This window comes from Streptomyces sp. NBC_00984 (genome assembly GCF_045162475.1).
GTDB lineage: Bacteria > Actinomycetota > Actinomycetes > Streptomycetales > Streptomycetaceae > Streptomyces.
The window spans coordinates 4,119,420-4,347,437 of sequence record NZ_CP108734.1; the positions used below are offsets into that span (position 1 = coordinate 4,119,420).

203 protein-coding genes, 10 tRNA genes, 3 rRNA genes, 1 other RNA gene, 6 pseudogenes and 1 riboswitch (2 of these 224 running past the window's edge) are annotated in these 228,018 nt (G+C 69.8%); of the genes and pseudogenes, 106 read left to right on the forward strand and 117 right to left on the reverse strand.

Annotated elements, in window-relative coordinates:
• The 5 genes and pseudogenes from OG520_RS18160 to OG520_RS18180 all read right to left on the reverse strand — a co-directional run.
• Positions 1–182, reverse strand: partial view of a PPOX class F420-dependent oxidoreductase gene (locus OG520_RS18160; protein WP_266416129.1) — the beginning only. Its footprint begins 226 nt before the window's first position; 182 of the gene's 408 nt are visible here — the first part of the coding sequence; its start codon is at positions 180–182; its stop codon lies off the left edge, out of view.
• A 134-nt stretch (positions 183–316) separates the two neighbouring features.
• Positions 317–607 (reverse strand): annotated as a pseudogene (locus OG520_RS18165) (GNAT family N-acetyltransferase); the annotation flags it as partial.
• Between the two features lie 112 nt (positions 608–719).
• Positions 720–1,223, reverse strand: a complete 504-nt coding sequence (gene ispF, locus OG520_RS18170; RefSeq protein WP_266416132.1) for a 2-C-methyl-D-erythritol 2,4-cyclodiphosphate synthase — start codon at positions 1,221–1,223, stop codon at positions 720–722.
• Complete coding sequence (gene ispD / locus OG520_RS18175; RefSeq protein ID WP_406013854.1) at positions 1,213–1,959, reverse strand: 2-C-methyl-D-erythritol 4-phosphate cytidylyltransferase; 747 nt, start codon at positions 1,957–1,959, stop codon at positions 1,213–1,215. Before ispD ends, ispF begins: the two co-directional genes overlap by 11 nt.
• A 354-nt stretch (positions 1,960–2,313) precedes the next feature.
• Positions 2,314–2,796: a CarD family transcriptional regulator gene (locus tag OG520_RS18180; RefSeq protein ID WP_006380568.1), complete on the reverse strand. Its 483-nt coding sequence runs from the start codon at positions 2,794–2,796 to the stop codon at positions 2,314–2,316.
• Between the two features lie 612 nt (positions 2,797–3,408).
• Here OG520_RS18180 and OG520_RS18185 point away from each other — a divergent pair.
• Complete coding sequence (locus OG520_RS18185; RefSeq protein ID WP_406013855.1) at positions 3,409–4,362, forward strand: IS481 family transposase; 954 nt, start codon at positions 3,409–3,411, stop codon at positions 4,360–4,362.
• 162 nt (positions 4,363–4,524) lie between these two features.
• Positions 4,525–5,178 (forward strand): DUF461 domain-containing protein, encoded by a 654-nt coding sequence (locus tag OG520_RS18190; protein ID WP_406013856.1) that lies wholly within the window; start codon positions 4,525–4,527, stop codon positions 5,176–5,178.
• Positions 5,179–5,268: 90 nt separating this feature from the next.
• On the opposite strand, the gene OG520_RS18195 is transcribed toward OG520_RS18190, so the two are convergent.
• Entirely contained in the window at positions 5,269–5,949 is a 681-nt protein-coding gene (locus OG520_RS18195; RefSeq protein WP_072487966.1) for a response regulator transcription factor, read from the reverse strand.
• Positions 5,946–7,220, reverse strand: coding sequence for a sensor histidine kinase (locus tag OG520_RS18200; RefSeq protein ID WP_399331147.1), 1,275 nt, complete (start codon positions 7,218–7,220; stop codon positions 5,946–5,948). The genes OG520_RS18195 and OG520_RS18200 overlap by 4 nt, the downstream gene beginning before the upstream one ends.
• 198 nt (positions 7,221–7,418) lie before the next feature.
• Here OG520_RS18200 and phoU point away from each other — a divergent pair, with 198 nt between their 5' ends.
• Both phoU and OG520_RS18210 read left to right on the forward strand, forming a co-directional pair.
• Positions 7,419–8,096, forward strand: coding sequence for a phosphate signaling complex protein PhoU (gene phoU, locus OG520_RS18205; RefSeq protein WP_266416142.1), 678 nt, complete (start codon positions 7,419–7,421; stop codon positions 8,094–8,096).
• Positions 8,097–8,290: 194 nt separating this feature from the next.
• Positions 8,291–8,440: a hypothetical protein gene (locus OG520_RS18210; protein WP_164495177.1), complete on the forward strand. Its 150-nt coding sequence runs from the start codon at positions 8,291–8,293 to the stop codon at positions 8,438–8,440.
• 84 nt (positions 8,441–8,524) lie between these two features.
• Here the strand turns inward: OG520_RS18210 and OG520_RS18215 are convergent, their stop codons facing one another.
• The gene (locus OG520_RS18215; protein WP_406013857.1) at positions 8,525–9,835 is read right to left on the reverse strand and encodes an MDR family MFS transporter; all 1,311 of its coding nucleotides are present in this window, start codon (positions 9,833–9,835) and stop codon (positions 8,525–8,527) included.
• Positions 9,836–10,040: 205 nt separating this feature from the next.
• Here OG520_RS18215 and OG520_RS18220 point away from each other — a divergent pair, with 205 nt between their 5' ends.
• A complete protein-coding gene (locus OG520_RS18220) occupies positions 10,041–10,799 on the forward strand; it encodes a phosphoglyceromutase (RefSeq protein WP_266416147.1) in 759 nt (252 codons plus the stop codon).
• An 81-nt stretch (positions 10,800–10,880) separates the two neighbouring features.
• Here the strand turns inward: OG520_RS18220 and OG520_RS18225 are convergent.
• A pseudogene (locus OG520_RS18225) lies at positions 10,881–11,369 on the reverse strand (tyrosine-type recombinase/integrase); the annotation flags it as partial.
• Positions 11,370–11,840: 471 nt separating this feature from the next.
• Here OG520_RS18225 and OG520_RS18230 point away from each other — a divergent pair.
• Entirely contained in the window at positions 11,841–13,367 is a 1,527-nt protein-coding gene (locus OG520_RS18230; protein ID WP_399331138.1) for an FAD-binding oxidoreductase, read from the forward strand.
• A gap of 268 nt (positions 13,368–13,635) precedes the next feature.
• Here the strand turns inward: OG520_RS18230 and OG520_RS18235 are convergent.
• Positions 13,636–13,769 (reverse strand): annotated as a pseudogene (locus tag OG520_RS18235) (IS1380 family transposase); the annotation flags it as partial.
• 571 nt (positions 13,770–14,340) lie between these two features.
• Positions 14,341–15,018 (reverse strand): GAP family protein, encoded by a 678-nt coding sequence (locus OG520_RS18240; RefSeq protein ID WP_399331136.1) that lies wholly within the window; start codon positions 15,016–15,018, stop codon positions 14,341–14,343.
• 369 nt (positions 15,019–15,387) lie between these two features.
• On the opposite strand from OG520_RS18240, the gene OG520_RS18245 reads away from it, so the two are divergent.
• The 3 genes from OG520_RS18245 (at position 15,388) to OG520_RS18255 (ending at position 18,694) form a co-directional block, all read left to right on the forward strand.
• Positions 15,388–15,978 carry a hypothetical protein gene (locus tag OG520_RS18245; RefSeq protein WP_406013858.1) on the forward strand — a complete coding sequence of 197 codons (591 nt, stop codon included), beginning with the start codon at positions 15,388–15,390 and terminating at the stop codon, positions 15,976–15,978.
• A gap of 179 nt (positions 15,979–16,157) precedes the next feature.
• Entirely contained in the window at positions 16,158–17,510 is a 1,353-nt protein-coding gene (locus tag OG520_RS18250) for a Dyp-type peroxidase (RefSeq protein WP_406013859.1), read from the forward strand.
• Between the two features lie 53 nt (positions 17,511–17,563).
• A complete protein-coding gene (locus OG520_RS18255; RefSeq protein ID WP_406013860.1) occupies positions 17,564–18,694 on the forward strand; it encodes a catalase family protein in 1,131 nt (376 codons plus the stop codon).
• A 37-nt stretch (positions 18,695–18,731) separates the two neighbouring features.
• On the opposite strand, the gene OG520_RS18260 is transcribed toward OG520_RS18255, so the two are convergent.
• Complete coding sequence (locus OG520_RS18260) at positions 18,732–19,142, reverse strand: hypothetical protein (RefSeq protein WP_406013861.1); 411 nt, start codon at positions 19,140–19,142, stop codon at positions 18,732–18,734.
• A 72-nt stretch (positions 19,143–19,214) separates the two neighbouring features.
• On the reverse strand, positions 19,215–19,820 hold the full coding sequence (locus OG520_RS18265) for a hypothetical protein (RefSeq protein WP_399331126.1): 606 nt from the start codon (positions 19,818–19,820) through the stop codon (positions 19,215–19,217).
• Positions 19,821–19,955: 135 nt separating this feature from the next.
• Between OG520_RS18265 and OG520_RS18270 the strand changes: the two genes are divergently transcribed.
• Together OG520_RS18270 and OG520_RS18275 are read left to right on the forward strand one after the other, a co-directional pair.
• The gene (locus tag OG520_RS18270) at positions 19,956–20,204 is read left to right on the forward strand and encodes a hypothetical protein (RefSeq protein WP_266416166.1); all 249 of its coding nucleotides are present in this window, start codon (positions 19,956–19,958) and stop codon (positions 20,202–20,204) included.
• Positions 20,201–20,443 carry a hypothetical protein gene (locus OG520_RS18275; RefSeq protein ID WP_093540259.1) on the forward strand — a complete coding sequence of 81 codons (243 nt, stop codon included), beginning with the start codon at positions 20,201–20,203 and terminating at the stop codon, positions 20,441–20,443. The genes OG520_RS18270 and OG520_RS18275 overlap by 4 nt, the downstream gene beginning before the upstream one ends.
• A 49-nt stretch (positions 20,444–20,492) precedes the next feature.
• Here the strand turns inward: OG520_RS18275 and OG520_RS18280 are convergent, their stop codons facing one another.
• The 3 genes from OG520_RS18280 to OG520_RS18290 all read right to left on the reverse strand — a co-directional run bounded on the left by OG520_RS18280 (position 20,493) and on the right by OG520_RS18290 (position 22,968).
• The gene (locus OG520_RS18280; protein ID WP_406013862.1) at positions 20,493–20,834 is read right to left on the reverse strand and encodes an SCO0607 family lipoprotein; all 342 of its coding nucleotides are present in this window, start codon (positions 20,832–20,834) and stop codon (positions 20,493–20,495) included.
• Between the two features lie 104 nt (positions 20,835–20,938).
• A complete protein-coding gene (locus OG520_RS18285) occupies positions 20,939–21,892 on the reverse strand; it encodes an IS481 family transposase (protein ID WP_406013855.1) in 954 nt (317 codons plus the stop codon).
• Between the two features lie 284 nt (positions 21,893–22,176).
• Complete coding sequence (locus tag OG520_RS18290; protein ID WP_406013863.1) at positions 22,177–22,968, reverse strand: hypothetical protein; 792 nt, start codon at positions 22,966–22,968, stop codon at positions 22,177–22,179.
• Positions 22,969–23,153: 185 nt separating this feature from the next.
• On the opposite strand from OG520_RS18290, the gene OG520_RS18295 reads away from it, so the two are divergent.
• Complete coding sequence (locus tag OG520_RS18295; RefSeq protein WP_406013864.1) at positions 23,154–24,164, forward strand: phosphotransferase family protein; 1,011 nt, start codon at positions 23,154–23,156, stop codon at positions 24,162–24,164.
• On the opposite strand, the gene OG520_RS18300 is transcribed toward OG520_RS18295, so the two are convergent.
• The 3 genes from OG520_RS18300 to mshA all read right to left on the reverse strand — a co-directional run bounded on the left by OG520_RS18300 (position 24,110) and on the right by mshA (position 28,005).
• Positions 24,110–25,930, reverse strand: coding sequence for a glycosyl hydrolase family 28-related protein (locus tag OG520_RS18300; RefSeq protein ID WP_406013865.1), 1,821 nt, complete (start codon positions 25,928–25,930; stop codon positions 24,110–24,112). The two genes, OG520_RS18295 and OG520_RS18300, sit on opposite strands and share 55 nt — an antisense overlap.
• Positions 25,931–26,104: 174 nt before the next feature.
• Positions 26,105–26,638, reverse strand: coding sequence for a YbjN domain-containing protein (locus OG520_RS18305; protein WP_399334518.1), 534 nt, complete (start codon positions 26,636–26,638; stop codon positions 26,105–26,107).
• A 14-nt stretch (positions 26,639–26,652) separates the two neighbouring features.
• On the reverse strand, positions 26,653–28,005 hold the full coding sequence (gene mshA, locus OG520_RS18310; RefSeq protein WP_406013866.1) for a D-inositol-3-phosphate glycosyltransferase: 1,353 nt from the start codon (positions 28,003–28,005) through the stop codon (positions 26,653–26,655).
• Between the two features lie 204 nt (positions 28,006–28,209).
• On the opposite strand from mshA, the gene OG520_RS18315 reads away from it, so the two are divergent.
• The 3 genes from OG520_RS18315 (at position 28,210) to OG520_RS18325 (ending at position 32,152) form a co-directional block, all read left to right on the forward strand.
• Positions 28,210–28,986: a class I SAM-dependent methyltransferase gene (locus OG520_RS18315; RefSeq protein ID WP_389977946.1), complete on the forward strand. Its 777-nt coding sequence runs from the start codon at positions 28,210–28,212 to the stop codon at positions 28,984–28,986.
• Positions 28,987–29,262: 276 nt separating this feature from the next.
• Positions 29,263–30,339 (forward strand): C40 family peptidase, encoded by a 1,077-nt coding sequence (locus OG520_RS18320; RefSeq protein WP_399334524.1) that lies wholly within the window; start codon positions 29,263–29,265, stop codon positions 30,337–30,339.
• Positions 30,340–30,769: 430 nt separating this feature from the next.
• Positions 30,770–32,152 carry a PP2C family protein-serine/threonine phosphatase gene (locus OG520_RS18325; RefSeq protein WP_406013867.1) on the forward strand — a complete coding sequence of 461 codons (1,383 nt, stop codon included), beginning with the start codon at positions 30,770–30,772 and terminating at the stop codon, positions 32,150–32,152.
• On the opposite strand, the gene OG520_RS18330 is transcribed toward OG520_RS18325, so the two are convergent.
• The 4 genes from OG520_RS18330 to OG520_RS18345 form a co-directional block, all read right to left on the reverse strand.
• Positions 32,134–32,472, reverse strand: a complete 339-nt coding sequence (locus OG520_RS18330; protein WP_385332349.1) for a DUF2516 family protein — start codon at positions 32,470–32,472, stop codon at positions 32,134–32,136. The two genes, OG520_RS18325 and OG520_RS18330, sit on opposite strands and share 19 nt — an antisense overlap.
• Before the next feature lie 147 nt (positions 32,473–32,619).
• Positions 32,620–33,288, reverse strand: a complete 669-nt coding sequence (locus tag OG520_RS18335) for a hypothetical protein (RefSeq protein WP_406013868.1) — start codon at positions 33,286–33,288, stop codon at positions 32,620–32,622.
• A gap of 27 nt (positions 33,289–33,315) precedes the next feature.
• On the reverse strand, positions 33,316–33,828 hold the full coding sequence (locus tag OG520_RS18340) for a helix-turn-helix domain-containing protein (protein ID WP_406013869.1): 513 nt from the start codon (positions 33,826–33,828) through the stop codon (positions 33,316–33,318).
• 278 nt (positions 33,829–34,106) lie between these two features.
• Positions 34,107–35,066, reverse strand: a complete 960-nt coding sequence (locus tag OG520_RS18345; RefSeq protein WP_406013870.1) for a phosphotransferase family protein — start codon at positions 35,064–35,066, stop codon at positions 34,107–34,109.
• 202 nt (positions 35,067–35,268) lie between these two features.
• Between OG520_RS18345 and OG520_RS18350 the strand changes: the two genes are divergently transcribed.
• The gene (locus OG520_RS18350; RefSeq protein WP_406013871.1) at positions 35,269–36,171 is read left to right on the forward strand and encodes an IS5 family transposase; all 903 of its coding nucleotides are present in this window, start codon (positions 35,269–35,271) and stop codon (positions 36,169–36,171) included.
• Between the two features lie 162 nt (positions 36,172–36,333).
• On the opposite strand, the pseudogene OG520_RS18355 reads toward OG520_RS18350, so the two are convergent.
• Positions 36,334–36,447: pseudogene (locus tag OG520_RS18355) on the reverse strand (SAM-dependent methyltransferase); the annotation flags it as partial.
• 223 nt (positions 36,448–36,670) lie between these two features.
• Here OG520_RS18355 and OG520_RS18360 point away from each other — a divergent pair.
• Both OG520_RS18360 and OG520_RS18365 read left to right on the forward strand, forming a co-directional pair.
• Positions 36,671–37,210, forward strand: coding sequence for a hypothetical protein (locus tag OG520_RS18360; RefSeq protein ID WP_406013872.1), 540 nt, complete (start codon positions 36,671–36,673; stop codon positions 37,208–37,210).
• Positions 37,207–37,491, forward strand: coding sequence for a hypothetical protein (locus tag OG520_RS18365; protein WP_406013873.1), 285 nt, complete (start codon positions 37,207–37,209; stop codon positions 37,489–37,491). The genes OG520_RS18360 and OG520_RS18365 overlap by 4 nt, the downstream gene beginning before the upstream one ends.
• Before the next feature lie 912 nt (positions 37,492–38,403).
• On the opposite strand, the gene OG520_RS18370 is transcribed toward OG520_RS18365, so the two are convergent.
• Positions 38,404–38,931 (reverse strand): GNAT family N-acetyltransferase, encoded by a 528-nt coding sequence (locus tag OG520_RS18370; protein WP_406013874.1) that lies wholly within the window; start codon positions 38,929–38,931, stop codon positions 38,404–38,406.
• A gap of 379 nt (positions 38,932–39,310) precedes the next feature.
• Between OG520_RS18370 and OG520_RS18375 the strand changes: the two genes are divergently transcribed.
• Positions 39,311–40,207: a LysR family transcriptional regulator gene (locus tag OG520_RS18375; RefSeq protein ID WP_406013875.1), complete on the forward strand. Its 897-nt coding sequence runs from the start codon at positions 39,311–39,313 to the stop codon at positions 40,205–40,207.
• Between the two features lie 81 nt (positions 40,208–40,288).
• On the opposite strand, the gene OG520_RS18380 is transcribed toward OG520_RS18375, so the two are convergent.
• Positions 40,289–41,059, reverse strand: coding sequence for an SDR family oxidoreductase (locus tag OG520_RS18380; protein WP_406013876.1), 771 nt, complete (start codon positions 41,057–41,059; stop codon positions 40,289–40,291).
• Between the two features lie 376 nt (positions 41,060–41,435).
• Between OG520_RS18380 and OG520_RS18385 the strand changes: the two genes are divergently transcribed.
• The 3 genes from OG520_RS18385 (at position 41,436) to OG520_RS18395 (ending at position 43,619) form a co-directional block, all read left to right on the forward strand.
• Positions 41,436–42,512, forward strand: a complete 1,077-nt coding sequence (locus OG520_RS18385) for a MerR family transcriptional regulator (protein ID WP_406013877.1) — start codon at positions 41,436–41,438, stop codon at positions 42,510–42,512.
• Between the two features lie 394 nt (positions 42,513–42,906).
• Positions 42,907–43,368, forward strand: coding sequence for a hypothetical protein (locus tag OG520_RS18390; RefSeq protein ID WP_406013878.1), 462 nt, complete (start codon positions 42,907–42,909; stop codon positions 43,366–43,368).
• Positions 43,305–43,619: a hypothetical protein gene (locus tag OG520_RS18395; RefSeq protein WP_406013879.1), complete on the forward strand. Its 315-nt coding sequence runs from the start codon at positions 43,305–43,307 to the stop codon at positions 43,617–43,619. Before OG520_RS18390 ends, OG520_RS18395 begins: the two co-directional genes overlap by 64 nt.
• On the opposite strand, the gene OG520_RS18400 is transcribed toward OG520_RS18395, so the two are convergent.
• Positions 43,605–44,042: a hypothetical protein gene (locus OG520_RS18400; RefSeq protein ID WP_406013880.1), complete on the reverse strand. Its 438-nt coding sequence runs from the start codon at positions 44,040–44,042 to the stop codon at positions 43,605–43,607. The two genes, OG520_RS18395 and OG520_RS18400, sit on opposite strands and share 15 nt — an antisense overlap.
• 106 nt (positions 44,043–44,148) lie before the next feature.
• Between OG520_RS18400 and OG520_RS18405 the strand changes: the two genes are divergently transcribed.
• From OG520_RS18405 to OG520_RS18415, 3 genes are all read left to right on the forward strand, one after another.
• Positions 44,149–45,075, forward strand: coding sequence for an oxidoreductase (locus tag OG520_RS18405; RefSeq protein WP_406013881.1), 927 nt, complete (start codon positions 44,149–44,151; stop codon positions 45,073–45,075).
• A 204-nt stretch (positions 45,076–45,279) separates the two neighbouring features.
• Positions 45,280–46,278, forward strand: coding sequence for a UDP-glucose 4-epimerase GalE (gene galE, locus OG520_RS18410; protein ID WP_406013882.1), 999 nt, complete (start codon positions 45,280–45,282; stop codon positions 46,276–46,278).
• 58 nt (positions 46,279–46,336) lie between these two features.
• Positions 46,337–46,858 (forward strand): DUF2199 domain-containing protein, encoded by a 522-nt coding sequence (locus OG520_RS18415; protein WP_266416217.1) that lies wholly within the window; start codon positions 46,337–46,339, stop codon positions 46,856–46,858.
• Between the two features lie 21 nt (positions 46,859–46,879).
• On the opposite strand, the gene OG520_RS18420 is transcribed toward OG520_RS18415, so the two are convergent.
• The 5 genes from OG520_RS18420 to OG520_RS18440 form a co-directional block, all read right to left on the reverse strand.
• Positions 46,880–47,521: a TetR family transcriptional regulator gene (locus OG520_RS18420; RefSeq protein WP_406013883.1), complete on the reverse strand. Its 642-nt coding sequence runs from the start codon at positions 47,519–47,521 to the stop codon at positions 46,880–46,882.
• Between the two features lie 163 nt (positions 47,522–47,684).
• Positions 47,685–48,464, reverse strand: a complete 780-nt coding sequence (locus tag OG520_RS18425) for a TetR/AcrR family transcriptional regulator (RefSeq protein WP_399334553.1) — start codon at positions 48,462–48,464, stop codon at positions 47,685–47,687.
• A 128-nt stretch (positions 48,465–48,592) separates the two neighbouring features.
• Positions 48,593–49,843, reverse strand: coding sequence for a GNAT family N-acetyltransferase (locus OG520_RS18430; protein WP_406013884.1), 1,251 nt, complete (start codon positions 49,841–49,843; stop codon positions 48,593–48,595).
• Positions 49,844–49,910: 67 nt separating this feature from the next.
• The gene (locus OG520_RS18435) at positions 49,911–50,894 is read right to left on the reverse strand and encodes an asparaginase (protein ID WP_406013885.1); all 984 of its coding nucleotides are present in this window, start codon (positions 50,892–50,894) and stop codon (positions 49,911–49,913) included.
• Positions 50,895–50,940: 46 nt separating this feature from the next.
• Positions 50,941–51,561 carry an ABC transporter substrate-binding protein gene (locus OG520_RS18440; protein ID WP_399334559.1) on the reverse strand — a complete coding sequence of 207 codons (621 nt, stop codon included), beginning with the start codon at positions 51,559–51,561 and terminating at the stop codon, positions 50,941–50,943.
• Between the two features lie 116 nt (positions 51,562–51,677).
• Between OG520_RS18440 and dtd the strand changes: the two genes are divergently transcribed.
• A complete protein-coding gene (dtd, locus tag OG520_RS18445; RefSeq protein ID WP_385335552.1) occupies positions 51,678–52,127 on the forward strand; it encodes a D-aminoacyl-tRNA deacylase in 450 nt (149 codons plus the stop codon).
• 27 nt (positions 52,128–52,154) lie between these two features.
• On the opposite strand, the gene OG520_RS18450 is transcribed toward dtd, so the two are convergent.
• From OG520_RS18450 to OG520_RS18460, 3 genes are all read right to left on the reverse strand, one after another.
• The gene (locus tag OG520_RS18450; protein ID WP_389977997.1) at positions 52,155–53,120 is read right to left on the reverse strand and encodes a YgfZ/GcvT domain-containing protein; all 966 of its coding nucleotides are present in this window, start codon (positions 53,118–53,120) and stop codon (positions 52,155–52,157) included.
• Positions 53,121–53,187: 67 nt separating this feature from the next.
• Positions 53,188–53,661 (reverse strand): Fur family transcriptional regulator, encoded by a 474-nt coding sequence (locus OG520_RS18455; protein WP_266416233.1) that lies wholly within the window; start codon positions 53,659–53,661, stop codon positions 53,188–53,190.
• 69 nt (positions 53,662–53,730) lie between these two features.
• A complete protein-coding gene (locus OG520_RS18460; protein ID WP_385335558.1) occupies positions 53,731–54,303 on the reverse strand; it encodes an FABP family protein in 573 nt (190 codons plus the stop codon).
• A gap of 348 nt (positions 54,304–54,651) precedes the next feature.
• On the opposite strand from OG520_RS18460, the gene OG520_RS18465 reads away from it, so the two are divergent.
• Entirely contained in the window at positions 54,652–55,014 is a 363-nt protein-coding gene (locus OG520_RS18465; protein ID WP_124717294.1) for a DsrE family protein, read from the forward strand.
• 34 nt (positions 55,015–55,048) lie between these two features.
• On the opposite strand, the gene OG520_RS18470 is transcribed toward OG520_RS18465, so the two are convergent.
• The 8 genes from OG520_RS18470 to OG520_RS18505 form a co-directional block, all read right to left on the reverse strand.
• Positions 55,049–55,306: a DUF3099 domain-containing protein gene (locus tag OG520_RS18470; protein ID WP_266416239.1), complete on the reverse strand. Its 258-nt coding sequence runs from the start codon at positions 55,304–55,306 to the stop codon at positions 55,049–55,051.
• 197 nt (positions 55,307–55,503) lie between these two features.
• The gene (locus OG520_RS18475; protein WP_018490348.1) at positions 55,504–55,791 is read right to left on the reverse strand and encodes a DUF1416 domain-containing protein; all 288 of its coding nucleotides are present in this window, start codon (positions 55,789–55,791) and stop codon (positions 55,504–55,506) included.
• Positions 55,792–55,842: 51 nt separating this feature from the next.
• Positions 55,843–56,688 (reverse strand): sulfurtransferase, encoded by an 846-nt coding sequence (locus OG520_RS18480; RefSeq protein WP_399334566.1) that lies wholly within the window; start codon positions 56,686–56,688, stop codon positions 55,843–55,845.
• 160 nt (positions 56,689–56,848) lie between these two features.
• Positions 56,849–56,956: a putative leader peptide gene (locus tag OG520_RS18485; RefSeq protein WP_350983699.1), complete on the reverse strand. Its 108-nt coding sequence runs from the start codon at positions 56,954–56,956 to the stop codon at positions 56,849–56,851.
• A 226-nt stretch (positions 56,957–57,182) separates the two neighbouring features.
• On the reverse strand, positions 57,183–57,872 hold the full coding sequence (locus OG520_RS18490) for a DUF2993 domain-containing protein (protein ID WP_406013886.1): 690 nt from the start codon (positions 57,870–57,872) through the stop codon (positions 57,183–57,185).
• 131 nt (positions 57,873–58,003) lie between these two features.
• On the reverse strand, positions 58,004–59,452 hold the full coding sequence (locus OG520_RS18495; RefSeq protein ID WP_406013887.1) for a hypothetical protein: 1,449 nt from the start codon (positions 59,450–59,452) through the stop codon (positions 58,004–58,006).
• Between the two features lie 10 nt (positions 59,453–59,462).
• Positions 59,463–59,717 carry a MoaD/ThiS family protein gene (locus OG520_RS18500; protein ID WP_124717298.1) on the reverse strand — a complete coding sequence of 85 codons (255 nt, stop codon included), beginning with the start codon at positions 59,715–59,717 and terminating at the stop codon, positions 59,463–59,465.
• Positions 59,718–59,758: 41 nt separating this feature from the next.
• A complete protein-coding gene (locus OG520_RS18505) occupies positions 59,759–60,655 on the reverse strand; it encodes an alpha/beta hydrolase family protein (protein WP_406013888.1) in 897 nt (298 codons plus the stop codon).
• 275 nt (positions 60,656–60,930) lie between these two features.
• Between OG520_RS18505 and OG520_RS18510 the strand changes: the two genes are divergently transcribed.
• The 6 genes from OG520_RS18510 to OG520_RS18535 all read left to right on the forward strand — a co-directional run bounded on the left by OG520_RS18510 (position 60,931) and on the right by OG520_RS18535 (position 66,413).
• Complete coding sequence (locus tag OG520_RS18510; protein ID WP_406013889.1) at positions 60,931–61,734, forward strand: winged-helix domain-containing protein; 804 nt, start codon at positions 60,931–60,933, stop codon at positions 61,732–61,734.
• A 24-nt stretch (positions 61,735–61,758) separates the two neighbouring features.
• Positions 61,759–62,796 carry a LacI family DNA-binding transcriptional regulator gene (locus OG520_RS18515; protein ID WP_266416251.1) on the forward strand — a complete coding sequence of 346 codons (1,038 nt, stop codon included), beginning with the start codon at positions 61,759–61,761 and terminating at the stop codon, positions 62,794–62,796.
• A 105-nt stretch (positions 62,797–62,901) separates the two neighbouring features.
• A complete protein-coding gene (locus OG520_RS18520) occupies positions 62,902–64,032 on the forward strand; it encodes a S1C family serine protease (RefSeq protein ID WP_406013890.1) in 1,131 nt (376 codons plus the stop codon).
• 10 nt (positions 64,033–64,042) lie between these two features.
• Positions 64,043–64,210: a hypothetical protein gene (locus OG520_RS18525; protein WP_266416254.1), complete on the forward strand. Its 168-nt coding sequence runs from the start codon at positions 64,043–64,045 to the stop codon at positions 64,208–64,210.
• A gap of 47 nt (positions 64,211–64,257) precedes the next feature.
• Positions 64,258–64,989 (forward strand): response regulator transcription factor, encoded by a 732-nt coding sequence (locus OG520_RS18530; RefSeq protein WP_406013891.1) that lies wholly within the window; start codon positions 64,258–64,260, stop codon positions 64,987–64,989.
• The gene (locus OG520_RS18535; protein WP_399334583.1) at positions 64,986–66,413 is read left to right on the forward strand and encodes a sensor histidine kinase; all 1,428 of its coding nucleotides are present in this window, start codon (positions 64,986–64,988) and stop codon (positions 66,411–66,413) included. Before OG520_RS18530 ends, OG520_RS18535 begins: the two co-directional genes overlap by 4 nt.
• 32 nt (positions 66,414–66,445) lie before the next feature.
• Here OG520_RS18535 and OG520_RS18540 read toward each other — a convergent pair whose 3' ends face one another.
• The gene (locus OG520_RS18540; protein WP_399334585.1) at positions 66,446–67,036 is read right to left on the reverse strand and encodes a TetR/AcrR family transcriptional regulator; all 591 of its coding nucleotides are present in this window, start codon (positions 67,034–67,036) and stop codon (positions 66,446–66,448) included.
• Positions 67,037–67,258: 222 nt separating this feature from the next.
• On the opposite strand from OG520_RS18540, the gene OG520_RS18545 reads away from it, so the two are divergent.
• Entirely contained in the window at positions 67,259–69,196 is a 1,938-nt protein-coding gene (locus tag OG520_RS18545; RefSeq protein ID WP_406013892.1) for a serine/threonine-protein kinase, read from the forward strand.
• Positions 69,197–69,215: 19 nt separating this feature from the next.
• Here OG520_RS18545 and OG520_RS18550 read toward each other — a convergent pair whose 3' ends face one another.
• Together OG520_RS18550 and OG520_RS18555 are read right to left on the reverse strand one after the other, a co-directional pair.
• On the reverse strand, positions 69,216–70,109 hold the full coding sequence (locus OG520_RS18550) for a phosphatidylinositol-specific phospholipase C (RefSeq protein WP_406013893.1): 894 nt from the start codon (positions 70,107–70,109) through the stop codon (positions 69,216–69,218).
• 163 nt (positions 70,110–70,272) lie between these two features.
• Complete coding sequence (locus OG520_RS18555; RefSeq protein WP_406013894.1) at positions 70,273–71,007, reverse strand: ArsR/SmtB family transcription factor; 735 nt, start codon at positions 71,005–71,007, stop codon at positions 70,273–70,275.
• A gap of 32 nt (positions 71,008–71,039) precedes the next feature.
• Here OG520_RS18555 and OG520_RS18560 point away from each other — a divergent pair, with 32 nt between their 5' ends.
• Positions 71,040–71,327 (forward strand): hypothetical protein, encoded by a 288-nt coding sequence (locus OG520_RS18560; RefSeq protein WP_406013895.1) that lies wholly within the window; start codon positions 71,040–71,042, stop codon positions 71,325–71,327.
• Here the strand turns inward: OG520_RS18560 and OG520_RS18565 are convergent, their stop codons facing one another.
• The 4 genes from OG520_RS18565 to OG520_RS18580 all read right to left on the reverse strand — a co-directional run bounded on the left by OG520_RS18565 (position 71,328) and on the right by OG520_RS18580 (position 73,488).
• Positions 71,328–71,723 carry a GNAT family N-acetyltransferase gene (locus OG520_RS18565; protein ID WP_406013896.1) on the reverse strand — a complete coding sequence of 132 codons (396 nt, stop codon included), beginning with the start codon at positions 71,721–71,723 and terminating at the stop codon, positions 71,328–71,330.
• Positions 71,720–72,091, reverse strand: coding sequence for a hypothetical protein (locus OG520_RS18570; RefSeq protein ID WP_406013897.1), 372 nt, complete (start codon positions 72,089–72,091; stop codon positions 71,720–71,722). The genes OG520_RS18565 and OG520_RS18570 overlap by 4 nt, the downstream gene beginning before the upstream one ends.
• A gap of 337 nt (positions 72,092–72,428) precedes the next feature.
• The gene (locus OG520_RS18575; protein ID WP_266793323.1) at positions 72,429–72,623 is read right to left on the reverse strand and encodes a DUF397 domain-containing protein; all 195 of its coding nucleotides are present in this window, start codon (positions 72,621–72,623) and stop codon (positions 72,429–72,431) included.
• A gap of 13 nt (positions 72,624–72,636) precedes the next feature.
• Positions 72,637–73,488, reverse strand: a complete 852-nt coding sequence (locus OG520_RS18580) for a helix-turn-helix domain-containing protein (RefSeq protein ID WP_406013898.1) — start codon at positions 73,486–73,488, stop codon at positions 72,637–72,639.
• 243 nt (positions 73,489–73,731) lie between these two features.
• On the opposite strand from OG520_RS18580, the gene OG520_RS18585 reads away from it, so the two are divergent.
• Positions 73,732–74,190 (forward strand): ATP-binding protein, encoded by a 459-nt coding sequence (locus OG520_RS18585; protein ID WP_406013899.1) that lies wholly within the window; start codon positions 73,732–73,734, stop codon positions 74,188–74,190.
• 69 nt (positions 74,191–74,259) lie between these two features.
• On the opposite strand, the gene OG520_RS18590 is transcribed toward OG520_RS18585, so the two are convergent.
• On the reverse strand, positions 74,260–76,098 hold the full coding sequence (locus tag OG520_RS18590) for a bifunctional metallophosphatase/5'-nucleotidase (RefSeq protein ID WP_406013900.1): 1,839 nt from the start codon (positions 76,096–76,098) through the stop codon (positions 74,260–74,262).
• 220 nt (positions 76,099–76,318) lie between these two features.
• Between OG520_RS18590 and OG520_RS18595 the strand changes: the two genes are divergently transcribed.
• The 12 genes from OG520_RS18595 to pstB all read left to right on the forward strand — a co-directional run bounded on the left by OG520_RS18595 (position 76,319) and on the right by pstB (position 89,057).
• Positions 76,319–77,389, forward strand: coding sequence for a YhcG family protein (locus tag OG520_RS18595; protein WP_406013901.1), 1,071 nt, complete (start codon positions 76,319–76,321; stop codon positions 77,387–77,389).
• Positions 77,390–77,447: 58 nt separating this feature from the next.
• Entirely contained in the window at positions 77,448–78,371 is a 924-nt protein-coding gene (gene mshD, locus OG520_RS18600) for a mycothiol synthase (RefSeq protein WP_406013902.1), read from the forward strand.
• A gap of 101 nt (positions 78,372–78,472) precedes the next feature.
• Entirely contained in the window at positions 78,473–78,883 is a 411-nt protein-coding gene (locus OG520_RS18605) for a GntR family transcriptional regulator (protein WP_266416296.1), read from the forward strand.
• Positions 78,880–79,776 (forward strand): ABC transporter ATP-binding protein, encoded by an 897-nt coding sequence (locus OG520_RS18610; protein WP_266416299.1) that lies wholly within the window; start codon positions 78,880–78,882, stop codon positions 79,774–79,776. The genes OG520_RS18605 and OG520_RS18610 overlap by 4 nt, the downstream gene beginning before the upstream one ends.
• Positions 79,773–80,747, forward strand: coding sequence for an ABC transporter permease subunit (locus OG520_RS18615; RefSeq protein WP_406013903.1), 975 nt, complete (start codon positions 79,773–79,775; stop codon positions 80,745–80,747). Before OG520_RS18610 ends, OG520_RS18615 begins: the two co-directional genes overlap by 4 nt.
• A 269-nt stretch (positions 80,748–81,016) precedes the next feature.
• Positions 81,017–83,266, forward strand: coding sequence for an RNA degradosome polyphosphate kinase (locus OG520_RS18620; protein ID WP_406013904.1), 2,250 nt, complete (start codon positions 81,017–81,019; stop codon positions 83,264–83,266).
• A complete protein-coding gene (locus OG520_RS18625) occupies positions 83,253–84,251 on the forward strand; it encodes a CHAD domain-containing protein (RefSeq protein ID WP_406013905.1) in 999 nt (332 codons plus the stop codon). Before OG520_RS18620 ends, OG520_RS18625 begins: the two co-directional genes overlap by 14 nt.
• A gap of 35 nt (positions 84,252–84,286) precedes the next feature.
• Complete coding sequence (locus OG520_RS18630) at positions 84,287–84,694, forward strand: NUDIX hydrolase (RefSeq protein ID WP_406016516.1); 408 nt, start codon at positions 84,287–84,289, stop codon at positions 84,692–84,694.
• 187 nt (positions 84,695–84,881) lie between these two features.
• Entirely contained in the window at positions 84,882–86,018 is a 1,137-nt protein-coding gene (gene pstS, locus OG520_RS18635) for a phosphate ABC transporter substrate-binding protein PstS (RefSeq protein ID WP_406013906.1), read from the forward strand.
• A gap of 156 nt (positions 86,019–86,174) precedes the next feature.
• On the forward strand, positions 86,175–87,170 hold the full coding sequence (gene pstC, locus OG520_RS18640) for a phosphate ABC transporter permease subunit PstC (RefSeq protein ID WP_399334616.1): 996 nt from the start codon (positions 86,175–86,177) through the stop codon (positions 87,168–87,170).
• Positions 87,167–88,252, forward strand: coding sequence for a phosphate ABC transporter permease PstA (pstA, locus tag OG520_RS18645; protein ID WP_399334618.1), 1,086 nt, complete (start codon positions 87,167–87,169; stop codon positions 88,250–88,252). The genes pstC and pstA overlap by 4 nt, the downstream gene beginning before the upstream one ends.
• A gap of 28 nt (positions 88,253–88,280) precedes the next feature.
• Positions 88,281–89,057: a phosphate ABC transporter ATP-binding protein PstB gene (gene pstB, locus OG520_RS18650; protein ID WP_266416316.1), complete on the forward strand. Its 777-nt coding sequence runs from the start codon at positions 88,281–88,283 to the stop codon at positions 89,055–89,057.
• Between the two features lie 169 nt (positions 89,058–89,226).
• Here pstB and OG520_RS18655 read toward each other — a convergent pair whose 3' ends face one another.
• Positions 89,227–90,225: an inorganic phosphate transporter gene (locus tag OG520_RS18655; RefSeq protein WP_266416318.1), complete on the reverse strand. Its 999-nt coding sequence runs from the start codon at positions 90,223–90,225 to the stop codon at positions 89,227–89,229.
• Positions 90,226–90,230: 5 nt separating this feature from the next.
• Positions 90,231–90,851 (reverse strand): DUF47 domain-containing protein, encoded by a 621-nt coding sequence (locus OG520_RS18660; protein ID WP_093899728.1) that lies wholly within the window; start codon positions 90,849–90,851, stop codon positions 90,231–90,233.
• A gap of 200 nt (positions 90,852–91,051) precedes the next feature.
• Between OG520_RS18660 and OG520_RS18665 the strand changes: the two genes are divergently transcribed.
• The gene (locus OG520_RS18665) at positions 91,052–91,402 is read left to right on the forward strand and encodes a metal-sensitive transcriptional regulator (protein WP_399334621.1); all 351 of its coding nucleotides are present in this window, start codon (positions 91,052–91,054) and stop codon (positions 91,400–91,402) included.
• A gap of 30 nt (positions 91,403–91,432) precedes the next feature.
• On the opposite strand, the gene OG520_RS18670 is transcribed toward OG520_RS18665, so the two are convergent.
• Both OG520_RS18670 and OG520_RS18675 read right to left on the reverse strand, forming a co-directional pair.
• The gene (locus tag OG520_RS18670) at positions 91,433–91,627 is read right to left on the reverse strand and encodes a hypothetical protein (RefSeq protein ID WP_399334623.1); all 195 of its coding nucleotides are present in this window, start codon (positions 91,625–91,627) and stop codon (positions 91,433–91,435) included.
• A gap of 132 nt (positions 91,628–91,759) precedes the next feature.
• Positions 91,760–92,671: a hypothetical protein gene (locus OG520_RS18675; RefSeq protein WP_406013907.1), complete on the reverse strand. Its 912-nt coding sequence runs from the start codon at positions 92,669–92,671 to the stop codon at positions 91,760–91,762.
• A gap of 132 nt (positions 92,672–92,803) precedes the next feature.
• Between OG520_RS18675 and OG520_RS18680 the strand changes: the two genes are divergently transcribed.
• Positions 92,804–92,992 (forward strand): hypothetical protein, encoded by a 189-nt coding sequence (locus OG520_RS18680; RefSeq protein ID WP_406013908.1) that lies wholly within the window; start codon positions 92,804–92,806, stop codon positions 92,990–92,992.
• Between the two features lie 107 nt (positions 92,993–93,099).
• Positions 93,100–94,746, forward strand: coding sequence for an FAD-binding oxidoreductase (locus OG520_RS18685; RefSeq protein WP_406013909.1), 1,647 nt, complete (start codon positions 93,100–93,102; stop codon positions 94,744–94,746).
• A 105-nt stretch (positions 94,747–94,851) separates the two neighbouring features.
• Here OG520_RS18685 and OG520_RS18690 read toward each other — a convergent pair whose 3' ends face one another.
• The 7 genes from OG520_RS18690 to OG520_RS18720 form a co-directional block, all read right to left on the reverse strand.
• Positions 94,852–95,583 (reverse strand): phosphatase PAP2 family protein, encoded by a 732-nt coding sequence (locus tag OG520_RS18690; protein ID WP_406013910.1) that lies wholly within the window; start codon positions 95,581–95,583, stop codon positions 94,852–94,854.
• A gap of 284 nt (positions 95,584–95,867) precedes the next feature.
• Positions 95,868–96,830 (reverse strand): NlpC/P60 family protein, encoded by a 963-nt coding sequence (locus OG520_RS18695; protein WP_399334664.1) that lies wholly within the window; start codon positions 96,828–96,830, stop codon positions 95,868–95,870.
• 238 nt (positions 96,831–97,068) lie between these two features.
• Positions 97,069–97,665 (reverse strand): hypothetical protein, encoded by a 597-nt coding sequence (locus tag OG520_RS18700; protein WP_266416332.1) that lies wholly within the window; start codon positions 97,663–97,665, stop codon positions 97,069–97,071.
• On the reverse strand, positions 97,662–100,010 hold the full coding sequence (locus OG520_RS18705) for an alpha/beta hydrolase (protein WP_406013911.1): 2,349 nt from the start codon (positions 100,008–100,010) through the stop codon (positions 97,662–97,664). Before OG520_RS18705 ends, OG520_RS18700 begins: the two co-directional genes overlap by 4 nt.
• A 234-nt stretch (positions 100,011–100,244) precedes the next feature.
• Positions 100,245–100,739 carry a hypothetical protein gene (locus OG520_RS18710; protein ID WP_406013912.1) on the reverse strand — a complete coding sequence of 165 codons (495 nt, stop codon included), beginning with the start codon at positions 100,737–100,739 and terminating at the stop codon, positions 100,245–100,247.
• A gap of 89 nt (positions 100,740–100,828) precedes the next feature.
• Entirely contained in the window at positions 100,829–102,673 is a 1,845-nt protein-coding gene (locus OG520_RS18715) for an alpha/beta hydrolase (protein WP_406013913.1), read from the reverse strand.
• Positions 102,670–103,047 carry a hypothetical protein gene (locus OG520_RS18720; protein ID WP_406013914.1) on the reverse strand — a complete coding sequence of 126 codons (378 nt, stop codon included), beginning with the start codon at positions 103,045–103,047 and terminating at the stop codon, positions 102,670–102,672. The genes OG520_RS18715 and OG520_RS18720 overlap by 4 nt, the downstream gene beginning before the upstream one ends.
• Before the next feature lie 517 nt (positions 103,048–103,564).
• Between OG520_RS18720 and OG520_RS18725 the strand changes: the two genes are divergently transcribed.
• From OG520_RS18725 to OG520_RS18760, 8 genes are all read left to right on the forward strand, one after another.
• Complete coding sequence (locus OG520_RS18725) at positions 103,565–104,323, forward strand: DUF4232 domain-containing protein (RefSeq protein WP_406013915.1); 759 nt, start codon at positions 103,565–103,567, stop codon at positions 104,321–104,323.
• A 530-nt stretch (positions 104,324–104,853) separates the two neighbouring features.
• The gene (locus OG520_RS18730) at positions 104,854–105,696 is read left to right on the forward strand and encodes a serine/threonine protein kinase (RefSeq protein ID WP_406013916.1); all 843 of its coding nucleotides are present in this window, start codon (positions 104,854–104,856) and stop codon (positions 105,694–105,696) included.
• Positions 105,665–107,050, forward strand: coding sequence for a serine/threonine-protein kinase (locus OG520_RS18735; RefSeq protein ID WP_406013917.1), 1,386 nt, complete (start codon positions 105,665–105,667; stop codon positions 107,048–107,050). The genes OG520_RS18730 and OG520_RS18735 overlap by 32 nt, the downstream gene beginning before the upstream one ends.
• Before the next feature lie 162 nt (positions 107,051–107,212).
• Positions 107,213–108,205, forward strand: coding sequence for an LGFP repeat-containing protein (locus tag OG520_RS18740; RefSeq protein ID WP_406016517.1), 993 nt, complete (start codon positions 107,213–107,215; stop codon positions 108,203–108,205).
• Between the two features lie 13 nt (positions 108,206–108,218).
• Positions 108,219–109,226, forward strand: a complete 1,008-nt coding sequence (locus OG520_RS18745; protein ID WP_406013918.1) for a hypothetical protein — start codon at positions 108,219–108,221, stop codon at positions 109,224–109,226.
• 40 nt (positions 109,227–109,266) lie between these two features.
• Complete coding sequence (locus OG520_RS18750) at positions 109,267–110,256, forward strand: alpha/beta hydrolase (RefSeq protein WP_406013919.1); 990 nt, start codon at positions 109,267–109,269, stop codon at positions 110,254–110,256.
• A 154-nt stretch (positions 110,257–110,410) separates the two neighbouring features.
• Positions 110,411–111,643, forward strand: a complete 1,233-nt coding sequence (locus OG520_RS18755) for a DUF4185 domain-containing protein (RefSeq protein ID WP_406013920.1) — start codon at positions 110,411–110,413, stop codon at positions 111,641–111,643.
• Between the two features lie 421 nt (positions 111,644–112,064).
• On the forward strand, positions 112,065–112,535 hold the full coding sequence (locus tag OG520_RS18760) for a hypothetical protein (RefSeq protein WP_406013921.1): 471 nt from the start codon (positions 112,065–112,067) through the stop codon (positions 112,533–112,535).
• A 472-nt stretch (positions 112,536–113,007) separates the two neighbouring features.
• Here OG520_RS18760 and OG520_RS18765 read toward each other — a convergent pair whose 3' ends face one another.
• Positions 113,008–113,442, reverse strand: coding sequence for an ATP-binding protein (locus OG520_RS18765; RefSeq protein ID WP_399334654.1), 435 nt, complete (start codon positions 113,440–113,442; stop codon positions 113,008–113,010).
• Positions 113,443–113,646: 204 nt separating this feature from the next.
• Between OG520_RS18765 and OG520_RS18770 the strand changes: the two genes are divergently transcribed.
• The 5 genes from OG520_RS18770 to OG520_RS18790 all read left to right on the forward strand — a co-directional run bounded on the left by OG520_RS18770 (position 113,647) and on the right by OG520_RS18790 (position 115,883).
• A complete protein-coding gene (locus tag OG520_RS18770; protein ID WP_406013922.1) occupies positions 113,647–114,492 on the forward strand; it encodes a helix-turn-helix domain-containing protein in 846 nt (281 codons plus the stop codon).
• An 11-nt stretch (positions 114,493–114,503) separates the two neighbouring features.
• A complete protein-coding gene (locus tag OG520_RS18775; protein WP_399334658.1) occupies positions 114,504–114,695 on the forward strand; it encodes a DUF397 domain-containing protein in 192 nt (63 codons plus the stop codon).
• Complete coding sequence (locus OG520_RS18780; protein WP_406013923.1) at positions 114,688–114,945, forward strand: DUF397 domain-containing protein; 258 nt, start codon at positions 114,688–114,690, stop codon at positions 114,943–114,945. The genes OG520_RS18775 and OG520_RS18780 overlap by 8 nt, the downstream gene beginning before the upstream one ends.
• Before the next feature lie 51 nt (positions 114,946–114,996).
• Positions 114,997–115,188 (forward strand): DUF397 domain-containing protein, encoded by a 192-nt coding sequence (locus tag OG520_RS18785; RefSeq protein ID WP_406013924.1) that lies wholly within the window; start codon positions 114,997–114,999, stop codon positions 115,186–115,188.
• A 308-nt stretch (positions 115,189–115,496) separates the two neighbouring features.
• Positions 115,497–115,883: a hypothetical protein gene (locus tag OG520_RS18790; protein WP_406013925.1), complete on the forward strand. Its 387-nt coding sequence runs from the start codon at positions 115,497–115,499 to the stop codon at positions 115,881–115,883.
• A gap of 195 nt (positions 115,884–116,078) precedes the next feature.
• Here OG520_RS18790 and OG520_RS18795 read toward each other — a convergent pair whose 3' ends face one another.
• The gene (locus OG520_RS18795) at positions 116,079–120,176 is read right to left on the reverse strand and encodes a hypothetical protein (RefSeq protein WP_406013926.1); all 4,098 of its coding nucleotides are present in this window, start codon (positions 120,174–120,176) and stop codon (positions 116,079–116,081) included.
• A 169-nt stretch (positions 120,177–120,345) separates the two neighbouring features.
• Here OG520_RS18795 and OG520_RS18800 point away from each other — a divergent pair, with 169 nt between their 5' ends.
• The 8 genes from OG520_RS18800 (at position 120,346) to OG520_RS18835 (ending at position 128,870) form a co-directional block, all read left to right on the forward strand.
• Entirely contained in the window at positions 120,346–120,477 is a 132-nt protein-coding gene (locus OG520_RS18800; protein ID WP_406013927.1) for a hypothetical protein, read from the forward strand.
• A gap of 125 nt (positions 120,478–120,602) precedes the next feature.
• Positions 120,603–121,229, forward strand: coding sequence for a DUF402 domain-containing protein (locus tag OG520_RS18805; RefSeq protein WP_399337368.1), 627 nt, complete (start codon positions 120,603–120,605; stop codon positions 121,227–121,229).
• Positions 121,230–121,531: 302 nt separating this feature from the next.
• Positions 121,532–121,840, forward strand: a complete 309-nt coding sequence (locus OG520_RS18810) for a hypothetical protein (RefSeq protein ID WP_018101695.1) — start codon at positions 121,532–121,534, stop codon at positions 121,838–121,840.
• 178 nt (positions 121,841–122,018) lie between these two features.
• Entirely contained in the window at positions 122,019–122,891 is an 873-nt protein-coding gene (locus OG520_RS18815) for a hypothetical protein (RefSeq protein ID WP_406013928.1), read from the forward strand.
• Positions 122,881–124,242 (forward strand): hypothetical protein, encoded by a 1,362-nt coding sequence (locus tag OG520_RS18820; protein ID WP_406013929.1) that lies wholly within the window; start codon positions 122,881–122,883, stop codon positions 124,240–124,242. Before OG520_RS18815 ends, OG520_RS18820 begins: the two co-directional genes overlap by 11 nt.
• Positions 124,239–125,789, forward strand: a complete 1,551-nt coding sequence (locus OG520_RS18825; RefSeq protein ID WP_399337362.1) for an SCO6880 family protein — start codon at positions 124,239–124,241, stop codon at positions 125,787–125,789. Before OG520_RS18820 ends, OG520_RS18825 begins: the two co-directional genes overlap by 4 nt.
• 92 nt (positions 125,790–125,881) lie before the next feature.
• The gene (locus OG520_RS18830; protein ID WP_399337360.1) at positions 125,882–127,300 is read left to right on the forward strand and encodes an ATP-binding protein; all 1,419 of its coding nucleotides are present in this window, start codon (positions 125,882–125,884) and stop codon (positions 127,298–127,300) included.
• A 1-nt stretch (position 127,301) separates the two neighbouring features.
• Complete coding sequence (locus OG520_RS18835) at positions 127,302–128,870, forward strand: type IV secretory system conjugative DNA transfer family protein (protein WP_406013930.1); 1,569 nt, start codon at positions 127,302–127,304, stop codon at positions 128,868–128,870.
• Positions 128,871–128,922: 52 nt separating this feature from the next.
• On the opposite strand, the gene OG520_RS18840 is transcribed toward OG520_RS18835, so the two are convergent.
• The 5 genes from OG520_RS18840 to OG520_RS18860 all read right to left on the reverse strand — a co-directional run bounded on the left by OG520_RS18840 (position 128,923) and on the right by OG520_RS18860 (position 136,070).
• Positions 128,923–129,483: a GNAT family N-acetyltransferase gene (locus tag OG520_RS18840; protein WP_406013931.1), complete on the reverse strand. Its 561-nt coding sequence runs from the start codon at positions 129,481–129,483 to the stop codon at positions 128,923–128,925.
• Positions 129,484–129,692: 209 nt separating this feature from the next.
• A 5S ribosomal RNA gene (gene rrf / locus OG520_RS18845) occupies positions 129,693–129,809 on the reverse strand.
• 77 nt (positions 129,810–129,886) lie between these two features.
• A 23S ribosomal RNA gene (locus OG520_RS18850) occupies positions 129,887–133,011 on the reverse strand.
• A gap of 296 nt (positions 133,012–133,307) precedes the next feature.
• Positions 133,308–134,833: ribosomal RNA gene (locus OG520_RS18855) — 16S ribosomal RNA — on the reverse strand.
• Together the 16S, 23S and 5S rRNA genes form the textbook arrangement of a ribosomal RNA operon.
• A 679-nt stretch (positions 134,834–135,512) precedes the next feature.
• The gene (locus OG520_RS18860) at positions 135,513–136,070 is read right to left on the reverse strand and encodes a MarR family winged helix-turn-helix transcriptional regulator (RefSeq protein ID WP_072488604.1); all 558 of its coding nucleotides are present in this window, start codon (positions 136,068–136,070) and stop codon (positions 135,513–135,515) included.
• Between the two features lie 155 nt (positions 136,071–136,225).
• Between OG520_RS18860 and OG520_RS18865 the strand changes: the two genes are divergently transcribed.
• Positions 136,226–137,530 carry an MFS transporter gene (locus OG520_RS18865; RefSeq protein WP_406013932.1) on the forward strand — a complete coding sequence of 435 codons (1,305 nt, stop codon included), beginning with the start codon at positions 136,226–136,228 and terminating at the stop codon, positions 137,528–137,530.
• Positions 137,531–137,559: 29 nt separating this feature from the next.
• On the opposite strand, the gene OG520_RS18870 is transcribed toward OG520_RS18865, so the two are convergent.
• Both OG520_RS18870 and OG520_RS18875 read right to left on the reverse strand, forming a co-directional pair.
• Positions 137,560–139,356, reverse strand: a complete 1,797-nt coding sequence (locus OG520_RS18870) for a SpoIIE family protein phosphatase (RefSeq protein ID WP_399336251.1) — start codon at positions 139,354–139,356, stop codon at positions 137,560–137,562.
• Positions 139,357–139,543: 187 nt separating this feature from the next.
• Entirely contained in the window at positions 139,544–141,025 is a 1,482-nt protein-coding gene (locus OG520_RS18875) for an NAD(P)/FAD-dependent oxidoreductase (protein WP_406013933.1), read from the reverse strand.
• 340 nt (positions 141,026–141,365) lie between these two features.
• On the opposite strand from OG520_RS18875, the gene OG520_RS18880 reads away from it, so the two are divergent.
• Positions 141,366–142,289, forward strand: a complete 924-nt coding sequence (locus OG520_RS18880) for a TetR/AcrR family transcriptional regulator (RefSeq protein ID WP_406013934.1) — start codon at positions 141,366–141,368, stop codon at positions 142,287–142,289.
• Positions 142,290–142,739: 450 nt separating this feature from the next.
• Entirely contained in the window at positions 142,740–144,785 is a 2,046-nt protein-coding gene (locus OG520_RS18885) for a sigma-70 family RNA polymerase sigma factor (RefSeq protein ID WP_406013935.1), read from the forward strand.
• Here OG520_RS18885 and OG520_RS18890 read toward each other — a convergent pair.
• Positions 144,772–148,419 (reverse strand): ATP-binding protein, encoded by a 3,648-nt coding sequence (locus OG520_RS18890; RefSeq protein WP_406013936.1) that lies wholly within the window; start codon positions 148,417–148,419, stop codon positions 144,772–144,774. The genes OG520_RS18885 and OG520_RS18890 overlap by 14 nt on opposite strands.
• 115 nt (positions 148,420–148,534) lie before the next feature.
• Positions 148,535–150,646 (reverse strand): asparagine synthase-related protein, encoded by a 2,112-nt coding sequence (locus OG520_RS18895; RefSeq protein ID WP_406013937.1) that lies wholly within the window; start codon positions 150,644–150,646, stop codon positions 148,535–148,537.
• Positions 150,647–151,831: 1,185 nt separating this feature from the next.
• Here OG520_RS18895 and OG520_RS18900 point away from each other — a divergent pair.
• From OG520_RS18900 to OG520_RS18915, 4 genes are all read left to right on the forward strand, one after another.
• A complete protein-coding gene (locus tag OG520_RS18900; protein ID WP_406013938.1) occupies positions 151,832–153,559 on the forward strand; it encodes a sporulation protein in 1,728 nt (575 codons plus the stop codon).
• Between the two features lie 114 nt (positions 153,560–153,673).
• Positions 153,674–154,930 carry an L-2-hydroxyglutarate oxidase gene (gene lhgO / locus OG520_RS18905; protein ID WP_385331382.1) on the forward strand — a complete coding sequence of 419 codons (1,257 nt, stop codon included), beginning with the start codon at positions 153,674–153,676 and terminating at the stop codon, positions 154,928–154,930.
• Positions 154,931–154,934: 4 nt separating this feature from the next.
• Complete coding sequence (gene trmB / locus OG520_RS18910) at positions 154,935–155,771, forward strand: tRNA (guanosine(46)-N7)-methyltransferase TrmB (RefSeq protein ID WP_406016518.1); 837 nt, start codon at positions 154,935–154,937, stop codon at positions 155,769–155,771.
• Positions 155,772–155,874: 103 nt separating this feature from the next.
• The gene (locus OG520_RS18915) at positions 155,875–157,389 is read left to right on the forward strand and encodes a PrsW family intramembrane metalloprotease (protein ID WP_406013939.1); all 1,515 of its coding nucleotides are present in this window, start codon (positions 155,875–155,877) and stop codon (positions 157,387–157,389) included.
• Positions 157,390–157,456: 67 nt separating this feature from the next.
• On the opposite strand, the gene OG520_RS18920 is transcribed toward OG520_RS18915, so the two are convergent.
• The 6 genes from OG520_RS18920 to OG520_RS18945 all read right to left on the reverse strand — a co-directional run bounded on the left by OG520_RS18920 (position 157,457) and on the right by OG520_RS18945 (position 163,335).
• The gene (locus OG520_RS18920) at positions 157,457–158,401 is read right to left on the reverse strand and encodes an aldo/keto reductase (RefSeq protein ID WP_406013940.1); all 945 of its coding nucleotides are present in this window, start codon (positions 158,399–158,401) and stop codon (positions 157,457–157,459) included.
• A 214-nt stretch (positions 158,402–158,615) separates the two neighbouring features.
• On the reverse strand, positions 158,616–159,848 hold the full coding sequence (locus tag OG520_RS18925; protein ID WP_406013941.1) for a M23 family metallopeptidase: 1,233 nt from the start codon (positions 159,846–159,848) through the stop codon (positions 158,616–158,618).
• 11 nt (positions 159,849–159,859) lie between these two features.
• Positions 159,860–160,012, reverse strand: a riboswitch (cyclic di-AMP (ydaO/yuaA leader).
• Positions 160,013–160,346: 334 nt separating this feature from the next.
• A complete protein-coding gene (locus tag OG520_RS18930) occupies positions 160,347–161,501 on the reverse strand; it encodes a PP2C family protein-serine/threonine phosphatase (RefSeq protein WP_399336274.1) in 1,155 nt (384 codons plus the stop codon).
• 178 nt (positions 161,502–161,679) lie between these two features.
• Positions 161,680–161,753 (reverse strand) — tRNA-Met (locus OG520_RS18935).
• A 75-nt stretch (positions 161,754–161,828) separates the two neighbouring features.
• On the reverse strand, positions 161,829–163,040 hold the full coding sequence (locus OG520_RS18940) for an SPFH domain-containing protein (RefSeq protein ID WP_406013942.1): 1,212 nt from the start codon (positions 163,038–163,040) through the stop codon (positions 161,829–161,831).
• 73 nt (positions 163,041–163,113) lie between these two features.
• Positions 163,114–163,335, reverse strand: a complete 222-nt coding sequence (locus tag OG520_RS18945) for a hypothetical protein (protein WP_406013943.1) — start codon at positions 163,333–163,335, stop codon at positions 163,114–163,116.
• A gap of 285 nt (positions 163,336–163,620) precedes the next feature.
• Here OG520_RS18945 and OG520_RS18950 point away from each other — a divergent pair, with 285 nt between their 5' ends.
• The 3 genes from OG520_RS18950 (at position 163,621) to OG520_RS18960 (ending at position 166,384) form a co-directional block, all read left to right on the forward strand.
• Positions 163,621–164,040, forward strand: coding sequence for an SHOCT domain-containing protein (locus OG520_RS18950; protein WP_385548296.1), 420 nt, complete (start codon positions 163,621–163,623; stop codon positions 164,038–164,040).
• 163 nt (positions 164,041–164,203) lie between these two features.
• Entirely contained in the window at positions 164,204–165,592 is a 1,389-nt protein-coding gene (locus OG520_RS18955) for an FAD-binding oxidoreductase (RefSeq protein WP_406013944.1), read from the forward strand.
• Positions 165,593–165,829: 237 nt separating this feature from the next.
• Entirely contained in the window at positions 165,830–166,384 is a 555-nt protein-coding gene (locus OG520_RS18960) for a heme-binding protein (RefSeq protein ID WP_399336279.1), read from the forward strand.
• Positions 166,385–166,964: 580 nt separating this feature from the next.
• Here the strand turns inward: OG520_RS18960 and OG520_RS18965 are convergent.
• The 4 genes from OG520_RS18965 to OG520_RS18980 form a co-directional block, all read right to left on the reverse strand.
• Entirely contained in the window at positions 166,965–168,158 is a 1,194-nt protein-coding gene (locus tag OG520_RS18965; RefSeq protein ID WP_406013945.1) for an HTTM domain-containing protein, read from the reverse strand.
• Entirely contained in the window at positions 168,148–168,915 is a 768-nt protein-coding gene (locus OG520_RS18970; RefSeq protein WP_406013946.1) for a DUF5819 family protein, read from the reverse strand. Before OG520_RS18970 ends, OG520_RS18965 begins: the two co-directional genes overlap by 11 nt.
• 111 nt (positions 168,916–169,026) lie before the next feature.
• Positions 169,027–170,244, reverse strand: a complete 1,218-nt coding sequence (locus OG520_RS18975) for an ice-binding family protein (RefSeq protein ID WP_406013947.1) — start codon at positions 170,242–170,244, stop codon at positions 169,027–169,029.
• Positions 170,245–171,180: 936 nt separating this feature from the next.
• Complete coding sequence (locus tag OG520_RS18980) at positions 171,181–171,603, reverse strand: secondary thiamine-phosphate synthase enzyme YjbQ (RefSeq protein ID WP_266747491.1); 423 nt, start codon at positions 171,601–171,603, stop codon at positions 171,181–171,183.
• Between the two features lie 957 nt (positions 171,604–172,560).
• On the opposite strand from OG520_RS18980, the pseudogene xerC reads away from it, so the two are divergent.
• Positions 172,561–173,937: pseudogene (gene xerC / locus OG520_RS18985) on the forward strand (tyrosine recombinase XerC).
• A gap of 34 nt (positions 173,938–173,971) precedes the next feature.
• Here xerC and OG520_RS18990 read toward each other — a convergent pair.
• The 5 genes from OG520_RS18990 to OG520_RS19010 all read right to left on the reverse strand — a co-directional run bounded on the left by OG520_RS18990 (position 173,972) and on the right by OG520_RS19010 (position 179,545).
• Positions 173,972–174,044: transfer RNA gene (locus OG520_RS18990), tRNA-Lys, on the reverse strand.
• Between the two features lie 91 nt (positions 174,045–174,135).
• Entirely contained in the window at positions 174,136–175,656 is a 1,521-nt protein-coding gene (locus tag OG520_RS18995) for an amino acid permease (RefSeq protein WP_399332097.1), read from the reverse strand.
• Between the two features lie 358 nt (positions 175,657–176,014).
• The gene (locus OG520_RS19000) at positions 176,015–178,198 is read right to left on the reverse strand and encodes a DEAD/DEAH box helicase (RefSeq protein WP_406013948.1); all 2,184 of its coding nucleotides are present in this window, start codon (positions 178,196–178,198) and stop codon (positions 176,015–176,017) included.
• A 239-nt stretch (positions 178,199–178,437) separates the two neighbouring features.
• On the reverse strand, positions 178,438–179,013 hold the full coding sequence (locus tag OG520_RS19005) for a hypothetical protein (protein WP_406013949.1): 576 nt from the start codon (positions 179,011–179,013) through the stop codon (positions 178,438–178,440).
• A 181-nt stretch (positions 179,014–179,194) separates the two neighbouring features.
• Positions 179,195–179,545, reverse strand: coding sequence for a metallopeptidase family protein (locus OG520_RS19010; RefSeq protein ID WP_266416458.1), 351 nt, complete (start codon positions 179,543–179,545; stop codon positions 179,195–179,197).
• Positions 179,546–179,725: 180 nt separating this feature from the next.
• Here OG520_RS19010 and OG520_RS19015 point away from each other — a divergent pair.
• From OG520_RS19015 to OG520_RS19025, 3 genes are all read left to right on the forward strand, one after another.
• A tRNA-Glu gene (locus OG520_RS19015) sits at positions 179,726–179,798 on the forward strand.
• A 39-nt stretch (positions 179,799–179,837) separates the two neighbouring features.
• Positions 179,838–179,912 (forward strand) — tRNA-Asp (locus OG520_RS19020).
• 22 nt (positions 179,913–179,934) lie between these two features.
• A tRNA-Phe gene (locus tag OG520_RS19025) sits at positions 179,935–180,011 on the forward strand.
• A 38-nt stretch (positions 180,012–180,049) separates the two neighbouring features.
• On the opposite strand, the gene OG520_RS19030 is transcribed toward OG520_RS19025, so the two are convergent.
• From OG520_RS19030 to OG520_RS19040, 3 genes are read right to left on the reverse strand one after another with little or no spacing between them, the layout of a single operon-like run.
• Positions 180,050–180,901, reverse strand: coding sequence for a cytochrome c biogenesis CcdA family protein (locus OG520_RS19030; RefSeq protein WP_399332105.1), 852 nt, complete (start codon positions 180,899–180,901; stop codon positions 180,050–180,052).
• Positions 180,898–181,698: a DsbA family protein gene (locus tag OG520_RS19035; RefSeq protein WP_406013950.1), complete on the reverse strand. Its 801-nt coding sequence runs from the start codon at positions 181,696–181,698 to the stop codon at positions 180,898–180,900. Before OG520_RS19035 ends, OG520_RS19030 begins: the two co-directional genes overlap by 4 nt.
• A gap of 57 nt (positions 181,699–181,755) precedes the next feature.
• Positions 181,756–182,154 (reverse strand): hypothetical protein, encoded by a 399-nt coding sequence (locus OG520_RS19040; protein WP_406013951.1) that lies wholly within the window; start codon positions 182,152–182,154, stop codon positions 181,756–181,758.
• 156 nt (positions 182,155–182,310) lie between these two features.
• Between OG520_RS19040 and hrpA the strand changes: the two genes are divergently transcribed.
• From hrpA to OG520_RS19055, 3 genes are all read left to right on the forward strand, one after another.
• The gene (gene hrpA, locus OG520_RS19045) at positions 182,311–186,231 is read left to right on the forward strand and encodes an ATP-dependent RNA helicase HrpA (protein WP_406013952.1); all 3,921 of its coding nucleotides are present in this window, start codon (positions 182,311–182,313) and stop codon (positions 186,229–186,231) included.
• A 127-nt stretch (positions 186,232–186,358) separates the two neighbouring features.
• Positions 186,359–186,433: transfer RNA gene (locus OG520_RS19050), tRNA-Asp, on the forward strand.
• 138 nt (positions 186,434–186,571) lie between these two features.
• On the forward strand, positions 186,572–186,805 hold the full coding sequence (locus OG520_RS19055) for a DUF6274 family protein (protein ID WP_406013953.1): 234 nt from the start codon (positions 186,572–186,574) through the stop codon (positions 186,803–186,805).
• Between the two features lie 513 nt (positions 186,806–187,318).
• Here the strand turns inward: OG520_RS19055 and bldC are convergent.
• A complete protein-coding gene (gene bldC, locus OG520_RS19060) occupies positions 187,319–187,525 on the reverse strand; it encodes a developmental transcriptional regulator BldC (RefSeq protein ID WP_003949541.1) in 207 nt (68 codons plus the stop codon).
• Positions 187,526–188,060: 535 nt separating this feature from the next.
• Positions 188,061–188,906 (reverse strand): hypothetical protein, encoded by an 846-nt coding sequence (locus OG520_RS19065; RefSeq protein WP_399332115.1) that lies wholly within the window; start codon positions 188,904–188,906, stop codon positions 188,061–188,063.
• Positions 188,907–189,081: 175 nt separating this feature from the next.
• Here OG520_RS19065 and OG520_RS19070 point away from each other — a divergent pair, with 175 nt between their 5' ends.
• Positions 189,082–190,164 carry a Leu/Phe/Val dehydrogenase gene (locus OG520_RS19070; protein ID WP_406013954.1) on the forward strand — a complete coding sequence of 361 codons (1,083 nt, stop codon included), beginning with the start codon at positions 189,082–189,084 and terminating at the stop codon, positions 190,162–190,164.
• A gap of 312 nt (positions 190,165–190,476) precedes the next feature.
• The gene (locus OG520_RS19075) at positions 190,477–190,734 is read left to right on the forward strand and encodes a DUF3073 domain-containing protein (RefSeq protein WP_072488579.1); all 258 of its coding nucleotides are present in this window, start codon (positions 190,477–190,479) and stop codon (positions 190,732–190,734) included.
• A gap of 201 nt (positions 190,735–190,935) precedes the next feature.
• On the opposite strand, the gene purM is transcribed toward OG520_RS19075, so the two are convergent.
• The 5 genes from purM to OG520_RS19100 form a co-directional block, all read right to left on the reverse strand.
• Positions 190,936–192,009, reverse strand: a complete 1,074-nt coding sequence (gene purM / locus OG520_RS19080; RefSeq protein WP_399332119.1) for a phosphoribosylformylglycinamidine cyclo-ligase — start codon at positions 192,007–192,009, stop codon at positions 190,936–190,938.
• Between the two features lie 60 nt (positions 192,010–192,069).
• Positions 192,070–193,596 (reverse strand): amidophosphoribosyltransferase, encoded by a 1,527-nt coding sequence (gene purF, locus OG520_RS19085; protein WP_266416480.1) that lies wholly within the window; start codon positions 193,594–193,596, stop codon positions 192,070–192,072.
• 525 nt (positions 193,597–194,121) lie between these two features.
• A complete protein-coding gene (locus OG520_RS19090; protein WP_406013955.1) occupies positions 194,122–194,367 on the reverse strand; it encodes an META domain-containing protein in 246 nt (81 codons plus the stop codon).
• 189 nt (positions 194,368–194,556) lie between these two features.
• The gene (locus tag OG520_RS19095; RefSeq protein ID WP_406013956.1) at positions 194,557–195,357 is read right to left on the reverse strand and encodes a sterol carrier family protein; all 801 of its coding nucleotides are present in this window, start codon (positions 195,355–195,357) and stop codon (positions 194,557–194,559) included.
• A 97-nt stretch (positions 195,358–195,454) separates the two neighbouring features.
• Positions 195,455–196,093, reverse strand: a complete 639-nt coding sequence (locus OG520_RS19100) for a TetR/AcrR family transcriptional regulator (protein WP_406013957.1) — start codon at positions 196,091–196,093, stop codon at positions 195,455–195,457.
• A gap of 145 nt (positions 196,094–196,238) precedes the next feature.
• Between OG520_RS19100 and OG520_RS19105 the strand changes: the two genes are divergently transcribed.
• Positions 196,239–196,727 (forward strand): MFS transporter, encoded by a 489-nt coding sequence (locus tag OG520_RS19105; RefSeq protein WP_406013958.1) that lies wholly within the window; start codon positions 196,239–196,241, stop codon positions 196,725–196,727.
• Between the two features lie 99 nt (positions 196,728–196,826).
• Here OG520_RS19105 and purL read toward each other — a convergent pair whose 3' ends face one another.
• The 3 genes from purL to purS all read right to left on the reverse strand — a co-directional run bounded on the left by purL (position 196,827) and on the right by purS (position 200,064).
• Positions 196,827–199,076 carry a phosphoribosylformylglycinamidine synthase subunit PurL gene (gene purL / locus OG520_RS19110; RefSeq protein ID WP_385331310.1) on the reverse strand — a complete coding sequence of 750 codons (2,250 nt, stop codon included), beginning with the start codon at positions 199,074–199,076 and terminating at the stop codon, positions 196,827–196,829.
• Entirely contained in the window at positions 199,073–199,741 is a 669-nt protein-coding gene (gene purQ / locus OG520_RS19115) for a phosphoribosylformylglycinamidine synthase subunit PurQ (RefSeq protein WP_399332294.1), read from the reverse strand. Before purQ ends, purL begins: the two co-directional genes overlap by 4 nt.
• A gap of 62 nt (positions 199,742–199,803) precedes the next feature.
• Positions 199,804–200,064 carry a phosphoribosylformylglycinamidine synthase subunit PurS gene (purS, locus tag OG520_RS19120; protein ID WP_176729353.1) on the reverse strand — a complete coding sequence of 87 codons (261 nt, stop codon included), beginning with the start codon at positions 200,062–200,064 and terminating at the stop codon, positions 199,804–199,806.
• Positions 200,065–200,448: 384 nt separating this feature from the next.
• On the opposite strand from purS, the gene OG520_RS19125 reads away from it, so the two are divergent.
• From OG520_RS19125 to OG520_RS19160, 8 genes are all read left to right on the forward strand, one after another.
• Complete coding sequence (locus tag OG520_RS19125) at positions 200,449–200,784, forward strand: Lsr2 family protein (RefSeq protein ID WP_399332131.1); 336 nt, start codon at positions 200,449–200,451, stop codon at positions 200,782–200,784.
• A gap of 161 nt (positions 200,785–200,945) precedes the next feature.
• A tRNA-Gly gene (locus OG520_RS19130) sits at positions 200,946–201,017 on the forward strand.
• Positions 201,018–201,115: 98 nt separating this feature from the next.
• Positions 201,116–201,188: transfer RNA gene (locus OG520_RS19135), tRNA-Gly, on the forward strand.
• Positions 201,189–201,541: 353 nt separating this feature from the next.
• A complete protein-coding gene (locus OG520_RS19140; protein WP_406013959.1) occupies positions 201,542–202,453 on the forward strand; it encodes an ABC transporter ATP-binding protein in 912 nt (303 codons plus the stop codon).
• Positions 202,453–203,244 (forward strand): ABC transporter permease, encoded by a 792-nt coding sequence (locus tag OG520_RS19145; protein WP_406013960.1) that lies wholly within the window; start codon positions 202,453–202,455, stop codon positions 203,242–203,244. Before OG520_RS19140 ends, OG520_RS19145 begins: the two co-directional genes overlap by 1 nt.
• Before the next feature lie 17 nt (positions 203,245–203,261).
• Positions 203,262–204,587 carry a sensor histidine kinase gene (locus tag OG520_RS19150; protein ID WP_399332296.1) on the forward strand — a complete coding sequence of 442 codons (1,326 nt, stop codon included), beginning with the start codon at positions 203,262–203,264 and terminating at the stop codon, positions 204,585–204,587.
• The gene (locus tag OG520_RS19155; protein WP_266416498.1) at positions 204,584–205,195 is read left to right on the forward strand and encodes a response regulator transcription factor; all 612 of its coding nucleotides are present in this window, start codon (positions 204,584–204,586) and stop codon (positions 205,193–205,195) included. The genes OG520_RS19150 and OG520_RS19155 overlap by 4 nt, the downstream gene beginning before the upstream one ends.
• Positions 205,196–205,217: 22 nt before the next feature.
• Positions 205,218–205,290, forward strand: a tRNA-Gly gene (locus OG520_RS19160).
• 62 nt (positions 205,291–205,352) lie between these two features.
• Here OG520_RS19160 and OG520_RS19165 read toward each other — a convergent pair.
• From OG520_RS19165 to ffs, 6 genes are all read right to left on the reverse strand, one after another.
• Positions 205,353–206,267, reverse strand: a complete 915-nt coding sequence (locus OG520_RS19165; protein ID WP_266416499.1) for a phosphoribosylaminoimidazolesuccinocarboxamide synthase — start codon at positions 206,265–206,267, stop codon at positions 205,353–205,355.
• 110 nt (positions 206,268–206,377) lie between these two features.
• On the reverse strand, positions 206,378–207,841 hold the full coding sequence (locus OG520_RS19170) for a N,N-dimethylformamidase beta subunit family domain-containing protein (protein WP_406013961.1): 1,464 nt from the start codon (positions 207,839–207,841) through the stop codon (positions 206,378–206,380).
• A gap of 220 nt (positions 207,842–208,061) precedes the next feature.
• On the reverse strand, positions 208,062–209,852 hold the full coding sequence (locus OG520_RS19175) for a hypothetical protein (RefSeq protein ID WP_406013962.1): 1,791 nt from the start codon (positions 209,850–209,852) through the stop codon (positions 208,062–208,064).
• A gap of 396 nt (positions 209,853–210,248) precedes the next feature.
• Positions 210,249–211,499: a phosphoribosylamine--glycine ligase gene (purD, locus tag OG520_RS19180; protein ID WP_406013963.1), complete on the reverse strand. Its 1,251-nt coding sequence runs from the start codon at positions 211,497–211,499 to the stop codon at positions 210,249–210,251.
• 115 nt (positions 211,500–211,614) lie between these two features.
• Complete coding sequence (locus OG520_RS19185) at positions 211,615–213,834, reverse strand: DNA polymerase III subunit gamma and tau (RefSeq protein ID WP_406013964.1); 2,220 nt, start codon at positions 213,832–213,834, stop codon at positions 211,615–211,617.
• Between the two features lie 136 nt (positions 213,835–213,970).
• Positions 213,971–214,067, reverse strand: an RNA gene (ffs, locus tag OG520_RS19190) — signal recognition particle sRNA small type.
• A 143-nt stretch (positions 214,068–214,210) separates the two neighbouring features.
• Here ffs and OG520_RS19195 point away from each other — a divergent pair.
• Positions 214,211–214,298 (forward strand) — tRNA-Ser (locus OG520_RS19195).
• Positions 214,299–214,406: 108 nt separating this feature from the next.
• Here OG520_RS19195 and OG520_RS19200 read toward each other — a convergent pair.
• Positions 214,407–214,814 carry a hypothetical protein gene (locus OG520_RS19200; RefSeq protein ID WP_406013965.1) on the reverse strand — a complete coding sequence of 136 codons (408 nt, stop codon included), beginning with the start codon at positions 214,812–214,814 and terminating at the stop codon, positions 214,407–214,409.
• 261 nt (positions 214,815–215,075) lie between these two features.
• Between OG520_RS19200 and OG520_RS19205 the strand changes: the two are divergent.
• Both OG520_RS19205 and OG520_RS19210 read left to right on the forward strand, forming a co-directional pair.
• Positions 215,076–216,460: pseudogene (locus OG520_RS19205) on the forward strand (mobilization protein); the annotation flags it as partial.
• A gap of 475 nt (positions 216,461–216,935) precedes the next feature.
• Positions 216,936–217,790 (forward strand): DUF4231 domain-containing protein, encoded by an 855-nt coding sequence (locus OG520_RS19210; RefSeq protein WP_406013966.1) that lies wholly within the window; start codon positions 216,936–216,938, stop codon positions 217,788–217,790.
• An 899-nt stretch (positions 217,791–218,689) separates the two neighbouring features.
• Here OG520_RS19210 and OG520_RS19215 read toward each other — a convergent pair.
• The 6 genes from OG520_RS19215 to OG520_RS19240 form a co-directional block, all read right to left on the reverse strand.
• The gene (locus OG520_RS19215) at positions 218,690–219,055 is read right to left on the reverse strand and encodes a hypothetical protein (protein ID WP_406013967.1); all 366 of its coding nucleotides are present in this window, start codon (positions 219,053–219,055) and stop codon (positions 218,690–218,692) included.
• Positions 219,056–219,076: 21 nt separating this feature from the next.
• Positions 219,077–219,664 carry a class IV adenylate cyclase gene (locus OG520_RS19220; protein WP_406013968.1) on the reverse strand — a complete coding sequence of 196 codons (588 nt, stop codon included), beginning with the start codon at positions 219,662–219,664 and terminating at the stop codon, positions 219,077–219,079.
• Between the two features lie 20 nt (positions 219,665–219,684).
• On the reverse strand, positions 219,685–220,338 hold the full coding sequence (locus OG520_RS19225) for a class I SAM-dependent methyltransferase (RefSeq protein WP_406013969.1): 654 nt from the start codon (positions 220,336–220,338) through the stop codon (positions 219,685–219,687).
• A complete protein-coding gene (locus tag OG520_RS19230) occupies positions 220,256–220,828 on the reverse strand; it encodes a hypothetical protein (RefSeq protein WP_406013970.1) in 573 nt (190 codons plus the stop codon). Before OG520_RS19230 ends, OG520_RS19225 begins: the two co-directional genes overlap by 83 nt.
• Before the next feature lie 61 nt (positions 220,829–220,889).
• Positions 220,890–221,792 (reverse strand): radical SAM protein, encoded by a 903-nt coding sequence (locus OG520_RS19235; RefSeq protein ID WP_406013971.1) that lies wholly within the window; start codon positions 221,790–221,792, stop codon positions 220,890–220,892.
• Between the two features lie 107 nt (positions 221,793–221,899).
• A complete protein-coding gene (locus OG520_RS19240) occupies positions 221,900–222,592 on the reverse strand; it encodes an HAD family hydrolase (protein WP_406013972.1) in 693 nt (230 codons plus the stop codon).
• 98 nt (positions 222,593–222,690) lie between these two features.
• On the opposite strand from OG520_RS19240, the gene OG520_RS19245 reads away from it, so the two are divergent.
• Together OG520_RS19245 and OG520_RS19250 are read left to right on the forward strand one after the other, a co-directional pair.
• Positions 222,691–223,464 (forward strand): XRE family transcriptional regulator, encoded by a 774-nt coding sequence (locus tag OG520_RS19245; protein WP_406013973.1) that lies wholly within the window; start codon positions 222,691–222,693, stop codon positions 223,462–223,464.
• On the forward strand, positions 223,451–223,918 hold the full coding sequence (locus OG520_RS19250; RefSeq protein ID WP_406013974.1) for an NUDIX hydrolase: 468 nt from the start codon (positions 223,451–223,453) through the stop codon (positions 223,916–223,918). The genes OG520_RS19245 and OG520_RS19250 overlap by 14 nt, the downstream gene beginning before the upstream one ends.
• On the opposite strand, the gene OG520_RS19255 is transcribed toward OG520_RS19250, so the two are convergent.
• Complete coding sequence (locus OG520_RS19255) at positions 223,906–224,469, reverse strand: HD domain-containing protein (RefSeq protein WP_406013975.1); 564 nt, start codon at positions 224,467–224,469, stop codon at positions 223,906–223,908. The genes OG520_RS19250 and OG520_RS19255 overlap by 13 nt on opposite strands.
• Positions 224,470–224,739: 270 nt before the next feature.
• Here OG520_RS19255 and OG520_RS19260 point away from each other — a divergent pair, with 270 nt between their 5' ends.
• Positions 224,740–226,884, forward strand: a complete 2,145-nt coding sequence (locus tag OG520_RS19260) for an AIPR family protein (protein ID WP_406013976.1) — start codon at positions 224,740–224,742, stop codon at positions 226,882–226,884.
• Between the two features lie 479 nt (positions 226,885–227,363).
• On the opposite strand, the gene OG520_RS19265 is transcribed toward OG520_RS19260, so the two are convergent.
• Positions 227,364–227,768, reverse strand: a complete 405-nt coding sequence (locus OG520_RS19265; protein ID WP_406013977.1) for a tyrosine-type recombinase/integrase — start codon at positions 227,766–227,768, stop codon at positions 227,364–227,366.
• A 140-nt stretch (positions 227,769–227,908) separates the two neighbouring features.
• Positions 227,909–228,018: the final stretch of a hypothetical protein gene (locus tag OG520_RS19270; protein ID WP_406013978.1), read on the reverse strand. 133 nt of this gene lie beyond the right edge of the window; 110 of the gene's 243 nt are visible here — the last part of the coding sequence; the start codon falls outside the window, past its right edge; its stop codon occupies positions 227,909–227,911.

Below are 228,018 nucleotides of genomic sequence, written 5' to 3' on the forward strand. Positions count from 1 at the left end.
TCACGGTTCAGGTTCTGCTCCTTGCGGCGGCCCACCGCCGTCGAGATGAGCACGTCGTCGCCGTCGCGCTTGGCCCAGACCGGGGAGGCCTGGGGGCTGCCGTCGGGCTGGACGGTGACGACGGTGACGAAGACGGGGGTGTCGAGAAGCGCTTTGAGCTCTGCGGAGAGTGCGGCGGTCATGGCGTACGTCCTCCTGGTGGGGTCGGTGATGCCTCCACCCGTACCCCAACCACGTCCCGCCGCTCCCGCTTCCCGGTCCTGCCCACCGGAAGGGTCAGGGCGAGCGCGGCACCCGCGAGCGGCACGGCGGCGAGCGCGGCCCATCGGACCGGGCCGGGCGCCTGGGGTCCGCGGTCGCGCACCGCACCGGTGGCGACGATCTCCCCCTCGCACTCGACGACCAGCAGGGTGCAGCGGTCGGGGCGCAGACAGGCGGTGTCGGGATCGATGATGTCGGCGTGCCGGCGCGGTACGTAGCCGGACCTCAGGTCGCGGTAGACGGTGTCGAGCATCACGGCCCGCGCACCGCCGAGGTCGGCGGGGGTGGTGGTGCGCAGTACGTACCCGGTTCCGGCCGCCGCCTGCGCCTGGGGCATCGTGCTCATTCGCGGGCCCGCCGTCCTCGTACACCACATCGCTTGCCGCACCAGCGTACGTGCAAGCGATGTGCAACAAGGTCTGGCCCCGGAGTACCGGCAGGTCAGGGCCGTGCCGGGGTCAGCCGGTGCGGTAGACCAGCGCGGTCGCGAGCCCGGCGATGCCCTCGCCCCGCCCGGTGAAGCCGAGCCCGTCGGAGGTGGCGGCGGAGAGCGAGACGGGCGCCCCCACGGCGGCCGAAAGCACCTTCTGCGCCTCGTCGCGCCGCTTGCCGATCTTCGGCCTTACGCCGACGACCTGGACGGCGACATTGCCGATCTCGAAGCCCTCGGCCCGCACGATCCGCGCCGCCTCGGTCAGCAGGGTCACACCGGCGGCGCCGGACCACTCGGGCCGCCCGGTGCCGAAGTGCTGCCCGAGGTCGCCGAGCCCGGCGGCCGAGAAGAGCGCGTTGCACGCGGCGTGCGCGACGACGTCGGCGTCCGAGTGCCCGGCCAGACCAGGCCCTTCGCCCTCCCACAGCAGCCCCGCGCACCACAGCTCGCGGCCCTCTTCGAAGGCGTGGATGTCGGTGCCGATCCCGACCTGCGGGATCACGGGCCCGGTCCGTTCCTCAGAAGCCATCGTTCGCCCTCCTGCGTGCGAGTACCGCCTCGGCCAGCACCAGATCCAGCGGCCGGGTCACCTTGAACGCCTCTTCGTGCCCGGGTACGACCACGACGGGCGCCCCGAGCTGCTCCACCATGCCCGCGTCGTCCGTGACGCCCTCGCCGCTGACGGCGACGGCGGTGTGGGCCCGTACGAGCGTGTCGCGGTCGAAGCCCTGCGGGGTCTGCACCGCACGCAGCCTGGCCCGCACGGGCGTCCCGAGCACCGGCTCCGGCTCCCCCGGCGCACCGGGCTCGACCTCCTTGACGGTGTCGGCCAGCGGCAGCGCGGGGACGACGGCGGGCGCCCCGTCCCGTACCGCCTCGATCACCGCGTCCACCGTGTCGACGGGCACCAGCGGGCGCGCCGCGTCATGGACGAGGACGACGGAGATGTCCGCCGGCAGCGCGTCGAGGCCGAGCCGCACGGACTCCTGGCGGGTGTCGCCGCCGGGCACGACGAGGTAGTCGGTGCGCTCGGGCAGGGCGTGCTCGTCGAGCAGGTTCTTGACCTCGGGGGCGCCGTCCGGCGGTGCGACGACGACGACCAGGGAGACGGCGCGGGACGCCGCCATGGCCCGAACCGCGTGGATGAGCATGGGCGTCCCGCCCAGCGCGCGGAGCGCCTTGGGGGCGCCCGGACCGAGCCGTACACCGCGACCGGCCGCGGGAATCACGGCGGCGGTGCGGTACGGACGCGATTGATCAGACATCGGTTGCACTCCGAAGCTTCGGCATGTTTGTTTCCACGGCCGACATGGGTATGGCCACAAGCGAGCCGGGCGCCATGCCATGACTCGACCGGGCCCTTTCCGTGACACCCGGTCGAAGTCGGACAAGCCGCACCGGTCGCTCGGGATCGGCTGCACAAGATCGCGAGCAACGTATCGGGGGTATCACCGATGAAGCCAACGCATCGGTGAGTCGGGACGTAATCCGGACAGGCTGCGCAGAAATCCAGACATGCCGCGGCCTGATATGGACATGCCGCGGCGCCCGACGACATACCGTGAATACGGTTGTCAGCGGGCACCGCGGCACATTGATTACGACCGGCACGAGCCGGTTCAGGACGCGAGAACCTCGTCGAGCAGAGCCTCGGCCTTGTCTTCGTTCGTGTTCTCCGCGAGAGCGAGCTCGCTCACCAGAATCTGGCGAGCCTTGGCGAGCATGCGCTTCTCACCTGCGGAGAGTCCACGCTCGCGCTCACGACGCCACAGGTCGCGGACCACTTCGGCGACCTTGATGACATCGCCGGAGGCGAGCTTCTCGAGATTTGCCTTGTAGCGCCGGGACCAGTTCGTCGGCTCTTCGGCATACGGTGCGCGAAGCACCTCGAAGACCCGGTCCAGCCCCTCCTGCCCGACCACGTCGCGCACACCCACGAACTCCGCATTGTCCGCCGGCACACGAACCGTCAAGTCGCCCTGGGCGACCTTGAGCACCAAGTAGGTCTTGTCCACGCCTTTGATCTGGCGAGTTTCGATAGCCTCGATCAGCGCGGCCCCGTGATGGGGATAGACCACGGTGTCGCCAACCTTGAACGTCATGTGACAGGTACCCCTTCCGTGGCTATCAAGCGTAACACGAGAACCGCATCTCCTGAATGGCGTTTTCGCAGGTCAGGGCATATCTCGGGGCTTGACAACAGCGACACGCACGTGCTGCGGAAGGCTCGCGGGGGACGGTATTCGCAGGTCGGAGCCGTTGTGCGGGCAGGGCGAAACACACACGTCTCACACATCTGAACCACCCCATGAAGGGGCCGAACGTCCCGTTTTGCCGGGTTCCAGATGATGAACTTTCCGTACTCCGTTCGGAGATCGATCACCCGTACGGTGGTAAGTGCCGTTGATCAATGGAATTGATCAACGGCCCGGCGTGATCGGTTATGCGCACGGAATGCGCCACGCCCCATGAATTGATCACCGGCGATATGTGAACGGCATGTGTCGAGCCGTTTCGGCATGCGCGGCCCACAGGCCTTTGCCGGGCCCGCGGGCCCGGCCCGCACGCCCGCCGGGGATTACGGGACAGCCCTAGGTGTTCTGTCCCGGGAGGTTGTGGACGGGTGATGCAGGTCTCGGTTGAGGGATCTTGAACGGGTGAGGGCCTTCCGGTTCGGTGTGGATTGCGACGTCTACACCAACTGAAAGGCCCTCGTGCCCCACCGTAATGCACCCCTGACCGAGACCGGACGCCTGCGCCTGGCCCGCTGCGTGGTTGAGGACGGCTGGCCGCTTCGCCGGGCCGCCGAACGCTTCCAGGTCTCACCGACCACGGCCCAACGCTGGGCGGACCGGTACCGGCTGTTCGGCGAGGCGGGCATGACCGACCGTTCCTCCCGCCCGCACACCAGCCCGCGCCGCACCCCGACCCGCACCGAACGCCGGATCATCAAGGTCCGCGTCCTGCGCCGGTGGGGACCGGCCCGCATCGCGCACCTGCTCGGGCTGGTGCCCTCCACCGTGCACCGCGTCCTGACCCGCTACCGCCTGGCCCGCCTCACCCATCTCGACCGGGCCACCGGCCGCGTCATACGCCGCTACGAACGCGACCGGCCCGGCGAACTCGTCCACGTCGACATCAAGAAACTCGGCAACATCCCCGACGGCGGCGGACACAGAGCCCTCGGCCGGCCCGCGGGCCGCAAGAACCGGGCGAACGCCGGCTACAGCTACATCCACACCGCCGTCGACGACCACTCCCGCCTCGCCTACAGCGAGATCCACGGTGACGAACGCAAGGAGACCGCCACCGCCTTCTGGACCCGGGCCCAGCAGTTCTTCACCTCATGCGGCATCACCGTCGAACGGGTCCTGACCGACAACGGAGCCTGCTACAAATCACACGCCTGGCGCGACACCCTCGCAGCGGCCGGCATCGCGCACAAGCGGACCCGCCCTTACCGGCCCCAGACCAACGGCAAGGTCGAACGCTTCAACCGCACCCTGCTCGACGAGTGGGCCTACGCGACGACCTACCGCTCCGAGGCCGAACGACGCGACGCCTACCCCCGATGGCTCCACACCTACAATCACCACCGCGGACACACCGCACTCAAAGGCAAACCACCCGCCAGCCGCGTCCCCAACCTCACAGGGCAATACACCTAGGGCCTGTCCGGCGGATCAGGGTCGGACAGGCCCTAGGGGCGGGTCGGGTGCGGGGCGGGCGGGGCGGCTCGGTAGCCTAAGGCCGCTGACACACCCTTAGGGCGGCTTTACGTCGCTCCCCTCCCGTCCGCAGTCCGACACGTTCAAGGAGTTGCCGCCGCCGTGAGCCGCAGCCTTCGACACGGCGCCCTCGCCGCCACAGCCATCGTGTTCTCGATCGCCTCGCTCGCCGCGTGCGGTGCGGGCAATGACGCAGCGACGCTCAAGGTCAGGCCGGACACCGCTGCCACCACCATCGGTGACATCAGCGTCCAGAACGCGAACGTCGTCACCCAGCCCGAGCGCACCGCCGAGGGCCCGGCCGTCGTCGCCGCGACGCTGTTCAACAACGGCACGAAGGCGCAGACCCTGGAGGCCGTCACGCTGCCGGGTTCGAGCGCCTCGGTGCAGCTGCACGCCGCCAAGGGCGCCGGACCGGTCGTGGTCCCGGCCGGCGGCTCGGTGGTCCTCGGCGGCAAGGGCAACGCCTCCGCCGTGATCGAGAACGGCCGCGAGGCCGCCCAGGCGGGCAATGTGCAGCCCGTCGTCTTCAAGTTCAGCTCGACCGGCGAGATCCCGCTCGGCGTGTTCGTCGTGCCGGCGACGAGCTACTTCACGGACTCCGGCCCGAGCACGCTGCCGGCGCCGAAGAAGTCGCCCGGGGCGACGCCGACCGGTTCCGCGACCGCCGGGGCGCCGGGCGGCGCTCCGGCGGATTCGGCGAGCGACACGGCCGACCCGACCGACGCCGCGTCCGCCTCGACCGAGGCCCGCTGACCGCACGCGGGACAGCGACGCGCGGACACGCGAACGGCGGAGGGCGCCCCCGAAAGGGAGGCGCCCTCCGCCGTTCGCGTACCTGACGGTTTACGGCTCGAACTTGTACCCCAGGCCCCGCACCGTCACCAGGAAGCGCGGAGCGCCCGGGTCGGGTTCGATCTTGGCGCGCAGCCGCTTGACGTGGACGTCGAGGGTCTTGGTGTCGCCCACGTAGTCCGCGCCCCACACCCGGTCGATCAGCTGCATGCGGGTCAGGACCCGGCCCGCGTTGCGCAGCAGCATCTCCAGCAGGTCGAACTCCTTGAGCGGGAGGTCGACCTTGCCGCCGGCGACCGTGACGACGTGACGGTCCACGTCCATCCGGACCGGGCCCGCCTCCAGGGCGGCCGGCGTGACCTCCTCCGGCTCGCCGCGGCGGCGCAGCACCGCGCGGATGCGGGCGACCAGCTCCCGCGAGGAGAACGGCTTGGTCACGTAGTCGTCGGCTCCTATTTCCAGGCCGACGACCTTGTCGATCTCGCTGTCCTTCGCCGTGACCATGATCACGGGGACATTGGACCTGCTGCGCAGCTGACGGCAGACCTCCGTGCCGGGCAGGCCCGGCAGCATCAGGTCGAGCAGCACGAGGTCGGCGCCGTTGCGCTCGAACTCGTCCAACCCGTCCGGGCCCGTGGCCGCGATGGCGACCTCGAAGCCTTCCTTGCGGAGCATGTAGGACAGGGCGTCGCTGAAGGATTCCTCATCCTCGACGACGAGCACTCGGGTCACGGAAGGACCTCCGGGGCAGGGAATGGTTCAAGGGTTTCGGGGTGAGCGGGTCCACGGCTGCCCTCGTCGCCGTTGACGACGGGCGGTCCGCCCGAGCTGCGGTCCCGTTCCCGTACGGAGCCCGCTTCGGGCAGCCGCAGGGTGAAGGTGGAGCCCTGGCCCTCCGAGCTCCAGACGGTGACCTCCCCGCCGTGCGAGGCGGCCACGTGCTTCACGATGGCGAGGCCGAGGCCGGTGCCACCGGTGGCCCGTGAGCGGGCCGGGTCGACGCGGTAGAAGCGTTCGAAGACCCGCTCGCGGTCCTTCTCCGAGATGCCGATGCCCTGGTCGGTCACGGCTATCTCGATCTGGTCCCCGCCGGGCACGGACAGTCGCCTGGCGGCGATGCCCACTCGGGTGCGGGCGGGGCTGTAGTTGACGGCGTTCTCGACGAGGTTGCCGAGCGCCGCGGCGAGCTGGCCGCGGTTGCCCCAGATACGGAGCTGCGCGGTGCCGCCCGCCGCCATGGTGATCTGCTTCGAGCCGGCCTGCTGTCGGCAGCGGTCGATGGCCTCGGCCACCAGCTCGTCCACCCGGACCGGCTCCGCGTCCTCCAGCGGGTCGTCGTTCTGCACCCGCGAGAGGTCGATGATCTCCTGTACGAGGTTGGTCAGCCGGGTGGCCTCGATCTGCATCCGGCCCGCGAACCGTTCCACCGCCTCCGGGTCGTCGGAGGCGTCCATCACGGCCTCGGAGAGCAGCGAGAGCGCGCCGACCGGGGTCTTGAGCTCATGGCTGACATTGGCGACGAAGTCGCGCCGTACCGCTTCTATCCGGCGGGCCTCGGTGAGGTCCTCGACCAGCAGGAGCACCAGCCGGGAGCCGAGCGGGGCGACCCGGGCGGAGACCGCGAGGGCCTCGCCCCGGCCCGTACCGCGCCGGGGAAGGTCCAGTTCGACCTGGCGTATCTCTCCGTCCCGGCGGGTGTCCCTGGCCATGTTCAGCATCGCGTCGACGGCGAGCCGTCCGCCCCTGACCAGTCCCAGCGCATAGGCGGCGGAGCTGGCCTTGACCACGCTGTCGCTCTCGTCGAGCACGACCGCCGAGGAGCTGAGCACGGACAGGACCGTGTCCACCCCGGGCGGCAGGGGTGCGTTGCTGTCGGGCCGCATGGAGGTTCGCGTCGGCTTCTTCTGGTCGCGCTCGCTCCAGCGGAACGCAAGCATGGCGATCACGCCGGTACACGCACCGCCGATCGCCGCAGCTGCGGCGACTGCCGCGTTCACGTCCATACGTCAAGGTTATGCGGGTCCGGGAGGACTCTCCCAGCCATCCGGGTGCGTATCCGAACACTCGTCGCCCAGAGTTCACCGAGGAGCAAGGGTTGGTTCACTTGGGCGGCCGGAAGCCGACGCGTACGCCACTCAGGGTGGCAGCGTGGGGTTCGAACCTGGCCCCGGCCTTAAGAAGAGGACTGGAGAGGGACTTCCATGCGTGACGCGTACCACGAGGAACTCGACTCGATCGGCGAAGGGCTGGTCGAGATGGCCCGTCTCGTCGGGTCGGCGATCGGCCGGGCGACGACGTCCATGCTCGATGCCGATCTCAAGCTCGCGGAGAGCGTGATCGCCGCCGACCAGAAGGTCGACGACCTTCAGCACGACCTGGAGGCGCGGGCCATCGCCCTGCTCGCGCGTCAGCAGCCCGTGGCGACGGATCTGCGCATCGTGGTCACCTCCCTGCGGATGAGTGCCGACCTGGAGCGCTCGGGCGACCTCGCCCAGCACGTCGCCAAGCTGACCCGGCTGCGGTTCCCGCAGTCGGCGGTGCCGCACGACCTGCACGCCACCATCCTGGAGATGGGGCAGCTGGCGCAGCGCCTGATGGCCAAGGCCGCCGAGGTGATCATCACCAAGGACGTCGATCTGGCGCTCCAGCTGGAGCAGGACGACGACGAGATGGACCTGCTGCACCGCACGCTGTTCCAGCACCTGATGGACGACCGCTGGAAGCACGGCATCGAGACCGCCGTCGACGTGACCCTGCTCGGCCGATACTACGAGCGCTTCGCGGACCACGCGGTGTCGGTCGCCAAGCGGGTCGTCTACCTGGTGACGGGCGAGCACGCCGACGAGATCCAGCAGCAGACGACGGTGGAGGGCGCGTAATCGCGTCATCGCGCCGCGCGCATGGGCGTGCGTGGGCGCATCCGGTCGCACAAATGTCTCTGCGCGTGTGCGCCGTTGATGCGCCCGCCGGGGTGGGCATGAAATGGGGTGGGGCGGCACGCCTTGTCCGTACGCCCCGGTCGTACGCGCGTCGTTGCGGCGTACGGCCCTGTCGTACGCCTTGAGGAGGAACCATGGCCGATTCCCCCACTACCGACCCCCAGCAGGAGGCACCCGCCGAAGTGGTGCACCTGACCCTGCTCGGCGCCTGCGGCTGCGGCTCGGGCTGCGGCTGCGGCTGCCAGTCCGGTGCCCCGTGCCAGTGCGGTGGCTGCTCCGGCTGACGGGCCGCCGCGGAATACCGGCGGTGCCCCGCGCGGAGCCGATCCGCTCCGCGCGGGGCGCCGCCGTGTGCGGTGCGGCGGCTCTCAGAGGCCCGCCCGCTCGACGGCGGCCTCGGCTCCGGAAGCGGGCTCTCCCCCGCCGCTCTCCGCGACCCGGCTCCCCTCGGACGCCACCGCGTCCGCCCCCGGCAGGTTCCGCATCAGCAGCCAGTACCCCAGCGCGGCCCCGGTCCCCAGGACGGCGCACGCGCCCCACAGCCACTGCGCCCCGAAGCGGTCGATCACCAGGCCCGACATCAGCGGCGCGATCAGCGCGGCGGCGGACCACGACATCGTGTACATGCCCTGGTAGCGGCCACGGCCCCGGGCGGGCGACAGCCGGACGACCAGACTGCTCTGGATCGGCGAGTTGACGATCTCGGCGACCGTCCAGACGCAGATGGTCAGCGCGTAGACCGCGACCGACCCGGCGAACGCGGTCAGCCCGAATCCGTATCCCGCCAGCAGCGACGACACGAGGAGCAGCCGGCGCGGATCGCGGTGCTGGATGAAGCGGGTGACGGGGATCTGGAGCACCACGATCAGCACCCCGTTGACGGCGACCGCGGTACCGAAGTCGGAGCTGGAGAACCCGTCCGCCCCCATCGCCACCGGCAGCCCCACGTACCCCTGCTGGAAGATCAGGGCGATGACGAAGGACAGCCCGACGACGCTCATGAACCGCCCGTCGCGCAGCACGGTCGAGAGCCGGACCTCCTCCGCACCGTCGTCGACCGCGTGTCCGGACACCACCGGCTTCTCCGGCCGCGTCTCGGGCACCTTCATGAAGACGACGACGGCGCAGGCCAGCGTCATCGCGGCCTCGCCGAGGAACCCGGCGAGGTAGCTGTACTCGGCGACGAACCCGGCACCGGCCGACGAGACGGCGAAGCCGAGGTTGATGGCCCAGTAGTTGAGCGAGAAGGCCCGCACCCGGTCCTCGGGCCGGACGATGTCGGCCATCATCGCCTGCACGGCGGGCCGCGACGCGTTGCTGGCCATGCCGACGACGAAGGCGACCGCCGCTATCGCCACCGGATGGACCATGAATCCGAGCACGGCCACGGACGCGGCCGTCGACGTCTGCGCGATGAGCATGGTGGGCCGGCGGCCGAGCCGGTCTGTCATCACCCCCGCCCCGAGCGAGGAGACGACCCCGCCGAGCCCGTGCAGCGCGGCGACCAGACCGGCGTACGAGGCCGAGTAGCCCCGGTCCAGGGTCAGGTAGAGCGCCATGAACGTGGCGACGAACCCTCCGAGGCGGTTGACCAGCGTGCTGGTCCACAGCCACCAGAACTGCCGGGGGAGCCCGGACACGGATTCGCGTGCGGCCCGTCTGAGACCGGCGACAGACATACGGAATCCCCCCAGGGAAGTACGGAACGGACACCATCGGTAAGAGGCCCGCTGGCTTTCCGTACGTTACGAATCCCGGATTCCGGTCCGCCAGTCAATTGACGCCTGCCGTCAATCGTCCGCTCCCGGCCGTCCGCCCCGACCGCCCTGTCCGCCCTGTGACCGGCCGCGCAGCGCCCGTACGGGTTCGATTACGCTCGGGCCCATGGCCGACGCACCGTACAAGCTGATCCTCCTCCGCCACGGCGAGAGCGAATGGAACGCGAAGAACCTGTTCACCGGCTGGGTGGACGTCAACCTCACGGAGAAGGGCGAGAAGGAGGCAGTCCGCGGCGGTGAGCTGCTCAAGGACGCCGGTCTGCTCCCCGATGTCCTGCACACCTCCCTCCAGAAGCGCGCCATCCGCACCGCGCAGCTCGCGCTGGAGTCCGCGGACCGCCACTGGATCCCCGTCCACCGCTCCTGGCGGCTGAACGAGCGCCACTACGGCGCCCTGCAGGGCAAGGACAAGGCGCAGACGCTCGCCGAGTTCGGCGAGGAGCAGTTCATGCTCTGGCGCCGCTCCTACGACACCCCGCCGCCCGCCCTGGAGGACGGCACCGAGTTCTCGCAGAGCGACGACCCGCGCTACGCGACGATCCCGCCGGAGCTGCGCCCGCGCACCGAGTGCCTCAAGGACGTCGTCGTCCGCATGCTGCCGTACTGGTACGACGACATCGTCCCGGACCTCCTCGACGGCAGGACCGTCCTGGTCGCCGCCCACGGCAACAGCCTCCGGGCCCTGGTCAAGCACCTCGACGGCATCTCCGACGCCGACATCTCGGGCCTGAACATCCCGACCGGCATCCCGCTCGTCTACGAGCTGGACGCCGACTTCCGCCCGCTGAAGCCGGGCGGCACGTACCTCGACCCGGACGCGGCGAAGGCCGCCATCGAGGCTGTGAAGAACCAGGGCAAGAAGTAACAAGAAAAGCGATCATGCCTCCCACCTGCACTTTCCGTGCCGGTGGGAGGCATTTTCACGCCCCGGGTCCACTGTGGGCCCTCAGTGCGGCGGATCCTGCGACGGCCGAAGCGCTTGGCCAAGTGCCTTCCGGGCACGGTCCCGGCTGCTGGGCATGAGGTGCGCGTACACCTTCAGCGTCAACCCGGGGTCGGAGTGCCCGAGGTATTCACTAACGGCCTTGATGCTCTCGCCCGCGTCCAGGAGCACGGACGCGTAGAAGTGCCGGAGGGCGTGCATGCCGTGCTCCCGTGCGGCAGCGTGCTCCCGACTCCTGACTTTCGGGATAACGCCCGCGGACGCCAGGGCGGGCTTCCAGTGGTCCTCATTCAGCGACGTACGCCAGACGTGGCCACCGTTGGGCCCACTGAAGATCAGGCGCTTGGTCACGGGCTGGCCGTTCGACCGCATCCACGGCAACGTGATCTCTGCGGGCGGGAACCGCTCGATGTGCCCCTTGAGCGCTTCCGCCACCGGATCGGGCAGAGGTACGTCGCGAAGCTTGCCGCCCTTCGGAGGCGCGAACACCGGCCAGGGGCGGAAAACGGGCCTGCCAGACCCACGTACCGATGAGGGCCCGTCATCGTGGACCGACCGCGTTGAATAGCTGGTCGAGGAAGCGGGCTTCCGAGGTAAAAGCGCCTACAAATCCGGTGATGACGCGACCGTGGCCTTCTGCCAGTGGTGGTCAGGAAAAACAGGCGGGCGGCCTGACATCAGCGGCCGACACCAACCGGCGTACACGTGCGCACAGCGGCACACCGTTCGCACGATGAGTCCCGCGAGTGACCAGCCCACGGTGCATCCCAAACCGGTTATGACGGGATCCCGCTGAGTTACTCCTTCAGGCTGTCGTCATCGTCCTCAATTGGCGTGTCGGGAAACACCGCATGGTCGCCCCGTTACCGTGCGGGGGTCGACCACAAAGGACTGCCCGGCGGCTGGCGGGTAAGGGCTCCGTCAGCCGCGTAGCGGCGTAGCCCGATCGAGAGGATCTGGACCTTGAGCGATTTTTCCCGCCGCTACCTGCTCAGGGCGTCAGCGGCCGCCGGAGCCGGGGCGATCGTCATCCCGGGCCTTACGGCCGCAGGCGCGCCGGACATTGCGGCCGCGAGCACCTCGGGCCTTCTGGCCGCGAGCGACCCGACTAAAGGGTCGTCGGGATGTCCGCCGGCGAAGCTGACCGGTCGCGTCGTCCGCCCCGGTGACGCCTCGTACACGGATGATCGCATCGACTACGACCAGCTGTTCTCTCACTACCCGCTGGTCATCGTCTTCGCCCAGGAGACCCAGGACGTGGTGAACGCCCTCACCTGGGCGCGGCAGCACAACGTCGCGCTGCGGGTACGCAGCGGCCGCCACGCCCTGGAGGGCTGGTCGAACATCGACAACGGCATCGTGATCGACGTCAGCCAGCTCAAGTCGGTCCACATCGACACCGACGCTCGTATCGCGACGGTCGGCGCCGGCCTGACCCAGTTGGAAGCGGTGACGACGCTCGCCAAGCAGGACCTCGCGGTCACGACCGGAAGCGAGGGCAGCGTCGGCTTGGTCGGTGCGACGGTCGGCGGCGGCCTTGGCCCCCTCAACCGCTGGCTCGGCATGGCCTGTGACAGCCTGATCGGGACCGAGGTCGTCGTCCCGTCGGGTCGCGACTGCGCCGAGGTGATCCATGCCGACCTGAAGGACCACTCAGACCTGCTCTGGGCGCTCCGTGGGGCGGGAAACGGCAACTTCGGAATCGTCACGCAACTCACCTACAAGGTGCACCCGCTCAAGCGCATCGCCTATGTGCAGGCGACCTGGGACGGCCTTACGGACCTGCATGGGATCTTCGATGCATGGCAGCGTACGGTACCGTTCGCCGACAACCGCCTCGGATCCGAAGTCGAGATCCACAAGTCCCAGATCCTGCTGTTCGCGTGGCTCGCGGAGGGCACGGCGGCAGAGGCCAGAAAGATGCTGGCCCCGATCCTGTCGATCGGCACGCCCGATGTGAAGGTGCAGGCCGGTAACTGGGGCCCCATCTTTGCCGGAGCCCAGGTCCCGCGCTCTCAGGAGCCCGCCAACGTGAAGTTCTTCTCACAGTTCGCCAAGAAGCTGTTCCCGAAGAAGGCGATCGACGTCATCGGCTACTACATGCGAAACGCTCCCACGGAGGACAGCAACTACTTCGTCGATGCCTTCGGCGGGGCGATCAAGAAGGAGCCCCGCGGCGGCACCGCGTTCGTGCACCGCGACGCGATTTTCTACGGCGAGATCGGCGCAGCCTGGGGGACTCCTTCAACGACACCAGGCGTCTGCGACCCGCTCACCTCGACGTGCCAGGCCTGGACCGCCGAATTCAGCCAGGCGATGCGCAGCTTCGTGGACGGCGCCTACGTCAACGTGCCGAACGTCGGCATGCAGGAGTGGGAGACCGCCTACTGGGGGAGACGCCACTTCGAGCGGCTGCGCGAGATCAAGGCGAAGTACGACCCCTGCAACGTCTTCCAGTACGAGCAGAGCATCCCGCCCGCGTCACGCTGATCGACAGTTCGCCGTCGGGGCCCCGCCCCGGTCAGGCTCGGCCTTTCACGCAGAAGGGACCGACGCAGTCGAAGGGGTGTCGTTAGCCTCGATCTTGCATGAGGGATCGTCAGCTTGCTGACGATCCCTTTGCTCGTTCAGAGTGAAGATTTCTGCTTGCGGGCAGGGCTGATGGTCCGGCTGTCGTGCCGGGTGGGCGCCGGGTTCCACGGCTCCGGTTGTGATGGTGCTGGTAGCAGGTATGGGATGCTGCTGGTCAGCCAGGGTTGGGCAGAGCTTCGAGCCGGTCGAGGGCGATCTGGATGATCTCCAGCCAGATCTGGCTCTGGGGCGTGTCGTACAGGGCAGGTTGCGCAGGCCGGTGGAACGGGCGGCGCGGATGCGGTCCTCGGCGCGGACGCGCGGTGCTGACATCAGCAGCTGACATCAACAAGCACGGACAGCGGTGCATAGTCACGGACGGTTACCTGAAGCAAGGTGCGACGTTGATGCATTGGATGGCTTCTGCGACTTGATCGACTGCGACCTGCACGCGCCTACGGATCAGAAGGTTGCAGGTTCGAATCCCTGCCGAGTGCAAACAGACAAGAGGCCCCGGAGAGATCCGGAGCCTCTTGCGTTTCCCTGCGGGCGGAGGGGGCCGTGCTCGCAAGCCCGGTGGGAGGCTGCTCCTCTTCGTGAGTGAGGGTCCGGGGCGACACCGCCGGGCCCTCACTGGGCCCTCCGAGGAAGACCAACGACGACAGACAACGGCCACCAACGACCGCCCAAACGCAGGCCAGTTGGGGCGCACACCTCTCTGACCAGCGGCGAAATACGGGCCCGCCAGACCCAGGGCAAGAAGTAGCCCGGCACGATCAAGCCCCCTGCCTGCGGACGCTCCGCGGGCAGGGGGCTTGTCACTGCACCGAGGCCGGGCCGTCAGGTGCGGGAGGAGCCGGACCGGGCCGTGTCGAAGACGGCGGCAGGCCTGTCAGGAGGTGAGGACGGAGATGCCGTCTCCGAGCAGTTTCAGCCCGAGAACGAAGAACAGGACGGCCATCACGGCGACGTTGTGCTGAGCCGCCCAGTCTTTCCAGTTGCCGAGAGTGGTCCTGGCCCGTTCTCCCCCGAGCAGGAAGACTCCCAGCGGGGTCAGCAGGCCGAGGGTGGCGATCAGGACGAAGATCACCAGCAGTGCGATCTGCTGACCGACCGGCAGTCCGGCCGAGCCGATCGCGGCGCCCGCGGCGATGGTCAGCGGGGCGTTCTTGGCGTTGAGCGCGGCCAGGGCCAGTCCGAGTGCGAAGACCTTGACCGGCGTGAGGCGGTCGATCGCGCCCATCCACTTCGGCAGCTGGGCCTGCGACGGATCCTTGGGACGCCGATGCCATTGCCGAGCGCCGAAGAGGACGAGGAGCACGCCCAGAGCGAGCTTGAGGGCTCCCACCCAGGTGGCCGGGTGATTGTGGGCGGAGGCGCCTGCGGGGGAAGCGATGGCCAGCATCACCGCGCCCAGTGCCGAGAGTCCCAGGATCCAGCCGACGGTGAAGAGGACTCCGTTGAGATGCCCCCGGGGCGTGGCGAGTACGAGGATGATCGCGATGATCGGGAGCGGGCTCACCGCGACGGCCGCCGCGAAACCCAGGACGTCGCCGAGAACTGCGCCCATGGTTGCCTCCGTGTGGGGGTCGGCGTGGCGATCCGCAGCGGGGCTCGGCGTAGGCGGGTGCCACGACCGCCTGGGCGGCGCAGTGGCCGGTTGCGTGGTCGGCTGCGCCGCTGTGGCCGGGGCCGCGCGGAAGGGCTGCCGAAGGGTGGTGACGCCGACGTACTCGGCATGTCCCTGTTCCATCTTCCTGCGCCGGGCCTGATCTGTCCTCGGGAGCGGGCGCGGCACGGAACGTCATGGCCATCACGCCCAGGAGCCGAGATGCGAGGCAGCGCATCCGTGGTGAGGATTGCTGTGTGAGGGCGAGGGCGCCCCATGTTCCGGGCGCTTGGCGACCCTCGCATCGATCCGTGGCAGGAGAATCTCACGATGACTGCGACGACAGGTGCGGCCCGATCAGCTCACCCCGAGCGGCCAGGCAGGTCGGACGGGGTCTGCAGCGAGTTCACCGTCTTCACCAAGATCAAGCCGGGCGAGGCCGACGCCCTGCGTGAGGATCTCGCCACGCTCTCCGACGCGGCGGACGACGAGCGGGTCCATGCGGCGGTGCGCCAGATCGGCACCCTGCATGACGCACGGCACGTGATCTTCGACAATGACACCCGGTTCATGTTCGCCAGCGTCTTCGACGGCTCCTGGGACACCTACATCGACGACTTCGCCAAGACGGTGGTCGGGGCCCGCTTCGACAAGGTCTTCTCGCACAGCGAAGGGTTCCCCGGCGTCAGCGATCCGGGGGCCAAGGACTGGTTCGTCGCCCACCAGGCGCCTGCGGGGGTCTTCGTCAGCGCCTACCCCGATCTGACCGTTCAGCAGATCTACAAGGACCAGCGAGTGGACGACGCGTTCCAGGACGTGCTGGACACCCCCGAGTTCCGGTCGGCGCTGGACAACCCGGCGAACGCCGAGCTGGTGGCCACCCCGGCCTTCCAGAAGCTGCTGGCGGAAGCCTCGGCCTAGGGCCTGTTCGCGAGACCCGCCCTCCGGGCGGACGACGCTACTTCTGAAACACGCCCTGGAACCAGCACACGACCGCCCCTGAGAGCCGACCCCACATCCGTGGACCGCGTCGGCGGGCGCGGAAACCAGTCGCTGCTCGGACTGTCCGGGCGGAGACCGATGTGGAGGCACGAGCAAGCATGAATGCGACGGCAAGCAGCAGCACGGCCGGCGGGCGCGTCGAGATCGACGACGTCCAGAGCGGGGCACTGCGTCCACGGCCCGTGCCCTACGAGGGAAAGTTCATCTTCCTGCGCGTCGATGACCGCCGCGCCGGGCGCGCCCTGCTGCGGCGGCTGATCCCCGTGACCTCGGGTGGCCTGCCCGGCGCGGATCGGAGGCAGGACGCCTGGGTGGCCGTGGCGTTCACCTACCAGGGGTTGAGGGCCCTGGGGGTGCCCCAGGAGTCGCTGGACAGCTTCCCGCGGGCGTTCCGTGAGGGCATGGCCACTCGGGCGGAAATGATCGGCGACGTGGGCGAGAGCGCACCGGCCCGCTGGGAGACACCGTTCGGAACGGGCGAGGTCCACATCGCGTTGAGCGCCCTCTCCTCGGACACGGCCCAGCTGGACGAGCAACTGGAGCGGGCCCGTGTCGCCTACGAGGACACACCCGGTGTCCGGGTGATCTGGCAGCAGGAGGTACGCCAGCTCCCGACCGGGCGCACCACCTTCGGCTTCCGTGACGGCATCAGCCATCCGAACATCGAGGGCGTCGGACTGCCCGGCTCCAACCCGCAGGAAACACCCATCAAGGCGGGCGAGTTCATCCTCGGCTACCCCGACGAGACCGGCAGCCTGCCGCCCATGCCCAGCCCCGATGTGCTGGGGCGCAACGGGACCTACGTGGCCGTTCGCAAGGTCCACACCAATGTGGCGGCCTGGCGCCGCTACCTGCGCGCGAACAGCTCCAGCGCCGAGGAGGAGGCGCTCCTGGCGGCGAAGATGGTCGGGCGCTGGCCCAGCGGGGCGCCGCTGGCCCTCTCGCCGGAGCACGATGATCCGGAGCTGGCGGCCGATCCGGACCGCGTCAACAACTTCCTGTACCGGGAGAACGACGATCGCGGCTACCGGTGCCCCGCCGGTGCGCACATCCGGCGCACCAACCCCCGCGATTCCACCATCATCGGCGACGCACGGATGCACCGCCTCATCCGTCGCGGCACCACCTACGGGCCGCCGCTGCCCGAGGGCGTGCTGGAGGACGACGGTGCCGACCGGGGCCTGGTCGGAGCCTTCATCGGGGCCCACCTGGAACGACAGTTCGAGTTCATCAAGGCCGAGTGGGTCAACGACGGCAACTTCATCGGCTACCCCGGCGAGAAGGACCCGGTGGCCGGGCATCACGGCGGAACCGGCAGCGTCACCATCCCCGGGAAGCCGGTCCGGCGTCGCCTGCGGAACCTGCCCAGCTTCGTGGTCACCCGAGGCGGCGAGTACTGCTTCCTGCCGGGTCTGCGTGCCCTGCGCTGGCTCGCCGAACTGGAGGACTGACGGCGATTCTCACCCCCAGGTCCGATCACGCTCTCCGAGGAGAGGTCGAAGTCATGGCAGCACAGTTCGTCCGCTACACGCCCGAGGTCGAAGACGATGACCCGCACTTCGACGAGAACCTGCGGACGGTGATCGAGAAGACCGAGAGCTACATCGCCGAATCGGTCGAGACCGGTGGTACCGGACGGGCCCTCCGCGATGCCCACGCCAAGGGCTACGGGCTGGTCCGGGGGGAAGTGGAGATCCTGGACGGGCTTCCCCCCGAGTACGCCCAAGGCATCTACGCGACCCCGGGAACCCACGACGCACTCATCCGCTTCTCCAACGGCTCGCCTCACGCCGGAGCCGACGCGCGACTGGGCGCCGCCACCGGACTGGCACTGAAGATCTTCGGCATCCCCGGCCCGACCCTGCTGGAAGACGAACCGGACACCGGCACATTCGACTACGCCAACATCAACGGACCGATCTTCTTCTGCAACACGGTCGAGCACTACCTGTTCATCCAGGAACTGTTCCTGAACGCGCCGGCCTACTTCTCCCGGGGCCGGCCCGGCGCACATCGCTTCTTCACCGATTTCGTGAGCGGAAAGGGAACGCTGGACCAGGACGACTGGGCGTGGGACGAGTTCCTGGCCTTCCTGCGCCTGTCGAAGACTCCCCCGGCCAATCTTTTGCTGTCGAGCTACTGGACGATGGGCGCGGTCCGGCACGGGGACTACATCGCCAAGGTGCGCATCACCCCCGACCCGTCCTCCGCCGCCGCGGTGGTCCGGCGCGACATCGACCCGACCTCCGCGCAGGAGGTCTTCCGGCCGGCCCTCCAGGCCGAACTGCAGGAACGGCCCTACGCCTTCGACATCCAGGTCCAGCTCTGCACCGACCTGGAGCGCATGCCGGTGGAGGACACCACCGTGGAGTGGCCCGAACAGCTCTCGCCGTCCGTCACCGTGGCGAAGCTGCGGCTGCCGCGGCAGGACATCTCCGGCCCGGAGAACCTGGAGAAGATGGACTCGCTGTCCTTCACGCCCTGGCGGGTCACCGCCGAGCACGCGCCCCTCGGCAACATCATGCGGGCCCGCAAGGAGGTCTACCGGCGCTCCTCCATCGAGCGCCACGAGCTCAACCGACAGCCGCGGACGGAACCCCGCAGCGCCGACGAGGTACTTGGCCCACCCCGATGAGGCCGGCCGGCACCGAGGCAAGCGCCCGCCCCGGCCCTCACCCCGCCGGTCCGTCCGGGGCGTCGTGGAGGCCGCCGAGTTCGGCGACGAGTGCCGTGTCGCGCATGCCGGGCAGGACGTATCCCTCCCCCTCGTCCCACGGGACGTCGACGTCATCCAGGTGGACGTGCCACTCCGCTCCCCCGACGGCGCGGCGCAGCTCGCTGACGGAGTCGAGCACATGGGCCGTCACCGGCAGCCACCTGCCGGGGTCGCCCGGCAGTTTCGTGGACCCGGCGACGATCTCGTCGTCCTCGTCGCCGTCACCCGGGCCGTACAGATACAGGCTCTCCTCGTCGTCGTACGGGAAGGTCTCCGTGCGGGCGGCGACGACGCGCTCGATCGCGGCGGACTCGGCCCCGGTCAGCGGCTCCGCCCGGCGGGCACTGTAGTAGACAGAAACGCTCATGGCCCGAGCGTACGGCGGGGGTGTGACAACGCCGGCCGGTCCACCGGTCCTGATCCGCCGGGCCGGCCCGCCCTACCCCAACGCCCGTTCCAGGCGCCCCGCGAGGCCGTCCCGGGGGCGGCACTCGACCACCGGCAGCCCGTGCCGGGCCGCCTGGTCGGCGAGCCAGTGCGAGTACGCGGCGCTGACCTGTGCCCGGTGCCGCTGTTCGCCGCTGTCGGGCTCCCGGGAGGCGTAGTTGGCGGTGATCCGGTCCGGGTCCTGTTCGTGCAGGAACACCGCCCGTACCCGGCGTCCGGCCGCCCGTCCCTCGCGGATCGCTTCCGCCGCGGCGGCCGGGGTGAGGTAGTCGCCCTCGATCACGGCGGGCACGTCGACGGTCAGGCGGTTGCGGACCACGCCCAGCACCGCGGGTTCGAGGGCCCTGGCGGTGGCGATCTGGAGATCCAGCACCTGGTCGACGGTGAGCCGCGCCGTGTCGGGGATGCCGTCGAAGTGGTGGAGTGCGGGATGGTGTTCGGCCGTCGTCATGGCCTCGACGGCGCTGACGACGTCGTCGAACTCGACCACGAACCGTTTCGACTCGTCCGATCCACCGGCCAGTTGGGCCGCCGCCCGGCTCTTGCCGACGCCCGAAGCCCCACCGATCAGCAATATGTCCCATGATGTCGCTGTCACGGGGGGACCGTATCGCGTGGGCTCCGTGTCCGTCGTCGGCGCTGGCGCTACGGTGACCCGAGTACCGGCCCTCGCAAGGGCGGAGCCGACCGGACGGGCCGTGCGGGGAGAGCAAGGAGAGCGGGGAGAGCAACCATGGGCGAGCCCCTGAAGACCTTCGTCGGCGGTGCCGAGGTCGACGTGCCCAACAGCATTCCGGCCATCCGGGCCACACTGCCCGAGGAGAGACGCGAGGAGTTCGACCGCGCCATCAACGAGGCGGGTGTGCACGAGATCCAGGCCGTGATGCGGCACTGGATGCTGGAGGCCGTACCCGATCCCGAGGCCGAACGGATCCTGGACCGGCTGGCGCAGGACGAGGCCGAGAGGCGGAGCGTCGCTTGAGCTTCCGTATCTCCTACGCACCGCCCGCCGACGACTCCCTGGCCAAGATGCGCGACGGCGAGACCTTCCGCGCCGAGATGGCCCGCACCCTGGGCCTCGACCCGTACGGACACGGATCGTCGGCCGTCAAGAGCGAGCGCGACCGCCGCGAGGCGACGGTCGCCGGGGCGATCGTGCTCTATTACGTCTCCGGGTCCGTCCTGATCGTCACCGTGGTCAGGCTCGTCCCGCTACCCTGAGCCGGCGTCCGCCCTAAGGACTGTCCCGTCATCCCTGGCGGGACAGCCCTTAGGAACCGGCCGGGACTTCGATGATCCGGCCGTCCTTGTCCACGCTGTGGGTCCGCCAGTACTTGTCCCACTTGTCGTCCACGTGCTCGGGGACCTTGCCCTTCGGGTACCGGACGTATCCCTTCGGCGGGTCCTCGTCGTCGGGCACACAGGCCGATCCGGTGCTTCCGATCGTCATGACCGGATACTCGCCGCCGCCACAGATCGCGTCCTCCAGCGAGCAGCCCGTGGTCAGCGCCGCCACGGTCACGGAGGCCAGGGCGAGCCCCACTGCGGAACGGCTCGGGGGGCGTCCGCTCCTCGCGGACGCCCCCCGGCCGAGTCGGCTGATCCGGTACATAGTCGCTCCTCGTCGCTGGCTGGTACTACCAGCCTGCACGAGGCGCGAAACTCCGATCATGAGTACGAATACTCACGTGCGGGACGCCACGTACCCGTCCGGCCCTAGGTGTATTGCCCTGTGAGGTTGGGGACGCGGCTGGCGGGTGGTTTGCCTTTGAGTGCGGTGTGTCCGCGGTGGTGATTGTAGGTGTGGAGCCATCGGGGGTAGGCGTCGCGTCGTTCGGCCTCGGAGCGGTAGGTCGTCGCGTAGGCCCACTCGTCGAGCAGGGTGCGGTTGAAGCGTTCGACCTTGCCGTTGGTCTGGGGCCGGTAAGGGCGGGTCCGCTTGTGCGCGATGCCGGCCGCTGCGAGGGTGTCGCGCCAGGCGTGTGATTTGTAGCAGGCTCCGTTGTCGGTCAGGACCCGTTCGACGGTGATGCCGCATGAGGTGAAGAACTGCTGGGCCCGGGTCCAGAAGGCGGTGGCGGTCTCCTTGCGTTCGTCACCGTGGATCTCGCTGTAGGCGAGGCGGGAGTGGTCGTCGACGGCGGTGTGGATGTAGCTGTAGCCGGCGTTCGCCCGGTTCTTGCGGCCCGCGGGCCGGCCGAGGGCTCTGTGTCCGCCGCCGTCGGGGATGTTGCCGAGTTTCTTGATGTCGACGTGGACGAGTTCGCCGGGCCGGTCGCGTTCGTAGCGGCGTATGACGCGGCCGGTGGCCCGGTCGAGATGGGTGAGGCGGGCCAGGCGGTAGCGGGTCAGGACGCGGTGCACGGTGGAGGGCACCAGCCCGAGCAGGTGCGCGATGCGGGCCGGTCCCCACCGGCGCAGGACGCGGACCTTGATGATCCGGCGTTCGGTGCGGGTCGGGGTGCGGCGCGGGCTGGTGTGCGGGCGGGAGGAACGGTCGGTCATGCCCGCCTCGCCGAACAGCCGGTACCGGTCCGCCCAGCGTTGGGCCGTGGTCGGTGAGACCTGGAAGCGTTCGGCGGCCCGGCGAAGCGGCCAGCCGTCCTCAACCACGCAGCGGGCCAGGCGCAGGCGTCCGGTCTCGGTCAGGGGTGCATTACGGTGGGGCACGAGGGCCTTTCAGTTGGTGTAGACGTCGCAATCCACACCGAACCGGAAGGCCCTCACCCGTTCAAGATCCCTCAACCGAGACCTGCATCACCCGTCCACAACCTCCCGGGACAGAACACCTAGGGCCTGTCCGGCGGATCAGGGTCGGACAGGGCGCGGCGGCTGGTGCGGTGCATCGCAAGGCGCCGGGGCGTCCTAATAGCGGAGCTATTCGGACGTTTCGGCAACGCTGCGAGGTGCCGTGTCAGCCGCCGCGACCCCGGCCGTGATCCGCCGGACAGGCCCTAGGCCAGCTTCGCGGCCTGCGCCTCGACCACCGCGGTCGGCAGCTCGAAGTCCCCGCCGCCGCCCATCGCGGCCAGGTTCATCGAGGAGAACGAGGCGAACGAGGCGCCCTGACGCATGGCCACGAGCTTGAACTCGACCTTCTCCCCGCCCTGTTCCACCTGAACGGACCAGGCCGCCGCCTCCTCGCCGCCCTTGACCTGCTCCTCGGTGATCTTGCTGACCTTCTGCTTCTCACCGGCCGCCGTGAACGCGAAGCCACCGGCGCACTCGGTGGCGGCGGTGCGCAGCGAGGCGACCGACTCCTGCGCGCCCTTGCCGTCGTACGAACCGAGGGCCAGTTGCGTCGTCGTGATGTCGAACGCCGCCTTGAACGCCTCCTCGGCGTCCCCGCTGTCCTGCTTGTCCAGGTTGCTCTTCTTCGGTTCGCTGACGACCGTGCGCTTGGTGAACGCTCCCGGCTCACCGACCTGCGCGCCCATCAGCGCGTCGGCGAACGGGGCGCAGACCTCCTTCTCGACCTTGATGTCGTCGGCGGAGACCACGTCCTTGGCCGCGGCCTTGGAAATCTTGTGCCCCTTGACGTCGCCCTGGGTCAGCGCGGCCTTCTCCAGCTCGGCGGCGCTCAGCGCCTTGCCGGCGGGCGCGGCGGCCGCGGACTCCTTGCCCTTGGCGTCCGCCCCCTTGTCCCCGGAACCGGAGTCCGAGCCGCCGCCGCACGCGGTGGCGAGCAGGGCCAGGGACACCGCGGTGGCGGCAACAGCGGTACGGCGTACGGCGGTGGAGCGCATGGTCCGGTCCGTCTCTATGAGCTGGGTGTTCGGTTTTGCTCACTCTATGAGCGGAAATTGGTTTGATGATCAATCAAGTCGGGCACGGGATGCGATCGTGACGGCGCCGTGATCATCCTGTGAAGGCACCGTCCGTTACCACCACGGCCCACACCGGGACCCGGCGCGCAGGCACAATCGCTCCCATGCAGGCAGACGGAACAACCTCAGCCGTTCTCCGCTCCGTTGGACTGACGGAGGACCGGATCGCCCGATGCGCGCCGCTCGCCGGAGGCACGTTCAACACGGTCTCCCGGGTGACGCTCACCGACGGCGGCGAATGGGTGGTGAAGATACCGCCGCCAGCGACCCCCGGAACGCTGATGGGCTACGAGCGCGATCTGCTGGTCAACGAGGCAACGTTCTACACCTCCGCGGACGGTTCGGCACCGGTCCCCCGTGTCCTGCACAGCGAGCTCGACCCGGCCGCGCCGACCGGCCCGTACGTGGTGATGTCGGCCTGTCCGGGGCGGTCGTGGAGCGAGTTCGCTCCCGGCTCCCTGCCTGCTGCCGAGGAGCGCCGGCTGAGGAAGGACCTGGGGCGGATCGTCGCCCGGCTGCACGCCGTCACGAACCCCGCGGGCTTCGGCTATCCCTCCCTGGCGGTGGGCCCGCTGGCCCCGTCCTGGCGGCAGGCGTTCACCGCGATGACCGACGCCGTCCTCGCCGACGCGGACGCCTACCGCGCCCGGCTGCCGCGCCCGACGGCCGGTATCCGTGCCCTGCTCGCCGCCGCGTCGCCCGTGCTCGACGACGTCGCGCGGCCCGCCCTGGTCCACTTCGACCTGTGGCAGGGCAACCTTCTCGTCGACGGCGAGCCCGGTGCGCGGACCATCGGCGGGATCGTCGACGGCGAGCGGATGTTCTGGGGCGACCCGGTCGCCGACTTCGTATCGCTCGCCCTGTTCGGGAACATGGAGGACGACGAGGACTTCCTCGCCGGGTACGCGGACGGCAGCGGACGACCGGTGGTGTTCGGCGCGTCCGTGCGGCTGCGACTGGCGCTCTACCGCTGCTACCTCTACCTGATCATGCTGGTGGAGACCGTCCCGCGCCGCGCTTCCGGGGAGGACCTGGAATGGGCGTGGACAGAGGTCGCCCCTCAGCTCGAATCGGCCCTGGCGGACGTGGAGTCGGCGCTGCGCACAAGGGACTGAGCGCGGCGCCCGCCTCCCGCCGGCCTCAGAGCCAGGGCCCGCTGGGCGTCGTGCAGATTGGGCGGCCACACCGCTTCCGGTGTGCCGTACGCCTCCAGCCGGGTGTGCAGATCGCCGGTGAAGTCGGGGACGTCGATCTGGTCGAACTCCGTCACCTCGCTGATGCCGACCGTCGCGCTGTACGGGGCGAGTCCGTCGATCCGCATCAGGCCCGCCCGGCCGTTGGTGACCCGGATGTTCCAGTGCGTGAAGCGGGCGCCGAAGAGCGGCCCCGCGCTCGCGTCGCCGCCGTGCCGCCCGTTGTTGTCCACCGTGATGTCGGTGCGGACATTGGCGAACGGCATGCCCCGGTGGGAGTCGAACGTCCCCATCTCCATCACGCCGCGCGACCACACGTTGTGGCTGGACAGACCCTCGACGTTGATGCCGTGCAGTTGCGTCCCGGCGGGCGCGGGCACGGTGCGCCGCTCGATCGTGAAGTCCTCGATCAGGTTGTCGTGCGAGCCCTCGCGGCAGTAGTACGGATGGTGCGAGCCGCGCCCGGCGACCTTCGTACGGCGCAGGGTGCAGGCGGAGGCGGCGATCAGGCCGAAGCCGTTGTCGACGTGGCGGACGGTGATGTCGTCGGCCCAGCAGTCGTACGCGCACTGGAAGGCGACCCCGTTGTACCCCTTGTCGAGCAGATGCGGCGACTGCGGGGTCTCGACCGCTTCGAGCGTGAGGCCCTCGACGCCGGAGCCGGTGAGCGGGGTGACGAGGGTGGTCAGCCGCGGATCCCACTCGGGTCGGACGTCGAGCGGGAGCGGGCGCTCCAGCGTGACCCGGTGGCCGTGCACGGAGGTGACGCGGACCGGCCACTCGTAGGGGACGTACGAGGTCAGCTTGGTCTTGTCGTCCCAATGGTAGGCCTCGGGGCCGGGGCCGCCGCCCGCCATGTGCTCCAGGAGCGTGTGGCCTGCGTCGTCGGCGAGCCGGAGCAGGACGAGCCCGCCGTGCCTCAGCCCCGTCGTGTCCCGGACCGTGATCGAGCGGTCGCCCCGGCGGGCGGGGGCGACGGCGGTCAGCGTCCGCCACTCGTCGCGCCGGTTGCCGGTCCAGCCCTCGAAGGGCCAGGACTTCACCCTGATCGCGTCGGTGAGCGAGGTCCAACGGTCGGTCGGGCAGAGCCAGATGAGGCCGCCGGCCCAGGACCAGCTGGACTTGTCGCCGCCGTACCGGCTGCCGTACACCCCGATCAGCTCGGTGAGGTTCCTGGTCGCGTACAGCTTGGTGCGCCCGCTGCCCGCGCCGCGCACCACCACGTCGCTGTGGCCGATCCGGATGATGTCGTCGATGCGGTACGTGCCTTCGGGGATGAGCACCGTGCCGCCGCCGCGCTCTCCGGCGGCGGCGATGGCACGGTTGATCGCGGGGGCGGCGTCCGTGGAGCCGTCGGGCTTCGCGCCGTAGTGCCGGACGTCGGCGACGAAGCCGCGGCCGGTTCGGCGGGGCGGGCGGGAGCCGCTTCGGTAGCCGGCCCGGCCGATGTACGGGATCTGCGGATGGGTGAACGGGGCGGCGGCGAACTCCCGCCAGAGCGGGGTGGCCGCTCGCGATCCGCCGACGGTCGCCCGGCCCTCGGCGGCGGCTGCCGGGCCGCTGCCGGTGGTACCGGTGACCGCCGTCGCGGCGACAGCCACGGCACCGGCCAGCAACCCACGCCTGCTGATGTTCCCCTCGATCGCCATGTATCCGATCGCCATGAATCCGAGCCGCCTTTCATCCATGTGAACGACGTTCATATCTGCGTCGGCGGCGAGCATGCCACGGCTCCGCTGCACGACGAAAGAGGCGTGCAGCGGTGAATCTTCAGGCGGGTTCCGTCAGTTGGGCCGGTCGACAGGGCCCCGGTCCGGCCGGTCGGCCGCGCCGCGGCCCACAGCCACGCCGCGGCCCGCAGGTCATCCGGCCGGGCGCTGGGTCAGATGCGTGAACGCGTCCAGGTTCCGGGTGGATTCGCCGCGCGACACCCGCCACTCGTACTCCTTGCGGATCGCGCTCGCGAAACCCAGCTCCAGCAAGGTGTTGAAGGAACCGTCGGCCGCTTCGAGGACCGTGCCGAGCAGCCGGTCGAGCTCCTGCGGGGTGACCACGGTCAGCGGCAGCTTGCCGACCAGATAGATGTCGCCGAGCCCGTCGATCGCGTAACTCACCCCGAAGAGGCGGAGGTTGCGCTCCAGCAGCCAGCGGTGGACCGCGGCGTCGTTCTCGTCCGGGTGGCGTACGACGAAGGCGTTGAGGGAGAGCGAGTGCTTGCCGACGCGCAGCGAGCAGGTGGTGGACAGCTTGCGCGTGCCGGGCAGTTTGACCACGTAATCACCCGGCCCGGGGCTCTCCCATTCGAGCCCGGCGTCCTTCAGGGTCGCCTCGATGACCTGCGCGACCCGCGTCGTCGCCGCTTCGGTCGGTGCCGCTCCGCCGGGTACGTCAGCCATGGTGCGAGCGTACGTCAGCCATGGAGCGAGCGTACGCGGCGGCGGTGTTCGTGCATCGCGGCCGTGTACACGTCGGCGGTCGCGGACGCGGCGGTGTCCCAGCCGAAGCCCTGGGCGTGCGCGGCGGCCGCCGCGCCCATCCGGGCGACCAGTTCCGGCGCGTCGGCGAACCGGGCCAGCGCCTGCGCGTACGCCTGCGGATCGTGCCCGGGTATCAGGAAGCCGCTGACCCCGTCCCGCACCGCCACCGGGAGACCGCCCACGGCCGCCGCGACGACGGGGGTGCCCGCCGCCTGCGCCTCGATGGCGACCAGGCCGAAGGACTCGCTGTGCGAGGGCATGACCAGCACGGAAGCGGCCCGGAACCAGTCGGCGAGCTGCTCCTGCCCGACCGGCGGCTGGAACCGTACGACATCGGCGATGCCCAGCCGCGCCGCCAGCTTCTGCAGCCCCTCCGGCTTGGTCAGCCCGCTGCCGCTCGGGCCGCCGACGACCGGTACGACCATCCGGGAGCGCAGCGTGGGATCGCGGTCCAGCAGGACGGCGACCGCCCGCAGCAGCACATCGGGGGCCTTGAGCGGCTGGATGCGGCCCGCGAAGAGCGGAATCAGGGCGTCCTTCGGCAGTCCGAGGCGCGCCCGTGCCGCGGCCCGCCCGTCGGCGGGGCTGAAGCGGTCCAGGTTGACCCCGGGGTGGACGACGGCGACGGACCCGGGATCGGCCTCGTAGAAGCGGACGAGCTCGTCCGCCTCCTCGGCGGTGTTGGCGATCAGCCGGTTCGCCGCGTCGACGATCTGGGTCTCGCCGATGACGCGGGCCGCCGGCTCGGGGGTGTCGCCCGCCGCGAGCGCCGCATTCTTGACCTTCGCCATGGTGTGCATGGCGTGGACGAGCGGGACGCCCCAGCGCTGGGCGGCGAGCCAGCCGACATGGCCGGAGAGCCAGTAGTGGGAGTGGACGAGGTCGTAGTAGCCGGGGCGCTGGCCGGCCCACGCCTGCATCACGCCGTGCGTGAAGGCGCAGAGCTGGGCGGGCAGCTCCTCCTTGGCCAGGCCCTCGTACGGCCCCGCGTCGACGTGCCGGACCAGGACGCCGGGCGCCAGCTCGACCACCGGGGGGAGCCCGCCGGTGGTGGACCGGGTGAAGATCTCGACCTCGATGTTGATCGCGGCGAGGCGCCTGGCCAGCTCCACGATGTAGACGTTCATCCCGCCCGCGTCGCCCGTGCCCGGCTGGTGCAGGGGCGAGGTGTGCACGGAGAGCATCGCGATGCGGCGGGGCTTGCGGTGGCCGCCGGGGAACGCGGCGGGGAACCTGAGGCGCGGTGCGACACGGCTGCTGCCGAGCCGGGAGACGTACTGATTCACGTCGTCCGGTCCTCCTCATCCAGGGCATGACACCGAAGGGACCCGAGCCCCTGCGATCGGCTGCAACAGCGGAATACCTCCTTTCATTTCCGCTTTGCCAAATCATTGCAGTGCGGGCCCCGCACTCCGGGCGGGCGGCACCCGCCCACCGGACCGGGCCCCGCGCCGCCTGCCGCCCGCCGCGAGCTCGTTACGCTCGCTGTCATGCGCCCCATCGGCACCGCGACCCGCGGGACCACCAACCCGAACCGGCTCCGCCGCATGGACCGCTGGATCGCCGCCACCCACGGCCCGGCCCTGCGCCGCGCCGACCACCCCGTCGCCGTCGACCTCGGGTACGGTGCCGCGCCCTGGACCGCCGTCGAGCTGCTGCACCGGCTGCGCACCGCCGAGCCGCGCACGTCCGTGGTCGGCATCGAGATCGACCCGGAGCGGGTCGCGGCGGCGAAGCCGTACGAGCGCGAGGGCCTGACCTTCCTTCACGGCGGGTTCGAGATCCCGCTCCCCGAGCGCCCCGCCCTCATCCGGGCGGCGAATGTGCTGCGCCAGTACGACGAGGGCGAGGTCGCCGCGGTCTGGCGGCGGCTGTGCGCCCGCCTCGCGCCGGGCGGGCTCCTGGTGGAGGGCACCTGCGACGAGATCGGGCGCCGGCACGTATGGGTGGCGCTCGGCCCGGAAGGCCCGCGCACGGTCACCTTCGCGACCCGGCTCGCCTCCCTGGACCGCCCGTCCGACCTCGCGGAACGCCTGCCCAAGGCGCTGATCCACCGCAATGTGCCGGGCGAGCCGGTCCACGCGTTCCTGCGGGACTTCGACCGGGCGTGGGCCGCGGCGGCCCCGTACGCCTCGCTGGGCGCCCGGCAGCGCTGGATCACGGCGGTGCGGTCGCTGTCGGGCGACTGGCCGCTGGCCGACGGGGTACGGCGGTGGCGCCAGGGCGAAGTCACGGTGAAATGGACCGCCCTCCGGCCCAACCCGTAGCCCAACTCGCGCTGAACAGGACCCGTGAGGCCGTGTCCGGGGAGGCGGACGGGAACGGGAACGGGGCATCGTTCGTCCAGACAGAGGGGAGCAGGGGAAGTCGGGGAGAGCCAGGGGGAGTCGAAGGGGGCGCCCGCCGGGGCTTCGGCCGTCGATCCGTGCGCCCGCCAGGACAGCAGGCGTGCGCCTCTGTTGCTTTTCGGTACGGCATGGCACGATCTCGACATCGGCGAAAAGTTACTGACGGTAAATCAGATTCATTCGGAGGGGAATCTCGTGAACCGACGTCACTGTGCCTCAGCCGCGATCACTCTGGTATGCGCGCTGACCGTACTCATCACGCCGGTCCAGGCCTTCGCCACGCCCGCGCCCCCATCCCCCTCCGACGGGCGGGCCGCCTCCGGGGCCGAGGCGCCGAAGAAGAGCCTCGAAGAGGTGCGCAAGGAGATCGACGCCCTCTACCGCAAGGCCGGGACGGCCACCGACGCGTACAACCTCGCCGAGGAGAAGGCCAAGAAGCAGTCCGGCGAGATCGTGAAGCTGGCCCGCGCCATAGTCGTGGGCCAGTCGAAGATCGCCGAGCTCAAGAGCCAGGCGGGCGCCCAGGCCCGCGAGCAGTACCGCACCGGCGGACTGCCGCCCGGCGCCCAGTTCATGCTCAGCGACGACCCGCAGCTGTTCCTGGACGGGGTGAGCCGCGTCAGAGAGGGCCAGCAGGCCGCCCAGGGCGTGCTCGGCGAACTGACCAGGACCCAGCAGGACCTGGAGACGTACACCAAGGACGCGAGCACCAACTGGAAGAAGCTCGAAGCCAACCGGATCAAGCAGGCCAAGGCCAAGAAGAAGATCAACGCGCAGATCGACGCCGCGAAGAAGCTGGAGTCGCGGCTGAAGAAGGAGGAGCGGGCCCGCCTGCTCAAGCTGGAGCAGGAGGCCGAGTACAAGCAGCAGACGGCCTGGCTCAGCTCCGGCGCCCTGAAGGACATCAACCGCGAGGCGAGCGCGAGCGGCAAGAAGGCGGTGGCCTTCGCAACCGCGCAGATCGGCAAGCCGTACGGCTGGGGGGACGAGGGCCCGAGTTCGTACGACTGTTCGGGGCTCACGTCCCAGGCCTGGGCGGCGGCGGGCCGGCCGATCCCCCGCACCTCGCAGGAGCAGTGGCGGCTGCTGCCGCACATCGCCATCAAGGACATGCGCCCCGGCGACCTGATCATCTACTTCGGTGACGCCAGCCACGTGGGCATGTACATCGGCGACGGCGCGATCGTGCACGCCCCCCGCCCCGGCCGCAACGTCACGCTGGCGGGTGCGGGCTCGATGCAGATACTCGGCGTCGTACGCCCGGACAAGTAACCGCCGCCCCGGCAGATCGGGCCGCGCCCGGCAGGGCGGGGCCGTCCGGTGACTGGGCTCGTCCGGGCGAGCTCGTCCGGCAGATCGAACCCGTCCGGCGGTTGAGGACAAGGCGTTCCCCGGACGCCTCCGGACGCCCCCGGACACCTAGCCGGGCACCCCATGGCACCCCGCCCTGCCCAGGTGCGTGACCCGCGCCACCCGCCGCCCACCACCCCGCGTGACCTTTGTCATGCCCGGACACCCGCCCCCACCCCGGCCCATCTCGCCGGATCCGTGACCTGACGCGGCTTATGGCTGTGCATATGCCGGAGGCCGATCCCGGAACGCCATTCCGTTCCCCCGCCGCGGACCGCTATCGTCCCCGTCTGGCAGGTCGTCGATCGTCGTCCCGCCGCGCCCTCGGGGGGAGGGAAGGAAACCCGAACCGATGCCCGTACCCGTACCGCAGCAAGGTGCCGACGCCCCTGCGGAGGCCTCCCACGGCGCCGACCTCACCCTCCTGGTGATCGAGGACGACCCGGCGGGCACCTTCACCGTCCCCGAGCTCCCGGCCGCGGCCGGCACGAGGGTGCGTATCCGCACCGCCCGCAACCTGACCGAGGCGGGTCGGCTCCTCACGGACGACGTCGACTGCATCCTGCTGGACCTCGCCCTGCCCACCGGCAGCGAGACCCGCGCCTCCGTGGCCGGGGACGCGGCGGGAGCCGACGAGCTCGCCACCCTCAAGCACGTCCTGCGGATCGCCCCGCGCCACGCGGTCCTCGCCCTCACGGCGGAGGACGACACCGAGCTGGCCGCCGCGGCGGTACGGGTCGGCGCCCAGGACTACCTCTTCCGCGACGAACTCGACGGCCGGCTGCTCAGCCGCGCCATCCGGTACGCCGTCGAGCGCAAACGCGCCGACATCGCCCAGCGCCGGCTCACCGAGTCCACGCTGCGCGCCCAGGAGAACGCCCGCCTCGAACGCGGCCTGCTCCCCACACCGCTGCTCGACGGTTCCGATCTGCGTTTCGCGGCCCGCTACCGCCCCGGCCGCAGCCGCGCGCTGCTCGGCGGGGACTTCTACGACACGGTCCGCACGCCCGACGGCACCGTCCACGTGATGATCGGCGACGTCTGCGGGCACGGCCCCGACGAGGCGGCGCTCGGCGTGGAACTGCGCATAGCCTGGCGGGCGTTGACCCTGGCCGGGCTCTGCGGCGACGAACTGCTCTCCACCCTCCAGCAGGTACTGGAGCACGAGCGGGAGAGCGAGGAGATCTTCGCGACGCTCTGCACCGTGGACATCGCCCCCGACGGCCGGCGCGCCGGACTCTGCCTGGCGGGCCACCCCGCCCCGCTGGTCGCCCGGCCCGGACAGGCCGCGCACCTTCTTCCGTACGAGGACGGCGGACCGGCCCTGGGCCTGCTGCCGCGCGCACGCTGGCCGCGCAGGCAGGTGGATCTCGGCGGCTCCTGGAGCCTGATGATGTACACGGACGGGCTGATCGAGGGACGCGTGGGCCCGGCCGGCACTCAGCGGCTGGGCCAGGACGGCATGGTCGCGATGATCAACCGGCAGCTGGCGGAGGGGCTCACCGGCGAGGATCTCCTGGAGGCCGCGGTCACCCAGGTGCGGGAGCTGAACGGCGGCGAACTGACCGACGACGTCGCGGTCCTCCTGCTCGACCGCGACCAGGCACACGTCCCCCGCCGGATCCCCGACGGCGACCGGGGCCGGAGCATCCCGCGCCCCCGCCCCGGATCGGCATCACCCACGGCCCGCGTGAGCGCGGCGAACCCCGCGAACGCTCAGCGCCCGCCGTTGTAGGGCCCGTACGGACCGTCGCTGCTGGAGCCGCCGCGCCGGCCGCGGCCGCCACCCGAGACCGCCTGAAGGGCGGGTCGCACGTCCACCAGGAAGACGATGGAGGCGACCGCCCCCGCGAGCTGCAGGAACAGCATCGGCACGAAGAGGTTCACGGCGACGGTGATGCCGAGGATGAGCAGCCAGAAGGACTTCTTCTGCTTGTCCGCGGCCCGGTAGGCGTCCTCACGGGCCATCGCGGCCATGATCAGTGCGACCACGGCCAGCACGAGCATGACCATGTAGAGCAGCCAGACGAGTGTGCTGAATCCTGTGAGCAACATGGTGTGTGCACCGCCTAATAAGTGGATGAGCGCCTCGCGGCCAAGGTACCGGGACAACGGACCGGGCACCCCTGAAGGTGCCCGGCCCGCGCCCCGCTACACACTGCGGCGCCACAGCACCGCCGAGGGTGCTGCGGCGCCGGGGTCCTACTTGGCGGTCGGCGGAGTGGTCTTCTTCGCGACGGGCTTGTGCACGGGCGCCTTCCTGGCGGGCGCGGCCGGGGCCTTGCTCTCCGGCTTGGCGGCCTTCGGCGCGGGCTTCGGCGCGGGCTTCGGCGCGGGCTTCGGCGCGGGTGCGGACTTCGCCGGGCCGGGCTTGGCGGCCGTCCCGGTCCTCGCGGTGCCCGTCGGCTTGGACTCCTTGCGCGGCTCGACGACGACGGCGATCTCGACGATCTCGTCGGCCGTCTCGCCACGCCAGTTCTTCACGGTCTGCTCGCCGCGCTCGGCGACCTTCTCGTACGTCTCCCGGGCCCGCACCGCGTACTCCGCGGCCACACCCAGGCTCCGCAGCGCCAGGTCCTGCGCATTCTCGCCCAGCTTCCGCAGGTCGCTGTCGAACGATCCGATCACCTCGGTGACCTTGGCCTGCATGGTGGCCTGCGCCTCCTTGGCCTGCGAGGTCACCTTCTCCTGCACGGCCCTGGGGTCGGCGTTGCGCACGGCCTCGATACGCTCCGGCGCCTCGGTACGCAGCTGCTCGATCAGCGCCGGGACCTTGCGCGCCTGCTCGACGGCGAGGTCGGCCGTACCGGCGGCGAAGTAGAGGGGGGTCGGGTCGGTGAGGGTCTTGCGCAGGTCATCGGTGATGGCCATGACTGTGGTCCTCCCGGATCATCAGACTCAGTGTGAGGGTTTCTCTGGCGTTGAAGGCCTTGACGGCGTTGACGGCGTTGACGGCGCCGAAGACGTTGACGGCTTCGAGGCCGCATCGGCATCGGCACCGACGTCCGGCCCTGATTCGTCGCCGGTCTCCGATCCGGCCGCGACGCCGGATTCCGGTCCGGGCTCGAACCCGTTCTCCCTGCGGAAGGAGTCGTAGATCTGCAGCAGGACACTCTTCTGCCGCTCGTTTATGGACGGATCGGCCAGAATCACCGCCCGCGTCTCCAGCTCCTCCCGCTCCCGCTCGTCCAGAATCCCGGCCCGTACGTAAAGGGTCTCGGCGGAGATCCGCAGCGCCTTGGCGACCTGCTGCAACACCTCGGCGCTCGGCTTGCGCAGCCCGCGCTCGATCTGGCTGAGGTAGGGATTGGACACCCCGGCGGCATCGGCGAGCTGCCGCAGCGACAGCTGCGCGTTGCGCCGCTGCTCGCGCAGGTACTCACCGAGATTGCCGACGTTGAGTGATGCCATATCCCGATGGTGCGCCACCCTTGCTAACTTTTGCAAGCAGACGCTTGCAAAAGTGCGCCACACCACTCGCATGGCCTCTTGAGCCTGAGCACGATAGGTGTCCGTTCCCAGTGCTTGTGAGGGTTTCCCGCTGGATCTGCTCGGCGAAGTGATCGAGTCCCGATCAATCTGCGCGGCGAATGTCCTGTCTCGCTGAAGCCGAAGCAGTCTCGGTCGATGTGAGGCATCGGGCTGTACGTCTCACTCAATCTCGGGCAACTGCCCCTGTGTCTCGCGTGTCAGCCCGGCGCGTCCATCAGGGCGGTGACATAGGCATCCAGCCGCTCCTCCACAGCTCGCGTCGTCAGCTCTGTTCTCCCGGACTCCCGCCACGGCTGCGACACCGACTGCACTTCCTCCGAGGCGGCCAGCGCGTCCCGCACCCGCCAGTACAGCCGCTCGCTCACGCTCGCAGCCAGCACACCGCCGGCCTCCTCGTACGCCTCGGCGAACCGCAGCCCCCAAGCCGGGCCGTGCAGCAGCGCGAGATTGACGGAGCAGTGCGCCACATCGAGATCGGCCGGGCCCCAGGAGGCTCCTGCCCAGTCGATGACGCCGGTGATCCGAGCGCCTTCCGGGTTCGAAGGCGACACGTCGAACAGCACGTTGCCGGGTTGGAAGTCCCGGTGCAGGAAGCGCCCTTCATAGGGTGGCGCGGGTCTGCGGATCACTTCGATAGCCGCGGCCCATACGGCCGCGTCGGCGCCCTTGGGAACCACGACGGTGTCGGCGGTCGTCAACGTCGTATATTCCCGGGGCCGCTCAGCGGGGTACACCGCGTGGATCGCAACAAGCTGACGGGCCAGCAGGCGCACACGCGCCTCCACTCCCATGTCGTCAAGGACCGTCCGGCCCGCCAGATGGGTCATCAGGAGCGACGGATACTCGCACTGCGCGGCGGTCGGATCAACCGCGACCAGTGAAGGAGCCGGCACGGCGGTCCCCTCGAGCAAGGTCAGAGCGCCGGCCTCCCCAATCAGCCCGTCCTCGGCGTTCTCCATGTAAAACGGGTCGACGTAGCTCCGCAGCACCAGGTCACGGGTGCCTCCGTCCCGTGTGCCGATGATCAGCCTCCGCATCTCGGCGGTGATGCCGCCGTGCAGCGCCTCGGCTTTGACGATCCGTTCGCCAGCTTCCAGGTGCCGACTCACCCAAACCAGCGTCAACGGTCGGACGGTCGCGGTCTCATCGTGGTTCATCACCGTGCCACCTCATCATCCGGGCGGCGGCACGGGCGAAGGCTTTTACAGGTACCGACGGCCGTGCGGCTCAGTCCTTCCAGCAAGCCTGGATCCGGACGCAGATGCTCTAAGAGCCTGTCGGGTGGCTGACCATGCGTGATGCGTGACGGTCGTGATCTGCCTTCGGGGCATGGCGACGGCCCCGGAATGATCACGTGGTGTGTGCCAGTGCGACAACTCCGAGGCCGTCAGCGGCCCATGCTATCCGTCCAGCCTGACCGATGAGATGTGGGAGATCATCAAGCCGCTCCTTCCCGCGCGTGACCTGCGAAAAGGCGGCGGGATGCGCAAGTACGGAGACCGGTTGGTGCTCGACTCGGTGTTCTACGTGCTGCGGTCGGGCTGCCAGTGGCGGATGCTTCCGCGCGATCTGATGCCCTGGGACGCGGCCCACCGCTGGTTCACCAAGTGGCGCCGGGACGGTACCTGGGACCGCGTCCACGACGAGCTCCGCCGCCGGGTCCGGATCGGGGCCGGACGCGATCCCGAGCCGTCGGCCGCGGTGATCGACGCCCAGTCGATCAAGACCAGCGAGGGCGGCGAGGCGCGTGGATTCGATGCGGGCAAGCGAACGACAGGGCGGAAGAGACACGTGATCGTGGACACGATGGGCCTGCTGCTGGTCGTCGCCGTCACCTCCGCGTCCGTGCAGGACCGGGCCGGAGGCCGCGCCGTCCTGGCCCAGCTCGCCGTGGGCTTCCGCACGATCAGTCTGGTGTGGGCCGACGGCGGATACGCCAACTCCGTTGATTCCACGCTGCTTTCGTGGGCTCGCGACGCGTTGAACATCGTCGTCGAGATCGTTAAACGGACCGACGACGTCAAGGGCTTCAAGGTCCTGCCCCGCCGCTGGGTGGTGGAGCGAAGTTTCGGCTGGCTGGTCCGAAACCGTCGGCTGGCCCGCGACTACGAACGGCTGACCGCGACCTCCGAGGCCATGATCAAGGTGGCAATGATCCGTCTGATGCTCGTCCGGCTCGCCGGGCAGTCCTTGCGGTGGAGCCATGAATCCCACCGCAAGATCGCACGAGCCAACACCGTCGAGGACTACATCGCGGCGTAATCAACCGGCCACCCGACAGGCTCTAAGAGGCGCAAGTCAGACGTCAGTTGGGCGAGGCATACGGACACTCGGCATCTCACTCAACCTGAGACACACCAGGTCAGACGGCCGCCGTGCCTCAGCTCCAGCGAGGCGGGACAGCGAAGTCTCCCGTGGGCTGAGCTACGGACGTCGCGCGACGAAGACGAACTCCTTGCCTGGCCGGTCAGGAGCGTCGCGTACGTCCTCCACCACGTACCCCTGCGCGATCAGCTCCGTCTCGACCTCCTGCCGCTCACCTCTCATGACCCGGCACGCCGATGTCCGTTCCCTGTCCATCTGCGGTTTCCCGCCGAGTCTGCAGAGTGAAGTGAACGGGTCCCGGACGACCTGCGCAGCGAGTTGCTTCACAGTCCCGCGAGAAGGATCGGACCAGTGGCGGTAGCGGGTTGAGGGTTGCGCTCGGTGCAGGCGTCCGTGCGTTCGTCTGACGGTGGTTTTGCCGAAAGGGACCGCGGCGGTGCCGTACTGTCCCGTGAAGCCGTGGCGAGCTGTTGGTGCTGGTGCTCTCGCGCTTGGCAAGGATCTGTGGGAGGTCCACACCGACCCCTACGACGTGACCCGGATCTGGGTGCGGAACCACCATCACGGCGGCTGGATCACCCTGTTCTGGAAGCATCTGTCCACAGCCCCGGCCCCGTTCGGCGAACTGCACTGGAACAACGCGATCAGTGAACTGCACGACAGTGGCGTCACGGATCCCGCTGAAGAAGAAATCGACGCAGTGGTCGGCAAGTTGCTCCAGCGTGCACACGACGGTCCGCCCGGAGCCTCCACGGAGAGGACTCCACCCCGGCGCAAGCGGCGGCGCCCCAACGCGCTTGGCCGTCCGGCCGTCCTCGACACATCCGCCTCGCGCGCCCGCCCTCCGGACGAGCCCGCGTTCGAAGAGCCCGAGACCGATCAGCCTGACGAGGACGACTCCCTGGCAGACGTCGTACCCCTCGGCAAGGACTGTTCACCGGAGTCCGGGGCAGGCAGATCGCCGGTCGTTGCGTGATGGTCAAGACCGGTCAGTTCCCCTTCCAGGAAGAATGGAAGCGGCTGGTGGCAACCCTGGAGTCCTCCTTGCGGCTGCACCGCCACGAGCCCGGCACCCTGACCGGCCTCGACCGCTGCCTCCACCAACGCACCGGCGGCAGTATCGGAAGCCTCTCCCACTTGGTCCGGGCCGCCGCGCTGACAGCGATCATCGAAGGCGGCGAGCGCATCACCAAGGACCTCCTCGATCACATCCCTGTGGACCACGCCGCAGAACAGGACGCCCAGGTCTCGGCATGACCGGTCAGCTTGACCTCCCACTCCATCCAGTTCCCCGCACCGTGACGCCCTTCTTGAACGAGACCGTGCGCTCCTTCGTCTGGCGCATCGCAGAGACCCACAAGCCCCACCCCTACGAATTCCCGGAGTTCCTTGCCGAGAGCCAGAAGCACGGTGCTCCTGTTCCAGGTCACCGGCTCGCCGCCGTGAGCGGCATCCCCTGTCCGTCCACTCCCGGTGCCCCCTTGTTAGCCCTCACTTCCTCCCATGCTTCTTTGACTTCCCACTTTGAGATCTCAAACGGCTTGGTCTGCGACTTCAACTGGTCCACCGAACTCCTCCCGGACACCGTCCAGTTGATGCGATCAACACAGTCACGAACGACCCGGCCCCTTCGCTCCACCCCCGTTACAGGGGCTTCTTCACTACTACGAGCCGGTCCGCCGGCGCGTTCCGCATCGGTACTCGGCCCCTTCACGGCGCAACCGCTCGGGGTGCTCCCTCTCACCCACCCCTACCAGGACGGGCTGTATCGGTACGCGCCTTCTCCTGTTCCACATGACCGCGGCAGATCAGGTTCACGTCGTCTCCACGCCGGACACCGCCTGGCCAGTCGGCGGGCTCCCGCCAGGCTTATCCCGGGACGGTTCCAAGCTTCCCGGTTTTGATGTCGTCGGAATCTTTTCGACACGTCAGCAACGATTCACTTGCGTTCGTCTCCCTGATCCCCACCTGACGCCTCTTGGCGCCTTTTCCTCATCGCTCACCACGACAGTCTTCGGCTAACGCAGCATGAGGCGGTTTGAAGCCTCCCCCCGCAGGGCGACTTCGAAGGGCCAATCCTTCATCGGTCACGCAGCACTGCTTCGAGAAGTTCTTCCTACATCGAATTCCCCTCTGCATTCAGGACACACTGGAACAAGATCGGCACCTTCATGCGGGGGTCCGGTACAGCACACACTGGCGAAGCGGCCCCTCGGGCACGCTCGGATCCTCGAAGTCGTCGGCCGGGTCCCGGGTCATGCCGATCCGCCGCATCACCGCTTGGGAACGAAGGTTGTTGACGGTCGTCGACGCAACGACCTCCGGCAGCCCGAGGGCCTCGAAGCCGAAGGCCAGGCAGGCAAGGGCGGCCTCGGTGGCGTAACCGTGACCCCACGCCGAACGTATCAACCGCCACCCGACGTCCACCCCCGCGAACGGCATGTCCTCGCCCACCTCGTCCAAGCCGGCGCGGCCGATGAACTCACCGGTCACCCGTGCTTCGAGCGCCCACCACCCAAAACCTCGCTCGTCGAACTCGGCCTGCATGAGTGCCACCGTGGCATCGCTCTGCTCCCGCGTCAGCAGTTCCCCCAGGTGCTCCCGAACTTCGGGATCGGCGTTCATCGCCGCCCATGGTTCGAGGTCGGACTCCCGCCACCGGCGGAGCAGGAGACGATCGGTACGCAGTTCCGGCATGCTGCCCAGCTAACGCCCTCACGATCAGAGTGTCGATCGGTTATGTCGCGCACTACGGTGCTCGCCGGCGCCAGCCCCCTGCACAGATCTGCACGGCCTGCACCACGCGGCGGAGCGCCATCGAAGATGCACCACACGGAGCAGATTTCGTGAGACCCCCGAGCAAAGCTGCACGATGAAGCAGATCGGATGACACGCACCCGGTCCCGCCAGTCTCAACGAAACTGCTCCGACCAGGTCAGGGGCCTAACACCGGGACAGATTCAATGAGAAGGGACAGTTTTCGCGGGAATCCCCGCCGGCGGAACAGGGTTGCCCGCTATGACGACGATTGCCACGGGGGGACCGCGGTCCACCGCAGGGGAGGGAACGGGAGCCGATGAGCCTTCGTCAGTTCGAGTACGCCCTGGCCGTTGCCGAGGAGGGCTCGGTGACGGCGGCGGCGGAGCTGCTGCACGTCGCTCAGCCGTCGGTGTCCCAGCAGATCCGCGGCCTGGAGCGGGAGCTCGGTGTGGAACTGTTCGCCCGCACGCCGACCGGACTGGTGCCCACCGTGGTCGGCCGCGCGTTTCTGCGGGAGGCGGAGGTCGCGGTGAGCGCGGCGCGGCGGGCGAGGGCGACGGCACGGGCCGGTGCCGATGAGCTGGTGGGCGAGTTGGTGGTCGCGGTGCAGATGGGCTTCGGCACGCGGCAGCTGCCGGGCGCGCTGGGCGCGCTGCGTCGCCGCTTCCCGCGGCTGGAGGTCACCGTCTTCGAGGAGCCCAGCTCCGCCGAGCTGGAGCGGCTGGGGCGCCGGGGCGTACTGGACCTCGCCCTGATGGCGGCGTGCGAGCAGAGCCCCGCCGACGCCCACCACCTCGGCGACGAGGAGTTCGTCGTGGTGCTGGGCGCCGGACACCGGCAGCTCGCCGCGGACCGGGTCGAGCTGCGCGAACTGGAAGGGGAGCCGTGGGTGCGGTTCGACCGCGACAGCGCGCTCGACGGCGTGCTGCTGGACGTACTGCGGAACAACGGGCTGGCCCCGGCCACGGCCGCCCGCGTCTCCCAGACGGCGACGGCCGTGCGCTGGGCCGCCCACGGGCTGGGGGTGACGCTCGTCCCGGCCTCCGCGGTGCCCCACGGTCACGAGCACCTCGTGCGCCCGGTGTTCCCGGTCGTGTCCCAGCCCGTCATCGCCGTGGTCCGGCCCGGCGCGGGCCCGGCGGAGACGGCCCTGCTCGAATTCCTGCGTCGGGAGACCTGGTCCGGGTCCGCTTTCTTCCCACCGGTCTCCTGACTTCCGGGAAGGAGCCGGGCACCGCAGAATTCTTTTTGCCGAAACCGGACCGGCATTCCGGTATTGCATCGGCGTCAGGCGTCAGCCTCTGGGGAATTCACCGCCGTCCACGACGAGATTGCTCCCGGTCAGCCAGCTCGCCCGGTCGGACACGAGAAACAGCACCGCGTGGGCGATGTCGTCGGCCCGACCGTCGCGCCCCAGCGGCACGGTGATGCCGTTCCGGCCCTGAGCCGGGTCCAGGCGCGCCCACTGCTCCCGCGTCGCTTCGCCGCCGGGGGTGGCGACCCTGCCGGGAGTCACGGTGTTGACCCGGATTCCGAACGGGGCCAGCTCCGCGGCCAGCCCCCGGCTGTAGTTCTCCAGCGCCGCCTTCGCCGCGGTGTAGTGCAGGAACGGTCCCACCGGGGTCAGGACCGCGGCCGAGGAGACGTGCACGATCATCCCCGAACGCCGTTCCCGCATCCCCGGTACCAGCAGCGAGTCCAGCCGCACCGACGCCAGGAAGTTCAGGTCCAGCGCGTCCTGCCACTCCTCGTCGGGGATGGCCGACGCGCCCTCGTGCGGTCGCGCCCCACCCGCGTTGTGGACCAGGACATCCACCCCGCCGAGCACCTCCTGCGCGGCCGTGGCGAGCGCCTCCGCTCCTGCCCGTGTCCGCACATCGGCCTCCACGAAGGTGGCCCCCTCCGGCACCGTGCTCGTCGCCGACCTGGCGGTCGTGAGCACCTCGGCGCCCGCATCCAGGAGCCGGCGTACGACGGCCGCTCCGATTCCACGAGAACCACCCGTGACCAGAGCTCGCTTTCCCATGAGTTCTCGCGTTCCCGATCCGTTCTCGAACGTGGTCATGCCACCGGTCCTCTCGATCGCGCAATGATCCGCTCGACGGAAAAATGATCGACGTGCGCAGAGCGCGAATCTTCCAAGAATTCGCGGTGAGCACCTCGCCGAGCTGTTTCACGGTACGTACGGAAAGGAACGAGAGGCAAAGACGAAATGCCGGCACGCGCTATAGGGAATTCCTATGGCATCGCGCCACGTCACCTGGCCTCCGGCACACCGCCGGGTTGCCTCCAGCGCCTCGTCCCCCCGTCTCCCAGCGACCCATCCGCGCCGGCCACCACGGACGGAAGAGCAGTCGGTGCCCCGATAGTTGACCTTCACCTTGGGGAAAGCCACAGCATCGATGGGCCGGGCGATGTGCTCGGCATGAGGAGGAGCGAGCATGGGGCTGCTGACCATCGGGACGTTCGCGAAGGCGTCCCGCCTGTCGCCGAAGGCGCTGCGTCTCTACGACGAGCTGGGACTGCTGACCCCCGCTCGCGTCGACCCGGTGAGCGGCTATCGCCTGTACGCACCGGAACAGCTCGACCGGGCCCGGCTGGTCGCCTGGCTCCGGCGCCTGGGGATGCCCCTGGCCCGTATCCAGCACGTCTGCACGCTGGAGTCGGCCGCGGCCGCCCAGGAGATCCGGGCGTTCTGGGCCCAGGTCGAGGCCGACACCGCCGCGCGGCGGGACCTCGCTTCCTTCCTCATCGACCATCTGTCCTGGAAGGACTCCACCATGTCTCCGACCACCAAGCCCCTGGGAATCCGTTACGCCGCCCTCTCCGACAGGGGCCTCGTCCGCGAGAGCAACCAGGACACCGCCTACGCCGGGTCCCGTCTGCTCGCCGTCGCCGACGGCTTCGGCAGCGCAGGAGCCCCGGCCGGCGCGGCCGCCATCGACGCGCTCAAGCGCCTCGAAACCGAAAGCATTCCGGCCGGGGATCTTCTCAACGCCCTCGAAGACGCCGTCGAGCAGGCCAAACAGGCCGTCAACGGCGTCGCCGGACCCGGCTCGCCCGAAGAGGCCGGCACCACACTCACCGCGATGCTCTGGACCGGCTCACAGCTGGCCCTCGTCCACATCGGCGACTCCCGCATCCACCTCCTGCGCGACGGAGAGCTGTTCCAGATCACCCACGACCACACCATGGTGCAGTCGATGGTCGACGAAGGACGTCTCACCCCGGAGGAGGCCGCCTCCCACCCGCAGCGGGCTCTGCTGATACGAGCCCTGGGCCAAGGAGCCGATGACACCCACGACATGCGCCTCCACGACGCCCGGCAGGGGGACCGGTACCTGATCTGCTCCGACGGCCTGTCGACCGTCGTGGGGACAGCGGAAATCCGACGGGTGCTCTCCGAGATCAGGGAGCCCGCGCAGGCCGCCCGCGAACTCATCGCCCTCGCCAACGGTTCCGGCGGCCCCGACAACGTCAGCTGCGTGGTCGCCGATGTCGTGGAGCTCCAGCAGTAGGAGCGAGCGGCACGCACGTCGAGCTGCACGCACGTCGAGCACCGGATCCGCGGATGAACGATCACGCCGCCTACGGTCGGGCGGGGCACCGACCGTAGGCCTGTCCGCGCCGGCCGACTCCGTTCACCAGGCCCTGGAACGCTCCGCCAGGTCTTGGTGCAGGGCTCCCACAAGGCCCCCCTCCCAGGGTCCGGCGGCGGCCCTCACACCAGGGCGCGAAGGTCCAGCAGCCCCGGCCTCTCGCCGTCCATCGACGACGGCGCCACACGCCCGTCCGGGCAGGCATTGCCCCGTCCCGGCACAACGAGTGCGCCGACGGCCCGACCACGCCCCGGCAGAGGCGCGCCCCTGGGTAACATATGCGGAAATATCCCCATGCCGGAAACGGATCCCCATGGATGACGACGTGGATGACGGCGTGGATGACGGCGTGGATGACGGCGTGGATGACGGCGTGGGTGGCGGCGTGGATGACGGTGACGCCCGCTCCGCAGGCCGAGGCGAGAACGCGGCCGCGGGACCCGCGGCGCGGGGACGTGGCCTCGGGCGCGGACACGAACTCGCGCGCGGCGGTGCCTCGGTGGTGCCGAAGACCGCCGTGATCGCGGGTGGCGGAGCGCTGGCGGTCTGGGAGCCCGCGTTCACGCTCGGCGCCTACGACGTCATCTTCTACTACCAGATGCTCACGCTCTGGGCGGTGTCGACAGCCGTGCTGCTGGCCGGCTTCCTGATGCGCGAGCGCGGGCCGCGCCACGGCTGGATGTACTGGGCCTGCCTGGCGCTGCCCAGCGCATGGCTCGTCCTCGCCGCCGTCGTGCCGCGTCGCAGCGGCAACTGGCAGAGGCGCTGTTCCTGACCGGCGGCATCATCAGCGTCATCGGCACCCCGCTGTTGACCTGGGTGCTCCTCCAGCTCCTGCTGTTCGGGGAGTCGGAACTCTCCGTCCATCAGCGGAGGACGGTCATCGGTGTCGTCGCGCTCGTCGGCACACTGGCCTTCCTGCTCGGCCAATTCAACGATGTCTTCCTCACCTGCGGAGACTTCGACATCAGCGGCAACAGCGTCCCCTCCGGATGCAGACCGGGCCACGCCTCACCGCTCGGCTGACCCGTGGCGGCGTCTGGGCCGGGGCGGCGGCCCGTACGCCCGCACCAGGGCGTTGCGCACGGCAACGCGTCCGGCCGCCCGGAACGCCCCTCGGTGGGAGTCGACCTCGTGCACCTCGATGCGCCGCAGAACGACCGCCACCGCGACGGCCGTTGCGGGCTCCCGGTCGGCGAGTGCGGCCAGCTCCTCGCGCACCCCCTCGATGAAGCCCTCGTGGAACGAGGCGATCTCCTCGGCCGGCAGGCCCTTGACCGACGCGCTGTCGGCGACCTCGAACTCGGCCCCTTCCTCCCAGGGCTCGAAGTCCGCGACGACCTGCGCGAAGTCGGAGGGGCAGCTGCTCTGACGTGCGTACGTGGCCTGCACGTCCCGGATCGGGTGAGGCGGGAAGACTCTGATTCCGGAGGGTGGTTCGAGGGCCATCGGCCCACGGTAACCAAGGCCGGAATGAATGCCGGAACGAATGCCGGAACGAATGCCGGAATGAATGAATGTGACGATCCGGCACTCCGGGCGCGATGCTGCCCCCATGACCTCCTCACAGATCGTCCCGACCCCCGACTCCGGTCCCACGCCCACCACCAGCACCACCAGCACCTCCGGCCCCGGCGTCTTCGAACTGGGCGGCGCCGTCACCATCCCGCGGCTCGGCTTCGGCGCGATGCAGCTGCCGGGGCGGTGGAGCGGGCCGGCCGGTGACACGGCGAAGGCCGTGGCCGTGACGCGGCGCGCCGTCGAGCTCGGGGCGCGGTACATCGACACCGCCGCCTTCTACTTCTCCCCCACCCACCGGGCCAACGACCTGCTGCGCGAGGCGCTGTTCCCGTATCCCCCGGACGTCACCATCGCCACCAAGGTCGGCCCGCTGCGGGACGAGACCGGTGAGATGTACGCCGAGGCCCGCCCCGACCAGCTGCGCGGGGAGGTGGAGCGGAATCTGGAGTCCCTGGGGGTCGACACTCTCGACCTGGTGCATCTGCGGGTGGGGCGGCTGGGCTCGGACGTCGCCGATCCGATCGGCGAACGGTTCGCCGTACTGGCCGCACTGCGCGAGGAAGGGCTGATCCGGCAGCTCGGCATCAGCAATGTGACGAGCGGGCAGCTCGCGGAGGCCCGGTCGATCGCGCCGGTCGCCGCCGTCCAGAACCGGTTCGGCGTGCTCGACCAGGCCGACGCCGCCCTCGTCGACGAGTGCGCGGACGCCGGTATCGCGTACATGCCGTTCTTCGCGCTCGGCGGCGGCCACACCGACCTGGCCGGCGAGAACCTCCGGAAGGTGAGCGGGCGGCACGGCGCGACGGCGTACCAGGTGGCCATCGCGTGGGGCCTGGCCCGCTCGCCCTCGATCGTGCAGATCCCCGGCACCGCTTCGCTCGCCCACCTCGAGGAGAACATGGCCGCCGGGCGGCTGGCCCTCGACGAGGACGACATGGCGCTGCTCGGGCGTCGCGGCTAGGGCCTGTCCGGCGGATCAGGGTCGGACAGGGCCGGGCGCCCGCACCCCGGCCTGATCCGGCCCGTCCTGGACGAGAGCCCTGGACAGCCCGCAGGATGCTCATGGAGGTCGAGGCTGGTTCCACACACGGACCCGGTTGCCCTGATTCCCGGCGCACCGCCCCGGCCTACGATCGCCGCACGATCTCAGAGAGGCAGGCACGACATGAAGGTCCTGATCGCCGGAGGCGCGGGGTACATCGGCAGCACGATCGCGTCCGCCTGCTCGGACGCCGGGATCACCCCCGTCGTTCTCGACAACCTGGTCACGGGCCGACGGGAGTTCGCACAGGGGCGGGCCTTCCACGAGGGCGACATCGCGGACGGCCCCCTGATCGACCGCGTCTTCGCCGAGCACCCGGACATCGACGCCGTCGTCCACTGCGCGGCACTGATCGTGGTCCCGGAATCGGTCGCCGACCCGATCGGGTACTACCGGGCGAACGTGGCCAGCAGCCTGGAGTTCGCCGGCCATCTGCTGCGCAACGGCTGCACCCGCATGATCTTCAGCTCGTCCGCCTCCATCTACGCCGCCGGTGCCGATCTGACGGTCGACGAGGACTCGCCCATCGAGCCGCAGAGCCCGTACGCACGCACCAAGGCGGTGTGCGAGGCGATGTTCGCCGACATCGCCGCCTCCCAGCCGCTCCGGGTGCTGTCCCTGCGCTACTTCAACCCGATCGGCGCGGACCCGAAGATGCGCACCGGATTGCAGCTGCGGCGCCCGAGCCATGCCCTGGGCAAGATGATCCAGGCACAGGAGGAGGGTGTTCCGTTCCAGGTCACCGGGACCGACTACCCGACCCGCGACGGTTCCGGCATCCGGGACTACGTCCATGTCTGGGACCTGGCCGCCGCGCATGTGGCCGCGCTCGGCGCCTTCGACGCCGTCCTGCCGACGGCCGGCTCCACCGTCATCAACCTGGGCACCGGGACGGGCACCACCGTGCGCGAACTCCTCGACGCCTTCAACGAGGTGATCGACACCCCCGTGCCCGCCGTGGACGCCGGAGCCCGGCCGGGCGATGCCGCGGGTGCGTACACCCGGAGTGACCGGGCGGAGCGGCTGCTGGGATGGCGGCCGGGGTACTCGCTGACGGAGGGCATCCGCCATTCCCTGGAGTGGGCCGCCGTACGCGAGGACGTGCTCGGCGGCTCCGCGTAGGCCCCCGGCGGCCCCGTACGCCCGCCGGGGATCATGGGACAGCCCTTAGGATCCGCCCATGGCTATCGACCCCGGCTACACCTGCTCCTGCTGCGGCGAACACCACGCGGAACTCCCGATGGGGTACTCGACCATGGCACCCGATGTCTGGGACGCGAGCCTGGAGAGCGACCCCGACAGCATGCTCTCCACCGACCAGTGCATCGTCAGGCACGAGCACTACTTCATCAAGGGCCTGATCGAGATACCCGTGTTCGGGAGCGAGGAGCCGTTCTCCTGGGGGGTCTGGGTCTCGCTCAGCCGGGAGAACTTCGCCCGCGCCCTCGATGTGTGGGAGACCCCCGGCCGCGAGTCCGAGCAGCCGTACTTCGGCTGGCTGAGCACCGAGCTGGGGCTGTACTCGCCCCGCACGACCAACCTCAAGACGAACGCCCACACCCGCCCGATCGGCCGGCGCCCCCGCATCGAGCTGGAGCCCACCGACCACCCGCTCGCCGTGGAACAGCGCACCGGCATCACCCTGGACCGGGTACGGGAGATCGCCGAAGCGGTGCTGCACGCCGACGACGTCCGGGCCTGAGCGCCCCGCCGGGACCCGTTGCTACCGCTGTTCCCCGAGCCCCGTCCGCAACTGCACGAAGGCGAGTTCGGCCGACTCGACCGCGTCCGCGTACACCTCGTCCGCGCTCTCCCCCGCGTCGATCCGCCGCCAGTTCTCCAGGGCCAGGATGCGCAGTACGGCGATGATCTGGCCCGCGGCCAGCCTGTCCCGCACCCGGTCGCCCAGCGCACGGGCGAGTGCCGCCTCCGAGCGGCTCTGATAGGCGTACAGGCGGGCCACCAGGGACGGCGTCCCGTACAGGAGGCGCTGGTACGCCAGCACCTGCGGCACATCGCAGAGCCCGGTGACCGGGTCGCCCCGCTCCAGGCCGTCCAGGAAGTTGCGGCGCAGGGCGTCCAGGGGGGATTCGGTGTCCGCACGGGCGGCGACCACGCGGGCCGCCTCGTCCTCGTGGTCGGCGAACCGGTGCAGGACCAGGTCCTCCTTGGCCGGGAAGTACCGGAACAGTGTCGGCTTCGAGATGTCGGCCGCGGCCGCCACCTCCGCCACCGAGACCTTGTCGAAGCCCCGCTCCAGGAACATCGCGATCGCGGCTTCGGAGACCGCCTGATAGGTCAGCCGCTTCTTCCGCTCCCGCAGACTCACCTGCTCGTTCCCGGGCTTCTCTCCGTCCATGAGCATGAAGCGTACGCCCCCGACTCCAACCGGACTTGACCTCCGGGAGGGGTCGCACGCGCCCCCGGCCAGCCGGGAACCGACAACTGGAGCGACGCAATCCGCATGTGTGAGGTGGTGACCGGGACAAGCCGCGTTGACATCGGCTCCGGCGGGCGGCGGGGACCCCTCAGGCCCGGGACCGCGCCCGCGCCTCCACCAGGACCTCGATCCCGTCCAGCACCCGTTCCAGCCCGAACCTGAATTCGTCGTCGGGCTCGCGCGGCGCCCCCAGCACCTCGGACTCCAACAGCCGGGAGAGCGACGGATGGCGTACCGGGTCGACGAGCCGGTTCAGGGTGCGGGTGTATCCGTCCGTCACCTCCTGCGCCGGGATGCCGCGCGCTTCCACGGCGGTCGCGAGGTCCCCCATCAGCAGCGCCTCGTTCCGTACGAAGCCGCTGACGAGGAGGATCACGGAGACCTCCTCGCCCGCGTCCAGGCCGGTGCCTTCGAGGGCCTGGAGGCCCTGCTCCCACCAGGCGACGGAGTTCGGGCTGACGGGCGGGCCCGAGACGGGGATGCGGAGCATCCACAGGTTGCGGTGGAAGACCCGGCGCTGCGCCCACGCCCACTGCGTGAGCGCCTCCCGCCAGCCGGCCCCGCTCTCCAGTGCGGGCAGCGGGGGCGGCGGACCCATCGCTGCCTCCTGCATCAGGACGTACAGCTCGCCCTTGGCGGAGACGTACCGGTAGAGCGACATCGTCGAGGCCCCCAGATCCTTGGCGACCCGCCCCATCGACACCCCACCGAGCCCCTCGGCCGCCGCCACCGCCACCGCGGCGTCCACGATGCGCGCCAGACTCAGCCCCGGCTTCGGCCCCTTGACCGGCCGCGCCCGCAACCCCCAGGCGGCCTCGATACTGGCCGGCAGGCCCGTACCGCCCGACGAGTCCTTCTCTTCAGTCACCTGAACCCCCACCTTCCCTCGGTCCCATCCTAGATATGCGTACCGCGTACACAATTTCGTGTACTACGCACCCGGGGAGGCCGGTCAAGGAGCGGTGGCGATGCGGGCGTTCGACGGGAACCGGTTCCTCAGAACACGTCCGGGCACCAGGCCCGCCGTCCCGCCCGGAACATCCCTTCCGCCACCGCCGCCGCGCCCGGGGTGAGTTCCTCGACACTGCCCAGGGCCGCCAGGCGGGCGGGGGACTCGTCGCCCAGATAGAGGGTGCCCAACTCCCGTATGTCCAGGGCGAGATCGGCGTCGGCCGTGGTGGGGGTGCAGCTGGCGCCGGAGGCGGAGGCTTCGAGGCGGTAGCGGCCGGCGGTCAGGCCCGTGGCGTCGTGGATGTCGAAGGTGAGCGTGCCGGGTACCGCGTAGGTGCGGGCCTCCAGGGCGCGTACGACGTCCAGGACGCGCACCCACAGCCAGTCCGCCTGGGTCACGACGCGGGCCGCGCGCGGGTCCGGGAGGAGGAGGGGCAGCAGGTCGTCGGGGGCACGGTGGCCGGAGCGGACCGTGGTGATCCAGTCGATCGAGCAGACGAAGTGCCACAGCGCGCGCTCGGCGGCCGGGGTGACGGCGATCTGTCCGAGCACCGTGGCCCGGTTCAGCGGCTGCTTGGCATCGCCCCAGTTGTCGTCGGCGCGGTAGGCGATCAGGCCGTCGGCCTCGCCGGCCGCGTTGCTGTAGACCGCGTAGAAGGGCTCCGTCCAGGTCTCGGGGCCGGGCCGGACCTCGCCGGTGTTCACTTCCCACCAGCGCGCGTCGCGGTTGATCACACCGTGCTGCCGGGCGCGCAGCCGGTCGTGGATCACCGGGCCCAGCTTGCGTACGTCCGCGCCGCTCACCAGGTCGATCCGGCCGCCGTCCTGCGCGGACGGGCCCGACCCGCGCGGGTCGAGACCCGCCCTCGGTACGTCGATCTCCCACTCGGTGGTCCAGGCCGCCGGGCCGAAGCCGTACCGCCCGTAGATCGGGTACTCGGCGGCGATCAGCGTGGCGACCACGTCACCGCGCTCCTTCGCCGCCGCGAGGTCCGTGGCCATCATCCGGCTGAGCAGCCCGCGGCGGCGGTGCGTGGGCGACACCGTGACATTGGAGATCGCGTCGGCCGGCACCGCCGCACCGCCGACGACCGTGAGCTCCTGCGCGAAGGAACGGAACGTGGCCACGCACCGCCCACCGTCGAACGCGCCCTGCGTGCGGGCGAGATCGGTGTGCGGAAGGCGCCGCTCCGCCTCCTGTTCCGTCCCCGTCGGCGCTTGCAGGAAACCGGTGTGCTTGGCGCGCAGCCAGTCGGGGAACTCGGCGGCGGTGATCGTACGGACGTCAAGAGCCATACGGACCACGCTAGGCACACGGCCCACCGGATGTCGCCCGGTTTTCCGCCACCGCGGAACGGGCTGGTCAGAAGGCCGCCCGAATGTCGCCGACCTCCCCGCCACCGCCCAGCAGCGGCGCGTGTCCGATCCGGGAGACCACCGGGGCGTCGATGCCGAGCAGGCGCAGCGAACGGGCCAGTACCGGACCGAGCGCCCGCGTCGCACCGTCGTCGATCTTGAAGGCCAGCGCCCGGCCGTCCGCCAGCGCCACCGCCTGCACCGCCTCGGCGCCCATCTTGGAGAGCGTGCCCGGCACCTCCCGCATCAGCCAGGTGTCGGGGCGACGGGTTCCGGCCACGTACTCGGGGTGGGCCCGCATCGCGTCCCCGACCCGGCGCTCCGCCGTCCCCGGCTCCGACAGCACGAAGGAACGGAAGGCCCGCGCCAGGCCCACCAGGCTGATCGCCATCAGCGGCGCCCCGCACCCGTCCGTACCCACCGCCGCGACCGGCTCGCCGGCCGCCTCCTCGACGACCTGGTGGACCAGCTGCTGGAGCGGGTGCGACGGGTCGAGGTAGGACTCCTGGTCCCAGCCGTTCACCGCGCACACCGCGAGCATCGCCGCGTGCTTGCCGGAGCAGTTCATGGTGATCCGCTCCCGGACGTGGCCCGCGGCGAGATACGCCTCCGCCTCCGCCGGGTCCAGCGGCAGATCGGGCGGGGTCTGCAGATCGCCGGGCGTCAGTCCGTGCTCGGCGAGCATCGTGCGGACGAGTTCGAGGTGGAAGTCCTCGCCGGAGTGGCTCGCGGCGGCCAGTGCCAGCCGCTCCCCGGACAGATCGAGCCCGGCCCGCAGCACGGCCGCGGCCTGCATCGGCTTGTTGGAGGAACGCGGGAAGACCGGCGCCGCCGGGTCGCCCAGGGACCGCTCCACACTGCCGTCGGCGGCCAGGACGACCAGCGAGCCCCGGTGATGGCCCTCCACGAAGCCGGACCGTACGACCTCGGCCAGGACGGGGAGAGCGGGGGATATGACGGATGGGGCGGCGGGGGCGGCGCTGGAGGTCATGGTGGCCTTCCGGGGACGGGCGGAACCCGCCCCCGGAAGGGTCGCTTCAGGCGAGCAGGTCGTCTACTTGTGCTTCACCGTCACGGTACCTGCGGGCGATCTCGGCGCTGCAATCGTCCGTGGTGCGTTGCAGCTGGTGACGGCGGCGGGACACCTGCTGTTCGTAGCGGACCAGGCGCCCCATCGCGGTGTGCAGCTCCTCGTCCGTACGGGCGTCGAGGTCGGAGAGTTCGACCTCGGCGAGCGTCTCGGCGGCCAGCCTGCGGTACTCGTCGCTGCGCGGCGTGGTGAGCGTGACGTGCCGGGCGGAGGAGCGGTGCAGGGACGGGGTGTCGGCGAGGATCTCCGAGAGCCGGTCCACCACCGGTGTCTCCGGATCCAGCCGCCGGGCCAGTTCGGCCCGCAGGATGTCGATCCGGCCCTGGACGAGTCGGCGCACATAACTGAGGTCGGCCTCGTCACGCTGCGCATCGCGGCGCAGTGTGCGCAGCTCGGGCAGCCGCAGGGCGCCCAGCTCGGGCTGCGGCCCGGCGGACAGGCCGTCCTGCAGACCGTGACCGGTTCGCTGCACGGGTGGGCGCATGATGCTGGTGCTCGTGCTGGTGCTGGCGCCGGTACGCGTGACCGGTACGGCGCCGGGGGACTGCCCGGTTCCATAGGTACTCATACTTGTGTCCATCCCCTCGACCGGTGCGTCGGCACACCGCCTTCCGAGCATGGTGCCACTCCAGTGGGCCTGTGTGGATGCTCTGTACCCGTTCAGCCCAAGATAGGTTGGTCTGTATGCGTGCAGTGATACAGAGGGTGGACGGCGCGAGCGTCACGGTGGCCGACGGCGCGGACGGGTCGGGCGGGCCCGAGGTGGTCGGCGAAATCGTCGGCGAAGGGCTGTGTGTGCTGGTGGGAGTCACCCACGGGGACACCCCGGAGAAGGCGGCGCAGCTCGCCCGCAAGCTCTGGTCGCTTCGCGTCCTGGAGGGCGAGAAGTCCTGCTCCGATGTGAATGCACCGCTTCTGGTGATTTCGCAGTTCACTCTCTACGGGGACGCCCGGAAGGGCCGCAGGCCCACCTGGAACGCCGCGGCGCCCGGTGAGGTCGCCGAGCCTCTGGTCGACGAGGTGGTGGCGCAGCTGCGGGCGCTGGGCGCGCAGGTGGAGACGGGCCGGTTCGGAGCGGACATGCGGGTCTCGCTCACGAACCACGGCCCGTTCACCGTCGTCGTCGAGGTCTGAACCGGCCCGGTCACGACACGGGACGCCCTACGGCTCGACGACCGTCTCCTGGGCCGCGGCCGTCTCCCCCGCGAGCAGTTCGGCGTCCACCGCGACGTTCCGCTTGACCAGGGCCAGCGCGATCGGCCCCAGCTCGTGGTGGCGGGCGGACGTGGTGATGAAGCCCAGCTGGCGCCCTTCGGCACCGTCCGCGGCGAGCCGTACCGGCGTGCCGTGTCCGGGCAGCAGGACCTCGCTGCCGTCGAGGTGCAGGAAGACCAGCCGGCGCGGCGGCTTGCCCAGGTTCTGCACCCGGGCCACCGTCTCCTGGCCGCGGTAGCAGCCCTTCTGGAGGTGTACGGCGGTGCCGATCCAGCCCAGCTCGTGCGGGATGGTGCGGTGGTCCGTCTCGAAGCCGAGGCGCGGGCGGTGCGCCTCCACGCGCAGTGCCTCGTACGCCAGGATGCCGGCCACCGGGCCGTGCGCCGCCGCGTACTCCTCCAGGTCGGCGCGGGGCAGGAAAAGGTCCCGGCCGTACGCCGTCTCCCGTACCGTCACGCCGTCCGGGACCTCCGCGATGGAACCGGCCGGCAGATACACCACGGCGAAGTCCTCGGTGCGGTCGGCGACTTCGACCCGGTAGAAGAACTTCATGGACTCCAGGTAGGCGACGAGGTCGCCCTGGGTGCCCGGCTCGGCGTGCATCCACACGGTCTCGCCGTCGTCGACGAGGTAGAGGGCGTGCTCGATGTGCCCGTTGGCGGTGAGGATCAGGGCCTCGGTGGCCTGGCCCGGGGCGAGTTCGCTGACGTGCTGGGTGAGCAGGAGGTGCAGCCAGGCCAGCCGGTCGCTGCCGGTGACGGTGACGACGGCGCGGTGCGAGAGGTCGACGAGGCCGGAACCGTCGGCGAGGGTGCGCTGCTCGCGGAACAGGTCGCCGTAGTGCGCGGCGACGCCTTCGTCGCGGCCTTCGGCGGGGACGGCGCCGGGCAGGGACAGCAGGGGGCTCTTCATGCGACCAGCGTACGACGCGGTATGAACAACGCCGTCCGGGAGCCACCGGCCGGCCGCCGAACGAGCCCTACGGCTTGGGCCCGGCCGCTTCGGCGGACGTCCCGTCGGCGTCCTCGGACGCCGCCTTCGCCGTGCACCCGGCGCAGCGGCCGAAAATCGCGAAGTGCTTCATGTCCGTCTCGAACCCGAAACTGCTCTGCAGCTTCGCGGTGAACTCGGCGACGACATCGACGTCGGCCTCGATGACGTCCGTGCAGTCGCGGCAGACCAGGTGGATGTGGTGGTGACGGTCGGCCAGGTGGTACGTGGGCGCCCCGTGTCCCAGATGGGCGTGGCTGACCAGCCCCAGCTCCTCCAGGAGCTCCAGGGTCCGGTAGACGGTGGAGATGTTCACGCCGGACGCGGTCCTGCGCACCTCGGAGAGGATGTCGTCGGGCGTCGCGTGTTCCAGCGTGTCGACGGCTTCCAGGACAAGCTGCCGCTGCGGCGTCAGCCGATAGCCGCGCTGCCGGAGATCGGTCTTCCAGTCGGTGCTCACCACACGCCCAGTGTAGGACCGGGTGAGCACCTGTCCGCTGCTGTGTGCGAGCGGAACCCGCGAGCCGGTGGGCTACTTGAAGAAGGCGATGCCGTCGTCCGGCAGGTCGCCGAGGCTCTTCGCCATCGCCTCGACCTCTTCCGGGGTGACGACCTTCTTCAGGTGCGCCGACATGTACGGACGGAGCTCCACCTCGGGGGTGGCCTTCTCGCCGACCCACATCAGGTCGCTCTTCACATAGCCGTACAGCCGCTTGCCACCGCTGTACGGGCCGGAGGCCGCGGTCCGGGCCACCGCGTCGGTGACCAGGTCGATCTGCGGCTTCTTGTCGGCCAGCTCGCCGTACCAGATCTCGATGACGCCCTGGTCACGGACCATGACGACCTCGACCTTGCGGTCCTTGTCGATGCGCCAGTAGCCGGACTCGGACTCCAGCGGCCTGACCTTCTCGCCCTCGGCGTCGAGCACCCAGCTGTGCGAGACGTACTCCAGGAAGTCGCGGCCGTCGTGGCTGAAGGTGACTTCCTGGCCGAAGTTGCACTGCTCGGCACCGGGGAAGTCGGAGACACCCGCGCCCGCCCAGTTGCCGAGGAGGAAGGCCAGCGGGACGAGGTCCGGGTGGAGGTCGGACGGGATCTCGATCATGAGCGGCTCAGACGATCTGTGAGGTGGGGGTGGCTGCGGACGTGACACATCGGGTGCGAGGTGTCACGTTGCTGTGACGGGGCACCCGCGCAAACGGAGGCGGGGCGTGCGCGGAGTGGTCAGCGCTGACCCTGGTAGAGCTTCTTCACGGTCACGCCGGCGAAGGCGAGAACGCCGACACAGACCAGGACCAGCAGGGCGGAGAAGAATGCCTCAAGCACGGAAACTCCTTGCAACGAGCGTTATGGCAGCAGTACGGGGCCGGGCCCCAGCCTAATGGGTTGGGGCCCGGCCCGCCGGTCCGGGGCTTGGCCGGGCCCGCCCCACCCGACGATTACAGTTCGGCGTATGCCGAAGAAGCTCGTGATCAAGGTGACCGCAGGTGCCGACTCCGCCGAGCGCTGCTCGCAGGCGTTCACGGTGGCCGCGGTCGCCGTCGCCAGTGGCGTGGAGGTCTCGCTCTGGCTGACCGGGGAGTCCTCCTGGTTCGCACTGCCGGGACGCGCCGCCGAGTTCGAGCTGCCGCACGCCGCGCCGCTGCCGGATCTGATCGAGTCGATCCAGGCGGGTGGCCGGATCACCCTGTGCACGCAGTGCGCGGCCCGCCGTGACATCACCGAGCAGGACGTCCTGGAGGGCGTACGGATCGCCGGTGCGCAGGTCTTCGTCAGCGAGATCATGGCCGACGGCGTCCAGGCCCTCGTCTACTGATACCGCCGAGGGGCGACGCGCCCGCGGAGGGGCGCTACCGCCGTTTCTTGCCGTCGAGCTCGTCCCACCACTCGTCGGACTTCGGGTCGCCGGACGGATCGTCCCACCAGCGGTCGTCAGGCCCCCGCCGATTGGCGACCATGGCCGCGACGGGCGGGATGACCATCGCCACGACGCACATCGCTATCGCGGCGGGCATCGACCAGAGCCTGACGAAGGACCAGGCCGATACGAAGAGGACGATGCAGCCGCCCATCATCAGGAAATAGCCGCGACGGCGCCGCGCGTACATGACTCCAGGGTAGGCCTCATCGCCGCCCGTGCGAACGACTCGGACCTGCCCGGACGGCACGAAGGGCCGTACCCCGTCCAGGAAGGCGTCCAACCCCCTGGGGCACGGCCCTTCGGCCGATCCGTGTCGCGGCACGCGGGCCGCGGCGGGAAACGCAGGAACCAGGCCCTGTCCGGTCCTGATCCGAACGGAAGAACCTAGACGGCGATCGCGACCTCGGAGAGGCCACCGGTCTGCGCGACGACCGTGCGGTCGGCGCTGCCGCCCGGGACGAGGGCGCGCAGCGTCCAGGTGCCCTCGGCCGCGTAGAAGCGGAACTGTCCGGTCGCCGAGGTCGGGACCTCGGCGGTGAACTCGCCGGTCGAGTCCAGCAGGCGCACGTAACCGGTGACGGGCTCGCCGTCACGGGTCACGCTGCCCTGGATGGTGGTCTCACCGGGCTTGATGGTCGAAGCGTCGGGGCCGCCGGCCTTTGCTCCACACATGGTGTTACGTCCTTCTGGGTCGGGGGTCGTGCTGGTCCGGGTCGTGCGGAGTTACTTGTTGGCGCCGAGCTCGATCGGCACACCCACGAGGGAGCCGTACTCGGTCCACGAACCGTCGTAGTTCTTGACGTTCTCCTGGCCGAGCAGCTCGTGCAGCACGAACCAGGTGAGCGCGGAGCGCTCGCCGATACGGCAGTACGCGATGGTGTCCTTCGCCAGGTCGACCTGCTCGGCCTCGTAGAGGGCCTTGAGCTCGTCGTCCGACTTGAAGGTGCCGTCGTCGTTGGCGTTCTTCGACCACGGGATGTTGCGGGCGCTCGGCACGTGGCCGGGGCGCTGGGACTGCTCCTGCGGGAGGTGCGCCGGGGCGAGCAGCTTGCCGCTGAACTCGTCGGGCGAACGCACGTCGACCAGGTTCTGGTTGCCGATCGCCTTCACGACGTCGTCGCGGTAGGCGCGGATCGACTCGTCCTGCGGCTGGGCCTGGTACTCGGTGGCCGGGCGGGACGGGATCTGGTCGCCGTCGACCAGGTCGCGGGAGTCGAGCTCCCACTTCTTGCGGCCGCCGTCGAGCAGGCGGACGTCCTGGTGACCGTAGAGCTTGAAGTACCAGAACGCGTAGGACGCGAACCAGTTGTTGTTGCCGCCGTACAGGACGACCGTGGTGTCGTTGCCGATGCCCTTCTCGGACAGCAGCTTCTCGAACCCGGCCTGGTCGATGAAGTCGCGGCGGACCGGGTCCTGGAGGTCCTTGGTCCAGTCGATCCGGATCGCGTTCTTGATGTGGTTCTTCTCGTACGCCGAGGTGTCCTCGTCGACCTCGACGAGAGCGATCTTCGGGTCGTCGATGCGGGCCTCGACCCAGTCGGCGTCTACCAGGACGTCACTGCGGCTCATTCTGTTCTCCTCCGGGGCAGTCTGCGGCGAGATGATGCGAGACGGTGCGTGATGCGGGTGTACGGCGGCGCGGCGTGCGGCACACGTACAACGGCGATCGGGATGGGCCCTGACGTCGGTCCGAGGGCCGGGGGGAATGCGGGGTGCCGAAGGCTCCCGCTCAGACAGTGCGACAGAGCATGGCGGCGACGCGGCACAGGTCCACTGCCCGCCGCTTCGTGAGATCCGCCCGTCCCCGCTGCGGGAGACCGCCAATAGAGCACTGCATGGGACCGATCGTAGGGAGGTACGGGCGGACATGTCACCGCCGTGTCGAATCCTGAGACGCGATCGTCCGTCATACGAGATGGGAAGGGGATCGGGGCGCCCCTCGCACCGCTCCCGTGCCGTCGGCGGGCATCGGCCATCTACGGATCGGACATGGCCGTCTCAATATGTGGCGCGCGCAGGCGTCGAGGCATGCGGCGGGCGGGGCACGGTCCGGGCTCGGGGCCTCAACCGGCGAGCTGCACGTCCGCACCCGTGACCGAGATCTCCAGGCCGTCGGCGGTCGGCTGGATCCTCTGGAGCTTCAGACCGCTCGGCAGGCCGCCGACCTCCCGGTCGAAGTCGGTCTTCTGGCGCACCATCCCCTCCAGTCCGGGGACGCCCGCACCCGGCACCTTGTCCGCGTGCACCCGGAGGGTGTGTCCGTCGACGAGGGTGACGGTGGAGAGCACGCTGCGCGAGATCGGGCGGCCGAGCATGTCGACCGTGCCGGTCACCTTCACCTTGTTGTTGCCGCCGTACTCGACGGCGACGCCGTCGCTGGCGGCCTCGGTGAGGTCCTTGTACGAGATGACGGCGGTGCCCGTGGCTCGGGCGGCGGTGGCGCTGGAGTAGTCGTCGGCCGGCTTCACGTCGTGCAGCGCGGCGTCCATCCTGCTGATCCGGAGCCTGCGGCCGTTGGTGGCGGTCTCGATGCCGGTGATCTCGACATCGACCTCGTCGAACCGGCCCCCGGCGACCTGTGTCAGGAACGGGAATCCCTTGATGGAGACGTCCGTCGAGCCGATCGTGGCACCGGTGATCCGGATCCGCCCGGCCGCCTCCGACTCGGCGAAGTACACCGCCGCCCGGTCGACGGCGACGAAGATCCCGCCCAGGACCACCACGATGACCAGCAGTATCCGCAGTGCACGCATGCCCGCTCTTTCCCCCACCCTGCTATCCGGCCGGACCCCGGGCGCCCGCACGTCCACCGAACGTGCACGGCGCCCCGGGTGATCGACGAGTGGGCACCCCTCTTCGGTTCCCGGGGCGGTCCGGTCCCGCGCTACGAGATCGCGCGGCCGATCAGGTACACGGCGGGCGCCGCGGCGGTGAGCGGCAGCGCCACACCGGCGGTCATGTGGACGAAGCGCGACGGGTAGTCGTAGCTCGCCACCCGCAGCCCGATCAGCGCGCAGCCCCCCGCCGCGAGGCCGAGCAGCGCGCCCTTCGTGCCCAGGTCGGTGAGTGTCCCGACCACGGCGCCACCGCCCGCGGCGGCGAGCAGCGCCGCCACGACCGAGGCCGGTCCGGGCAGCGGCACCGCGCGGACGAGCACCGCGACCGCGACGGCCACCGCGCCCACCGTCACCGCGTCCGGGACCGCCGCGAGGTGTCCGGCGGCCAGGACCGAGAGGGCGGCCGACGCGACGGTGGCCATCAGCCCCTGCATCCGCTCGTCGGCGCTCGCATGGCTGCGCAGCTGGAGGACCACGGTGAGCAGCACCCAGATGCCGAGGGTGCCGAGGATGGCGGCCGGTCCGTTCTCCCGGCCCGCGGCGAGCAGCGCGATGTCGGCGACGAGGCCGCCCGCGAACGCGAGCGCGATGCCCTGCCGGGCCGGCCACATGCCGTTGAGCCGGAACCAGCCGGCCGCGGTCACGGCCTGGAGCAGCACCAGCGGTACGGCCAGGGCGTACGGCCCGATCGCGGCGCCCAGGGCGAGCAGCAGCCCGAGTCCGGCGGTGATCGCGGCGGGCTGCATGCCCGGCGCGATGATCGGCGAGCGGCCCTCGGCGCGGGCCCGCTGGGCATCGGTGATGCGGCTGTTGCCCAGGGTGGTGGGGGCGCTGTAGCCGGCCGCGTCGTGCGCGGAGTCGGGAGGCGTGGCGCCCTGGGCGGGCCCGGCCGGCTCGGCGGCGGGGGCGGCAGGTGCCACCGGTGCCTCGGGCGGCAGCGGGTACGAGCCCGAGGCGCCCTGCGGCGACAGATGGGGTGGCAGGTAGGCGGTCTCGGCGGCGGCCGGAACGGGCTGCACGGGCTGGGCCGGCTGCGCGTGCCGGGCGGACTGGATGACCGGCTGGTACCGGGTGTCCCAGGTCTGGCCCTCCCACGTCTGCGCGACAGCGGGGTCCTGCGGACCGTGGGCCGCGGGCGCGGCGGGCTCCTGCGCGTAACCCCCCGGCCAGGCCTGCCCGGGGCCCGCCTGCGGTGCCTGGGGCCCCTGGTTCTGGTCGTACGCGCCCTGCGCCTGCTGCGGGGATCCGTACGACGGATACGAGGGCTGCTGACCGTACGGCTGCGCGCCGTAGGCCTCTCCCCCGTACGGCTGCGCACCGTACGGCTGCGCACCGTACGACTGGTCGCCGTACGACTGGTCGCCGTACGACTGGTCGCCGTACGACTGCGCACCGTGTGCCTGCGGCTCCCGGCCGTCCGACGGGACGTCGTGGCCCGGACCGTACCCGTGACGCGGGTCCTGTCCGTACGGATGCTGCTGATCGTTGCTGCTCATGTTCTGCGGTTCACCCTCCTGCGAACGGCGGGAGCACCTCGACCGTGCCGCCCTCGGCAAGGCGTACGGTCTCATGGCCGCGGGTCCCCACGGGGTCACCGTCGATGAGGAACGAGCACCTTTGCAGCACTCGGGTGAGCTCTCCGGGGTGCCGTTCACGCACGGCGTCGAGCGCCTCGGCGAGGGTCGCAGCCGTGTACGGCTCCTCCGCGGTCCCGGCCGCGGCCTTGGCGGCGGCCCAGTAGCGGATGGTTCCCGCAGGCATGGCGCCACTCCTCTCGTCTCTCGTCAGCTGTCCATCATCGGTCACGGCGCCGTCGCCCAGTCGGCGATGCGGGTGAGCAAGGTCTCGTCCGCGGCGTTCTCCGCATGACCCATGCCGCGCTCCAGCCACAGTTCGGCACCGTCGCCCGCCGCGTCGGCCAGCGAGCGCGGGTGGTCCAGCGGGAAGTACGGGTCCCGGTCGCCGTGCACGATCAGCAGCGGCGCCGGGGCGATGAGCCCGGCGGCCTCGACCGGCGAGAGCGGCACCGGATCCCAAGCGTTGCGGTCGATCCGGGTGTGCAGGCCGTAGCGGCCGACCATCCGGCCCACGGGGCGGGTGACCACCCAGTGCAGGCGGCGCATCGGGGCCGTGCCCCGGTAGTACCAGCGGGCGGGGGCGCTCACGGCCACCACCGCATTCGAGTGCGCCTCTGTACGCGCCCCGGTGCGCCCCTCGCGCTCCGCAACGCCACCGGCTTCCGCGTCGTCCGTCGGCCGCGCCGCGTACAGCGCCCCGTGCCGCAGCACCACGGAACCGCCCATCGAGAACCCGACGGACACCACCCGGCGGTGTCCGAGCGCCCGCGCCCACGCCACCGCCGCCGCCAGATCCAGCACCTCGCGATCGCCCACCGTCGACCGCCCGCCGGACCCGCCGTGCCCCCGGAACGAGAGCGTGACCACGGCCGCACGCCCGGCGAACACCCCGGCGGCACGGCGCACCGCGGGCCTGTCCGCCGAACCGGTGAAACCGTGCGCGAGCACGATCGCAGTACCGTCGAAGGATGCCCCCGCAGCTGCCCCGGCACCCGCCGTACACGGTTCGTACAACGCCTCGATCCGCACCCCGTCATCGGTACGCAATGTGGTGCGCAGGGGACCGGGCGTGATCGAGGGAACAGCGGAACTCCGAAATCGCCCCTCGGACACAGAACTCATGTGGGCTATTGTGCTGGGAAGAGGATCCGGGCAGAGCAGCCCCCGGGTCCTTTTGTGCTTTCCAGGCGTTGTTACGGCGACGTTTCCACAAGCTCAGCGGTCCCAGGGCGCGGGGCCGCACCCGTGGGACCAGCACGAACCGTACGAAGAAGTGCCGCATACTCCCCCGGGCCCGGCCCGGGAGTGCCCCTCTCGCAGGGAACGAGGAGGACCGACGTAATGGGCGAGCGAACCGTGCACGATCATCGACCGACGACCCAGGCAGGTGGGCGGCGATGAGTTCACTGCTGCTCCTGACGAATGCCCTTCAACCGTCGACGGAGGTGCTTCCCGCCCTCGGTCTCCTGCTTCACAGCGTGCGGGTGGCGCCGGCCGAAGGCCCCGCTCTCGTCGACACCCCCGGTGCCGACGTCATCCTGATCGACGGCCGCCGCGACCTCCCCCAGGTGCGGTCGCTCTGCCAGCTGCTGCGGTCCACCGGACCGGGCTGTCCGCTGATCCTCGTCGTGACGGAGGGCGGTCTCGCGGCCGTCACCGCCGACTGGGGCATCGACGACGTACTGCTGGACACGGCGGGACCGGCCGAGGTCGAGGCCCGGCTGCGGCTGGCCACCGGCCGGCAGCAGATCACCGCCGACGACTCACCGATGGAGATCCGCAACGGCGACCTCTCGGTCGACGAGGCCACGTACAGCGCGAAGCTGAAGGGCCGGGTCCTGGACCTGACCTTCAAGGAATTCGAACTGCTCAAGTACCTTGCGCAGCACCCGGGCCGGGTCTTCACCCGCGCCCAGCTGCTCCAGGAGGTCTGGGGCTACGACTACTTCGGCGGCACGCGCACGGTCGACGTCCATGTGCGGCGGCTGCGCGCCAAGTTCGGCCCCGAGCACGAGTCGCTGATCGGCACGGTCCGCAATGTCGGCTACCGCTTCGTGGCACCCGAGAAGGTGGAGCGCGCGGCCGAGGAGGCGAAGGACCGGGCCGCGGCGAGGGCGGCCGCCGAACCCGTAACCCGTTCGGAGCAGTCACGGGCTGCCGGGATGCCGGAAGAAGCCCCGGTCCGGCCTGCCGGAAGGTAGGTATATCCGCGTAGACTGCCGCGCGTGGCCAAGGTGACGCGGGACGATGTGGCGAGACTGGCGGGGACGTCGACCGCGGTCGTCAGCTACGTCATCAACAACGGACCGAGGCCGGTCGCCCCGGCCACGCGCGAGCGGGTACTCGCCGCGATCAAGGAGCTGGGCTACCGGCCGGACCGGGTTGCCCAGGCGATGGCCTCGCGGCGGACCGATCTCATAGGGATGATCGTGCCGGACGCCCGGCAGCCGTTCTTCGCGGAAATGGCGCACGCGGTCGAACAGGCCGCCGCCGAGCGCGGGAAGATGGTGCTCGTCGGCAACTCCGACTACCGCGACGAGCGCGAGGTCCACTATCTGCGGGCCTTCCTCGGCATGCGGGTCTCCGGCCTGATCCTGGTCAGCCAGGGCCCCAGCGAGCGGGCGGCGGCCGAGATAGAGGCGTGGGACGCGCGGGTCGTGCTGCTGCACGAGCGGCCGGAGGCGATCGACGACGTCGCGGTCGTCACCGACGACGTCGGCGGGGCCCAGCTCGCCACCCGGCATCTGCTGGAGCACGGCAACGAGTACGTGGCCTGCCTCGGCGGCGTGGAGTCCACCCCGGCGGTCGGTGACCCGGTCGCCGACCATGTCGAGGGCTGGCGCCGGGCGATGCACGAGTCGGGACGTTCGACGGAGGGGCGGCTCTTCCAGGCCCCGTACAACCGTTACGACGCCTATCAGGTGGCGCTGAAGCTGCTCGCCGGGCCGGACCGGCCGCCGGCGATCTTCTGCTCGACGGACGACCAGGCCATCGGGGTGCTGCGGGCCGCGCGCGAGCTGCGGATCGATGTGCCCGGGGAGCTCGCGGTGGCGGGCTTCGACGACGTGAAGGAAGCCGGTCTGACCGATCCGCCGCTGACGACGGTCTTCTCGGACCGCCCGGCGATGGCACGGGCCGCGGTGGACCTGGTGCTCGACGACTCGCTGCGGGTGTCGGGGTCGCGGCGGGAGCGGCTGAAGCAGTTCCCCTCGGCGCTGGTGGTACGGCGCTCCTGCGGCTGCGGGGAGCCGACGGCCAGGTAGGCCGGGCCTCGGGCCGCCACTCCTTATATCGGGCATACGAGGTTCTGCCGGGCTTCTCAGGACGTGCTCAGGCTTCTCTCATCTTCGGCGGACACGCTCGTAGGCATGACAGAGAGCCAGCGCCCGAGCGGCGAGTACCCGATGTACCCCTCGTACGGCAACGGCGACGCGGCCTACCCGCCGCCGCCGTCATACCGGCCCGCGCAGCCGATCGCGACGGGCCCCGGAACCACCGTGTGGCCCGGCGGGAACGGCGCCGACGGGCACGGCGGCGACGGCGGCAGCGGACCCGCCTTCCCGCCGCCCGCGCCGCCGGAGCCGGCCGCGCCCCGGCACCGGGCCAGGCGGCCGGTCGCCCTGCTGGCGGCCGTGGCAATCGCGGCGGCGATCGTCGGCGGCGGCACCGCCACCGTCATCGAGCAGCTCACCGGCAACGGCTCGAACAGCGCGAGCAGCGTCATCCCCGGCACCACCGTCTCGCAGAGCAGCAAGGGCACCGTCGCCGGTGTCGCCAAGGCCGTCTCGCCGATGATCGTCGAGATCAACGCGACCTCGACCGCGGGCGAGTCCACCGGCTCCGGCGTGATCATCACCTCCGACGGCGAGATCGTCACCAACAACCACGTCATCTCCGGCGCCTCGTCGGTCAAGGTGTCGCTCAGCACGGGCAGGACGTACACCGCCGACGTGGTCGGCACCGACCCCGCCAAGGACCTCGCGCTCATCAAGCTCCGGGGTGCGAGCGGCCTGAAGACGGCCACGCTGGGCGACTCCTCGGCGGTCGCGGTCGGCGACCAGGTCGTCGCGATCGGCTCGCCCGAGGGCCTCACCGGCACCGTCACCAGCGGCATCGTCTCCGCCCTCGACCGCGATGTCACCGTCGCCAAGGAGGACGGCAGCGGCCAGGGGCAGGGCGGGCAGGGCGGCAACGGGCAGAGCGGCGGCGAACAGTGGCCGTTCGAGTTCGGCGGCCGGCAGTTCAACGGCGACACCGGCAACTCCACCACCACGTACAAGGCCATCCAGACCGACGCCTCGCTCAACCCCGGCAACTCCGGCGGCGCGCTCATCAATATGAACGGCGAGATCATCGGCATCAACTCCGCCATGTACTCGGCGAGTTCGGCCGGCGGATCCGACAGTTCGAGCGCGGGCAGCGTGGGTCTCGGCTTCGCCATCCCGGTGAACACGCTCAAGACCGACCTCGACACCCTGCGGGCCGGCAACAATTCCTGAGGAGACAGTCGTGCACCACCCCGCCCACACCCCCACCGGCCCGGCCGACCTGGCTCTGCCCCTCGCCCTCGTCACGGAACAGGCCGCGCACGGGCCGCGCCGGGCCCCGGAGGTCCGTGCCACCACCGGTCGCGGGCGCCGGGCCGCACGACGACGCGCCATGGCCGTGCGAGGCTGAGAGGCGGAAGGCACAGCAGCACGGGAACGAGAAGAGGACAACGAGCGATGAGCCCCGCCGAAGACGATCCGCAGCGCATCCTGATCGTCGACGACGAGCCCGCCGTACGCGAGGCCCTGCAACGCAGTCTCGCGTTCGAGGGCTACGGCACCGAGGTGGCCGTCGACGGTCTCGACGCCCTCGTCAGGGCCGAGTCGTACGCCCCCGACCTCATCGTCCTCGACATCCAGATGCCCCGGATGGACGGCCTGACCGCCGCCCGCCGGCTCCGCTCCACGGGCACCACCACCCCCATCCTGATGCTCACCGCCCGCGACACCGTCGGCGACCGGGTCACCGGTCTCGACGCGGGCGCCGACGACTACCTGGTCAAGCCCTTCGAACTGGACGAGCTCCTCGCCCGCATCCGGGCCCTGCTGCGCCGCAGCTCGTACGCGGCCGCGGCGGGCGGCGGCGCCCCCGACGACGATGTGCTGGCCTTCGCGGACCTCCGGATGAACCTCGCCACCCGCGAGGTCACCCGGGGTGCCCGCCGGGTCGAGCTGACCCGCACGGAGTTCACCCTCCTGGAGATGTTCCTGGCCCACCCCCGGCAGGTGCTGACCCGCGAGCAGATCCTGAAGGCGGTGTGGGGCTTCGACTTCGAGCCGAGCTCCAACTCCCTGGACGTGTACGTGATGTACCTGCGCCGCAAGACGGAGGCGGGCGGTGAACCGCGCCTCGTGCACACGGTGCGGGGGGTCGGCTACGCGCTCCGCTCCGGCGGCGGTGACGGATGACCGGCACCCTGCACCGGCTCCGCGCCCTGCCGCTGCGCTCACGGCTCGCGCTACTGGTGGCGACGGCGGTGGCGGTCGCGGTGGCGGCGGTCGCGGCGGCCTGCTGGTTCGTGACGAAGGTGCAGCTGGAGAACCAGATGGATGCCTCGCTGCGCAATGTCTCGGTCAGCGAGGTCTACATGCAGCAGCTGTTCGTCGCATGCACCCACCCCGACCGGGCGACCGTCCCGCCGGTCGGAGGGACGTACACCGTGCAGCTCGTCACCGTGTCCGGGAGCACCTGCACCTCCGCCGGGGCCTCGCCGATCGGCGTGACGGCCGCCGACATCGCCGTGGCCGCCGGTGTGCGGGACAACGCCCTGCACACGGCCAGCACGAAGAGCGGCAAGAAGATGCGCGTGTACACCTACGCGTACGAGACCCGCAACCCGGCGCCCGGCCTGGTCCCGGGAAGCTTCGCGGTCTCCGTCGCCCGTCCGATGAGCGAGATCGACGACCCGCTGTCCACCCTCGCCTGGGTACTCCTGGCCGTCGCCGGTATCGGCGCCGTCGGCGCGGGCGCGGCCGGTCTCTGGGTGGCCCGCACCGGCCTGCGCCCTGTCGACGAGCTCACCGAGGCCGTCGAGCACGTCGCCCGTACCGAGGACCTCACCGTCCGCATCCCGGTCGACGGCGAGGACGAGATCGCCCGGCTGTCCCGCTCCTTCAACTCGATGACCGAGTCCCTGGCCAGCTCCCGCGACCGCCAGTCCCAGCTGATCGCGGACGCGGGCCACGAGCTGCGGACGCCGCTGACGTCCCTGCGCACCAACATCGAGCTCCTCGCCCGCAGCGACGACACCGGCCGCGCCATCCCGCCCGACGACCGCAGGGCCCTGATGACGTCGGTCAAGGCACAGATGACCGAGCTGGCCTCGCTCATCGGCGACCTCCAGGAACTGGCCCGCCCCGACGCCCCCGGCCCCGGCCCGCTCCAGGTCGTCGCGCTGCACGACATCGCGGACACGGCCCTGGAACGCGCCCGGCTGCGCGGACCCGAGCTGACCATCAGGGCGGACCTGACCTCTTGGTACGTACGGGCCGAGCCCGCCGCGCTGGAACGGGCGGTGGTCAACGTCCTGGACAACGCGGTCAAGTTCAGCCCGCCCCACGGCACGATCGAGATCGCCCTGCGCGACGGCGAACTGACCGTACGGGACCAGGGACCCGGCATCCCCGCCGACGAACTCCCCCACGTCTTCGAACGCTTCTGGCGCTCCCCCTCCGCCCGCCAGCTCCCCGGCTCGGGCCTGGGACTGTCGATCGTCGCCCGCACGGTCCAGCAGTCGGGCGGCGAGATCACCCTGCGCCCGGCGGCGGACGGTCCGGGCACGGTCGCCTCGATCCGGCTGCCGGGAGCACCGCAACCGCCGCCGGGACTGTGAGCGCGGGGCGGTCCGGGGAGGCTCGGGGAGGCTCAGCGACCGACCGAACGCCAGATGCGGTGCGGGACCGTTCGGGCGGCTTCGTCCATGTCGATGTCCCCGACGGAGAGCCAGCGGCGTGCGATGCCCGTCACCGGGCCCAGGATCAGTGATTCCAGTACGGGCAGGGGGAGGTCGACGAGATGCCCCGACGCCTGATGGGTGTGCAGCCAGGCCGCGAGCGGGGCCAGCCGGGCCTCCTGGGCGCCCCGGATCTGATGGGCGTGCGCTGCCATCTCGCGGTCCACGGCGACGGAGTGCATGAGTTGTGCCGCATCCGGGTGGAGCTGGACGAAACGCAGGTAGGCCCGCACCACGGCGTGGACGCCGGAGCGGGCGTCGTCCGCCTGCTCCAATGCCCTGACCAGCTCATCCAGGAGGCGGCCCAGCCAGGACTGGGCGAGCGCGACCGCCACTCCCTGAAGGCTGCCGAAGTGGTGGTAGATGCTTCCCGCGCTGACCCCGCTGGCCGAGGTGATCGCGCCGAGCGTGAGGCCCGCTTCGCCCTCCGCCACATAGATGTCGAGTGCGCAGTCGAGCACCTGCGCGGCAGTGGCCTCACCGCGTTGTTGCTTCGGGCTCATCGATGCCGTCCTCGATCCCGGAACCGGTGGTCCCTCGTGGCGTGTCTCCGGAAGTAGCGTAGTGAAGCTTCTGGAATTTTTTCCGGAAGTAGTTCCAATAGCTGCGTGTCGTACCTCAGACTGAACACCGATTGCGCCAAGTCGCAGCACAGCAAACGGATTTCGGATGACTGAGACGGTCCCACGGGCTGCGGCGCGGGACACGCGGGGGAGCGCTCGAAGATGGCCAGCGTGCACAACGACGATCACGAGAGCAGCGAGGACAACGTCGACGGCGGCATCAAGCCGCTGACCGCGAACGACCCGGCCCGCATCGGGCCCTACCTGCTGCTCGGCAGGCTCGGCGCGGGCGGTATGGGCCGGGTCTATCTCGCCCGTTCCGAGGGCGGCCGCACCGTCGCGGTCAAGGTGGTGCACGCGGAGCACGTCGCGGATCCACAGTTCAGGGCCCGTTTCCGCCGCGAGGTCGACGCGGCGAGGCGGGTGGGCGAGCGCTACACGGCGCCCGTGCTGGACGCGGCCCCCGACGAGGAGTACCCCTGGGTGGCCACCGGCTACGTACCGGGGCTCTCCCTCGAACAGATCGTGCGCGGTCACGGCGCGCTCCCCACCGAGTCCGTGCTCGCCCTCGCCGACGGGCTGCTGCGGGCGCTCAAGGACATCCACGCGGCCGGCATCGTCCACCGCGACCTCAAGCCGTCGAACGTGATGCTCACGGTCGAGGGCCCCAAGGTCATCGACTTCGGTATCGCCCGTGCCGTCGAGACCTCGGTCGACTCGCTGCTCACCAGCACGGGGATGGTGATCGGGTCACCGGGCTTCATGGCCCCGGAGCAGATACGCGGCGAGAGCGCGGGCCCGAAGAGCGATGTCTTCACGCTCGGTTGCGTACTGACCTACGCGGCGACCGGCACGCTCCCATTCGGCCACGGGGTGAGCAACCAGCATGCGGTGATGTACCACATAGTCGAGGCCGCCCCCAACCTCGACCGGGTGCGCGACGAGGGCCTGCGCACCCTGATCACCCGCCTACTGACCAAGTCGCCCGACGAACGCCCCTCCGTGGAAGCCCTGTTGGCCGAGCCCAGCCGTCAACGCCTCGCCCCGGCAGCGGCGTCGTGGCTGCCGGCGGACGTGGTGGGTCACCTCGCCCGGCAGTCGGCGCAGCTTCTGGACGCGGAGGCGGCGCCGGTACGGCAGCAGCGTGTGGACCGCAGCACGGTCGGCCTCCGGCCGGCGGGGCCCACTCCCGAGGCCACCCCCGAGGCCGTTCCCGAGGCCGTCCTCGTCGGCGGGACGGCCGAGCCGAAGCGCAAGCGGGAGGGGCGGCGCCGGACGTGGGTCGTGTCCGTACCCGTGGTTCTGGTCCTGGCCGGGGGCGGCGGCACGATGGCCGTGCTGCAACCGTTCAGCGGCGACAGCGGCAACCACGCGTCCCCACCGTCCGCCGGCGCGACGAGCCCGGCCTCCCCGACGTCGCCGTCATCACCGCAGGGCACACCCTCCCCGGGCAGGAAGAGCCCCGACGCCTCCGGCGGCAAGGACAAGAAGGGCGACGACGGCAAGGACGGCCGGAACGGAAAGGACGGCCGGAACGCCGGGGAGGCGGAAGGAGGTTCGGGATCATCCGGCGCGGGCGGCACATCGTCCACGGGCGGGTCCTCGTCCAGCAGCTCGTCCGGTGGCGGCAGTTCGTCGTCGGGGGGCGGCACCGACGCGACGGGAGGCGGAGGGTCGAGCAGCGGGGGTTCGAGCAACACCTCGGGATCCACGAGCAGTTCGGGCGGCGGTGGTTCGAGCGGCGGCTCGGGATCCACGGGCGGCTCGGGCGGCGGGAGCTCAGTCCCCTCGTCGTTCGTGGGCACCTGGAAGTTCGGCGAGACGTACAACACCGGGCAGCCGGGCACCATCACCATCTCCCGTTCGGGTGTGGTGCGCCTGTCCGACTTCCCCTACAACAACTGCCCGTACGAGGCCAAGGTGACCTCCACGGCGAACGGCAAAAGCCGCATCAACGTCAGCGCTTCCAAGCTCGTCGGGCCCAACCCCGGCTACTGCTACACGACCACCGACCCGTCGTTCTATGTCCTCAACGGCAGCGGCATTCGGCACAACGTCGGGCCCGCCAGCGGCGACGGCTACTACTACAAACGATCCTGAGGCCGGAAGCCGAGGAAGCTCAGGCCGCTGGATTGTGCCGGATCAGCGACTCCACCAGGCCCGACCGGGTGGCGGGAAAGTCCAGCGGGACGATCCCGAGCCCGGTCCAGCCCGCAGCCTCCGAGCCGTCCAGGAACGACTGCACCTGCGGGTTGAGCCGGTCGGCGTTCCAGCGCGGTGGCATCAGGGCGGCCGTGCTGACGTAGTTCATGTACAGCTTCCCGGGCTGCTGGGCGGCCTTGCGGAACTGGGCCTCGATCTTCGGGTACTTGGCGAACGGCTCCGCCATGTAGTCGTCCTGGATGTCGAAGAGCTCCGAGTCGGCGTACCGGACACCGGGCAGCCCACCGTTATCGGCCAGCAGCACGACCTTGCCCCGCGCCTCACCCAGCGAGGGCAGTGCCGAATCGATACGGAACAACGGCCGCCAGCCCCGGTTGTCGAGGTAGTCGTCGAAGACCGCCCGGAACGCCGCGTCGCTCTCCTCCGAGTACTCCTGCTTGACCCGCATCAGCACGGTCTCGGTGGGGTGGGCCGCCAGGAAGTCCCAGCAGGCACCCAGCACATCGCCGAACATCAGGTTCTGGTACGAGGCCCCGTGGTGGATCGCGAAGGAGCCACCAGTGATCCGGCACCGCACGTCGAGGAAGCGGATGCCGCTGTTCAACTGCTCGGCGATCGTGGTGTTCTGGCACTCGGTCCACGGGCCGCCGTAGCGGGCGCCGGAGTCGTGCGAGCCGGGGATCGTGAGGCGCTGCAGCGCGGTGGCATCGGGAATGGCGCCCATCCAGTCCTGAGTGGTGCGGACTTGGCGGGCCTCGGCACCGGCGGGGCCCGCGCCGATCAGGACGGTGGCGGTGGCGGCGAGGGCGCCGGCCAGGAAGTTCCGGCGAGTGGCGGTGTACGGGCTCATGCGGGGGTTGCCTCCGTCTGCCGTGGGGGTCAGCCCTCGGATTATGGCGGGTGCACGTCACTTCGGGAACAGCGCCGCGTCACGGAGGCGGTGCCGCGTCACGGAGACAGCGCCGCGTCACGGAGGCGGTGCCGCGTCACGGAGGCGGTGCCGCGTCACGGGCTCAGGCCGAACCCGTGAGCAGGTCCAGCCCCAGCGGGGTGCAGGAGTGCCAGACCGCCTTGCCCTCGCGCTGGGTGACGATGAGTCGTGCGTCCCGGAGCGCCTTCGCGTGTTCGGAGGCCGACGACTTGCTGATGTCCAGTTCCCGGGCGATGTCCGTGGTGGTGAGCTGTTGGGTGAGCAGGCCGAGAGCCGCGGCCCTTGTCCGTCCCAGCAGGGCGCTCAGTGGATGGTCCTCGCCGTCGCGGGCGCCCAGCAGCGGCAGCGGTGTCAGCGCCGGGTAGATGAAGACGCTCGGGGCGTCGTCGTGCACGGCCATCAGGGGCGGGCCGTCCCACACGGCGGACGGCAGCAGCACCAGGCCGTGTCCGGTCAGGGTGACCTCGGCCTCCTTGGCGCAGTCGAGGACCAGGGTCGTCCCGTGCCAGCGGCCACCAGGGATGAGACCGGCCAGCGTCGCGCGCATCCCGTGTTCGGCGAGCTGCCGGGTACGCCAGGCGCGCTCGGCGTCGAAGCCCGACCGGATGCGGCTCCAGGACGGGCCCACGAGGCCCGTGTACGCCGACCGGAGCGACTGCTCCAGCTCCTGCCAGACGGCCGTGTCCCGGTCCGCCAGCCCGCGAAGCCACGGGGTGACCGGACGGCTCGTCCGGCAGACCCTGTCCAGTTCGCCACGGACGGTGTCCGTGGGGGCCGACAGAACCGCGTCCAGGCCGTCTTCCAGTCCTCGGCTCACCGGATCGAGGAACATCGGCCCCGTCGCCGTCGGTGGCACCAGCTCCAGCAGCCTGCGCGCCTCGCGCGGAAAGCCCGCCCGGACCGTGCGATGCCACCGTCCGAAGCCGAGCGGAGGTCGCCGTCGCGACCGCCGACATCGTCTGCAAGCTGCGGACCAATCTGCTGGGGGTGAACTTCGCCGTCGAGGCGGAGTACGAGAACGCCGCCATCGCCGCACACCTGCAGGAGCTGGCGGAGGTCCGTACCCACAAGGCCGCCGGGACCGAACGGCTCCCCGACCTGATGCGCAGGTACGACCGGGCCCCGCGGCCCTTGTGATCAGAGGGCGATCAGCCCGGCCGCCGTCTCCTCGAAGCCGCAGGCATCGAAGTAGAACGGACGCAGGTGCTCCTCGAAGTCGACGTGCAGCCACTCGCACCGCGCGGCACGGGCTTCCTCGGCGCCCTTCGCCACGAGCGCGGCGCCGACCCCTCTCCCCCGTCCGTGCCCGGCGACGACCGTGTCCAGGAGGAAGGCATGGGCTCCGCCGTCCCAGACGACGTTGAGGAACCCGATCAGGCCGCCGTCCTCCCACGCGCAGACCCAGCCCAGGCTGTGCCGCTCGACCCGGGCCCGCCAGTCGGTCCCGGCGACCGGGTGACCGAAGCCCTCGGCATGCAGTGCGTTGAGGGAGGCGTTGTCGAAGTCGCCGCGCCACTCGTACGTGATGGTCACGCCTCGATCGTAGGTGCCACGTCGGCCGCACCGTAGACATGGAAGGAGAGTTGAGGGCGCACGGTCCACTCGATCCAGGCGCCCCGGTGACTCAGCGAGAAGCCGCAGGGTTCGCCGCGATGGAGGGAGCCGATGGCGCCGACGCATCCGCCGCCGTCGACCCAACTCAGCGCCCGATGCCGCTCCATGGGCGGCAGATCAACGGCCAGCGCCCGCACGTTCAGCCGGATGAAGCGGACGGCCTCGGCGGGGTCGAGGGACATGTGCCGGGACACCTCGGCGATCTCGTCCGCCTCCATCGTGCGGTAGGTGACCCGCTCGCACCAGAACACGCGCGTTGCGGAGGGTACGGGTTGTTGCTCGCGCACGGAATTCCTCCTGGCGCCACATCGGGACCGCCCCGCACCTGCGGCCGGCGTGACGAGCGGCAGGCGCGGGACGACCCTTCGGGAACCCCGTTCAACTGGCGCATAATTGAACAGAGTTGGGCACTCCAGGCATGACTCACCGAGGAGCCGAGCCGACTGGAGGCACCACCCGAAGCTAGCGTTTTAAGCGATCCCGTTTCAAGCGTTTGACGTCTAACGAGTGAGGTGCAGATAGTCGACGTGTGCAGCTCGACCGTCTAATCCAAGCCACCCGGATACGCCAAGGGCGGCCCCCACCTGCGCCGATGGGAACCGCCCGAAGCAAGAGCGCTAGAGATCAGGCCAGATCGTCGAACTCGCCTTCCTTGGCGCCGCCGAGGAAGGCGCGGAGCTTGGCACGGGTCGTACGGATGACCACGCTCGGGTTGTCGCTCTCACGCATCAGGATCTCACCCCCGTGCTCGGCCAGCTCAAGGCAGTTATTGCCATCGGCATTCGATGATTTCGACGACTTTCGCCACTGGATTTCTATTGTTCTCACGCCTTCATACTTGTAGTGCGATGGTACGAATGAAGTCCCGTGTCTTCTCCGGGTCAAGGGAGCGCTCTTCGGTCCGGTTCAGAGCAACCCGCCAGTTTTCAAGGCTTGTTTCAGCGTCCAAGAACCCCGATCCGGTCGCAGTGTCCGTCTGCGCGGTGTCGAGCTGCGGCACGGGACCGTAGAGGTATTGTGCCGAACTGTTGGCGTGCGGGAAACCGCCCGCCGCGAAGGGGATCGCACGGATGACGACGTTTTCTCGCTCCGACTGCCGCAACAGATAGTCGAGTTGGCTGCGCGCAATGGCCGAACCGCCGTAGACCATCCGCAGTGCCGCCTCGTGGACCAGGAACACACACCGGGGCTGATCCACCCGATCGAGCACGTCCCGGCGCTTCAGCCGATGGGAAAGCAAGCGCCGTTGATGCGTCGGGCTGAGCGGCGGGACGGCCTCCGCGAACACGGCCCTCGCGTAGTCCTCGGTCTGGAGCAGCCCAGGAATGTGCATGATCTCGACCGAGCGCAGGCCAGCGGCGTGGTGCTCCAACTCGGCCAGGTCGAGGGCGTCGCTGGTGAGCTCGCCCCGATAATCCTCCCACCAGCCGTTTATGCGCTCTCGCGCCATCTCCGCGAGCGCATCGATGTATGCCTCGTCGGAGCACCCGTAGTGCTCGGCCCATGCACGAACCCGCTCGGTGCTGACACCGAACCGCCCGGATTCGATGTTGCTCACCGTGGTGCGGTCCGTGCTGAGCATCGCACCCGCTTCCGTGAGCGAAAGCCCCGTGCGCTCACGCATCTTGCGCATCTCAGCACCCAGTCGGCGCTGGCGCGCCGTGGGCGCCTTCCTTGATGGCATCGATCTCTCCTCTCCCCGGGTCAGTGTGGCCCGTTACCCATCGAGGCGCACATCGTTCATGACATTACACAGATGCGTCCAACGCGTGAGGCGCATCAGCTATGGTCGCCACACACCGCGCCGCACGCCGGTAGACCCGAAGTGCAGCCGTACACACGCATGTTGACCCGCGCCTGCGTACGGCCATTGCCACGGACGGCAAGCGACGCACCCGTTCGCACCGCACCGCGTTGGGAGAACGACATGACCCACGTCCACGCCACCGCATACTCCACGCCACCGGGCCCACAGTGCGGCGAGATCTATCAGCTCGCCCTGCCGAACACGTCCAGCGCCGCGAAGCTCTCGCGTGACTTCATCGCGTCGCTGCTGACCGTCAGCAGACACTGCGGGTTGGTCGACGACGCGCGTCTGTGCGTCACGGAGGTGGTCACCAACGCCCACCGTCACACGCGTACGTCCCTGATCCGGGTCCGCGTGACCGTCCAGCGCAAACTGGTCACCGTCTCCGTCGCGGACGACGAGCACTGGGCCCTGCCCGAGCCACCGGCCTTCCGCGAGGTGAGTGAACAGGAGGGCGGGCGTGGGCTGTTGCTCGTGGAGCGGCTGGCGTTCACCTGGGGGATGACCGTGCTGGGTGGCTGCTTCCCGTACCGGAAGGCGGTCTGGTTCACGCTCGCCCGAGCCGGGTCGGCGCCCTGAACGGGCCGCGGAAACGCGGAAGGGCGGTGGGCCCGCCGGCCCACCGCCCCGCTCACCCGCGTACGGGAGTTACTGGACGACCGTGATCCGGTCCGTCGCCGGCGGGGCCAGCGGTGCGGCGGCCGAGGAGTGGGCCGCCAGGTAGGCGTTGAAGACGTCCAGGTCGGACGGGCCGACCAGCTTGTTCGTGCCCTGGCCGAGCGCCGCGAAGCCGTCGCCGCCGCCTGCCAGGAACTCGTTAATCGCGACGCGGTAGCTCTTGGCGGGGTCGATCGCCTCTCCGTTCAGCTTGATCGTGTCGGTGACCACGCGGGCCGCGCCCGTCTTCGTCATGTCCAGGGTGTAGGTGAGGCCCTTCGAGACCTGGAGGATCTTCGGGCTGGCCTCGTTGGAGCCACTGACCTGCTGCTGGAGCGTCTCGACCAGCTGGGCGCCGGTCAGGTCGACGACGTTCATCATGTTGGTGAAGGGCTGCACGGTGAAGGACTCCCCGTACGTCACCACCCCGTCGGACTTGCCGTCGGGCGACGCGTACACCAGGTCCGCGCGGATACCGCCCGGGTTCATGAGGGCGACGACCGCCCCGCCCTTGTCCGCCGGGGCCAGGCCCTCCAGCTGGGCGTCGGCGATCACGTCACCGAGCGGCTTCTCAAGGGCCTTGGAGCCGCGGCCGACGATGTCGGCGGAGATGTAGCCCTGCGGCTTGTTCGCGATGGGCGCCGCGAGGGCGTTCCAGCGGGCGATCAGGGACTCCATGTCGGAGGCCCTGTGCTGGTCCCGGCTGACGATGTGGTTCGCCGACTTCGGGTTCGAGGCACCGGCCGACTCCACCGACGTACGGACGATGTCCTTGGTGCGGCGGTCGTAGGTGAGGGTCGTGTCCGTGTAGACCTTGCCGAACGACGACGCCGAGGTGACCAGGCGCGGGTTGCCCGCCGGGTCCGGGATCGTGCACACGTACGCCTGGTGGGTGTGGCCCGTGACCAGGGCGTCGACCTTGGGCGTGATGCCCTTGGCGATGTCGGTGATCGGCCCGGAGATGCCGTCACCGGCGCCGGAGCTGTCGCAGTCGTAGTTGTACGAGCTGGAGGCCGGGGCCCCGCCCTCGTGGATCAGCGCGACGATGGACTTGACGCCCTGCCGGTCCAGCTCCTTGGCGTACTTGTTGATCGTCTCGATCTCGTCGTGGAACTTCAGGCCCTTGACGCCGTTGGCCGTGACCACGTTCGGCGTGCCCTCCAGGGTCACCCCGATGAAGCCGATCCTGACGCCGTTCTTCTTCCACACCGTGTACGGCTTGAGGACCGGCTTGCCGGTCTTCTCGCTCGTCACGTTGGCGGCGAGGTAGGGGAAGTCGGCGCCCTTGAACTTCTTGTTCTTCTCGTAGCACCCCTCGACCGGGTGGCAGCCGCCGTTCTGGAGGCGGGCCAGCTCGGTGGCGCCCTCGTCGAACTCGTGGTTGCCGACGCTCGTCACATCGAGGTCGATCTTGTTGAGCGCCTCAATGGTCGGCTCGTCGTGGAAGAGGCCGGACAGCAGCGGGCTCGCGCCCACCATGTCACCACCGGCCGCGGTGATCGAGTACGGGTGGCCCTTGCGCGCGGTGCGCAGCGAGGTCGCGAGGTACTCGATGCCACCGGCCGGAATCTCCTTGGGCGAGCCGTCGGGCTGCGTCTCGAAGACCTTGCCCGCCGTGCCGTCCGGCGGCTCCAGGTTCCCGTGCAGGTCGTTGAAGGACAGCAGCTGTACGTCGACGGTACGGCCCGGCTTGTGGTGCCCGTGACCATGGCCGTGGCGGTCCTGGGCGCCGGCCGGCATCGCGGCGACAAGCGCGCCGACGGTGGCGAGCCCGGCCGCCGCGGCGAGCACCCGCCGGGGCGCGCGGTTCTTCTGCGGTGTCGCTGACATCGGTCCCCTTGTGAGTTCAGCGGGAGGTTCGAAAGTGATGACGAGTCTGGAGACTTCGTGCGCAGCCTAGGGTCAACGCGCGTAGCGCGACAGGTTTCCCGGGTTACGAACTGGTTGCCATGCGGTGGGTATGACCACAAAAAGTCACACGTCACTCGTATGGCTCACATATGCGGGCAGAAACGTCCCGGCACGCATGTACGGCGCAAGCCTGTACGCCATGGACAACGAACCGAATACCAAGGCCGTCGTACCTGGCCAGCGGGCGTCCGAACTGCCACCGGGCTTCCACGAGATGATCGACGACCTGAAGTCGATCGTGCGCGGCGCGCATGTGCGGGCCCAGCTGAAGGTCAACACCGAGATGCTCCAGATGTACTGGGAGATCGGGCGGTCGATCCTGGCGCGACAGCGGGAGGAGAAGTGGGGCGCCAAGGTCATCGCCCGCATTGCCGCCGAGCTGAAGGCGGAGTTCCCGACCCAGCGGGGGTTCAGTACGCGGAACCTCCAGTACATGCAGCAGATGGCCCGAACATGGCCCGAACGGTTTGCGCAACAGGCTGTTGCGCAATTGCCATGGGGCCACATCGCCACCCTCATGACTTCCTGCAAGACCCGCCCTGAGCTGGACTTCTACGCCCAGCACGCAGTCCGCAACGGCTGGTCCCGGGACGATCTGACCTCGGCGATCCACCACGCCCTGCACCTCTCCCACGCCGCCGCGATCAACAACTTCGACGCCGTCATCCCCGAGCGGTCCGAGGCCGCGAAGGAGATCATCAAGGACCCGTACCGGCTCGACTTCACCGAACTGGGCGGCCGGCACACGGAGCGGGACCTGGAGGACGCCCTCGTGGCCCACCTCGTCGGGTTCCTCACCGAGCTGGGCGTGGGCTTCGCCTTCGTGGGGCGGCAGTACCCCGTGGTCGTGGGCGACAGCGAATACCGCATCGACCTGCTCTTCTACCACTGCAGGCTGCACTGCTACGTCGTGCTGGAACTGAAGACCCGAAAAGCTCACCCCGAGCACTTCGGGCAGCTCGGGTTCTATGTGTCCGTGGTCGACGATCTGGTGCGGGACAAGGAGTTCGACGGGCCCACCATCGGCATTCTCATCGCCGAGAGCCGCGACCGGTCGATGGTCGAGTACGCGTTGCGCGGCCACAACCAGCCGCTGGCCGTCAGCACCTACGCCGGTCTGCCCGACCGCGTGCGCGAGCTGCTGCCCAGTGCCGAAGATCTCTCCCGTATCGCCGACGGTGTACTGAACACGCCGCAGACCACGGCCTGAGTCCCGAAGCACCCGCACACCACCCCGGCACCCACCCCGCCCCCGTACGCTCGTAGGCATGACGACTGACACACCCCTCCCCGCCCCCGGACGCGAGATCCGGACGCTCGACGTGCTCTCCCCCGAGCAGGCGGAAGCCGTATCCGATCTGCTCGCCGAGGCGGCCCGGTCCGACGGCCGGCAGGCCGTGTCGGAGCAGGGGCGGCTGCAGCTGCGGGGCGGGCGGCGCGAGGGGGTGCGGCATCTGCTGCTGAGCAGCGGCCCGGTCCTGGTCGGGTACGCGCAGCTGGAGGACACCGACCCCGTCGAGGCCCCGGCCGCCGAGCTGGTCGTGCATCCGGCGTACCGCGGGCAGGGCCACGGGCGGGCGCTGGGCGCGGCGCTGCTCGCCACGACCGGGAAGCGGCTGCGGGTGTGGGCGCACGGCGGGAAGTCCGCGGCGCGGCATCTCTCGCAGGTCCTCGGCCTCTCGCTCTTCCGCGAACTGCGCCAGCTGCGCCGCCCGTTGACCCCGCTGGACATCGGTGAGCCGGTGCTGCCGCCGGGCGTCACCGTCCGCACCTTCGTGCCCGGTGAGGACGACGCCGCCTGGCTCGCGGTGAACCGTGCCGCCTTCGCCCACCACCCGGAGCAGGGTTCGCTGACCCAGCGCGACCTGGACGACCGCAAGGCGGAGCCGTGGTTCGACCCGAAGGGGTTCTTCCTGGCCGAGCGCGACGGCGAGCTGATCGGCTTCCACTGGACGAAGACGCACGCCGAGGAGCAGCTCGGTGAGGTGTACGTCGTCGGCATCCTGCCCGACGCGCAGGGCGGCGGACTCGGCAAGGCGCTCACCGCGATCGGGCTGCGCCATCTGGCCGCCCAGGGGCTGCCGACCGCGATGCTCTACGTGGACGCGGACAACAAGGCGGCGCTGGCCGTCTACGAGCGGATGGGCTTCGTGACGCACGAGGTGGACCTGATGTACCGCACGGAGTCCTGAGGCAAGGGGCTACAAGCCCAACTCACCCGGGGGCGGCGTCGCTTGACGCCGCCCCTTCCTTGCGCCACTCTTTCACTACTCAATTAGTGAAAGGGGTGAACATGGCAGAGTCCGCAGCGGTCGAGTACCGCATCGACCGGCGCAGCGGCGTCGCCACGTACCTCCAGATCGTCCAGCAGACCAAGCAGGCGCTCCGCCTCGGCCTGCTGGAGCCCGGCGACCGGCTGCCCACCGCGCGCGAGGTCGTCGAAGCCACCGCGATCAACCCGAACACCGTGCTCAAGGCCTACCGGGAGCTGGAGCGCGAGGGTCTCGTCGAGGCCCGGCGCGGGCTCGGCACCTTCGTCACCCGGACCCTCGGCGGCGCGGCGGCCGCCGACGACGCACCGCTGCGCGCCGAACTCGCCGACTGGACCCGCCGGGCCCGCGCGGCCGGGCTGGAGAAGGACGACGTGAGCGCGCTCTTCACCGCCGTACTGGACAGGACTTTCGAGGGGGATCAGGCCGGATGACAGGCGCTGCGATCGAGGCCACCGGCCTCGGAATGAAGTACCGGGGCAGAGGCAGGGGCTGGGCGCTGCGCGACTGCTCCTTCCGGCTGCCCGCCGGGCGGGTGTGCGCCCTCGTCGGGCCCAACGGCGCGGGCAAGTCCACCCTGCTCGCCCTCGCGGCCGGCTTCCTGCGGCCGTCGGAGGGGACGGTACGGGTGCTGGGCGCGGCGCCCGGCCAGGCTCGTGCCCGGATGGCCTTCGTGGCCCAGGACAAGCCGCTGTACCCGCAGTTGACGGTCGCCGCGACGCTCTGGGCGGGCGCCGAGCTGAACCCCGCCACCTGGGACCAGGACACCGCCGAACGCATCGCCGGGGAGCTCCCGCGCGACGCCGCGGTCCGTGCCCTGTCCGGCGGCCAGCGCACCCGGCTCGCCCTGGCCCTCGCGCTGGGCAAGCGGCCCGAACTGCTGCTGCTGGACGAGCCGATGGCCGACCTCGACCCGCTCGCCCGCCACCAGCTGATGGGCGCGCTGATGGCGGAGGCCGCCGAGCACTCCACCACCATCGTGATGTCCTCGCACATCCTCACCGAGCTGGAGGGCGCCTGCGACTACCTCCTGCTCGTCGACGGCGGCCGGGTCCGCCTCGGCGGCGAGACGGAGGACCTCCTCGCCGCGCACACCCTGCTCACCGGTCCGGTACGGGACACCGCACCGCACACCGTCGTCGAGTCCCGCACCGCGGGACGTCTGAAGACCGCACTCGTACGGAGGCAAGGACCCGTGGACACGGACGTCTGGGAGGCCACCGAGCCTTCCCTGGAGGAACTGCTGCTGGCGCATCTGCGGTCGCCGGAGGTCCCGGCGCTGCTGACGCCGAGCGCCGAGGCCGGGCTGGAGGTGGCGGCCGTATGAGCACGATCGCCCTGCGCGGCCCGAACCGCGTCGTCCTGGCTCAGCACCGGCAGGCCCTTCAGCTCCTGGGCGCGCTCCCCCTCCTGGCCGTCGTCGCGCTGGTCGGCACCTGGCTGTGGACCGACCATGTCGCGAACGCCTTCGCCGCGACGGGCTGTTCGGTCCGGCACACCGTGCCCGGCTGTGTCGACACGGTCAACGAATACCTCGACCGCCAGAACTGGATGAAGGATGTCCTCGACTGGTCCGGCCTGCTGATGATGGTCCTCCCCGCGTTCGTCGGCATCTTCGTGGCCGGCCCGGTGATCGCCCGCGAGATGGAGAGCGGCACATACAAGCTTGCGTGGTCCCAGTCCGTGACACCCACACGCTGGCTCGCCGCCAAACTCGCAGTACCCGCCGTCGCGACGCTGGCCTCCGTCTCCGTGCTGTCGGCCGCCTGCGCCTGGGCGCAGACACGGGAGAACGCGATACACCACCCGTCCGAGCGGTACTCCCGTGAGGTGTACGGCTCAATCGGGACCGTCCCCGTCGGCTACGCCCTGTGCATGCTGGCCCTCGGCGCACTCGCCGGGCTGCTGCTGCGGCGCACCGTCGCCGCGATGGTCGTGACCGTGATCGGATACGGCGCGCTGGTGGTGGCCCTGAACACCGTGCGCAACGGTCTGTGGCCCTCGCTGACGCACACGTTCAAGCCGTTCAGCGAATACCGGTTCCCCGACGGAGCCGTCGACACCGGAGAAGGCTGGGTGACCAGCAGCGGCGAACGGCTGCCCGCCGATGCGTGCCTGAGCTGGCACAACGACCTCAAGCAGTGCCTGGCCGACAAGGACATCACCCTCCGCTACCTCGACTACCACCCCGCCTCGCACTTCTGGCCCCTCCAGCTCGTCGAGACCGGCATCCTGCTCGTCCTGGCCGCCCTCGCCGTCGCCGTCGCCTTCCGGGTGCTGCGCCGCCGCCACGGCTGACGTCCGTACGTTCCGGGCCCCTCCCCGGGGCCCGGAAACGGTTCATATGACCAATCCGCGCACGGCACACCGCTTCCTGCACGTCATGTCGCCGTTACCAGCCATTCAGAAGCGCTTGCGACCCTCTCGAAATGCAGCCAGCTGTGCCGACCCCCCGCAACGGGAGAAATCCCGGCGGAGACCGCACGAACGACGTCAACCGTGCGTTCCCCGCGATCTCCGCACCCTCCGGCGCGCCCCCGGAGCCATCCGCGCGGAACAATAGGGCCATGAGCCAGCAGCCCAGCTCCGAGGTACCGGTCCAGTCCACCGTGCAGCCGTCGGTCGGCTCCCTCGCCGCACACCGGCCGCACGCCGTCGCCGCGTCCAACGGCGCCGCACTGTCGACCGCGGCCGATCTGGATCCCGATATCGACGCCGACGTCGACGCGTACGAACCCGATGTCGACGGCGACGAGCTGCCCCAGGGCCGCTTCCTGGACCGCGAGCGCAGTTGGCTCGCGTTCAACGAACGAGTGCTCGAACTGGCCGAGGACCCGGCTACCCCGCTACTCGAACGGGCTAATTTCCTCGCCATCTTCGCCTCCAACCTGGACGAGTTCTTCATGGTCCGGGTGGCCGGTCTGAAGCGCCGTATCGCCACCGGCGTCGCCACCCGGTCCGCCTCCGGACTCCAGCCCCGCGAGGTCCTGGACCTGATCTGGACCCGCTCGCGCGAACTCATGGCCCGGCACGCCGCCTGCTACCAGCAGGACGTCGCCCCCGCCCTGTCCGACGAGGGCATCCAGCTGATCCGCTGGCCCGAACTGACCGAGAAGGAACAGGCCCGCCTGTTCACCTTCTTCCGGCAGCGCGTCTTCCCCGTGCTGACCCCCCTCGCCGTCGACCCGGCGCACCCCTTCCCGTACATCTCGGGGCTCTCGCTCAACCTCGCCGTCGTCGTACGCAACCCGGTCAGCGGCCACCGCCACTTCGCCCGGGTCAAGGTGCCGCCGCTGCTGACCCGCTTCCTGGAGGCGTCGCCGCAGCGGTACGTGCCCATAGAGGACGTCATCGCCGCCCACCTCGAAGAGCTCTTCCCGGGCATGGAGGTCCTCGCCCACCACATGTTCCGGGTCACCAGGAACGAGGACCTGGAGGTCGAGGAGGACGATGCCGAGAACCTCCTCAAGGCCCTGGAGAAGGAGCTCATGCGGCGCCGCTTCGGCCCGCCGGTCCGCCTGGAGGTCGAGGAGTCCATCGACCCGTACGTGCTGGACCTGCTGGTACGCGAGCTGAAGGTGTCCGACGCCGAGGTCTACCCGCTGCCCGGCCCGCTCGACCTCACCGGACTCTTCGGCATAGCGTCGCTGGACCGGCCCGAGCTGAAGTTCCCCAAGTTCATCGCCGGCACCCACCGCGATCTCGCCGAGGTCGAATCCGCCTCCGCGCCCGACATCTTCGCCGCGCTGCGCGAACGCGACGTGCTCCTGCACCACCCGTACGACTCCTTCTCCACCTCCGTACAGGCCTTCCTGGAGCAGGCCGCCGCCGACCCCGAAGTCCTCGCCATCAAGCAGACCCTGTACCGGACCTCGGGCGAATCCCCGATAGTGGAAGCCCTGGTCGACGCCGCCGAGTCCGGCAAGCAGGTCCTCGTACTCGTGGAGATCAAGGCCCGCTTCGACGAGCAGGCCAACATCAAGTGGGCGCGGAAGCTGGAGGAGTCGGGCTGCCATGTCGTCTACGGTCTCGTCGGCCTCAAGACCCACTGCAAGCTCTCACTCGTCGTCCGGCAGGAGGGCGACACCCTGCGCCGCTACTCCCACGTCGGCACCGGCAACTACCACCCCAAGACGGCCAGGCTCTACGAGGACCTCGGCCTGCTGACCGCGGACCCGCAGGTCGGCGCGGACCTGTCCGACCTCTTCAACCGGCTCTCCGGCTACTCCCGCCGCGAGACCTACCGCCGTCTCCTGGTCGCCCCGAAATCCCTGCGGGACGGGCTGATCGCCCGGATCAACAAGGAGATCACGCACCAGCGGGCCGGGCGGACCGCCTACGTCCGCATCAAGGTCAACTCGATGGTCGACGAGGCGATCGTCGACGCCTGCTACCGGGCCGCGATGGCCGGCGTACCGGTGGACATCTGGGTACGCGGCATCTGCGCGATCCGCCCCGGTGTCACCGGTCTCTCCGAGAACATCCGGGTCCGCTCGATCCTGGGCCGCTTCCTCGAACACTCCCGGGTCTTCGCGTTCGGCAACGGCGGCGAACCCGAGGTGTGGTTCGGCAGCGCCGACATGATGCACCGCAATCTCGACCGCCGGATCGAAGCACTGGTCCGGGTCACCGATCCCGCCCACCGCGCCGCACTCAGCCGTCTCCTGGAGACCGGCATGGCCGACACCACCTCCTCCTGGCACCTCGGTCCCGACGGGAACTGGACCCGGCACGCCACGGACGCGGACGGCCAGCCGCTGCGGCACGTACAGGAAATGCTCATTGACGCCCGGAGGCGCCGGCGTGCGACGCCATGACCACCAGACGACGCAGGCGGACCTTACGGCAGGCGCGGTACTCGCGCCCTACCTTCAGGAGCAGGCCGCCGAATTCCTCCGCAGCCTGCGCCTGCACCGCGAGAACAGCGCCCCCACGGACGCCGGAACCCACAAGGCCGAGGAGGCCGCCGGCGCGCTGCGCCGCTCCTCGCGCCGGATCAGCGGCACGCTGCACACCTTCCGGGCGGCGCTGGACGCCACCTGGGCCGAGCAGCTCCGTACCGAACTGGCCTGGCTCTCCGGCACCCTGGCCAGGGAACACGCCTACGCGACCCGGCTGAACCGGCTCCTCGAAGCGCTGCACGCCCTGTCCGGCACCTCGCTGCCCACCGCCCGCAACGGGGCCGGCTCCGACAGCGCCGCCGACAAGGAACGCGCCGCCCTCGGCGTCGGCGCGGCCCGCGCCGGAGCGCTCCTCGAACGGCAGCTGACCCTCGCCCGGACCCGCGCCCACTCCGCGGCGCTCCAGGCGCTCGGCTCCTCCCGCTTCCACGCGGTGGCCGACGCCGTCGCACTGCTCGCCTCGGAGGTCCCGCTCGCCTCCTCGGCCGCGGCCCCGGCCGAGGAGATGCTGCACGGGCCCGCCGACCGGGCCGAACAGCAGCTGCTCGGCGCGGTGGCGGCGCTCCCGTCCGCCCAGGCGGTCGAGCCGTACAACGAGGCGCAGGACGCGCCCTGGCACCGGGCCCGGCTGCTGCTCCGGCTGCACCGGTACGCCCACGAGGTGGTGCGGGGCGCCCCCGACCCGGTCCTGGTCGCGCCGGGCCACGCGCTCGATCTGCACCGGGACGCCTCGGAGGCGGCCGCGGCGGCGGCATCGGCGGCCCGCACACCCCGCATCGCGCCTGCGACCGCGTACGCCCTGGGGGTGCTCCACGCCGACCAGCGCCATGAGGTGGAGGCGGCCCGCGGTGTGTTCCGGACGAGCTGGCCGTACACCGCCGCGGCCGTGATCGCACCATGAGCGGGGTGGTGGGCGCCCGCGGCGCCGAGCGCACCGTGAACGGGCCGGTGCTCGCCGCGGGGTGCGTGCTGTGGCGCCGGCCGGAATCCGGCGGGCTGGAGATCTGTCTGGTCCACCGGCCCCGTTACGACGACTGGTCGCACCCCAAGGGCAAGCTGAAGCGCGGCGAGCCCGCGCTGGACGCCGCCCGGCGCGAGGTCCTGGAGGAGACCGGCCACCACTGCGCCCCCGGCGCCCCGCTCCCCACGGTCCGCTATCTCGCGAACGGCCGCCCCAAGGAGGTCGCCTACTGGGCGGCCGAGGCGACCGGCGGCTGCTTCGTGCCCAACGCCGAGGTGGACCGGGTGAGCTGGCTCTCCCCGGCGGCGGCCCGTACCCGCCTCACCCAGGACCGTGACCGGGAACTCCTGGACGCCCTGCTCGCGATCCTGCCGAACAGCTGACCGAGGGCCAGAACCGCACCGCCCTGCACGGTTCACCTTCCGTTCACTCTCCCCCGTAGGCCGCTTCACCTGTTCTGCCTAACTTCGGCAGTACACGGTGCGCGGCGCTACGCCGGAGCACCCAACACATCGCACGCCGTCGTAGAACGAAAAGACCTCGGCGGCTCCTGGAAGGAACACCCGAAAAGTGAAGCTTCAGCGCAAGAACCGGCTTCGTGCCACCGCGCTCGGTGCCCTCGCCGTCTCCGGCGCCCTGGTCCTCACGGCGTGCGGTTCGGACGACAACAGCGGCGGCTCCACCGGCGGTAACGGCGGCAAGACGAGCGCGGCGTCGAACATCAAGTGCGACGACGCCAAGGGCCAGCTGCTCGCCTCCGGCTCCAGCGCGCAGAAGAACGCCATGGACCTCTGGGTCAAGAACTACATGGCCGGCTGCTCGGGCGTCGAGGTCAACTACAAGTCGTCCTCCTCCGGTGACGGCATCATCGCCTTCAACGACGGCACGGTCGGCTTCGCCGGTTCCGACTCGGCGCTGAAGCCCGAAGAGGTCGCCAACTCGAAGAAGATCTGCAAGGGCGGCCAGGGCATCAACCTCCCGATGGTCGGCGGCCCGATCGCCATCGGCTTCCACCTGGAAGGTGTCGACAGCCTCACGCTGGACGCCCCCACCCTCGCCAAGATCTTCGACGGCAAGATCAAGAAGTGGAACGACCCGGCGATCGCCAAGCTCAACAGCGGCGCGAAGCTCCCGGACAAGGCCATCCAGGCCTTCCACCGCTCCGACGACTCCGGCACCACCCAGAACCTCGGCAAGTACCTGGGCGCGGCCGCCCCGAGCGACTGGAAGTACGAAGCCGAGAAGAAGTGGCCGGCCCCCGGTGGCCAGTCCGCGTCCACCTCCTCCGATGTGGCCGCTCAGGTGAAGCAGGTCGACGGCGCGATCGGCTACTTCGAGCTCAGCTACGCCACCTCGCAGTCGCTCTCCACCGTCGACATCGACACCGGTGGCGCCGCCCCGGTCAAGGCCACCCCGGAGAACGCCTCCAAGGCCATCGCCGCCGCCAAGGTCAAGGGCACCGGCAAGGACCTGGCGCTCGACCTCGACTACAACACCAAGGCCGAGGGCGCCTACCCGATCGTCCTGGTGACGTACGAGGTCGTCTGCGACAAGGGCAACAAGGCCGAGACCCTTCCCACGGTCAAGTCCTTCCTGAACTACACCGCCGGTGACGAGGGCCAGAAGCTCCTCATCGACGCCGGCTACGCGCCGATCCCGACCGAGATCAACGCCAAGGTCCGCGAGACCATCGGCTCCCTCTCGTAACCGGGACGCGCAAGCACCACCAGTAACACCTTCAGCAACACCAGCTACATCCGGCAGACCGGTCCGGTGCACCCCTCCGGACCGGTCCGCCACCACCCATCCGGTGCACCGCCGCCAGGGGAGCCAGACCGCTCCCCCACACAGACCGGAAAGACCATGGCTTCCACCACACCGATAGAAACGCCGCCGGTACCGCCGGTGGCGCGCAAGCGCGCCGGGACCAAGTCCGGGCGCGTGGGCGACAAGGTCTTCCTGGGCCTCTCCAGGGGCTCGGGCATCCTGCTGCTCGTGATCATGGCGTCGATCGCCGTGTTCCTGACCTACCGCGCCTCGCTCGCCGTGTCCAAGGACGAAGGCAACTTCCTCACCACCCTGGACTGGAACCCGGCCGGCGACCCGCCGGTCTTCGGCATCGCGGTCCTCCTCTTCGGCACGATCGTCAGCTCGGTCATCGCGATGGCCATCGCCGTCCCGGTCGCTGTCGGTATCGCCCTGTTCATCTCGCACTACGCGCCGCGCAAGCTGGCCGCGCCCCTCGCGTACGTCGTCGACCTGCTCGCCGCAGTGCCGAGCATCGTGTACGGCATCTGGGGCGCCCTCGTCCTGGTCCCGTACCTGGAGGGCACGAACCTCTGGCTCGACCAGTTCTTCGGCTGGACGTACATCTTCGAGAAGACCGAGGTCGGCGTCGCCCGCTCGCTCTTCACCGTCGGCATCCTGCTCGCGATCATGATCCTGCCGATCGTGACCAGCGTCAGCCGCGAAGTCTTCCTCCAGGTCCCGAGGATGAACGAGGAAGCCGCCCTCGCCCTGGGCGCCACCCGCTGGGAGGTCATCCGCCTCTCGGTGATCCCCTTCGGCCGCTCCGGCGTGATCTCCGCCTCGATGCTGGGCCTGGGCCGTGCGCTCGGCGAGACGATGGCCGTCGCCACGGTCCTGTCGCCGAGCTTCCTCATCTCCGGCCATCTGCTCAACCCGGGCGGCGGCACCTTCGCCCAGAACATCGCCGCGAAGTTCGGCGAGGCCGACGAGCTCGGGCGCGACGCCCTGATCGCCTCCGGTCTCGTGCTCTTCATCCTCACTCTGCTGGTCAACGGCGCGGCCCGGCTGATCATCGCCCGCCGCAAGGAATACTCGGGGGCCAACGCATGAGCCAGGCAGCCAACACCGGCATACAGGAGCGCCCCGCCCCGACGGCGTCCGCCCGCCCGACCAGCCTGAGCAGCCGGGCACTCCCCCGCTGGGCCCCGTTCGCCTTCGCGGCCGCCGCAATCGTGCTGGGCGTGGGCACCGGCATGGCGGCGGGCTGGCAGAGCCGCACCCAGTGGGGGCTGTTCTCCGCCCTCCTCTTCGTCGTCATCTCGTACGTCACGACCTCGGTCGTCGAGAACCGGCGCCAGGCCAAGGACCGGCTCGCCACCAGCGTCGTCTGGGTCTGCTTCCTGCTGGCCGTCGTGCCGCTCGCCTCGCTGCTGTGGACGACGGTCAGCCGCGGCGCGGAGCGCCTGGACGGGTACTTCCTGACCCACTCGATGGCCGGCGTGCTCGGCACCGAGGCGACCGGCGGTGTCTACCACGCACTGATCGGAACGCTGGAGCAGGTCGGCATCGCCACCGTGATCTCCGCCCCGATCGGCATGCTGACCGCCGTCTACCTGGTGGAGTACGGCAAGGGCGCCCTGGCCAAGGCCGTGACCTTCTTCGTCGACGTCATGACGGGCATCCCGTCCATCGTCGCGGGTCTCTTCATCCTGTCGATCATGCTGATGACGAAGACCCAGCCGTCCGGTCTGATGGGTGCGCTGGCGCTCACGATCCTGATGATCCCGGTCGTGGTCCGCTCCACCGAGGAGATGCTCAAGCTCGTCCCGAACGAGCTCCGCGAGGCATCGCTCGCCCTCGGCGTCCCGAAGTGGCGCACCATCCTGAAGGTGGTCCTGCCGACCGCGATCGGCGGCATCACCACCGGTGTGATGCTCGCGATCGCCCGGATCGCCGGTGAGACCGCGCCGATCATGCTGCTGGTCTTCGGCAGCCAGCTGATCAACACCAACCCGTTCCAGGGCGCACAGTCGTCGCTCCCCCTGTACATCTGGGAGCAGTACAGGGTCGGCACCGACCAGTCGTACGACCGTGCCTGGGCCGCCGCGCTGGTCCTGATCGCCTTCGTCATGATCCTCAACCTGGTGGCCCGCGGCATCGCCCGCTGGAAGGCCCCGAAGACCGGCCGCTGACCGCGGCACGAAAGAAGCAGTGATTCAGATGGCCAAGCGCATCGACGTCAGCGGCCTGTCCGCCTACTACGGCTCCCACCTCGCCATCGAGGACATCTCGATGACCGTGGAGCCCCGCTCCGTGACCGCCTTCATCGGCCCGTCCGGCTGCGGCAAGTCCACCTTCCTGCGCACCCTGAACCGCATGCACGAGGTCACCCCCGGTGGCCGCGTCGAGGGCAAGGTGCTGCTGGACGACGAGAACCTGTACGGGGCGAACGTCGACCCGGTCACCGTGCGCCGCACGGTCGGCATGGTCTTCCAGCGCCCGAACCCGTTCCCGACCATGTCGATCTTCGACAACGTCGCCGCGGGCCTCAAGCTGAACGGCTCGTACAAGAAGAGCCAGCTGCCCGACATCGTCGAGAAGTCCCTGCGCGGCGCCAACCTCTGGAACGAGGTCAAGGACCGGCTGAACAAGCCCGGCTCCGGTCTCTCCGGCGGTCAGCAGCAGCGCCTGTGCATCGCCCGCGCAATCGCGGTCGAGCCGGACGTGCTGCTGATGGACGAGCCGTGCTCCGCCCTGGACCCGATCTCCACCCTCGCCATCGAGGACCTGATCGGCGAGCTGAAGGAGCGCTTCACGATCGTCATCGTGACGCACAACATGCAGCAGGCGGCCCGCGTCTCGGACCGCACGGCGTTCTTCAACCTCGCGGCGGTCGGCAAGCCCGGCAAGCTCGTGGAGATCGACGAGACGGAACGCATCTTCTCCAACCCGTCCGTCCAGGCCACCGAGGACTACATCTCGGGACGCTTCGGATAGCACCGGCCCCGGGCCTGTCCGACCCCGATCCGCCGGACGGGCCCTCGCCCCCAGACGGCCTTGAGGTGCTGCATGGCGGTGCCACCGCAAGGCGAAGGGGCCGCCCCCGCTCCCCGCACAGGGAGTGGGGGCGGCCCCGTTTCCTTACCGCCGTGATCATGGCCGGCCGTCAGCCGAAGAGCAGAACCACGACTCCGTAGCTCGCGGCGGCGACCAGCCCCGCGGCCGGCATCGTGATGAACCAGCCCAGGATGATGTTCTTGGCGACACCCCACCGCACGGCGTTCACCCGCTTCGTGGCGCCCACACCCATGATCGCCGAGGTGATCACATGCGTCGTGGAGATCGGCGCGTGGAACAGGAACGCCGAGCCGAACATGATCGACGCACCCGTCGTCTCCGCCGCGAACCCCTGCGGCGGGTCCAGCTCGATGATCTTCCGGCCGAGCGTCCGCATGATGCGCCAGCCACCCGCGTACGTACCCAGCGAGAGCATCAGCGCGCAGACCAGCTTCACCCAGACCGGGATCGGGTCGCTCGGGCTCTCGACGTCGGCGATGACCAGCGCCATCACCACGATGCCCATCGTCTTCTGCGCGTCCTGCAGACCGTGGCCGAGCGCCATGCCCGCGGCCGAGACCGTCTGTGCGATCCGGAAACCGCGCTTGGCCTTGTGCGGGTTGGACTTCCGGAACATCCACATGATCGCGACCATCACCAGATAGCCGACGACCAGGCCGATGACCGGCGAGACGAACATCGGGATGACGACCTTGTCGAGCACCCCGTCCCAGTGCACCAGCGTCCCGCCGGCGAGCGCCGCGCCGACCATGCCGCCGAACAGGGCGTGCGAGGACGAGGAGGGCAGCCCGAAGTACCAGGTGACGAGGTTCCAGATGATCGCGCCGACGAGCGCGGCGAAGAGGATGCCCATCCCCTTGTGGCCCTCGGGCGTCGCGATCAGACCCTCGCTGACGGTCTTGGCGACACCGCTGCCCAGGAACGCACCGGCGAGGTTCATCACCGCGGCCATCGCCAGCGCCGCGCGGGGCGTGAGTGCGCGGGTGGAGACGGAGGTGGCGATGGCGTTCGCCGAGTCGTGGAAGCCGTTCGTATACGTGAAGCCGAGCGCGACACCGATGGTCACGATCAGTGCAAAGGTGTCCACGTGGTTCAGGACTCCTTGACCGCGATGGTCTCCACCGTGTTGGCGACGTGCTCGAACGCGTCGGCCGCCTCTTCCAGCACGTCCACGATCTGCTTGAGCTTCAGCACCTCTATGGCGTCGTACTTGCCGTTGAAGAGATGGGCGAGCAGTTTGCGGTGGATCTGGTCGGCCTGGTTCTCCAGACGGTTGACCTCGATCCAGTACTCGGTGAGATTGTCCATGGTCCGCAGCCCCGGCATCGCCTCGGCGGTCAGCTCGGCCGCTCGGGCCAGCACCTCGATCTGCTGGGCGACGCCCTTGGGAAGTTCCTCGACCTGATACAGCACGACCAGGTCGACGGCCTCCTCCATGAAGTCCATGATGTCGTCGAGCGAAGAAGCGAGGTTGTAAATGTCCTCGCGGTCGAAGGGCGTAATGAAAGAGGAGTTCAGCTGGTGGAAGATCGCGTGGGTGGCATCGTCCCCCGCGTGCTCCGCTGCCCGCATGCGCTCCGCGATCTCGACTCGGGAGGCAGAATCCGCCCCGAGCAGTTCCATCAGGAGTTTCGAGCCCGTGACGATGTTGTCCGCGGATGCGGAGAACATGTCGTAGAAGCTCGTCTCCCTGGGGGTCAGACGAAAGCGCACGTGGGGTCCTCGGGGTGCTTTGGATTCGGTCAGGCTGATGCTAGGCGCATCATCCGGCCACGGCTAACCGGCGTTCTTCAGTGTCGCGCATCAGGCACAGTGATCAGCACGGGCCCCCGGTCACGTTTCAGCTGAATTCGTTAAGATATACCCACCAGGGGTATATAGACGGCAGGGTAAAGGGAAAACGGGAGGAAGTAATGACCACCACCGAGACCGCCGGGACCACCAGCGAGACGGAATCCACCGTCACCGATCACGACCGCGGCATACACGGCTATCACCACCAGAAGGCCGAACACCTCAAGCGGCTGCGCCGGATCGAGGGCCAGATCCGCGGTCTCCAGCGCATGGTCGACGAGGACGTCTACTGCATCGACATACTGACCCAGGTATCGGCGTCCACGAAGGCGCTCCAGTCCTTCGCCCTCCAGCTGCTGGAGGAGCACCTGCGGCACTGCGTCGCGGACGCGGCGGTCAAGGGCGGCGAGGAGATCGACGCCAAGGTCGAAGAAGCCACGAAGGCGATCGCCCGGCTGCTCCGCACCTGATGGCGGGGGTCCTCGGGCCGCGGGCCGCGCTCACCCCCGGTGGTCGCCCTGCCGGGGGACGGTGGTCCGCTCGTTGATCACCCGGACGTCGAGCACCTCGTCGATACGGTCCGCACTGAGCCGTTCCCCGATCGCGGCCGACGCGGCGATCATCAGCTCACCGCAGAGCTCGATCTCGGCGAGGGCCACATGGTCGGATACGGTCCGCGTGCTGAGCGTCACCACGTCACTCACCTCTCACTGCCGTCGCCGGCTTCCTAGCGTAGGGAGCGCACCACGGGCCGCGCATGGCACGGACGGACCATTTCGTCACCGCCGGCATGCCTATGCCTCCGCCCGCACCCGTCCGCCCCTCGGCTATCGCTGTCGGATCTGCCCCGTATAGATGTCGCGGCCCTCCGGAAGCCGTACGGAGACCGGCACCCCGAAGCCGAACAGCAATGTGGTCGACACCACCTCCACCGACGGCCCCTCGTTGGCGAAGCTGAACCGGTGGCGCACCTTGCGCAGCCGCCCCCGCTCGTCGAGGTACGCGTCGAACGGCACCGTGTCCGTGCTGAACCCTTTCGCTGCCGCCGCCAGCGCCCCGCCCGATCCCGGCGCGGCCTCGCGAGCGGCCAGCCCGATGTCCGCCGTCCCCCGGTAGTGCCGCACGGGGACCCCGGCGAGCACGGTCTTCCCCACGTACGTCACCTGCCGCGCCCCGCGCAGCAGTTCGGCGGCTGCCATCGGATCGGTCACCCCGCCGGTGACGAGATTGCCGTCCTCCAGGGTCGTCGTGTCGACCCTGACCCATTTGTCCGCGGGCACTCCGGCACCGCGGTTCATCATGTAGAGCGCGCCGGGGGCCAGCAGTTCGGTGATGGGACGGTGCTCCTCCTCACCGGCGGCGTCCTTGGGCAGCACGACCGTGAGCCGGCCCTTCCGGCTGCGGAAGTCGTACGCGCCCCGGCCCTTGATGGTCACCCGCGTCCCGCCGGCCGCGGTCTCCATCGACGTACGCACCTCGGCGGTCCCGGCGGTGTCCCCGGGAGCGGGGGCGGCCCCGGCCACCGCCACCGTTCCGGTCCCGCTCACCGTCCCCGCCAGCACCGCGGCCGCGCGGTGGACCGTGTCGAGGGCGTCGGCCCCGCCCCGCTCGTCGGCCACGGCCCGGTCACCGCCGCCACCGCTGCCCGAACATCCGGCGGTCGCCGCCATCACGCCCACCACGGCAAGGGCGCAGACAGCGCGCGCCCCGCCTCCGGACCTGTGCTGCCGCACCACCATCGCCTGCCAACCCCCAACGCCGTAACGCCTGCCCGAGAGGCCCATCCGTCCGGATAACGACGCCCCGTGTCCCCCGTCACGCCGCCCCCGTCGGCCACACCGCCGGGTGGCCGTGCCCAGTACCGTGGACGGGTGTATGACCAACGCCCCGACGAGGTCCCGCCAGCCGCCTCCGCCCCCGTGTCCGCCGGGCACGAACCCACGACCGTGGAACGCGGCTCCTTCTGTACCGCGCGCTGTGCCTGTGGGTGGTTCGGACCGGCCCGCCGCTCCAGAGACCGGGCGCGTACGGACGCCGCGGAGCACCGCGCGGCTCCCTGACCCCTCCCCCCGGTACGTCCGCCGTCCCCGACTTCTCCGGCTGATCCCCCCGCACCCGGCCTCCGCCCCCACCGTCCGGCCCTTGAGCGCCAAGACTCGGAGATCCGATGAACCTGCCACCCCTGCCCGCCCGGCGCACCCTGCTCACCGCGGGCGCCGCGGCAGCACTCACCGGCGTCACCACCACCGCCTGCAGCGGCACTTCAGGTGCTTCCGGCACCTCGGGAAGCACGGGGGGCGCAAAGGCCACAGGGGGCACGGCGGGCACCGGAAGCACGGGAACCTATCCCGCATCACCGGCGTCATCGGCCTCGCCGAAGCCCTCCCCCGCCGGGCCGGCGGACTGGTCGGCCCTGGCCAAGAGCCTCGACGGCAGCGTCGTACGACCCCAGGACGCCTCCTATCCGACCGCCCATCAGCTCTACAACACCCGCTTCGACGGACTGAAACCCGCAGCGGTCGCCTACGTCCGGCACGAGGCGGACATCCGCGAATGCCTGTCCTTCGCCCGCCGCACGGCCACCCCGGTGTCCATCCGCAGCGGCGGACACTCGTACGCGGGCTGGTCGAGCGGAAACGGCCGTCTCGTCCTTGACGTCTCGTCACTGTCCCGCGTCGGGGCGAACGGCACGATCGGCGCGGGCGCCAAACTCATCGACGTCTACCAGGGCCTCGCCCGCAGCGGCCTGACGATCCCCGGCGGCTCCTGCCCCACCGTCGGCATCTCCGGCCTCACCCTCGGCGGCGGCCACGGCGTCGCCTCCCGCGCGTACGGCCTGACCTGCGACAGCCTGACCGCGGCGACCATCGTCACGGCCGACGGCAAGACCCTCACCGTGGACGCCAAGCGCCACCCCGACCTCTTCTGGGCGCTGCGCGGTGCGGGCAACGGCAACTTCGGCGTGGTCACCGAGCTGACGTTCCGCACCCGCCCGGCCCCGCAGACCGTCACCGCGTACATGTCGTGGCCGTGGTCACGCGCCCGGTCCGTCGTCTCGGCCTGGCAGGAGTGGGGCCCGTCCCAGCCCGACGAGATCTGGTCCTCCGCACACCTCGCCGCCGGCCCCGGGGGCGGCAACCCGACCGTTTCGGTCGCCGCGTTCAGCCTGGGTACGTACGGCGACCTGCAGAACGCCGTCGACCGCCTCGCCGACCGGATCGGCGCCCCGGCCTCCTCCGTCTCGCTGCGCCGCCGCAGTTACCAGGAGTCGATGCTCGTGTACGCGGGCTGCTCGGGCATCACCGACGCGCAGTGCCATCTGCCGGGGACGACGCCCGGCCGCACCACCGAGGGCACGCTCCAGCGCGAGACGTACGCCGCGGCGTCCGACTTCTACGACCGCTCCCTGTCCCCGGCGGGCGTGCAGGCCCTGCTCGACCGGACCGAGGCCTTCACCCGGATCCCGGTGACGCAGGGCGGCGGTGGCGGCTCCATCGCACTCACGGCGCTCGGCGGGGCGATCAACCGGGTCTCCCCGCAGTCGACGGCCTTCGTCCACCGCGGCTCCCGTGTGCTCGCCCAGTACATCGGTTCCTGGAACCCCGGCACGGCGGGCGGCGCCCAACAGGACTGGCTGAAAAACACTCATGCGGCGATGCGCCGGCACGCTTCCGGAGCGGCGTACCAGAACTACACCGACCCGGCACTGACCGACTGGCGCCGGGCCTACTACGGCTCGGCGGCCGACCGCCTCACCGACCTGAAGAAGCAGTACGACCCGGAGCGCCTCTTCGCCTTCCCGCAGTCGCTCTGACGGGCGGTCGCGGGGCGGGGGCGAGGCGCGATCGGGGAGGCGCGGGTGCCGTGCGATCGGGGGGCGCGGGCCAGACGCGCCGCCCCGCACCCGCGCGGCCGGGTCCTACGCGGCCAGGTCCTTCTCGCCGTCGCCGCCGCCCGTGCCCGGACGCGGCTCGGGGATTCCGAACGCCCCGGCCCGGCTCCCGGCCGCGGTCACCGGCTCCGGTCGGCGCGACCGTACGAGTCGGCCGAACCGGTCCGAACGCGAGACGGCCGCCGTCAACGGGGTCAGCAGCATCATCGCCAGCGGGGCGAGCAGCAGGGCGATCGCCGTGCCGAGCGCGAATCCGCCGATGACGTCGGTCGGGTAGTGGACACCCATGTAGATCCGGCAGAAGCCCTCCACGAGGGCGAGGGCAATAGCGGCGATGCCGAACTTCCGGTTGGCCACGAAGATCCCGACGGCCAGTGCCATCGCCATCGTGGCGTGGTCGCTCACGAAGGAGAAGTCGTTCTTCCCCGCCACCAGGACGTCCAGCCCCTGGTGGTCCTTGAACGGGCGGGGCCGGTGCACGAATCCGCGGATCGGGATGTTGATCAGGAGCGCGATCCCGGCGGCGAGCGGTGCCCAGACCAGCCCGGAGACCGCCGTCACCGAGTGGTCGGCCGTGCCGTGCCGGCGCACGCTCCACCAGCACCACAGGACCACCAGGACCATGCCGAGCATGATCCCGTACTCACCGACGAACTCCATGACCCGGTCGAACCAGGTGGGAGCGGACTTCGCGAGTCCGTTGATGTCGTAGAGCAGGCTGACGTCGGGGTTCGACCCATCCAGTGCGAGTCCAGCCATCTGCTGCGGCCCCTTGCCTTGTCTGCTGCCGCGGGCACACCGGTGTGCACCGCTTTGACGAACCCCCGTGTCGGTTCGATCACTGCGTGGATCACTACTGCGTAAGTCGGTGCCGCGCCGCATGGTCGATGCGCCGTCGTTCCGGTCCACCCAGGGAACGACGTCCCGTGTGTGTGCGTTCCACTCTCCACCGAATGATCACCATGACGTTATCGAAGAGTGACTCATCGTCGCAGCTCAGGGCCCAGGCTTCACGGAGAGTTCCGGCCACCGCCGCCACCGCGTCATGCCGTCGGCAGGGCCGTCGGAAGGGCCGCCGCGCCGTCCTTGGTCACGCGCGTCGCGCCGAAGTAGTCGGGCGCGTCGATCTTGTCGAACCGGATCACGGCCCCGGTGTACGGAGCGTTGATCATGTACCCGCCGCCGACGTAGATCCCCACGTGATGGATGGCCCGCGAGTTGCCCAGGTCGTTCGAGAAGAACACCAGATCGCCCGGGAGCAGCTCGTCCCGGGAGGGGTGCGGCCCGGCGTTGTACTGATCGTTCGCCACCCGGGGCAGCTCGATGTCCACGGTCCGGTACGCGGCCTGGGTCAGCCCCGAGCAGTCGAACCGCCCGTTCTGCTCGGGCGTGCCGTTGCCGCCCCAGAGATACGGCGTACCGAGCTTCTTCTGCGCGAAGTAGATCGCCCCGGCCGCCTGCTCCGAGGGCTGTACGCGGCCGACGGGCCTGGCGAAGCTCTTCTCCAGGGAGCGGATGATGGTGACGTAGTTCTGCGTCTCCGAAATGTCCGGAACCCCACCGGACCGGATCACCCGGTACGCGCCGGCGTTGTACGCGGCCAGCATGTTGTCCGTCTGATCCCCCGGCACCTTCTTCACATAGCCGGCCAGTTCGCAGTCGTAGGAGGCGGCGGACGGAATCGCGTCGGCCGGATCCCATACGTCCCGGTCGCCGTCCTTGTCCCCGTCGATCCCGTGTCCGGCCCAGGTGCCCGGGATGAACTGGGCGATGCCCTGCGCGGCGGCGGGACTCTCGGCCCGGGGGTTCCAGCCGCTCTCCTGGTACAGCTGGGCGGCCAGCAGAGCCGGGTTGATGGCGGGGCAGAGGTTGCCCCACTTCTGCACCAGCGGCTGGTACTTCGCGGGCACGGCCCCCTTGGCCAGCGCAACGGCGCCGCCGCCGGACCCGGCGAGTCCGGCGGCGGCGGAGTACGTACCGACGACGAGCAGCGCCACGAAGCACATGGCCATGCCGACACCGATGCCACCGACCACCCAGAATTTCCGCACCCCTCAACCATCCCCCATCAAGGACGCGTTCATGGCCGTTTTCGACGGTGTGTACGAGTCATGCGAGTCATCGAGGGTCATCGGGGGCACCGACCGGTCATTCCGGCGCACGGGATCACCGGTCCGGCGCACCGGACACCCGGCCCGGCGCACGGGGTGCACCGGCCGGATCGGCCGGTGCACCGAGTGTCCGTCAGGATGCTCCGGCGGACCAGTGGTCGGAGCGCACATTGGGGCTCGGGAGCGGATAGACGCCCTTGTAGGCCGGCCCGTTCGGCTTGGACTCGGAGTCGGCGACCTTCGACTCCTTCACGCAGGGGCTGTCCGCCTCGAAGAAGGCCTGCCCCTTGGCGCGAACGCTCACGCTGATGCCGAATCCGTCCTTCGTCACCGCGTAGACCGCCGGGAACTCCGTGTCGTTGTTCTTCGCCTTGATGCGGTAGTCGCTCGTGCGCCAGAACTTCTCGACCTGGTCCAGGAAGCTCTGCCTGCGGTCCGCGGACACGATGGTCATGACGGTGCGCCTGCGCGTCACATCACAACTGCCCTTGGTCGTCGGGCCGTGGGCCCACTGCACCTCGGGGTCGATCTCCTTCAGCACGGCGTCGAGCATGCTGTCGGCCCGGTCGGCAGCCTCCTGCATGTCCATGCTGCTCCCCTTGGTGCCCGTGGTGCTCTTGGTGGCCGTGGTGCTCGTGTTCGCACCCGACTGCGCATTCTCGCTGCCGCAGGCGGACAACGTGAAGCCGACAGCCAGAGCCACCGCAATGATCTGGAACCTTCGACTCATCGCTGTTCCTCCATCTTGAGCCGGTCGGAGTGTCCCGACACGATAAGAGCGATGCTGTCGGCGGACATGGCGTCCCGTACCGGGTTGAAGTAGTTCGAGTGTGCATCGAAGCTCAGACCGTCACCGCTGATCAGCGGCTGGCCGGGGGCCACCGGGAACCGCCTGGCACCGAAGGCCTTGCTCGCCGGGTCCTTGCCGAACCAGAGGTCGTCGTCGCCCGGGTCGGCCAGGTCCCCTGCGGCGTACGCACCGGCCGGACCGCCCAGGATCATCCCGATCCCACCCACGACGACCTGCGTCTTGGACGGGAGCTTGGTCACCGGGTCGTTGGCCGCGGCGCCGACGAAGACGTGTCCGGCACCGACTCCGAGGTCCACGGCCCGGTCCACGCCCACCCCGGGGCTGCCGACCAGGATGATGTCGTCCACCCCCGGAATCCCGCCGAGGTGCTTGGCCGCGGCGCCGACGGTGCGGGAACCGTAGGAGTGCCCGATGGCCGTGATGTGCGGGTCCTTGTTCTGGTTGGTGGCCGAGATGCCGCTCATGAAGTCGTTGTACGCCACGCCGCCCTTCTCCGCCCGGCCGGTGCCCGCGACCGCCAGGCTCGACAGCCCGTCCGGCGTCTGCGGTGCGTCGTATCCGAGCCAGACGATCGCCGCGCTCGACGGGTCGTAGCCCTGGGCGCCGATCGCCGTGTCACGGGCGCGCTTGAGGTCGTTCTTCGCGAATTCCTCGTCGAGGGAGGTGTTCAGTCCCGGCACGTAGGCCGACACGTTCTTCGAGGTGTCGGGGTTCCCGTACGAGACGATCGCCCGCCCGTTGCCCTCGTCGCTGATACCGATGAGGTACATCGGGGGCTGACTGCCCTCCTTCAGCTGCCGGTCGATCTCCCGCAGCCCGGCCAGCTTCTCCTTCGACGCCTTGTCGCTCTGGCCCTCCAGCTTCGAGATCAGATCCGGCAGGTTCCGGCGGTTGGCCGTGTCCCGGTCCGCCACCGGAATCCCGTCGAGGCCGCCGATCTGGTCCGGGGAGAGCTCCAGGTACCGATCGCGCTGCTGCTGCGTCAGCCCCTTCCACCAGGCCTCGCGGCCGGCCGCGCTGGAGCCGCGCGGGATGCGGTCGTTGAGGTACTGCCGCTCCCCGTCCCGCACCGCCGACTCGACGCGCGTACCGGACCCGGGCAGCCCGGTGAGCGCGCCGCCGCCCCCGCCGGAACCCTTGGCCACGTCCCAGGCAGCGGCCACGTACTGGCCCTTGTCCCACTTGCCGCCCGCCTTGTTCGCGACCTGTGCGTACTGGTCGACGACGCCCTTGGCGGTGTCGCCGGGGTGCGCGATCGTGTCGATGGCCCCGGTGACGTCGCCCAGCAGCCCGTCGTCGCCCACGATGCCGGTGAGGAAGTTGCCGTCCGAGCCGCCCTTGGTGCCCGGGACCGGAGTTTGTCTACCCGCGTTGACCTCTGTAGAAGAACCGCCGGTTCCATCCGAACCACCGGCCCCGCCGGTGCCATCGGAACCACCAGCACCACCGGAGCCGCCAGAACCACCCGAGGCTCCGGCCCCACCGGCCCCGCTGCCGCCGGAGCCGCTGCCGCGGGTCGAGTCCGACCCGCCGGAGCCCGTTCCACCGGTCACGGTCGCGCCTTCGGACCCGGCGCCGGAACTGGTGCCGTCACCGCTGCCGTTCCCGTTCCCGTTGCCGTTCCCATTGCTCCCGCCGCCGGCGACGGCACCGGGGGGCGGGCAGGCACTGCCGGTCAGCTGGCAGATGGCGTTCCGGAGCTGGCCGGACACCTGCCCGCCGATCCCCGTGGCCACGAGCCCGCCGATGAGGGCCACGACCACGAGGATCATGCCCAGGTACTCCATCGCGGTCTGACCGTTGTCGCGACGCGACTTGATCATCCGCACGATGCTGAACGGCCGGTGCTCGACGCGCTCTTCGGGGGCGAGCCGGAACCATGCGCGAGACCGGGGCCGGCACAGCAGGACGAGGACGACGACGGGCATCACCAGTTGCGTCACGCCCCGGCCGTTGTCCGCGTCGTTCAGCGTCGCCAGCGCACCGAGCGTGAGCCAGGCGTGCACGGCCAGGAGCCCGCGCCAGACCCAGACGCCACCGCTGCGCAGGTACAGCGACAGCCCGAACCCGATGATGCCGGGCAGCGCGGCGTACAACACCATGCCCAACAGCCGACCGTCCACCGCATCGAAGGACGAGGCCACGAGCAGTACGTCGAACGTCCCCACGACCGTGAGGACGAAGAGCAATCGGACGAGAATCAGTACCGCCTGCAAGGGGCGTGACAATGGCTGCCTGCCCGGAGGGACCTCGGCAGTGCTCATGTCAGCACCACCCGGTACCGCTAGTTCTCGTATGCCAGACACGGCGAGTCTCCCCAGCTTTGTGAGTGGGCGCAGCGACAGTTCCCCCCGGTATCCGTATGCGACCACAACAACGCAGGGCCCGGCATGGGCCCCAGGGCCCAATGCCGGACTCAATGTTCGGGCCCCCGCCCGGCCCTCCCCTTTCCCCCACCGACCGTGCCGTTACGGGTCATTGAGGACGATGACGGGGCGTCAGGGAGCTCCGGCGGACCAGAAGTCCGAGTGGACGTTGGGGGCGGGCACAAGATCCCCCGTGAACGTCCGGCCGTTGGCCTGGGTCTGCGGGGGACGGACCTCCGTCATGATGAAGCAGGGCGTGGTCACGCTGACGTGAAATCGCCCCTTGTAGCCTACGGACAGGCTCATTCGAAATCCCGCAGAGCTTCGCGCATAGATCGCAGGCATGGTTTTGTCGCGGTCCACGCTGGTGATGGTGTACCCGCTCTTCTTCCAAGCTCGCTCGATCACGCCGAGCAAGCTTCCCCGCCTAGCCTCAGAAACAATGGTCATCACCGCAGCACGACGCGTTGCTGCCCCTGTCTCCCGACCGCTGATGGTGTACGAATCACACCCGCTCTCCGACGACACGTCGTGCACCCAATCCAATGTTGGCTGCACCGACGAAAGCGTAGCCAGAACAATGGCGTCCGCCTTCTCTGCAGCAGCCTGCAAGCTCACCCTGCTCATTCCGCCCCTGTCATTCGTGTCCCGATCAGCCCTGCATCCGGGAACCCCGCCAATCAACACCGCCGCCACAGCGCAACGAACCCACAACTTCACCGATACTCCTGGGTCGAGACTCTTCCCCCATGCCCAGAAACAACTTTCGCAACGTTGCGGGCTGATTCTTCGTCTTTCTCAGGGTCGAAATAATTGGAGTGCGCATCCACGGGGCCACCGTCAATGAAAGGGCGCGGCCCGTCGTCAACCCTGATGCGCTGCGCACCAAATTCCGCTCGGGCAGGGTCAGTTCCGTAGTAGATCTGACTCTCGCGGGTGCCTGCATCTCCGAGCAGGTAGCCCATGCCGGCCCCGACTACGCCAGCCGCCACGCCGGTCTCCGGAAGGCTCTGGCTGCCGAACCCTGTCTTGAATCCCTCAACCGTCCCCAGCGCCTCGACATGGTTGGGCAGCTTCGTGACGGGATCATTTTCCGCAGAGCCCACATACACGTGCCCCTTCCCCACCTTCAGATCGTCGGCAGTCTCAGCCCCCGTCCCTGGACTACCCAACAAAACGATGTCGTCCACGCCTGGAATGCCACCCTCACTCCGAGCAGCGACACCTACCGTCAACGAGCCGTAAGAGTGACCGATCGCCGTCATGTGAGGATCGGGATTTCCATTCGTGACACTCAGGCCGTCCATGAATTTGCTGTAGGCCGGTGCCCCGATTCGAGCATCTCGATCACTCATCACAGCCAAATTTTCCTGGATCTTCTCTGCAGGAAGCTGAGGCGGATCGTAGCCGAGCCATACGATCGAGGCACTTGAAGGGTCCATCCCCCTCGCCCCGATGGCTGTGCTTCGAGCTCGCTCAATATCGTTGCGCGCGAAGCTCTCGTCCAGCGATGTGCCAAGCCCTGGAACGTATGCCGCCACATTGCGCGATGAGTCCGGGTCTCCGAACGAGACAATTGCCCGCCCGAGACCCTCATCGCTGATCCCCAGCAAGTACATGGGTGGCGCCCCCGGCTCAGGGGCTCCCCGCAGCTGCCGATCGATCTCCCGCAACGCCGCCAGCTGTGTCTCCGACTTCGCGTCGTCCCGCCCCTCCAACTTGCCCATCAGCAGCTGGATGTTGTCCCGGTTCGCCGCATCCCGCACCAAGGCCGGAATGCCGTCCAAGTTGCCGATCTGGTCCGGGTACACCGCGAGGTACTCCTCGCGCTGTTCGTCCGTCAGGCCGGACCACCAGGCCTTGCGTTCGGCCGGTGACGCGTCGCGCGGGATCGCGTCCTTCAGGTAGCCGCGCGCCGCGTCCCGTACCGCTGCCGCGTCGCCCGCCGTGTCCTGCCATGTCGAGTCCGGGACCTTCAGGCCCTCCTCGGCCTTCAGCTTCCGCAGGATCCGGGCGTACCGCCAGTCGATCTCGGCAGCCGTCCGCACCGCCTTCGCCACCCGGTCCGCGATGTCCTGCGCCTTCGCCACGTTCGGGTTGGGGGCCACCAGGGGCGAAGGCGCATGCAGTCCGGGCGCCGCGCCCCCGACCACCGCCGTGCCGCCCGGCAGGGGCTTGCCGTCGATCAGGCCCTCGCCCGCCGCCGGGTACGTCACCGAACCGTCCGCGTGCACGGTGAGCTTCAGGCTCTCCGCGTCGTCCAGCGCCTCCCGCAACGCCCGCTGCTGGGCGCGCAGTTCATGCGCCATGCTGTTCAGCGTCGTACGGAGCAGACCGCACTCCGTGTAGACGTAGCTCAGGTTCCGGCTCATCTGCCGCAGCCGCCCGACCGCCGCCCTCGCCGCCTCCCCGTGCTGTGTGTCGCGCAATCCGTTGAGCAGCTGCGTCTCGATCCGGTCCCGTCCCGCGTCGGCGCGGTTGCTCGCCTTGCCCCACCCGTCGGCCGCGCCCTCCAGCTCGCCGCACTTCAGGTCCCGTAACTGCGCCCAGGTCAGGGTCATCGCGCCCCGTCCCGACCCACCGACGCCACGGGCGCGAAGGCGGACTTCACGGTCTCGTCCGTCTCGCCCTGGGCCCGCGCGACGGCGCGCAGTTTCCCGGCCAGTGCCCGGCACTCCCCGCGCGCCGCCTCGAACCTCCGCGTCCACGACTCCCGTACGGCACCCAGTTCCGCCAGCGCGGTCAGTCCGCCGGTCCCGGCGAGAAGGCCCTCGTGCGCGGTCTCCAGTTCCGACTTCACCGGGCCGAGGTGCGTACACATCCCTTCCGCACCACCGGCTGCCCGCAACCACGCACCGTCGCTGTGCTTCAGTACGTCCCCGCCACCGCCCGCCAGATCGCTCAGCCGCTGACGGCCGCCCGGCTGTCCCGTCACTGCCACTCCGCCCACCCCGTCTCCGTTCCTTGATCGCGGAGCGGCACTGTGCCAAATCCGGTGAGGGCGACACGCCACACATCCGGACACCGGTGGGCGGAGCGGGCCCCGGTTCCCGGGCGTCCCAACGCGGTGCCCCCGAGCGCGGATCACCCGAACGGTGGACGAGTGCCGGGCCCTACCCGCGTCCGCCGCCCCGCCGTACGTCCTCGGGTCCGCCGTGGCGAGACGGTGCAGCACCGCGGCGGCCCGGCCCTCGGGAGGGGTGCCGCCCTCAGGGAGCCCGAACCCGAGCCCGAACGGGAACCCGAATCCGAACGGAGATCCGAGCCCGAACCCGAACCCGAGCCTGGGGACGGGTCGGTTCTTAGGCCGATTCCGGGAACGTCAGCAGGACGTCAGTGAGGCGTCAGCGGAACGTGAGCAATCCACAGGATGCTTTGGTTGTCAAGAGGTCAGAGAGAGCGGTTCGCCGCAGGATCCGGGCCTTGTCTCACGCTCATCCTGGGAGAATTCCATGCGTACCATCCGCACCCGCAAGCACACCGCTGCTCTCGGCGCCGTCACCGCGGCGCTCGCTCTGGCCCTCACCGCCTGCAGCGGGGACGACACCGGCACGAAGTCCGCCGGTAAGGCGGGCGACGCCGCCACGGTCGCCTCTTCGACGGACACCTCCAAGTCCGGCGACGCCGCGAAGACCGCGGACGGCTCGAAGACCGGTGGTACCGCGCAGAACACCGGGGCCACGAAGACGGGCACCTCGAACACGGGCACGTCCAAGGGCGGCTCCGCGGCAAGCGGCAACACCAGCGACAGCTACGCCTACAAGCACCCGTGCAAGGCCGGGGACCTGTCGGTGCGCGTGTACCCCCGCGAGGGTTCGGCCACCCAGCACGTGATCGAGATCAACAACACCGGCGCGAACTCCTGCGGTCTGAGCTACTTCCCGCGGGTCAGCCTGGGCGCCGCGAAGGCCTCGGACCACAGCAAGGACATCATTCCGGCGGTTCCCGGTGGCCTGGGCGGCGCTCCCGCGTACCCGGTCAAGCCCAAGACGGCCGCCATCGCGGTGATCGACCTCAACCCGAGCGGTGCGAACGGCGTGACCTGGATCGACGAGATGAACGTGCTCGCCGACGGCGACCACATGCCGAACGCGGACACGCAGAACTTCCCGCTCGGCCCGGACGTCAAGGTGCTCGACCCGAAGCTGGGCCTGTACCGGAGCACGGTCGCCGACGCGGTGCGCTCCATGCAGTCGGCGGGCAAGTCCTGACCCGCTGAGCCGGACCGTACGACGAACGCGGTGGGACGCACCACGGACGCACCATCTCCCCTCCCCCTTGGCCGTACGCCCCGCACCCGACACCGAGGGCCCGGATCACATGTGATCCGGGCCCTACGACGTTCACGGCCGCGAGGCGCTGCGCATGCGGCAGGCGGCGGCCGTCGTCGTCATCGCGCGCCGCGGGAACTCCGGGCGACACCGCCGGCCTTCGGCGCAGGCGCTAAATCGAGCCAGTTCGCCAAAGCGGGCAAAGCCGTGCCCCGGGTCGAATACTCCCTGCCGAACACCGGGTTCCGCGCCGACCGCGCCCGTCCCGGGCTCACCTCGCCGCACGAGAACCTGAAGCTGGGCGCCTGGCGCGAACCCCGACGGCATCCGTTCCCGAGGCGGCCCCACGCCGCGGTGGATGACCTGAGGACGGTCCGAAAACGACCAGAATCCGGACGGGGACCGCTGCGTGGGATGGGTAACGTTCGACGGGTGTCGGAGTCGTTGCCACGGGGGGCGAGGTGAGGGCAGTGAGCGGCGTAGTTGTCCATCTGCCACGGGTGGGCGGTGGCGTCGGAGGGGTGCCGTTCGGTGACCCGGTGACGTTGCGGCTCGGCCCGGGGGAAGTGGCGCGTTTCGGACGGGGCTCGGCGACGACCCCGGTCGAACTGCGCCTCGACGACGCGGCCATCTCCCGGCTGGCCGGCGAGATCCGGGTGACCGACGACCACTGGCAGCTCAGCAACCACAGCGGGACCCAGAGCTACCTGGTGGAGAACCCGGAGGGAGCGGGAGAGTATCTGCGGGTCCCGCCCCGGCGGGCCGGCGCCCCCATCCCCTTCGAGTTCTCCCGGGTCGTGCTGCCCACCCGCCGGGGCACCACCGTCGCCTTCCAGGTGTTCGCGCCCGACCACGTCTATCTGGACCCCGACGGCATGGCGGGCGAGTGGGGCAGCCGCACCGTCATGGCGTACTCGCTGGACGAGACGGCCCTCTACTTCCTGGTCCTGGTCGCGCTCTGCGAGCCTCGGCTGCGCGACGAGTCGCCGGTCGCGGTGCCCACCACCCCGCAGATCGTCGAACGGCTCAGGAGCCACGCCGCGTGCGGCCAGTTGAAGGCCCGCGCGGTCAGCTCGCACATCGACTACCTCGCCGAGGAGAAGATGCGGATCAGCACTCCACCCGAACGCCCCTCCGGAGCCGGAGCCGGATCCGGAGGAGCGCGCCGCAATGGCAAGCGGGAGGCCCTCGTCGGGATCGCGCTGCGGTTCGGACTCGTACGGGAGGAACATCTGGCGCTGCTTCCGCCCCGGTGCGGGCGGGGTACCGGAGGGGGAGACGGTGCGTGGCCGGGGCGACACATCGGGAAGTGACCGTACGGAGCTGCTCCCGCGCGGCTACCGGGTCGGCGGCTGGGAGGTCACCGAGCCGATCGCGTCCGGCGGCTGGGCAACGGTGTACGCGGGCCGCTCGGCCGATCCGGCACAGGAGCCGGCCGAGGTCGCGCTCAAGTTCCTGCCGACCGCGGGGCTCGCACCGCGCCAGGCCCGCAAGGTCGCGGAGACCGCCCGGCGAGAGGTCGAACTGGACCGCCGGGCCGGCCATCCGCGCCTGATCCGCCTGCTGGACTCCGTCGTGATCAGCGATCCGGACCGGGCGTTCCTGGACGGAGCGATCGTGCTCGTGATGGAGCGTGCCGAGCGCAGCCTGCGGGACGTGTTCGACGCCGGGGTCGTGGAGGCGGACGTCGCCGGGCTGTTCGCCGGGATCTGTGAGGGCCTGGCCCATCTGCACGGCAGCGGCTGGGTGCACGGCGATCTCAAGCCGGAGAACATCCTGCTGATGGCCGACGGTGCGCTCAAGCTCTCGGACTTCGGGCTCGCCACCGAGCTGACCGGCACCGACGGCACCCACGGGTACGCGCCGCCGATGGGCACCCTGGACTACCTCCCGCCCGAGCGCTGGCAGGCCCCGCTCGGCGAGCACGGCGTGGAGGTGCGGCCCAGTGCCGACATCTGGGCCCTGGGCATCATGGTCCACGAGGTGTTCGCGTCCGGCGCCTCGCCGTTCCCCGGCGCGACGCCGGTGGCGCGCGGCGCGGCGGTACAGGAGTACGCCGACGGGCGCGCGCCGCTGCGGATCGACAGTGCGGTGCCGCCGTTCTGGCGCGCCCTGGCCATCGACTGCCTGGCCCCCACCCACGCCGACCGTGCCGCGCACAGCGCCGGGAGCCTCCTGGCGCGCATCACCGCTCGGTCGCCTTCGCCGCGCCCGGTACGCCGCCGACGGGGGACCCGCGCCATCCTGGTGACCGTCGCGGTGTGCGCGGTGGCCGCGACGGTCTGGTCGCACGCCGCCGGCGACGCCGCACCGGGCGCGAAAGGTGAACCGCTCGGTCGGCTACGGGTGTTCAACGCCGACGACGACTGCAGGGACCGTACGGACCGGAACCCGCAGTGCAGTCTCGGCCTGGCGATCGACCCCCTTCAGCCGTACACCATCGACAACGTCGTACCGACACGGGTATGGCACGGCGACGTCCTCGCCGTCGAATGCCGCCTCCCCCAGGGGATACCGATCATCGACGAGTCGGACGCGAGCTCCACCGAGTGGTACCGGATCCGTCTGCCGGCCGGCGCCACCCGCTCCTCGGCCTGGCTGCCCGCCGTGCGCACGACGGACCACCCCCGGGTTCCCGACTGCCCGCGGCCCAAGCCTGTCCGATGAGTGTCGGCGTTCGCGCCGCGGGCTGTCACTCCGGATCGTTCCGGATGTCCTGCCCGGCAGCCCGACGACTACGTTACCGATCACCGATCAACTCCCTTTCCCCGCAAGGCTATTCCGACTCGAAGGAGCAGTCAGGTGCGTGGCTCGACCGAACGACGCGCGATGTGGAGATCAGCGGTCCTGCTGGTCGTGGTGGCCGTGACCGGCCTCGGCAACCCGGCCTTCGCCCAGGGCACCCGCGACGTGCCGGGCCCCCTCGGGAACACCGGCCCGGCCGCGCTGTACTGCGACATTCCGGCGGACCGGGACATCGCCGTGACCCGCAAGGTGTACGAGGTCGGGCAGCGCCGCGGCGTGTCCGACAAGGTGATGCTCGCCGGCTTCGAGACGGGCTGGGTCGAGTCCCGCATGAACAATCTGGCGTGCGGGGACCGGGATTCGCTCGGTGTGTTCCAGCAGCGGCCCTCGATGGGCTGGTGCGAACCCGCCCAGTGCCTCGACGTCGACTTCGCGGCGAACAAGTTCTTCGAGGTGGCCCAGCAGATGGAGCCCGACTGGGATACCGCGGGCGAGCTGGCCCAGGCCGTCCAGCGTTCCGGATACCCGGAGCGCTACCCCCAGGCGGAGGGCTACGCCCGGGAGCTGATGGGCGAGGCGTTCCAGCCGTACGGCACGATCGGGGCGAAGTACGCCGGCCTGGGCGGCCCCGCCGGCCCGCTCGGCCCACCGGTCCGCGCCGAGGAGGACTCCTCGCTCGGCGGACGTTTCCAGCTCTTCCAGAACGGGATCGTCCTCTGGCATCCGGATGTGGCCTACGCGGTCTACGGGGACATCCTGACGAAGTTCTGGGACACGGACGCCGAACGACGCTGGGGCTTCCCCACCACGGACGAAGCCGACGCCGCACAAGCACCCGACGGAACCCGCGGCCGCTACCAGTTCTTCGAACACGGCCTGTTCCTCTGGTCCCCCCAGACCGGCGCACACACCGTCCACGGCGCCATCTACGACGCCTTCCACGCCGCCGGACACGAAAGCGCCCTCGGCTACCCCCTCACCGACGAAACAGACGAAGCAGGCGGCAAGGCACAGAAGTTCCAGAAGGCCACCATCCACTGGAACGCCGACCGCGGCACCTGGATCACCGACAACTGACCGGGAGACGGCTATGAGATCGCTGATCGTTCGGCGTGTGATCGGGGCGGTGACACTGATCCTGGCGGCCCTCGCGGTCACGTTCACCACCGCACCCGCCGCGAGCGCGTCCGAACCGGGCGGGCCGATCGGGCGCGGCGAGGCGATGGACCGCGCATGGTCGTGGATCGCCGAGCAGGTGCCGTACAGCCAGACCGGCTGTCACGAGAACCAGTTCGGCTGCTACCGGCCGGACTGCTCGGGCTATGTGTCGATGGCCTGGAACCTCGGCACGTCCCTGACCACCTGGGCCCTGTGGGACGTCACCTTCGACATCCCCGCGAACGACCTCCAGCCCGGCGACGCCCTGCTGCGCGACTCGGGCGGCACGGACCACGTGGCCCTGTTCCTCCGCTGGGCGGACCCGGCCCACACACAGCCGGTGGTGCGCGAGGAGTACGACTTCGGGCACGTCGCCGAGGAGCGGGTGTGGGCCGACGGGCTCAGGGGCTTCACACCCCGCCGCTACAACAACCTGGACGACCTGATTCCGTACGGCACCATCGCGGCGAAGTACGACAGCACGGGCGGCCCCGGCGGCCCGCTCGGCCGGCCGATCACGGGTGAACGCGACTCCTCGCTCGGCGGACGTTTCCAGCAGTTCCAGAACGGGATCATCCTCTGGCACCCCGATGAGGCCCACGCGATCTACGGGGACATCCTGACAAAGTTCTGGGACACGGACGCCGAACGACGCTGGGGCTTCCCCACCACGGACGAAGCCGACGCCGCACAAGCACCCGACGGAACCCGCGGCCGCTACCAGTTCTTCGAACACGGCCTCTTCCTCTGGTCCCCCCAGACCGGCGCACACACCGTCCACGGCGCCATCTACGACGCCTTCCACGCCGCCGGACACGAAAGCGCCCTCGGCTACCCCCTCACCGACGAAACAGACGAAGCAGGCGGCAAAGTCCAGAAGTTCCAGAAGGCCACCATCCACTGGAACGCCGACCGCGGCACCTGGATCACCGACAACTAGCCATCCCATCCCCACTGCCACTTCCGACCAGGAGGTCGTGTTGAGCGAGTACCGTCCCACCCGCAGGAACGTCCTGAAGACCGCGGGCGGCCTCTCCGCCGCACTGGCGCTCGGCGCCGGTGGCGTCCTTGCCACAGCCACGGCGGCGAGCGCGGCCGGTGACGGCTTCGGGCTGCACATCGTGGACCGCAACGAGAACGATCCCCGGATGAAGTACTACCGGTTCCAGACCGACGCGATCGGCTGGAACCCCGGCGTCAACGTCCTGCTCCCCGACGACTACGCCACCAGCGGCCGCACCTACCCGGTCCTCTACGTGTTCCACGGCGGCGGAACGGACCAGGACTTCATCACCTTCGACCACCTGGGCATCCGCGACTGGACCGCGGGCAAGCCGGTCATCGTCGTGATGCCCGACGGCGGCCACGCGGGCTGGTACTCCAACCCGGTCAGCTCCAACACCGGCCCCCGGAACTGGGAGACCTTCCACATCGCCCAGCTGCTCCCGTGGATCGACGCGAACTTCCGGACGTACGCCGAGTACGACGGCCGCGCGGTCGCCGGGTTCTCGATGGGTGGCTTCGGCGCGCTGAAGTACGCGGCGAAGTACTACGGCCACTTCGCCTCGGTGAGCGCCCATTCCGGCCCGGCCAGCCTGCGCCGCGACTTCGGCCTGGTCGCCCACTGGGCCAACGCGTCCTCCGCGGCCCTGGACCTGGGCGGCGGCACGGTCTACGGGGCGCCGCTGTGGGACGAGGCCAGGGTCACTGCCGACAACCCGGTCGAACGCATCGAGAGCTACCGCAACAAGCGGGTGTTCCTGGTCGCCGGTACGAGTCCCGACCCGGTCAACTGGTTCGACACGGTCAACGAGACCCAGGTGCTCGCCGGACAGCGGGAGTTCCGGGACCAGCTCGGCGCGGCGGGAATCCCGCACGAGTGGCACGAGGTGCCCGGCGGGCACTTCGTCCGCCCCGATCTGTTCCAGCGCGACCTCGACGGTGTCATCGCCCGACTCCGTAAGGCCTGACACTGCGCCGTGAACGACCCGACGCCTCGAACGAGGCCGACCCACGATGTCGGGACCGGTCGGAACACCCGGTCCCGACGTCGCGCTCTCTCCTCCCCCGCCGGTCCGTACCGGGCCCCACCCCACACCCCCTCAGTCACACGGAGGAACGACCATGTCCACCCCCTCGCAGCCGGAGCGCCGAGACGCCTCCCGCCGGTCGGCGCTCAAGGCAGGCATGGGCTTCGCCCTGGGCGCCGGCCTGCTGGGCGCTGCCCCCGGTGTGGCAGCCGCTCGCGACCGATCCGCCCCGACCGCCGCCGGACGACCGGCTCCGCGACTGCTCCAGACCGGCACGCCGCTGTGCGAGCAGCCCGGCGACTCGGCGAGCGCCCAGGGTCTCGGCTCCGGCGACCTGGCGATCCCGTACTACCGGGAGCACGACAACACCTGGGGCTACGTGTTCGGCGACGCGTTCGGCGGAATCGCCCAGGCCGACCCGTATCTGGGGTCTCCGGTGATCCTGAACCAGGCCGGCTTCGACGCCTCCGGCCAGACCCCGATCTCGTTCTCCTGGGCGATGCCCACCGGCGGCGCCGCCGACCAGTGCTTCGCCTACGCGCACTGGGCGGACAACGGGCACGGTTTCGAGATCTCCCGCATTCCCAACGACTGCATCGAGTTCGGCGGACGCACCTACATCCAGTACACGTCGGTGGCCCTGTGGGAGAACATCCCGGCCGGGTACGACGGCTCGCTGATGTCGGGCGTCGCGTACTCGGACGACTACGGCGTGACCTGGCAGGACTACCCGTACCACTGGCCCGGCGACACCCAGGGGACGAACCAGTCCATGTACGGGATGTGGTCGTTCGCGGGCATCGACCCCGACGGCTGGCTGTACATCTTCTCCAAGCGCTGGAACGGCACACACGCGAACACCGCCGACGGCGGCGCGATCCAGCTGTTCCGCATCCGGCCGGACGAGTTCCGTGCGGGCAACTTCGGAGCCCAGGAGAACTGGGCCTATCTGGACGGCCGCTGGCAGTGGACGACGGCGGCGGCACCGTCGATCATGCTATCCGGGAACAAGATCGGGGAGTTCTCCGTCAAGCGGATCGGCAACACGTACTGCATGAGCTACTTCGACGTGGACGACTACTCGATCTGTACCCGTACCGCATCCCGCCCGGACGCCGTATGGACCGCCCCCAAGCCCCAGATCGTCGGCGACGGCCTCCCGCCGCACCACTGGGGCAAGCCCCAACTCCCGTTCCTCTATGGCGGATACATCCACCCCGGCAGCGCGAGCGCCACGTCCCTGACCCTGATCGCCTCGCAGTGGCAGTCGGTGAACCACGGAAAGACGCCCTACCGCGTCCTCCAGTACGACGGCATCCAGCCCTGACGCACCCGCACCGCACAGAGGCACGGAATCGGCTTTCGATCCACCCCCTCCCAGCCCCATGTGCCCGGAATGAGACATTTCGCATGGGTCGCCGGATCGCCGATCGCGACCCACACGACTCATCCAGCCTCCGACACCCGGCCGACGCCCTGATTTCCGGTCGAACGTGGCGCGGTGCAACAGCAAAACCGAAGAGCAGGCCAGCGCACGGACACGGCGCGAGCCACCCGGCCCCGAACGGCCCGACATCGAACCAATGAACGCCAACTCAGCTTATTCGCACGACAGTTGGCCATTTTGGCGTATGTGCATCGCTGCTCCCATACGCCGTCTGGCCGTCGGACCGAACAGCTGGTCCGCTGTTCGCAGTCAAGTCATCGCCCGCACGGGCGGGCAGGACACGGGGGAGGGCACCGACCAGATGAATGCGATGAAACGCATGGGCACGGCCATGGCCGCGAGCGTGCTGATGGCGGGCACAGTGCTGGGGATAACGGGCTCGTCAGCCGCGGCGCAGGACAACGGGCTGGCCGAAGTACGCAGCGCGGTCGCCTCGGTGATGGGCGCCGACGTCGCGGCCAAGGGCCGTCAGATCAACGCGACGACCCTGGACTTCAACGGGTTCACCGCAAGCAAGGCCACGCCCGGCCTCAAGCTGAGCTGCCGCTACGGGTACCTGTGCATGGACGTGCGGGGCACGGTGTTCAACTACTACACCTGCGGCAAGTGGTCCGTCTCCAACTGGTACGGCACCGGCCCGTGGATCAACAACCAGACCGCGGGGACGGTCGCCCGGTTCTACGGGCAGTCGGACAACGAGCTGTGGAACACGACGGCATACAGCTCCGGTACGGCGGACTGGGCTCCGGTGTATTCACTGCGCCCCTGCTGACCCGGGCCGGATGGCCGACCCGCGGGGCAGAGCCCGGGTGCTGGGCCTGAGCCCTCGAAGTGGTGTGCCGGATCGTCGGCATCATCGGGACCGGGCGGCGCCGGCGCAACGGCCACGCCCGTCCGGCAGGCACGTCGGGGCGTCACCGATCACCACGGTGGCGCCCCGAGTCATGGGCCCTCTCCGGGTCCCGGCCACCGAGTGCGCGGCGGGCCAGGAGACGGCCACTCGGCGGGCAGCGGCACCGAACCGTGGATCGAGCAGCGGTCGGACAGCCCGCCGCACGCCGTGACCGAGCGCCTTGTTCACGTACGTAGCCGGGGACGGCAGGTCGTACGCCTGGCGCCAGGCGTTTGGTACCAAGCCTTCTCGTCAGGAACCGCGAGGGCGTCGCCGTACGCTCCCCGGTCGCACCCCCGGCGGCCCAGGAGCATTTCACGCAGATTCCTCCCACCCCCTCCCTTCCCTTCCTTCAACCCTTCACGGCGCACTCGGCCCAGAGCAGCTTCCCGCCCTGTCCCGGCAGTCCGCCGCGCATCGGGTACGCGCCCCAGGACTCCGCGTAGAGCGTGACGAGGTACAGCCCGCGCCCGCGTTCGGCCAGTTCCTCCGGTGTCTCGGCGCCCCACCGGAACGGGGCCGGGATGTGCGGATCGGTGTCCCAGACGCTCAGCCGGATGCGGCTGCGCCCGGCGTCGCGCAGACGAAGGGAGTACGGCCCCGAGGAGTACAGGTAGGCGTTGGTGACCAGCTCGCTCGCCAACAGCTCCGCGACCTCGGTGAGTTCGGGCATGCCGTGCACGCGCAGGACGTTGCGGAGGGTGGCACGGGCGACGCCGGGGGCGCGGGGATCCTGCGGGAGTTGGAGGGTGTATGTCCAGGGCGGGGATACCGTGGAACCGACCATGGAAGTCTCCGTTCACGGGAGGGAGTTGGATCGCGGGTTTCCGGTTGCCCGGTGACGAGGCCGCTCCGTCGAGCGGGGTACTTCCGGGCGGGTGGCCTGAGACCCAAGGTAGCGACTCGCGGTTAATGCGTTAACCGAATCTCGGCGAATCCGTAAACTGACACCCTTGTGGGTGACCAACCGCTCAAGGAGGCGAGCAAGCCCGTGAGAACCAACCCAACGGGTCGCCAACTCCGTTTTGGCTCTGAACTGCGCAAACTCCGCGAGCACGCAGGCCTCACCGCCACCCGGGCCGGTCAACTCCTGGGCGTCAAGCAGAACCAGATCAGCAACATGGAGGCGGGGCGCATAGGCGTGAGCCCTGAGCGCGTGCGCGCTCTGGCCTGCCACTACGCATGCACCGACGAGGACATCGTCACCGCGCTCGGGAACATGACCTCCGACCGCACACGTGGATGGTGGGAGGAGTACCGAGAGATCCTTCCCGCGCCGCTCCTCGACCTGGCAGAGATCGAGCACCACGCCTACCGGCTGCGGACGGCCGTGACCGTTCACATTCCCGGCCTCCTCCAGACCGCCGAGTACGCACGCGAGGTCTTCCGCCAGGACGTGCCCGAGCTGTCACCTCCCGACATCGAGCACCGCATCTCGTTCCGCATCAAGCGGCAGGCCGTGCTGTTCCGGGAATCGCCGACACCGCATCAGGCCGTCATCCACGAGGCCGCGCTGCGCATGCAGTTCGGTGGGCCGGAGGTGACCCGCAAGCAGCTTCAGCATCTCCTCGACATGGGCGAACAGGACCACATCGCTCTTCAAGTGATCCCCTTCTCCGCAGGGACCTTCGCCGGGTCCGGCCAGTCGATCTACTACTTTCTGGGTCCGGTACCGCAGCTCGACACCGTAAATCTGGACCAGTCCCACGGTCCTGTCTTCCTCGACTCCGAGGCCCAGTTGGCGAAGTACCGTGTACTGCTCGGCCGCATGGAAGCAACCGCGCTGGACCACGACAGCTCCAGGGACTTCATCCACAACATCGTCCGCGACCTATGAGGGAAACCGAGATGTCCTCTCCCGCATGGCAGAAGTCCTCCTACTGCGCCCAAGGCAACTCCTGCGTACACGTAACCGCGCCCGCCCCCGGCGCAGTCAGCCTCACCGAGTCCGGCGACCCCACCGGAGCGATACTCCACACCACACCCACCGCCTGGGCCGCCCTCGTATGCACCATCAAGGAGGACCGCACCCATGGCTGACGCCCCCGGCATCCCCGCCGACCTGACCTGGGTCCGCGCCGCCCCCGAAGGCTCGGAGGGCCCCGGACCCTGGATCGAGATCGCCTTCGGTCCGGACGACTTCGTCTACCTCCGCGAGACCGGCGACCCCACCAACATCGTCACGACCACCCGGACGAAATGGGTGGCCTTCACCAAGGGCGTCATGGCAGGCGAGTTCGACCACTTCGCCGAACTGGACGACGACCAGGGCACAGCAGCACCGGCCTGACGGAGGCCCGGCGATCCACAAGGCCGCCCAGGGCCTGTGAAAGGAGCTGAGATGTCCGCGTACGTCTGGCAGAAGTCGTCCTACTGCGCCCAGGGCGAGGCATGCATACACGTGGCTAAAGCCAGAACCGGCACGGTCAGCCTCACCGAGTCCGGCGACCCCACCGGAGCGATACTCCACACCACACCCACCGCCTGGGCCGCCCTCCTACGCACCATCAAGGAGGACCGCACCCATGGCTGACGCCCCCGACATCCCCGCCAACCTGCCCCGGGTCCGCGCCGCCCCCGAAGGTGAGCAGGGACCCGGCCCCTGGGCGGAAGGTTGCCTTCCCAGGTACTGCTGTCATCGGGAGCAATGAGGCGCTGGTCACCGCCAAGTGCGGCAGCCCTGCAGAGTTCATGCTCTTTGACATCCGTCTCAAGGAGATCGAGTCGAGAATTCCCGGACGGGGGTCGGGAAACTCCAGTGCTTCATCGAGGACTTCGCCCCCGGTGTGACAAAGAAGATCGGCTGCACCAGCCGCCATGCCTGGAATTTGGAGTACGAGAATGGCCACGGATGAGCAGGCCCACGTCTCTTCGCTACACGGCGACCTGCAAGAGCAGTACAGGCAGGATGCGGACCGGATCGAAAAATGGTCGATGCTATGGATGCTCGTAACCATCGGAATGTGGGTGTGGTTCCTCTTCCTGCTCCTCGTTCCCTACGACGCCGGGGGCACCTCGTGTCAAGCGCCGCTGTTCCACCCCGCTCAGGAGAACGGCGGTGCCTGCCGCAGTGACGTGCGCCAGTGGCCCGTGCTTCTCGGTGTGCTCGCCCTGGCTGTCCTGCCGACCCTCGTCGCGGCAGTCACGTCCCTCTACGCGAAGCTCCTCTTCCGCATAGTTCGCGCCTCGGCAGGCAACGCGACGGACCCGTCAGCACCGTCTTCCTGACCAGGGCAACTCCTGCGTACCCGTAGCCGCCCCACCCCCGGGACGGTCAGTCTCACCGAGACGGGCGACCCCACCGACGTCGTCACGACCACCCGGACGAAATGGGGGCGTTCGCCAAGGGTCGTGGCAGGCGAGTTCGACCACTTCTCCGAACCCGGCGGCGAGGGCACCGGCCGCCGGCCGGTGCCCTCGGCCTCACGCCCGAGGGGACGAACCGGCTTCCGCCCAGCCGCGGGCGAACCGTTCGTGCGCGGGCGGTGGGACGGCGGCGGTCGGAGCTGTCGGCGCGGGGCGCGGGGCCTTCGCGGCGGTGAGTTCCTTGCGGACGGCGCGGTGGTGGTCGAGGGTCCAGGTGTTCCAGCGGCGTACGGTGCGGTCGGCCGGGCGGTCGAAGGCGTGCAGCTGGAGGTGCAGGGCCGCCGCGTCGCGGCTGACTCCCAGGGACGCCGCCGCCTCGTCCACCAGGGCCGGGACGCTGAAGAGCGGGTTGGCCTCGTACTGGCCCGGTGGGACCGGGGTGCTCGTCGAGCGGTCGGCCAGTGCGCGCAGGGCGGCGAGCAGGTCGGCGGGGGCGTCCGTGAGCCGGGCGAGCAGGGCGCGGGCGCCCCCGGCCGCCGGGTCGCCCACCGGCCGCTCGGTGAACGCCCAGGTGAGGGCGGTGACGGCGGCCCGTATCCCGTCGGCGTCCAGCGGCGCTGCCTCCAGGCGTCCGGTGAGCAGGGCGGTGGCCCAGGTCTCGGGCAGGCCGCGGTCCTTGGCCAGCGCGGCGGCATGACTGCCGTCGTCGGCGTACGGGGTGACCGCGAGCCGTTCGGACCATTCGGCGGCCATCCGGTCCGCGGCGGCGGTCATGCCACCAGGGGCCCAGAGGTCCGCCGGGTCGGCGGGGACGGCGGACGCGAGCACGGCGTGCAGGCCGGCGAGGCCGAGACGCCCCCTCATCTCGTCGTATGCGTACACCGTGGTCCGGTCGGCCTTGTACGGCTTGGCGCGGCACAGCTTCAGGTGTGCCGCGTAGTCGTCGCTGCCGGCGAATCCGTCGAGGACCAGGGCGGCGATCGCGCGCGGCACTCCCGTACGCCACCGGAACAGGTCCACGGCTTCCTCGGGCACGGGCAGCGGGCCGCGTTCGGCGAGCAGGGCGAGCAGGCGGGGGAGCCGGGTGGTGTCGTCACCCGCGACGGTGCGGGTCTCGCACTCCTCGGCACCGGCGGGCGCCGGGTCGGCGGCCCGTTGGAGGAAGGGGGCGAGGTCGCTGCGGACCGGGCCGGAGGCCACCGGCGTGCCGGACGCGCGGAGTTCGGCTGTCCGGGGCTCGGGGGCGCGGCCGGTGCGCCAGGTGGTGCCCCGTTCCGCGAACGGCTGGCGGCTCCACACGTCGAGCAGCGCGGTGAGTGCCTGCCGGTGCTCGTCCGGGGTGGCGGCGACGGTGGCCCGCCAGGCCACGGCGTCGGTCCGGCCGGTCAGCACCGCCCACTCGGGCGGAGGCGCGGGCAGGGCCAGCACCCGCACCTCGTCGTCGATCTCGCCGCGCAGATACCGGCCGTCGGCGGCGACCGCGGTGAGCAGGGCCGGCTGTGGCTGCGGCGACCGCTCCTCGTACGCCCGCAGTCGGGCCAGCAGGCCGTGCAGGGCCGGGACGAGCCGGGTGTCGGGCACCGGGTCGGGCAGCTCGACGACCGGTCCGGAGCGCATGACCGCCACGCGGTGCGACAGCTCCCGGCGGCGGCGCAGCACATCGGCGGCGAGACGGACGGCGTGGGCGACACCCTGCCGGATCCGGGGATCGGTCACCCCGGGCAGTCCGTCCTCGGCGCCGGACCGCAGCAGCTCGCTGACGGCCTCGTCGGTGACCGCGCGCAGAGCGCGGGAGGTGGGCTCGTCGCGCGGGGTGAGGAAGTGCCAGAAGGCGGGCGGCGGTACGGGCCCGGCCTGCTCACCGAGGGTGGCCCGGACGGGTCCGCGGTGGCGGCTGCCGGGGAAGCCCCGGACCTGCCAGAGCAGTGAGTTGTCCTCGGCGGCATGGCAGCGGACGGTGGTGCTGCCGACCACGACGGCGTCCTCGCCACCGGCCGGAAGGGCGAGGATGCCCCACGGGCGGCGGCCCCAGACAGTGGTGCGGTAGGACGCGGTACGGCCGTCGGTGGACTCCAGCACGAACTCACGGGGGGATGGGCCTGCGTACGGGGTGCGGTAGTTGACCCGGCAGCCGGTGAGGCGGCCGTCCTGGCCGAGCGGGGACGGCGGGGCGCCGGGCGGCAGTTCGGCGAGGATGCGGTGGTCGGGGAAGGGCCTGATGCCGTCCGGGAACGTGTCGGGGCGGTGGAAGTCGGGCAGGGTGCGATCGGCGGTGGGCACACCGGTGGCGGGGTCCAGGCGGGCCCATCCCCTGCCGTGGTCCTCGCTGAACACCGCGGTGCTCCAGAAGTCCCGGCCGTCGTACATCTGGTAGTCGCGGTGGCCGATGCCGGTGGTGTCACCGGGGCGCAGGACGTTCTCGCCGTCGAACCGGCCGCCGCCGTCCGGGGTCTGGAACTGGTAGCCGAGGCCGCCCTGGATGCTGCCGCCGTAGGGGCGCAGCCCGTAGGACTGTTCCGGCTCGAACGTGTCGGCGGGGCTGTCGGACCAGTACGCCGTACTGGTCCCGTTCTCGTCGCCCGAGCCCGTCCAGGCGACGAGGAACTGGCCGCCGACCCAGTGCACCGTGGAATGGCCGGCGCCTTCCGGCAGCTCCAGGGTGTGCTCGCCGCGCCGGCCCGCGTGGTCGACGGCGAACGCGCGGGTCTCCCCGTACACGGTGAGCACCGGCCAGGTGCAGGTGGTGTGCACCGTCTCGTCCGGCCGGAATTCGGCGAGGGCCTCCTCCAGGGCGGTCCAGCCCAGCTCCTCGGGCAGACCGGAACGCAGGGCACGGGCCAGCGGGCCGGTGAGATCCAGCGTGTCGAGAGCCTCCTCGATGCCGTCCAGGGCGATGGCGGTGGGCCGGTCGAGGAGGCCGTGCAGCTCCTCGACGGCCTCGTCGGCGGCGGCGAGCCCGCCGCCGCGCAGCCTGTCGAGCAGCTTCTCGATCCGGCCGTGCACCTCGGCCGCGATGCCCGGATTGTGCGGCAGTCGGCTGATGGCGGAGCCTCCCCGGGACCGGAGCCCGGCGTGCACCGTGCCTTCGAGCCGGGAGCCGAACACGGGGTCGGCGGCGAGCGCCCTGAGGTCGCGCTGCGCGTCCTTGTCCCAGAACTCCAGGGAGATGGTGGGGCCGGGGTCGTGGACGGGAATCCCTTCGGCGAGGCAGACGTCGAGCAGGTCGGCGTCCAGATGCGGCCACTGGTAGCGGTCCTCGTGGAGCCGGACCGGAGTGCCGTCCTCCTTCAGCAACGGCGCGAACCGGGCCACGAGGTCGAACAGCTCGGCGGGCATGGCCTGGCGGGTCACCCCGCCACCGGCGACGGTGCGGTGGGAGTACTGGGTGGCGTACCGCCGCAGCCACTCGCCGAGGCCGCCCTCCGGGGTGATCCGGCCGGCCGCGGCGGCGTCCGCGACCCCGCAGCCGAGGAGCAGCCGCAGCCAGGCGGCCGCGTCGTTCTTCGACTCGGGGAACAGATCGAGCAGGGCGGCGGCCCGGTCGTCGGCCGGCGGGTGAGCGGCGAGCGGGCCGAGCGCCGCGTCGAGCAGCCGGTCCGGCACGGCCTTTCCGCGGGCGGACGCGAGCACCCCACCCAGCACCCGCGCCTCCTCCTCGGCGCCGAGACCGGCCGCGCGCGCGGAATCCCGCACCCGGCGGGCCAGATCGGCGGGGAGCTCGCCCGGCGACGCCGCCCAGACGGCCAGCAGCCGCACGAACTCGCGGTGCGCGTCGCCCGGTTCGAACACCTCGGCCAGCCAGGCCGGGGCGCCGCCGAGCTCGGTGGCGGGAAGCGCGCCGAACCGGGCGAACAGCTGAAGGTTCGCCCACCGCCAGTCGGGGTCGACCGGCAGCCCGTGGGTGCGCTCCGCAGCGCGCGCGTTCGCGTACGCGCGGGCGGCGGAACGGCGGTGCGTCTCCAGCATCCAGTGCCCGATGGTGTCCCAGAACCACGGCAGATGGGCAGCCGGCAGACTCCGGGCCAGGCGCCCCGCCTCGTCCACGAACCGTCCGGGCTTCTCCCAGGCCCTGTGCCGGCCACGGTCCGCCTGCGCCAGCACATCATGGGCACCGGCCTCGGCGCCGGGAACCCGGGCGCGCGCCCAGTCGACGTACGTCTCGGAGATGTGGTGATTGGCCGGGAGCGGAACGGGAGTTCCGGTGCTGCTGGTCATGTGTACGAGTCTGGCAGGCGGCACTGACATTGATAGTGATACTCGGGTTCCGGTGGTCGTGGCTCGGGCACTGACTGACGCCCTGCTGGGCTGTCTTCGCGTTGTTCTGTCCGGCCGCCGGAACCTGTTCTCATGACTCCGGCCGGGCGGAACATGACCTGATAGGAGCTTGGCCAGAAGCCCCCTCAACGACCTCGACCTGCTGCCGAACCTGCGGCGGATCGTGGGCGCCCGCAACTGCGGACTGGGCGTCCCGTTCAAGGCCGAGGCCCTCGCCGCCCGGGGCATCGTCGCCGACTGAGGCACACACGCGCGAGCGCCCGGATGCGGCTCAGGTGACCGGCTCCGGTGACTCCGGGGCAGGGGTTCCAGGTCAGGTGATCGGACAACGTGTTCGGTCGGCGCGGCGCGGGCATGATCAACGGCATGAACGACGAGCCGGGCAGGATCCTCCGCTGGAACTTCTTCATCGGCGGCCACCTGAGTGCGTCGGTGCCCGTACGCCTCGTCGAGTGCACCGAAGCGGGCCAACTGGTGTGGATGGAGAGCGGCACACCGATGTGGCGTACGAAGCTTCCGCGCGGGGCACATCTGCGGGACATCGCCCCGGACGACCGCCCGCCCGGCGGCTACCCGGTGGTCGCCGGCCGCTGGCCGATGGGCAACGCGCTCTTCTACCAGCCGACCGACGCCGCCCACTCGGTGCTCTGGCTCTTCGGGCGTGGACGGAAGTTCCGTGGCTGGTACGTAAATCTGGAGCGCCGGATCCATCACGGTGACGACATCGACATCACCGATCACGAACTCGACATCAACGTGGCGCCGGACCGGACCTGGAAGTGGAAGGACGAGAGGTCCTTCGCCGAGAAAACCGGCCACCCCGTCTACTGGACGGCCGACGAGGCGTCCGCGATCCGGGACGAGGGTGCCTCGGTTGCCCGGCTCGCCGAGGCCGGAACGTTTCCCTTCGACGGCACCTGGTGCGATTTCCGGCCACCGCCCACCTGGACCACGCCGCCCCGGCCGCCCGTTCCCCGCCATCCACTGCTCTGACCACTGCCTGCTCCGACCAGGCCCGGAGCGCTGACCAGGGCAGCACAAAATTCTCGGCCAGGGTGGCGGGATGGCAATCATTGCCCGGGGTCACACCCCGTGATACACAGAGTAACCATACATATTCGGTCACACACCATCTCGATCCGCAGCTCAGGACAGCCGGACCGGCCAAATGTGCGAGATCCGGGTAAAGAGAGCTGTCAAGCCGTCGTACGAGAGCCGTTTCATCAGCGAAGATAGAGAGCGACCCGTGCCGTGTGGCAGGGGCAATGAACTACCCAACAGGGGCGGTGACTTACATGATCCTGGCAGCTGAAAAGGGCGACATCACCACCATCATCGGCGGAATCGCCCCGAATTGGGGCCCGTTCGGGACCTTGGGCAACGAGGCCCGCGTAATGATCGAGGTCGTGATGGCCATCGCCATCCTGCTCTGCCTCGGCATCGCGGTCTGGGGTGCGGCGAAGCAGCGCATCGGTGCGACGGCACTGCGCGACACGTTCAGCGCGGAGCAGGGCAAGGGGCTGATCGTTGCCGGTTTGACCGGTGTGTTCATCATCGGATCCCTTGGAACCCTGTTCACCATCGTCTACGGAATGGCCGTCTGACCGGCTGTCATTCCACGCCAGGGGCAGTCCGCCCACCCCCACACCATCCATCCGTCGTGCCCACCGGCAGAGGTTGCGTCTCCCTGATGTCGAGTCACCACACCGCGTCCGCGCGGAAACCCGCACGGCTACCGTCGTACTACCCGGTTCAGGCAACGGTTGAGGGGGCGTACGCGGCATGAGCCTCGGCGACGACAACGGCTACGGCAACGACTCAGGCCGTACGGACGATGGATACAGCACCATCGGCGGTACGCGCCAGACCCGCACCCGCCTCCCCGACGGCGAGGGCGGCGACAGCTACGGCGCTCCCCGCCGGCCCGCCCGCAAATCCCGCTCCCTGGTCACGGTGGTCGGCGTGGTCGTCCTCCTGATCGCGGCTATCGCGTTCGCGAACATGGGCGGAGGCGGCGGGAACGGCAACGACGGCGGCTCGGGGAACGGTGGGAGCAAGCCGGATTCTTCGTCCACGGCGGCTACGGGGACGAAGCCTGTGACGGGGAAGAACGGCTCGATCCCGTCGGGGTTCGCCCATGACGAGCAGGGGGCGCAGAGCGCGGCGTCCAACTATGCGGTGGCGCTGGGCTCTGACGGGATGTTCAACACAGACACTCGGCGGAGCATCGTTCAGGCCACGCACGACCCGGCCGTCGTTGAAGACCTGCTGGCCGCCCTGACAAAGGCCTACTCGCCGGGCTTCCTCAAGAACGTCGGTCTCAACGAGGACGGCACCACCCCCAGTGGCCTGACCTTCGTTTCTCGGACCATCCCGGTCGGCACGAAGGTGGTCGAGCAGAGCGGCGACACAGCCACCATCGAAGTCTGGTGCACGGGTCTCGTCGGAATGGCCGGACAGGGCTCCACCAAGCCGGTCACCGCGACGTGGTTCACCATCTCCGAGAAGCTCAAATGGGTCGGGGGCGACTGGCGAATCGAGTCGTCGAGCCAGACGGAAGGCCCTACGCCCGTCAATGGCGACAACAGGGCATCAACTGCGGATGAGATCGCTGGTGCGGTTCAGGGATACGGAGGCTTCACCTATGCCCGTTAGCCACCGCCCAAAGGCACGCTCCCTTCTGACAGTCCTCGGCAGTCTGCCAGCCACGGTCGTCCTCCTGGCTTCGCAGGCCGTCGCGGCCCCCTCTCCGTCGCCCAGCAAGAGTGACAATGCGTGCGACCTCATCGTCGGGCTAGCCAAGGACTACTGCGAAAACGGCGACGCCGGCGCCCCCAAAACAAACGCCCCCTCCACCCTCGACAACTCCCTCGACCCCCTCTCCTCCCTCGCCCGCGGCTGCGCCGACGCCGCCGCGTGGATCGTCGGCAAGCTCAGCGAGGCCGTGAAGGGCACCGCCAACGTCGACTTCACGAACACCAAGTTCCTCCAGCAGTACGCGATCGTCTTCGCCGCCTCCACCGTCCTGACGCTCGTCCTGTGGCTGCTCGCCGTGGCCAAGCGGGCGATCCGTGGGGTGCCGCTGACCACCGCGATCTCCGAGGCCATCGGGTTCCTGTGGCTGACGGTCCTCGCCTCCGCGTTCACTCCGCTGATCCTCTACACGGTCGTCTCCGCGACCGACGGAGTCACCGACGTCATCGCCACGTCCTCGGGCGGGCAGACCGACGTCTTCTTCGGGTCGTTCGCCGAAGCCCTCAAGAAGGGCTCCGACATCGGCGGCGGACCGATCATGCTGATCGTCGTCTCCCTCGTGTCGATCCTCGCCGCGGGCATCCTCTGGCTGGAGCTCGTCATCCGGGCCGCCCTGCTCTACGTCGGCGCCCTGCTCGGCACCGTCGTCTACGCGGGGCTCGTCGACAAGAACATGTGGGGCCACGTCCGGCGCTGGGCAGGCATCATGATCGCGGTGATCATGGTGAAGCCGGTCATCGCCATCGTGCTCGGGCTGGCCGGTGCGCTCTCCCAGAACGACGGGCCGAACGCGATCTCCGCCGTCGTGTCCGGTCTCGCCATCATCCTGCTGGCGATCTTCGCCTCCGCCATGATCTACCGGTTCGTCCCCGGCTTCGGCGACGAGATCCAGGGCGCCCGCACCAACCGCAAGCAGGCCACCGACGGCTCCCAGGCCGCCGCGATGATCAGCTCCCCCGCCGCTCTGGTCTCCCAGGGCATCAAGACCCACAGCAGCCGCAGCGGCCAGAACAGCGGCGACAGCGGCAGCGGCGGAGGCCGGCCCGCCAACGCGATCAGCGGCGGTGTCGCCGCGCACAGCTCCCGCAACTCCGGCGGGGGCGGAGTCGGCGGCGGATCTGTCCCCTCCGCCGCACCTCCGCCGCGCAGCGGATCGGGGCCGACCTCCGGCACCCCGCACGGCAGCCGCTCCCACCGAGGTGGCGGATCAGGCAGTTCAGGTAACAACAGCACGGGAGGTGGAGGGCGTTGACGACTCAGTCCCACACGATCGCGCCCCGCCGTACGTATCTCATCGGCCGGGCCCGGCCGAACGCGATCGTCGGCAAGAACCGCGAGACCGGCGAGATCGCCCTGATCATCGTCGGTGCGTTCCTCGGCATGATGAGCGGGCTGATCGTCCCGATCCTGTCCCTGCGGATCGTGCTGCTCACGGGCTTCCCGCTCCTCGCCCTCGCGATCGTGTACCTCCCGTACAAGCACCGCACCTTCTACAAATGGTTCGAGATCAACCGCAGCTACAAGCGCTCCCTGCGCCGCGGTACGACCTATCGTTCCGCCGCCATGGAGGCGGGGGTCGGCGCCGACGGGCGCGAGGTCGAGATCGGACCGCCCCCCGGAATCGGCCGGATCAACTGGCTCGCCGCCCCCTTCGGCCCGGACGAGATCGCCGTGCTCCTGCACGCCGACCGCCGCACCGTCACCGCCGCGATCGAGATCGAGGGCCCCGGCGTCGGGCTGCGCGACAGCGAGGACCAGGAAGCGCTTGTCGACCGCTTCGGCACGCTGCTGAAGCATGTCGCCAACGGTGACGGCTTCGTGACCCGCATTCAGATGCTCGCCCGCACACTGCCGGCCGACCCCGACGCGCACGCCAAGGACGTCGCCCAGCGCGGCGACAAGGCGTCCCCGGGCTGGCTGCAGGAGTCGTACGACCAGCTCCAGTCCATGGTCTCCACCTCCAGCGAACAGCACCGCGCCTACCTCGTGGCCTGCATGCACTTCACCCGCGAGCTGGCCGCCGAGGCCAACGCCATGGCCCGCGCCGCCCGCCCCCAGGCCGGTCGCAGGCTCGACCGGGACGCGGGCCTCGCCGTCGTCATGGCGCGCGAGCTCACCGATATCTGCGCCCGCCTCGCCGAGGCCGACATCCGGGTCCGCCAGCCGCTCGGCCAGAGCCGGCTCGCCTCCCTCGTGCACTCGATGTACGACCCCGACCACCCCATCGACCACATCCAGGCCATGACCAGGCGCAACGCCTGGCCGGCCGAACTGGACGCGGTCGAGCCGACGTTCCTCCAGGCCAAGACCCGTGAGTCGGTCACCCGCGCACCCTGGTGCCACTCCACGGCCTGGGTGAAGGAGTGGCCGATGACCCCCGTCGGCGTCAACTTCCTGGCCCCGCTCCTCGTCCACACGCCCGATGTGATCCGTACGGTCGCGGTCTGCATGGACCTCGAACCCACCGAGGTCGCCATCGAGCGGATGCTCACCGAGAAGACGAACGACGAGGCGGAAGCCAGCCGTCAAGCCAAGATGAACCGCACCGTCGACCCGCGCGACATCGCCGCACACGGCCGGCTCGACCAGCGGGGTGAAGATCTCGCGAGCGGCGCGGCCGGGGTGAACCTGGTGGGGTACATCACGGTGTCGTCGCGCTCCCCGGAGGCCCTCGCCCGGGACAAGCGGACGATCCGGGCCTCGGCCGGCAAGTCGTATCTCAAGCTGGAATGGTGCGACCGCGAGCACCACCGCGCCTTCGTGAACACCCTGCCGTTCGCCACCGGCATCCGCCGCTAGCCCCGCAGCGCAGCTCAGCACCGCAGCGCACCACCCCAGACCGCACAGCAACCGAGAGAACCGAGAGAACCGAAAGGGAGGTCGGTCACGCCATGCGAGATCCGCTGTCCGCGCTGTCGGACGCCTTCACCGCCTTCCTCTTCGGGAAGGTGGAGACGACCAGACTGCCCGTCCGCACATCGACGGGACAGGCCCAGGCCGTCTATCTGCCCACCGCGGCCCCCGGCCTCGGCGACTCCGGCGTGATCATCGGCCGCGAGGTCTACTCCGGCAAGGGCTACATCTACGACCCCTTCCAGCTGTACGGACAGCAGCTGCCGGCCCCACACTGGCTGGTGCTCGGCGAGTCCGGCAACGGCAAGTCCGCGCTGGAGAAGACATACGTGCTCCGCCAGCTCCGCTTCCGCGACCGCCAGGTCGTCGTCCTGGACGCCCAGGGCGAGGACGGCGTCGGCGAGTGGAACCTCATCGCCCAGGAGCTCGGCCTCACCCCGATCCGCCTCGACCCGACCGCCGCCCTCAACGGCGGCATCCGGCTCAACCCGCTCGACCCCTCGATCACCACCACCGGCCAGCTCGCCCTGCTCCGTACGATCATCGAGGTCGCGATGGGGCACGGCCTGGACGAGCGGTCCGGCTTCGCGCTGAAGGTCGCCCACGCGTACGTCAACGAGACGATCACCGACCGGCAGCCGGTCCTTACCGACATCGTCGACCAGCTCCGCCACCCGGAGCCCGAGTCCGCCGAGGCGATGAACGTCGACATAGACGACGTACGGGCCTGGGGCCTGGACGTCGCCCTCGTCCTGGACCGGCTGGTCGACGGTGACCTGCGCGGTATGTTCGACGGACCGACCAGCGCCGGCATCGACCTCGACGCCCCGCTGATCGTCTTCGACCTCTCGCACATCGACCGGAACTCGATCGCGATGCCGATCCTGATGGCGATCGTCGGCGTCTGGCTGGAGCACACCTGGATCAGGCCCGACCGCAAGAAGCGCATCTTCCTGGTCGAAGAGGCCTGGCACATCATCAACTCGCCCTTCGTGGCGCAGCTCTTCCAGCGTCTGCTGAAGTTCGGGCGCAGGCTCGGCCTGTCGTTCGTGGCCGTCGTCCACCACCTCAGCGACGTCGTCGACGGAGCGGCGGCCCGCGAGGCCGCGGCGATCCTCAAGATGGCCTCGACCCGCACGATCTACGCCCAGAAGGCCGACGAGGCCAGAGCGACGGGCCGCGTGCTCGGCCTGCCCCGATGGGCGGTCGAGATCATCCCGACCCTCACCCCCGGCATCGCCGTCTGGGACGTCAACGGCAACGTCCAGGTGGTCAAACACCTGATCACCGAGGCGGAACGCCCCCTGGTCTTCACCGACCGCGCGATGACCGAGTCCTCCGCCACCGAACTCCTCCCCGAGGACGTACGCGCCGCGGACCTGGAGGCGGAGCAGCGCGCGGCACGGATCGAACACCAGCAACGGCTGAACGAGTCGTCCGAGTCAACGGTGGCATGACATGGCGGGGCGCGCTGAGGAACGTACCGGCGGCAGCGGGGGCAGCGGCGGCATTCCGGACGGCCTGCTGATAGGCCTGCTGGCCTTCCTGCTCGGGCTGACGCTGCTGGCGTGGACGGCCACCGGTCTGTCCGGACTGTTCGCGCACGGCGCCTGGCCGGACGGGGTCACGCTCCCCGAGACACCCCTGGCGATGCGCCGGCTCGTCACCGCACCGCACGACCTCCCGGCCGCCTGGCCGAACACCCCGGCGGGCGAGTTCTCCGGGTACGGGCTCTTCTGGGGCCTGTTCATCGGCGAGCTGATGGTGCTGCTGGTGCTGACCGTGTTCGTGCTGGGCGTGGTGGCCCGCTGGCGGGCGGTACGGGCGCGACAGCGGAGCGACCGGTACGCGGACGTGGGCGGGTACAAGGGCGATTCCGTACGGTCCCGGCACCAGCAGGAACCCCACCACCAGCCACAAGCCCCCACCCCTGCCCCGATCCACGCCCCTGCCCCTGTGGCACCCACCGCCCCCACGGAGCACGCGCCGGCCGAGACCACCCTTCTCTCCAAAACCCCAACCCAAGCCGCAGTCGGCCCTGAAACCGGCCCCGAAACCCAGGCCCCCGCCCCCGTCGTCTCCTCGCTTCCCTCCCCCAGCGCCCCCCTCGTCGTTTACGGACCGGCCGCGACGCGCCGCCCCACCGTCGTCCAGGCCATCCTCGAAGCCGCCGGCCCCGCGCTCGTCGTCACCTCCGACCCCACCGTGTGGGCCGAGACGAAGGACGCCCGCGCCAAGCTCGGCCCGGTTCTCGTCTACGACCCGGGCCACCTCTGCGACACCCCGGCCCGTCTGCACTGGTCCCCCACCGCGGGCTGTGAACAGCCCGACACCGCCGCCACCCGCTCCACCGCGCTCCTGGCCCCGGTCCGACCGCAGGCCCGTATCGACGCGGCGACCGCGGACACCGCGGAAACGCTCCTGCAGTGCTGGCTGCATGCCGCCGCCATCGACGGTCGGCCCTTCCGCCAGGTCCACCGCTGGGCACTGGGCGGCAGCGCCCACGAGCCGGTGCGCCTGCTCCGTACCCACCCCAAAGCTGCCTCCGGACTCGCCGGCCTGCTGGAGTCGGCACTGACCGCCCACCCCGAACGCCGTGAAATGGCACAGGCGTTGACGGTTCGGGCGTTCGGCGCACTCTCGTCGGTCCACATCCGGGAGGCATGCACGCCGAACCGGGCCGATTCGCTCGCGCTGGAATCTTTCGCGGCCGAGGGGGGCACCCTCTATGTGGTGGGTGAACCGATCGAGGACCCCCGCTCAGGGCCAGGAGCAATGCCCCTGCTCACGGCACTCGCCTCACACGTGGTCGAGCACGGCCGCCGCATGGCCGCACGGTCATCCGACGGTCGGCTCGACCCACCAATGACGCTGGTGCTCGACGACGTCGCCGCGGTGGCCCCTCTTCCCCGGCTCCCGGAGCTGCTGGCGACCGGCCAGGCCATGGGACTGCCGGCCCTGGCCCTCCTCCGCTCCCAGGAACAGGCCCGCGCCCGCTGGACCCAAGAACTCACCGCCTCAGGCTGACAGGAGAAACGGGGCCGACCAGGGAAGCGCCGACGATCACGAACCGAACCGCCTACACCGCCCGCTCCACCGCGTACTCCAGCTCCTGCACGGACGGGTCGCCCGGCACGGGCACCGATCGCCCGGTCGCCGTGAACCCGATCCGCCGGTAGAACGCCGCCGCCCGCGCGTTGTCCTCGTGCACATACAGCCGCACCCGCTCGATCCGCGGCTCCGCCCACGACCAGGCCCAGTCCGTCCCGGCCCGGAGAAGCTCCTCGGCCAGGCCCGTGCCCCGCGCCCCGGGCCGTACGAACACGCCGACCAGATGCGCCTGGTGGACGTCGACCGCCTCGCCGAACCGCACCTCCGCGTCCGGCCGCTCGATCAGCACGGAGACACCGCCGTCCCACCGCCCGTCCGGCGCGACGGCGACGAACTGCCGCACGTCACCGCTCCCGGCCGCGGACGCCCCGAGCGCCCGGTCCTGCCAGAACTCGTCGGAGTGGGCCGCGCCCTGCTCGTACGTCTCCAGAAACGCCATGGGTGCGGCCGGATCCCGCAGAGCGGCCAACCGCAGCTCCTTGACCAGGGGCCATTCGTCGGCGCGCACGGATCGGATCACATGTTCCATCCGCTGATCCTGCCCCCGCCGCCCGACCTGCGCAAACACCATTTCCCGCACCGCGTGACGTCGCACCCCGGTACTACGCGCACCGCCACGTCCCGCCCCGGGGCCGCTCGACGATCGGCGGACGAGCGTACGACAACCCACCTGGTCACCCCGGCGTAAACGCAGAAAAGCCCCGTGCCACAAGGGCACGGGGCTTTCCCGTAAAAGGAGTTCGGCGGCGTCCTACTCTCCCACAGGGTCCCCCCTGCAGTACCATCGGCGCTGAAAGGCTTAGCTTCCGGGTTCGGAATGTAACCGGGCGTTTCCCTAACGCAATGACCACCGAAACACTATGAAATTAACCAACACCGGAAAAACACGGCCGTTCGTTATTTCAGAACTAACACAGTGGACGCGAGCAACTGAGGACAAGCCCTCGGCCTATTAGTACCAGTCAGCTCCACCCGTTACCGGGCTTCCACATCTGGCCTATCAACCCAGTCGTCTACTGGGAGCCTTAACCCTTCAAGAGGGTGGGAATACTCATCTCGAAGCAGGCTTCCCGCTTAGATGCTTTCAGCGGTTATCCTTTCCGAACGTAGCCAACCAGCCATGCCCTTGGCAGAACAACTGGCACACCAGAGGTTCGTCCGTCCCGGTCCTCTCGTACTAGGGACAGCCCTTCTCAATATTCCTACGCGCACAGCGGATAGGGACCGAACTGTCTCACGACGTTCTAAACCCAGCTCGCGTACCGCTTTAATGGGCGAACAGCCCAACCCTTGGGACCGACTCCAGCCCCAGGATGCGACGAGCCGACATCGAGGTGCCAAACCATCCCGTCGATATGGACTCTTGGGGAAGATCAGCCTGTTATCCCCGGGGTACCTTTTATCCGTTGAGCGACAGCGCTTCCACAAGCCACTGCCGGATCACTAGTCCCGACTTTCGTCCCTGCTCGACCCGTCGGTCTCACAGTCAAGCTCCCTTGTGCACTTACACTCAACACCTGATTGCCAACCAGGCTGAGGGAACCTTTGGGCGCCTCCGTTACTCTTTAGGAGGCAACCGCCCCAGTTAAACTACCCATCAGACACTGTCCCTGATCCGGATCACGGACCCAGGTTAGACATCCAGCACGACCAGAGTGGTATTTCAACGACGACTCCACAACCACTGGCGTGGCCGCTTCAAAGTCTCCCACCTATCCTACACAAGCCGAACCGAACACCAATATCAAACTGTAGTAAAGGTCCCGGGGTCTTTCCGTCCTGCTGCGCGAAACGAGCATCTTTACTCGTAGTGCAATTTCACCGGGCCTATGGTTGAGACAGTCGAGAAGTCGTTACGCCATTCGTGCAGGTCGGAACTTACCCGACAAGGAATTTCGCTACCTTAGGATGGTTATAGTTACCACCGCCGTTTACTGGCGCTTAAGTTCTCAGCTTCGCCGACCCGAAAGTCAGCTAACCGGTCCCCTTAACGTTCCAGCACCGGGCAGGCGTCAGTCCGTATACATCGCCTTACGGCTTCGCACGGACCTGTGTTTTTAGTAAACAGTCGCTTCTCGCTGGTCTCTGCGGCCACCCCCAGCTCATGGAGTAAATCCACTCACCAGTGATGGCCCCCCTTCTCCCGAAGTTACGGGGGCATTTTGCCGAGTTCCTTAACCATAGTTCACCCGAACGCCTCGGTATTCTCTACCTGACCACCTGAGTCGGTTTAGGGTACGGGCCGCCATGAAACTCGCTAGAGGCTTTTCTCGACAGCATAGGATCATCCACTTCACCACAATCGGCTCGGCATCAGGTCTCAGACTATATGCACGACGGATTTGCCTACCGTGCGTCCTACACCCTTACCCCGGGACAACCACCGCCCGGGCTGGACTACCTTCCTGCGTCACCCCATCGCTTACCTACTACAAGTCTGGTTCATCGGCTCCACCACTACCCTCAACTCCGAAGAGATCGGGCCGGCTTCACGGACTTAGCATCGCCTGATTCAGTATTGGGCGTTTCAAAGCGGGTACCGGAATATCAACCGGTTGTCCATCGACTACGCCTGTCGGCCTCGCCTTAGGTCCCGACTTACCCTGGGCAGATCAGCTTGACCCAGGAACCCTTAGTCAATCGGCGCACACGTTTCTCACGTGTGTATCGCTACTCATGCCTGCATTCTCACTCGTGAACCGTCCACAACTCGCTTCCGCGGCTGCTTCACCCGGCACACGACGCTCCCCTACCCATCCACACAGGCGTTGGCCCTTCATGTGTGAATGACACGACTTCGGCGGTACGCTTGAGCCCCGCTACATTGTCGGCGCGGAATCACTTGACCAGTGAGCTATTACGCACTCTTTCAAGGGTGGCTGCTTCTAAGCCAACCTCCTGGTTGTCTCTGCGACTCCACATCCTTTCCCACTTAGCGTACGCTTAGGGGCCTTAGTCGATGCTCTGGGCTGTTTCCCTCTCGACCATGGAGCTTATCCCCCACAGTCTCACTGCCGTGCTCTCACTTACCGGCATTCGGAGTTTGGCTAAGGTCAGTAACCCGGTAGGGCCCATCGCCTATCCAGTGCTCTACCTCCGGCAAGAAACACACGACGCTGCACCTAAATGCATTTCGGGGAGAACCAGCTATCACGGAGTTTGATTGGCCTTTCACCCCTAACCACAGGTCATCCCCCAGGTTTTCAACCCTGGTGGGTTCGGTCCTCCACGAAGTCTTACCTCCGCTTCAACCTGCCCATGGCTAGATCACTCCGCTTCGGGTCTTGAGCGTGCTACTGAAACGCCCTATTCGGACTCGCTTTCGCTACGGCTTCCCCACACGGGTTAACCTCGCAACACACCGCAAACTCGCAGGCTCATTCTTCAAAAGGCACGCAGTCACGACTGCATGTGCAAGCACACACAGCGACGCTCCCACGGCTTGTAGGCACACGGTTTCAGGTACTATTTCACTCCGCTCCCGCGGTACTTTTCACCATTCCCTCACGGTACTATCCGCTATCGGTCACCAGGGAATATTTAGGCTTAGCGGGTGGTCCCGCCAGATTCACACGGGATTTCTCGGGCCCCGTGCTACTTGGGTGTCTCTCAAACGAGCCGTCAATGTTTCAGCTACGGGGGTCTTACCCTCTACGCCGGACCTTTCGCATGTCCTTCGCCTACATCAACGGTTTCTGACTCGTCTCACGGCCGGCAGACCGCAAAAGAGAGATCCCACAACCCCGCATGCGCAACCCCTGCCGGGTATCACACACATACGGTTTGGCCTCATCCGGTTTCGCTCGCCACTACTCCCGGAATCACGGTTGTTTTCTCTTCCTGAGGGTACTGAGATGTTTCACTTCCCCTCGTTCCCTCCACACTGCCTATGTGTTCAGCAGCGGGTGACAGCCCATGACGACTGCCGGGTTTCCCCATTCGGACACCCCCGGATCAAAGCTCGGTTGACAGCTCCCCGGGGCCTATCGTGGCCTCCCACGTCCTTCATCGGTTCCTGGTGCCAAGGCATCCACCGTGCGCCCTTAAAAACTTGGCCACAGATGCTCGCGTCCACTGTGCAGTTCTCAAACAACGACCAGCCACCCATCACCTCACCCTCACAGGCGAGTTCACTGGGGCCGGCAACTGAAGGCGACCATACGGCCGTACCCTCAGATACCCAACAACGTGCCCGACCCGACCTGCCATCCCCCACGTTCCACGCCGAAGCAGTACTAGTGAAAAACAACCTGTCGTGCCGAATAGTCAACGTTCCACCCATGAGCAACCACCGTCGAACATTTGCCGACGTAATGGCCTCTGGACTCCTTACGGAATCTAGATGCTCCTTAGAAAGGAGGTGATCCAGCCGCACCTTCCGGTACGGCTACCTTGTTACGACTTCGTCCCAATCGCCAGTCCCACCTTCGACAGCTCCCTCCCACAAGGGGTTGGGCCACCGGCTTCGGGTGTTACCGACTTTCGTGACGTGACGGGCGGTGTGTACAAGGCCCGGGAACGTATTCACCGCAGCAATGCTGATCTGCGATTACTAGCAACTCCGACTTCATGGGGTCGAGTTGCAGACCCCAATCCGAACTGAGACCGGCTTTTTGAGATTCGCTCCGCCTCGCGGCATCGCAGCTCATTGTACCGGCCATTGTAGCACGTGTGCAGCCCAAGACATAAGGGGCATGATGACTTGACGTCGTCCCCACCTTCCTCCGAGTTGACCCCGGCAGTCTCCTGTGAGTCCCCATCACCCCGAAGGGCATGCTGGCAACACAGAACAAGGGTTGCGCTCGTTGCGGGACTTAACCCAACATCTCACGACACGAGCTGACGACAGCCATGCACCACCTGTACACCGACCACAAGGGGGGCACCATCTCTGATGCTTTCCGGTGTATGTCAAGCCTTGGTAAGGTTCTTCGCGTTGCGTCGAATTAAGCCACATGCTCCGCTGCTTGTGCGGGCCCCCGTCAATTCCTTTGAGTTTTAGCCTTGCGGCCGTACTCCCCAGGCGGGGAACTTAATGCGTTAGCTGCGGCACCGACGACGTGGAATGTCGCCAACACCTAGTTCCCAACGTTTACGGCGTGGACTACCAGGGTATCTAATCCTGTTCGCTCCCCACGCTTTCGCTCCTCAGCGTCAGTAATGGCCCAGAGATCCGCCTTCGCCACCGGTGTTCCTCCTGATATCTGCGCATTTCACCGCTACACCAGGAATTCCGATCTCCCCTACCACACTCTAGCCTGCCCGTATCGACTGCAGACCCGGGGTTAAGCCCCGGGCTTTCACAACCGACGCAACAAGCCGCCTACGAGCTCTTTACGCCCAATAATTCCGGACAACGCTTGCGCCCTACGTATTACCGCGGCTGCTGGCACGTAGTTAGCCGGCGCTTCTTCTGCAGGTACCGTCACTCTCGCTTCTTCCCTGCTGAAAGAGGTTTACAACCCGAAGGCCGTCATCCCTCACGCGGCGTCGCTGCATCAGGCTTTCGCCCATTGTGCAATATTCCCCACTGCTGCCTCCCGTAGGAGTCTGGGCCGTGTCTCAGTCCCAGTGTGGCCGGTCGCCCTCTCAGGCCGGCTACCCGTCGTCGCCTTGGTAGGCCATCACCCCACCAACAAGCTGATAGGCCGCGGGCTCATCCTTCACCGCCGGAGCTTTTAACCCCGTCCCATGCGGGACAGAGTGTTATCCGGTATTAGACCCCGTTTCCAGGGCTTGTCCCAGAGTGAAGGGCAGATTGCCCACGTGTTACTCACCCGTTCGCCACTAATCCACCCCGAAGGGCTTCATCGTTCGACTTGCATGTGTTAAGCACGCCGCCAGCGTTCGTCCTGAGCCAGGATCAAACTCTCCGTGAATGTTTTCCCGTGATCGGGACAACACAACACGAGAGCGGAACGACCGGACGGAATAAGACCGGTCGTTCACAGCGTCCTCGCTGTGTAAATTGCCCACCGGGTCAGTGACCCCGCGGGACTTTCAAAGGAACCTCCAACCTGCCGAAGCAGGCCGGGGTATCAACATATCTGGCGTTGACTTTTGGCACGCTGTTGAGTTCTCAAGGAACGGACGCTTCCTTTGTACTCACCCTCTCGGGCTTTCCTCCGGGCTTTTCCCTTCGGTCTTGCGTTTCCGACTCTATCAGACTCTTTCGTGTCCGATTCCCGGTCGAAGCGGGTTTCGCTTTCCAGTTCTTCGCTTTCGCGCTTCCCTTTCCAGCGAGTCCGACTCTATCAGATCCTTTCGGGCCTGATTCCCAGTCAGCGGGGTTTGTCTTCCCGGCTGTTGGGCCGTTCCGACGTCCAAACTCTAGCGGATTTTCCCGGCGACTCATAATCGAGTCTTCGAAATCAATTTCGGCATGCCGAAATTGTCCCGAGTGGGAGATCGTGCTGAGTTTTGGTTGCCGCATTCGCGGCGGGATCGGCTGTCGCAGAACCGTTCCGGCTCCGTGACAACTCGAAGAACCTTACGGATCGGGGAGGAGTGTGTCAACCCCGCCAGGTCAAGCCCTTTTCCCACGTGTCGGACACGGGTTCAGTCCAGGTCGGTAAGGCGGCCGCCGGCGTCCGGCTGGGCGTGCTCCACGCGGCGCAGAAGGCGGATCAGCATGTCGCCGAGGCCCCCGCGTTCGTCGCCCGTGAGGTCCTGGAGCAGGTCCTCCTCGAAGTCGGTGGCCATGCGCATGGCCTCCAGCCACTTCGTACGGCCCTCGTCGGTCAGCTCGACGATCACGCGCACCCGGTTGTTCTCGTCCCGGTCCCGGGTGACCAGGCCCTCGCCCGCCATGCGGTCGATGCGGTGGGTCATCGCCGCCGGGGTGAGACCCAGGCGCTTGGCCAGCTCTCCCGGGCCCAGGCGGTACGGGGAGCCGGCCAGGACCAGGGTCTTGAGGACCTCCCACTCGGCGTTGCTGATGCCGAGGGCGGCGAGCTGGCGTCCGTACGCCACGTTCATCCGGCGGTTCAGCCGGCCCAGGGCCGAGACGACCTGCTCGACCTGGGGGTCCAGGTCGCGGAACTCGCGCTGGTAGGCGGCGATCTGCTCGTCGAGGCTCGGCTCCTGCGGTCCGGGCTGCTCGGTGGTGTCAGGCATGGCGGGCAGTATGGCACGCCCTCCAAAGCCTTCGAAGTCCTTCGGTTTGTATTGTTGAGGTTCTAACTTTAGTGCTAAAGTCTTCGGGTCCGAGTCGTTCGGATGGCTCGGCATGTCGCTTCGAGACCTTGAGGTAGGTGAGTGTGACCAGGGAGATGGGTGCAGCACTTCGGCGGATCCAGCTGGGGAGCGCGCTGAGCGCGTTCGGGCTGGGGTTCACCGTTCCGTATCTGTACGTCTATGTGGCACAGGTACGGGATCTGGGTGCTGGCACCGCGGGAGTCGTACTGGCGGTCTTCGCCATGGCGGCGCTGGCCGTTCTGCCGTTCACCGGTCGGGCCATCGACCGCCGCGGGCCGCTGCCCGTGCTCGTCATCGCCTCGGCCGTGGCTTCCCTGGGCGCTGTCGCCCTCGGTCTGTCGTCGGGCGTGACCGCCTCCGTGCTGTCGGCCGCGGTCCTCGGCGCGGGTACGGCGGTCATGCAGCCGGCGCTCGCCACCATGCTCGTGTGGTGCTCCAGCACCGCCACCCGTACCCGCGCCTTCGCCATGCAGTTCTTCCTGCAGAACCTCGGGCTCGGCATCGGCGGGCTCGTCGGCGGCCAGATCGTCGACACGAACCGGCCGGAGACCTTCACCCTGCTGTTCCTCATCGAGGCCGCGATGTTCGTCGTGCTCGGTGTCATCGCCTCCACGGTGCGGCTGTCCCGTACGCCGTCCCTCTCGGACGCCGGGCCCACCGACGGGTCCAAGGCGCCGGGCGGGCTGCGGGTGCTGCTCTCGCACCGGGCCATGGTGCAGCTGTGCGTGCTGGGCTTCGTGTTGTTCTTCGCCTGCTACGGACAGTTCGAGTCCGGGCTCGCGGCGTACGGCACCGAGGCCGCCGGGATGCAGCCTTCGACGCTCGGGATCGCGCTGGCCGCCAACACCGCCGTCATCGTCGTGGCGCAGTTCGTCGTGCTGCGGTTCGTCGAGCGCCGCAGGCGCAGCCGGGTCATTGCCTCGGTCGGTCTGATCTGGGCGTTCGCCTGGATCGTGGCGGGGTACGCCGGGCTCGGACACGGCAGCCAGACCATGGCGACCGCCGCGATGATCTCCACGTACGCGCTGTTCGGACTCGGTGAGTCGATGCTGTCGCCGACCGTGGCCCCGCTGGTGGCCGATCTGGCGCCGGAGTCGATGGTCGGGCAGTACAACTCCGCGTTCGCCCTGTGCAAGCAGCTCGCGCTGGCGGTCGGTCCGGCCGTGGGCGGGCCGATGGGGGCGACGCTGCACGGGCCGTACATCGTGACGTTCGTGCTGTTCTCGCTGGGCATCACGGCGCTGGCGCTGCGGCTCGGCCGGCAGCTCACTCCCGTACAGGATCAGCCCTCGCTGGAGACGGTGCCTTCCCGGGTGGTGGCCGTGTCACTGCCGGAGGCGGAGCCCCGCTCCGCCGCCACGGCTGCCGCCGCCCGCTGAGCGGCCGGGCCCTGTCCGCGACGGGGCCCTCACTGCGGCAGGGCGAATTCGCACCAGACCGCTTTGCCGCCGCCCGGTGTGCGGCGGCTGCCCCAGGACGAGGCGATCGTCGCGACGATGGAGATGCCGCGGCCCGCTTCGTCCGCCGGCTCGGCCCGGCGGCGGCGCGGCAGGTGGTCGTCGCCGTCGGTCACCTCGATGATCAGCCGCCGGTCGGTGCGCCGCAGGCCCAGGCGCATCGGCGGGGTGCCGTGCTTGAGCGAGTTCGCGACGAGTTCGCCGGCGGCCAGGACGCCCAGGTCGCAGAGCTCGACCGGGAATCGCCACGAGGTCAGGACCCCGGTCGCGAAGGCGCGGGCGCGCGGGGCCGCCTCGATGCCGCCGAGGAGGTCGAGCGAGGCGTTGTGGAACAGCTCCGCGTCCGCCCCCGAGCGGGCGGGGTGCTGGACCACCAGCACGGCAACGTCGTCGTCGTGTTCCGCGGTGACGCCGAGGGAGCGGATCAGCCGGTCGCAGACCACCTGGGGTGAACCCTTGGCACCGGACAGGGCCCGTTCCAGCGCGGCGACGCCCTCGTCGATGTCCTCGCTCCGGCGCTCCACCAGGCCGTCCGTGTAGAGGACGGCGGTGGAACCGGGTGGCAGCGGGATCGTGCCCGAGGTGTGGATCCAGCCGCCGGTACCGAGCGGCGGTCCGGTCGGGTCCTCGGCGCGGTGGACCGTACCGTCCTCGTCGCACACCAGGATCGGCAGGTGGCCGGCGGAGGAGTAGACGAGCCTGCCCTCGTTGGGATCGTGGACCGCGTAGGCGCAGGTGGCGATCTGGCTGGCGTCGATCTCGGCGGCGAGACCGTCCAGGAGCTGGAGGACCTCGTGCGGCGGGAGGTCGAGGCGGGCGTAGGCGCGTACGGCCGTGCGGAGCTGGCCCATGACGGCGGCGGCCCGCACCCCGCGTCCCATCACGTCCCCGATGACCAGGGCGGTGCGGCCCGCGCCGAGGGTGATGACGTCGTACCAGTCGCCGCCGACCGCGGCGTCCGTGCCGCCGGGCTGGTAGGTGGCGGCGATCCGGAGGTCGTCGGGCTGCTCCAGCTCCTGCGGGAGCAGGGAGCGCTGGAGGGTGACGGCCGTTTCGCGGTGGCGGCGCTCGCTGGCGCGGAGCCGTTCGGCCGCTTCGGCGTGGTCGGTGACATCGGCCGCGTACACGAGTACGCCGCCTTCGCCCCCTCTTCCTCTGCCCCTGTTGCTCTTGTTGCCCTTGCTGGTCCTGCTCTGCTTTCCGGGGGCGCCGTTGTCGCCGTCGGCTTCGTCGTCCCTGTCGCGGTGCACCGGGGTGCAGGTCACGGTGTACGAATTACCGCTGCGGGCCTTGCGGGACTTGACCGTGCGAGGGGTGCCGCTGCGCAGGACCTGGTCCATGAGGGGCAGCAGGCTCAGCTCGTCGAGCTCCGGCATGGCCTCGGCGGCGGTGGCGCCGGCCGGGCGGGGCCCGAAGGCGGCGGCGTAGGCGTCGTTGACGTACGCGATCCGGTGGTCGGGGCCGTACACCAGGGCCACCAGGGCGGGCAGCTGGCCGAGGATGTCCCGGGCCGAGAGGTCCTCCAGCGCGGGGCCGCCCGGCCGGGGAGCCTCGCCGCGCGAGTCGTCCCGCGGATCGTGCCCCGTCCCGCCGTGCGTGCCGCTGCGTGTGTCGCCCTCCGGCGGGCGGGGCCCGGTCTCGGGCTGTGCGTACTCGGCGCGGGCCGAGGGCACGGAACTGCGGTCGTCCCGTGCGGCGGCGCGGCGCTGCGTTCCGGGTAGGCGGGCGCTCCAGCGCGTGAAGTTCACGGAATTTCTGGCCTCGTGTGTCGGTCTGGTCCGCTCTTGCGGGCTGCTCACTGTCGGTCACTGCCGGCCGGGTCACTCTGTGCAGATGTGGGCCCACCTATGGTCACACGTCCAGTGTGGCGGACCGTACGGACAGTTGTCGGTACGGTCCGCCCCCTGGCGGACGCTCCGGCGGGTCGACGGTGCGTCAGCCGCCGTTCCGCGGTGGGCCGTCGGGCCCGGGGGGAAGGTCCGGTCCCGGCGAGTTGCCGGGGCCCGGCGGGGTGTCCCTGTCGTGCGGCGGGCCGTTCGGCCCGGGGCGTCTGCCGCCCGCGGCGAGCTCGAATTCGGCGCGCGGGTGTTCCAGCGAACCGAGGGAGACGATCTCGCGTTTGAAGAGTCCGGCAAGGGTCCATTCGGCAAGGACGCGGGCCTTCCGGTTGAACGTGGGGACACGGCTGAGGTGGTACGTACGGTGCATCAGCCAGGCCGGAAAGCCCTTGAGCTTGCGGCCGTACACATGGGCGACGCCCTTGTGGAGGCCGAGCGAGGCGACGGAGCCCGCATAGCTGTGCCGGTACTCCTCCAGGGGCTCTCCGGCGATCGACGCGAGGATGTTCCCGGCGAGGACCTTGGCCTGGCGCACCGCGTGCTGGGCGTTGGGCGCGGTCTCCTTGCCCGCTTCCGCGGCGGTCAGGTCGGGTACGGCCGCGGCGTCCCCGGCGGCCCAGGCGTGCTCGACGCCCACGACGGCGAGTTGCGCCGTGCACCTGAGCCTGCCGCGTTCGTCGAGCGGCAGATCGGTCGCGGCGAGGATCGGTGCGGGTCTGACGCCCGCGGTCCACACGAGGGTGCGGGTCGGGAACCTGGAACCGTCGCTCAGGACGGCGATCCGGTCCTCGCAGGACTCCAGCCGGGTGTCGAGGCGTACGTCGATGTTGCGGCCGCGCAGCTCACGGATCGCGTAGGTGCCCATCGCCTCGCCGACCTCGGGGAGGATGCGGCCGGACGCCTCGACGAGGATCCATTTCAGGTCCTCGGCCTTGATGTTGTGGTAGTACCGCGAGGTGTAGCGGGCCATGTCCTCCAGCTCGGCGAGGGCCTCGACGCCCGCGTATCCGCCGCCGACGACGACGAAGGTGAGCGCGGCGTCGCGGATGGCGAGGTCGCGGGTGGCGGAGGCGATGTCCATCTGCTCGATGACGTGGTTGCGCAGGCCGATGGCCTCCTCGACGGTCTTGAAGCCGACGCCGTGGTCGGCGAGGCCGGGGACCGGGAGGGTGCGCGAGACGGAGCCGGGGGCGAGGACGAGTTCGTCGTACGGGATCTCGACCGCGCCGGTGCCGTCCTCCCCCGTGGCGAGGGTGGTGACGGTCGCCGTGCGCTTGGCGTGGTCGACGCTCTGCGCCTCGCCGATCACGATCCTGCAGTGCGCGAGGACGCGGCGGAGCGGCACGACGACATGGCGCGGTGAGATCGAACCGGCCGCCGCTTCGGGCAGGAACGGCTGATACGTCATATAGGGCTCAGGAGTGACGACCACGATCTCGGCCTCACCGCTCCTGAGTCTCTGCTTCAGCTTCCGCTGGAGACGCAGCGCTGTGTACATCCCGACGTAGCCGCCACCGATGACAAGAATGCGCACACCCGGCGGGGGGCCGGGGGGTGTTCCCCCGGAATCTGAAGCCATCACCACCCCATGACGCAACGTGCTCAAGGGTTTGTCCACAGCCTCGACAAATTGTGTGACCGGAGGTTTTGTACGGGCGGTTGCCGCGGGCCGCGACGGCGATACGCAAGCCGCGCAGGTCAGGGGTTGGAGTGGGGGCCCTGGGCGGGGGCCGAATCAGTGACCAACCGGTCCTTGCTCCGATCGGGGGGCGCTCCGTGCGGAACTACCCCCTTCTGAATTGAGCCGGGCTCAACTATGTTCGTATGTCGTCGGGGTGTCGGGTTGGGACGATGATCCACTCTCCGGCTCAAACGGCGGGAAGTCTCCGGGGGGAGACGTCATAACCGGGGGAACAGTTATGCACATTCAGGATTCTCATTGGCAGACTGCTGCTGCGGTTCCGTCCCATTCGTCCGACGGAACGGGACGAAACGGGGCGGTGGGAACGGTCGGGGCGGTGGCGTCGACGAGTTCGGTCGCCACGGTCGGGGCGAACGGGGCGAACGGGGCGACGACCGCGTCGACCGGGACGAATGGCCGCACGGCTCCGCTTCGCGTGGATGCACAGCGCAATCTGGAACATGTCCTGCGAGCCGCGCGCGAGGTGTTCGGCGAGCTGGGATACGGGGCTCCGATGGAGGATGTGGCGCGTCGCGCCAGAGTCGGAGTCGGCACGGTGTACCGCCGGTTCCCGAGCAAGGACGTGCTGGTCCGCCGGATAGCCGAGGAAGAGACCTCCCGGCTGACGGACCAGGCCCGGACCGCGCTCGGCCAGGAGGACGAGCCGTGGTCGGCGCTGTCGCGCTTCCTGCGGACGTCCGTGGCCTCGGGCGCGGGGCGGCTGCTGCCGCCCCAGGTCCTGCGGGTCGGCGTCGACGTCGATTCCGACGGCGTCGACTCGACGGTGGCCGGGGAGTCGGTGACCCTGTCGGGCTCGGCGTCGGCATCGGTGTCGGGCAGTGGCCGGGACGAGGCCCGGGTGCCTCAGCAGCGCCAGGGCGCCGGCCAGGCCGACCTCCGGCCGGCCGACGAGCGTTCCGCCGCGGAGACCGGCATCGAGGACGACGACACGGGAGCCGGCGAGCTGCTGGAGGTGGTCGGCCGCCTGGTCGACCGGGCACGGGCAGCCGGTGAACTGCGCCGTGACGTGACGGTCGCGGATGTACTGCTGGTGATAGCGACGGCGGCGCCTTCGCTGCCTGACGCGGCTCAGCAGGCCGCCGCTTCGAGCCGGCTCCTGGACATCCTGCTGGAGGGGCTGCGCTCCCGGCCGGTCGCCTGAGCGGAATGTGCCGGGTGCGCGGGCGCAGTGGCGGGTGCCGCCGCTGCGCCCGGCGTGCCGACGCCGGAGCGTGTTGTTGAGCGGTTGAGTTCCTTCGCGTGACGTCGGTGGATGTGGCCCGTTTTGATGGGGTCTCGGCCGACGGCCCGTCATCGCCTGTCGCCGCCCGTCCGACCTTCGCGTCCGGCGTCCACGGCCGCCTCTCCCACTGCCGAAACCCGCAACCCCCGCTGGCCGCGCGCCTGCCGCTCCCGGATCGCGCACTGCGGCTGCAACTCGCTCGCGCATGAAGAGATTGTGCAGCCTTCCCCGAATGGATGTCTGTTAGTACTCACATTCGGAAAAACGCCCCGGATGAGTGGTTACGGGGGCTCAGGGTCCGTCGTGATTGCGCCATGTGGCACTCTTGCCCGATGTTCGGGTCCGACAGCGCATACGGGGGCTACCGCGATGAGCGGTGACGGGCAGCAGGAAGAGTCGTTCGACGACGTCTCCGCCGCGGGCGGTGTCACGGAGGCCGGTGGGCTGTCAGCCCGGCAGGTACCGAGTCAGGCCGGGCCGGGGCGGTCGAGCGGTGACGCCGAGGGCGGCACCGTCCTCCCGGGTCCGTGGTCGGCACCGGTCGATCCGGGTCCCGGGGCCGACGCAGCGGTGCCGATGCAGCGGGAGGGCCGAAGCGCCGGCGCCACCGATGCCTCCGGCACCGTTGTCTCCGACGCCGATCTGATCCGGCAGATGCGGGACGGCGACGACCTCGCGTACGAGGAGCTCTTCCGACGGCACTCCGACGCGGTGCGACGCTACGCGCGGAGCTGCTGCCGGGACGCCCACACGGCCGACGACCTGACGGCCGAGGTCTTCGCCCGCACGCTGCAGGCGGTACGCCGCGGCAAGGGGCCCGAGGAGGCCGTACGGGCCTACCTGATGACGGCCGTCCGCCATGTCGGCGCCGCCTGGACCAAGACCGCGAAGCGGGAGCATCTGGTCGACGACTTCGCGGTGTTCGCCGCGCAGGCCTCCCAGTCCTCCCAGGTGTCGGACGCGGACACGCTCGACCTCGGTGCCGATGTGCTGGCGATGCACGAGGCCGAGCAGTCGATGGCCATGCAGGCGTTCCGCAGTCTGCCGGAGCGCTGGCAGGCCGTGCTGTGGCACACCACCGTCGAGGAGGAGTCGCCCAGCGAGATCGCCCCGCTCTTCGGACTGACCGCCAATGCCACGGCGGTGCTGGCCAGCCGGGCTCGTGAGGGCCTCAAGCAGGCCTACCTGCAGGCGCATGTGAGCCAGGCCCTGACCGCGGGCGGCGACTGCGCGCGCTACGCCGACCGGCTCGGCGCGTATGCCCGTGGCGGGCTCCGTATGCGGGCCGAGCGCGGCCTGCGCGGACACCTGGAGGAGTGCTCGAAGTGCCGGCTCGCCGCGGGCGAACTGGCCCATGTCAACGCCGGGATTCCCGCGCTGCTGCCGGTCGCGGTCATCGGCTGGTTCGCCGCCGGGTACGCGCTCAAGGCTGCCGGAATCGTCGCCGGTGGCGCGGCGGGAGCCGCGGGAGCGGGTGCCGCCGCGGCGGCGTCCGGGGGGAGTTCCACCGGGGGTGCGTCCGGTGGTGCCGCGGCCTCGAAGGGGCTCGGTGCACCGGCGAAGGCCGGTATCGCGGCGGCGGCCGTCGTGGCCGCGGCGGCCGGACTGGTCTGGGCGCTGGTCGGCGACGACCAGCCGAAGCCCGAGGCCAAACATGTGGCGAAGCAGGCTGTCGTGGCGCCTCCGGCGCCGACACCGCCGCCCGAGCCGAAGCCGCCCGCGTCGAAACCGCCCGCGTCGAAGCCCGCCCCGCCGGCGCCGCCCGCGCCCCCGGCGCCCCCGGCGCCCCCGGCGCCCACACCGCCGCCCAAGCCCAGGCCCAGGCCGACACCCACCCCGACCCCCACCCCGACACCGCCCCCGAAACCCGCTCCCGAACCGACGCCACCCCAGCCGACGCCACCCGCGCCGGAGCCCAAGCCGACCCCGACCCTGACCCCGACGCCCACTCCGACGCCGACTCCGACGCCTCCCGCGCCGACCGTCTACCAGGTCAACGAGCTGCGCTACTCGATCCTGGGCGACCACACCGAACCGGAGGTGGTCTTCGGTGAGAGCAATTGGGTCTGGCAGCGTTCCCAGGTGTCGATCAGCGGCACGACGTACGCGCACGGGGTGACCGTCCACAGCAATTCCTCGGTCGTCATCCAGCTGAACAAGCAGTGCACGCGGTACGAGGCGATGGTCGGGATCGACGACATGACGATGGGGCTCGGCTCGGTGCGCTTCTCCGTCTTCAACGGTGACGGGGCGCGGCTGTGGCAGTCCCCGGTGATGAACGGCGACGACCCGGCCGTGCCCGTGGGCGTCGGTATCGCCGGTCAGGAGCGGATCCGGCTCGTCGTCGAGTCCGCCCGGCCCGGTGGCTTCATGGCACTCGCCGACTGGGCGAATTCGAGGATCAGTTGCCGGTGAGCCGGTCCGGGGTGAGGCCGGAGGTGAAACCCGGCAATTCCGGGCGCCGCGGAGCGTCCGCGAACCCCGGGGCATCCATGCATCCCGGCGTTTCCGGGAGCTCCTCGGTGATGCGGGTCAGAAGTTCGATGACGCCGTCGACGGTCAGCGCGCGTCCCGCGGCGCGCTCGGACTCGTACAGCTGAGGTCCCAGCTCCTCACGCGCCTGCCGCTCGGCCTCGTCCACCTCGGCCTGTTGCACCTCGGTCCTGGGGCCGAACAACCGCCAGTCGTCCGCCGCGGCCAGGATCCGTACAGCGGCTCCGTGGTGGCCCACCTTCGGCAGCGCGGTCGCCACGCAGTCCGCCAGGTGCCCGGTGACGAGCTCGGCACACTGGGCGTCCCTCGCGGCGCGGAGTGCCGAGGTCAGGCCTCGTACCCCGGCGACCGGACCACGGCCCGGTCCCGGCTCGTGCACCGTGATCCGGGCGGCCAGCCCCTCGATCAGCACCTTGAAGTGCGACGGCGGGCTGCCCCGCCCGACCGCGTACGCCGCCTCGGTGACCAGACGCCGCGCCTGCGCGATCTCCCCCCGCTCCAGGGCCGCTGTGGCGCGCAGGAATTGGCCGTAGGCGCGGGCGTCATGCACCTGGTAGCGGTCCGCCTCGCGCTCCGACTCGGTCAGGGTCCGCTCGTACTCCGCCATGTCCCCGGTCCGGTAGGCGAGTTCGGCGATGCGGGCGAGGAGGAACGGCGCCTCGGCATGCGCCCCGACCTCGCGGGACAGCAGCAACGCCTCCTCGTACGCCACTCGGGCCTGCGGGAACCGTCCGCGCATCACGCCCGCCTCCGCGGCAGCGCCCGCGACCTGCGCGCGGATCCAGCGGTCGCCGACGCGGCGGCTCAGCTCACGCAGTTCCGCGAGATCGTCGTCGACCCCGGACATGCCGCCCGGCATGTCGACCGCCATGTGGGTACGGAACATCAGGGCGAGGCAGTACTCCCAGACGCCGCCATGGACACGGGTGTTGTCGACCACCTGGTCGATCAACGCGTGGGTGTCGGCCGCCGTGCCGGTCGGGAACAGGACCATCGGCCAGAGCAGTCCCGGGAAACGGGCGGACTGCGGGCCCGAGGACCTGAACGCGTCGCCCACCCGGCACATCAGCTCCCGATGGCGCTCGTCACCGTGGACGTCCGCGGCAGGTCGGCTCTCCACGGCGAGGAAGTGGCGCAGCATCTCCAGATGCATGCGCGGCCAGTAGCGGGGGGCGCTGTCGTCGGCCGGTTCCGGCCCGAGCGCCACGGCCCGCTCGGTCCAGGTGAAACCCTCGGAGCGGAAGTTGCGCAGCCACCAGAACCACCCCATGCCGAGAACCAGTCGTACGGCTTCCGCTTCGGACGGGCTGGTGACGGTGGTCCGGTGGAGGGCGGCCCGGATGTTGTCGAGTTCCGTCTCCAGGCGTTCGATCCAGGGCAGCTGGTCGCCGGAGCGGAGGCGGGGCTCGGCCTCCTCGACGAGCGCGACGAAGTACGCGGTGTGCGCGCTCGCGGCGGCGGCCCGTATCTCCGGGACCTCGGCGGCACGCTCGGTGGCGTACTCGTGGATGGTCTCCAGGAGGCGGTAGCGCATCTCGCCGGTGGCGGTCGGAGCGGCGACGACGAGGGACTTGTCGACGAGCGCGCCGATCAGGTCGGCGGTGGAGAGGCGGGCGGAGGCTTCGGCGGCGCGGGCACTGCCGGCGGCGGCCGGCCCGGCAGGCGCTGCTCCGGTGGGCGCTCCTCCGGTGGGCGCTCCTCCGGCAGGCGCTGCCCGGACAGCTGCTGCTCCGACCGGTGCTGCTCCGGGTGTGATGACGGCTTCCGCGGCCGGCAGATCCCAGCCGCCCGCGAAGACGGAGACCTGTCGCAGCGCCGTGCGTTCGTCCTCGTCGAGGAGGTCCCAGGACCAGTCGACGACGGCACGAAGCGTCTGCTGACGCGGCAGTACGGTCCGGCTTCCGCCGGTCAGCAGAAGAAAGCGGTCGTCGAGCCGGTCCGCGATCTGACGCGGACTGAGCATCCGCAGCCGCGCGGCGGCGAGCTCGATGGCGAGCGGCTGCCCGTCGAGCCGACGGCAGATCTCGGCGACGGCATCCGCATCGTGCGCGGCCTCCTGCTCGGGGTCGAAATCGGGGCGTACGGCACGGGCGCGCTCGGCGAACAGCCGGTGGGCGGGGTCGGCCGGGAGGGGGCCGACCGGGCGCACGGATTCGCCGGGGACACCGAGGGGTTCGCGGCTGGTGGCGAGGATGCGCAGCTGCGGACAGTGGGTGAGCAGGGTCTCGGCGAGGGTGGCGGCCGCCTCTATGACGTGCTCGCAGTTGTCCAGGATGAGCAGGAAGGGGCGGATGCGGGAGCAGTGCGCCAGGTGCTCGACCAAGAGGTCGGTCGGGTCGGTGCGCAGCGGTTGTCCGTCGCGGTTGTTGTCACGGAGGAGGGCCGTCTCGCGCAGCCCGAGAGCGGAGAGCACGGCTCCGGGTACGTCGACGGAGTCGTCCACGGAGGCGAGTTCGGCGATCCAGGCGTCCGTGTCTGCCGCGGAGGCGGTGGAGGCAGAGGAGGCAGAGGAGGCCGCGGAGGAGGCGGTGGAGGCGGTGGAGGCCGCGGAGGCCATACCGGCGGCGGCCTCCTCGGCGAGCCGGGTCTTGCCGGAGCCACCGGGACCGGTGAGGGTGACCAGTCGGAAACGGCTGAGATCGGCGCGGATGGACCACAGTTCGGGCTCGCGCCCGACGAAAGAGGTGAGCCGCGGCCGGAGGTTGCCGTACACGACAGCGGGGCCGGACGGTTCGGGCGGACGCTGCGGGCGCGCCGCCACCCCTGCCACCCCCGCCACCGCTGCGGACGACACCTGCGGCGGGGCGAGCAACTCCCGGTGGAGCGCGATAAGTTCCGGCCCCGGGTCGGTCCCGAGATCGTCGGCGAGGGCGCGGCGGGCCTCCTCGTAGGCGGCCAGCGCATCGGCCTGGCGGCCCTCGGCGCGCAGGGCCCGGATCAGTTGGGCCCGGAAGCGCTCGTCGTACGGGTGGGCGGCCGTCAGTTCCATGAGCTCGGGCACGAGGGTCCGCGGTCGCGCGTCGGGCCCCGCACCGCCACCCGCGCCCGTCGCCGCGCACCGCAGGTCGGCCTCGATACGGCGTTCCAGCGCGGCCAGGCGGTGGCCCTCGGGGCGCAGGGCGTGGCCGTGGTCCCGGTCCGGCAGATCGGCCAGTACGGGGCCGCGCCACAGGGCGAGCGCGGTACGGAGCGTGCGCGCGGCCCTCACGGGATCGCCCGCGTCGAGCTCCTCGGCCCCCTGGCGGGAGAGCCGCTCGAACACGTACAGGTCGACCTCGTCGGGCCCGGCCGCCAGGCGGTAGCCCCCGTGGCTACTAGTGATCGCGTCCCTGCCCAGCACCCGGCGCAGCCGGCCCACCAGTGCCTGGAGCGCGGCGGGTGCGTCCTGCGGGGGATCCGCGGCCCATACGTCATCGACCAGATCGGCGACGGGGACGGGGCGTCCCGCACGCAGCGCGAGGGCGGCGAGGAGAGCGCGCAGCCGCGTACCGCCCACGGGCAGGGCACTGCCGTTCTCGTCTCGCGCCTCGGTGACGCCCAGGATCAGATACCGCACCGGGCCATTGTGTCCCGCGCCCCGGCCGAGGACAGGCGGCCACCCGCACCGACACCCGGTGCCCGATGCCCCCGCCCACGTCTGCGGCTTCGGCTTCGGCTTCGGCTTCGGCTTCCTACGGCTGCAGTGTCCGCCTGGCCGGAACGACTCCGCCCGCGACCGCGCGCTGGCGGGGCGCCGCCGTGCCCGTCCAGCAGGTGCCGCGTCGCGACACGAGCCGGCGGAGCCAGAGCTCCGTGGACGCCAGGTGCGCGAGGCCCTCCAGCGGGAGCGGTTCTCCCTCGGAGGCCGCGCGCAGGGCCTTCCGTACGACACGGGCCTCGACCAGGCCCGCGTCGGCGAGCAGTGGGGCGTCGAAAAGGGCGATCAGCTCCGGGAGGGCGGCGCGCAGACCGGTGCGGGCGGTCGCGTTCGTTGTGGCGAGGGAGGGCGTGCCCCAGCCCGGCGGCAGCTCGTGGATACCCGCGCCGGCGAGCACCCGGCGCAGGATCGCGGCGCGGGCGCCCGGCTGGACCCGGAGCGATTCGGGGAGCGCGCGGGCAGCGCGTACGACCTGGTTGTCGAGGTACGGGGCGTGCAGCCGCTGGCTGCGGTTCTCGGCGGCCTGCTCCAGGATCCGGTGGTCGGCGGCGTACCGGGCCAGGGCCGCCCTGGCGCGGGCCTCACCGGGACGCTGGACGGAGACGGGGCGGATGGCCGCCTCCTGGAGCCGGACCGAGACTTCGGCCAGCGCCTCCCCCGTGAGCCAGCGCGCGGCGGGTCCGGGCCGCGACCAGGCGAGGGCGGCCAGCGACGCATCGGCGGGGGTATGGAGGTCGGGGGCGTGCCGGTTGGCGTCCGGCAGCCGGTCGGCCGCCACTTCCAGGCCGGTGCGGTACGACGTACGGGACAGGCGGCGGGCCGCGCGGTAGACGGTCAGCGGGACGAACAGGGAGTGCGCGCTCGGGCCCTCCGCCTTGGCGAGCGCCGCGACCGGGCGCAGCAGATGGCGTCGGCGGCGGTCCATCAGCAGGTCGGCGAGGCGGGCCGGGTGGGCGTCGAGGACCTGCCGGGCGCCGCCGCCGACGAAGTGGTCGGCGCTGCCCGAAGCGAGGCGCCTGCGGTGGCGCTCGGCGACGACGAGCGACGGGGCGGGTTCATCGGTGAGCGGGCCGCCGCCCAGGTCGGCGTAGGGCAGGGCCTCCTCCCCGGCGGCGACGACCACATGGTGCAGGCGCGGGTTGGCGGCGATGACGCGGGCGCGTTCGAGTTCGTCCTCGTGTCCGCGCGCGGTGAGGTCGTTGAGGGTGACGGCGAGCAGCCGCTCCCCCGCTCCCGCGCCGTGGCCGAGGAGGGTGCCGGGCAGGCCCGGGAGTCCGGCGGCGAGCAGGGCGAGGGTGGCGGAGGCGCTGCCTCCGGACAGGTCGGCGCCGATGCCGGGGACGGGTGCGCCACGGGCGGCGCGCCGTTCGGCGGGGCCCATGCCGGGGACCGGGCCGGGGTCGGGCGGCAGGGTCTCGGGCGCGTGGCGCGGGGCCAGGAGTCTGGCGCGTACGGCTTCGACCAGCGCGTCGCGTACGCCGTCGACGGCGCTGACCGGGTCGAGCTGGGGGGCGGCCACGGCGAGGGAGGCCACCGCCTCGTAACCGGTGATCTCGCGCGAGCCCTCGCGGAGGATGAGCGCGTGGCCCGGCGGGATGCGCTTCACGCCGGCGTACGGAGTGCCGTCGCGCAGCGCCTCCGGTGTCTCGGGGCAGGCGAGCAGAGCGGCCAGGTGGCCGATGTCCAGCTGGGCCTCGATGAGGTCGGCGAGGGGGAGTGCGGCGGTGGCGTACGCCGTGCCGCCCGCCCAGGGCGTGTAGAAGACGGGGCGGGCACCGGCGAGGTCTCCGATGACGGTGATCCGGCGGCCGATCTGGACGACGGTCGTGTAGCTGCCGGGCCAGGAGGTGAGGTGGCGCAGGGCTCCGCCGCGGGCGGCGAGGAGGCCGGAGCGCAGTTGTTCGTCGGTGGCGCTGCAGCAGCCGAGGACGGCCATCCGGGCGGTGGGCGCGCCCTCGCCGGTCTCGACCGTGGTGATCCGGATCTCGTCGGGCCGCCAGTCGCCCACGGCCCAGAGCGGATCCGGGTCGCCCCACAGGAGTTGGGAGCCGACGGGGTGCATCGTGCGCCCCTCGTCACCGGGGCCGACCGCACCGGCCGTGCCGAAGCTCGCGGCGATACTGCTCCACCCCACCAACCAACGCATCGCCGCCTCCACAGGCTGTGGACAAAACGGCGCAGCAGGGCTGCATCAGGAGAACCCCGGTAACGCGCGGCGCCGTTGCGAACATGCTGCCACGACAACGGCGCACAGGAGGGGCTCCGTAGGGCGCACGTCGGAAGGGCATGCGCCCCTGGCAAAGGCCCGGCCGGACAGGAGGCCGAGCCTGGTGCGGGCAGGCGCACACCGGGCGGGCCGCGAGCGGCGCTTCCGGCGGCATGACGTCACGCATGGCCCGCGCCAAGCGCGTCGTCCGTCAACTGCCTTATGTGAAAGGCGCGTTGGATTCTCCGTGTGAACCAGATCCACCAGACGAGATCCAGCCATCCTCGAACCGCCCACGAGCCGCCCGCGAGCCAACGGCGGGCGACTGCCGGGCGGTCGACGAGATGTCCGCGAAACGGGCGGCCCAACCTCGGACGACCGGCGACATTCGGCCATTCTCAGAGCAGTTCGGAACCCCTCGAAGGGGAACTCGCCGCACCAGAAGCACCCTTTCGCCCCACTTCACTCCCCGAATCTTCCCGAATGCCTCCTGAAACCCTCCGGCAGCCGCGAAAGATCTCCACCGGAACCGCCGATGCACAGTCCGGGAGGCGTCGTTCACCTCCCGGACCGGTCCGCCGCCTGCGGGGAATGAGGCGGCAGTGTCCCCCAGCCCACTGAGTCCTATGCAGTGGGCCGACCCACGCAGCACCCATGGAAACGCTTCCGAAACTGCCCGACGAGAGCGCACGGCCAGGCGCACGGCCACACACCAGGAGCACGTACGGAGCTCGGTGCGCGGCGCCGGCACCACGGCCGAACGACGCCTCCAAGTGCCGTTCCCGTGCGCCGTCGAGCGGGGTCACGGGCCCGGTTCACGCAGCGGCCGGCCCGCACCCGAACCGCGCCCCGCCCCCGCCCGGACCGCTCCCGACTCCCACCCGGACCACCGCCCCCGTCCGTACGGACAACAATCCCGCCATACGGACGTCTGCCCCTTAACGGTAGGGATGCGGCGAACTACGCTGGGTTTACTGAGGTTCTCTGCAGGGGGCATATTCCTCGGGGCTCGGCCATATGCGTGTGCGGCCGGAGTGCCGGGGTTCGTCGCTGGGGAGGACACGGTACGAATGCCGCGCGCCGCAACGGTGACGCGGCGGCCGTCTGTGTGTCGAGGGGTGGCGCATGTCCAGGGAGCAACGCGGACCGAACGAGAAGCTCGGAACCGTTCTCGCCCTCGCGGGAATCAGCAACGCCGGGCTCGCCCGGCGGGTCAATGACCTCGGGGCGCAGCGCGGTCTGACACTTCGGTACGACAAGACCTCGGTGGCCCGGTGGGTCGCCAAGGGCATGGTGCCGCAGGGCGCCGCGCCCCATCTCATCGCCGCGGCGATCGGCGCCAAGCTCGGCCGGCCGGTCCCGCTGCACGAGATCGGGCTCGCGGACGCCGATCCGGCGCCGGAGGTCGGGCTGGCCTTCCCGCGCGACGTGGGCGAGGCGGTCCGTTCGGCGACCGAGCTGTACCGGCTGGATCTGGCCGGGCGGGGGGCGGGCGGCGGCGGTATCTGGCAGTCGCTCGCGGGCTCGTTCTCGGTGAGTGCGTACGCGACGCCCGCGTCCCGCTGGCTGATATGCCCCGCCGACGCGACGGTGGCACGAGAAGCGACGGCGATCGGGGCAACCGCCCTCGACACCCAGGGCGCACGGGGCGCACGGGGCGGTGCAGGGGCGCAGGGCCCGCCGGGCAGGGCGGCGAAGGGCACGGAGCCGGTACCGGTCGCACAGTCGGCATCCGGGGTGCAGCCGCGACCTGGCACCCAGGCCGCGTTGAACGCACAGGCGGCCCAGACGGCGCTGGGCACGCTGGGAGCGCTGGGCACGCGACAGACCCTCTCCATCCCCGCCCAGCCGCGCCCGGAATCCACGCCCGCGGCCCCAGCCGCCACCACCACGGCCACCACGGCCACCACCACCGTCATCAGCGACATCTCCCCGCTGCGGGTCGGCCACAGCGACGTCTCCAAGCTGCGGGAGGCTGCCCAGGACGCCCGCCGCTGGGACTCCAAGTACGGCGGCGGGGACTGGCGCTCCTCCATGGTTCCCGAGTGCTTACGAGTGGACGCCGCACCGCTGCTGCTCGGTTCGTACAGCGACGAGGTGGGCCGGGCGCTCTTCGGCGCGGCGGCCGAGCTGACCAGGCTCGCCGGGTGGATGGCCTTCGACACCGGCCAGCAGGAGGCCGCGCAGCGCTACTACATCCAGGCGCTGAGGCTCGCGCGCGGCGCGGCCGACGTACCCCTCGGCGGCTATGTCCTCGCGTCGATGTCGCTCCAGGCGACCTACCGCGGCTTCGCCGACGAGGGGGTCGACCTCGCGCAGGCCGCCGTCGAACGCAACCGCGGCCTCGCCACGGCCCGCACCATGAGCTTCTTCCGCCTGGTGGAGGCCCGTGCCCATGCCAAGGCGAACGACGCGTCCGCCGCGGGATCCGCGCTGAAGGCCGCCGAGGGCTGGCTGGAGCGCTCCAGGGACGGCGACGCGGACCCGTCCTGGCTGGGCTTCTACTCGTACGACAGGTTCGCGGCCGATGCCGCGGAGTGCCACCTCGATCTGAAGGCGCCCCGGCAGGTGCGGCGCTTCACCGAGCAGGCGCTGTCCAGGCCCACCGAGGAGTTCGTCCGCTCGCACGGGCTGCGGCTCGTGGTGTCGGCGGTGGCCGAGCTGGAGTCGGGCAATCTGGACGCCGCCTGCGCCGCGGGCACCCGGGCGGTGGAGGTGGCGGGCCGCATCTCCTCGGCGCGGACCACGGAGTACGTACGGGATCTGCTGCACCGGCTCGAACCGTACGGGCACGAGCCGCGCGTCGCCGAGCTGCGTGAGCGGGCCAGGCCACTCCTGGTGGCGCCCGCGTAAACGGAATCCGACGTGCCACGAGCCGGGCCGTAAAGATTCGGCGCCACGCTGGGCCCCGCTGGTTTGAGTGCGTTGTCAGTGGGTCAGTGCACTATCGGGGTGGGAGGTGGCGTGATGATGACGCACGCGGCGTACGACTGCGACGTGCTGGTGATCGGCGGCGGGATCGTCGGCCTGTCGACGGCGTATGCGATCACGCGCACCGCCCCGGGCACCCGGGTGACGGTCCTGGAGAAGGAGCCGGGCCCGGCCCGGCACCAGACCGGACGCAACAGCGGAGTGATCCACAGCGGCATCTACTACCGCCCCGGCTCGCTCAAGGCCCGCTACGCGGTGCGCGGCGCCGCCGAAATGGTCGAGTTCTGCGCCGAGCACGGCATCGCGCACGCGGTGACCGGCAAGCTGATCGTCGCGACCGAGCGCTCCGAGCTGCCCCGGCTGCACGCCCTGGTCCAGCGCGGCCGGCAGCACGGACTGCCGGTGCGCGAGCTGGGCCCCGCCCAGATCACGGAGTACGAGCCGCAGGTGAGCGGCCTCGCCGCGATCCGGGTCGGGTCGACCGGGGTGTGCGACTTCGGGGCGGTCGCGGCCCGGTTCGCCACCGAGGTGAGCGGCGCCGGCGGGGTGATCCGCTACGGGGCGGAGGTCACCGCGATCGACCGGCGCCCCTGGGGCGTGGCGGTGCGCACGGCGGACGGCGTGGTGGTCCGGGCCCGGGTGCTGGTCAACTGCGCGGGGCTGCACTGCGACCGGGTGGCCCGGCTCGCGGGCGACGACCCGGGGATGCGGATCGTGCCCTTCCGGGGGGAGTACTACGAGCTGGCGCGGCCGGAGCTGGTGCGCGGCCTGGTCTATCCGGTGCCCGATCCGGCGTTCCCGTTCCTCGGGGTCCATCTGACCCGGGGCCACGACGGCAGCGTCCACGTCGGGCCGAACGCGGTGCCGGCGCTGGCCCGCGAGGGGTACGGCTGGCCGGTCGTACGCCCGCGCGAGCTGGCGGACACCCTGGCCTGGCCCGGCACCTGGCAGATCGCGCGCAGACACTGGCGGTACGGGGCGGGCGAGGTGCGCCGTTCGCTGTCGAAGCAGGCCTTCACCCAGGCCGTACGGCGGCTGCTGCCCGAGGTGACGGAGGCCGATCTGAGACCGGCCCCGGCCGGGGTCAGGGCCCAGGCCGTGCTGCGGGACGGCACCCTGGTGGACGATTTCCTGATCCGCGAGGCCCCGCACACCGTCCACGTACTGAACGCACCGTCGCCCGCCGCCACGGCTTCGCTGCCCATCGGGCGGGAGGTGGCACGCAGGGCGCTGCTCCGGGCACGGGAGACGGGGTGGAGACCGCCCGCCGTAGAATCGGGGCATTGTGTCTGAGCCCATGAACCCCTCCGAGAGTCTCTCCGGGGACTCCCCCGAGAACCTCTCCTCGTCCGCTGCCGGGATCCCGGACGATCTGCGCGCCGCCTCCTTCGAGCGGCAGCGCAGGCTGCGCCAGGAGCCGCGCTTCCCGGGCGGGCCCGCCGTCGACCCGGCCGGTTCGCACCACGAGCGCCGGATCCGCAGCTTCCAGCCGCGCCGCAGCCGTGTCACGCCCGGCCAGGAGGAAGCCCTGCTGCGGCTCTGGCCGAAGTGGGGCCTGGACATCGACGGGCAGCACGTCCTCGACCTGCCCGAGCTGTTCGACGGGCTCCCGGTCGTGCTGGAGATCGGCTTCGGCATGGGCGAGGCCACCGCTCGGATGGCCGCCGACGACCCGGGCACGGGCATCCTCGCCGTCGATGTGCACACCCCGGGCCAGGGCAATCTGCTCGGCCTCGCGGACCGGAACGGCCTGTCCAACGTCCGGGTGGCCAACGGCGACGCGATCATCCTGCTGCGCGAGATGCTCAAGCCGGATTCGCTGGACGGGCTGCGGGTGTACTTCCCCGACCCGTGGCCCAAGAAGCGACATCACAAGCGCCGGCTGATCCAGCCGGAGTTCCTCGATCTGGTGGCGCAGCGGCTGAAGCCGGGGGCAGTGATCCACTGCGCGACCGACTGGGAGCCGTACGCCGAGCAGATGCTGGAGGTGCTGAGCGCGCACCCCCTCTTCGAGAACACCCGGGCGGACGGCGGCTATGCGCCCCGGCCCGCGTTCCGGCCGCTGACCCGGTTCGAGGGGCAGGGCCTGGACAAGGGCCATGTCGTGCACGACCTGCTCTTCGCCCGCAGCTGAGACCCGCACGCGGCTCCGGCCCCGTGGCGGGCCGGGCGCCCCGCGGTCGGGCGCGGACGCCCCATGGTCAGGTGTCAGTGCCGCTGGTTAGGGTCATTGCGTGGTGTCCGACGGGTCTGTCCAACAGCGGCAGTCGCAGCCGGCCGTCCCGCTCCTCGAGGAGCAGCGGGTCGGCGAGATCCTGGCTGCCGTGCCGGAGCGCAGGCACTGGCGCTACCGGCCGCGCCGCGTCGGCATGGTGTGGCGCAGCCGGACGTTCCGTATCGCGGCCGTGTTCACGGTGCTCGCGCTCTGCGGTCTGGCGATCCTGGCCCTGGTCCGCGATCAGACCGGCACTCAGGGCTTTCTCGTCGGCCTCGGTCTCGCCGTGCTGCCCGTACCGCTCCTGGTGGCGGCGTTCCGCTGGCTGGACCGGGTCGATCCGGGCCCCTGGCGGAATCTGCTGTTCGCCTTCGCCTGGGGTGCGTTCGCCGCCGCCCTGGTCGCGATCCTCGCGAATTCTTTCGCGACCCGCTGGATAGCCACGGCCACCGCCGACCCGTCCAACGCCGACACCCTCGGTGCCACGGTCATAGCCCCGGTCGTCGAGGAGAGCGCCAAGGCCGCCGCGGCCCTGTTGATCTTCCTGTTCCGAAGACGGGACTTCACCGGGATCGTCGACGGCGTCGTGATCGCCGGCATCACCGCGAGCGGCTTCGCCTTCACCGAGAACATCCTCTACCTCGGCAACGCCTTCGGCGAGGACCAGCAGATCGGCACCTCGGGCGTCGTATCGGTGACGGCCGCGACATTCTTCGTGCGGGCGGTGATGTCGCCGTTCGCGCACCCGCTCTTCACGGTGCTGACCGGCATAGGTTTCGGGCTCGCCGCGGCCGGCTCACGACGCCGGCGCCTCCGCCGCATCGCGCTGCCGCTGCTCGGGCTCGTCCTCGCCATGGGCATGCATTCGCTCTGGAACGGGTCGGCGGTCTTCAGCCCGTACGGCTTCTATGCCGTGTACGGAGTGTTCATGGTCCCGGTCTTCGGCCTGGTGACCTGGCTGGCGATCTGGTCCCGCCTGCGGGAGCTGCGTGCGCTCTGTGCCGAGCTGCCCGCCTACGCGGCGGCGGGCTGGCTGACCCCGGCGGAGCCGCTCGCCCTCTCCTCGATGCGGGCCCGCGGCCTGGCCCGCGACGCGGCCCGCCGACGGTACGCCGTCACCGCCCCGGGAAGCCCGCAGAGCCCGTACGGCCCCGCCCCCGGTTCCTGGCCCGCTGCCCAGCCGAGTGCTCAGGCGAAGGCCGCGGCGAAGGCCCACGGGAAGGCGGCCGCGCAGGCCGTCGCCGAGTACGAGTCGTTCGCGACCTCACTGGCCTCGCTGCGTCTGCAGGCCCGCCGCGGAGCGGCCGGCCCGGACTTCGCCGAACGCGAGCTGGAGCTGCTGCACCACCTCTGGCAACGCAGAGAGGTGGCCGCCCCCGCCCTGGCATACGCGGCCCAGGCGACGGGCCGCCTGCGCCCCTCGTACCCGCCGCCCCCGTGGGCGGTCCCGGCGCCGTACCCGCAGTACGGCGCCGGTTACAACCCATACATGCTGCCGCCACGGCAATCGGCCCGGAACAGGCCGGTTCAGCACTGAGGGCTTCGGCGCACCGCGTCCACGAGGGGCCGCCGCAGGCTCGGGAGCGGTGCGGTCGGTGCGTGTGTCAGGCGGATGCCTCGGTGAGTTCGGCCAGCTGCTGCTCGGTCAGCGAGAGGTCCGCGACGGCCACCAGCGCGGGCAGCTGCTCGACCGTACGGGCCGAGGCGATCGGCGCGGCCACGGTCGGGCGGGACGCGAGCCAGGCCAGCGCGACGGTCGCGATCTGGGCGTCGTGCTCCTGAGCGACCTTGTCCAGCGCGGCCAGGACCTTCTGGCCCCGCTCCGAGTCCCGGTACTGGCCGACGCTCTCGGCCCGCGCGCTCTCCACCGTGGCGCCCGGACGGTACTTGCCGGTGAGGAAGCCGGAGGCCAGGGCGAAGTACGGCACAGCGGCGAGCCCGGCGCGGGCGGCCGTGTCCTGGAGCTCGCCCTCGTAGGTGTCGCGGGAGACCAGGTTGTAGTGCGGCTGCAGGGCCACGTAGCGGGCCAGCCCCTCGCGCTCCGAGAAGTCCAGGGAGGCCTGGAGCCGCTCGGGGCTGATGTTGGAGGCGGCGATCTCCCGGACCTTGCCCTCCTTCACCAGCTGGTCGAGGGCGGTGATGATCTCCTCGACCGGGACGGTCTCGTCGTCGAAGTGCGTGTAGTAGAGATCGATGTGGTCGGTGCCGAGCCGACGCAGCGACGCCTCGGCCGCGGCCTTGATGTTGGCGGGCGCGAGCCCCTGGTACGAGGGGTGGGTGGAGACCTTGGTGGCGACGACGATGTCGGAGCGGTCGGAGCGGCCGGCGAGCCACTTGCCGATGACCGTCTCCGACTCCCCGCCCTCGTTGCCCGGCACCCAGGCGGAGTAGCCGTCGGCGGTGTCGATGAAGTTGCCTCCGGCCGCGACGTACGCGTCCAGCACGGCGAACGACTGCGCCTCGTCCGCGGTCCAGCCGAAGACGTTGCCGCCGAGGGCGAGCGGGAAGACCTGAAGGTCGGAGGAGCCCAGCTTACGAAGAGAAGTCATGGGTGGAACAACGAATTCCGGCGGGTCCGCTATTCCGGGTGCCCGCCGTTCTCCGGACCGGTCGTGACCGATCCCCGCGCCACTCACAACGGATTCCGGACCGGTCGCAGGAGGCCCCCGCAAGAGATCCCCGCACTGCTCACAACAGACCGGCAGCCCTGACGTCGGGGGGTGAGCGTCAGGACTGCCGGGGTTCATCGGGGCGGGCGTCGCCTCAGGGGTTGAGGCCCTTGCCGCGGAGCCAGGCCATCGGGTCGATGCCCGAACCACCGGCGGTGTGGACCTCCAGGTGGAGGTGCGGCCCGGTCACGTTGCCGGTCGCGCCGACCCGGCCGATCGTCTCACCGGTGCTGACCTTCTGGCCGACACCGACGCCGATCGAGGACTGGTGGCAGAACCACAGCTCCGTACCGTCGTCGAGCTCCAGCACCGTGCGGTAGCCGTACGCACCGGACCAGCCGGCCGACTTGACCGTGCCGCTGTGGATGGCCTTGATCGGGGTGCCGGTCGGAGCCGCGAAGTCGAGGCCGGTGTGGTAGCCGGAGGACCACATCGAGCCGGCTTCGCCGAAGGTCGAGGTGATCGTGTACGAGGAGGTCGGGATGGCGTAGCTGGCGGCGAGCTTGGCGAGCCGCAGGGCCTCCGCCTTCTTCTTGGCCTCTTCCTCCGCCTTCTTCTTCTCGGCGGCGGCCTTGGCCTTGGCCTCGCCCTGCTGCTTCTTGGCCTCGGCGGCCGCCTTCTCCGCGGCTTCCTTCTCCTGGGTCGCCTTGGCCTCGGCGGCGGCGGCGTCCTGCTGCTGCTCGGCCTGCTGGAGGATGCGGGCGCGGAGCGCCTCGCCGGCGTCCGTCGCGCCCTGCTCGGCCTCGGCGGTGGTGAGGCCGGCGGTGGTGAGCGGGGCGGAAGCGGCTGCGATCTCGGCCTTGTCCGCCTCGGACTCACCGGAGAACAGGGAGCCCACGCCGGGAAGGGACTTGGCGTCGGGGAGGTTGTCCGAGATGGCGTCGGGCACGGAGATGGAGACCGGCGGCTTGCCCTGCGCGGTGGCCATGCCACCCGCGCCGACCGCCGCTATGACGCCGACACCCAGCACCGTGGAGCTGCGGGCGAGTCCGTTGCGCTGCTTGGCGACGCGGTGCCTGCCGCGTACCGGGCGGACGGACTCCTCGGTGGGGTTCCACTCGTCCCAACCGCGTTCGGACTCAACGTCGTTGCCGTCGGCGCGGAAGTCGGCGCGGAGGTCGGCGCGGAAGTCGCTGCCGAACTCACCGGTGAAGTCGCCGCCCGGCTCGGTGCCGTAGTCGGTTCCGAACGCCGTCGCCGTCCCGGTGGGTGCGAAATCGGCGCCGTGGCCGGAGTCCGGCCGGGGGCCGAAGTCGGCGCCATAACCGGTGCCGTAGTCGGGATCGAACCGGTACGGGGCCTCGGGGGCAGGCTTGTTGGACGCCACGGGGGCGCACTCCTTTCCTTCCTTCTCGCCTACCGGGTTAGCTGACGGGTTCGGAGCAGGAAGGTCTCCTACGGGCCCCTCCGTCTCTCACGAGACACAGGTGTCCGATTCACCCCATGTAGGTGGTTCCCCGGTTCCCTTGCGGAATTCGGCGCTCGCGCACGGTGCCGCCATTGATGACGGCTGGGACGACCGCGCTGCGTTATCGAACGTTAATAGACACCGGGGCCGTATTCCAAGCTGTTCCCACTGATCGTTCACGTCTTTGGCCTGGACTTTACGGGACACAGTCGGGTGGAATCGGACGAGTTGACCGGCCCTCAGCCACTACCCCGATTCTGACGTTGCGTCAAACGTTATGCGGAGCGGCGCCTTTCGATTACGCACGGTGGCATCGCGCGTCCCGCCGCCTCCACATCGCGCGTCCCGCCCCTCGCATCGCCCGTCCCGTCCCCTCACGCCGCCCGTCCCGTCCCCTCACGTCTCGCGCCCCGCCCCTCACGTCGTCTCCGCGCCGACGATCCGCACGGTCCTCCGCCGGTCCGGCTGCCCCTCCGCGGGACGTACGACCGCGAGCAACGCCATGTCGTCGGTCGTCTCGCCGCCCGTGTGCAGCCGCACGTCATCGGTCAGCGCGGACAGCAGCTCCTCGGGCCCCGGAAAGATCCGCCCGCGCAGCCGGGCCGCCGGATCGTAGAAGACCCCGTCGGCGTTCCGCGCCTCGGAGAGGCCGTCCGTGTAGAGGAGCAGGGTCGTCCCGGCCGGCAGATCCCACTCGTCCGTCCGCTCCGCCCACACCCCCAGGCCCATGCCGAGCGGCAGCGCGGGCACGGAGGGCTTCAGCACCTCCAGCGCCCCGTCCGGGTGCAGCAGGATCGGCTCGGGGTGACCGCGGTTGACGATCCGCACCCGGGACAGCCCGGACGGGATCTCGGCCAGCACGGCGGTGATGAAGCCCTCCAGCACATCGAGCCCGCCCCGTCGCGCCTCCTCCCGGGCCAGCGCGCGCTCCAGCCGCCTCGCCACCCCCTCCAGCGAGGACTCCTGCTCGGCCGCCTCGCGGAACGCCCCGATGACCACCGCCACCGTCTCCACGGCGTCGAGCCCCTTGCCCCGTACGTCCCCGACCACCAGCCGCACCCCCCACGGGGTGTCCGAAACGGCGAACAGGTCGCCGCCGACGAACTCGTCCGCCTGCGCCGCCTCGTACCGCGCCGCGACCTGCAGTCCGCCGGTCCGGTCGGCCGGCTGCGGCAGCACCGCGCGCATGGCCGTCGCCGCGACGAACCGCGCGGAGGCCAGCTGCTCGTTGCTGCGCCGCACGACCCCGTTGATCACGACCGCGAGGACCGAGACGGTGCCCAGGGTGAGCAGCTCGATCAGCGGCACGGCCTGCGGCAACGTATTGCTGAACAGCCGCAGCGCGATGACGGCCAGCATCGCGGCGACACCGGTGCGGATGGTGCTGGCCAGCGAGAAGAACGGAGCGGCGATCAGCGGAGCGGCCACGAACAACGGAATGGCGGTGAAGGTCGGCGGGGTGAGGGCGTCGAACACCAGCCCGCCGAGAATCATCAGGGCGGGCAGCGTGCGTACGAACTGCCGGGTACCGCCCCCGGCATGCCTGCCACGCCGCTTCTCCCGCTTCCACACCTGTGGTCTCCTGCCCGGTTACGCGCGCGGCTGCGGACGGTACCGCGCCCCACTCCCAGGCTCGCCGGAGCGGAACGAAGCGGCGACTCCTCTTCGGCCAATGGGGCGACACCCGAGGTGCGGACCGCAACGAATCAGGCCCGGCACGCTGTATGCGTGCCGGGCCTGACTTCTTCAGTAGCGGGGACAGGATTTGAACCTGCGACCTCTGGGTTATGAGCCCAGCGAGCTACCGAGCTGCTCCACCCCGCGTCGGTAAACACAACTCTACGCCATGTCCGGCGCTCTCTTGACCACTCGGGTTCGCCCGGCCTTCGTCCGTCCGCGTCAGGACGGGTTCGTCTCGGAGATACGGGGTGCGGACGTGGCCTTCCCGTGGACCGCCGGCGGCTTCATCGGGTTCGCGCCCCGCTGGAGCGAGTGGAGGATCGCCAGCCCCTGGCCGACAACGCCCGCCGCCATCTCGTTGACACCGTTGGTGCCGTTGAGAACGGTGAGGTCGGCGCCGGACATGCCGCGGGCGGCGGCGTCGGCCAGGGCGGGCAGGTTCTCCACGATGCGGTTGGCCGCGATGAGCTCCTGGTTGCCGTCACGCAGCGAGGCGGCGCGGACGCTGTTGGCGTCGGCCTGCGCCTGGGCGAGCGTCCGCTCGGTGTACGCGTTGCCGTCGGCCTCGAACTTCATCCGGTCGCGGGCCGCCTCCGCCAGGGTGCGCTGCCGGTAGGCCTCGGCGTCCGCCGGGCGCCGGACCTCCGCCTCCAGCCGTTGCGCGGCGAGCGAGGCCTGCCGCTCGGCCAGTGCGGTCTGCTCCTCGATGACCTCCTGCGAGGCGCGGGCCTGGGCGAGCGGCCCGGCCTGCGCGGCGCGGGCGTTGTACTGCTCGGTCTCGGCGAGGAAGCCGGCCCGCTTGAGCGCGGTGTCGCGTTCGTACTCCGCCTTGAGCGCGGCGGCCTGCTGCTCGCGCTGGCTGGCTTCCTGGTCGGCCTTGGCCTCGGCGATCCGGGCCTGGCTGGCTACCGCGGCGGCGTGCGGGGCCGCGAGGTTCCTGATGTACCCGGTGGAGTCGTCGATCTCCTGGATCTGGAGGGCGTCCACCACGATGCCGAGCTTCTCCATCTCGCCGTGGCTGCCCGCGATGACCTCCTGGGAGACCCGGTTGCGCTCACGGATGATCTGCTCCACGGTCAGCCCGCCGACGATGGAACGCAGGTGTCCGGCGAAGATCTGCCCGATGAGCTCCTCCATCTGCTCCTGCTCGGTCAGGAAGCGGCGGGCCGCGTTGGCGATGGACACGGCGTCGTCGCCGACCTTGAAGACGGCGACGGCCCGGACGTTGAGGCGGATGCCCTGCTGAGTCACGCAGTCCTCGGTGATCTCCGCCTCGCGCAGCGCCAGGGAGAGCATGCGCGCCTTCTGCTTCACCGGGAGCACGAAACTGCCGTGCCCGGTGACGATCCGGAACTGGGTGTCCAAGGTCTGCCCCTTGGAACCGGATATGAGCATCGCCTCGTTGGGGGCGGGAACGTGCCAGAAGAACATCGGAGGACTCCTGCCGTATGTCACTGCTTCCGTGGGTACGTCACTGCTTCCGTGGCTACGTCGCTGCTTCGGCTCAGGACGGCAGGCGTTCCACGATCACGCCGCGCGCCGAGACCGAGTCGACGACAACGACGCGCACGTCCCTGTCGATCGACGTCGCCGACCATGCGGTGTAGGCCTCGGACCCACCCCGTACGGCCACCAGTACTTCGCCCGGCCCATCGGGCGGAATCGGCACGGTCACGCGACCGATCGCCCCGACCGGGCTGCGGGCGGACTCATCTGCCCTGTGCATGCGCCCTCGCGAGCGTCTGTGCGTACGCCTGCTCACGCCGCTTCTCACGCGGTGTACCGCACCGCTTCATGGACACGAGGCGACCCCGCCTCCTGGAGGCCCGTGCCTCCTTCGACACTTCCACGGTACTCCGCACCCGCCTTCGCGGAACCTCCCACAACGGCCCAGAACGCCCTGCAACAGCTGACGAGCGGGCGCAGATATGTGGTGGTATGACTGATTCATCATGCGCCTGCCGAATGTTGCTGACGACGCGATGAACTCGCGCTGATCGAGGAGCGATCCGTGGACGACTACCCGTTGCTCGACCTCTTCTGGACCATGCTCTGGTTCTTCCTCTGGGTCATGTGGCTGTTCCTGCTGTTCAAGGTCATCTCGGACATCTTCCGCAGCCACGACCTCGGCGGCTGGGGCAAGGCCGGCTGGCTGATCGTCACGCTGCTGCTGCCGTTCATCGGCGTACTGGTGTACGTGATCGTGCGCGGCAAGTCCATGAGCAAGCGGGACATCAAGGAGGCCCAGGACCGCGACGCGGCCTTCAAGGCGTACGTACGGGAAGCCGCCGGCACCTCCGACGCGAGCGGTGCCGATGCCACGAAGAAGGGCAGTCACGTCGACGACCTGGCGAAGCTCGCCGAGCTCAAGGACAAGGGCGCCATCACGGAGGAGGAGTACCAGCGGGCGAAGACGAAGCTCCTCGTCTGATCGCCCCGTCCGGCCCGATCCCACGCGGCGCGTATGTCTCTCTCCCCCCGGTCCGGCGAACTGGCAGGGCGCCAGGACCGCGGGGAGGCTTGAGACATCAGCCGCGGCGGGAGGCCGATCGGGGGTGCGGTCCCCATCTCGACGCCCGAGGAGATGGCCGGCCATGAAGGGCACCACGCTCGAAACCCTGGACGCGATGCGGACCGCGCTGCGCGGTCCCGTCATCGGCCCGCGGGATCCGGAGTACCGCCGGGCCCGCACGGTCTACAACGCCATGATCGACAAGCGTCCGGCGGCAGTGGTGCGGTGCTCCGACACGGCGGACGTCATGGCGGCGGTCGACTTCGTACGGGACGAGGGCCTCGCACTCGCGGTCCGCGGCGGCGGGCACAGCGGTGCGGGCCTGTGCCTGGTGGACGACGGCGTCACCCTCGACCTCTCGCCGATGCGCTGGGCACACATCGACCCCGGCGCACGGACGGCCACGGTCGGCGGCGGCACCACGCTCGGCGACCTCGACCACGCCGCCCACGCGTTCCGGCTGGCCACGCCCTCCGGAATCCTGTCGTCCACCGGCGTCGCCGGCCTCACCCTGGGCGGCGGCCACGGCTACCTCACCCGCAGGTACGGCCTGACGATCGACAACCTGCTGGCCGCGGACGTGGTCCTGGCGGACGGCACCTCGGTGACGGCTGACGGCGCCACCCACCCCGACCTGTTCTGGGCGCTGCGCGGCGGCGGCGGGAACTTCGGCGTCGTCACCTCCTTCACCTTCCGGATGCACCCGGTCGACACCGTGGGCGTCGCCATCACGGTCTGGCCGGTCGACCGGATCCAGGACGTACTGCGCTGGTACCGCGACTTCCTGCCGCAGGCCCCCGAGGACCTGAACGGCTTCTTCGCCGCGCTCACCGTGCCGCCCGGCCCCCCGTTCCCGGAGGAGATCCACGGCCAGAAGATGTGCGGTGTGGTGTGGTGCTGGACGGGCGACCCCGACCTCCTCGAAGCCACCCTGAAGCCGGTCGGGGACCCGGGCCCGCCCGCCTTCCACTTCACGGCTCCGATGCCCTACACCGCCCTGCAGTCCATGTTCGACGAACTGCTCCCCGCCGGTCTGCAGTGGTACTGGCGCGGCAACTTCTTCGACCGGATCACCGACGACGCCATCGACGTACACGCCAAGTACGCCGAGAACCTCCCCACCGATCTGTCGACCACGCACCTGTACCCGGTCGACGCCGCCGCCCACCGGCTCGGCCCCGACGACACGGCCTGGGCCTACCGGGACGCGGTCTGGTCCGGCGTCATCGCGGGCATCGACCCGGACCCGGACAGCGCCGAGAAGCTCAGGCAGTGGTGCGTCGACTACTGGGAGGAGCTGCACCCGCACTCCATGGGCGGTACGTACGTGAACTTCATCGGCGCCGGCGAGACCCCGGACCGGGTACGGGCCACCTACCGCGACCACTACGACCGCCTCGCGGCCGTCAAGCGGACCTACGACCCGCACAACTTCTTCCACGCCAACCAGAACATCGAGCCGGCGGCCTGATCCGGCGCGCATCAGGCTCTCCGGCGGGAACGCGGCCCGGGGAACGCGGCCGAGGGAAACGCCTCGGGGAAGAGCGCCCGCATCATCCGATCGGCTGACCCGGCCGTCGTCCGTCGAGGGCCGGGAAGGGAGCCCGCAGGTCGACCGGGGCGGGCCGGATCCGGCCCGAGGATGGATCGCAGAGCGGGAACGCAGAGCTTCCCGAGCCCCTGGCCGAACCCCGAGGAGTCGTTCACCATGAAGAAGCTGTCGCTGCGCGCCCGTGTCCTGACCGGTACCGTCGTCGCCGCCGCCGTCGCGGGCACGTTCGGAGTCGCCTCCGCCAGCGCCTCCACACCGGCCGCCGCACCCGCCGCCGCCGTCCAGGCCGACGCCGCGGACCGCAACCTCCAGCAGACCACCCACCTGACCGTGGCCGCCGCCACCAAGGCCGCCCAGGCGACCCTCGACGCCGCGAAGAAGGAGAACCAGCGCGTCTCCGTCGCCGTCGTCGACCGCAACGGCAACACCATCGTGACGCTGCGCGGCGACGGCGCCGGCCCGCAGGCCTACGAGTCGGCCGTGAAGAAGGCGTACACCGCCGTCTCCTGGAACGCCCCCACCTCCGAGCTGACCCAGCGTCTGACGAACGCCCCCACCCTGAAGGACATCCCCGGCACCCTGTTCCTCGCGGGCGGTGCCCCCGTCACGGCGAAGGGTGCCCCGATCGCGGGCATCGGGGTGGCCGGCGCCCCGAGCGGCGACCTCGACGAGAAGTTCGCCCAGGCCGGCGTCGCCTCCCTCGCGAGGTAGCACGCCCAGGACCCCGGCGGCACCCGCTCCCCCGTACGGGCGCCGCCGGTCCCTCCAGGAAAACGACGAACGCCCCGACCGGGCAGAACCGGTCGGGGCGCTGTGGAGCAGGTCGCAGGGGCGAACTCCGCCCTCGCCATGTGTAGGCCGTGTCGGACACGAACCCACAACCAACGGATTAAAAGTCCCGGCAGGGTCCTGCCGGGACTTCCGCCAGCTTCCACGCTGGTCCAGAAACGCCTAGTCAGAGCCATGCCGCATGCTGGCCAGTCCACGATTGTGTGCGTCGTGTCAGCATGTCCGCTCACGCATCCAGGTCCCGTGAAGACGACCGGCATCTGCGCAGGTCAGGGGCTTGGTCGTCATCGGTTTCGGGTGGTGTGACGGACTCTTCGGGAGGAGACCATCTACCGGATTTCTCCCACCGGTACGCGCTTGCGCGGGAAGCAGGTGGGCGCCGCCATGCGGTACTGGCGGCAGGTGACCAAGGCTGCGCCGACGGCCGACACCGCCCTGCCGCGTACGCGGAGCGGCGCGGGCGGTACGCCAACCGGGTGACGTACCGCCCGCGCCGGCGGCTCTACGGCTTGGCCCGTGCCCGCTCCGGCGCTGCGGCCGGTCCGGCGGATGGTGTCGGGAGGAGTGTGCGGGTCGGCGACTGGGGCGGGACGAGCGGGGCCCGTCGAGGGGAAGTCGGGGACTCGCGGGAGCGCAGGCGGGCGAGGGTACGGCGGGTGGCGCGGGCCGCTGCGCGGTAGAAGCGGTCCGGGAGGAAGGCGGCGTCGGCGACGATCATGGCGGCGGAGAAGATCGGGAGGCCCAGAAGGACCGCGATGCCGATGTGCATGCCCAGGAGCATCACGAGGAGGACGTACTTCAAGCGGCTGAACAGAGTGAACGGGAAGGCGACCTGGATCAGTACGGTCAGGTAACCGGCCGCCGCGATGAACAGCGGGTAGCTGTCGACCAAGGCGGACAGAGCCGGCCAGGGCCGGAAGAGGTCGAGGTTGACGACATAGTGCAGGGCGGTTCCCGCCTGCCACGAGCCACCCTGCACCTTGTACAGGCCCGCCGAGCCGTAGAGCAGGCAGACCTGGGCGGCGATGACGAACATGCCGCAGTTGTGCAGCACCGTGGTCAGTGACGCGCGGGCCACGGCGAGTTGGGGCCACAGGTCGCTGCCCGCGCGCCACAGCGCCCAGCGGCCGGGCCGGTCGGTCCGGGCGCGGAGGGCGGTTCGGCGCGCGTCGAGTGACCAGCGGCGCCCGCAGGCGGTCACGGTGAGGTAGAGAGCCATCAGGAGGATCAGGTTGTCTCCCCCGTCGGTCATGAAGATCGACCGCGCGTGGAACGACACCACGACGAGGGCGAACAGCACGGACGTCGCCCGGGTCCGCCAACCGAGCAGGAACAACACGCAGACGGCGAGCGCCGCCACGTAGCAGAGGTTGAAGTACACCTTGCTGTCGGAGAGCGTGAGGACGCTGAACCAGCCGGTCTGGTCGAACAGCCGGTTCGCCAGCGCCGGGGTCCATTGGGAGCCCGGCCCCCAGATCTCGTCCCGGTGCGAGAGTTCGCGCAGAAGGAAGACGAGATAGCACAGGCCGTAGCCGATGCGCAGCGTCGCCGCCGCATACAGCGAGACGGGGCGGTGAATGAGCAGGGTGAGCAGGTCGCCGAGGTGCCGGAACGTCACCGGCACGTTCTCCGCCGTGGACGTTCGTGAGGCATCGTCCTTGCTGAGCATGGGCATCGGAGTCCGGTCAGTGGCCATGCGCGGGCACCTTCCACCAGGGCAGATTGCGGGTGTCGACTACCGACGGCGATACCGGGCGGCGTTGGCCGGTTGCGTCAAAGGCGGCCACCGGCCGTGTGAGGACGCGGAGTTGAACTCCGTCGACGGCGCCCGGCCGCGTAGCGGTGATCCGGTCCACGGCGATGTTCCGCAGGTACTCCTGCCACATCACCGCACGATCCGAGTAGGACTCGTCGCTGTTGCCGTGGGATTCGAGATAGCCCGTCCACGCCCTGCGGAGCATGTTCTGGTTGGTGTGGCTCGGGAAGGGGTTGTGCCGGACCTCGGCGTCGTCCACGGCGGTCAGGTCGAACCAGCCACTGATCCGCTGCGAGCCGTCAGCGGTGGTCCTGACCGTACGAGCCGAGACCTGCGGGACGGACGACTCCGGCTCGGGGGCGAAGAGCCGCCAGTTCTGCTCGAACAGCGGGTACACCCAACTCTGGACCTGCCGGGCGTACCGCTGCGAGATCTGGTTCGGCGGAGCTACGTGCAGGAACAGGAAGAACATGTGCAGCAGGGACACGCACACCAACAGGACCGCGGCACCCTTCGTCGCGGCGCGCAGCGGAAGCGGCAGCCGCGACAACTCGTCGGGTCCGGGCTGGGCGTCCCCCTGCTGTCCCGTCACCGTGCGACGGACGGTGACGGGGCTACCAGGCGGAAAGGCGTCCGACGCCTTCACACTCACCGGTTCGCCCCCGTTCAGTACGTCTCCTGGGCCAGTCGGTGTCATCCCGGCCCTCCTCTCACAACTCTTCCGCTGAACTTCCTTGTGCCTGACGGGCGTACGGCGTCCGGCCCTGCGAGCGCATCGCTGCGCCCGCAGGGCCGGAACGGCGAAGCGTCAGTACTGCTGGACCGACTTGTCGTAGTCCTGCTTCTTATCCCACTTGTCGGACTTGCCAGGCTTGCCCTCGTGGTCCGGCTTTCCGTGCTGCGGGGGCTTGCCCTCGTGGTCCGGCTTTCCGTGCTGCGGGGGCTTGCCCTCGTGGTCCGGCTTTCCCTGGTGCGGGGGCTTGCCCTCGTGGTCCGGCTTTCCCTGGTGCGGGGGCTTGCCCTCGTGGTCCGGCCTTCCGTGGTGCGGGGGCTTGCCCTGGCCGCCCCCGATGTTGCCGCCGGTGTTCCCGGCCGTGTTCCCGGCCGTGTTGCCCGCTGTGTTGCCCTCTGTGTTGCCGCCCACGGTTCCGCCGACGGTGTTGCCCGCGATGGAACTGCCGCCGATCAGGCCGCCGGTGGTGACCCCGCCCAGCAGGCCACCCGTGGTGACACCGCCGAGAAGTCCGCCGGTGGTCGTGCCTGCGGTCGTGCCTGCGGTCGTGCCTGCGGTCGTGCCGGTGGTCGTGCCTGCGGTTGTGCCGGTTGTGGTGCTGCCGGTGGTCGTGCCGCCTGTGGTGGTGGCGCACGAAGGCCTGGTGATGGAGTTCGTGTCCATCGTCACGGAGCCGTTGCGGGCCAGCGCGCGGCCGGTGATCGACGCGCCGGTGTTCAGGGTGGTCGAGGTGAGCGCCATGATCGTGCCGACGAACGTGGTGTTCGTGCCGAGCGTGGCCGAACTGCCGATCTTCCAGAACACGTTGCAGGGTGAGGCGCCATTGACCAGCAGAACCCGACTGGCGGACGCGGTGGTCAGCGTCGAGCCGATCTGGAAGACCCACACCGCGTTGGGGTTGTTGTTGGCGTCGAGGGTGAGTGTGCCGGTGAGCCCGATGGAGGACGACGCGTTGTAGACGCCGGGGGCCAGGGTCAGGCCGCCGAGGTCCGCGGAGAGACTCGCGTCCGGCGCCTGTCCCGCAGCGTTGTTGTACGCGGTGGTCAGGTCGGTCTGGGCCTGGAGCGCGACCGCATCGGCGGGGTGTGTCGCGCCGTTCACCAGTCCTGGTGGAAAGCCGCTGATCGCCGTACCCGGGCTGACGCCCAGGTCACCCGTGACCGTTGAGGCGCCGGTGTTGGTCACGGACTGACCGGCAAGCACCGCGAAGCTGTCGGCGGTACCGAGGGGAACGGCCGTCGCGATCGCGGCGGCAGGGGTCGGTGTGACCACCACCCCGGCAACGGCAACCATCACAGCCGACGCGATCGATGTTGCCAGGGCACGCCGACCCGGCAAGCCCCGAGCACTGAATTTCATCGATGATTCCACTCTCTTCGTGGGGAAAGGCGAGAGTCCGTCAGACATCCCGCCCACGGACAGCAATTCATCAATCCCCTCTTTCCAACGGCAGCCTGAAAATTGCCATTTGCCCGAGAGGCGGGAGCCCATGGAAAGAGATGCGTACAAGAGTAGGCATGAAGCGGACAGGGGGTGATGCGCGAACGAGTGAAAAATCCCGGAGGGCGTCGATCGACGCCCCGTGATCGACATATACCCAGGTCGCAGTCATGGCTAGACAGGATCGAAGAATTCTCACGCCACGCCCGAGTGCAACCCGAAAGGGCTTAAAGGCAATTAATACATAGTGTGTTGAGGTGCCAGCACGGGCGCCATGGGCCAGGCCTGTTCGGCACAGCAGGGCGTAGGCTGATCAAGGGAATTCGGCGCGGTTTACGCGTACGCGGGAATGGTCAGTGCGGGAAGTTGACCGCATACGCCGAGGTGCCTCCCGGCATCCGTTCGCGGTTGTTCGCCACGAGGCGGTACGCCCAGTGGGCGGCCCGACGGAGGGGCGGCAGAGGGGCAGTCCGCCCGGGACGGCCCCTCTCCGGCCGGCCCGTGTGCGGCGCTCCCTCGGACATGGCCGACACTGGGTGGGCACAGATCAGACCGCTGCTGCCGGCTCCGGCCTTCGACAACGACTTCAAGCGGCGGTCCATGCCGGCCGGTTTCCCGGCTTCACCCAGGGGCCTTCCCGTCGCTGAGCTGCTTGGCCGAGGAACTGGCCCTGAGCGAGGCCAAGGTCATGCTCTTCGAGACGTTCGATCTGGGCACAGGAGACCTTGGGGTGGACGGCTGGAGAATTGCCTCGCCAAGGGGGCCAAGACCAGGTGCAGGGTCGTGTGGTCAGCTGAGGAAAGACAGCCGGACTTGGCGTTCTGGGTTGTCCCGGTCGGTGTTCACGAGTACGACGGACTGCGAGGTCCCCAGCTCCAGCTCACCGTCGACTACGGGCAACGTGGCGTGTGGTGGGACCAGAGCCGGGAGCATGTGGGCGCTGCTGTGGCCAGGACTGCCGTGGCGGTGTTGCCAGCGGTCGTCCGCGGGAAGAACGTCACGGAGGGCCGCCAACAGGTCATCGTCGCTGCCCGCGCCGGTCTCGATGATGGCCAGGCCGGACGTCGCGTGGGGGGTGAAGATGTTCAGCAGTCCGTTTCGCCCGTGAGCCACCTCTCGGAGGAATGCGGAGCATGCGTTCGTGAGGTCGTGCAGGGTCTCGGTGGAGCCGGTTGTGATGTTGATCGTGCGGGTGGTGAAGGTGCCAGTCATGGTTCACCGGTACCCGTCGCGGAGCCTGAGCGCTGACGGCCGGATGGGTTGTTCCTCCGGAACTCCACAAGTAACGGCGACGGGACGCGAACGCGGTGAGCGGCGAGGCAGCCGTCGAGGCTTCGACGCTCCTTCGGTGAGGGGGATGCAGGCTGCCGCGAAGCTGCAGCTCGAACAGGCGCCCACAGGAGACACTCTGCTATGTGGCGCATGCGCAGAGTGATGGCAGGGGGGTCGGTGTGGCGCGCTGAGCACGTCGGCCGTTCTGCTGGGGCTCGACAAGGAGCAGCTGCGGCTGCTGCGTCGGGTGGGGCGTGAGTGGGGGCGGGTGTCGGCTCCCGAGGCGTGGCACCGGGCACTGCCCGTGGATTCCGATCTGGGCAGATTTCCGTCCCCTGCGGAGATCCAGCCTGTCGGTTGGTAGAGATGGTCACTCCCACCGTCACGCAGGAAGTGCTTCCGGGAACCACACCCATACAACTGCTGCTCGGGACGGTCGCCTCCACACCCGGCGTGACACGGATCCTGCTGTCGGCCAGCACCACAAGCCATTGGACGGCAGCCGAGCAGGCCGTCGCCCCATCCCTCCCATGCCCCTTCGACAGCACCGAACACACGCCGACATCCAGTGGTCGAATCTGACCGGTCCCGAGCTCTGCATCCTGGACTGGGAGCGGTCGGGACTGGCTCCTGCCGGCTACGACGAGGCCACCCTCTACATCTCCAGTCTCGCTGTCCCTTCGGTTGCCGACCGCATCCTCCCCGAGTTCAAGCCCATCCTGCAGTCTGCCTCCGGCTGCTTCTCCCAAGTGGTCGTGGCCGGCGAGTACCTCCAGGGGATCGAGCGCGGGAACAACCTGGAACTCGAAGTGCCCTTGCGGAAGCACCTCGCCCACGGCCCACCTGCTCGGTTGACCCACCCTGTCCACCTGCTTGAGGGCAGGCGGGCAGGGGCCGATGGGCGTCAGGTCCCAGGCGTCGGTTCCGTCCTCAACGACTGCTCCACGCACCGCCTGCTACTGCCGCGACCCCAAGACCGGCAAGCCGCTCGGCAAGAAGTGCCCCAAGCTCACCAGCCGCAAGCACGGCTCCTACTCCATACGCCAGGAACTCCCACCCCGCGAGGACGGCACCCGCCGTTCCTTCAACCGCGCCGGCTACGAGACGGTGAAGGCCGCGCAGGCCGACCTGGACCACGTGCGGGCTCTCATCTCCATCGCCGATTCCGATGACGAGCACGACTTGGCCCGCATCGCGGCCCTGCTGAGGTGATCCAGGCGGAGAACCTCGAACGCCGCGAGCAGATCGCCAGGTGCAAGCCCAGCAAGCCCGGCCGCCCCATCGCCGGCGAGCGGGCACGGCTCGCTGTCGAACGGGCGAAGCTCGCCGAGATGAAGCCGTTCCGGAAGATCACCGGCCCAGCGACGCAGCAGAGCATCCGGCGCACGCTGCGAGCGGCTCTGAACGCGGCGATCGCCCAGCAGTACATCACCTTCAACCCGGCCTCCCACGTCGAGCTGGAGTCCGGCAAGCGCCCCAAGCCCCTGCTCTGGACGACCCAGCGGGTGGAGCGCTGGCGTGCCACCGGTGAGTTGCCGTCACCGGTGATGGTCTGGACACCTGCGCAGTTCGGCACGTTCCTGGACGCGGCCGAATCCGATCGGCTCTACGCGCTCTTCCACCTCGTCGGCACCCGTGGCCTTCGCAGGGGCGAGGCCGTTGGCCAGAGCTGGACCGACGTCGACCTGAACGCCGGCCTCATCACCCCGGCCAAGGAAATCGTCGTCGACGGTTGGGACACCTACGAGTCCGCCCCCAAGACCGACGGCAGCGCCGGCACGATCGCGTTGGACAGCATCAACGTCGCTCTTCTGCGCGAGCACCACAAGGCGATGCTGAGCGCCCGGGAGAAGTGGGGCGACGCCTGGAACGAGACCGGCAGGTGTTCACCCGCGAGGACGGCTCCTGGCTGCACCCGGAGACGGTCTCCGAGACGTTCCGCCGCATCCTCGCCGCCACCGACCTGCCGCCGATCACCCTGCGAGACCTGCTCACGTCGCGGCCACTCTCACTCACGGCGGGGGTGGCGATCTCCACACGATCAAGGAGACGCTGCGCCACTCCACGATCACGCTCACGTCGGACACGTACACGAGCCTGCTGCCCGAGGTCGACAAAGCCGCGGCAGAAGCCGCCGCCGCGCTGGTGCCACGTGCCCGTAAGGCCCCCTCCGTAGCCCCTGCTGTCGGACCGTCCGCTCACGCATCGCTCACGCAAGAGGTCGGGGAAGACGAAGCGCCCCGACCGGATGAAACCGATCGAGGCGCTAAGTAGCAGGTCAGAGGGGGTTTCCCTGCGCTGCCGGCGGTAGGCCGTGTGGGACTCGAACCCACAACCAACGGATTAAAAGTCCGCTGCTCTGCCAATTGAGCTAACGGCCCTCGGCGAATCACCCCTGAGCATAGCCCGCCGGGGCCCGGCCGCCGATCGGGTATCGGCCACCGGGCCCCGTCGCGGTGAAATCCCGGGCCGTCAGAGGGACTCGTCCGGGGGGATCGTGCGCTTGTGATCCGGTTTGAGGAACCAGTGCCTCGCCGACGCCAGCCACCATGTCGCTGCGAAGCCCAGGACCACCAGCACCGCGACGGGCGCGTAGTTGAACGTCTCCCAGGTGACCGGTGAGAGCTGCGGCAGCATGAAGAGCACCGTGATGATCACGACCCAGGCCACCGCCACGATGCCGATCGGGCGGGACCAGCGGCCCAGGTGCCAGGGCCCCGGGGTGAATTCGTCGCCCCGGAGCAGGCGGAGCAGCGTGGGGATGACGTAGGCGATGTAGAGCCCGATCACCGCGATCGAGGTCACCGCCGCGTACGCCGTGACGTTGATCAGGTACGGCAGGCCCAGGGCGAGGGCGCCGACGGCGGCGAGCCAGACCGCGGCGACGGGGGTGCGGGTGCGCGGGCTGACCGTGTGCCAGACGCGCGAGAAGGGCAGGGCCCCGTCCCGCGAGAAGGCGTAGATCATGCGGCTGTTGGCGGTCACGGACGCCATGCCGCAGAAGAGCTGGGCGCCGATCACGATCAGCAGCAGGAGCTTGCCGGTGGTGGCGCCGAGGGCGTCCAGGAGGATCTGGGCGGGCGGGGCGCCGGTCGGCGAGTCCAGCGCTCCGTCGTACGACTGGATGGCGAAGGTGAAGCCGAGGAGCAGGACGAAGCCCGCGATCCAGGAGGTCCAGATCGACTGGACGATGCCCCGCGGGCCGGCCGTCGCGGCGTCGTGGGTCTCCTCCGTCATATGGGCGGAGGCGTCGTAGCCGGTGAAGGTGTACTGCGCCATCAGCAGACCGATCATCACGACGTAGAAGCCGCTGCCCCAGCCGGTGTTGTTCACGAACTCGGTGAAGACGAACGACGCCGACTGGTGCGAGTCCGGCACGAAGGTCAGGGCGCCGACGATGACGGCGACGCCGACGACGTGCCACCAGACGCTCACGCTGTTCAGGATCGCGACGATCCGTACCCCGAAGGTGTTGAGCAGCCCGTGCAGCAGCAGGATCGCGGCGAAGAGCAGGATCGTACGGGTGGGGGTGACCCCGAAGCCGAACTGGAGGTTCAGATACGCGCCCAGGAACGACGCCGCCCCGAAGTCGATCCCGGCGGTGACGGCGACCTGGCCGAGTACGTTGAACCAGCCCGTGAACCAGGCCCAGGCCGCGGCCGAGCGCGGCGGGGCCAGCCGGTGGGCCCAGAAGTAGAGGCCGGCGGAGGTCGGGTACGCCGAACAGATCTCGGCCATCGCCAGGCCGACGAACAGCGTCATCAGGCCGACGCCGATCCAGCCCCAGGTGATGACGGCGGGGCCGCCGGTGTTCATCCCGAAGAGGTAGAGCGTGAGGCAGCCGGAGAGCACCGAGATGATCGTGAACGAGACGGCGTAGTTGGAGAATGCGGACATGCGCCGGGCCAGCGTCTGCGTGTACCCGAGCTGCGCGAGGCGCTCCTCGTCGGAGACGCCCGGTGGTGGTCGGTCCTCGCCCGTGTCGGTTGTCATGCACCCAGCAATGCCCCCACGCCGGAGCACACATGCGGTCGCCGGGGTCACGACTGGGAAAACCTGCTCCGGCAGCGGAGGAGGGCGCGGCCCGGACGTTGTACGTGTTCCCTGAAAGGCATGAAGGCATGAAGGCATGAAGGCATGAAGGCATGAAGGCACAGGCGATCAACGGCAGCCCGCCGCAAAGGAATCACGCAAAGCTCGCAAAGCCCCCCGGCCCCGCCCCTGTGCAAGTGGCCGGATGTCAGCAGCGGTCATTCATGTGAGGGAAGCGAAAAGAAAAGCGGGCCCGCTCGTGAAGAGCGGGCCCGCTTCGCAGACCTTTCAGCGGACCCTCAGCAGGTCCTCACCGCGTTCAGCCGTTGCGCTTCCAGCGCGGCTTGTCGTCACGGCGGCCGAAGGTGCCGGTGCCGGTACCCGTGCCGGTGCCACCGCGGTGGTCGTCCCGACGGCCGGTCGGGCGGTCGCCGCCGCCGGAGCGGAAGCCGCCCGAGGGACGGTCGTCACGACGGTCGCGGTTGAACGGACGGTCGCTGCCGCCGGAGCGGAAGCCACCGGAGGGGCGGTCGTCACGACGGTCGCGGTTGAACGACGGACGGTCGTTGTCACGACGCTCGAACGAACGGCCACCACGGTCGTCCCGACGGTCACCGCCGCCGGAGCGGAAGCCACCGGAGGGGCGGTCGTCACGACGGTCGCGGTTGAACGACGGACGGTCGTTGTCACGACGCTCGAACGAACGGCCACCACGGTCGTCCCGACGGTCGCCACCACCGGAACGGAAACCACCGGACGGACGGTCGTTGCTGCTGCGGAAGGACGGACGGTCGTTGCTTCCGCGGTAACCGGACCCGCCGGAGGGACGGCCACTGCGCTCGCCGACACGGTCGTTGCTCCCGCGGTATCCACCACGGTCGTCACGGCGGTCACCACCGCGGTCGTCGCGGCGGCCGTAGCTGCCCCGGTCGTCGCGACGGTCGTCACGCGCGGCCGGCTGCTCGGGGACGGACGCGGCTGCGACGAGCGCGGCCTCGGCCTCGGCAGCGACCTCGGCGACCGCCGCCTCCGGGTCGTCGCCCCGCTCACGCGCGGCACGGGCGACGAGGCGGTCGGCCTCCTCGCGCAGCTCACCGGCGCGGCGCTGGACGCGCTCCAGCTGCTTGGTCAGGTCGGCGGCCTCGCGCTCGGCCTGCTTGGCGGCGTTGTTCGCGGAGTCGGCCTGGACCTCGGTGAGCGAGCGGGCACCGGTGATCTCGGCGACCTCCGGCTCGAAGACACCCGCGCCCTGCACGATGTGGCGCGAGGCGTCGACGCCCGCGTCCTCCATCAGGCGGAAGATCTGACGGCGCTGGTGCGGCAGCGCCAGCGAGACGACGACACCGGACTTGCCGGCACGGGCGGTACGGCCCGAGCGGTGCAGGTAGTCCTTGTGGTCACCGGCCGGGTCCACGTTCAGGACCAGGTCGATGCCGTCGACGTGAATACCGCGGGCGGCGACGTCGGTCGCGACCAGCGCGTTGACGTACCCCTTCTTGAAGTCCTCAAGAACGCGGGTACGGGCGCCCTGGGTCATGCCGCCGTGCAGCGCGTCCGCCTTGACGCCCGCCTCGACGAGCTGCTCGGCGATGCGGTCGGCGCCCAGCTGGGTGCGGACGAAGATGATCGTGCGGCCCTTGCGGGCGGCGATGGCGGAGGTGACCGGCGCCTTGTCCTTCGGCTTCACGACGAGGACGTGGTGCGACATGGTCGAGACGTTGCCCTGGGCGGAGTCGACCTCGTGGGTGACCGGGTTGCTCAGGTAGCGCTTGACCAGGGTGCCGATCTCGTTCTCCATGGTGGCGGAGAAGAGCATGCGCTGGCCGCCACCGGGGATCTGGTCGAGCAGCTCGGTGACCTCGGGCAGGAAGCCCAGGTCGGACATCTGGTCGGCCTCGTCGAGGACGGCGACCTGGACGTTCTCCAGGGAGCAGGCGCCCCGGTTGATGATGTCGCGCAGCCGGCCCGGGGTGGCGACGAGGATGTCGACACCGCGCTCCAGCGCGTAGATCTGGTTGCCCATCGACGTACCGCCGCAGACGACCTTCATCTTCAGGCCGAGCACATCGCCGTAGGGCTGCAGCGCGTCCGCGACCTGCATCGCGAGCTCACGGGTCGGGGTGAGGATGATCGCGCGGGGCTTCTTCTTCTCCGTGTGCCCACCGGCCAGCGAGGCCAGGGTCGGCAGACCGAAGGAGAGGGTCTTGCCGGAGCCGGTACGACCGCGGCCCAGGATGTCCTTGCCGGCCAGGGCGTCCGGAATGGTCGCGGCCTGGATCGGGAAGGGCGCCGTCACACCGTTCTGCGCGAGCTTGCGGACGATGCCCTCGGGCAGGCCCAGGTCGGCGAAGGTGACGGTCGGCTCGGCGTCCGCATCGGCGTCGGCGGAGTCGGTGTCGGCCTGCTCGGCCAGGGGGGCGTCGGCCTCGATGGAGTCGGCGGACTCGGCGACGACGGCCTCGGCGGGCTCGACGAGCTCGTCGTTCTCGATGTTCTCGGGCATGACGGTGTGGTCAGAACTGGAAATTGACATGCGAAATGCGAAACCTTCCGGAGTCTCGGCACGCGCCCGTAACTCCGTGATTCGCAATTTCGACCGCCTCAATGCGGTCCAGCCACGGCAAGGGAGAGTACGCGCCACACGGCGCGCTTCTGTTTCGGCGCCGGGCAATGGGATCAAACGATCTACTACCATACGCACCCTCCCCCACTTCGCGCAAACCGGCCCTTCCCCGCCCCCCGCTACACCGGCCCCACCTGCGGCGATACCTCGGGCGTCCGCAGCGGCGCCGACTCCGCCGACGCCCCCAGCGCCTCGCTGCGCAGCTGTGCCGCCGGCGAGGCGGACGGCGGCGGCGAGGGTTCGGACGGCTCCGGCTCGGGGGAGCTCGGCGGCTCGGGGGTCGCGGGCCCGGAGGGCGCCGGGGATGCGGACTGCTGCGGCACTCCGGGCCCCGGCGGCGGGGCCGAGGGCGCCGGCGGCGCAGTGCCCCGGGGCGGCTCCGCACCGCCCGCCTCCGCATCCGGGCGTACGCCACCGGGAGCGGTCGAGGGCCCGGCGGAGCGGCTCGGCCCGGGTGATTCGACGGCCTCCCGTTCGGAGTGCGCCTCGGCCCGGCCGCCTCCGGTACGGATCCGGCCGGTGCCCGCCACCGTGCCGCCGTCCGGCCGGGCGGCGCTCCCCCCGTGCTCGGGCGACGGCGACGGCGACGGTGCCGGTTTCCCTCCGTCGTCGCCGATGCTCATGCAGCCGGTGGACGTGGCGACCGTCGCGGCGATGACGGCCGCCCATCGGACGGGGACGGACAACTGGCGCACGGGAGGCACCTCCGGGGTACGAGGAAGGGGCGGAGCGGTACGGGAAGGAGTGGGGGCGCCGTGCCCAACTCCCGTTGCCCCGCCGGGGACACGCCCCGGACCCGGCCCGCACACCACCCGCACGCCTTCCGCGCCCGGCCCGCACGCCGCCGGGCACACCCCTCGGACGCCCGGGGCGCACTCATCCGTAGCCGAGCGCGTGCAGCCTCGCGTCGTCGATGCCGAAGTGGTGGGCGATCTCGTGGACGACCGTGATCTCGGTCTCGGCGACGACGTCCTCGCGGGACTCGCACATCCGGAGGGTCGGCCCGCGGTAGATGGTGATCCGGTCCGGCAGCACCCCCGCGTACCACTCGCCACGATCGGTCAGCGGCGTGCCCTCGTACAGCCCGAGCAGCTCCGGATCACCCGGCTCGGGCTCGTCCTCGACGAACACCGCGACGTTGTCCATCAGCCGCGTCAGCTCCGGCGGGATCCGGTCCAGCGCCTCGGCGACCAGTTCCTCGAACTCTTCGCGCGTCATCTCCAGCACCCCGCCATTGTCCCGTACTACGGGTCGCAGCGCCCCGGTCCGGACCGGGGGCGACCGCCTCCGCAGGGGGGCGCGCACCGCTGCCATGCCCTCGCCGTAAACCGTTTTGGCGATAGCCGCTGCCATCCCATATGCTTCTGACGTCCCCGACGCGCTGGGAAGCGCGCAGGTGGGCCCTTAGCCCTCATCGTCTAGTGGCCCAGGACGCCGCCCTTTCAAGGCGGTAGCACGGGTTCGAATCCCGTTGGGGGCACGCTTTACCGTGTGCGAGACTTGTCTCGCACATTAGCTTGGTCCTGTGGAGCAGTTTGGAGTGCTCGCCACCCTGTCAAGGTGGAGGCCGCGGGTTCAAATCCCGTCAGGACCGCTGCAGCCCTTATGAGCTGCGTGGCTGGGTAGCTCAGTTGGTACGAGCGATCGCCTGAAAAGCGATAGGTCGCCGGTTCGATCCCGGCCCCAGCCACCACCCGAAGGCCCCGTCCACCGGACGGGGCCTTCGCCGTGTCAGACCTCTTCCCGGTCCGCCGAATTCACGCCGTCCCGACCGCGCCACGCGCGTACCGCCAGAACCAGCAGCACCACCGCGACCACGGCCACCAGCGCCATGGCGTCCGGCACGTGCTCGCCGATGCGCTGGGCCCACTGCTCCACGGCGAACGAATCGTCCACGTCCAGCAGTCCGGGCAGCGCCGTCGTCCCGTCGTACGCGAGGAACAGCGCACCGAGCCCGATGAAGAAGAGCCCGGACAGCAGGGTCGTGGTGTGCAGCTCGAAGCGGCCCAGCCGGAAGGCCCGGCCGCGCAGCCAGGCCCGGCGGCCCAGGTCGAAGCGTTCCCAGAGCAGCGCGAGCAGGAAGAGCGGGACCGCCATGCCCAGGGCGTAGACGGCGAGCAGCAGTCCGCCGTAGACCGGGCTGCCGCTGACCGCCGCCACGGTGAGGACGCTGCCGAGGATCGGGCCCGCGCAGAAGCCGGCCAGTCCGTAGACGGCGCCCAGCGCGTAGACCGATACGGCGGTGGTCGGGCGGATCCGGCCGCTGAGGGCGGCGATCCGGCGCGAGGCGAAGCCCAGACCGACGATCTGGGCGATGCCGAGCACGATGATCAGCCAGCCCGCACCGAGGACGAGCGCGTCGCGGTGGCGGTAGAAGATCCGTCCGGCGTACGAGCCCGCGGCGCCGAGCGGGACCAGGGTGGTGGCCAGTCCGGCGTAGAAGATGCCGGTGCGGGCCAGGAGGCGCGAGGCGGAGTCGATGGAGTAGGCGAAGAAGGCGGGCAGCAGCAGCGCGCTGCACGGGCTGACCAGGGCGAGCAGCCCGCCCAGGAAGGCCGCGAAGTAGCCGATGTCAGCGGTCATTTCGCGTCGTCCCCGGCATCCTCGGCGTTCTTGCCGCCCTTGGCGTCCTCGGTGGCGCGGGCCTTCTCGGCCGCTGCCTCGATGGCCGAGGTGAAGGTCTCCATGGGCTGGGCTCCGGCGATCGGGCGGCCGTTGATCAGGAACGACGGAGTGGAGGTCGCGCCGATTCCGTACCCCTGTTCCTGGTCCTTGCCCACGGCGGCGGAGGCGGCGGAGCTGTCCGCGTCGCGGGCGAAGCGGTCGAGGTCCGCGACCCCGGCCTGCCGGGCGAGGGCCTTCAGCCGGTCCTTGCCGAACCCCTTCTCCTTGGCCCCCTCGGCGTACGCGGCGGCGTGGAACTGCCAGAAGCGGTCCTGCTGCCCGGCGGCCCAGGCGGCGCGGGCGGCGGCCTCGGACTCGGCGCCGAAGATCGGGAAGTTGCGCCACTCGATGCGCAGGGTGCCGTTGTCGACGTACTTCTTGACCAGGGCGGGTTCGGTGTCGCGGGCGAACTTGCCGCAGTAGCCGCACTTGAAGTCGGCGTACTCGATCAGGACCACGGGTGCGTCGGCGCGGCCCTGAGCGAGCTTGTCGCCGGCGTCGCGGCGGGCGAGCTTCGCCAGCTCCGGATAGACGCCGGCGTCCGGGTCGGCGGTGACATCGGCGACCGAGGAGGAGCCGGAGCCCGAGTGGTCGGGGGTGGTGGCCCGGTAGGAGACGAAGCCGAGCAGCGCGGCGGCGAGGACGACTCCGGCGCCGTAGACCAACGGCTTCCTGTTCCTGGGCGAGGGCTTGCGTGCGGACGTGGACTTGGGCATGCGGGACTCCGTGCTGGTGATGCGGAAGGGAAGGGGGCGGCCGGGTGGGACGGCCGGCTACACCCTCAGCACGGAGAGCTCGACGGGAGTGGGCGCGGCGGGCGCGGGGGCGCGCAGTTTCAGCCGCACGGGTGGGTGGACCGGGCCCTGACCGGTGGCGGCGGGCAGGCCCCACTCGGCGAGGCCGGGCGCCTGGTCGTACGCGGCACGGGCCCGGCCCGGGAGCGCGGGTTCGCCGTCGTGCTTCCTGGTCTTGCGGCAGCCCGGCGCCGGGTGCCGGCCGGCGGGCGCCGCCACCGCCGGGCCGTCGTCGGCCGGGGTGTCCGCGCCCGTCGCGGCGGCCACGACGGCGGTGGCGGGTGCGCCGCCGCCGGGGACGGCCGTCGCCGGTCCGCAGAACAGCCCCAGTACGACCGCGAGCACCGCCGTCAGGCAGCACCACTGCGTACGGGACACGGCGACCGGCCTTTCCGGACAGGGGCAACGGGTGGTCAGCTGCCCGAAATGGTACGTGCTGTGATCCCGCGCATCCGCGCGGTGCCCATGTGGTGACCCGGACCGCACGAAATGTGTTCGCCGTTCGTCGGGCCCGGGTGAGATCCTGGGCTCCGTATGTCTACTTCCTTCGCTGATCTCCAGAACCGGCTCGGACAGATCTCGCTCCGCGACGCGCACCGGCTCGGCCGCCGTCTCGAAGGGGCGCGCCGCATCCGTAAGCCCGAGGCCCGGCAGTCCGTGCTGGACGAGATCGCCGCCGAGGCCGGCAAGGCAGCCGAGCGGCTCTCGCTGCGTGCCGCGCGGATGCCCGCCCTGTCGTACCCGGAACAGCTCCCGGTCAGTCAGAAGAAGGACGAGATCCTTGAGGCGATACGCGACCACCAGGTCGTGATCGTCGCCGGGGAGACCGGCTCCGGCAAGACCACGCAGATCCCGAAGATCTGCATGGAGCTGGGGCGCGGTGTCCGGGGCATGATCGGGCACACCCAGCCGCGCCGGATCGCGGCCCGTACGGTCGCCGAGCGCGTCGCGGACGAGCTGAGGACGCCGCTGGGCGAGGCGGTCGGCTGGAAGGTCCGCTTCACCGACCAGGTGAACCCCGACGCCACGTTCGTGAAGCTGATGACGGACGGCATCCTGCTCGCCGAGATCCAGACGGACCGCGAGCTGCGCGCCTACGACACGATCATCATCGACGAGGCCCACGAGCGGTCGCTGAACATCGACTTCCTGCTCGGCTATCTGGCCAGGCTGCTGCCCAAGCGCCCGGACCTGAAGGTCGTCATCACCTCGGCGACGATCGACCCCGAGCGGTTCGCGCGCCACTTCGGCGAGGCGCCGATCGTCGAGGTCAGCGGGCGTACATACCCGGTCGAGGTGCGCTACCGCCCGCTCCTCGAAGAGGACACGGACGACTCCGACCGCGACCAGATCACCGCGATCTGCGACGCCGTGGACGAGCTCCAGACCGAGGGTCCGGGCGACATCCTGGTCTTCCTCTCCGGCGAGCGGGAGATCCGTGACACGGCGGACGCGCTGAACAAGCGCAACCTCCGCCACACCGAGGTGCTCCCTCTCTACGCCCGGCTCTCGCACGCCGAGCAGCACCGCGTCTTCCAGCGCCACACGGGTCGCAGGATCGTCCTGGCGACCAATGTCGCCGAGACCTCGCTGACCGTCCCCGGCATCAAGTACGTGATCGACCCGGGCAACGCCCGGATCTCCCGCTACAGCCACCGCACCAAGGTCCAGCGGCTGCCGATCGAGCGGATCTCGCAGGCCAGCGCCAACCAGCGCAAGGGCCGCTGCGGCCGTACCTCGGACGGCATCTGCATCCGGCTGTACTCCGAGGACGACTTCCTGACCCGTCCGGAGTTCACCGACCCGGAGATCCTCCGTACCAACCTGGCCTCCGTCATCCTCCAGATGACCGCGGCCGGCCTGGGCGACATCGAGAAGTTCCCCTTCATCGACCCGCCGGACCACCGCAACATCCGCGACGGCGTCCAGCTCCTCCAGGAGCTCGGCGCACTGGACGCGGAGGAGAAGGATCCGAAGAAGCGGCTCACCCAGCTCGGCCGGAAGCTCTCGCAGCTGCCCGTCGACCCGCGTCTGGCCCGCATGGTCATCGAGGCCGACCGCAACGGCTGTGTCCGCGAGGTCATGGTCATCGCGGCGGCGCTCTCCATCCAGGACCCGCGCGAGCGGCCCTCGGAGAAGCAGACCCAGGCCGATCAGCAGCACGCCCGCTTCAAGGACGAGACGTCCGACTTCCTGGCGTTCCTGAACCTGTGGCGGTACATCCGTGAGCAGCAGAAGGAGCGCGGCTCGTCCAGCTTCCGCCGGATGTGCAAGCAGGAGTATCTGAACTTCCTGCGCATCCGCGAATGGCAGGACATCTACGCGCAGCTGCGTACGGTCGCCAAGCAGATGGGCATCCATCTGAACGAGGAGGCCGCGCCGGAGCAGGCGGTGCACACCTCGCTGCTGGCCGGGCTGCTCTCGCACATCGGGCTGAAGGACACCGAGAAGAACGAGTACCTGGGTGCGCGCAGCGCCAAGTTCGCGATCTTCCCGGGATCGGCGCTCTTCAAGAAGCAGCCGCGGTTCGTGATGTCGGCCGAGCTGGTCGAGACGTCCCGGCTGTGGGCGCGGGTCAACGCCAAGGTCGAGCCGGAGTGGATCGAGCCGCTGGCCCCGCATCTGCTGAAGCGCACCTACAGCGAACCGCACTGGGAGAAGGACCAGGCGGCGGTGATGGCGTACGAGCGGGTCACGCTCTACGGGGTACCGATCGTCGCCCAGCGCAAGATCAATTTCGGCCGCATCGACGCCGAGACCTCCCGCGATCTGTTCATCCGCAACGCCCTGGTCGAGGGCGACTGGCGGACCCACCACCAGTTCTTCCACGACAACCGAAAACTGCTCGGCGAGGTCGAGGAGCTGGAGCACCGCGCCCGGCGCCGCGACATCCTCGTGGACGACGAGACGCTCTTCGACTTCTACGACCAGCGGATCCCCGAGCACGTGGTCTCCGGGGCGCACTTCGACTCCTGGTGGAAGCACAAGCGCCGGGACGAGCCGGACGCGCTGGACTTCGAGCGCTCGATGCTCATCAACGAGAAGGCCGGGGCCGTCACCAAGGACGACTACCCGGACTCCTGGCGCCAGGGGAAGCTCAAGTTCAAGGTCACGTACCAGTTCGAGCCGGGTGCGGACGCCGACGGCGTGACCGTCCACATCCCGCTCCAGGTGCTCAACCAGGTCACCTCCGAGGGCTTCGACTGGCAGATCCCGGGCCTGCGGGAGGAAGTGGTCACCGAGCTGATCCGCTCGCTGCCCAAGCCGATCCGCCGGCACTACGTCCCCGCGCCGAACTACGCGGACAAGTTCCTCGACCGGGCCGTACCGCTGCAGGAGCCGCTGCCGGTCACGCTGGCCCGGGAGCTCCAGGTGATGGTCGGCGTCCCGGTCACGGCCGACGACTTCGACCTGGGCCGTATCCCGGACCACCTGAAGATCACGTTCCGGATCGTCGACGAGCGGCGCCGCAAGGTGGCCGAGGACAAGGACCTGGAGGCGCTCAAGCTCCAGCTGCGTCCCAAGGCCCGCCAGGCCCTCTCCAAGGCCGCCGCGGCCACCGCCGGGCCCTCGGGCGAGTCCATCGAGCGTTCGGGTCTCACGGACTGGACGATCGGCACGCTGAACCGCGTCTTCGAGACCAGAAGGGCCGGCCAGCCGGTCAAGGCGTACCCGGCACTGGTGGACCAGGGCGACACCGTCGCCGTACGGCTCTTCGACACCGAGGCCGAGCAGCAGCAGGCGATGTGGCTGGGCACCCGGAAGCTGATCGTGCTGAACGTGCCGGTGAATCCGGCGAAGTTCGCCTCCGACAAGCTGACGAACCAGCAGAAGCTGGCCCTGTCCCGCAACCCGCACGGCTCCATCCAGGCGCTGTTCGAGGACTGCGCGACGGCGGCCGCCGACCGGCTGATCGGCGCGCACGGCGGCCCGGCCTGGGACGAGGAGTCGTTCCGGAAGCTGTACGACAAGGTGCGCGCCGACCTCGTCGCCCTGACCGAGCACACGGTCAAGCAGGTCCAGCAGGTGCTGGCCGCCTGGCAGGCCTGCGAGCGGCGTCTGAAGGCCACCAACAGCCTGGTCCTGGTCGACAACGTCACCGACGCCCGGGACCAGCTCGCGGCCCTCGTGCCGCCGGGCTTCGTCACGAAGACCGGGCTGCGCAGGCTGCCCGACCTGATGCGCTATCTGGTCGCCGTGGACCGCCGTCTCCAGCAGATGCCGACGGCCGTCCAGCGCGACACCACGCGCATGGCGAAGGTCCACGAGATGCAGGACGAGTACGCCTGGCTGCTCGAACAGATGCCGCAGGGCAGGCCCGTGCCGCAGGAGGTGCTGGACATCCGCTGGATGATCGAGGAGCTCCGGGTCAGCTATTTCGCCCACGCGCTGGGGACGGCCTACCCGGTCTCCGACAAGCGGATCGTGAAGGCGATCGACGCGGCGGCACCGTGAGAGGGCCCGCCCGGACGGGCCGTTTCGACGGTGACGGAGTCGCCACCTTCGGTGAGTTCGACCTGACCCTCTGACCTGCTGTACAGTCTGTCTTCGCAGCCAGCCGCAAGGCAAGCAGCGAAAACCTGGTCCTGTGGAGCAGTTTGGAGTGCTCGCCACCCTGTCAAGGTGGAGGCCGCGGGTTCAAATCCCGTCAGGACCGCAGTAACGAAAGCCCGGATCCTTCTGGATCCGGGCTTTCGCGCGTCTTGACTCCGGCAACCGCCGACGAGTAGTCAGACAACAGAGGCCGTCCCTGATTTCCCGGTGCGGGGCGGCGGTCCACCGGGAGGTGGCGCGTATGACTGCGTCCGCCGCACACGAGACCCGCGCGCTCCTGCGCGCCCATCTGGCCGCCGCTTCCGGCCGCCGTCACCTCACCCACCACTGCCCGGTCTGCCATCGGCTCCTGAGGCTCGCCATGGAGCCCCTGACGGCCCGTCGGACCGATTCCACCCCCGAACCGCCGGAGCCGCGCACGGGGCGCCAGGACGGCGCCCTGGAAGCCGAGGACGAAAGTCCCCCGGGCGGGTGACCAATGGCGGGGTCTTCCGCTTCCCGACGGTGGCAGGCTCGTACTTGGCAAGCCTCGCACAGTGTGACGGGAGTCACCGAAAGAGTTTTGCGAAGCGGTGACTTTACCCCCTTCCTACAACTGGCGAATTTAATATGTGCAATTGCACCACTCGGACGGGAGCGCCACGGGACCATCCGAACCGTCCCGGCCCGGCCTCCCCGGGCGGTCCGGAACAGTCCCGAACAGACTCGCTCAAGCCCGCACGTCGACCCGGCCGGACCCGACCGGACGCGCGGTTTCCGGCACCCCCGGCGGACGGGCCGGCGCCCGGGTTCGCGGGGGTACGGAAAGGCGCGTGGGCACAAAAAAGATCGCGCTGGACCCGGCGGAGTCCAGCGCGATCGAACGACGCACCCGTATTGCACAGGTATGGCGCCCGTTGGGGCGGGCGCCCGTCATTTGGAGCTATGGGTGGGCCTGTACGGGTTGGGGGACCCGGAAGCCCGGTTGTTGCGGCGTGACAGGGGTGTGTCAGGCCTCGCTGCGCTGCTGCGGAATACCCGCAAGCAGTGCGCGGACCTCTGCCTCGCGGTACCGGCGATGTCCACCGAGCGTGCGGATGGACGTGAGCTTGCCTGCCTTGGCCCAGCGGGTAACCGTCTTCGGGTCCACGCGGAACATCGTGGCAACCTCAGCCGGGGTCAGCAGCGGCTCGGCATCAGGGGTGCGAGCGGTCATGAGCGGCCTCCTCGGGAGAACCGAACCATCTCGGTTCTTTCCTCTAAATTCTGCACCTTGACCCACGTTGCCCGAAATGGCGGACGCGGGCCGAGTCGGTTATAGGACGAACGGCTTGTCCTCGGCACTACAACTACACCATCCGTCCAGCCACGTCGGCCAAACCGATGGAATTGCCCTCCCAGGTGTTCATCAGCGACGGAAGCCGATGGACCATGCCATAGCGGACAGTCACTCCGCCGTGACGATCAGTCACAGAGCGATCAGGAGCCACCAGACCCCCCATAGCGTGCAATGCTGAGCATTCCGCCCTTAGTTGGACGGACGGAGCCCTCCCCGGGCTCCTTGTCCTATTTTGGCATGAGGAGTAGGGAAGGGCGCAAGAGCCCAGTTAGTGCTATCCATCACGCTTGAGGCAAAGGCCCGGTTCGGGACGTAGGTCCTAAGACCACAGGAGTACGCTTCCGCCTCTTCGTTCCCACGCGTCACACAGGACACAGGGCAGGACACAGGAACAGACGCGGATATCGCCTCGTCAGTTCGCGAACTGACGATCTCTTACGGCCCGCCAGCGCTCCGCCAGCCGGCCGTACGCCTCGCTCGCCCCTTCGGTGTCACCCGCCTGCAGCGCCGCGATGCCCTCGGCCACATCGGCGGCCGACCGGTCCCCGGCGAGCTGCTTCGCCGGCAGTGCGTGCACCAGACCGGCGTAGTCCAGCTCGACCAGCGCACGCGGATGGAACTCCTCCAGCCAGCGCCCCACGTCCACGAGCCCCTCGGTCAGCCGGCCCTCGTCCACCGACTCCCGCAGCGTCTTCAGCGTCCGGGCCAGCCGGCGGCGGGCCTGCACCATCGGCGTCCGGTACCGCAGCACCGGCGCCGCACCGTCCTCCCCCGCCCCCGCGTACTCCCGCTCCTCGTCGGAGAAGAGCACGAACCACCGCACCGGCACCTGCCACACCGAGGTACGGATCCACGGCCTGGCGTCCGGATTCCGCTCCGCCCACCGCTCGTGGTCCATGACCGCCTGCCCGCGCACCACCGGCGGCAGCACCGCGTCGAGCACCGGCCCGGGGAACATCTCCGTCAGCTCGTCCAGCGCCAGCCAGCCGCGCAGCCTGGTCCGCCACGGACAGACGCACACCACCCCGTCGACCTCGGCGACGAACGCGTCCCCGCTCTCGCGCACCGGCACCGCGACCGGCGGGGTGGCCGCCAAGTCGGCCAGCGAACGACGCAGTTCGTCCTGGGCGGTGGGCATCCGGGCGCCCCCGGCGTACCGCGCCCAGTGGGCGCGTTCGGGCTCCGGGAAGGCGGCCAGCGGCTCGTACACCCGGAGGTAGGACGCGTAAGGGACGAGCACTGAAGACACCACCGACATGCAGCAAATCGTGTCACGCCAGTACTCCGCCGGGGGGTGATCCTGGGCACTGGACCGGATCCGTGCCCGCGCAGGACTTACTCTCTTGCCCAGTCGGACCGGCCGTGCCCGCCGGTCCACGGCCCTCCCCACCTACAGGAGGGTCTTCGCCGCTTCGTACTTGGGAGTCACCACAGTGACCGATCTGACCGACGGCGTCCTGCGCACCCTGTTCCACTCGGAGCAGGGGGGCCACGAACAAGTCGTGCTCTGCCAGGACCGTGCCAGCGGCCTCAAGGCCGTCATCGCCATCCACTCCACCGCCCTGGGCCCGGCCCTCGGCGGCACCCGCTTCTATCCGTACGTCTCCGAGGAGGAGGCCGTCGCGGACGCGCTGAACCTCGCGCGCGGCATGTCGTACAAGAACGCCATGGCCGGTCTCGACCACGGCGGCGGCAAGGCCGTCATCATCGGCGACCCCGAACAGATCAAGTCGGAGGAACTGCTGCTGGCCTACGGCCGGTTCGTGGCCTCGCTCGGCGGGCGTTACGTGACCGCCTGCGACGTCGGCACCTACGTCGCCGACATGGACGTCGTCGCCCGCGAGTGCCGCTGGGCCACCGGCCGCTCCCCCGAGAACGGCGGCGCCGGCGACTCCTCGGTCCTCACCGCGTTCGGTGTCTTCCAGGGCATGCGGGCCTCTGCGCAGCACGTCTGGGGCGACCCGACGCTGCGTGGCCGAAAAGTGGGGGTCGCCGGGGTCGGCAAGGTCGGCCACTATCTCGTCGAGCATCTGCTCTCGGACGGTGCGGAGGTCGTGATCACGGATGTGCGGGAGGAATCCGTACGCCGGATCACCGACAAGCACCCCGGGGTCGCCGTCGCCACGGACACCGAGGCGCTGATCCGTACCAAGGGGCTCGACATCTATGCCCCGTGCGCGCTCGGCGGTGCGCTGAACGACGAGAGCATCGCGGTGCTCACGGCCAAGGTGGTGTGCGGCGCGGCCAACAACCAGCTCGCGCACCCCGGCATCGAGAAGGACCTCGCGGACCGGTCGATCCTGTACGCGCCCGACTACGTGGTGAACGCGGGCGGTGTCATCCAGGTCGCCGACGAGCTGCACGGCTTCGACTTCGACCGGTGCAGGGCCAAGGCGTCGAAGATCTTCGACACCACGCTGGCCATATTCGCACGTGCGAAGGATGACGGCATCCCGCCGGCCGCCGCGGCCGACCGGATCGCCGAGCAGCGGATGGCCGAAGCCCGCCGCCGCTGACGGTGGCGGACGCGTCACCCCGCGTCCACGCCGACCGTTGCCTGCCGACCCGCCGACCGGCGAGACAAGACTCACGCCGGTCGGCGGGTCGCGTGCCAAGAAGAGGTTAAAATCGCAGTTGACCAGCGAGGACGGGGCTTCTCGCCGGTCCTCTTCCGGGGCACGTGATGCGGGCGGCGTACCGTATGGCCGCGGAAGCAGGTACCGTTAAAGCCCTACGGGCACGGTCTCTCAGCCGAGAGTCCGTCCTGAAACATGAACGCGTGTCAAGACTCTGGGGCCGTCGAGCCCCGTCACCGAGGGGGTCGAGCCATGGGGCGCGGCCGGGCAAAGGCCAAGCAGACAAAGGTCGCCCGCCAGCTGAAGTACAGCAGCGGCGGGACTGACCTGTCGCGTCTGGCCAATGAGCTGGGCGCATCGCCTTCGAGTCAACCACCGAACGCAGAGCCGTTCGAGGACGACGACGAGGAAGATGACCCGTACGCACAGTACGCGGATCTGTACAACGACGACGAGGACGAGGACGAGGACGACAAGTCCGGTCCGTCGTCACAGCGCCGCGGCGCTTGACCTCGCGCTGACACATCAACCCGGTCCGGGCCTGTCCCGGACCGGGTTCTGTGCTGCCCCGGCCCGGTCCGGCCGCTCGTGCGGGGACCGGATTCGCCGAGGCCTTCCCCGATGATGTCTTCCCCGACCGCCGGACGTGCAGGAATCCCGGCGGACGAGGATGTAGCGGACACCGGGTCGCCCCGGTGTGCCCGCCCGTGTCTAGCGCGCGTACCCACCGACGAGCTCCGCGCCCGAGGTGTGCGCCCCGCGCTCGGTGATCTCGCCCGCGACCCAGGACTCGACCCCGCGGTCGGCCAGTGTCGTCAGTGCCACGTCCACGGACTCGGCCGGGACGATCGCGATCATGCCGACGCCCATGTTCAGCGTCTTCTCCAGCTCCAGCTGCTCGACCTGTCCCGTGCGGCCGACCACGTCGAAGACCGCGCCGGGCGTCCAGGTGGAGCGGTCGACCCTGGCGTGCAGTCCGTCCGGGATGACCCGGGCCAGGTTGTTGGCCAGGCCGCCGCCGGTGACGTGGCTGAAGCCGTGCACCTCGGTCGTACGGGTGAGCGCCAGGCAGTCCAGCGAGTAGATCTTGGTGGGCTCCAGGAGCTCCTCGCCGAGCGTGCGGCCGAACTCCTCGACCTGCCGGTCCAGCGACCAGCCGGCCCGGTCGAAGACCACGTGCCGGACGAGCGAGTACCCGTTGGAGTGAAGACCGGACGACGCCATGGCGATCACCGCGTCACCCTTACGGATACGGTCCGGGCCCAGCAGCCGGTCGGCCTCGACCACGCCCGTACCGGCGCCGGCGACATCGAAGTCGTCCGGACCGAGGAGGCCCGGGTGCTCGGCCGTCTCGCCGCCGACCAGGGAACAGCCCGCGAGGACACAGCCCTCGGCGATGCCCTTCACGATGGCCGCGACCCGCTCGGGGTGCACCTTGCCGACGCAGATGTAGTCGGTCATGAAGAGCGGCTCGGCACCGCAGACGACCAGGTCGTCGACGACCATGCCGACGAGGTCATGGCCGATGGTGTCGTACACGCCCATCTTGCGGGCGAGGTCGACCTTCGTGCCGACGCCGTCGGTGGCGGAGGCGAGCAGCGGACGCTCGTAGCGCTTGAGGGCCGAGGCATCGAAGAGGCCGGCGAAACCGCCGAGACCGCCGAGGCCCGCGACCTCGGGGCGCTGCGTCTTCTTCACCCACTCCTTCATCAGCTCGACGGCACGGTCGCCGGCTTCGATGTCGACGCCCGCTGCCGCGTAGGAAGCACCTGTTGTCTCAGACATTGCCTGGGATCTTTCGTGTGGAGATACGGGGCTGGTGGCCGGAGGTGTACGGCTGGGCCGTCACGGACGACGCAGTGCGTCGGACGCGGCGGTCGCCGCCGGGCCTGCTGCCAGCTCGGTCTCCAGCAGCTGCTTGCCGAGCAGCTCCGGGTCCGGGAGCTCCATGGGGTACTCACCGTCGAAGCAGGCGCGGCACAGATTCGGCTTGGCGATCGTCGTCGCCTCGACCATGGCGTCGAGCGAGATGTACGCGAGCGAGTCCGCGCCCATCGACGTGGAGATCTCGTCGACCGTCATGCCGTTGGCGATCAGCTCGGCGCGGGTCGCGAAGTCGATGCCGAAGAAGCAGGGCCATTTCACCGGCGGGGACGAGATCCGGATGTGGATCTCGGCGGCGCCGGCCTCGCGGAGCATCCGGACCAGTGCGCGCTGGGTGTTGCCGCGGACGATCGAGTCGTCGACGACCACCAGGCGCTTGCCCTTGATGACTTCCTTGAGCGGGTTCAGCTTGAGGCGGATGCCCAGCTGCCGAATGGTCTGGGACGGCTGGATGAAGGTCCGGCCGACGTAGGCGTTCTTGACCAGGCCGGCACCGAACGGGATGCCGCTGGCCTCCGCGTAACCGATGGCGGCGGGGGTGCCGGACTCCGGGGTCGCTATGACGAGGTCGGCCTCGACCGGGGCCTCGGCGGCCAGCCTGCGGCCCATCTCCACCCGGGAGAGGTAGACGTTGCGCCCGGCGATGTCGGTGTCGGGACGGGCCAGATAGACGTACTCGAAGACACAGCCCTTGGGCTTCGCTTCCGCGAACCGCGAGGTGCGCAGGCCGTTCTCGTCGATGGCGACGAGCTCGCCCGGCTCGATCTCGCGGACGAAGCTGGCGCCGCAGATGTCGAGGGCGGCGGACTCGGAGGCCACCACCCAGCCGCGCTCCAGCCGGCCGAGGACCAGCGGGCGGATGCCCTGCGGGTCACGGGCGGCGTAGAGGGTGTGCTCGTCCATGAAGACGAGGGAGAAGGCGCCCTTGACCTCGGGGAGCACCTTCGCGGCGGCCTCCTCGATGGTGAGCGGCTTGCCGTCGTCGTCGGTCTGGCCGGCGAGCAGCGCGGTCACCAGATCGGTGTCGTTCGTCGCGGCGACCTGGGTGGCGCGGCCGTCCTTGCGAGGAAGGTCGGCGACCATCTCGGCGAGCTGGGCCGTATTGACCAGATTGCCGTTGTGACCCAGGGCGATCGAGCCGTGCGCGGTCGCACGGAACGTCGGCTGCGCGTTCTCCCACACCGAGGCACCGGTGGTGGAGTAGCGGGCATGACCGACCGCGATATGGCCCTGGAGAGATCCCAGAGACGTTTCGTCGAAGACCTGCGAGACCAGTCCCATGTCCTTGAAGACCAGGATCTGGGACCCGTTGCTCACTGCGATGCCCGCGGACTCCTGTCCACGGTGCTGCAGGGCATACAGTCCGAAATAGGTGAGCTTGGCGACCTCTTCGCCCGGAGCCCAGACACCGAAGACGCCGCAAGCGTCCTGGGGGCCTTTCTCTCCGGGGAGCAGGTCGTGGTTGAGTCGTCCATCACCACGAGGCACACCACCGAGTGTAGGCGAGATCGACCACTGGTCCGAATTCGCGATACCGGGCCGGACCACCGGGGAAGCGCTCCCGGAGGGGGGTCGGGGACCGGTTCGGACCGTCACGCGGAGTGATCATCCATCGGTCGCGGTGGAGTACGGATCGGGCCACAGAGCGGTGGTCGCCCGGATCAGCGCCCGGTTACCGTCGGGTTCCGGCCATTCGGGCCGGGGCGCCCACCGGGCCGGATGGTGGCGCTCGGTGAGGCGGTCGGCGGCCCTGCGCGAGGCCCGACCGAACGCGCGTTTCGTGGTGAGCCTCACATCGGGATGCCCGGGATGGGGCCTTCGGGGACCCCGGGACTCCCGCGCCGCGGTGCCGGTGGCCGGGGCGGAAGGTCCGTGGAGGGTCCGCAGCCCGAGACCGTCGTCGACAGGCGTCCTGGGAGCGGATCGACGCCGGACTACTGCGGTACCCGACCGGGGCCTGAATCACGCCCGGGTGTCCCCCGGGGAGCCCGCGTCAGCCCGCGTCAGCCCGCGTCACTTGCCGGGTGCCTGGGCCGTCGCGCCGCTGAAGGCGCGAAACATGGCCGTCCCGAACCGCTCGACGTTCTTCTCGCAGCCCATCCGCGTGGTCGTGACCCGCCGCACGGTGATCGTGTCGCCGTCCGTGCGGGTCTCGGCGGTGAAGTGGTTGCAGCCGAAGTTCCCCGTGGCTCCGCCCTCGGTGTCGATCACGACGTGGGCGCCGTCCGGAGCCTCGGTCCTCCGGCCGCCGGCCGTCACCGAATCGACCTCCCAGTGGACTCCGGTGAGGCGCGGTCCGGTCCGTACCGAACCGCTGCCGTCGCCGGTCCCCGAACCGGCCCCCTTCTCCGTACCGCAGGCGGCAAGGGCAGGACGGCGAGCACTCCCACGGCCATCCGTTGCTTCCGCATGGACCTGGGACGGTGCGGGCGGCCGTCCGGTTCCCCCTCACCCCATCAGGGGCAGCAGGGCGGCGAGATCGGCCCGCTCCCCGCTGGCGCCGACCTTCGCCTCGTCGAGCGCCCGCGCCCACTCCGTACGCCCGGTGGCGAGCCGGATCCAGGTGAGCGGATCGGTCTCGACGACGTTGGGGGGCGTACCGCGGGTGTGCCTGGGGCCCTGCACGCACTGGACGACGGCGAACGGCGGGACCCGCACCTCGACCGAGCCGCCCGGCGCCTTCTCCGCGAGGGCGTCGGCGAGCAGCCGGGTACAGGCGGCCAGCGCCTGCCGGTCGTACGGGATGTCGAGGCCGGCCGCCTCGTTCAGATCGTCGGTGTGCACGACGAGTTCGACGGTACGGGTGACGAGGAAGTCGGTCAGCCGCATCGCCCCGACCCGTGTGGGCAGCAGCCGCTCGTCGCCGGCCCCGGGCACCAGCTCCTCGAACCGCCCCGCGACCTCCCCGTACAGCGCGTCCAGGTCGGGGTGGTCCAGGGCGAGCGCCCTGGTGTCGTCCGCGATGCGCGCGGCCCGGTCCGTGGTCGCGAACGGCCACTGGACGAGCGTCAGATCGGGCTTCGCCGAAGCGGGTTCGGGCAGCTCCAGATTCCGGGTGACGGCCGAGAGCGCCATGGTCAGATGCACGGCCAGTTCGCGCACGGTCCAGTCGCCGAGCCGGGTCGGCAGCGCGAGCTGTCCGGGCGTCAGGGCGCGAACGGCTTCCCGGACATGGGCGAACTGTGCCAGGACCGCGCTGCGGGTCCTGACCGGGTCGTAGCGGCGGGCGCGTTTCTGGGACGGCGGCATGTCCGGGAGCCTAAGGCCTGTCCCGGCGGACCGGGCTCGGGCAGGGCGCACGCCCGGTGGACGGCTCCGGCATACAGGAGGGGCGGCCCCGGCGGTCTCAGGACCGGGGGGCGAAGTCGCTCAGGCCGGTGGCGAGCAGGCCGAATCCGCGCTCGGCGAGTGCGACGGCGTCCGGCGCGATCGAGTCCGCCGACTCCCCCGCCAGCAACCGCAACTGGTTCGCGTATATGAGGGAGTTGCGGGTGCCGATCAGCTGGGCGCCCGCGATCCGGGCGATGGCCGGCTCCTCCCCCTCCTCGACCAGCGCTTCGGCGAGCAGGTCGAAGGAGCGCATGGAGAACGCGTGGGCCCGGGTGAGCAGCGCCGGGGTCTCCATGATCAGCCGGCGCACCCCGAGCACCACCGGCTCGTCGCTCATTCCGACCGAGGGATCGCGGCGCTCGACGCCGGCCAGGAACTGTCCGCGCACGGCGGCCAGGGCGGACTCGCCGGGGGCCCGTTCCCGTACCGCGCGCGCCACATCGCCGACGTGCTCCTCCATGGGGGCGAGGACCAGGTCCTCCTTGCCGGCGAAGTAGTTGAAGACAGTCATCTTCGACACCTCGGCCGCCTCCGCGATCTCGGCGACCGAGACCTTGTCGAAGCCGCGTTCGGCGAAGAGTGCGGTGGCCGCGGCCAGCAGGCGGTGCCGCGTCTGGAGCTTCTTGCGCTCGCGCAGGCTCATCCCCTCGGTCATGGGCGTCACTGTACCAGGATGAATGTTGATCCAGGATTAATTTTTGACTCGATACATTTCCTTGGGCCAGGGTGGTGCCCGTCCACAGCGGCGCCACGCCGCTCCGGAGGGGAGCCCCGTCATGTCCGCAGTCATGCCCCCAGTCATGACCGACCGTCAACGCGTCATCGGGTTCGTGCTCTGCATCGCCACGATCCTGCTGGCCGTGCTCGACACGAACATCGTTTCGTCGGCGACCGTGCCGATCGTCAGCGACCTCGGCCCGGCGCACGGCGTCGACAAGATCCCCTGGCTGATCGCCGCCTATCAGCTCGCCGCGACCGCGGCGCTGCCGCTGTACGGGAAGCTCTGCGACGTACTCGGCACCAAGAAGGTCTTTATCGGGGCCGTCGCCACCTTCCTCGCCGGTTCGGCGCTGTGCGGAATGGCCGGCTCCATGGGCGGGCTGACCGGCCACGCCCACCAGCAGGCGCTGGACGCCTTCGTCTCCTCGACGAACGTGGTCTTCTGGTCCGCGACCGGAGTGATGATCCTGGCGAGCGTTCTGGCGACCCGGCTGCCGGGCCGGCGCAAGCCGGAACCGGCGGACGCGAATTCCGCCGCATTCACCGCGACGCCGTCGCTCCACCGGTGAAACGGAATTCCGTCGGCCGGAATTCTCCGCACCCGGGAGATACGAGGACGGCCCCGCCCATGAAACAGGGCGGGGCCGTCCTCGTCGGAGGCGGGTGCGTCAGGCGAGCAGAGCCGGAATGGTCGCCTCGTGCGCCGTGCGGAGCTCGTTCAGCGGAATGCTGAACTCGCCCTGGATCTCGATCTCCTCGCCGTCCACGACACCGATACGGGATACGGGCAGACCCCGCGCCCCGCACATGTCGTTGAAACGAAGCTCCTCACTCCGCGGAACGGAGACGACCGCGCGCCCCGCCGACTCGGAGAAGAGGAACGTGAACGCGTCCAGACCGTCCGGCACGACCAGCCGGGCACCCTTCCCGCCGCGCAGGCAGGACTCGGTGACCGCCTGGATCAGACCGCCGTCGGAGAGGTCGTGCGCCGCGTCGATCATGCCGTCCCGGGAGGCCGAGATCAGGATCTCGCCGAGCAGCTTCTCGCGGCCCAGGTCGACCTTGGGCGGCATGCCGCCGAGGTGGCCGTGGACGACCTCGGACCAGGCCGAGCCGCCGAACTCCTCATGCGTGTCGCCCAGCAGGTAGAGGAGCTGGCCCTCTTCCGCGAAGGCGACCGGCGTGCGCCGGGTGACATCGTCGATCACACCGAGCACGGCCACGACCGGCGTCGGGTGGATCGCCGTCTCACCGGTCTGGTTGTACAGCGACACATTGCCGCCGGTGACCGGGGTGCCCAGCTCCAGGCAGCCGTCCGCGAGACCACGGGTGGCCTCGGCGAACTGCCACATGACGTCCGGGTCCTCGGGCGAACCGAAGTTCAGGCAGTCCGAGATCGCCAGCGGCTTGGCGCCGGATGCGGCGACATTGCGGTACGACTCCGCCAGCGCGAGCTGCGCGCCGGTGTACGGGTCGAGCTTGGCGTACCGGCCGTTGCCGTCGGTCGCCATGGCCACGCCCAGGTTCGACTCCTCGTCGATCCGGACCATGCCGGCGTCCTCGGGCATCGCGAGCACGGTGTTGCCCTGCACGAACCGGTCGTACTGGTCGGTGATCCAGGACTTCGACGCCTGGTTCGGCGAGGCGACCAGCTTGAGGACCTGCTCGCGCAGCTCCGCGCCGTTCGCCGGCCGGGCCAGCTTGCCCGCGTCGTCGGCCTGGAGCGCGTCCTGCCAGGACGGGCGGGCGAACGGACGGTGGTACGTCGGGCCCTCGTGGGCGACGGACCGCGGCGGCACGTCGACGATCTGCTCGCCGTGCCAGAAGATCTCCAGCTGGGAGCCCTCGGTCACCTCACCGATGACGGTGGCGATGACGTCCCACTTCTCGCAGATCTCCAGGAAGCGGTCGACGTGCCGCGGCTCGACGATCGCGCACATGCGCTCCTGCGACTCGCTCATGAGGATTTCCTCGGGCGAGAGGGAGGAGTCGCGCAGCGGCACGGTGTCCAGCTCGACGCGCATGCCGCCGGAACCGGCGGAGGCCAGCTCGGACGTGGCGCAGGAGAGCCCGGCGCCGCCGAGGTCCTGGATGCCCGCGACGAGCTTCTCCTTGAAGATCTCCAGGGTGCACTCGATGAGGAGCTTCTCCTGGAACGGGTCGCCGACCTGGACGGCCGGGCGCTTCGCGGGACCGGTCGACTCGAAGGTCTCCGAGGCCAGCACCGAGACACCGCCGATGCCGTCGCCGCCGGTGCGGGCACCGTAGAGGATCACCTTGTTGCCTGGGCCGGAGGCCTTGGCCAGGTGGATGTCCTCGTGCTTCATCACGCCGATGCAGCCGGCGTTGACCAGCGGGTTGCCCTGGTAGCAGGCGTCGAAGACGACCTCGCCGCCGATGTTCGGCAGACCCAGGCAGTTGCCGTAGCCGCCGATGCCCGCGACGACGCCCGGCAGGACGCGCTTGGTGTCGGGGTGGTCGGCCGCACCGAAACGCAGCGGGTCGACGACGGCGACCGGGCGGGCGCCCATGGCGAGGATGTCGCGGACGATGCCGCCGACGCCGGTCGCCGCACCCTGGTAGGGCTCGATGTACGAGGGGTGGTTGTGCGACTCGACCTTGAAGGTGACCGCGTAACCCTGACCGACGTCGACCACACCGGCGTTCTCGCCGATGCCGACGAGCATCGCGTCGTTGACGGGGACCTTCTCGCCGAACTGCTTGAGGTGGACCTTGCTGCTCTTGTACGAGCAGTGCTCGGACCACATCACGGAGTACATGGCGAGCTCGGCGCCGGTGGGACGGCGGCCCAGGATCTCGCGGATCCGGGCGTACTCGTCCTCCTTGAGGCCGAGCTCCTTCCAGGGCTGCTCGACGTCCGGGGTCTCGGCCGCGTGCTTGACCGTATCCAGGCTCATGCGTTGACCAGCTTCTTGATGATCGAGGTGAAGAAACCGAGACCGTCGGTGCGCCCGGTTCCGGTCAGCGGCTCGACGGCGTGCTCCGGGTGCGGCATCAGGCCGACGACATTGCCCGCGGCGTTGGTGATGCCGGCGATGTCGCGCAGCGAGCCGTTGGGGTTCATGTCCAGGTAGCGGAAGGCGACCCGGCCCTCCGCCTCCAGCTCGTCGAGCACGCGCTCGTCGGCGACGTAGCGCCCGTCCATGTTCTTGAGCGGTACGGAGATCTCCTGGCCCGCGGAGTAGTCCGAGGTCCAGGCGGTCTCCGCGTTCTCGACGCGCAGCTTCTGGTCGCGGCAGATGAAGTGCAGGTGGTTGTTCCGCAGCATCGCGCCGGGCAGCAGATGCGCCTCGGTCAGGATCTGGAAGCCGTTGCAGATGCCGAGGACCGGCATCCCCGCCTTCGCCTGCTCGATGACGGTCTCCATGACCGGCGAGAAGCGGGAGATGGCGCCGGCCCGCAGATAGTCGCCGTAGGAGAAGCCGCCCGCCAGGATGACCGCGTCGACCTGGTGCAGGTTCTTGTCGCGGTGCCACAGCGATACGGGTTCGGCGCCCGCGAGCCGTACGGCCCTCAGGCTGTCCTGGTCGTCGAGCGTGCCGGGAAAGGTGACGACTCCGATTCGGGTGTTACTGCGGCCCGAAGGGCCTCCCTCACGGGTGGTGGTGGGAGACGGGCGGGAAGTCACTTCGACTCCTCGGCCTTCTCCACCTTCACGGTGAAGTCCTCGATGACGGTGTTGGCGAGGAAAGTCTCGGCCATCTCGTGAATGCGGCTGAGGGCGGCGTCGTCGACCGGCCCCTCGACCTCGAGCTCGAAACGCTTTCCCTGACGTACGTCCGCGATTCCCTCGAAGCCGAGACGGGGCAGTGCACGCTGCACCGCCTGTCCCTGCGGGTCGAGGATCTCGGGCTTGAGCATGACGTCGACTACGACGCGTGCCACTGGCACTCCCGGTGGTGGTGTGGTGCGGCTGTTTCTCCGGGGGGCTCCCCAGACCCCCGCAGGTCCCCTCAGCCTACCTGGCCAGAAATTCTACGCGGGTAGATATCGAGATCCCTTGATCACGCCCAGATATCGGACGTGACAACACACGGGGAAAGTCCTGCAAAAAAAATCCTCACCAGCAGCACACATAGAAGGCTGACACGCGGAGGTAATTGGCTGGGCTTCACAATGCGGCACCCATCGCTGTACAAATGATTACCGGGGAATGCAGCATTGCCCCTAAACAGTCGACAACCGTCGACACCGCATCCGCCTAGCAGCCGGAAGGCCGGCATCAGCGCACGCCAGACGCGCCGATACCGTAGGAAAGGACCGATATCCGTGGCTCAGCGCGTAGTGGTCACGCTCTCCGACGACATCGACGGGGGAGCAGCGGCGGAAACGGTCACCTTCGCCCTGGACGGGAAGTCGTACGAGATCGACCTCAATCCGTCCAATGCGAAGAAACTGCGCAAGGCTCTCGCTCCGTACATGGCGGCAGGCCGTAAGCAGACAAATGCCAGCAAGCGCGGCAAGACTCCCGTGTCGTACCGGCACACTTCACTCGCCCCCGACCCGGCGGCCGTGCGCGCCTGGGCCCGCTCCCACCGGATGGAGGTGCCGGCCCGCGGCCGGATTCCCAAGAAGGTCTACGAGGCTTTCCGCGAAGCGAGTTGACCGGCCGCCAGGACCCGGCCGCCCGCGGCACTCGCCGAGAGCGGCCGGCGCACCCTTCGACGACACCCAGCGGGCACCGACTTGCGCAACACCCCCGCAGGTCGGCTAAAGTCTGGAGCACGCCGAAGGGCAAGGCCGCAAAGCCGAACCCCACGCAGCGTGCGGGTGTAGTTCAGTAGCAGAACATCCCCCTTCCAGGGGGAAGGCGCAGTGTGCAATTCCTGTCACCCGCTCTGCATCGCTCTTATCGACCACTCCGGTGGATCGGGTAGAGTGATGCTCGCACCGCCCGATGGATCTCCTCTTGAGGAGTACAATGAGCGGCAGCAATGCGGACGTGGCTCAGTTGGTAGAGCATCACCTTGCCAAGGTGAGGGTCGCGAGTTCGAATCTCGTCGTCCGCTCTTGATCGAAATGAAGGCCCTGGTCGATATTGACCAGGGCCTTCGTCGTATTCCCACCGGCTTTCCCCGTACTCTCCGGGCTCTCCGGCCTCTCCGGGCCCACACGCTCCTCGGGCCATGACGTTTGTCATGAGCAGTGATGACAGCTCGCACTGATCTCGACGCCGATCCGGCGGAAGTCTTCAAGCATGACCAGCGACGACATTCCAAGCGACCACGTGGGCAGGGCTGCGGACGGGGCTGTGGCATCCACCACATCTGCCACATCTGCCACATCTGCCACGTTCGCTTCCGCTTCCGCCTCCGCTTCCGCTTCCGCTCTCTCCTCCGCTTCTGCCTCCGTTTGCGATGCGGTGATCGAGGCGGACGGTGTGCGGCGGCGTTATGCGGGCGGCTTCGAGGCCGTGGCCGGTGTCTCCTTCTCGGTGGCGCGCGGCGAGCTCTTCGCTCTGCTCGGTACGAACGGCGCCGGAAAGACCTCCACCGTCGAACTGCTGGAGGGCCTGGCCAGGCCCGACGTCGGCACGGTGCGGGTGCTCGGCCACGACCCGTTCCGCGAGCGCGCCGCCGTCCGGCCGCGGATCGGAGTGATGCTCCAGGAGGGCGGGTTCCCGTCCGACCTGACGGTCACCGAGACGGTACGGATGTGGGCGGGCTGCACCAGCGGCGCGCGCCCGACCGCTGAGGCGCTGGACCTGGTCGGGCTCGCCCACCGGACGCGGGTGCGGGTCAAACAGCTCTCCGGCGGTGAGCGGCGCCGCCTCGACCTGGCGCTGGCCCTGCTCGGCCGGCCCGAGGTGCTGTTCCTGGACGAGCCGACCACCGGGCTCGACGCCGAAGGGCGGCGCGACACCTGGGAGTTGGTGCGCGAGCTGCGCGACGGCGGCACCACCGTGCTGCTCACCACGCACTACCTGGAGGAGGCCGAGACGCTCGCCGACCGGCTGGCGATCATGCACCGGGGGCGGATCGTGACGGCGGGCACCACCGCCGAGGTGACGGCCGCCCGCCCCGCCCGCATCCGGTTCGAGCTGCCGGAGGGGGTACCGGCGGCCTGGCTTCCGCTGGGGCTGCGGGCCGCCGCCGAGGACCGCCGGATCGAGATCCGTACCCATCGGCTGCAGGAGTCCCTGGACGAACTGCTGACCTGGGCGAGGGAGTCGGACGTCCGGCTGCTCGGCCTCGATGCCCGGTCGGCCTCGCTCGAAGAGGCGTTTCTCGATATCGCGCAGAGCGCGTCGGAGTCCGAAAAGGTGGCCGCGTGATGACGACCATGACGACCGGCACGACGACCACGACCTTCCGGGGCCGGCTGACCGCTCTCGGGCGCGCCGAAGTCACTCTGCTCGCCCGTAACCGGACGGCGGTATTCGTCGCGCTGCTGATGCCCGCCGCCATGGTCCTGGCCATGAAGTCGACGCTCAAGCAGTCCGTCCTCGACGGGTCCGGCCTGACCGTCGCCGCGGCGGCACTCACCGGCGGCATCGGCATCGTGCTGATCCAGGCCGTCTACATGAACCTGGTCTCGGCCTACGTGGCGCGGCGCGAGGACCTGGTCCTGAAGCGACTGCGTACCGGCGAGGTCACCGACCGGGAGATCCTCGTCGGGACCGCTCTGCCGTCGGTCGCGCTGGCGCTGGCGCAGACCGTGGTGATCGTGGTGGCGGGGACGGCCTTCTTCGGCCTCGCCGCGCCGCAGCGGCCCGAACTGCTGCTGGCGGGCCTGCTGCTGGGCGTGGTGCTGCTGACGGCGCTGGCAGCGGCCACCTCCGCGGTGACCCGCACCGTGCAGACGGCGCAGCTCACCACCCTCCCGCTGTTCTTCATCTCGATGATGGGCTCGGGGCTCTTCGTGCCGCTGGAGATCATGCCCGGCCCGATGGCGTCCGTGTGCGAGCTGCTGCCGGTGACCGGGGTGATGACGCTCGTCCGGACGGGCTGGCTGGGCGGCGCCGACGGCTCCGACCTGTTCGTGGCCGCTCTGACGGGGCTGGCCTGGACCGCGTTCGCCGTGTTTGCTGTGCAACGTCGGTTCCGCTGGGATCCGCGACGCTGAAGGAGGAAGCCGTGTCGGTGCTCGTACGGGGCTGGCGCCGCAGCTGGCAGGAGCGCAGCAAGCTGGAGCGAATCGATCTCTACACGCGGCTGACCCTCTCGGTGATCCCCTGGATCTTCGCCCTGTCCTGGCAGCTGACCCCCTTCAAGTCGGACATCCGCCATGCGCCGCTCCCGATCGCGCTGGGCGTGGCCCTGCTGCTCGTGAGCCTGGCGCAGTGCCTGCTGAGCAATCGCAACGTGGATCTGTCGTACGCGCACTACCTCGGCACCGCCGTCTTTCCCCGGCGGCGGCAGCTGACACCGCTGGTGCTGCTGCTGGTGAATCTGGGGCTCCTGGCGACGATGGCCGGGGTGGACGGGATCGACGACGGCGGGCTGCTCGTCATGGCCATGAACGCACCGATTGCGTTCGCGATCACGCAGACCCTGCTGGCCCCGGTCCGCACCTTCCTGATCCAGTCGTTCGCCGTCACCGCGCTGAACGTCGGCGTCCTCGCCGCGGTCGGAGTGCGGGGCGGGACACTGATCGGGGTGGTGCCGACGACGCTCTTCGGCTGCATGCTCGTCCTGATCTCCGTACGGCCCAGTGCCTGGAGCCTGGGCGTGATGTGGCAGGCGGAGGAGGCCCGCGACCTCCAGGCCCGGCTCGCGGTCGCCGAGGAGCGGCTGCGGTTCGGGCGGGACCTGCACGACGTACTGGGCCGCAATCTCGCCGTGATCGCGCTGAAGAGCGAACTGGCCGTGGAGCTGGCACAGCGCGGCAGGCCGGAAGCGGTGGACCAGATGGTCGAGGTGCAGCGGATCGCCCGCACCTCCCAGCAGGAGGTACGGGATGTCGTACGGGGATACCGGGAGGCCGATCTGAGTACGGAACTGGCCGGTGCCCGGGGAGTTCTGAGTGCGGCCGGGATCGAGTGCGAGGTGGTGGGGGACACCGGTGGCCCGCTGCCGGCGCCCGTGCAGTCGGCGCTCGGCTGGGTCGTGCGGGAGGCGGCGACCAATGTGCTGCGGCACGGCGATCCGCGCCGCTGCACGATCCGGCTCAGCTCCTCGGCGGACGAGGTCGTGCTGCGGGTGGAGAACGACGGGGTGGCGGTCGCCGCCGCGGGACCGGACGGGAGTTCCGGGGCGGACGACGGATCCGAACCGGGCGGCTCCGGCCTGGCCGGGCTGCGGGAGCGGCTTCGCGTGCTCGACGGTTCGCTGGACGCGGGCCCGGCGGGGAACGGCCTGTTCCGGCTCACGGCGACGATCCCGCTCGGGCCGGCGGCGTCCTCGGCCCGCGATGAGAGCCCGCCTGCCGCCCGGGAGGCGCCCGCCCTTCAGGAGGAACGACGATGACGGCCGTACGAGTACTGCTCGCCGACGACGAGCATCTGATCCGGGGCGCGCTGGCCGCGCTGCTGGCGCTGGAGGACGATCTCGTGGTGGTCGCGGAGGCTGCGACCGGCCCCGAGGCGCTGGCCATGGCACGGGCCCACCGGCCCGATGTGGCGGTCCTCGATCTGGAGATGCCGGGCGCCGACGGTGTGAGTGTCGCCACATCACTGCGGGCCGAACTGCCCGGCTGCCGGACGATGATCGTGACGAGTCACGGCCTGCCCGGACACCTGAAGCGGGCACTCGCCGCGGGCGTGCGGGCCTTCGTGCCGAAGACCGTCAGCGCCCGGCAGCTGGCCGGGATCATCCGCACCGTGCATGCCGGAAACCGTTATGTGGACCCGGAGTTGGCGGCCGACGCGATCTCCGCCGGGGACTCGCCGCTGACCGCGCGCGAGACCGAAGTGCTGGAGCTGGCGGCGGACGGGGCGCCCGTCGCGGAGATCGCCGAGCGGGCTTCGCTGTCGCAGGGAACCGTACGGAATTACCTCTCCGCGGCCGCCTCGAAGCTCGGTGCGGAGAATCGCCACGCCGCGGTGCGTCTCGCGCGGCAGCGCGGATGGGTATAGTGGTCCTCGCGCTTCGGCGCTTGCGGACGTAGCTCAGTTGGTAGAGCGCAACCTTGCCAAGGTTGAGGTCGCCAGTTCGAACCTGGTCGTCCGCTCGGTTCAGCAAGAAACCCCCGGCCTTCCGGCCGGGGGTTTCTTCGTGTTCCGTCGGCAGGCCCTACTGCCAGGGCGTACCGGTGAGGAGTTCGTACGCCTCCAGGTACTTCGCCCGGGTGACGTCCACGACCTCCTGGGGCAGCGCGGGCGGCGGCTGCTCACTCTTCCGGTCCCAGCCGGAGGCCGGCGAGGTCAGCCAGTCGCGTACGAACTGCTTGTCGTAGCTGGGCTGGGCCCTGCCCGGCTCCCAGGTGGCCGCGGGCCAGAAGCGCGAGGAGTCCGGGGTCAGCACCTCGTCCGCGATGATCAGCTCCTCGCCGCCGTCGGCCGTGGGAGCGAAACCGAACTCGAACTTCGTGTCGGCGAGGATGATGCCGCGCTCGCGCGCGATGTCACGTGCCCTGCCGTAGACGTCCAGCGTGGTGCGGCGCAGCCGGTCGGCGGTCTCCGCGCCGACCTGGCGGGCCACCTCCTCGAAGCTCACGTTCTCGTCGTGGTCACCGACGGCCGCCTTGGTGGCGGGGGTGAAGATCGGCGCCGGGAGCTCGGAGCCGTCGACGAGCCCCTCGGGCAGCGCGAGACCGCAGACCGTGCGGGACTCCTTGTACTCGACGAGGCCGGAGCCGGTGAGGTAGCCGCGGGCGACGCACTCGACCGGGACCATCCGCAGCGACTTGCAGATCAGGGTGCGTCCGGCCCAGTCCGCAGGGGCTCCGGCGGGGAGTTCCGTGGACAGGACGTGGTTCGGTACGAGATCGGCGAGCTGGTCGAACCACCACAGCGAGAGCCGGGTGAGCACCCGGCCCTTGTCGGGGATCTCGGTCGGCAGGACCCAGTCGTACGCGGACATGCGGTCGCTGGCGACCATGACGAGGTCGCCCGCCTCGTTCCGGTACAGGTCGCGCACCTTGCCCGTGTGCAGGTGGGTGAGCCCCGGGACCTGCACTGGCTCGGGCTTTTCTACAAATCCGGACACGCTGCCTCCGCGTAGGTTGATCCAGGAGTCGTTCCGATTCTCCCGTATCGGGTGCGGTGGGGTGGAGCGGGGGCGTCCGTGGCGCCGACTGCCGTGGCCCCGGGCGCGGTTCAGTCGCGCTTGCAGATGCGGTCGAGGAGATTGGCGGTGGCCCGCTGGATGCGGGGGTCCACATGGCCGGGGCGGTCCAGTGCCGGGGACCAGGCGAAGGTGCCCGAGGCGAAGACGATCGCCCCGGACGGGGCCCGGTACACGGATGTCTCCTGGTGACGCCTGACGCCTTCGCTGTCCAGGTACGGGGAGTGGGCGAGCAGGATGCGGCTCTCGTGCTCGGGGAGTGCGATGCGCGGGAAGTAGCGGTCGGCCTCGCCCGCGACCAGACCGTCGAGCTCGTCGCCCTCACCCGCGCCCGTCGCCTCCCAGAGCCAGTGCTCGGCGTTCCGTACGACCAGGGGGTGAGGATCGGGGACCCGGCCCGCGTACTGGATTCCGAGGAGCTGCTGCTCGGGGCGGTCGATCTCGCGCCAGAGGGCGGGCTTCCCCGGGCCGCGCCGCTTGCGGCAGGTGAGCAGGCGGTCCGGGACGCCGGACGGCGACGGGGAGAGGCTGACCTGCCAGTACATGGTGTTGGCGGAGAGGAAGACCAGCGAGGTGCCGCCGTCCCGGGCGCGTTCGGCCGTACGGCGCATGGGCACCGACCAGTACTCGTCATGGCCGGGGAAGACCAGGCCCCGGTAGCGGGCCGGATCGACCCGGCCCGCGTGCAGATCGCGGGTGTCGGCGTACGCGATGTCGTAGCCGTACCGCTCGGCCCAGCGGATGAAGTCGTAGGCATGGCCGACGTGGAGCGGCAGACCGGCGCCCGCGTAGGGGCGGTCGAAGGAGACGGTGACCGCGGCGTCCTCCTCGCCCAGGAGGCAGCCCTGCTCGTCCCAGGCGTGGTAGAGACTGGCGCCGGTGCGGCCGTCCTCCGGATAGAGGTTGTACGCCTGCCAGGTGATGTCCGGCAGGACCAGCAGCAGATCGGCCGGCTGGTCGTCGCGGACCGTGAACGGGATGTGGGAGCGGTAGCCGTCCACCGTGGTGAGCACGGCGACATACGCGCCGATCGACCAGTAGCTCGGGATCTGCAGCCGCCAGGACTGCCACCAGTGGTGGCAGGAGACCGTGCGGTCGGCGGTGAGCGGCGCGGGCTGGACGATGCCGGAGAGCCGGGGGCTCGTGGTGATCTGGGCGGCGCCGTCGCCCCCGTAGTGGCCGATGCGGTAGATGTCCACGGAGAACTGCTGGGGCGGGTCCACGGTGATGTGGAAGTCGATCGCCTCGCCGGGGGCCGCGGCGCCCGTGGAGATGAAGCCCTTGATCTGGCGGTGCACGTCGTCGGCCGTACGCGTGCCGCCGTCGGTGGAGCCGCGGGCCAGGGCGGGGTCGGCGTACCAGGGGACGACGTGCCCGGTGTCGTCGAAGTAGTTCTCGCTGCCGCGCAGCCAGGGCAGGGGGCCCTGGCCGAAGGGGTCGGAGACGGCGTGCGCGAGGGCACCCGACTCCCAGCGTCGAATCTGCTCCGCCCCCATACCGTTTCCCTCCCTCAAGTCCCCCGAGACAGCAGTCGATGGCCGATGGTCGATCGCCAGTGGTCATGCGTCATCAGTGCGCCAACAGTGATGCGCCGACTGTCAGCGTCGATCCCCAGCACATCACATAACGCATGCAGCCCGTCACCGTTCGTCGCGAATTGACGTGAACGGAACGTACCGTTCCGGGTGTTGGGGTGTGACGGCGGGGGCAGGTGGTTCAGACGAGGCGGACGGGTTTGTCGGTTCGTACACCGATCGAGTCCAGCCAGGAACGCAGCGGTTCCGCGTCCCCGTCCTCGACCAGGCTGAGGACGGGACTGCCCAGGTCGGCCCGGCGCTCGCCGTCGATCAGCAGGGCGGGACCGTCGAGCCAGTCGAGGCCGGGCGCCGCACCCGCCGTGTCCACCGCCGCGCAGCAGACCATCGCCGCGACATGGTCGGCGAGCAGCTCCGTACCCGTGCGGGGTGGCTGGAGCGGGAAGAGCGGGAGGGGGTCGGGGCCCCAGACGTCCAGGGCGTCCCCGCCGATGGCGGCCGGGGCGCTCGCCGGGCGCGATGCGCCACCGGCCCGGTGCTGCTGGGCCGCCGCCTCCTCGCGGGCCACCGCGGCACCGATCCCGGCGGCGAGCGCCTCGCCGCCCCCGGTCCGGCCTGCCAGATGCTCGACGACACGGGCCAGCGTGGGCACCCCCGCGTCGATGGGGCAGGCGGGACGGGAGGGGGCGTGGGCGGCGTCCAGACCGTCGGGACCCGGGCCCGGAGCGGGCGCGGCTGCCGGGGCGGGCGTGGCGCTCATCGAGTCGAGGACGCGGTGCAGGCGGGCGGCCTCGGTGCGCCACTTCCGGTCGACGACCTCTTCCGGGTACTGCTGCCAGTCGACCGGCGACCAGTCCGGACCCGACCGGGCCGGGCCGCCGTGGAACAGCCGGGCCGCCAGCAGCGATGCCGCCTCGTCGGCCGCACCCGGCTCCTCCAGGAGATCGCAGGCGGGGCGCTCGCCGAGCCGCGAGGCGAATCCGTCGGCGAGCCGGTCGCGCCGGGACAGCTCGGTGAGGGCGGACACGACGCCCGCGTCCAGCCGGGACGGCCAGCGGCCCATCCGCCAGGCGGGCAGGGCGACCCGGGTGAGCAGCCGGTCCCAGCCCGCGTAGGCGAGGCCGACCTGCTCCTGGGCGACGATCCGCAGACCGTAATCCACACCCTGTGCACGGACCGACGCGGCGGCGGCGACGCTCCGCTCCATCTCTGCGGCATGGCTGCGGCAACTGCGCAGCAGCAGCCTGGCGATCCGGCCGACGAAGGCACGGGGCACTCCGCGCACCCCGGCCAGCGGGCCCTGCACGGGCACGGCGGCGTCGGCGACCGCTCCGTCGAGCCCCCGGACGAAACGGCGGGCCGCCGCTATGTCGGGATGGGCGGACGGACCCGTGCCCGCGACGACCGGGGCGAGCACCGCCCGCAGCTCCGCGACCCGCATCCACCACAGGAACGGCGATCCGATGACCAGCACCGGAGCCGCCTGGACCCGGCGGCGGGTCCGGGCCGCGGAATGCGCCGCCGGATCCGGGCCGGTGTCCGCCGCGGGCTGCGCCGAGGGGTGGGTGCGGTCCTCCAGCCAGCTGTCGCAGTCGGGTGTCAGAGCTATTGCCGAGGGCGCGGGGACCCCGAGCCGGTCGGCGAGGTCCCTGACCAGGCGATAGAGATCGGGGGCGGCCTTCTCCGGGAGCGGGACGGTCGGGCTGACCGCCGGTCTCGCCCGTACGATCGCGACCGCGACCGCCGCGGCGAGCAGGAGCACGACGACCGCGCAGGCCGTCACGACCCAGCGCGCCATGTCCCAGCCGCTGCCCACGGCCAGGCCCTGGGCACCCGCCACGAGCAGCACGACGGCCACCGCCGCAGGCAGGAGCGCCACGGCTGTCGCCCTGCCGCGGATGCGCAGCAGCGCGTGAGCTCGGGCACGCGCACTCAGCGCGCCCAGCTCCTCACTTGTACCGATACCGGACACGGCCGGACGTCACCCCCTCTGCCCCCGCGGCGGTGTTGCTCACTCCCCCACTGTGGCACCCGTCACCGACATCGCAATGCCAGTGGGCCAAGTGCCGGAATGCTTGCGCCGCACCCTAGTTGGGGCCTCGGCGGGCGTCATCCGGATGGCTCAGCCGTCACTCGATGGAATGGCTTTGGGTAAAGGTGCTGACGCGCCGCCGTCCTTGAGGCAGCGGCGCGTCGGGGCATGTCCGGGCACGTCGGCGGGACTGCGGGATGCGGAAGGCGGGAGGCCGGATACGGGAGGCGGGTTTCGGCCCTCCGCGGCCCGTCTCCCGCATCCCGCGGCCCATCTCAGCCCTCCGCGGCCCGTCTCCCGCATCCCGCGGCCCATCTCAGCCCTCCGCGGCCCGTCTCAGCCCTCCGCGGCCTTCCGGGCAATGTCCGTACGGAGCTGCGAGCCGTCGAGCCGGATCCGGGCCGCCGCCGCGTAGGCACGCTCCCGGGCGCCCGCGAGGTCCTTGCCGGTCGCGGTCACGGACAGCACCCGGCCACCCGCGCTGACGATCGTGTCGCCCTCCCGCCTGGTGCCCGCGTGCAGGACGTACGCGTGCGGGGCATCCTGCGCCGCCACGTCGTCGAGCCCTTCGATCGGGTCGCCCGTGCGCGGCGTACCCGGGTAGTTGTGCGAGGCGATGACCACGGTGACGGCGGCCTCGTCGCGCCACTTGAGCGGGGGCAGCTCGTCGAGCGTGCCGTTGGCGGAGCCGAGCAGGACACCGGCCAGCGGGGTCTTCAGGCGGGCCAGGACCACCTGGGTCTCGGGGTCGCCGAAGCGGGCGTTGAACTCGATCACCCGGACGCCGCGCGAGGTGATCGCGAGGCCCGCGTACAGCAGCCCGGAGAACGGGGTGCCGCGGCGGCGGAGCTCGTCGACGGTCGGCTGGAGCACCGACTCCATGACCTCGTCGACCAGCTTGGGGTCGGCCCACGGGAGCGGGGAGTACGCGCCCATGCCGCCGGTGTTCGGGCCCTCGTCGTCGTCCAGGGCGCGCTTGAAGTCCTGCGCTGGCTGGAGCGGCAGCACGGTGGTGCCGTCCGTGATCGCGAAGAGGCTCACCTCGGGGCCGTCGAGGAACTCCTCGATGACCACGCGGTCGCAGGCCAGGGCGTGGGCACGGGCCGCCTCGACGTCGTCGGTGACGACGACGCCCTTGCCCGCGGCGAGACCGTCGTCCTTGACGACGTACGGGGCGCCGAAGGCGTCGAGAGCGGCGTCGATCTCGGCCGGGGTGGTGCAGACGTAGCTACGGGCGGTCGGGACGGCGGCACCGGCCATCACGTCCTTGGCGAACGCCTTGGAGCCCTCCAGCTGGGCCGCCTCGCCGGAGGGGCCGAAGCAGAGGATGCCCGCGGCGCGCACGGCGTCGGCGACCCCGGCGACGAGCGGCGCCTCCGGGCCGACGACCACCAGCTCGGCGCCCAGGTCGGTGGCGAGGCGCGCGACGGCGTCGCCGTCGAGGGCGTCGACCGGGTGCAGTTCGGCCACCTCTGCGATACCGGCGTTGCCGGGAGCGCAGTACAGAGCGGTGACGTCGGGGTCGAGGGACAGAGAGCGGCACAGGGCGTGTTCGCGGGCGCCGCCGCCGATGACGAGGACCTTCACGGGGTGCAGCCTAGCCGCCGGGGCGTGGCGCCCTTGACGGGACGCCGCTCCGTGGACACCGCGGGAGCCGTGGCGGACGCCCCGGGCGCCCCCGCTGTCCGTTATTCGTTATCCGTCATTCGTTGGTGAACTCCTCGACGACCGTGGCGCCCAGCTCGCGGACGATCAGGTCGTGCCCGGAGAGCGCCGAGTCGACGAGGTCCGGGTCGTCGGCCTCGGGGGTGTCGTCCTCGGGCGCGACCGCGCGCGGGGGCTCGGGCGCGGAGTACGACCGCGGTGCGGGCTCCGCGGCGGATGCGGCGCCCGGCTGCTGGTGGGCCGGCTGCTGCTGGTGACCCGGCTGCTGGTGCGGAGAAGCGGCCGGCCGGGGCTCGTAACTCTGCTGGGGCGCGGGGGCCTGATGCTGCGGCATGGGCGGCGGGGCGGAGGGGCGGCCTCCGCCGGTCTGCGGGGGTGCGCCGGCGCCGCCCGACGGGTCGACGACGGCCTCGATCTTCCACTGCGCGTTGAACCGCTCGGCGAGGGCCTGCCTCAGCACGTCCTCGCTGCCGCTGCTCGCGAAGTTGTCGCGCGCGCCCGCGTTGAGGAAGCCGATCTGCAGGGTGCTGCCGTCGAAGCCGGTGACCTGGGCGTTCTGGCTGAGCAGGATCCAGGTGAACCGGCGGCGGTTCTTCACCGCCTCCAGGATGTCCGGCCACATGTTCCGCACCTGGCCGGCGCCCTGGGTCATGCCCGGACCCGCCTCGGCGGCGGCAGGCACCGGTGCCGCGGGCGCGGCCTGGACCGGCGCGGCGGCCGGAGCGGGCTGCGGTGCGGGCGACTGGCCCGGGGCGGAAGCGGTCGGCCAGCCACCGGGGCGTCGGCCCGATTCCGGCGCGGCGGCGGTGGGCCAGGCACCGGGACGCTGACCGCCCGCGGGAGCCGGGGCCTCGGCCGGCGGCTGCGGGGCCACGGGGGCGGCGGGGGCCACAGTCGGTGCTGCGGCGGGGGCGGGCGGCGCCGCCTGGACCGGCGCGGGCGCGGGCGCTTCGCCCCGTACCGCCGCACGCGCGGCGGCGGGTCCCGCACCGGGCTGCACGACGGGTGCGGTGGGCACGGCGGGCGAGGGCGCGTGGGCCGGCGCCTCCGGGCCGGGCACGTATCCCATGGCGGGCCCCGGGCCCGTGGTCGCGAAGGAAGCGCCCCGCTCCAGCCGGTCGAGCCGGGCCTGCAGCGAACGCTCGTCGTCGAAGGCCGCGGGCAGCAGCACCCGGGCGCAGATCAGCTCGACCTGGAGACGTGGCGAGGTCGCCCCGCGCATCTCCGTGAGCCCTTCGTTGACCAGGTCGGCGGCGCGGCTCAGCTCGGCGGCGCCGAAGACGGACGCCTGGGCCTGCATCCGCTCGACGACATCGGCGGGAGCGTCGATCAGCCCCTTCTCCCCGGCGTCCGGCACAGCGGCCAGGATCACCAGGTCGCGCAGCCGCTCCAGGAGGTCGGCGACGAAGCGGCGCGGGTCGTTGCCGCCCTCGATCACCCGGTCCACGACCTCGAACGCCGCGGCCCCGTCGCCCGCCGCGAAGGCGTCCACGATCGAGTCGAGCAGCGAGCCGTCCGTATAACCGAGCAGCGAGGTCGCCATGGCGTATGTCACACCGTCGTCGCCCGCACCGGCCAGCAGCTGGTCCATCACGGACATCGAGTCACGCACGGACCCGGCCCCGGCCCGCACGACGAGCGGCAGCACGCCGTCCTCGACGGTGCTGTTCTCCTTGCCGCAGACCTCGGCGAGGTATTCGCGCAGCGTCCCCGGCGGCACGAGACGGAACGGGTAGTGGTGCGTACGCGACCGGATGGTGCCGATGACCTTCTCGGGCTCGGTCGTGGCGAAGATGAACTTCAGATGCTCCGGCGGCTCCTCGACCACCTTCAGCAGGGCGTTGAACCCCGCCGACGTGACCATGTGCGCCTCGTCGATGATGTAGATCTTGTAACGACTCGACGCGGGCCCGAAGAACGCCTTCTCCCGCAGATCACGGGCGTCGTCCACGCCACCGTGCGACGCGGCGTCGATCTCGATGACATCGATCGACCCCGGTCCGTTGCGCGCGAGGTCCTGGCAGGACTGGCACTCCCCGCACGGCGTGGGCGTCGGCCCCTGCTCACAGTTCAGACAGCGGGCGAGGATGCGCGCACTGGTCGTCTTGCCACAGCCGCGCGGACCGCTGAACAGGTACGCGTGATTGACCCGGTTGTTCCGCAGCGCCTGCTGCAGCGGGTCGGTGACATGCTCCTGCCCGATGACCTCGGCGAACGACTCGGGGCGGTAGCGGCGGTACAGCGCAAGGGACGACACACATACGAGGTTATCCGGGCGGACCGACAACCGGCCCCGGACCGTGCGAAGCGCCGCCCCGCACCCCCAGGAACCGCAGGCCCGGGAAGCGCAGGCCCGGGAAGCGCAGGCCCGGGAAAGCAACAGGCCCGGGAAACACAAGGGCCCCCCACGCACCCGCCAGAGCCGACCTACCCTTGCTGCCTTCCGGCCCTGGGGGAGTTCAGTCAGATAGCGCCACGTGAGGGGCTGACGCCCACCTTAGCCGATCCCCACCCCCGCCGGTCCACTGCCCCACCGCCCGGACCCCCCGCGAACGAGTCCGAGGGGGGGTCCGGGAGGAGTCCGGGGGGAACGGGTTCGCGAGCACTCCTCAACGTCTTGTATTGTTTGCCGCGGAGGATTCGCCTAGTGGCCTAGGGCGCACGCTTGGAAAGCGTGTTGGGGGCAACCCCTCACGAGTTCGAATCTCGTATCCTCCGCCATTGCTCTCACCGGGCAATACGTCGAAGGGCCCCACCGCTTGCGGTGGGGCCCTTCGACGTTGGTGGTTGCAGTTCTGGTTGCAGTTCCCGTCGGCAGGCTGCGGACTCCTACCGACCGTTCAGGAGCGCGCGGCACACGCCGCAGAACATGGCCGCGTCGCGGCCGTACCGGCGCACCAGCTGGTCGCACCCGGCGCACGGCCCCAGGTCCCATGGCGGGCAACCCACCGCCGCAGAGGCGGCAGCCCTCTCGACGGGGGAGATCAGCGTGGGATTGCCTGACCGTTGCGCCGGCATCCGAGGCAGGGTGAATCCGCCGGTCGGCTGTGCCAGGTCTCGGATGGGCCGCGCGTCGCTGACGAACCAGGCTTCCTCACCCGCCCGGCAGTTTCGGTCGATCTCCTGCTCGGCGAAGGTGATCTCGTCGTCCTCCTCCTGTTCAGGCGCCTCGGGGAGAGGGGTCTTCTCGCCGACCATCTCCCGCCAGCGCTCGCAGTCGGTCGCCGAAACCCACATGTGCCGTCCTGCCCGACCGCTCCCCCGATTGGGCACGTACACCGGCACGCTCTCCCCCGTCGCGCTCGACAGCACGAGGTCTTCGACTTCTTCTCCGGCAGGCACAAGGCGGGCACGAACCAGTCGGAGTGAACCTCGCCACAGTGACCGGCACCGTCGGTCAGCAGGCAGTGGCGCTCGCTGCTGGCCACGCATTTCCAGACCTGGAGGTGGCGGTAACCACCGCGGATCACCATCTCCTTCCCACCGGCGATATCCCTCGATCTGGCGTGCCGGTGGATCGCAGTCCGTCATGCCGACGACCACATCCACATCCTCGCGACCACCGTCCGCGAGGACGGTCGCCGCCCCAGGCTGCACGACAGCGGTATCCGGGTCGGCGACACGTGCCGGGAGATCGAGAAGGACTACGGGCTGCGCCGCCTGAAGAAGGGTGACCGCACCGCCAGCCGGCGCCCCACCCAGGCGGAGATGCACAAGGCCGAGCGCCTCGGCTGGGAGCAGACCAGCCGCGAATGGCTCCAGAACCGCATCCGCGCCGCCATCCCGCACACCACCAGCGCCGAACAACTCCTCGCCTACCTCGAAGCCGCCGACATTCTGGTCAAACCCCGCCGCGGCCCATCCGGAGACCTCCTCGGCTACGCAGTCGGCCGGCCCGGCGACCTCAACAAGGACGGCGAGCAGATCTACCACCCCGGCGGGAAGATCGCCCCCGACCTGTCCCTGCCCAAGCTGAAAGCCCGCCTGGAGACCAGCGCCCCCGAGGAACACCCCACCGCCCGCCGCAACCGGTCCACCGCTCCCTGGCATCAGGCCACCGACGCCCTCGACACCTTCCACACAGAGATCACCGGCACAAACGCCGATGACGGCGGGGACGCACGAGCACAGGCGCACATCACGGCCCTGGGTGAACTCATCGAAGGCACCGCCCAGATGGCCCCCGCTGGCCTCGACCTCAACTGCGAGCGGCCAGCCGAGCATTTGCCCGTGCCCAGCGCTCTCAAGTACGGGCCGAAGACCGCGCCGCCCACGCTCTGCAGGCAGCAGCCCGCGACATCGCCGACACCGCCACCGGGCCCGACGGCAGCGCGCTCGCAGCCTTGGTCGCGGCACTCGTCTGGGCCGCCATCCTCACCCGACGCTGGCATGAGGCGAAAGGCCATGCCCACCAGGCCGACGCCGCCCGCCGAGCCGTCCAGCACCTCCAGTCAGCAGCCGACGACGCACTCGCTCCGACGCTCACCGAACTCGAAGCTCGCTGCCCCATGGAAGAGACCCGTTGCACCCTGGCGAGCGATGTACGTGCTGCCGTTCCCGAACACGCTGAGCGGATCCTCGCCGACCGCGGCTGGCCCGCCCTCGCCACCGTCCTGGCCGACGCCGAAGCCGGAGGCCACAAACCCCACCAGCTCCTCAAGGAAGCCGCGGCCCGCCGCGAGCTCGGCACCGCCCACAGCCCCGCCCGCGTCCTGATCACCCGCATCCAGCACACCAGCCGCAACCCCGCACCCAACCGCCGCGCGGAAGCAGCCCGCCTGCGAAGCACCACCGCAGCAGCCTTCAGCGTGCCGTACGCCGATACCCAGCCGCCCACGACACCCTCAGCCTCCACGAGCAGGCCAAGCCGCCCACGCCGCTGACCCCAGCAAGGAGAGCCCGGTCCCAGAGCCCGCCAGCAGCACGAGCCCGCCCCAACCACACTCCCGGCCAATCCATCAGGAGTCCTACAGCCCCGGACCGCAATCCGCCGGATCGACTTCAAGTACCGGCTTGGCCCCGCTTGCCACGCTCCAGTGGTGCGTCTCACCAGGAGCTTCTTCTGCCCGCCCCGGCAAAAGATTTCTTAGGGGGGGAAGATTCCCTTCTCGAAAAAAATGAGAGAGATCATCGTAATTTGATCTTGACCTGTATTCATCATCGCTGACGATCACGCCTGCCGGGGGAGGAACTAGTTTTCGCCACTCGGATCTTGGCGAGATTACCCCCGTAGGTAATGGCTTGCAAGGCGCTCTTGTTGGTCCGAAGGGTCGGCTCTACGATCGCCCACTCGTGTTACCGAAAGCCGCCGGGTGTTCATCTGCCGCCGGGGCGACTTGAACTAAGTGGGGGTTGCTGGTGAGTTGGGGAAGTGTTGAGTCAAATGAGATTTCTGAGGCTGATGAGGCTCGACGTCAAGAGGAATACAGGAGCAGCGTCAAGAAATTCGATGAGATCGAAGATGACCTGAGGACCTCGCGAACCTTTCAAAGGATATATATTCTCTGCCTGCTGGGCGGCATAATCCTTACGTTCCTCCTCGGCTACACGGTTATCGTGGGTCTCTGGAAGTCGCAGCCTGTCTTCACTAGATGGGCTGGGCTCATCATCGTCAACTGCCTTTGGGTAGCGATGGGGTGGGCATTATGGAAGAACCGAAAGAAGGTTGTTGCTCGAACTGGTGCGCTGCGTAATGCGCTTCAGGATCGGCAAACTGCCGCTGCCAAGCTGCCTCTCGACTCCCCTTCCGGGCTTCGGATCTATCGCGAAGCCTCGCTTGACCTGATTGATCAGTACCGAAATTCAGCGAACAAAAATCGCCGGATTCACAACGTCTTTCAGGGCATCATTATCACTGGGTCAATTGTCACTTCGACGCTTGCGGCTATGAATGAGGGCAGTAGTCAGGTGCTGCGCCTTTCTGCGGCTTCCCTCAGTGCACTCGTCGGGATTTCGGCAGGTGTCACCGGATACTTCAAGTTTCGCGAACGAGGATACAATCTGCAATCCACGGCCGATGATATCGAGAAGCACTACAACGCCTCGCAATTCATGCTCGATGAATACGCTGGGCGGGATGGCGAGCCGCCTCTTCCTGAAGCTGAACGGCTTCGGATATTTGCGCGTTATGTGGAACGGCTGAAGGAAGAGCAGCGCAAGCGCGAGCTCCAGCTCGAAACATCCAGCTCCGGGAATGAGGAGCGCGCGAGCTGATGTTTGTTCTGTGCAACCCTGCGTACTCCGTCGCGGTGAGGCGCTTGACGGGGCCTTCTGGAGTCCGGAAATGAGGGCGCGGCAAACCAGGTGGCTCCTCGCTCCTCTCTGGCAATGGAGGGCTCGACGCCTCGTAGACGCTCATGGCCTATCTATTTCTGACTCGACGGCTTGGTGTCTTGTCGCTCTCGCGCGAGACCCAGTGGAATACATGCCGCTCGTTCGGCACGTAGCGCTTCAGCGATCGCTGGGTGCATCGATTACTCCAGGGGTGGTCCTCGATTCGTGGCGGGACCTTGATTCGTGCGAGAAAACGAGACGCGTTGCTTGGCTCAACCGGTATGGAGCTACACCTCTGTACCGATTGGGCGTGCCCGAAGAAATCATCGAGTTGGCGGGCCTGCACGTAATTGAGTGGCAGCTCCCGCCGGGGCGAGACGCGGCTTCCTTGGTTGCCCAGAAACGCCCTCACTTTCCGGGAGATGTCTAGTAGAGCGTTTGCTAGAGGCCGACAGACACTGGCTATTTTTTTATTTCCCCACGAGGAAGTAGAATTATTTATGTGGCCGTTTCAACGCGAGGTGAGAAGCATGATATTTTCTTCCTCCGGCGATGTGCGCTCTTTTACTCGGTGCTCGCAGACTCTCCGATGCTGATTGAATTGGAAAGCGGTCATGGTGCAAGCCTCAAGGCCAGAGCCCGCGTCGGAGACCCCTGCCACAGCCGCAGATCGGCAACGCCGTCATCGTCATTAGAAGCCCGCGGCAAGACGCCGCAGCAACAACGGCTGCTGGGCCGGTCACCATGCGTGGTGACCGGCCCAGCAGTCGGCGTACTTCTGATTGCGGATCCTTCGCTGTGAAGAGACGTCACGGGGCTATTTAGTTCTGCCGTCGTCCTCACCCACGACGCAGCAGGCTGCCCCGCGCGCGATGCTTACCAACGCGGCGTCCGCCAGGTTGCTCGGCCGTCGCGAACGTTCTCAACGGGGCCGGACACGACGGTGCATCGTGGAGGAGGATGGCCTGCCAGACCTGCTCTTGCAGGGCCCGGATGCACGGGCCACAGGCGTACATGGCGGCCTGGGCGCCGGCCACGCTGACGGGGCCGATCCACAGAACGCGGGTCCAGCCCTGACCGCAGTAGAGCCAGCAGTGCCCATCGGTCCAGGTGTTGCCGTCGTCGGTGTCCGCCGCTGCGGGCAGACCGCCGCGGGCGAACTCGTCGACGCCGGGTATGACCCGCGGCGTCACGGCCAGTTCCATAAACACGCTCGGTCCTCAAGATCACTCGCTCTGTGCAGCCGCCCCGGCCTGCTCCTGCTTGCCGGCGTCGGCGAAGAGGAGCGTCGGTTCGGCGAGGATGTCCCGGCTGGACTCGCTCTTGTAGATCTCGTCGACGCTGCCGAACCGGGCCTGTGCGTAGTCGAGGTCGAGCAGATCTGCAGCCTGTCGGACGGATGCTTCGTCGGGTCCTTCGATCTCGACGAAGGTGGGGAGGTCCGGCCAGGTGTCGAAGTCGAAGGCGACTTCGCCCAGGCGCCACTCCTCCCGGTAGTTCTCCTGGTAGCGCACCTCACGCAGGCCGACGTTGCGGAGGATCTCGGCCATGGCGTGCAGGTCGGACACCTCGGTCTCGATCTCGGTGGTGCCGTCGATCGTCGTGGAGTCGGTGACCTGCTTCAGCGTAAGAGTGGAACGCGTGCCCTCGTCCCTCAGGCGGACCCAGGCGCCGCCTTCAAGGGCGTCGTTCTCGAAGATCTTCCGGGTGAGCAGGGTGCGCGGAAACGCCTGGACAGCTCCGAGTGCCGTCAGTTTGGCCTGGAGGCCGTCGACGTCGACGGCCAGGAACTTGGCTTCGTACTCGTGCTTCATAGATCCTTCTTCCCGTAGCTCTAGGAGGGGGTGGAGGCACGGGCGGCGAGGAGAAGGCCCATGCGGTGGTTGTGGTCCTGCAGCTGTCCGACGTGCGCCTGCTCGGTGAACTCGTTGGTCCGCAGGGTGAGCAGGACGTTCCAGTCCCCGATGAAGTAACGCCGGAGCTTCTCGGGGGATGTGTAGTGCTCCAGCACGTGGTGGCGTTGCGTGAGGGGCATCATGAACTCCGCGCCGAACAGACCGCCGTGCCGGACCAAGCGCTGCATGTGGTCGACGAACTCGCCTAACGGCCGGTGGTGGTTGGCACTGTAATGCCACGAGCAGCTCGTCCAGACAGCGTCACAGGGGGCACCGTCGGGCTTGGAGGCGAGGAAGTCCTCCTCCACGACTCGGACACGGTCGTGAAGCCCTTCCTGTTTCAGGCGCTCGATCATGCCCATCGCGTGACCGGTACTGCCACCCGGAAGCTGGACCTCGCCACCGTGGAGGGCGAGCGGGTCGCGCTCGATGGCGATGACGCGGTAGCCGGCCGCGGCCAGTGGCTCGACGAGTCTGCCGTCGCTCGCGCCGATGACCGTCACGGTGGAGTCAGGCTCCGTACGCTCCTTCAGTGCGGCGAGGAACTGAGGGAAGAAGGTGAGGGTATGCCGCCACATGCTGGGTGTCTGCACTGGCTTGCTCTCCTTGCGGGGCGGTGCTCAGGACGGCTTGGAGTACCTCGTCAGGGGTGAGACCGGTGGTGTTCACGCGGTGCATCGGGAACGAGGCGTAGGCGTCGGTGATCTTGTCTGCGGTGATCTCGGCGAGGGCGTCCCAACGCGAGACAGGCTTGTCGCGCCTGGCGAGTCGGCGCTGACGCTCACTCTCCGCGCAGGCGAGGTAGTGAGTGACGGGATGAGGGATGCCCGGCGGCAGGGATACGGAGAGGTCGGCTCCGAAAGCACGGTGGTTGGCCAGGCAGCGTGCGAAGTAGCTTTCGACGACGACCGGGGTGCCGGCGGACAGGTACCGCTGGATCTGATCGGTGGCGGTGAACAGGGCCGAGAGGTAGAAGCACATGCGTGCCTCTGCGTTTCCCAGCCGGTCGACCTCCTGCCGCAGTGCCTGGTAGGTGGGGGGCACGGTCGGGACCAGCACCGCGCCACGGGCGGCCGCAAGCATGGGGGCGAGGGTGGATTTGCCTGTGCCGCGGAGCCCTTCAATGCTCTCGAACGACGCCGGGTCAGACACGTCCGTACACCACGTCCGGCACCGCGAGGGTGAGTTCGTCAGTGGCGGAAGGCCGGTGGGCGATGTGGTCGGCGAGCTTGTCGTACCAGAAGGCGTGCGAGTCCTTGCCGACAGCCTTGCAGGACATAGTGAGCGCGCCGCGCGGGTCGGCCTCAATCCGCTCGATCTCCACAGGGCCCCCGGCAGGGAGGCAGGCATCCGGCGCACCCAGCTCGGACAGGTCCTCGTCGAGGATCACCTCAATGTCCAGCTCGGCCGAGGCCAGGCCCTCCCGCAGACGGGTGTAGGCCGTGGCGTCGTTCACGAGGAGCTCGGGGTGATCCGCTGCGTTGCCGACCGGCCGGAGACAGTGGAGTTTCAGCTGCTCCACCCCGTGGTGCTGCAACGTGCGGGCGAGCGGCAGGACCTCGTCGATGTTGCGTGAGGTGACCGTCATGGTCGCGCCGGCCCGGACGCCGAGTTGCTGAGCGATTTCGAGGGCGCTCAGGGCACTCCGGTAGCTTCCGAACTTGCGGATCTTGTCATTGGTCGTGCCGATGCCCTCCAGCGATACCCGGAGCAGGTCCAGGTCGGGGGCGATCTCGGTCAGCCGGCGCTCGATCCGGTAGCCGTTGGTGCAGATCTCGACCTGCATGCCCAGGTCCCGCTTGGCGTACCGGACGACCTGGGTGAGGTCGCGGTAGACGAACGGCTCGCCCCCAAGCAGGGTGACGGCCTCGGTGCCGTACTGGTCACGCATCAGCGTGAGGAGGTTGATCGCCTCGTCTGCGGTGAAGGCGTCGGCGTGCTGGAGCCGTTGGCCGTGGAAGCAGTGCAGGCATTCAAAGTTGCAGCGGTAGAGCAGCTGCAGGTACAGCATCCGGATCCTGCGGATCCCGGTGACTTCGCTGATCACGAGGGTCTCCTTCGGGCGCTTGCCTGGTGGGAGACCTGATATTGGCGGGGTGGATACGGACCTCGTCACCGCGTATCGGGACGCTCCGAGGACGTCCTGGGACGTTTTCAGCGGGCGGAGAGCGCGTCCAGAATCCCGAGTACACGGCCGGTGTCCATCAGATCGGGCAGAACCGTGCGGGCACCGGCGTCTGCCAGTTCTTCGGTGCTGTGTACGCCGGAGGCAACCGCGATGATCTCGGAGCCCGTAGCGAGGGCTGCCTCCACGTCCCTCGGGGTATCTCCGACAAGCACGACCGGCACGCCATCCGGGGCGCCCCGCAGCCGCTGGGCACGCTCCCGGGCGACAGCGACCAGGTCGGGGCGTTGAAGGGCATCGGCCCCGTAAGCGCCAACCGGCAGGTCGAGGAGGGGATCAAGGCCGAAGGCCGCGACCTTCACGCGGGCGTTGTCCGCGATATTGCCGGTGAGCACCGACGACACCCAACTGCTGCGTACGGAAACCTCCTTCAGGACTTCCCGCACGCCGGGCAGGGCTGTCCCCCGTCGGCTGAGATCGTGGAGACGTGCTTCCCCTGCGGCGGATAGCGCCCCCTCGATAGCGGTCCAGTCCGGCTCGGCCAGGACGTTCCGTTGGAACATGTCGCGCATGATCAGCCGGTCCGTACGCCCTTCCGTTCGCGCCGGCCCCGCGGGCGTCCTTCCCGCCAGGGCCGTGAACGCGGCGGCGTAGATCTCCTTGCTGACCCCGGCGTTCTCGATGAGGGTGTGGTCGATGTCCCACAGGACGATGAGCTCCATGCATCCAGCGTAAATACAGCGGTCATGGCCCCCTTCCTTCTGTGGAACGTCCCGAAACGTCCTTGCCGCTCCTGGCCGCCTCGGCTTGTATGGCACCTGTGAACGAGCGATTGCACTCCGTGCTCGCCCAGCGCGGAATCCCACCTGAGTCACTCGCCGAAGTCTGCGAGGTGGACCCCAAGACCGTTGGCCGGTGGCTCGGCGGGCGCGTTCCCCATCCTCGCCACCGCTTCCGTGTCGCCAAGCACTTACGGGTCGAGGAACTGTTCCTCTGGCCCGCACCGGTGCCGAGCACTCCGCAGCAGCTCGCAGGGTCAGGGCAGGAGCTGGTCGGGACCTACCAGAATCGGGCGAGCGTCCCGCGAGACACGTGGCTGTCGCTACTCAATGGCGCCCAGGAGCAGATCAGCGTCCTCGTCTTCTCCGGCACCTTCTTCGCCCAGTCCAACCCTCATGTCGCCAAGATGCTCGCCGAGCGCGCATCGAGCGGGGTGCGAGTGCGGCTCTGCTTCGGCGACTCGAAGGGCCAGGCCGTAGCAATCCGGGGCCACGAAGAAGGAATTGGCGACACACTCGCCGCCAAAATCCGCGCCTCCCTCACCTACTACCGGCCCCTGTTGTCCGAGGCCGGCTGCGAGGTGCGCCTGCACGACACCACGCTCTACACCTCCATGTTCCGGTACGACGATGACCTTCTGATCAACCCGCACGTCTGGGGCCAGCCGGCCAGCGCCAACCCCCTCCTCCATCTCCACAGAGCAGACACGGCGGGTTGGTTCGACAACTACGCTCAGAGTTTCGAAGCTGTCTGGGCCACCGCACGGCCCTGGACACCCGACCAGGAGGGGCCCTCGCCACATGGGCAGGACTGAGTACTACAACGACCCCAAGGCCCCCAAGGCGAACACGCTCATCCCCGCCAACAACCTGCTCGTCGTCGACGACAACGGCGCCATACTGCTCCAACGCCGCCGGGACACCGGCCAGTGGGCCCTGCCCGGAGGAGCCCAGGACATCGGCGAGACGGCGGCGCAGTGCGCGGTGCGGGAGTGCCTGGAAGAGACTGGGATCATCGCCGAGATCACCGGCTTCCTGGGGGTCTACACGAACCCGAACCACATCGTGGCCTACACCGACGGCGAGATCCGCCAGCAGTACGAGAACACCTACATCGGCCGCCCAGTAGGCGGTGAGCCCACCATCAACGACGAAGCCGACGGCGTCCGCTACGTCCGGCCAGACCACCTGGACCAGTACGACATCCACCCCAGCATGCGCCAACAGATCGGTGACTACCTGGCCGGCACTTACCCCTACTTGGGCTGATCTGCCAACGCCGACTCCACCCGGCTTACGGCTGCAAGGACGTCCGGCGCCGCCCGACGGATGAAACGCCCCACCAGGCTGTCGGGTCCGTACCTGCTGGCGATCTCGGCCAGGCGAGCATCGGTCGAAGTGACCTTGCCATCCGGTGTGGTTGTCATGTCGCAGTACACAAGGGCATCCGCAAGCAGAGCCTCATCCAACAACGGGAACTCGCGCTCCAGCACCTCCATCAACCCGCGCTCCTCGGCTTCAAGCAGCGCGAACGAATGGTTCGCCACCAAGCGCACCAGCCGCTCATCAGCACCATGCTCGTCTCGGAGAAACCGCGCCCCGTCGAGCGGGTGAAAGCCGGTTTCCGCCAGCCGGGGCGCGTAGCCCACGTCGTGCAGCACTGCTGCGGCAAACAACAGCTCAGCGTTCCCTGCCAGGGCCGGGCCGAGCCCGGCGGCACGCGCCGCCACGCCCTGCGAATGCGCCCACCGTCGGGGCAGCACGTCGCTGAGCTCGTTCTCGGCTACCTGCCTCGCCCATGCCAGCATCGTTTCGTCCATGGCCCGTTCGATGCCCAACAAGGGCCAAAGTCAGTCCATGCCCGGCGTCCCTCAGTCCGCGATCGGTTAGGTGCTGTCAGCAGCGGCGCAGGGGCGAACTCGCCAGGCGGTCCGTCCATCAGCGTGTCGTAGTGGAACGCGCGGCCGTGAAGTACAACAGTGCACCCCTCGGCCCGGAACTCCTATGCGCTACAGGCTTCACCACCACCCTCTGCATCACCTGGGTACGCTGGGTGGTCAGAGCGAGACCAGGGGAGTGGTGGGGCGGGGATGGGGAAGAGCACGCAGGCGATGCCACTGGAGGTTCGGCAGATTCGTGAGGCCCTGCTGAGGGAGTTCACTGACCGGATTTCCATGGACGACTTCGAGAAGAAGGATCCTACGGAGCGGGAAACCGCTCTCTTATCCCGAGCCGTCTCGGCGAGGGCAGCTCGCATTCTGACCGACTGCACCTCAGACGAGGCGGCCGCTGGGGTAATCGATGGCAGAGCCGACTTCGGCATCGACTCCGTGGCCTTCTCCGCTTCCGGGACGGAACTCTGGCTAATCCAGGCTAAATGGAAGAACTCGGGGACAGCAGGCTTCAACACTGAGGCGGCACTCAAGCTCATCCACGGCCTCAAGAAGCTCGATAACCGGGATTTCGACCACTTCAATGAACGCCTGCGGCTGCTCGGGGACCGGGTGCACGGCGTCCTCAAACTGCCCACCTGTAAAGTGCACCTAGTCGTCGCCCTGATGGGGGACGGCCAGCTTTCACCGGAGACACGCAACATCCTGGATGAGGCAGCCCGTGAATTCGGGGGACTCGGCCGTACCGTCGAATACCGAGTGGTGGACCAGGCTGACTTCCACCGGGCCATTCGGGAAGAGCTGGAGCCAGAGCCCATCAGTGTGACCGCAAAGATGACCGAGGGCTGGCACGACCGCGAGACCCCTTACAAGGCCATCGTTGGTGAGGTGAGCGCCGCAGAGCTTGCCCGGTGGTACGCGGACAACGGCGAGCGGCTCTACGACCGTAACGTCCGCAAGTCGCTCGGGCTCACGGGAGTCAACAAGACTTTGGTCGACAGCATGTTGGAGGACCCTGACGGCTTCCTCTACCGCCACAACGGCATCACGGTGCAGTGCGACACCATCGAGCGGGAATTCTTTGCGAAGCGGGCGACCGGAGCACCCATCTCCCTGACTCTCCGCAACGCGAGCGTCGTGAACGGTGCACAGACCGTCACCTCAGCCAACCGGGCCTTCGAGAAGGACCCGGACGCAGTGGCCGAAGCCTACGTCTCCGTGCGGATCGTCTCTGTAGAGGGGACGCCTGAGGGGTTCGCACAAAGTGTCACCAAAGCCACCAACACCCAGAACCACATGGAGCGCCGGGACTTTATCGCTATTGATCCGGTCCAGAGCGAGATCCAGAAGGACTTCAAGCTCTCACTCGACAAGGAGTACGTCTTCCGGCGCGGAGAAATGGACCCGGCTCCTGATTCTGGCTGCTCGGTCACCGAGGCGGCCACCGCTCTCGCCTGCGCGTATCGGGACCCCACCTTCGCAGTCCGGGTCAAGGGGTCAACCGAGGCTCTTTGGAAGGAAGGCGCTGACGGCGCTTATACCCGCCTATTCGGGCAACAGGCAAGCGCCTACCAGATCTGGCGTTCAGTACAGGTCCTGCGAGAAATCCGGGACGAGCTCACGAAGCTCCGGTCGGCGCTATCGGGGAGGGCGGCGTCCATCGCGGACAGTGGGGCGCTACTGGCCGCCCATGTGGTGTTCCAGCGAATAGGCAGCGAGGTGATTGAAGAACCCGACAGCGATTGGGACACGATTCTACAAGGCGTGCCTGACCAGGTACAACGCGTCCTGGCCAGCCTGATCGGCATGGTTGACAAACTCTTCACCAACAAGAGCTACATCACGAGTACTTTTGCCAGCGAGGAGAAGTCCCGACAGCTTGTCCAGGCGGTCTTGCTGACGCTCGACGCAGGGAGCGATGCCCCTGACCTCTCGGCGTTTGTGATGGCAGCCAGCAAGAAGCGTGCGAAGCGGCCCCCGACCATTCACCTCCTCGTGGACCACGACCTCATCCCCGATGGCACGCCGCTGGCCTACGCGCCCAGTGACACCGAAGAGCGGGCCATCGGCGCCTGGCTCGACCAAGACCCGCGCCGACGGCGGGGCACCTGGCTCAACGACCGCAAAGCGCCGATCCTCTGGGAGGCTGATGGCCGACGCTACTCGCCGAGTGGGCTGGTGAATCGCATCTGGCAGCAGGCTGAATGGCGGGAACAGTGGAGTGCTGTGCAAGGACCCAAGCAGTGGAAAATACCCGGGGAGGGGACACTGGTCGAGATTGCGGAACGGTTGTGGCGGCGGCTGGACACGGAGCAGGAGCCGACAGAACACGACCAGCCCTAAGTTCGAGCGCCCCCGGGGCGAGACCGTCTGGGCCAAGAGCGCTCGCCCCGGACGCGCTTGCCAGTGGGGCGGGAGCCGTCCCCCATCTCCCCTTGCACGTCCACGCCCTCTGCGTCGGCAGCTGAGGAGGAGTTGAGAGCCCTCATCGCGGCCGTCCGTCCCGATATCTATGGCGTCTTCAGGGCACGACAGATCTGGCACGCATTTCAGCGGCGTGGCCCGCGTCCTGGTCTCAGTTCTGGTCTCATTCACCGCCGTCCACCAGGGCTCACACCCCAGCCCAGGTCTGAATATTCCGCAGGTCAGGACGTTCCCACCCACCCCCGAACACCCAGGCGAACATTTGGAAAGCGTGTTGGGGGCAACCCCTCACGAGTTCGAATCTCGTATCCTCCGCCATTGCTCTCACCGGGCAATACGTCGAAGGGCCCCGCTGCTTGCTGCGGGGCCCTTCGACGTTCGTAGTCTCATCTGCAGTCTCAACGAGACTCTTCGGAGCCCTCCGCGCCGCTGCCGTCAGCGTCGTTGGCCACTTCCCAGATGAGCCCCCCGACCCGCTGCGCAACGTCGGCGAGGATGCCGCCCGTCACGTGTTGGTACCGCGCCGCCATCGCGGTGGACGACCAGCCCATGATCTGCATCACAACCCGTTCGGGGACACCGAGGATGAGCAGAACGGTTGCCGCGGCGTGCCGGGCATCATGCAAGCGCCCGTCCCGCACCTTCGCATCGGCGAGCAGCCGCTTCCGCGCGTCATAGTCCGTGCTCGGCACCAATGGCGCGCCGACGGGGGAGGTGAACACGAACCCTGACTCACGCCAGTCCTGCCCGGCAATCGCTCGCTCGCGTGCCTGCTCTCTGCGGTGGAGCTCCAGCAGCCTCACCAATTCGTCGGGGACACCGATGACGCGGCGGCCGGCACGCGACTTCGTGTTGGCCGTGTCCTCGTTCTTCCTGACCCGCTTCTTGCAGTAGCCCGGCTTCGTACCGCAGTCGCCCCCGCACCCGCGCAGGTACTTCGGCCTCAGACGGTTCTTCCTGACGCGCAGGACACCGCTGCTGGTATCGAGGTCCGCCCACGCCGCCCGAGCGCTTCACCCTGCCGCAGCCCCAGCGCGAGCGCGATCGACCGGC

What these genes read in the sequence shown, in the direction of transcription:
- ispF (WP_266416132.1), bottom strand. Translation starts at nt 1,223, where the DNA reads ATGGCTTCTGAGGAACGGACCGGGCCCGTGATCCCGCAGGTCGGGATC.
- ispD (WP_406013854.1), bottom strand. Translation starts at nt 1,959, where the DNA reads ATGTCTGATCAATCGCGTCCGTACCGCACCGCCGCCGTGATTCCCGCG.
- OG520_RS18180 (WP_006380568.1), bottom strand. Translation starts at nt 2,796, where the DNA reads ATGACGTTCAAGGTTGGCGACACCGTGGTCTATCCCCATCACGGGGCC.
- OG520_RS18200 (WP_399331147.1), bottom strand. Translation starts at nt 7,220, where the DNA reads ATGGACGTGAACGCGGCAGTCGCCGCAGCTGCGGCGATCGGCGGTGCG.
- phoU (WP_266416142.1), top strand. Translation starts at nt 7,419, where the DNA reads ATGCGTGACGCGTACCACGAGGAACTCGACTCGATCGGCGAAGGGCTG.
- OG520_RS18210 (WP_164495177.1), top strand. Translation starts at nt 8,291, where the DNA reads ATGGCCGATTCCCCCACTACCGACCCCCAGCAGGAGGCACCCGCCGAA.
- OG520_RS18215 (WP_406013857.1), bottom strand. Translation starts at nt 9,835, where the DNA reads ATGTCTGTCGCCGGTCTCAGACGGGCCGCACGCGAATCCGTGTCCGGG.
- OG520_RS18220 (WP_266416147.1), top strand. Translation starts at nt 10,041, where the DNA reads ATGGCCGACGCACCGTACAAGCTGATCCTCCTCCGCCACGGCGAGAGC.
- OG520_RS18240 (WP_399331136.1), bottom strand. Translation starts at nt 15,018, where the DNA reads ATGGGCGCAGTTCTCGGCGACGTCCTGGGTTTCGCGGCGGCCGTCGCG.
- OG520_RS18245 (WP_406013858.1), top strand. Translation starts at nt 15,388, where the DNA reads ATGACTGCGACGACAGGTGCGGCCCGATCAGCTCACCCCGAGCGGCCA.
- OG520_RS18250 (WP_406013859.1), top strand. Translation starts at nt 16,158, where the DNA reads ATGAATGCGACGGCAAGCAGCAGCACGGCCGGCGGGCGCGTCGAGATC.
- OG520_RS18255 (WP_406013860.1), top strand. Translation starts at nt 17,564, where the DNA reads ATGGCAGCACAGTTCGTCCGCTACACGCCCGAGGTCGAAGACGATGAC.
- OG520_RS18260 (WP_406013861.1), bottom strand. Translation starts at nt 19,142, where the DNA reads ATGAGCGTTTCTGTCTACTACAGTGCCCGCCGGGCGGAGCCGCTGACC.
- OG520_RS18270 (WP_266416166.1), top strand. Translation starts at nt 19,956, where the DNA reads ATGGGCGAGCCCCTGAAGACCTTCGTCGGCGGTGCCGAGGTCGACGTG.
- OG520_RS18280 (WP_406013862.1), bottom strand. Translation starts at nt 20,834, where the DNA reads ATGTACCGGATCAGCCGACTCGGCCGGGGGGCGTCCGCGAGGAGCGGA.
- OG520_RS18290 (WP_406013863.1), bottom strand. Translation starts at nt 22,968, where the DNA reads ATGCGCTCCACCGCCGTACGCCGTACCGCTGTTGCCGCCACCGCGGTG.
- OG520_RS18295 (WP_406013864.1), top strand. Translation starts at nt 23,154, where the DNA reads ATGCAGGCAGACGGAACAACCTCAGCCGTTCTCCGCTCCGTTGGACTG.
- OG520_RS18300 (WP_406013865.1), bottom strand. Translation starts at nt 25,930, where the DNA reads ATGGATGAAAGGCGGCTCGGATTCATGGCGATCGGATACATGGCGATC.
- OG520_RS18305 (WP_399334518.1), bottom strand. Translation starts at nt 26,638, where the DNA reads ATGGCTGACGTACCCGGCGGAGCGGCACCGACCGAAGCGGCGACGACG.
- OG520_RS18315 (WP_389977946.1), top strand. Translation starts at nt 28,210, where the DNA reads ATGCGCCCCATCGGCACCGCGACCCGCGGGACCACCAACCCGAACCGG.
- OG520_RS18325 (WP_406013867.1), top strand. Translation starts at nt 30,770, where the DNA reads ATGCCCGTACCCGTACCGCAGCAAGGTGCCGACGCCCCTGCGGAGGCC.
- OG520_RS18330 (WP_385332349.1), bottom strand. Translation starts at nt 32,472, where the DNA reads ATGTTGCTCACAGGATTCAGCACACTCGTCTGGCTGCTCTACATGGTC.
- OG520_RS18335 (WP_406013868.1), bottom strand. Translation starts at nt 33,288, where the DNA reads ATGGCCATCACCGATGACCTGCGCAAGACCCTCACCGACCCGACCCCC.
- OG520_RS18340 (WP_406013869.1), bottom strand. Translation starts at nt 33,828, where the DNA reads ATGGCATCACTCAACGTCGGCAATCTCGGTGAGTACCTGCGCGAGCAG.
- OG520_RS18345 (WP_406013870.1), bottom strand. Translation starts at nt 35,066, where the DNA reads ATGAACCACGATGAGACCGCGACCGTCCGACCGTTGACGCTGGTTTGG.
- OG520_RS18370 (WP_406013874.1), bottom strand. Translation starts at nt 38,931, where the DNA reads ATGCCGGAACTGCGTACCGATCGTCTCCTGCTCCGCCGGTGGCGGGAG.
- OG520_RS18375 (WP_406013875.1), top strand. Translation starts at nt 39,311, where the DNA reads ATGAGCCTTCGTCAGTTCGAGTACGCCCTGGCCGTTGCCGAGGAGGGC.
- OG520_RS18380 (WP_406013876.1), bottom strand. Translation starts at nt 41,059, where the DNA reads ATGACCACGTTCGAGAACGGATCGGGAACGCGAGAACTCATGGGAAAG.
- OG520_RS18385 (WP_406013877.1), top strand. Translation starts at nt 41,436, where the DNA reads ATGGGGCTGCTGACCATCGGGACGTTCGCGAAGGCGTCCCGCCTGTCG.
- OG520_RS18390 (WP_406013878.1), top strand. Translation starts at nt 42,907, where the DNA reads ATGGATGACGACGTGGATGACGGCGTGGATGACGGCGTGGATGACGGC.
- OG520_RS18395 (WP_406013879.1), top strand. Translation starts at nt 43,305, where the DNA reads ATGGCTCGTCCTCGCCGCCGTCGTGCCGCGTCGCAGCGGCAACTGGCA.
- OG520_RS18400 (WP_406013880.1), bottom strand. Translation starts at nt 44,042, where the DNA reads ATGGCCCTCGAACCACCCTCCGGAATCAGAGTCTTCCCGCCTCACCCG.
- OG520_RS18405 (WP_406013881.1), top strand. Translation starts at nt 44,149, where the DNA reads ATGACCTCCTCACAGATCGTCCCGACCCCCGACTCCGGTCCCACGCCC.
- galE (WP_406013882.1), top strand. Translation starts at nt 45,280, where the DNA reads ATGAAGGTCCTGATCGCCGGAGGCGCGGGGTACATCGGCAGCACGATC.
- OG520_RS18415 (WP_266416217.1), top strand. Translation starts at nt 46,337, where the DNA reads ATGGCTATCGACCCCGGCTACACCTGCTCCTGCTGCGGCGAACACCAC.
- OG520_RS18420 (WP_406013883.1), bottom strand. Translation starts at nt 47,521, where the DNA reads ATGCTCATGGACGGAGAGAAGCCCGGGAACGAGCAGGTGAGTCTGCGG.
- OG520_RS18430 (WP_406013884.1), bottom strand. Translation starts at nt 49,843, where the DNA reads ATGGCTCTTGACGTCCGTACGATCACCGCCGCCGAGTTCCCCGACTGG.
- OG520_RS18435 (WP_406013885.1), bottom strand. Translation starts at nt 50,894, where the DNA reads ATGACCTCCAGCGCCGCCCCCGCCGCCCCATCCGTCATATCCCCCGCT.
- OG520_RS18440 (WP_399334559.1), bottom strand. Translation starts at nt 51,561, where the DNA reads ATGAGTACCTATGGAACCGGGCAGTCCCCCGGCGCCGTACCGGTCACG.
- dtd (WP_385335552.1), top strand. Translation starts at nt 51,678, where the DNA reads ATGCGTGCAGTGATACAGAGGGTGGACGGCGCGAGCGTCACGGTGGCC.
- OG520_RS18450 (WP_389977997.1), bottom strand. Translation starts at nt 53,120, where the DNA reads ATGAAGAGCCCCCTGCTGTCCCTGCCCGGCGCCGTCCCCGCCGAAGGC.
- OG520_RS18460 (WP_385335558.1), bottom strand. Translation starts at nt 54,303, where the DNA reads ATGATCGAGATCCCGTCCGACCTCCACCCGGACCTCGTCCCGCTGGCC.
- OG520_RS18465 (WP_124717294.1), top strand. Translation starts at nt 54,652, where the DNA reads ATGCCGAAGAAGCTCGTGATCAAGGTGACCGCAGGTGCCGACTCCGCC.
- OG520_RS18470 (WP_266416239.1), bottom strand. Translation starts at nt 55,306, where the DNA reads ATGTACGCGCGGCGCCGTCGCGGCTATTTCCTGATGATGGGCGGCTGC.
- OG520_RS18475 (WP_018490348.1), bottom strand. Translation starts at nt 55,791, where the DNA reads ATGTGTGGAGCAAAGGCCGGCGGCCCCGACGCTTCGACCATCAAGCCC.
- OG520_RS18480 (WP_399334566.1), bottom strand. Translation starts at nt 56,688, where the DNA reads ATGAGCCGCAGTGACGTCCTGGTAGACGCCGACTGGGTCGAGGCCCGC.
- OG520_RS18485 (WP_350983699.1), bottom strand. Translation starts at nt 56,956, where the DNA reads ATGCAGTGCTCTATTGGCGGTCTCCCGCAGCGGGGACGGGCGGATCTC.
- OG520_RS18490 (WP_406013886.1), bottom strand. Translation starts at nt 57,872, where the DNA reads ATGCGTGCACTGCGGATACTGCTGGTCATCGTGGTGGTCCTGGGCGGG.
- OG520_RS18495 (WP_406013887.1), bottom strand. Translation starts at nt 59,452, where the DNA reads ATGAGCAGCAACGATCAGCAGCATCCGTACGGACAGGACCCGCGTCAC.
- OG520_RS18500 (WP_124717298.1), bottom strand. Translation starts at nt 59,717, where the DNA reads ATGCCTGCGGGAACCATCCGCTACTGGGCCGCCGCCAAGGCCGCGGCC.
- OG520_RS18505 (WP_406013888.1), bottom strand. Translation starts at nt 60,655, where the DNA reads ATGAGTTCTGTGTCCGAGGGGCGATTTCGGAGTTCCGCTGTTCCCTCG.
- OG520_RS18510 (WP_406013889.1), top strand. Translation starts at nt 60,931, where the DNA reads ATGAGTTCACTGCTGCTCCTGACGAATGCCCTTCAACCGTCGACGGAG.
- OG520_RS18520 (WP_406013890.1), top strand. Translation starts at nt 62,902, where the DNA reads ATGACAGAGAGCCAGCGCCCGAGCGGCGAGTACCCGATGTACCCCTCG.
- OG520_RS18530 (WP_406013891.1), top strand. Translation starts at nt 64,258, where the DNA reads ATGAGCCCCGCCGAAGACGATCCGCAGCGCATCCTGATCGTCGACGAC.
- OG520_RS18535 (WP_399334583.1), top strand. Translation starts at nt 64,986, where the DNA reads ATGACCGGCACCCTGCACCGGCTCCGCGCCCTGCCGCTGCGCTCACGG.
- OG520_RS18540 (WP_399334585.1), bottom strand. Translation starts at nt 67,036, where the DNA reads ATGAGCCCGAAGCAACAACGCGGTGAGGCCACTGCCGCGCAGGTGCTC.
- OG520_RS18545 (WP_406013892.1), top strand. Translation starts at nt 67,259, where the DNA reads ATGGCCAGCGTGCACAACGACGATCACGAGAGCAGCGAGGACAACGTC.
- OG520_RS18550 (WP_406013893.1), bottom strand. Translation starts at nt 70,109, where the DNA reads ATGAGCCCGTACACCGCCACTCGCCGGAACTTCCTGGCCGGCGCCCTC.
- OG520_RS18580 (WP_406013898.1), bottom strand. Translation starts at nt 73,488, where the DNA reads ATGCCATCAAGGAAGGCGCCCACGGCGCGCCAGCGCCGACTGGGTGCT.
- OG520_RS18585 (WP_406013899.1), top strand. Translation starts at nt 73,732, where the DNA reads ATGACCCACGTCCACGCCACCGCATACTCCACGCCACCGGGCCCACAG.
- OG520_RS18590 (WP_406013900.1), bottom strand. Translation starts at nt 76,098, where the DNA reads ATGTCAGCGACACCGCAGAAGAACCGCGCGCCCCGGCGGGTGCTCGCC.
- OG520_RS18595 (WP_406013901.1), top strand. Translation starts at nt 76,319, where the DNA reads ATGGACAACGAACCGAATACCAAGGCCGTCGTACCTGGCCAGCGGGCG.
- mshD (WP_406013902.1), top strand. Translation starts at nt 77,448, where the DNA reads ATGACGACTGACACACCCCTCCCCGCCCCCGGACGCGAGATCCGGACG.
- OG520_RS18605 (WP_266416296.1), top strand. Translation starts at nt 78,473, where the DNA reads ATGGCAGAGTCCGCAGCGGTCGAGTACCGCATCGACCGGCGCAGCGGC.
- OG520_RS18610 (WP_266416299.1), top strand. Translation starts at nt 78,880, where the DNA reads ATGACAGGCGCTGCGATCGAGGCCACCGGCCTCGGAATGAAGTACCGG.
- OG520_RS18615 (WP_406013903.1), top strand. Translation starts at nt 79,773, where the DNA reads ATGAGCACGATCGCCCTGCGCGGCCCGAACCGCGTCGTCCTGGCTCAG.
- OG520_RS18620 (WP_406013904.1), top strand. Translation starts at nt 81,017, where the DNA reads ATGAGCCAGCAGCCCAGCTCCGAGGTACCGGTCCAGTCCACCGTGCAG.
- pstC (WP_399334616.1), top strand. Translation starts at nt 86,175, where the DNA reads ATGGCTTCCACCACACCGATAGAAACGCCGCCGGTACCGCCGGTGGCG.
- pstA (WP_399334618.1), top strand. Translation starts at nt 87,167, where the DNA reads ATGAGCCAGGCAGCCAACACCGGCATACAGGAGCGCCCCGCCCCGACG.
- pstB (WP_266416316.1), top strand. Translation starts at nt 88,281, where the DNA reads ATGGCCAAGCGCATCGACGTCAGCGGCCTGTCCGCCTACTACGGCTCC.
- OG520_RS18665 (WP_399334621.1), top strand. Translation starts at nt 91,052, where the DNA reads ATGACCACCACCGAGACCGCCGGGACCACCAGCGAGACGGAATCCACC.
- OG520_RS18675 (WP_406013907.1), bottom strand. Translation starts at nt 92,671, where the DNA reads ATGGTGGTGCGGCAGCACAGGTCCGGAGGCGGGGCGCGCGCTGTCTGC.
- OG520_RS18685 (WP_406013909.1), top strand. Translation starts at nt 93,100, where the DNA reads ATGAACCTGCCACCCCTGCCCGCCCGGCGCACCCTGCTCACCGCGGGC.
- OG520_RS18690 (WP_406013910.1), bottom strand. Translation starts at nt 95,583, where the DNA reads ATGGCTGGACTCGCACTGGATGGGTCGAACCCCGACGTCAGCCTGCTC.
- OG520_RS18695 (WP_399334664.1), bottom strand. Translation starts at nt 96,830, where the DNA reads ATGTGCTTCGTGGCGCTGCTCGTCGTCGGTACGTACTCCGCCGCCGCC.
- OG520_RS18700 (WP_266416332.1), bottom strand. Translation starts at nt 97,665, where the DNA reads ATGAGTCGAAGGTTCCAGATCATTGCGGTGGCTCTGGCTGTCGGCTTC.
- OG520_RS18705 (WP_406013911.1), bottom strand. Translation starts at nt 100,010, where the DNA reads ATGAGCACTGCCGAGGTCCCTCCGGGCAGGCAGCCATTGTCACGCCCC.
- OG520_RS18710 (WP_406013912.1), bottom strand. Translation starts at nt 100,739, where the DNA reads ATGAGCAGGGTGAGCTTGCAGGCTGCTGCAGAGAAGGCGGACGCCATT.
- OG520_RS18715 (WP_406013913.1), bottom strand. Translation starts at nt 102,673, where the DNA reads ATGACCCTGACCTGGGCGCAGTTACGGGACCTGAAGTGCGGCGAGCTG.
- OG520_RS18725 (WP_406013915.1), top strand. Translation starts at nt 103,565, where the DNA reads ATGCGTACCATCCGCACCCGCAAGCACACCGCTGCTCTCGGCGCCGTC.
- OG520_RS18740 (WP_406016517.1), top strand. Translation starts at nt 107,213, where the DNA reads ATGTGGAGATCAGCGGTCCTGCTGGTCGTGGTGGCCGTGACCGGCCTC.
- OG520_RS18745 (WP_406013918.1), top strand. Translation starts at nt 108,219, where the DNA reads ATGAGATCGCTGATCGTTCGGCGTGTGATCGGGGCGGTGACACTGATC.
- OG520_RS18755 (WP_406013920.1), top strand. Translation starts at nt 110,411, where the DNA reads ATGTCCACCCCCTCGCAGCCGGAGCGCCGAGACGCCTCCCGCCGGTCG.
- OG520_RS18760 (WP_406013921.1), top strand. Translation starts at nt 112,065, where the DNA reads ATGAATGCGATGAAACGCATGGGCACGGCCATGGCCGCGAGCGTGCTG.
- OG520_RS18765 (WP_399334654.1), bottom strand. Translation starts at nt 113,442, where the DNA reads ATGGTCGGTTCCACGGTATCCCCGCCCTGGACATACACCCTCCAACTC.
- OG520_RS18775 (WP_399334658.1), top strand. Translation starts at nt 114,504, where the DNA reads ATGTCCTCTCCCGCATGGCAGAAGTCCTCCTACTGCGCCCAAGGCAAC.
- OG520_RS18780 (WP_406013923.1), top strand. Translation starts at nt 114,688, where the DNA reads ATGGCTGACGCCCCCGGCATCCCCGCCGACCTGACCTGGGTCCGCGCC.
- OG520_RS18785 (WP_406013924.1), top strand. Translation starts at nt 114,997, where the DNA reads ATGTCCGCGTACGTCTGGCAGAAGTCGTCCTACTGCGCCCAGGGCGAG.
- OG520_RS18790 (WP_406013925.1), top strand. Translation starts at nt 115,497, where the DNA reads ATGGCCACGGATGAGCAGGCCCACGTCTCTTCGCTACACGGCGACCTG.
- OG520_RS18795 (WP_406013926.1), bottom strand. Translation starts at nt 120,176, where the DNA reads ATGACCAGCAGCACCGGAACTCCCGTTCCGCTCCCGGCCAATCACCAC.
- OG520_RS18805 (WP_399337368.1), top strand. Translation starts at nt 120,603, where the DNA reads ATGAACGACGAGCCGGGCAGGATCCTCCGCTGGAACTTCTTCATCGGC.
- OG520_RS18810 (WP_018101695.1), top strand. Translation starts at nt 121,532, where the DNA reads ATGATCCTGGCAGCTGAAAAGGGCGACATCACCACCATCATCGGCGGA.
- OG520_RS18815 (WP_406013928.1), top strand. Translation starts at nt 122,019, where the DNA reads ATGAGCCTCGGCGACGACAACGGCTACGGCAACGACTCAGGCCGTACG.
- OG520_RS18820 (WP_406013929.1), top strand. Translation starts at nt 122,881, where the DNA reads ATGCCCGTTAGCCACCGCCCAAAGGCACGCTCCCTTCTGACAGTCCTC.
- OG520_RS18830 (WP_399337360.1), top strand. Translation starts at nt 125,882, where the DNA reads ATGCGAGATCCGCTGTCCGCGCTGTCGGACGCCTTCACCGCCTTCCTC.
- OG520_RS18835 (WP_406013930.1), top strand. Translation starts at nt 127,302, where the DNA reads ATGGCGGGGCGCGCTGAGGAACGTACCGGCGGCAGCGGGGGCAGCGGC.
- OG520_RS18840 (WP_406013931.1), bottom strand. Translation starts at nt 129,483, where the DNA reads ATGGAACATGTGATCCGATCCGTGCGCGCCGACGAATGGCCCCTGGTC.
- OG520_RS18860 (WP_072488604.1), bottom strand. Translation starts at nt 136,070, where the DNA reads ATGCCTGACACCACCGAGCAGCCCGGACCGCAGGAGCCGAGCCTCGAC.
- OG520_RS18865 (WP_406013932.1), top strand. Translation starts at nt 136,226, where the DNA reads ATGGGTGCAGCACTTCGGCGGATCCAGCTGGGGAGCGCGCTGAGCGCG.
- OG520_RS18875 (WP_406013933.1), bottom strand. Translation starts at nt 141,025, where the DNA reads ATGGCTTCAGATTCCGGGGGAACACCCCCCGGCCCCCCGCCGGGTGTG.
- OG520_RS18880 (WP_406013934.1), top strand. Translation starts at nt 141,366, where the DNA reads ATGCACATTCAGGATTCTCATTGGCAGACTGCTGCTGCGGTTCCGTCC.
- OG520_RS18885 (WP_406013935.1), top strand. Translation starts at nt 142,740, where the DNA reads ATGAGCGGTGACGGGCAGCAGGAAGAGTCGTTCGACGACGTCTCCGCC.
- OG520_RS18895 (WP_406013937.1), bottom strand. Translation starts at nt 150,646, where the DNA reads ATGCGTTGGTTGGTGGGGTGGAGCAGTATCGCCGCGAGCTTCGGCACG.
- OG520_RS18900 (WP_406013938.1), top strand. Translation starts at nt 151,832, where the DNA reads ATGTCCAGGGAGCAACGCGGACCGAACGAGAAGCTCGGAACCGTTCTC.
- lhgO (WP_385331382.1), top strand. Translation starts at nt 153,674, where the DNA reads ATGATGACGCACGCGGCGTACGACTGCGACGTGCTGGTGATCGGCGGC.
- trmB (WP_406016518.1), top strand. Translation starts at nt 154,935, where the DNA reads ATGAACCCCTCCGAGAGTCTCTCCGGGGACTCCCCCGAGAACCTCTCC.
- OG520_RS18920 (WP_406013940.1), bottom strand. Translation starts at nt 158,401, where the DNA reads ATGACTTCTCTTCGTAAGCTGGGCTCCTCCGACCTTCAGGTCTTCCCG.
- OG520_RS18940 (WP_406013942.1), bottom strand. Translation starts at nt 163,040, where the DNA reads ATGTTCTTCTGGCACGTTCCCGCCCCCAACGAGGCGATGCTCATATCC.
- OG520_RS18945 (WP_406013943.1), bottom strand. Translation starts at nt 163,335, where the DNA reads ATGCACAGGGCAGATGAGTCCGCCCGCAGCCCGGTCGGGGCGATCGGT.
- OG520_RS18955 (WP_406013944.1), top strand. Translation starts at nt 164,204, where the DNA reads ATGAAGGGCACCACGCTCGAAACCCTGGACGCGATGCGGACCGCGCTG.
- OG520_RS18960 (WP_399336279.1), top strand. Translation starts at nt 165,830, where the DNA reads ATGAAGAAGCTGTCGCTGCGCGCCCGTGTCCTGACCGGTACCGTCGTC.
- OG520_RS18965 (WP_406013945.1), bottom strand. Translation starts at nt 168,158, where the DNA reads ATGGCCACTGACCGGACTCCGATGCCCATGCTCAGCAAGGACGATGCC.
- OG520_RS18970 (WP_406013946.1), bottom strand. Translation starts at nt 168,915, where the DNA reads ATGACACCGACTGGCCCAGGAGACGTACTGAACGGGGGCGAACCGGTG.
- OG520_RS18975 (WP_406013947.1), bottom strand. Translation starts at nt 170,244, where the DNA reads ATGGTTGCCGTTGCCGGGGTGGTGGTCACACCGACCCCTGCCGCCGCG.
- OG520_RS18980 (WP_266747491.1), bottom strand. Translation starts at nt 171,603, where the DNA reads ATGACTGGCACCTTCACCACCCGCACGATCAACATCACAACCGGCTCC.
- OG520_RS18995 (WP_399332097.1), bottom strand. Translation starts at nt 175,656, where the DNA reads ATGACAACCGACACGGGCGAGGACCGACCACCACCGGGCGTCTCCGAC.
- OG520_RS19000 (WP_406013948.1), bottom strand. Translation starts at nt 178,198, where the DNA reads ATGCCCGAGAACATCGAGAACGACGAGCTCGTCGAGCCCGCCGAGGCC.
- OG520_RS19030 (WP_399332105.1), bottom strand. Translation starts at nt 180,901, where the DNA reads ATGACCGCTGACATCGGCTACTTCGCGGCCTTCCTGGGCGGGCTGCTC.
- OG520_RS19035 (WP_406013950.1), bottom strand. Translation starts at nt 181,698, where the DNA reads ATGCCCAAGTCCACGTCCGCACGCAAGCCCTCGCCCAGGAACAGGAAG.
- hrpA (WP_406013952.1), top strand. Translation starts at nt 182,311, where the DNA reads ATGTCTACTTCCTTCGCTGATCTCCAGAACCGGCTCGGACAGATCTCG.
- OG520_RS19055 (WP_406013953.1), top strand. Translation starts at nt 186,572, where the DNA reads ATGACTGCGTCCGCCGCACACGAGACCCGCGCGCTCCTGCGCGCCCAT.
- bldC (WP_003949541.1), bottom strand. Translation starts at nt 187,525, where the DNA reads ATGACCGCTCGCACCCCTGATGCCGAGCCGCTGCTGACCCCGGCTGAG.
- OG520_RS19065 (WP_399332115.1), bottom strand. Translation starts at nt 188,906, where the DNA reads ATGTCGGTGGTGTCTTCAGTGCTCGTCCCTTACGCGTCCTACCTCCGG.
- OG520_RS19075 (WP_072488579.1), top strand. Translation starts at nt 190,477, where the DNA reads ATGGGGCGCGGCCGGGCAAAGGCCAAGCAGACAAAGGTCGCCCGCCAG.
- purM (WP_399332119.1), bottom strand. Translation starts at nt 192,009, where the DNA reads ATGTCTGAGACAACAGGTGCTTCCTACGCGGCAGCGGGCGTCGACATC.
- OG520_RS19095 (WP_406013956.1), bottom strand. Translation starts at nt 195,357, where the DNA reads ATGCCGCCGTCCCAGAAACGCGCCCGCCGCTACGACCCGGTCAGGACC.
- OG520_RS19100 (WP_406013957.1), bottom strand. Translation starts at nt 196,093, where the DNA reads ATGACCGAGGGGATGAGCCTGCGCGAGCGCAAGAAGCTCCAGACGCGG.
- OG520_RS19105 (WP_406013958.1), top strand. Translation starts at nt 196,239, where the DNA reads ATGACCGACCGTCAACGCGTCATCGGGTTCGTGCTCTGCATCGCCACG.
- purL (WP_385331310.1), bottom strand. Translation starts at nt 199,076, where the DNA reads ATGAGCCTGGATACGGTCAAGCACGCGGCCGAGACCCCGGACGTCGAG.
- OG520_RS19145 (WP_406013960.1), top strand. Translation starts at nt 202,453, where the DNA reads ATGACGACCATGACGACCGGCACGACGACCACGACCTTCCGGGGCCGG.
- OG520_RS19155 (WP_266416498.1), top strand. Translation starts at nt 204,584, where the DNA reads ATGACGGCCGTACGAGTACTGCTCGCCGACGACGAGCATCTGATCCGG.
- OG520_RS19170 (WP_406013961.1), bottom strand. Translation starts at nt 207,841, where the DNA reads ATGGGGGCGGAGCAGATTCGACGCTGGGAGTCGGGTGCCCTCGCGCAC.
- OG520_RS19200 (WP_406013965.1), bottom strand. Translation starts at nt 214,814, where the DNA reads ATGTGGGTTTCGGCGACCGACTGCGAGCGCTGGCGGGAGATGGTCGGC.
- OG520_RS19215 (WP_406013967.1), bottom strand. Translation starts at nt 219,055, where the DNA reads ATGGAACTGGCCGTGACGCCGCGGGTCATACCCGGCGTCGACGAGTTC.
- OG520_RS19220 (WP_406013968.1), bottom strand. Translation starts at nt 219,664, where the DNA reads ATGAAGCACGAGTACGAAGCCAAGTTCCTGGCCGTCGACGTCGACGGC.
- OG520_RS19230 (WP_406013970.1), bottom strand. Translation starts at nt 220,828, where the DNA reads ATGCTTGCGGCCGCCCGTGGCGCGGTGCTGGTCCCGACCGTGCCCCCC.
- OG520_RS19240 (WP_406013972.1), bottom strand. Translation starts at nt 222,592, where the DNA reads ATGGAGCTCATCGTCCTGTGGGACATCGACCACACCCTCATCGAGAAC.
- OG520_RS19250 (WP_406013974.1), top strand. Translation starts at nt 223,451, where the DNA reads ATGGGCAGGACTGAGTACTACAACGACCCCAAGGCCCCCAAGGCGAAC.
- OG520_RS19255 (WP_406013975.1), bottom strand. Translation starts at nt 224,469, where the DNA reads ATGGACGAAACGATGCTGGCATGGGCGAGGCAGGTAGCCGAGAACGAG.
- OG520_RS19260 (WP_406013976.1), top strand. Translation starts at nt 224,740, where the DNA reads ATGGGGAAGAGCACGCAGGCGATGCCACTGGAGGTTCGGCAGATTCGT.